We start from the raw sequence: 223,334 nt of genomic DNA, 5'->3' as shown, positions 1-223,334 counted from the left end.
GCCGCGAACTCGACAGAGTGTTTGGCGAACTGCCGGAAAGGCCTGATCTCGTTCCCGTCGACAAGGCGACGCTCAAACTCGGCCAGGAGATCGACGTCACCTATGAGCTTCCGCAGACCAAGCTGCGACTTGCTTATCCCGGCATCGAACGCAAGGATCCGCAGTTCTTCGCTGCCTATCTGGTCAACCATATCCTCGGCGGCGGAACCTTCACCTCGCGGCTTTTCGAGGAGGTGCGGGAAAAGCGCGGGCTCGCCTACGACGTCGGATCGGCGCTGGTGAACAACGACTATTCGAACGGCCTTGCAATTTCGACCGCGACCCGTTCCGATCGCGCCGGCGAGACGCTCGACCTCATAAGGAAGGAAGTCCGGCGCATGGCGGAGGAGGGGCCGACGCAGGCCGAACTCGACGCCGCCAAGAAGTATGTCATCGGTGCCTATGCCATCAACAACCTGGACTCCTCGAGGGCCATCGCCGGCACGCTGGTGGAACTGCAACTCGACGATCTCGGCATCGACTACATCCAGCGCCGTGCCGGCCTTATCGATGCGGTGACGCTCGACGATGCCAAGGCTGCCGCCAGGCGCCTGCTTTCGGCCGACCCGGCGATCATGGTGGTTGGTCCGGCGCTCGAAAGGAAAGGCTGAGCCATATGCGCGCCGAGGGAGGAGGAACAGGCGGCGGCAAGGGCGATCCGAGCTTCGGCATCGCCTTCGGCGGAGGCGGCGCGCGCGGCCTTGCCCATATCCATGTGATCGAGGTGCTCGACGAAATGGGCATCAGGCCGGCGGTGATCGCCGGCTCGTCGATCGGCGCGATCATGGGCGCCGGCGTCGCGGCGGGCATGACCGGCAAGGAGATCCACGCCTATGCCCGGACAGTGCTCTCCAGCCGGTCGGAAGTGGCGAGCCGCATGTGGCGTGCGCTGCCCACCAGCGTCGGCGAGATGATGGCGGGCGGCCTCAATGTCGGCCAATTCAACATCGAACGCATCATCAAGGCCTTTCTCCCCGCGCCGATCCCGCACCGGTTCGAAAGGCTGAAGATTCCGCTCAAGGTCACCGCGACGGACTATTTCGGCCATGAACTCGCGGTGTTCGAGGAGGGCGACCTCATGTCGGCGCTGGCGGCTTCCGCCGCCATTCCCGCCGTCTTTCGGCCGGTTCGGCGGGAAGGAAGGCTGTTCATCGACGGCGGCATCTACAATCCCGTGCCCTTCGACCTGATCGATGGCGATGCCGACATCATCATCGCCATCGACGTGGTCGGCGCGCCCTCGGAGGTTTCGGGCAGGCGTCCTAGCTCGATCGAATTGCTGCTCGGGGCGAACCAACTCATGATGCAGTCGATCACCGCCATGAAGCTCAAGACCAGACATCCGCATGTGCTGCTGCGCCCGCCCGTTTCGCGCTTCCGCGCCCTCGACTTCCTGAAGGTCGACGCGGTACTCGCCGAGACCGTCGCCATCAAGGACGAGCTGAAGCGGGCGGTCGAGGCCGCGATCGAGGCCAGGCTGAGAGTCTAGCCCGGATATTTGACGGAACGGCCGTATCGGAGCGCTCGGGCTGCGAAGACGGCAGGCTCTGGATAGGCGGGAACAAGCCCGGCCTTGGCTGGGGCAGTCGAAATCCACCATGCCAAAGGTCGATAGGATCGACCGTTGGAGCGCGCGATTGCGTGGCCTGTCGGACCGCGGGGCGTCCACTTGGACGCGCAAGGACCCGGTCGTGCCGGCTTATTGATGACGGCCGATCATTCGGAGAGGCGCATGGGCGGGTAAATCGGCTGGTGACAGACGCGAACGCAATCGCCTTTGTCACGAACAACCCCTGTCTCGCATGCTACGATTCTCCTGGTGGGGGCATCCGCAGCGCCGCGGCGCAAAACCGAGGACCACTGGATGCCGATATTGAGCAATGGCAGCGAACTCACCGTGTGGGAGGAGCCCGATAACCCGAACCCGAGTCCCGACGCCATCCTTTTCACCATCACGGAAATGGATGGCGATGTCGTCGGCCCGGTCGGTGCGAAGCCCGATTTTCCCTTCGGTGGAATCGAACTGGCTTCCGTCGACGTCTTCGACGGCTTCTTCACCATCACCAGCTTCACGCATGAGGGCCGGACCGAGACCTGGACCGCCGTTGAGACGCAGGTCTTCGACAATGAAGGCAACCTGGTCCGCACGCTCTCCGACCGCGCCGCCTGGCTCTCGGCGCAAATCGTTTCGATCGACGCAGCCAGTCCTGACGACATCGCGGTAGCGTGGATCGGCGCCAACGAATATTTCGGCGGCGAGAACACCGGATATGGCGAGCATCGGATCATCGTCGCGGGAGGCGTCGCCCAGCCGGATACGTTCGTCAACCATGCCCCTGACGTCGCCAACCTCGACCTGACGCTTTCGCAAGGAGAGGTCTTGAACGACACGCCGTTCAAGGGGACGGACGTCGACTATGACATGCTGAGATTCGTCGTCGTGGACGGGCCGGACCATGGCGCGCTCGGACTGGAGACGCGCTACGACGGCAATTTCTACCCGTTTCCCCAGGGCGGCTATGGCGGAAGCCTGCACTATCATGCCGACTTCCTGGACGGGAACCTCTTCGACTACACGCCGGAACCGGGCTTCATCGGTACCGACAGCTTCACCGTCTATGCTACGGACGGGCAGGGCAACAGCGATGTCGCGACTGTTACCATCACGATCACCCCGCCGCCCCGCTCCGTCTCGCTGACGGACAACAGGAATGTCATCAGTTACGCCGGCCTCGACCGTGCGATTCTCGTCGCCGCGCTGGGCGGTGACGACCGCGTCGGCGGCACGCCCTTCAATGATACGCTCGACGGAGGTCCGGGCCATGACCAGTTGCTTGGCGGTGCCGGCGCCGACCATCTGATCGGCGGAGCGGGCACCGATTGGCTGAAGGGAGGGGCCGACAACGATGAGATCGATGGCGGCGCCGGAACCGACGGCATTCGTGGCGATGCGGGCGATGATCTCCTCAGTGGCGGCGCCGGCTCGGACGACCTGCGCGGCGGCGACGGTGACGACGTGATCGATGGCGGCACGGGCCGTGATTGGCTGGCGGGCGGCGCAGGCCGGGACAGCTTTGTGTTCGATGCCGCGCCCGGGCCTGCCAACGATGATCATATCGACGACTTCGAGGCGCTGGATGATGTCTTCAGGTTGGATGGTTCTGTGTTCACGGACCTGTCTTCCGGCCCGTTGTCGGCAGCCAACTTCGTTGTCGGCAAGCATGCCGTCGATGGCAACGACCTGATCGTTTACGACAAGACGACGGGCGATCTGTTCTACGATGCCGATGGAGCGGGAGGGGCGGCGGCGCTGAGATTTGCCTCCGTGCAAGCTGCCACCGCGATCACCGCGGATGACTTCGTCGTATTTTGAGAAGCTGCATGTGGCGGCCCGTGTTCGGCGGGACCGTCACAGCCAGTCTTCTCGGAAAGCTACCGGACCGGCATGGGCGCCGCGGGCGAGAAGGCCAGGGACAGCCACCGGTTCCAGCCGTCCGGTCGGTTGTCACTGGGACCTCGCAATAGTCTTTCAGGCTGACTTATCTCCCTGTCTTGTTGTCGACATCGAACTTGCTCGGGCCGGGTCCACGAAGAGAGGCTTGGCGCCGCACCTACTTCGGGCTGTCTTCCGGCATGATCGCAGTATCGACCTTCTGCCCGCTGTCCTTTCGCGCCTGCAGGCGCTTCGCATACATCGAATAGGCGACGTAATATTTGTAGATATTGCCGACATACTGCACGGTCTCCCGTCCTACGATCCGCGCGGCTCCATTCTCCACATTGCCGAACCAAATGTCGGGATTGAGCCCCATCTCCTTGGCCGTGCGACGGAATTTCGCAAGATTACCGGGACCGGCATTATAGGCAGCGAGCGTCAGCAGCATCCTGTTGAGCGGCGTCGGACCATCGTCCGTGATGTAGGTCTGCGTGAGGTGCCGCATATATTTCGAGCCGGCCTCGATGTTGCGCTCCGCGCTCTCGGCGATGCCTGTTATGCCGATTGCCTTGTCGGCGGCTGTCGAGGGCAGGAGTTGCATGATGCCGACGGCGCCAAGGGGACTGCGCTGGCTCTGGTCGAGCTGTGATTCCTGAAAGCCTTGGGCGGCGAGCATCAGCGGATCGAAATCGTACTCCTTGGCATAGGTCTGGAACACCAGCCAGAGAGCCTGGAACTTGGCGAGCTGGCTCGGCTCGTAGGCCGCGCGCACCATCTTGTCGCTCTGGTAGTAGCGCTTGCGCAATATGTTGCCGAAAGTCGTGCCGACCTTATGCTCCTTGATAAAGGGGGCAAGCGCAGCCTTCAGCTTGGGACTGTCCTTGCGGATCCCCCAGGCAAGATCGCCGCCCTTGGAGATCACGAGGTCGTCCCGGACCTTCACCTTGTCGAAAACCTGCGACCATATGAGGGCATTGAAACGGTCGACGACGCACCAGGGCAGAAGCCCGGCATTGACCATTTCCAGAAGGTCCTCATCCTCCAGGTTTTCGTCGGCGTCGCGGATGAGGATTTCGGGCTTGCCTGCTTTGCCGCGCTCGGCATTCAACGCATCGAGATGTTCGCGATAGCTGCTCGACTTGCGGACATAGACCTCTTTTCCGCCGAGATCGTCCAGTGACGAGAGGGGGTCCGCCGCCGGCCCGGTGACAACGACCTCCTGTACGCCGCTCGCGTAGGGATCGGCGAAGTCGATCAGCTCCTGGCGGGCCGGCGTAACGGTGAGATCCGCCGCGATGATGTCGCCTTGCCCGGCGAGGAGCGCGGGGATCAGCTGGGATCGCGCCATCGGCACATAGGCGACCTTGATCTTCTCGATCTCCTTCTTTTTCTTCTTGTTGATCCACGTCTCGAGCGCCTGGCCAAATTCCACCGCCGTGCCGAGTTGGCGGCCGCCGTCGATGAAATAGATCGTCTTGCTGTACGGCACGAGCATGCGGATGATACGACGCTTCTCCATGCCGTCGAAATCGCCGGTCCATTCGCGGATGCCGGGTAGCGATGTGATGGGCGATTCCTCGGCCGATGCGGCCTGCGGTGCCGCGAGCGCCAGTAACCCAGCCAGGAATATCGCAAGCGAGCGTACCAAAGCGCCCAGCCGCCGCCGTTGTGTCATCTATTAACCCCGCCTCGCATCGGGCCGCCGCCGGCCATCGTGTCATAACTTCCGACAAGGTGAAGGGCGCGTCAAGCAGATGGCAATACTTGCATGGCGATTGCCATGTCTGGAAAATGCTGCTTTTGCAAGTTCTTGCAAGAAAGATGGGCGGTTGGCTCTCGAAGAGATTCTGCTGCATAGCGCAGCGGCTCAACTCCTGCGTCGACCCTCGAACAGGTCGCGCTCGCGGGCGAGGCCTTCGCCGACGACGTCGAAAAAGGCACGCACACGGGCGGTTCCCTTGAGATCGGAATGCGTGACGATCCACAGCTCGCCCGGGAGGTCCGGCAGCGGCTCGGCAAGCGCGCGAACGAGGCCGGGCTCGCCATCGCCGAGGTAACAAGGAAGCAGCGCCATGCCGATGCCAGAGCGTGCGGCCACGGCCTGGTTGACCAGGCTGTTCGTGCGGTAGACGAAGGCCTCGGCGGGTGCGGCGCGGTTGAGCCAGTCCGCCGCCATCATGGCGGCCGCCGTTTCCTCCCAGCCGATGAGGGCATGACCGTCGAGCCCTTCGGGGTCGTGGATCGGCCCGCCTGATGCGTCGAGATAGGCGGCGGAAGCAAAGAGGGTCCAGGCCACGGCTGCAAGCTTGCGGCCCCAGAGATCGCCTTCCTTCGGCCGCATTGGGCGCAGCGCGATGTCGGCTTCGCGGCGCGAGAGGCTGAGCACGCGGTTCTCGATCGCGAGTTCGACCACGATGCCGGGATGTGCCTTCCGGAACGCCGCGAGGTGCCCGGTGAGCCTGCTGTAGGCCAGTGTCTCCGACGAGGTCACGCGCAGCCGGCCCGAGAGCCGCCGGTCGCTGCCGGCGATGTCGCGCGCCACGGCGACCGCCTCATCCTCCATGCGTTCGGCCGCCGCTGCCATGCGCTCGCCCGCGGTCGTCGTTGGGTAGATCCCTCCCGGCAGGCGCTCGAACAGGCGCACGCCGAGCCGCGCCTCCAAGGCGTTCAGCCGGCGAAACACCGTCGAGTGATCGATGCCGAGGGCTCCGGCCGCCGCCGTCAGGCTGCCGGCTCTGGCCACGGCAAGCACCAGCCGCAAATCGTTCCAGTCGTCCATGTCAGATTTCTAGCACGCCGCAGTCTTGCAGTCATGCAAGTGAGGCTGGCGAAACTCCAACGAGCATTGCGGCATCGCAATCAATAGCTTGTCTCCCGAAGGCGGGTTCACGCCGTCGCATGTCGCGCGGCGCCCGTCCGGAAGAAAGGACAGATCATGAAGCTCTATTACGCCACCGGAACCTGCTCGCTGTCGCCGCATATCGTTGCGTCGGAGGCGGGCATTCCGCTCGAACTGGAGCGGGTCGACATCATGAAATCGCCGCACGTCACCGACGCCGGTGCCGACTTCACCACGGTCAACCCGAATGGTTATGTGCCGGCGCTGCGCCTCGACGACGGCTCCTTGCTCACCGAGGGAACGGCCATCGTGCAGTACCTCGCCGACCTCAAGCCCGAGGCGGACCTCGCCCCGCCGGCCGGCACGCCGGAGCGTTATCGCCTCCAGTCCTGGCTGAACTTCGTGGCGACCGAACTGCACAAGATGTACAGCCCCTGGCTCTTCCATCCGGAATACGGCGCCCAGGCGCAGGACGTCGCGCGAGGCATCATCGGTCGCCGGCTGGCCTTCGTCGATGACCATCTGGCAAGTTCGGGTCGGTTCCTGGCCGGAGACCGGTTCAGCGCCGCCGACGCCTATCTCTTCACCATCGTCGGCTGGTCCGCCTTCGCCAAGGTCGATCTTTCCGGCTTTCCTCATTTGCGCGCCTTCATGGAGCGTGTCGGCGCGCGGCCGCGCGTGCGCGAGGCGATGCAGTCCGAAGGCATGAAGGTTGCCGCCTGAGATGAGCCACACCGTCGCCTGGATCCTGCTTTTGGTGGCGGGCCTGCTCGACGTCGCCTGGGCGATCTCCATGAAATATGCCGAGGGTTACACGAGGCCGGGGTGGAGCATCGTCTCCATCCTGCTTCTTGCCGCCTTCGTCTATCTGCTCGGCCGCGTGCTGGAGGCATTGCCGGTGGGAACCGCCTATGCGGTGTGGACGGGCATCGGGGCCGCCGGCACCGTGATCGCCGGCGTGATCCTGTTCGCCGAGCCGCTCGGCCTGCTGCGGCTCGGCGGCGTGGTTGTGGTGCTGGTCGGCATCGCGATGCTCAAGCTGGCGCCCGCCTGAGGGTCGACTTCATCGGCTGCCCATGGGCCGGCCCTTCCACAGGGACGGCCCATCGCGTAAGGGCCGGGCCAAAATCCGGGAGCCCGCGCAGGCATGATTCGTCTCGAAAACATCGGCAAGCAGAACGGCAGGCAGATCGTCTTCATCGAGGCCTCCGCCGCGCTCCAGAAAGGCGAGAAGGTCGGCCTCGTCGGCCCCAATGGGGCCGGCAAGACGACGCTGTTCCGGCTGATCACCGGGCAGGAACTGCCCGACGAGGGCCAGGTGTCCGTCGATCGCGGCGTGACCATCGGCTATTTCAGCCAGGACGTCGGCGACATTGAGGGCCGCAGCGTCGTCACCGAAGTCATGGAGGGCGTCGGTCCCGTCAGCGCGCTGGCAGCCGAGATGCGGGACTTGGAGGCCGCCATGGGCGACCCCGCGCGCGCCGACGAGATGGACGACATCGTCACGCGTTACGGCGAGGCGCAGGCGCGCTTCGAAGAGCTCGACGGTTATGCCCTGGACGGCCGGGCCCGCGAGGTGCTCGACGGCCTCGGCTTCAGCCAGGAGATGATGGACGGCGACGTCGGCGCGCTGTCGGGCGGCTGGAAGATGCGCGTGGCGCTGGGCCGGATCCTGCTGATGCGCCCCGATGTCATGCTGCTCGACGAACCGAGCAACCACCTCGACCTGGAGAGCCTGATCTGGCTCGAGGAGTTCCTGAAGGCCTATGACGGCGCGCTTCTGATGACCTCGCACGACCGCGAGTTCATGAACCGCATCGTCGGCAAGATCGTCGAGATCGACGGCGGCGCGCTGACGGCCTATTCCGGCGATTACGAATTCTACCAGCAGCAGCGTGCGGTCGCCGACAGGCAGCAGCAGGCCCAGTTCGAGCGCCAGCAGGCGATGCTCGCCAAGGAGATCGGCTTCATCGAACGCTTCAAGGCACGCGCCTCGCATGCCGCACAGGTGCAGAGCCGCGTCAAGAAGCTGGAGAAGATCGACAGGGTGGAGCCGCCGAAACGCCGCCAGACCGTGCAGTTCGAATTCCAGCCGGCGCCGCGCTCGGGCGAGGACGTCGCGATCCTCAGGAACGTGCGGAAGCGCTATGGCAGCCGCACCATCTATGAGGGGCTGGATTTCCACGTCCGACGCCGGGAGCGCTGGTGCGTGCTCGGGGTCAACGGCGCGGGCAAGTCGACGCTGCTGAAGCTGGCGGCCGGCGCGGCCGAGCCGGACGAGGGCAACGTGTCGCGCGGTCCCAGCGTGAAGATGGGCTATTTCGCCCAGCACGCCATGGAACTGCTGGACGGCGACCGCACCGTCTTCCAGTTTCTCGAAGATGCCTTCCCCCAGGCGGGCCAGGCGCCGCTGCGCGCGCTCGCCGGCTGCTTCGGTTTCTCGGGCGACGATATCGAGAAGAAATGCCGGGTGCTTTCGGGCGGCGAGAAGGCACGCCTGGTGATGGCGCGGATGCTGTTCGATCCGCCGAATTTCCTGGTGCTGGACGAGCCCACCAACCATCTCGACATGGCCACCAAGGAGATGCTGATCGGTGCGCTGTCGCAGTTCGAGGGCACGATGCTGTTCGTCTCGCACGATCGCCACTTCCTCGCCGCGCTCTCCAACCGGGTGCTGGAACTTACGCCCGACGGCGTCCACACCTATGGCGGAGGCTATACGGAATATGTCGCGCGCACCGGCCAGGAGGCGCCTGGCCTGCGGAGCTGACGGCGCCGCCTTGTCGCGTCGGAAGCGTGGCGTTCTACCGCGTGTCGCCTGAAAAAGGATTCACGCGACACGCGGTAGAAGCTTGATTTTGCGCATGTCTTTATCCCGAAACCGCGGCACACTTTCGGGAGACATGCTTCAAGGCAGCGTCGCCGCCTTGCCGGCGGAGAAGGGTGATTGCGCCGAAGGCGGCGGGGGCGGCAGCGTGTCGTCCGTCTGGGGCTGGCTGCGGGCGATCTTGCGCATCACCCGGAAGCAGACCAGCACGGAGACCACGCCGAACACGACGGCTCCCAGCGCCCAGCCGGCGATCACGCCAGTCGCGCCCCAGAGCTGCGCGCCCATCCAGACGAACGGGATTGTGCCGAGCGTCGAACGTCCCCAGTTGAAGAGTGTCGAATAGGTCGGGAAGCCGAGATTGTTGAAGGCCGCGCTCGACACGAAGATCGCGCCGTTGAACAGGAAGCTTCCCGCGGCGAAATGGCAGAAGAAGATGACGAGGTCGCGCGCCTCGGCGCCGGCGCCGAACAAGGCGGCGACCGGTCCGGCGAAGATGGCGAGCAGGGCCCAGACGGCCAGAACATAGGCGATGGTGACCCCGAGGCTGTCGCGCATGACGGCCGTGAGCCGGTCGAACCTGCCGGCCCCGTAATTCTGGCCGAGGATCGGTCCGACGGCTCCCGAAAGCGCGAAGATCACGCCGAAGGCGACAGGGGTCAGGCGCCCGATGATGGCCCATCCCGCCACCGCGTCGACGCCGAAGGCAGAGATCTCGGCGGTCACATAGGCGTTGCCCACCGGCGTCGCGATCTGGGTGAGCACCGACGGCAGGGCGATCGCGAAGAATGGGCGGAACGCCGCGGCGAGACGCTCCCGGTCGGGAAGGCGGATAAGCCGGTGCACGGCATGGGCGCCGTGAATGCCGATCGCCAGCATGACGATGCGCGACAACACCGTTGAAACCGCGGCGCCGTCGAGCCCCATGTCGAAGCCGAAGATCAGGATCGGGTCGAAGACCGCGGCGGCAAGTCCACTGCCGAGCGTCACATACATTGCGCGCTTGGCATCGCCGACGCCGCGCAGGATGCCTGTCGTGCACATGCCAAGCGCCACGATCGGCGTCGACGGGATGACGATCTGCAGGAAACGGAGCGACAGTTCGAGCGTCTCGCCCTCGGCGCCGAGAAGGGCGAGGAGGTCCCCGAGGAACGGCCAGGCGGCAAGCGTGATGGTGCCGGTCGATACACCCATAAACACCATCGAGGCGCCGCCCATCGCTGCGGCCTCTTCTCGGCTGCCGCGGCCAAGGCAGCGCGATACCAGCGCGCCGCAGGCGATGGTGAGCCCGATGGCGATCGACACGGTGAAGAACAGCAGCGTCGCCGAGAAACCGATCGCCGCGGCGAGCTCCTGAACGCCGAGAAGCGATATGTAGAAGAGATTGAGCGCGTCGACGACGAAGATGGCGATCAGCCCGATCGAGCCCGTCGCCGTCATCACGACGACATGGCGCAGCGTCGAGCCGGTCGTGAATTTGGCCGGACGGCCCGCTGCCGCTTGCTGTCGGCCGGAAGCCGGCTCCTCGCTCACAATGATCCTCCCCTCGGACCGGTGCGCGGCCTTCCCCGGATGGAGGGATCCGCTGCCGTCGATCACGGCCTCCGCAGGAGCCGGACGGACGTCTCACATGCTCGCCGGGGCGGAATCCCCAACCGAGCCCTCAGCGGTTTTGGCCTCCTCCGCCGCCTTGTCAAGGCGCTTGGCCTCGCGCGCCGGCTTGACCAGTGGCTCAGGCGTCACCGGTTTCGTATGCCAGCGGTTGAGGCTGCCTTCCCAATCACCGAGTGCCTGCAACTCGAGCCGCTCCTCGTCGCGGCGGCGCACATCCTCGAGGATCGCCTGTGCGGTCTCCTCGTCCGTGCCGAGCGCCTCGAGCGTCTCGCGGCCGAACACAAGCCCGGATTCGAGCGTCTCGCGGATTTCGTACTCGACTCCCTTGGCCCTGAGCTCGAGTGTGTGGATGCGGTCGTAGGAGCGGACGAAGAGCCTCACCTCGGGAAATTCGCTCTGGATCAGATCGACGATTCTGTCGGTGGTCTCGCGCCGGTTCGTGCAGACCGCCACCAGCCTTGCCTTGCGGATGCCTGCCGCCTCGAGCACGTCCTTGCGGGTACCGTCACCGAAATAGATGCGGAAGCCGAATTTCGACGCGCTGCGGACCCGTTCCGCGGAATTCTCGATGACGGTCACTTCCGAGCCGCCGGTCAGAAGGATCTGCGACGCGATCTGGCCGAAACGCGAGAACCCGATCATCAGCACGCCGGCGCCGGCTCCGTCGAAATCCTCTTCCATCTTGTCCTCCGGCTCCGGTGAGGTCAGGAAGGTGGATAGCGGCGTCACCAGCGGCATCAGCGCCATGGAACAGGTGACGATGGCGATGAGCAGCGGTGCCGTCTCGCCGGAAAAGATCGATGCGGCCGCAGCCGTGGTGAACAGCACAAAGGCGAACTCGCCGCCCTGCGGCAGCAGGAAGGCGGTAAGCACCGCATCGTTGCGAGCTGCGCCGAACAGCCGGCAGCCCAGATAGGTGGTCGCCACCTTCACCGCCATCAGCACCGGCACGGCGAGGAGAATGGTCAGCCAGTTCTTCAGCACCACCGACAGGTCGAGCGACAGGCCGACGGCCATGAAGAACAGGCCGAGCAACACGCCGCGGAACGGCTCGATATCGGCCTCCAACTCGTGGCGGTAGGACGATTCGGCCAGCATCACGCCGGCGATGAAGGCGCCCATCGCCATGGAGAGCCCGGCGAACTGCATCAATGTGGCCGCTCCCAGCACGACGAGCAGGGCGGCCGCGATCATCGCTTCCTTGGCGCCGGTGTTGGCGATGATGCGGAACAGCGGATTGAGGAGATAGCGTCCGGCGAAAAGCAGCGCCGCCACCGCGGTGACGGCGATGCCGAACTGCATGGGTCCCGAAAAACGCTCCGTTTCGGCGTCGGGCGCCAGGAGCGGGATCAGCGCCAGGAGCGGCACGATCGCCAGATCCTGGAACAGCAGTATCGCGAACGTCCGCTGCCCGTGCAGCGTGTTGGTGGCGCCCTGCTGCTCCAGCGTCTGCATGGCGAAGGCGGTCGAGGAGAGCGCCAGGCCTGAGCCGGCGACGATCGCCGCAGGCCAGGACAGGCCGGCCAGCATGTGGCCGAGCACGGCGAGCGCCAGCCCGCTCGCCAGCACCTGGGTCAGGCCCAGGCCGAAGATCTGGTGCCGCAGGGCCCATAGCCGTGAAGGCTTGAGCTCGAGTCCGATGATGAAAAGAAGGAAGACGATGCCGAGCTCCGAGACATGCAGGAACTCGTCGCCGCCCGTCACCAGCCGGGCGACCGGCCCGATGACGATGCCGGCGGCCAGATAGCCCAGAATGGTGCCGAGCCCGAGGCGCTTGAAGAGCGGAGCGGCGAATACCGCTCCGGCGAGCAGCAGCAGCACTTCTGAATAGATCGTCGCCTCTTCCACCGCCGGTATCCCTCGAAACGTGACGGAAGGCGGCGCGACAGCGCGTCACCTCCCCATTGCGCAAGCATGGTCGGAACAATAGATGGGTGTCTTGAGGCGAGGCGCAAATCGCCCCGCCAAAAGATCGAGAGCAAGATGACCGATATCGTCGATACTGCCAAGCTCGCCGACCGCGTGTCGGCCCTCGTCGAGGCCGCCCGCAAGGCCGGTGCCGACGCCGCCGATGCCGTCGCCATGCTTGGCCGCTCCACCAGTGTCTCCGTCCGTCTCGGCAAGGTCGAGGGCACCGAAGCCTCCGAAAGCGAGGACGTTGCCCTGCGGGTCTTCGTCGGCCGGAGGGTGGCCAGCGTCTCGGCGACGGCCTCCGCCGACCCGGCCGCGCTGGCGGAGCGGGCCGTGGCGATGGCCAGGGTTTCGCCGGAGGATCCTTTCCAGGGGCTCGCCGATCCGTCGCGCCTGGCGAGGTCCATCCGCGATCTCGACCTGTTCGACGGCACCGCGGTCCCGGCCGAGACCTTGAAGGAAACCGCGCTCGCGGCGGAGGCCGCGGCGCTCGCCGTCGGCGGCGTCACCAATTCTGGCGGCAGTGGCGCGAGCGCCGGCCTGGGCGGTCTGGTGCTCGCCACCTCGCACGGTTTCGTCGGCCGCTACGTGGCGACCCGCTTCTCGCGTTCGGTGAGCGCCATCGCGGGCGAGGGCACGGGCATGGAGCGCGACTACGACTTTTCCTCGCGCCTCTATTATTCCGATCTCGATTCGCCCGAGACGATCGGACGCAACGCCGGCGAACGCGCCGTCAAGCGGCTCAACGCGCGCAAGGCCGCGACCGGCCCGGTCAGCGTGATCTTCGATCCCAGGGTCGCGCGCGGCATTGCCGGCCATCTCGCGGGTGCGATCAACGGCGCGTCAGTGGCGCGCAAGACAAGTTTCCTGCGCGACATGATGGGCAAGCCGGTCGCCGCGAAAGGGGTGACCGTCACGGATGACCCGCTGAAGCCGCGCGGGCAGTCGTCGCGTCCCTTCGATGGCGAGGGCGTCGAAGGCATGGCGCTGTCGATGGTCGAGGACGGCGTCCTGAAGCACTGGTTCCTGTCGACCTCGGCCGCCCGCGAACTCGGCCTGGAGACCAATGGGCGGGGCGTGCGCGCTTCCTCCTCGGTTTCGCCCTCGTCGACCAACCTCGCCATCGAACCGGGCGAGAAGTCGCCGGAGGAACTGATTGCGTCGCTGAAGTCCGGCTTCTATGTGACGGAGGTCTTCGGCCAGGGCGTCAACATGGTGACGGGCGAATACAGCCGCGGTGCCTCCGGCTTCTGGATCGAGAATGGCGAACTGGCCTATCCGGTATCGGAGGTCACGATTGCGTCAAATCTCAAGGACATGTTCCTCAACATGATTCCCGCCAGTGACCTCGACCGTAATTTCGGTACCGCCGCCCCGACGCTGCTCATCGAAGGTATGACCCTTGCTGGCAGCTGAGCCGATTCGTTCGACCGCAGACAGCGACCTGCCGCTCATCCGCGAGGCTGCCCGGGCCGCAGGCGAGATCGCATTGCGCTACTTCAAGCGCAATCCGCAGACCTGGCTGAAAGGCGGCCATTCGCCGGTGAGCGAGGCCGATTACGCCGTCGACCGCTATCTGCGCGAGACGCTCACCGCTGCCCGCCCGGACTATGGCTGGCTTTCGGAGGAGACGGCCGATTCGCCCGCCCGGCTTGAGGCGCGGCGCACTTTCGTCGTCGATCCGATCGACGGCACCCGCGCCTTCCTCGACGGGATGCCGACCTGGTGCGTGAGCATCGCAGTGGTGGAAGACGGCGAGCCGTTGGCGGGCATTCTCGATTGCGCCGCGCGCGGCGAAGTCTTCGAAGCCACAGCCGGGCGCGGCGCCTTCAGGAACGGCAGCCCCTTGCAAGTCGGCCCGCAAAGCGCCAGCCCGCTGGTGGCGGGCCCGAAATCGCTGTTCGACGAGGGCGCCATCGCCTGGCCGGCGCATTTCCGGCGCGGTCCTTATTATCCGTCGCTTGCCTATCGCCTTGCCATGGTGGCGAGCGGCGACCTTGACGCGACCTTTGTCAAGCCGAACGCGCGGGACTGGGATATCGCGGCGGCGGACCTCATCTTGCGTGAGGCCGGCGGCCGTCTTGTGGACATCCAGGGCAACAGCCTGCGCTACGGCGAAGCGGACCCAAGCCACGGCGCGCTGGCGGCCGGCAGCGGCGTGCTCCTCACCGAACTGACGGCGATGATGGCTGCCGTTGCAGGCTTACGTTAGGTAGCGGTTTCAAATTCCGCCGTTTTGATCTAATCATCTGCATCTTTTCTGAAATACGGATCCGATACGCATGGCTGGGCAAGAAGCCAAGAAACAATTGCTGCACCTGGTTTTCGGAGGGGAGCTGAAGAAGCTCGGCGCGGTGGAGTTCCGCGATCTCGACCAGCTCGACATCGTCGGCATCTTCCCGGACTACCAGTCCGCCGAGACCGCCTGGCGGGCCAAGGCGCAGGCGACGGTCGACAACGCTCATATGCGCTACTTCATCGTGCATCTTCACCGCCTCCTCGATCCTGAGAACAAGGCGACCGGCTGAGGCGATGGAGAATGTGGATGCAGCGGCGCCGATCCAGGCGTCAGGCCAAGGCCGCAGGCCCACGGCCATGAAGACATTCTGGCGGAAAATCCGCAAGCCGCTGGCGCAGTCGCGCTTGGTGAAGAATGTTCTGGCCACGCTGGTCTCCGGCGGCCTGAGGCTTATCCGCTGGACAAATCCGTTGGCGCCTGATGCTTCCGACATGGCGGTTGCGGCGGTCGAATATAATCCGGCGATCTTCGCGCTCTGGCACGGCCAGCACCTTTCCGCGCCCGGCTTCTATCCGCGCCGCGGCGTCGCCCCGCTGGTGGCCATGGTCTCGCGCAGCGCGGATGCCGAGATCAACGCGCTTGTGGTCGAGAAGTTCGGCATCGAGGCGGTGCGCGGTTCAGGTGGCCGCGAGCAGGCCAACCATCTCGAAAAGGGTGGCGCCCGCGCCCTGATCGGCCTGAAGAAGGCGCTGAGCGCGGGCAAGAACGTCATCATGATCGCCGACATTCCCAACGGCACGCCGCGTGAGGCGGGTCTCGGCGTCGTCACGCTGGCGCGGCTCTCCGGCCGCCCGATCGTACCCGTGGCCATCGCCACCAGCCGGCGCAAGGTCATCGAGAAAAGCTGGGACAAGACCACCATCAACCTGCCTTTCGGCCGCAGCGCGCTCATCGTCGGCACGCCGGTCGAGGTGGCAGCCGATGCCGACCCCGCCGAGATGGAGCGCAAGCGCCGGGAGGTCACGGAAAGTCTCAACCGGGCGACCGAAAGGGCCTATGGCCTGGTCGACGGTGCCCGATGAGCGAACGCTGGGCGCGCGCAATCCTGACCACCTATCGCTGGACGGGCGCGGCCGCCTATCCGCTCATCGGCGGTTATGTCGCCTGGCGGGCGAGCAAAGGCAAGGAGGACCGCGCCCGCCGCCGCGAGCGCTACGGCATCACCCGCATGTCCCGGCCCGAAGGGCCAGTCGTGTGGGTGCATGCGGCGAGCGTCGGCGAGACGAATGCGGTCGCGCCGCTCATCGAGCGCATTCTCGGCTTCGGCATCCATGTCGTGCTGACGACAGGCACGGTGACCTCGGCACAGGTCGTCGACAGGCGCTTCGGCAACCGCCTCATTCACCAATATGTGCCGCTCGATCTCAAACCGGCGGTGAGCAATTTCCTCGACCACTGGCAGCCGGACCTTGCCATCATCGCCGAATCCGAGCTGTGGCCGATGACGATCCTCGAACTCGGCGCGCGGCGCGTGCCGCAGGTGCTGGTCAACGGGCGTCTCTCGGATCGGTCGTTCAGGTCGTGGAAGAAACGCGCCTTTCTCGCCGAGGCGCTGTTCGAGAACCTTGCCCATGTCATCGCCCAGTCGGATCTCGACGGCGAGCGCTTCAGCGTGCTCGGCGCCCGGCCGGTGACGGTGTCGGGCAACCTCAAGGTCGATACCGATCCGCCGCGCGCCGATGAGAAGGCGCTCGCCCAGTTGAAGTCGCAGATCGGCGCGCGCAAGACCTGGGCCGCCGCATCGACCCATGACGGCGAGGAGAAGCTGGCCGCCGAGATCCATGCCATGCTGAAGCCGCGCCATCCCGGGCTTCTCACCATCATCGTGCCACGTCATCCCGAACGTGCGGAAGCTCTCGCCCAGGAGTTCGCCGCCATGGGCCTCAATGTGGTGCGCCGCAGCCTCGGCGATCCGATCCGGCCCGAGACCGACATCCTGCTCGGCGACACGATCGGCGAGATGGGCCTCTATCTGAGGCTGACCGAGATTGCCTTTGTCGGGCGCTCGCTCACCTCGGAAGGGGGGCAGAATCCCCTGGAACCGGCCATGCTGAACACGGCGGTGCTGGCCGGGCGCAACGTCCAGAATTTCCGTGAGGCCTATCAGCGGCTGATCGATGCCGGCGGAGCCAAGCTGGTGCGCGACCGCGACATGCTCGCAGGCGCCGTCAATTTCCTGCTGAAGAATCCGGAAGCCCGCCAGAAGATGATGGATGCCGGAGCAGCGACAGTCGAGGAAATGCGCGGCGCGCTGGCCAAGACGCTGAAGGTTCTGGAGCCCTTCCTGCAGCCGCTCAGCGTGCAGTCGCGGCTCAAGCAAAGCAACGGAAACGGCCGCTAGGGAAATGGCGAGCGAGGCCCCTCCATTCTGGTGGGAGCGTCCCGACTGGCGCGCTTTTGCTCTCTATCCGCTTTCGGCCGTCTATGGGGCCGTTGCGCGCCGCCGCATGACGACGGCGCGGCGCGAGCCTGTCGACCTCCCCGTGCTCTGCGTCGGCAACTTCACGGTCGGCGGCACCGGCAAGACGCCGGTGGCGATCGCGCTTGCCCGGCAGGCCGCGCAGATGGGGCTGAAGCCTGGCTTCCTGTCGCGGGGTCATGGCGGCTCCTTCTCGCAGCCCCATGTCGTCGATCCCGGTCACGACGGCGCGAGGCATGTCGGCGACGAGCCGCTGCTTCTGGCCGAGCATGGCCCGGTGGCGGTGACGCCAAACCGCGCCGCCGGCGCCCGGCTGCTCATGGCAAGGAGCTGCGATTTCCTCATCATGGACGACGGCTTCCAGAGCGCACGCATCCATATCGACTATGCCCTGCTGGTCGTCGACAGCCGCCGCGGTCTCGGCAACGGCCATGTCATTCCGGGCGGGCCGATGCGGGCGCCGCTGCTCGATCAGCTTCGCCTGGCCGACGCGCTGCTGAAAATGGGCGAGGGGGCTGCCGCCGACATTGTGGTGCGCATGGCCTCGCGCGCCAACAAGCCGGTATTCGAGGCCTCGACCCGGCCGCGCGATCCGGTGAGGCTCGCCGGCCGTCGGTTCCTCGCCTTCGCCGGCATCGGCCATCCGGAAAAATTCTTCGACACGGTAAGAGGCTCCGGCGGCGAGGTGGTCATCTCCAGGCCTCTGCCGGATCACCACCTGTTCACATCGGACGATGTCGAGGACCTGACGAGCCTTGCCGCCGCGAACGGGCTGGAACTGATCACGACCGCCAAGGACGCCGTGCGGCTTCGGAACGGGACGACCGCCGAGCAGGCCTTCCTGAGGCGCCTGACGGTCCTGGAGATCGATGCCGTGTTCGAGCTTCCGCACGCGCCTGAGCGCATCGTCGAGGATACGCTCGCGGCCTGGCGCAAACGTACGCGAAGATAGGATTGCATTGGCGGGTCACCAACTACGACCGTCGCGCCGCCCTTGCTGCGGCGAGAATTTCTGAGAGCAGTGCCCGTCAGCCGCGCCGGCTTCGCAGATCAGGGTTGGTCTCGAGCTCGCGCTTCAGCGAGACGGCGGCGCTCACATAGGCTTCCTGCCGCGCCACGCTCCAATATTTGAGCTCGTCGAGAGGGATCGATTCCCCCGTCACAGCGCAACGCACAAAGGCGCCGGGGCTCGTGACCTGGAAGTCGCCATCGAGATAGCGGATACGCGCCTCGCGGGCGCCCGGACCTTCAAAGCGGTTCATCATCATGGCCTTTCAATACGTCTCTTCGGCCACAAATCCCGGGCAAGGTCAAGGCGGGCAAGGGTGGTAGGGAAGGGATGATTGCAACGTGCTGCCCGCCCTGCTCCTGATGACACCGAACGGTTCGAGGACGAAGCGTGGAAGCGGGAGACGACGATCTCACGACCTTCGAAGCGGATGGCGCCGCGCCCGTCCGGCAGCAGACGATGAAGGCCATGTCGAACACGGTGGCGCCTTGATCGCAATGTCGGTCGTCACGTCGCCGGCGTTCCTCGATACGACGCTCGTTGCCTCGTTGACTCCCGAAGAATGCGTATACAGTATAACAATTGGCGCAAGGCGTATTTCTCGCCAACCGCGCAATCGGGAGGACTGGCATGAACAGAATCATTCGCGCGGCGGCTGCCGCCACCTTCTTGCTTCCAATTCTGGCCGGTACGGCCAGCGCCGACGTCACGATCGGCGTCACCGTTTCGTCGACGGGGAGCGGGGCGGCTCTCGGCATTCCGCTGAAGAACTCCGTGGAGTTGTGGCCCGACGAGGTCGACGGGGAGAAGCTCAACGTGATCGTACTGGACGACGCCGGCGATCCGTCGGTCTCGACCACGAATGCGAGACGCTTCGCCAACGACGACAAGGTCGATGTCATCATCGGCTCGGCCCTGACCCCGGCCTCGATCGCCGTCTCCAGCGTGGCGGCTGAGACCGAGACGCCGCATCTCGCCTGCTCGCCGCTGCCGCCCAATGTCGCCGGCGGAAAATGGACCTTCGTTCTGCCGCAGGCCGCCGGTCTCATCGCCCGCACGCTCTTTGCCAGGATGCAGGCGGACGGGGTGAAGAACGTCGGCTATATCGGCTTCTCCGATTCCTACGGCGATCTCTGGGTCAACCAGTTCAAGGCGATCGGCAAGGATTACGGGCTGAACCTCATTGCAGACGAACGCTATGCCCGGCCCGACACGTCGGTCTCCGGGCAGGTGCTGAAGCTCGTCGCGGCGCAGCCGGACGCCGTCTTCGTCGGCGCCTCCGGCACCGGCGCTGCGCTGCCGCAGCTTGCGTTGCGCGAGCGTGGCTTCCAGGGCCCGATCTATCAGACGCATGGCGCCGTGACCTTCGACTTCCTGCGCATTGCCGGCGCTTCCGTCGACAACACCGTCTTCGCCTCGGGGCCTGTCATGGTGGCCGAACTGCAGCCGGATTCCTCCGAGACGAAGAAGGAGGGGCTGGACTATGTGACCGCCTACGAGGCGAAGTTCGGCCCCGGCACGCGCACCCAGTTCGGAGCCCACATCCACGATGCCATGGCGATCCTGAAGAAGGCGATCCCCGAGGCCAAGAAGAAGGCCAAGCCCGGCACGCCGGAATTCAAGGCAGCGCTTCGCGACGCCATCGAAAGTGGCGGACCCTTCCCGGCGAGCCAGGGCGTCTTCGAATACAAGGCCGACGATCACTACGGCCTCGACGAACGCGCGGTCGTGCTGCTGACGGCCAAGGACGGAAAGTTCGAACTGGTGAAGTGAGCCGGCTGTGGAGGGCCCTGGGCTCTGCACTGCAGGGCCCTCCGCAGGAGCGGAATGCAATGGGTTCTCGGCCGCCGTTGGCTTCGACTTGCGCGCGCGGACCCGAGGCGCCATCAAACTCCCCGTCGCAGCCGGTCGCCCGGCGGCGACGAAGCCGGCTCCCTTAAGCGGCGAGACGCGTCCAGACCCTCATTCGCCCCCGAGATAGCTCCCCATGAGCGCGGGGTCGACGGCAAGTTCGGCCGCAGGTCCGGATCGCTTTATCTCGCCGAGTTCGACGAGATGGCCCTCGTCGGCGATCTCCAATGCGGCCCGCGCGTTCTGCTCGACCAGCAGGATCGACACGCCGGAGGAACGCAGCTCCGACACGATCGCGAGAATCTCCGCGACGATCTTCGGCGCAAGTCCGAGGCTGGGTTCGTCGAGCAGCAGGAGACGCGGCCTGCTCATGAGGGCGCGCCCCAGCGCCAGCATCTGACGCTCGCCCCCGGAAAGCGTTCCGGCGAGCTGCCGGCGGCGCTCCGCCAGGCGCGGAAAACGCTTGTAGACGTCGCCGAGCATGTCTCCCCGTTCCGCGGCTGTCCGCAGGAAGCCGCCGAGCTCGAGATTGTCTTCGACCGTCATGGTCGAGAAGAGCTCACGCCGTTCAGGAACAAGGCACATGCCGGCGGAAACCCTGGCCTCGACGGAGCGGGGTGCCGGGCGGCCGTCGTAAAGCACTGTCCCGGAGCAGGGGACCACGCCCATCACGGCATTGAGCAACGTCGTCTTGCCGGCGCCGTTTGCCCCGATCACCGTGACGATGCTGCCCGCATCCATCCCGAGCGAAATGCCGTGCAGGATCTCCGCGTGGCCGTAAGAGACGCGAATGTCCTTGACCTCGAGCAGCCGACCGCTCACGCGACGCCTCCCAGATAGGCAGCGATCACGGCTGGGTGCCTGCGCACTTCCGCAGGCGTGCCTTCGGCGATCAGCGTACCGAAATCCATCACCACGACACGGTTCACCAGCCCCATGACGAAGCTCATGTCGTGCTCCACGAGAAGCACGGCCATGCCTTCGCTGCGCAATCTGGACAGAAGCGCCGAAAGCGCCTGCTTTTCCCCGTGGCGCAGCCCGGCAGCGGGCTCGTCGAGCAGCAGCACGGTGGGATCGAGCGCCAGCGCGCGGGCGATCTCGAGTATGCGGATCTGTCCGAGCGCGAGGTCGCCGGCCGGGCGGTTCCTGTGCTCGGCCAGCCCGACACGCTCGAGCTGGCGCTCCGCTTCGGCGAGCAGCAGCGTTTCCTCCTTCCGGTCGAGGCGCAGCAGGCTGCGCACCACCCCCGCCGAGCCGCGCAGATTCGCGCCGAGCGCGACATTCTCCAGCACGGTCATGTCAGGCAGGATCTTGGCGTGTTGGAATGTGCGCGCGACCCCCAGGCGAGCGATCGCGCCCGGACTGCGCCGTCCTTCCTTCCGGCCACCGAAGGCGACCCTGCCGCCGGTGAGGGCGAGCATTCCGGTGATCAGGTCGAAGGTGGTACTCTTGCCCGCACCGTTCGGGCCGATCAGGCCGACAATCTCGCCGGCCTTCACGTCAAAGCTCAGATCGTTGACTGCGACAAGGCCGCCGAAGGCCTTGCGCACTTTCTCGACCCGAATGAGAGGGCCTTGCGCCGGCACCGCATCGCGCCGGCCGGGAAGCGCTCCTTGCGATGCGGCAACCTGCACGCGGCTGCGCGTCGGTGCCAGCCGCAGCAGGAGGGGCCAAAGCCCTTCGCGCGCGAATTGCAGCATCGCCACCAGCAGCATGCCGAACAGGATCATCTCGAAATTGCCCGTGGCTCCGAGAAGCCCGGGCAGGATCCGCTGCAGGATCTCCTTGAGGATCAGCACGATGGCTGCGCCGAAAACGGCGCCCCAGACATGGCCGGCGCCGCCGATGACGGCCATGAGCAGATATTCGATGCCCATGTTGAGCCCAAAGGGTGTTGGATTGACCGTCCGCTGCATATGCGCATAGAGCCAGCCTGACAGCGCCGCCACCACCGCCGCGAAGATGAAGACGGTGAGCTTGGCCCGCACGATATCCACACCGAAGGCTTCGGCCGCCCGGCGGCCGCCGCGCAACGCCCTTATGCCGCGTCCGACCCGGGAATCCAGGAGGTTGCGGGCGCCGAGCGCCGTGGCGATGACGAAGGCCCAGATCAGATAGAAGATCGACTGGCCGCTGATGAAGCGATGGCCGGCGAGCTCGATCGGGGGAATGCCGGAGATGCCGTCGAAGCGGCCGAGCATCTCGATCTGGCCGAACAGGTAGTAGAGCGCGATGCCCCAGGCGATGGTTCCCAGCGGCAGATAATGGCCGGAAAGGCGCACGGTGATCAGCCCGAGCGGCAGGGCCGCCGCCGCGCCCACGAGCAGGGAGAACGGCAGGGTCGCCCAGGGGGAGAAGCCGTAGGCGGTGGTCAGCACCGCGGTCGTGTAGGCGCCGAAGCCGCAGAAAGCGGCCTGGCCGAAGGAGGTCAGTCCTCCGACGCCGGTCAGAAGGACGAGCCCGATCGCCACCAGCGACGCCAGTCCGATATTGTTGATCAGCGTGATCCAGAAGGGGGGCACGGGCAGGAGTGGGATCGCCGCAAGGACGGCGATCGCGAGAAGTCCCGGAATCCGGCGCATCCTATTCCTCCTCATGCTCGCCGGCCGCAATGGAGCGCCACAGCAGGAAGGGAATGATCAGGGCGAAGACGATGATCTCCTTGTAGCTGCTGGCGAAGAAGGAGGCAAAAGCCTCGACCAGCCCGACGCCGAGGGCTGCGAGCGCGGTGACCGGGAAACTCGCCAGTCCGCCGAGGATGGCTCCCACGAACCCCTTGAGCCCCATCAGGAAGCCCGTGTCGTAATAGATCGTCGTGACCGGCGAGATGAGCACGCCGGAAACGGCGCCGATGATCGCGGCGAGGACGAAGGCCGTGCCGCCGGTCAACTGGGTAGGGATGCCGACGAGGCGCGCGCCCAGCCGGTTGGCGGCCGTCGCCCTCAGTGCCTTGCCGAGGATGGTCTTCTCGAAGAACACATAGAGTCCGACCATGACCGCGATCGTGGTGCCGTAGATCCACAGGCTCTGCGCCGAGACGGGGAGAAAGCCGAGAGCGTAGCTGCCCGCCGCGAGCGGCCGGCCGCGCAGTCCTTCCGCGCCGAAAAAGAAGAGGCCGAGCCCCATCATGGCCAGATGTACGCCGACCGAGGTGATCAGCAGTACCAGCACCGAGGCATCGGCGAGTGGACGATAGGCGATGCGATAGAGGTATGCGCCCATCGGGGCGATCAGCAGTATCGTCAGCAACGCCTTGCCGACTGGCGCGAGTCCGACCGGAGCGAGCAGAATGAGGACGCAGTAGATCGCCGCGGGAAGCGCGAGGTTCAAGAGCACGCTTCGTAGCAGTGCCCGGATCTGCAGTTCGCCTCGTGCATCCCACAGATCGAGCAGCAAGGCGGCGACGCCGAAGCAAAGCAGCAGCGTGGCCGTTCCGGGCAAGCGGCCCGCATCAAGGCTGGCAAGGGTGAGAGCGCCATAAGTGACGAATTCGCCCTGCGGAATGAAGATGACGCGCGTTACCGAAAAGACGAGGACGAGGGCCAGGCCGAGCAGCGCATAGATGGCGCCGTTGGTCACACCGTCCTGGACCAGGAACGCAAGAACGACTGGGTCCACGCTCTTTCTCCTCCCGAGGTCGTGGCCGGAGGGGTTGAAGTTCTACCCCTTGGATTGTAATATCGTATAACTATCTTGCGGGCAAAGCCAAGAGGCTGCTTGAACGAAAAATGGAGGAACGTTCTTGTCGGACCACGGTACAATCGAGCAGAGACCGACAAGCCGCGACTCCTCTGCGCCGCGTCTCGATCCCCTGCCGTCCTTCGTCGGCTATATGCTGCGCCGCGCCCAGCTGATGGTCTTCGAGGATTTTATCGGCACTATGGCGGCGGTCGGCCTGAGGCCCGCTTCCTTCAGCGTGCTTTGCGTTGTCAACGCCAATCCGGGCTTGACCCAGACCGCGGTGAGCGAAGCTCTTGGACTTCAGCGCACCAATCTCGTGCCGATCATCGACACCTTGGAGAAACGCGGTCTTGCCCGCCGCGAGCCCGCGCTGAACGATCGCCGCTCCCACGCCTTGTTCCTCACCGACGCCGGTGAAAGGTTGCTCGCCGAGGCCATGGGTCTGCAGGCCGAACATGAGAGCCGCGTGCTCGCCCGGCTCCAGCCGAAAGAGCGCGACCAACTCCTCCACCTGCTCCATAGCATGCTGGGCGATGGCGGAGCGTGAGGGGTTGCGAGATTTGCAGTTTAGTTATAACACATAACAATAATGGCTGATCGAGCGAACACAGTGAAGATACCGGACGAACGACCCGTCACCGTCGAGATCGTGGACGCGATCGCGGTCGTGCGCCTGACGCGACCGCGCAAGCGCAATGCGCTGAACGAAGCCTCCATGCTTGCTCTGGAAGATGCCTTCGCGTCCTTCCCGAGCGCGGTGAAGGTGGCCGTGCTGCTCGGCGAGGGCGAGCATTTCTGCGCCGGCCTCGACCTCTCGGACCTGGTCGAAACCGAGATTCCACAAGCCATCCAGCATTCGCGCATGTGGCACCGCGTCACCGAGGCGATCGAGTTCGGCCCCGTGCCGGTGGTGTCGGTGCTGCATGGGGCCGTCATCGGCGGCGGCATGGAACTCGCCAGCGCCACCCATGTGCGCGTCGCCGACCGCACGGCCTATTACGCGCTGCCCGAGGGTCAGCGTGGCATCTATGTGGGCGGCGGCGGTTCCGTCAGGCTGCCGCGGCTCATCGGCACCTCGCGCATGATGGAGATGATGCTGACCGGCCGCACGCTTTCGGCGGAGGAGGGCGAGCGGCTCGGCCTGTCGCACTATCTGGTCGAGCCCGGCAAGGCGGAAGCCAAGGCATTCGAACTCGCCGCGGCGGTCGCGCGCAATGCGACGATGACCAATTTCGCCCTGATACATGGGCTGCCGCGCATCGCGGATGCCGACCGCTCGACAGGTTATCTGGTGGAGGCGCTGCTTTCTTCCATCGCCCAGGACGACCGGGAGGCCAAGCAGCGATTGCAGGAATTTCTCGCCAAAAGAGCGCCGAAGATTTCCCATAGGGGTTAGGCCAAAGCAGATTCCGGAAAAGTGTCCCACGGTTTTCCGACAAGAATCTGCGACAGAACAAAGGCCTGAGCAGACCATTCGTTGGCTTGCCAAGGAATGTCCGCTTGGGACGGCAGGGAGGGCCGGACATGCTGGACAAGAGAACGCAAGGTGGAGATCCCGGCTGGCTGCCGGTGTCGCTCGGCAGGAACAGCGTCGACTTCACATATGGGCCGGACGGCGTCGTCCATGTCAGGCCGACGAAGCCGTTGCCGGCCTATCCCGACAGGCTGACCGATCGACTGCTTCATTGGGCGGAGGTTGCGCCCGACCGCGTTTACATGGCCGAACGCGAGCCCGCCGGCGGCTGGCGCGAGATCACCTACGGTCAGGCATTGGTTCATGCGCGGGCCGTCGCGTCAGCTCTCGTGGCGCGCGGGCTTTCGGCGGAGCGGCCGGTGGCGATCCTGTCGGGCAATGACCTCGACCACGCAATGCTGGTGTTGGGCTGCCTTTATGCCGGCATTCCCTTCGCCGCCATCTCGCCTGCCTATTCGACGGTCTCGACCGACTTTGACAAGCTTCGCTACATCATGGGCAAGCTGACGCCGGGTCTCGTCTTCGCGGCAAATGCGGAGGCCTATGGTCTTGCGCTCGAGGCGGTGGTTCCCGCCGATGCCGAGGTGGTGCTGAGCAAGCCTGAGTGGCATCGGGCGGCGACGCCCTTTTCCGATCTCCTGGCGACGCAAGCCGGCGACGCTGCGGAGACCGCACACCGGATGGTGGGGCCCGATACGATTGCCAAGTTCCTCTATACTTCAGGTTCGACAGGCAATCCGAAGGGCGTCGTCACGACGCAGCGCATGCTCTGCTCCAACCAAGTGATGCTGCGCGAGACCCTCGCCTTCGTGAAGGACGAGCCGCCGGTGCTGATCGACTGGCTGCCCTGGAACCACGTCTTCGGCGGCAGCCATAATTGCGGGCTGGTGCTCTACAATGGCGGTTCGCTCTACATCGACGGCGGCAAGCCGACGCCGGCCGGCATTCCGGAAACGTTGCGCAATCTGCGCGAGATCGCGCCCACCATCTATTTCAATGTGCCGAAAGGGTTCGAGGAACTCGTTCCGCGCCTCGAGGCGGACGACACCCTTCGCGAGCAGTTCTTCTCGCGGCTCAAGATGCTGTTCTTCGCCGGCGCCGGCATTTCCCCCGTGGTCTGGAAGGCCATGGAGGATCTTGCCGTGCAGACCATCGGCCGCCGGATTCCGATCCTGACGGGGCTCGGCGCCACCGAGACCGCGCCCTTCGCCATGGTCTGCGACCTCGAACACGCCGGCGCGGCGCGTGTCGGTCTTCCCGTTCCCGGTGTCGAGCTGAAGCTGGTGCCCGTCAACGGCAAGATGGAGGCGCGGGTGAGGGCGCCGAGCGTCACGCCGGGCTATTGGCGCGAGCCGGAGCTGTCTTCGGCTGCCTTCGACGGCGAAGGCTACTATCGTCTCGGCGATGCGCTGCGGTTGGCCGACGAGGCCGATCCCGCCAAGGGTTATGTCTTCGACGGGCGCATCAATGAGGATTTCAAGCTCTCCTCCGGTACGTGGGTGAGCGTCGGCCCGCTGCGCGCCGATCTCGTTTCCCGTTTCGCGCCGTTTGCCCGCGACGTGATCGTCGCCGGCTTGAACCGGGACGACATCACCCTCCTGATCTTTCCCGATTTCCAGGCGCTGGCGCCCGTCGCGCCAGGCCTTTCCGGCGAAGCGCTGCTTGCCGATCAGAGGGTTCGTGCGGTTTTCCGGGAAAAGCTCGCCGCTGCGGCGAAGGCCGCGACGGGCTCGTCCAATCGTGCCGCCCGCGCGCTGCTTCTTGCCGCGCCGCCCGACATCGACCGCGGCGAGCTCACCGACAAGGGCACGATCAGCCAGATGGCCGTGCTCGCCAACCGGTGCGATCTTGTCGAGGAACTCTACTCAAAGCCCTATTCGCCGCGCGTCATGGTCGCCTGAGTTCACGAGGAGAGACCGATGATCAATCCCGACGACGTCATCGCCATAGATATCCACACCCATGCCGAGGAGCCCTGCGGAACGCATCCCGACGACGGCTACGACGATTTCCAGGCGGCGATGGCGAAATATTTCAAGTCACCGCACGCCCATCCGCCGACGGTTCCGGAGACGGCCGCCTACTATCGCGAGCGCAACATCGCCTGCGTGATCTTTCCCGTCGATGCGGAGCGGGAGACCGGCTTCCGCCGCTACAAGAACGAGGAGATGGCCGAACTCGCCGCCGAAAACAGCGACGTGCTCATTCCCTTCGCCTCGATCGATCCGGCCAAGGGCAGGCTCGGCGCCCGCGAGGCAAGGCGCCTGGTCGAGAGCTTCGGCATTCGCGGCTTCAAGTTCCACCCTTCCATGCAGGGATTCTACCCCAACGACCGCTCGGCCTATGTGCTCTACGAGGCGATCGCCGAGGCCGGCGTGCCCGCGCTTTTCCATACCGGCCAGACCGGGGTGGGGGCCGGCATGCCGGGCGGCAACGGCATCCGCCTGAAATACTCCAATCCGATGTATCTCGACGACGTGGCGACGGATTTCCCCGATATGCCCATCATCCTCGCCCATCCCTCCTTCCCCTGGCAGGAGGAGGCGCTGGCCGTCGCCACGCACAAGCCCAACGTCTATATCGACCTGTCCGGCTGGTCGCCGAAATATTTCCCCGAAATCCTCGTGCGCTATTGCAACACGCTTCTCCGGCACAAGGTGCTGTTCGGGTCCGACTGGCCGGTGATCACGCCCGATCGCTGGCTCGCCGACTTCGAGAGGATCGACATCAAGCCCGAGGTGCGTCCTCTTATCCTCAAACAGAACGCGATGAAGCTGCTTGGGTTGGGAGCGGCCAAACAAGGGTGATGTCCATTCCTGGGGTTTCGGCGACCCCACCCGCAATTCGGCAGCACGGCGTGGATTGCATTCTACGAGGGCAACCTCACCAAGGGGCCGGATCATTAGGATCGATTGCGCGAGATATCTCGCGCAGGGCATCCCTGGGGCGGAACTGCTGATCCTGCCTGACGTCAGTCACTCTGCGCCGCTGAAGAGGCCGGCTCAATTCAATGCCGAGTTGCTCGCTTTCCTCGACCGCATCTTCCTCCGGGAGGAATGATGGTGCCTTCCCCGGCGATGGAATCCCGCCGTCGGGGAGCGCCCGCTGAAGCGGCCGCGCCGAAGCACCAGAAAGGAAGGCCGGGAGATTATTCGTCTATCTGGCGGGAACTCAACGCCTGAAGGTCCTCGGCCAAGCGCACCGGCACGTCCATTCGGTCGTGCAGGAGGCTCAGCACACCGATCCGGTCGCCCGAGAGCTTGCGGAAGAACACATAGTGACGTTCGTAATGGCCGAAATAGGCATCTAGCTTGAGGTCGGCCGGAACCGCGAGATTGCCGGGCAATTTCCGCCAGAGGGCGGGCGTTTCCGAGAGGGTTTGCAGGTGCACGTGCAGGCCCCGGATGTAACGGGTGGCCTGCGCTTCGCCCCATTTCGCGACGGTTTCCTGCCAGATGCGATCCTGCGCGGCATCCGCCGGCGGGTAAAACAGAAATCCCGCCATGCCTATCGGGTTCGGTTTTGGTTACGTCGTATGACATCCTCGGCCGACACGGCCTTGAATTCGCTCTCGTCGGCCCTCATGCCTGGCTCGATCTGCTTCCTGAGCCAGTCCCAAGCTTCGTTACGGGTCTGCAAGTCACGTCGAATCAGCGCGCGAATGTACTCGCTCGCATTCTCATAGAGGCCGTTCTCGCCGATTTGCTGCTGGAGATGCACCCGCAGCTGTCCGCCAACCCGGACATGAATGCTACTGTCTGCGGTCATGGCCCAGCCCTTTCACTCTGTGGGGGACAATGAGCGTCGTCGCATATATTGTCAATATTTGCGACGATCCGAAGCGGCGTTGGAACCGGCAGCAGGGCCTTTGCCTCACCACCGGATCGGCTTGTTCAGGCAGTTGACGAAATGCAGTCCGCCCGAACCCTCGCGCTGTGCGATCGTGTCGGCGATGCCGCGCACGCTGGTCGCAACGTCGAGCGGCGCGTCGCCGCCGCCCATGTCGGTCCGCACCCAGCCAGGCGACATCAGGAGATAGGTCCTGCCGTCTGCCGCGTGGCGGGTGGTGAAGCTCCTCATGAGCTGGTTGAGCGCCGCCTTGCTGGCGCGATAGACCTCCCAGCCGCCGCCATGGTTGCCGCTGATGCTGGCCATGTCTGACGACATGACCGCGATCGTGCCCTTGTCCTTCACCAGCGTCCAGAAAGAGGCCACCAGACGGAGCGGGGCGAGGGCGTTGGTGGTCATGACCCGCTGGAACTCGTCCGTGGCCACCGCCTCGACCGGCTCGTCGGGATCTCCGGCAATGCCGGCATTGACGAAGAGCACGTCGAGACGGCCGTCCGCCAGCCTTGCATGCAGCGCTGCCACCTGGTCGGGACGCGAGATGTCCAGCCGCTCGACCGACAGTGTTCCCGAAGTCTCGCCCGCGAGGACCGCGAGGGCGGCCTCTCCGGTCTCGTTGCGCGCGGTCGCGACGACGTCCCAGCCGCGCGCGAGATATTCCTTGGCAAGGCCGAGCCCGAGGCCGCGCGACGCCCCGACGATCAGGATGCGCCTTCGGTTCGCCATGGCGCGGCCGCTCCTTCGATCTACTTGGCCGGCACGGTCCGGCTCGCCCGGACCTCCACCGCAGCACGATCCATCGCTTCCGTCAGGCGATCGACGACCAGATCGACCTCACGCTCGGTGATGATGAGCGGCGGCGAGAAGGCGATCGCATCGCCCATATTGCGCGAGATCACGCCAAGATCCTGCAGATAACGGTTGACCAGCGATCCGAGCGCTCCCGTCGCCCCCCAGGGCTGCCGGCTTTCCTTGTCGCCGACGAGTTCGATCGCCGCGATCAGGCCCACGCCGCGCACCTCGCCGGTAAGCTCATGGCCGGAAAGATCACGCAGCCGCTTCTGCAGATGCGCGCCGACCACGCGCGCATTGCCGACAAGGTCGCGCTCCTCGATGATCTTCAGGTTCTCCAGCGACACCGCCGCCGCGACCGGATGGCCGCTGGCGGTGAACCCATGGCCGAGCACGCCGATGCGGCTCGATTCGTCCGCGATCGGCTCGAACACGCGATCGTTGATCAGCAGCGCCGATATCGGCATGTAGGACGAGGAGATCTGCTTCGAGAAGACCATGATGTCGGGCTTGATCGCGAAGGTCTGGCTGCCGAACATGTTGCCGGTCCGCCCGAAGCCGCAGATCACCTCGTCGGCGACCAGCAGGATGTCGTATTTGGCGAGCACCGCCTGGATCTTCTCCCAATAGCCTTCGGGCGGCACGACCACGCCGCCGGCGCCCATGACCGGCTCGCCGATGAAGGCGGCGATCGTCTCGGGCCCTTCCGCGAGGATGGTCTCTTCCAGCTCGGCCGCGAGCCGCGACGAGAAATCCTGCTCGGTCTCACCCGGCTTGGCCTCGCGCCAGAAATGCGGGCAGCCGACATGGATGATGTTGGCGAGCGGCAGGTCGAACGAGCGATGGTTGTTGGGCAGGCCGGTCAGGCTTGCCGAAGCGATCGTCACGCCGTGATAGGCGCGCTGGCGGCTGATCACCTTCTTGCGCTGCGGCTGGCCCATCGCATTCGCGCGATACCAGATGAGCTTCAGCGCCGTGTCGTTGGCTTCCGAGCCGGAATTCGTGAAATAGGCCTTGGACATCGGCACCGGCGCCATCGACACCAGCTTCTCCGCGAGGTCGATGACCGGTCCATGCGACTTGCTGGTGAAGGTGTGGTAGAAGGGCAGCCGCTCCATCTGCTTCGCCGCCGCGGCGGCCAGCCGCGGCTCGGAGAAGCCGACCGCGACGCTCCACAGCCCCGCCATGGCCTCGATATAGCGCTTGCCCTGCAGGTCCTCGACATAGACGCCGTCGCCCTTCTGGATGACGAGCGGGCCCTGCTCCTGGTGCAGCCGGGCATTGGTGTAGCTGTGCAGTTGATAGGCGATGTCACGGGCCTCTGCCGAATTCGGGCTGGCGGTCATCCTGTTGTCCTCATGCTGTTCGAGTGCTGGCCGGTTTGGACCACGTGCGGCTCCCCGTCTCAACCCGGCTTCTGGTCGCAGATCGCCGCGACCTTGGGACGGCCGTTGGTCGATCCCTAGCCGACCGGCCGCCCCATGGCGAGGTTCAGGCCCGGCCTTCCAGTTCGGCCAGATCGATATCCGGCCCATCTTTCCGGCGGCGGCCCGCGCCCATGCTCCGACGAACAGATGGGGCGGGAGCCGATTCCATTTGTGGCTGCGCCGCTCTAAGGTCCCGATCGGCCGCGATAGGCGCGGCGCTATTACGACATCAGGTGAATGGTCGGATGAAACGGCCGGGCGACACGGAAGGGATCCATGCTCTACGATTATTGCGTGATCGGCGGCGGCATTGTCGGGCTGTCGACCGCGATGCGGCTACTGGAGCGCCGCCCCGGTTCGAGCCTGCTCCTCGTCGAGAAGGAGAACGGGCTGGGCGAGCACCAGACCGGCCACAACAGCGGCGTCATCCATGCAGGCATCTATTATCCGCCCGGCAGCCTGAAGGCCGAGCTGTGCCGCAGGGGCGCCGAGGCCACCAAGGAATTCTGTGCCGCCAACGACATTCCCTTCGAGGTCTGCGGCAAGCTGCTCGTCGCCACCAATCCGCTGGAGGTTCAGCGGATGAATGCGCTTTATGAGCGCTCCACGGCCAATGAGATCGAGGTGGTCCCGGTGAGCGCCGGCGAACTCGCCGAGCGCGAGCCGAACATTGCCGGCCTCGGCGCCCTGTTCGTGCCGTCCACCGGCATAGTCGACTACGGCAAGGTGTGCCGGGCGATGGGCAAGACCATCGAGCGCCTCGGCGGCGAGATCCTGCTCGGCACGAAGGTGACCGGCATCCGCGAGGAGGGCGACGCCGTGGCCATGTCTTCGCCGGGCAGGAACTGGCGGGCGCGGAAGCTCGTCGTCTGCGGCGGCCTCCAGTCGGATCGGCTCGCGGTCATGGCCGGTCTTTCCATCAGCCACCGGATCGTGCCCTTCCGCGGCGAATATTTCCGCCTGCCTCCCGAGAAGAACGAGGTCGTGCGCCACCTCATTTACCCGATCCCGGATCCCGATCTGCCCTTCCTCGGTATCCACCTGACGCGGATGATCGACGGCAGCGTGACCGTCGGGCCGAATGCCGTCATCGGCTTCGGGCGGGAAACCTATGCGAAGCTGGGTGTCAACCTCGCCGACCTATTCGAGTATCTCAGCTATCCCGGTTTCTGGAAAACGGTGCTGAACAACAGGAAGTCTGCAGTGACCGAGCTGCGCAACTCGTTATGGAGGCCGGGTTATCTCGCCGAGTGCCGCAAATATTGCCCGAGCCTCGAGCTCTCCGATCTCCTGCCGCACAAAGCCGGCATCCGCGCCCAGGCCGTCGCCCGCGACGGCACGCTGGTCCACGACTTCCTGTTCCTGGAAACCGGGCGCATGCTCCATGTCTGCAACGCGCCATCGCCGGCGGCGACGTCGGCCATCCCCATCGCCGACCGCATCCTCGATCGGCTGGGCGTTGAGACCGCCAAGGTGGCCTGATCAGAAAATCGGACCGAAAGTGAAAGCCGGTTTGGGGAAGATCGGATGCTCGAATAAGGAGATAGAATGACAGCTTTGATGCCGTCGGAGCGTCTGGAGCGGACTGGCACAGCAAGGCCGCCCGCGCACGGGTAGAGGAAGCAGCAGGAGATACCCCGTACTGGCATCTGGCAAGGCGAGTGTGATCTCCCTTGAGGGTGGCGGAAGACCGTGGGCGGCCGATAGGATGCTCACCTTTCCTGGTGCGCTGCCTCCTTTGGCTCGTCGGCAGCCAGATGGTAGGGCTGAATGAGAATCTCGGCCGGGATACGCCATTCACGGTTCAGCCGGTAAATCATCTCCGTTGTGAGAGCCCGCCTGCGGTTCAGGATTTCGGAGGCGCGAGGGCGTGAGCCAAGAAGGTCCGCGAGGGTCGCCTGGGTCAATTCGTGCGCTTCCATATGCGCCTTTATGGCCGAAACCGGGTCAGGCGCTTCGATCGGGTAGCGTTCGTTCTCGTACGCTTCGATGAGGGTAGCGAGAACATCAAAGCGGTCACCATCGGGAGTGCCGACTTCGGGCTGGTTCTCGAAATAGCGGGTGATTTCGGCCAGCGCCCAATTGTAATCGTCCTCGTTCCTGATGGGGCGGATGTTTTCCATCATACTGTCTCAGCGTCTATCTTGTCGTACTCGGCATGGGTTCCAACAAACTTGATCAGCACGCGGTTGAAACGATAGGCGGCATGAGCGACGAGACGGTACTTGTTGCCGGCGATGTCGAAGACAATCCTGTTGTCGGCTACGAAATCCACCTTGGTCCCGAACTCGCTCTTGACGTCCGCCGGACCTGCCCATTTTGCTTTGCTCACCTGCCCGAACCATGCCTTCAGCGGCGCTTCCGCTTGCGGATGTCTCGTCCAGAATTCCACAAGGGCGCGCCGCGCTATGATCTGCATGCCCACATGTAACTCATTCCCAATTCGGGAACAAGAACAATTCCCAGTATGGGAACAAAGTATCGTCGCCTGTTTATAGTCCCACGACCGCCGCCCAGCAGGAAGAAAACGGAAATGCTTCGCGATCGGGGTTGATCCGCTGAAAACCGCGCCTATCGGTCCTGTGCAGCGCCAGGCGTTCCTGGTTCCTCGCGCCTTTCGCCATGTGCCGGCAAGATATACGCAGGCCCGACCCGGTGGCCGATTACTTCAGCGGGAAACCTGCCATGCTGGCGGATGCGTTTCTGCAGGCGCGGCATTTGACCGCAAAGTCGGTAATGTATTGTTTGGGGCAAACCGGCGAGGGAGCAACAGGCCAATGCTGACGCTTCGGCAGATCGAGGTTATTCGGGCGATCATGGTGACGGGGAGCATCGCGGGTGCTGCCCGGTTGCTCAATGTCGCCGCGCCCGGCATCAGCCGCCTGATGAAATATTCCGAGGATTCCCTGGGCGTTCGCCTGTTCGATCGTCGCGCCGGACGCTACGTGCCGACGCCCCAGGCGCGCAACATCTTCGATCTTCTGGACACCGTCCACCGCAAGATCGACGACCTGCAATCGGCCGTGGCCGATCTCGGCCGGGGCAAGAGCCAGGAATTGTGCGTCGCCTCCGTGCCGAGCATCGCCAACGTCATGGTGCCGCGCGCGATCGCAGGATTGCGACGCCGCTACCCGGAACTCGGGCTCGACGTCAACATCCTCAAGATCGAGGAAGCCATCGACTATCTGCTGCTTGGGCGCGGCGAGGTCGTCGCCATCTCGTCGCGCTTCGACCATCCCCTGATCGAGTTCGAGCCGCTCGCAAACGGGCGGCTGCTGTGCATCGTGCCGCAGACCAGTCCGCTCGCCGCGCGAACGAAGATCACCCCGGCGGAAATGTCGGACTATCCGCTGATCGGCATCAACCCGAAGGACCCCTATGGCGCCATCATGGCGGCCATGCTCACCGATGCGGGCAAGGAATACCGGATGAACGTCAAGGCCCGCTTCGGCACAACTGTCTGCAGCCTGGTCGCAGCGGGGCTGGGCATAGCCATCATCGACGAGTTCACCGTCGCGCACGGCACCGTGCCTGGCCTGAAAAGCATCGAGATCGATGCCGACAGCAACTTCCGCACCTATGTCGCTTACCGGAACGACCTGCCGCTTTCCGTCTATGCCGAACAGTTCATCGAGCTCCTGAGGGCCGAAATGGTGAGCGTCAGTTCGATCGCGGCGAAGCAGCAGCCGCCGCGGCGACGATCCCGCAGGGCTTAACATCATGTTACGGAAGTCGCAGAAGTTGGTACGCGATATGAATGCCGCTCTTCGTTAGTATTTCGTTGGAACTCGGAATGCAGCGGAGGAGAACGTGCAGGCATTGCGACCGGAACGTCGCGACGGCATCGCCTTTGGCGACATGGTTGCCCGTGCGACCGCGCGTGAGCGGCAACCGCATCGCGGCCTGCCGGCTCTTTCGCTCGGCAGGGGGCCCCGATGACCGGTTTCTCCCCATCCGGCAGCACCCGGCTCTTCCCCGTCGTCGGCGATCCCGTGGCGCAGGTGAGGTCGCCCGACGCGATCACGCGGATCATCGTCGATCGCGGTTTGGACGCCGTCGTCGTGCCGCTTCACGTTTCGATCGGCGACATCGCTGAACTTCTTGGCGCTTTGTGGAAGGTGCGCAATGTGGGTGGCGTGCTGGTGACCGTGCCGCACAAGCGCGCGACCCTGTCGCTCTGCACGACAACGACGCAGCGGGCCACGTTCGTGGAAGCCGTCAACGTGCTGCGCAGGACGGAATCGGGCTGGCACGGCGACAATACCGACGGGCTCGGCTATGTGAGCGGCATCGAGCAGGAGGGCTTCACGGTCGCCGGCAAGCGGGCCCTGCTTGTCGGCTGTGGCGGCGCGGGCTCGGCGATCGCGTTGGAACTCTTGGAGCGCGGCGCAGCACTTCTTGCCATACATGACGTCGAGGTTTCGCGGCGCGACGACATCCTCGCCAGGCTCGGGGTTCGGTTCCCGGGCAGGGTTGTCGCCGGCAGCTCGGATCCGTCGGGTTTCGATCTTGTCGCCAATGCGACGCCGATGGGAATGTCGTCGGGCGATCCCTCGCCGGTCGATCTGGACAGGCTGCAGCCATGGCAGTTCGTGGCCTGCGTCGTGACCAAGCCGGAGGTTCCGCTGCTGATCCTCGCCGCGCGGCGGCTCGGCTGCCGCACGATGACGGGTACCGGAATGTTCGATGCGCAGGCTGAGACGCTCGCGGATTTTCTTCTCGGGGAAGGTTCCGGGCGTGCGTTTTTCGCAGGGGAGGATATGAGTTTTGTCTCCTGAACATCTGGTTGGGTGGCGCTTGATGGAGACGGCGTCGCAAGGCCCAATTGCTTCTATGGGAGGACTTTGATGTACCGCAGATCCATACTCGCACTCTCGACCGCACTGGCCATGCTTGGTGCGGCCCAGGCTCAGGAGACGGTCAAGGTCGGCATGGTCGCCGAGCTTTCCGGCGCCGGCGCTCCGTCGGGCACCAACTGGCGCGACGGCATCAAGATTGCCGTCGAGGAGATCAACGCTGAGGGCGGCATCCTCGGCAAGCAGGTCGAGGTCACGGAATACGACACCCAGACCGACCCGCAAGTGTCGCGCGCGCTCGTCCAGAAGGCCATCGACGAAGGTGCCTACGCGATATGGGGCACGATCTATTCGGGCTCGACCATGGTCAACATGCTGGTTGCCCAGCAGAACGGCACGCCGCAATTCGTCGGCTCGGAGGCGCCCGGCGTCGTGGAGAAGGGCAATCCCTTTATTTTCCGCACCTCATCGGGCGCCCAGAAAGGCCTTCCCGCCCTGACGCCCTATTTCACCGACGCGCTGAAGGCCAAGAAGGTCGGCGTCGCCTGGGTCAACAACGAGTTCGGCAAGGGCGGACACGACGTGTTCCTGGCCGAGATGCAGAAGGCAGGCATCGAGGTCGTCGCCGACGTGCCGTCCGAGCAGGCCCAGACAGACTATGCGGCAGACGTCTCGAAACTCAAGGAGGCGAATCCCGACGCCGTGTTCGTCTATATGAACCAGGAGGAGTCGGCCCGGTTCCTGATCGAGGCGAAGAAGCAGGGGCTCGCCATGCCGCTCGTCGGCGAAGTGACCCTCACGGAAGCCAAGGTCATCGAGCTCGCCGGGGGTGCCGCCGAAGGCGCGATCGCCCATGTCGGCGTCACCGCGACGGCGACGGACGTGCCCGGCATCGGCGCCTTCGCCAAGAAATTCGAGGAGGCCTTCAAGCGCAAGCCCACCCATGACGCGATCAAGGGCTATGTCGGCGCCTGGACGACGAAATATGTCACCGACATGGTCGGCGAGTTGGACGGCGAGAAATTCTCCGAAAAGATGCACGGCCTTTGCCTGAAGGTCGCGGACCACCCGAAGATCCTGCTCGACACCTGCTGGGACGAGCGTGGCGAGATGTCCCGCCCGAGCTTCATGGTGCAGGTGAAGGACGGCGCGCCGATCGTGATCGGCACGGTTCCCGCCAACTGATCACGGTCAACCGATCGCCGCGGCGGCCTTGATCGCCGCGGCTATTCGCCGAAGGACGCTCAATGTCACAGTTCCTGCAGGTCTTGCTGTCCGGTCTGGCGACCGGCTCCATCTACGCGCTGGTTGCGATCGGCTTCACCCTTGTCTGGCAGGCTGCCCAGACGGTGAATTTCGCCCAGGGCGAGTTCGTCATGCTTCCCGCCTTCTTCGTGCTGATCGGCGTGGGTTACTTCGGCATGCCCTTGTGGATCGCCTTGCTCTTCGGCCTCGCACTGTCGATGCTGGTGCTCGGCGTGCTCTTCAAGAAGCTGATCGTGGAGCCGATCCTCCCGCATGGCGGCATCACGCTGATCATCGCGACGATGGCGCTCGGCATCCTGCTCCGCGAAAGCGTCAAGGAATTCTACGCGGCCGAGGCGCAGCCCTTTCCTGCCATGTTCCCGAGCGACCCGATCGGCGTTTTCGGCGCCGTGGTCTCCTTGCAGGATCTTCTCAATCTCGCGATTTCGCTCTGCATCGTCGTAGGGCTGACGCTGTTCCTCAACCGCTCCCGGACGGGGCGCTGCATGCAGGCGACGGCGCAGAACCCGGCGGTGGCCGAGATCCTGGGCGTCAACGTCAAGCGCATGGTGCTCTACACCTTCATCATCAATGCCGCACTCGCCGCACTCGCCTCCTTCCTGATCACACCGGTCTATCTCGCGAAATTCTCCAATGGCGAGACGCTCGGCCTGATCGCCTTCATCGCGGCCATCGTGGGCGGCTTCAACCAGATTCGCGGCGCGCTGGTCGGAGGGCTGCTGATCGGTGTGCTCGACAACCTGACCGCGACATATGTCACCGCGCAGTATCGCGCCGCGCTGCCGCTGGTCCTGCTCATCGTCATCATACTGGTGCGCCCGCAGGGCATCATGGGCACGTCCGAGGGGAGGGCTGTCTGATGCGCGGCCACTGGCGGACGCTTGCCATTGTCGTCCTGATCGCGCTCGCGGTTCTCGCGCCGCTCGGTCAGGGCAACTACATCATCTATGTGCTCACCTCGTGGCTGGTCTTCTCGATCGCCGCCATGGGGCTGAACCTGACCCTCGGCTATGCCGGCCAGATCTCGCTCGCCCAGGCGTCCTTCATGGCGATCGGCGCCTATGTGACGGCATTGCTGACGCTTGCCGGATGGCATTGGATCCTCGCCATGCCGCTCGGCCTGATCGCCTGCTTCGTCGTCGGCCTGCTCTTGGGTTATCCCGCGCTGCGCGTGAAGGGGCACTTCCTTGCTTTCGTCACGCTGGCCTTCAACACTCTCGTTTTCCTGGTCATGCGCAACGAGGACTGGCTGACCGGAGGAACCTACGGGCTTGTCGGCATGCCACGGCCGGACTTCGGACTGTTCTCGACGATGAAGCAACTGCACTTCTACTATTTCACCCTCGCCGTCACCATCCTCGCGGCACTTGCCATGTGGGGCATCGTGCGTTCCCCGTGGGGCCGCGCCTTCAAGGCGCTGCGCGAGAATCCGATCCGTGCCGAAAGCCTCGGCGTCGACACCCGGCGCATAACGCTTCTGGCCTTCGCCATCGGTTCGACCTATGGAGGCCTCGCCGGTTCGCTCGTCACTCCGCTCGTCCAGTTCATCGAGCCGGGCTCGTTCGGATTGGCGCATTCGCTGCGCATCCTGCTCATGGTCGTGGTGGGCGGTGCCGGCTATTTCTTCGGACCGTTCCTCGGGGCCGGCGTGGTGATCCTGCTGCCGGAAGTGTTGCGCTTCACCGAAGGCTACTACCTCATCATCTATTCGGCCCTCGTCATCGTGATGCTCGTCTTCGTCCCGTCGGGTCTGATCGGCGTGTGGGGACGCGTCCGCGAGAAGCTCTGGCCCGGGCGCCAGATGCGGGCCGACATGAGCGAAGGAGCGCGTCTGAAATGAGCGGCCCCATCCTTTCCGTCCGCGGCATCGAGAGGAGTTTCGGCGGCATCCGCGCCGTTCGAGGCGTCTCCTTCGACGTGCAAAAGGGCGAGATCCTCGGTCTGATCGGCCCCAACGGCTCCGGCAAGTCGACGCTGTTCAACTGCATCCTCGGCCAGCTTTCGCCGGACGCGGGCGACGTGTCGATCAATGGCCGCAAGGTCTCGCGGATGCGGGCCTCGGACCTCAACAAGCTCGGCGTCGGCCGCACCTTCCAGCAACTGTCCGTGTTCCCGAAAATGTCCGTGATCGACAATGTCATCCTCGCCGGACAGGAACACCACGGCACAATGCTGTCGCGCCTGTTCGGCCCTTCGGATGCGGGCCTGGCCGAAGACGCCGACAGGATGATCTCGTTCTTCCGCCTCACCCATCTGCGCGATCAACTTGCGGGCTCCCTGTCCTACGGCCAGCAGAAGCTCGTCGACGCGGCGATGGCCTTCATGGCCGGGCCAAGTCTCGTGCTGCTCGACGAGCCCGCGGGCGGCGTCAACCTGACCATGCTCGCGAGCCTGAAGGAACGCCTGGTGGCCTACAATGCCGAGCACGGGACGACCTTCGTGGTGATCGAGCACAACATGGAATTCGTGATGAGCCTGTGCACGCGCGTGATCGTCCTGGCGGAAGGTGCGATCATCGCCGAAGGCACACCCGACGAGATCAGGTCGAACCAGACCGTGATCGATGCGTATCTCGGAGGCTGACCATGCTTGAATTGAAGAACGTCTATGGCGGCTACGGCAAGATCACCATCCTGAACGGGGTCTCGTTCACGATCCCGAAAGCTTCGATCACCACGGTGATCGGCCCGAACGGCGCCGGCAAGTCCACGGTCTTCAAGGCGATTTTCGGGCTGCTCGACATTCAGTCGGGTCAGATACTGCTCGATGGCAAGGAGGTCACCCGGCAGACTCCGCGCCAGATGATCGGCCATGGGGTAACCTACGTGCCGCAGGGACGCAACGTCGTGCCGCAGTTGTCGGTCTACCACAATCTCGAACTCGGCGGCATCACCGCGGCCGATCAGGCGAGGGTACGCCAGCGTGTCGAAGCGGTGATGGACCAGTTCCCCATGCTGCGGGAGTTCCGCAATCGCAAGGCGATCGAACTTTCCGGAGGCCAGCAGAAACAGCTCGAAGTAGCGCGCGCATTGCTGCTCGACCCGAAGCTGATCCTGATCGACGAGCCGTCGATCGGCTTGTCGCCCAACCTCGTCCAGGAGGTGTTCCGCACCCTGATCAGGCTTCGCGACGAGGGCGTGACGATCCTCATGGTCGAGCAGAACGCGAAGGCAGCCCTTGCCATGTCGGATTACGGGCTCGTTCTCGAGCTTGGCCAGACACGCATGCACGATGCCGCGTCGAAGCTGCTTGCCGATCCGCGCGTGGGACAGCTTTTCCTCGGCGGCCATGTCGAGAACGCGCCGGCGCATGGAGCCTGAGGCTCTCGACGCCGACCGCAACAGGCTCGGCGAGTGCCCGGTGTGGTGCGATCGTACGCAACGCCTGTGGTGGGTCGATGTGCTCGAACCGGCGCTCTGGAGCCACGATCCGCAAGAGCGTCAGTGCACCCGCCATCCGGTGGTGGCGCGGCGCATCGGTTCACTGGCTCTGCGGGAGCGGGGAGGACTTGTGCTCGCCTGCGACAATGGCCTGTTCGCCTATGACCCGGACACCGCCGGCCAAGCGTTCCTCCTGGACCCGGAGCCGGGAAAGCGCCAGCATCGAAAGAACGATGGTCGCGTCGATTCCGCCGGAAATTTCTGGGTCGGCACCTTGCGGGAAAGCGACTATGCGCCGGTCGGCGCCATCTACCGCGTGACGCCGGAGCTTCGTGTCACCATGGAAGAGCAAGATCTGGCGATTCCCAATTCGCTCGCCTTCGATCCCGAACGAGGACGGATCTTCTACGCCGACACGAGAGCCTATACGATCTGGGTTCGTGACTACGATCCGGTCACCGGCCGCGCCGGACGGAAGCGGGTCTTTGCAACCACGCAGGCTCCGGCGCGACCCGACGGGAGTTGCGTCGACGCCGAGGGCCATCTTTGGAACGCCGAATACGCCGGCGGTCGGTTGGTGCGATATGCCCCTTCGGGAACGGTCTCGCGGGTGGTCGATCTGCCGGTCAGCCACCCGACTTGCTGCTGCTTCGGCGGAAATCACCTGGACCGGCTTTATGTGACCTCGGCCAGCGAGCCACTCTCCGCCGAGCAGCAACTGTCGGAGCCGCTTGCCGGTCGCGTGCTCGTTCTCGACGCAGGCGTTCGCGGCAGGCCGGAGTTCCGCACGGGCCTGTAGCGTTGCGTGGGTTGCTAACAGACGTTCGAGGCGAATGAGATCACCTGCGCCCGAACAGCCTCTCTATATCGGCGAGCTTCAGTTCGATATAGGTCGGCCGGCCATGGTTGCAGGTGCCTGAGCCGGGGGTCGCCTCCATCTGGCGAAGCAGCGCGTTCATCTCTTCGGCCTTCAATTGGCGGCCCGAGCGCACCGAACCGTGGCAGGCCATGGTCGCCGCGATCGCGTCGAGCCGCTCCTTCAGCGTATCGGTGGTGTCGTGCTCGGCGATCTCGTCGGCGAGGTCGCGCACCAGCGCCTGCACGTCGGTCTCGCCCAGCATCGAAGGCGTCTCGCGCACCGCGACCGCGCCCGGCCCGAAACGCTCGACCCCGAGGCCGAAGCGTTTCAGCGTCTCGGAATGCATGGCGAGGCGCTCGGCATCATCCTCGGGCAGGTCGACGATCTCTGGAAGAAGCAGCATCTGCGACGGCACCGGGCGCGAGGCGAGCGCCTGCTTCAGCGCCTCGTAGACCAGGCGTTCATGCGCGGCGTGCTGGTCGACGATGACGAGCGAATCCTCGGTCTGCGCCACGATATAGTTCTGGTGGACCTGTGCCCGGGCGGCACCAAGCGGCGTGGACAGGAGTTCGGGCGCGACCGCGGCGGTGCCGGCGCGTGTGTCGGCGCTGGCGAGCGGACCGGTGTCGAAGGCGGCCTGCGCCGCTTCGCCGAACGCACGCTCTGCCGAGACCGGCTCGAGCGGGCGGCTGGGCGAGCGTGACAGGTCGTAACCGGACGGAGCGGCAGCCCTGAACCCGGCATGGAAGCTGCGATGATCATTGGCCGGCCCCGCATGGCCGTAGCTCGTCGGTCCCGGCCGGAAGGCGCTCATCATCGCGGCCGCACCCGTCGTAGCCGGACGGATGCCGGAAGCGGCCAGCACCTCGCGGATCGAGCCGATGATCAACCCGCGTATCAGGCCCGGATCGCGGAAGCGCACATCGGCCTTGGCGGGATGGACATTGACGTCGACGGTGGCGGGATCGAGCGTCAGGAAAAGTGCGGTCACCGCATGGCGGTCGCGCGGCAGCACGTCGGCGAAGGCGCCCCGGATGGCGCCGGCGATCAGCTTGTCGCGCACCGGCCTGCCGTTGACATAGGCATATTGCTGCAGCGCATTGGCGCGTGTGTAGGACGGGATCGAGACCTGGCCCGTGAGCGACACGCCCTCGCGCATCGCCTCGATCGACAGCGCGTTTTCGGGAAAGTCGACGCCGAGCACCTGCGCGATGCGCGCCTTCTGCCCGTTGGCGCCGTCTCCGGTCGCGGGCAGGTCGAGCGTCGTGCGGTCTGGCCCCGAGAGCGTGAAGCGCACCGCAGGGAAGGCGATGGCGATGCGCTTGACGATATCCGATATGGCGGAGGCCTCCGCGCGCTCGCCCTTCATGAATTTGAGCCGGGCAGGGGTGGCGAAGAACAGGTCGCGCACCTCGACCAGCGTGCCGCGGTTGGCCGCCGCCGGCCGTGGGCCCGAAATCCTGCCGCCGTCGACACGGATCTCCGCACCCTCGGAAGCGCCTGGCGGACGTGAGCGCAAGGTCAGGCGGCCGACCGAGCCGATCGAGGGCAGGGCCTCGCCGCGGAAGCCGAGCGAGCGGATGTCGTGGATGTCGTCCGAAAGCTTCGAAGTGCAATGCCGGCCGATCGCCAGCGGCAGCTCGTTCTCGGGAATGCCGGAGCCGTCGTCGGTGACGCGGACGAGCGTGAGCCCGCCGCCTGACGTCGCGATCTCGATATGGCTCGCACCGGCATCGAGCGCATTCTCGACCAGTTCCTTGACCACGCTCGCCGGGCGTTCGATCACCTCGCCGGCGGCGATCTGGTTGATGACCGTTTCGGAAAGCTGGCGAATGGGCATGGCCGGATTATAGGCGGATTCGTGACGGTCCGGAAAGCCGGGGATATCAGCGCCGGCCGCCGCGACCGGATCGTCGCCTTTGCCCTATGTCCTGCGCGGCATCTCGACCTACGCCATATTGTCCGAAGAGAATCGTGTTCGTATCGGGGAGACGGCCGACCATATCCTCCGAGATCGCATCGAGCTCCGTGACGATCCGGTTGCGTTGGATCACTGAAGGGGGCAGGGGCGGCCGTTGATGGTCAGCGTGTGACGTTCGAGCCCGGCATGCTGCGCGAGATCCTGAAGAGCGCGCCGGCTGATGGGCGGCGTATATGTCTCGGTTTGTGATTGTGCTACGGAAGGTCCATGACAAAGCTTCTTGAAAAGGCCGTCGAAGCAGCCCGCCGGTTGCCCCAGGACCAGCAGGATGAGATAGCCGGCGCAATCCTGCAGCTACTGGGCGGCGACGGCGGGCCAGAAGTCAGTCTGACCGCACAGGAGCGCGAGGCCATCGCACGCTCCAGAGAGGCTGCCGCACGGGGAGAGTTCGCTTCAGAGGAAGATGTTCGGTCCGTCTGGGCCAGGCATATTCCATGAAGCTGCGCTACACATTCCCAGCGCTTGCGGACCTTCGGATGTTCTCGACTACATAGAGGCCCAGTCTCCTTCGGCCTCTCGCAAAGTTGCTGCCAGATTGAAGGCCGTGACCGAACTGGCGCGCCATCAGCCGGAGATCGGTCGTCAAACCGATGAGCCCGGCATAAGGCGGATCGTCGCGCGTCCCTATCCCTACCTGATCTTCTATGAGGCGACGGAACACGAAATCGTCATTCACGCAATCCGGCATGGAGCGCAGGACCCCGAGAGCTTGCGCGTTCATCCCTCGGCCCACCAGTGAGAGACCGCGTAGGCCCTTCATCGGCTGATAGCGGGGATTCTGGGTTTGTCGCACACGGGAAAGCGGCGCCAAGTCGTCATCCTCGGGCCCGAGCCGAGCGTAGCGAGGGCGAGGCGACCCGAGGATCCGTGCCGTGACGGCGACGCAGCGCGCCAGCTGCCCGGAAACAGCGATCCGCGCCTTGGCGCGTCGGCGCCATGACGGAGAGGCAGCGCACAGCACGCCCAAGCCGGCGGAAGCAGCGCCTTCGCGTTGGCGCCCTCACCGAACCACGTCGCACGCAGCGAAGCAAAGCCGGCCGAAGGGTGATAATGAACCCTCCTGCAACCGCCTCACTCCGGTGCCTCCATGAGACTTCCAGTCCTCATCGCCGTCGCCTTGCTTCTCCCCCTTCCGGCGCTCGCCGGTCCGGCGTCCGACGCCGTGCGGTTCTTCTATTCCCCGCCGGTCTTCGAAGGCGACCCGGAACTGCGCGGTCGTTTCGTCGACCCTGCGCGCAGGATCTTCGAGGCCAATGACAAGACGCCCGAGGGCAAGATCAGCTGCATCGATTTCGGCGTCGCCGTCGACGCACAGGATTATGACGAGGCCGAGATCGCCCGCACCCTGGAACTGTCGGAGAAAGTCTCCGGCGACACGGCCGAGGTGACCGCGACCTTCCGTCTGTTCCCCAACGAGGACGAGTCGCGTCGCGAGATGTTGTGGTCCATGGCCAAGGTCGGCGGTGACTGGAAAGTCTCCGACGTCGCATCGCTCACCAATGGCTGGCGGCTGGGGACCTTCGACTGCGACGGGTAGTACCAGCGATCATCGCCCATCTCCGTCGGCCGCCGGCGAGCGCCTGAGCGGTGGTTGGCCGGGCCACGTTCCCCCGGGCATGCTCCTAACAAAAGGACGGCGAGGGAGACTGACCCGCGGTAGCGTTGGATGTCTTGCGCATGCCGCCGGTTCTCGACACGCTCACCGTTCCGGCAGGGCAAGAACGTCACGGTGAAGGAGCGGCGCGTCCTTCATCCAGATCCTTGCGGCCTGCGTGCCGACCCTTGCTTCGAGTCTTGTCCCCGCGGGAACGCGCCCCCAGCTTTGCGCTTCCAGTCGCTGTTCGCCGACCAGAAGTTCCCCGGCCAGGACGAGGAACTCCAGTCCTCGGCTGTTCTCCACCGTGATATGCTCGCCCGCCTTCCAGTCCTCGACACGGACCTCCTCGTGGCCGTCGTCGAAGAGGACGGTCGCGGTGCTGGCACCGGCGCGCGGCTCTGCCTGCTCGCCCGCACCCGGCTTGCGGACGAGCTGTTCCCGGTCGCCGTCGCGGTGCTGCCAGAGGCGCACGAAGATGGTGCAGCCATCCCTCGCGGCGGGGACATGCGAGGTGCCGGGCGGGTTGCGGAAATAGCTGCCTGCCGGATAGTCGCCGTGCTCGTCCTGGAACCTGCCGTCGAGAACGAAGATTTCCTCGCCGCCGGTGTGGGTATGGCGGGGAAAGGCGCTGCCGGCAGTATAGCGCACGATCGAGGTGGCGCGGGCGACCTCGCCGCCGATACGGAACAGCATGCGCCGGCTCACGCCCGCCGCCGGGCTGGGCACCCAGTCGAGCCTGGCGGCGTGGACGATGACGGGCTTGGACAGATCGTCGTTAATGCGCATGGGTCGGCCCCTTCATGGTCAACACCATCCGGAACCTGACGTCGCCGGATTTCATCTTCCGGTAGGCTTCGAATGCCTTCTCCAACGGCATGGTCTCGATCTGCGGACGCACGCCGGCAAGCACGCTGAAGTCGAGCGTCCTCTCATTGTCGTAGGGCGTGCCCGTGATCGATCCGAGTACGCTGCGCTCGCCGACGACGAGATGACCGGCGGACACGGGCAGGGGATCCTTGCCAGCGCCGAGCAGTACGAGGCGGCCGCGGGGCGCGAGGCCGGGCATGAGCGGGGAAACTGCTTCCGCGTTGCGAACGGTAGCGACGATCGCTTTCGCCCCGCCCATGGACTTGAGCTTGGCAGCGGCATCCTCCGCTTCCGCGTCGATATAAAGGTGGGCGCCGAGCTTCAGAGCGTCCTCGGCTATGTCCTGGCCACGCCCCACGGCGGCGACCTTGAAGCCCTTCTTGCGGGCATATTGCAGAGCCATGTGCCCGAGGCCGCCGATCCCCAGGATCGCTACCAGATCGCCGGCCTGCGCGCCGGATTTCCTGAGCGCGTTGAAAGTGGCGATCCCGGCGCAGAGGATGGGTGCCGCCTCCTCGGAAGCGAGCTCGTCGGGGATCGATACCAGGCCCGTGCCACGCGCCAGCATCATTTCGGCATAGCCGCCGTCGCACGAGGCGCCGACGAAGGACTGGTTCTCGCAAAGCTGGAACTGGCCCTGGCGGCACTGGACGCATTCGTTGCAGTGGCCGCCGAGCCGCCCGATACCGACACGCTGTCCGAGCTTCCAGAGCGAAGGAACGTTTTCGCCGAGGGCGACGATGCGACCAACGACCTCATGGCCTGGCACGCGCGGCGGCTGCAGTGACGGATCGGCCCCCTCGATGTCGGAGACGTCCGCGCCGCAGATGCCGCAGGCTTCGACTTCGATCAGCACTTCGCCGGCACCGGGCCTCGGCGTCTTGCGTTCCACCAGGTCCAGTGTGCCCGGCGTCGTGATCTGCATGGCGCGATAGGTGTTCTTCATGGTTCGGTTTCCTGTCTTCAGGCGGCCCCGGGACGGACCGGCGGATCTGGTCAGTCCGCTCACGATGGCTGCCACGGCATGTTCGGCTGCCTCGAGCGCGCCGGCGAGATAGCCGGGCTCGGTGCGGCTGGTTTCGCTCCCGGCCATCGAGATGCGATCTCGCCACACGCCCTCGACCCATGGCTGGTCGGTTGGAACCGGATGGCCGCCTGTGCGGCGGTCCTCCGCAGTCGCGGTCAGCGGATCGGCAGCCCAGTCCTTGAACAGCGTCGCGCGCGGAGTTCCGGCCTGAGGCCCGAACAATCCTGCAAGTTGCCGGACAGCGCCCGCGACGATCGCATCGCGACCTGCCGCCTCGCGCTCATCGGCGGACAAGCCGACGAAGCCGAAAAGTGCGGCCTTGCCGGAAGCGGTCGTCGCATCGTGGATTTCCACGAGAGGACCGACCATGCTCTGGGCCGTGCCGGAGAGGCCCGCGTCGCGCCAGAACGGACGGTCGTAGAGGGCGAAGACCTTTGCGTGCGGCGCCATCCAGGTCGGCGTGCCACGCCAGCGCCCGGCCGTTGCCGTATCGAGCGCCGGCGTGAACGAGACCGTCGCTTCGAGGAGCCGCGGCGGCAGCGCGAAGAGGACGTGGGCCGCCCTCACGCTTTGCCCGACACCGGTCGCATCGACAAATCCGACCTCGACCGCAGCGCCGTCGAGCGCGACGCGCGCCACCCGCGTGCCGAGCCGGATGCACTCGCCTGGAAGGGCTGCGGCAAGGGCGGAGACGATGGCGCCGGTGCCTCCGGCGAGCCGCATCGACTGCGGTTCCTGTCGAACGCCGCGATAACGCTGCGGCGCTTCCCGCGACATCCGCTGGAAGATAACGTCGCCGTCGCTGTTCTGCGGAAAGCAGGGAAGTCCGAGAGCGTCGACGATGTTGCCCATCGCCGGTTGCATGCCGGGCCAGAACCATGAAGGTCCGAGATCGAAACCGTCATCCGACATCTGGCCGCTGGCGTCGGCCGAGAGGATTCGGCCGCCCAGCCGGTCGCGCGCTTCCAGGAGGAGAAAGCCGATCCCGGCCTTGTGGAGGAGGCGGGCAGCAAGCAGTCCGGCTAGGCCGCCTCCGACGATGAGGACAGGGTGGTTCAAGCTTGTGACTTTCGAAGGCAGGGTTGAGCGTCGGCGCACCAGTCTCCGGCCCCTCGCCGGTTACTGTCGTCCGGCAGTGACGCCGCTTTCGGCTTGTCGACGTCGCGGCCATTGATGGCCACATATGCACCTTCCGCGATGAAGCGGGCGGCGGTCTCCTTGCCGATCCCGGAACCGCCGCCGGTGATCACAACAACTTTTCCTTCAGAACGCACGTCTCGTCTCCTGGCCTGGATGGTTCAGGCGTGGACGCGGATCTCCGGATCGGCCGTGAGCAGCGGCTTTGATCCGGTCACCACGTCATCGGTGAACAGCTTGCTCGCGAGGTAGCGCCTGGCGTTCTCGACAGTATCGAAGCCATGCAGGACCTGCACGTCCTCGTCGCGCGCGAGCAGTTCCTTGGATTTGGCGTCCGCAATCGTCTCGAGGAACAATGCCTTGTATTTCTGATAGACGGCCGCCGCGGCGCCGCGGTTCTCGTTGGGGATCTGGAGAGTGACCTGCAGATAGGCCATGGCCGGTCCTTCCGTATGTTCCGCCGGAGCAGTTATCGGCCGGAAGATGCCGCCGCCCGGGCCTCTCCGCAAACGGGAAGATATTGACGGCCGGCCAAGAAAAACTTTAGCGGCGGGGTTGCTCCCGCTGGGCCCGAGGTGGCATCATGGTGTTTTACGAAAAGCAAGAGCAGCCGTGCGGTCTCCCGTCCATCTCAACGCCCTTCGCGCCTTTGAAGCCGCAGCCCGCCATGGCAGCTTTGCCGGCGCCGCCGAAGAACTGAACGTTACGCCCGCGGCAGTCGGACAACTGGTGCGCAGTCTCGAGGACTGGCTGGGGACCCGGCTCTTCCGCCGCAGCCAATCGGGCAAGGTGCGGCTGACGATGACCGAAGCGGCAGAGGCCGCCCTTGCCGATATCCGGACAGGCCTCGACAGGCTCGGCACGGGGCTTGAGCGCATGAAGGAGGCAGCCTCCGGTGGTGTTCTGACGGTAACCGTCAGTCCGGCCTTCGCCGCGAAGTGGCTGATGCCCCGGATCGACGGGTTCCAGACGAGATGCCCCGACACTGATGTCCGGCTCGATACAAGCCTCAAGCTTGTCGACTATGTCGCCCAGGGCATCGACATCGGCGTGCGCTATGGGACTGGTCACTGGCCGGGCCTGACTGCCGAAAAGCTTATGGACGAAGAAGTCTACCCGGTCGTTTCTCCGGCTCTCCTCACGCGCGCGCGCATCCAGAGGCTGGACGATCTCGCCACCCAGACACTGATTCACGACCTCTCGGTCGATTCGAACTCTGGCTTTACGTCCTGGGAGACGTGGCTGCAGGCTGCCGGAATGGTCGATGGGGTGAAGCAGCGCGGCCTCAGGGTCAACAACTCGGCCGCTGTTCTGCAGGCGGCGATAGACGGTCACGGCGTGGCCCTCGCACGCAGCATTCTGGCCCATGACGATCTCGCCGCCGGGCGGCTGGTTCGCCTCTTCCCGGAAATCAGCGTCGCAGCGGCGCTGGCCTATTTCGTCGTTTACCGGCCCGAACGTGCCTCGCTGCCCCGGCTCGTGGCATTCAGGGACTGGCTTTTCGAAGAAGCCGCGCAGCCTCGTCGGTGAGAGCCGGCGACCTCGGCGCGCCCTTCTGGGCGGCGTTACTGCAACCACCCATACGGCTTTGGTGCCGAGCGTCGGAAATCACCAGGTCAGCCGCGTCCGCGATAGGGCGGAACACCCGTGTCGGGCAGCCATGCGCCCTCGGGCGGCGCGCCCGTCTGCCAGAATACGTCGATCGGAATGCCGCCGCGGGGATACCAGTAGCCGGCGATCCGCAGCCAGAGCGGTCTGGTCGCTTCCACCACCCGCCGGCCGATCATCACCGTGCAGTCCTCATGGAAGGCGCCATGATTGCGGAAAGAGGTAAGGAAAAGCTTGAGCGACTTCGATTCCACCAGCAGCCCGTCGGGCGCATAGTCGATGACGATATGGGCGAAATCCGGCTGGCCGGTGACCGGGCAGAGCGAGGTGAACTCCGGACAGGTGAAGCGCACGATCGCCGGCACGCCGTCGCCGCGCGTGAAGGGCACGGTCTCCAGCTTGGCGGCTTCGGGCGACGCCGGTGTTTCCACCCTGGCGCCGAGCTGTGTAAGGTTTTCGGTCGAGGTCATGGGAATGCTCCTTTTCAGGGCTCCATAATAATCCTTCACCGGGACGACAACAGGCGATGACCAGCAACGATCCGCTCCTCCAGCCCTGCCGCCTGAATCATCTCGCTCTGCGATGTCTGGGCCGAGAAGGACGACGTGCTGGCGCTCTCGCCTGATGTCGTCGTGATCGCCACCGGCGGCCTGCCGCAGAACCCGCCGCTTGACGCGGGCGCGGAGTTGGTGACGTCGAGCTGGGACATCGTCGCCGGCGCGATGAAGCCGGCCGAGACCGTGCTGCTCTACGACCACAATGGCGGGCACCAGGGGATGACGGCCGCCGAGATCGCCTCCGATGCCGGGGCAGGGGTCGAGCTCGTCTCGCCGGAAGGTTTTTTCGCGCCCGAGGTGGGCGGCATGAACCACGTGCCCTATATGCGCGCCTTCCACGAGAAGGGCGTCAGGATCACCATCAACGCGAGGCTCGTCGCCGTGCGTCGCGACGGCAACCAGCTTGTCGCCACACTGGGCTCGGATTTCGCCACGGGCTGGCGCGACGAACGGCGTGTCGGCCAGGTCGTGGTCGAGCGCTGCCGCTCGACGATTCATATTTGACGCTGAAGCCGCTGTCGCGAAACGGCGCCGCCGTCGACTATGAGCGTCTCGTCGAGGGCGGGCCGGTCCCGAGATCCGGACGGGCGGTTTCGTGCTGTTGCGCATCGGCGACGCGATCGCCTCGCGCAACATCCACGCCGCGATCTATGACGGGATCCGGCGCGCGATACGGATTTGAGGGGGACACCGGCCGGGAGCCGATGCGACGGAGCGACGACTTTCGCTCACAGGCGGAAATAGGCGGCAGCCTGGTTGCCTCGTCATGGAAGTTCGAATCCCGCGCGGTCCGCCATCCGCCGTCGATTACACGCCATGTACGATATTCCGCGAGGTAGCTACCCAACAGCCGCCGATCGCCGCATCGGCGACTATGGAGATCTGACATTGGCTGATGCGTCTTCGGTTTTGCGCTGGAGGTGCCCATTCGCACGCTGCATGTTCAGCGGATTCCAGATTGTGCAGCCGGTGCCTTGATGAAGTCGACAAACGCCCGTAGCGGGGTCGGAACCAGACGCCGTCCGGGATAGTAGAGGAACGGCCCAGAGAAGTGTTCCCACCAAGGTTCGAGGATGGGTTCGAGGGCGCCGCTTTCGAAATAGGGACGTAGCCAGTCCTCGAACAGCCCCACGATGCCGACGCCGGCGATCGCTGCATCAACGGCGAGATCGACTGCTCCGCCGATCCCTACGGTCAACGGACCCGTCGGATCGACCCGCACCACCTCGCCTTCGCGCTCGAACTCCCATGGCGTCATCATCGCACCACTCGGAAAGCGGCCGCGCAGGCAGGCATGGCCAAGCAGATCGCGAGGGTGTTCGGGCCGACCATGGCGATCAAGGTAAGCCGGAGAAGCCGCGGTGGCGAAGCGTTGGACACGAGGCCCGATCGGCACCGCGATCATGTCCTGCTCCAGCCGTTCCTCGTAGCGGATGCCCGCATCGCATCCGGCCGCCAACACGTCGACGAAGCTTTCCTCAGTGATCACCTCCAGCCGGATATCGGGATAGGCGGCGAGAAACGGCGGAATGATGCTGGGCAGCACCAGCCGCGCCGCGCTGACGGGCACGTTCAGACGCAACGAGCCCGCCGGCCGGTCGCGAAAGCCATTCACGACGTCGAGGGCCAACTCCACCTCGGTCAACGCCGGGCCGAGCCGCTCCAGCAGGCCATGGCCGGCTTCGGTCAAGACGACGCTGCGCGTCGTCCGGTTGAGCAGCCTGACACCGAGCTGCGCCTCAAGGCGGCGCACCGCCTCGCTCAATCCCGACGCACTGCCGCCGCTTGCGCGCGCCCCATCGCGAAAGCCCCTGGCGCGCGCCACCGCTACGAAAGCGTTCAGGTCACCCAGATCGATTTTCACTGTTCGCCAATCCGCACAGCCTGTCCGGATTGTACTCGGTTATCACCAGGATGGACACCGCCTATCTGTCGTCTTGTCAGACAAAGGAAAAGATCATGACCGGCATCGACAACCAGTCCGAAACCTTCGCCCTCGGCGACCGCGCTGTGAAGCGACTCGGCTACGGCGCCATGCAGCTCGCAGGGCCTGGTGTCTTCGGCCCGCCCAAGGACCATGATGCGGCATTGGCTGTGCTGCGTGAGGCCGTCGAGCGCGGGGTCAATCACATCGACACCAGCGACTTCTATGGCCCCCACATCACCAACCAACTGATCCGCGAAGCGCTCGCGCCTTATTCCGAGAATCTCGTCATCGTCACCAAGATCGGCGCACTGCGAGGCGCGGATGGATCATGGCTCCCGGCCTTTTCGCCCGAAGAATTGACCCGCGCCGTGCATGACAATTTGCGCAATCTCGGGCTTGACGCACTGGATGTGGTCAACCTTCGGATCATGTTCGACGTGCACGGCCCCGCCGAGGGGTCCATCGAGGCGCCGCTCACTGTCTTGGCCGAGCTTCAGCGGCAGGGCTTGGTGCGTCATATCGGGCTGAGCAATGTCACCCCCACGCAGATTGCCGAAGGACGCAGAATTGTCGAGATCGTCTGCGTGCAGAACCAGTACAATCTGGCGCATCGGGCTGATGATGCGCTGATCAATGATCTTGCCCGTGACGGCATCGCCTATGTGCCGTTCTTTCCGCTCGGTGGCTTCACTCCGCTGCAGTCGTCCGCCTTATCCGACGTCGCCCAGCATCTCGGTGCCACGCCCATGCAAGTCGCGCTTGCCTGGCTACTTCGCCGCGCGCCCAACATTCTCCTGATCCCAGGCACCTCGTCCGTTGCGCACCTGCGGGAGAATCTTGCCGCTGCCGAATTCGATCTGCCTGGCGATGCGCTCAGGGAGCTGGACGGCATTGCTAGGCGCACAGGTTCGATCACGTAATAGCAGCAGGCAAAATCCAGCGTGGGCGGAAACTGCCATGCATATTCGTCGCCTTCGAAGGTACATTTAGGAGGGATTTGGAGGGCTATGGCGTAGACGCAGTTCTCCGTTTCGTCGTTCTCGGCCCGCCAAACCCCGCCGATTGCCCTCGACAGCGCGATATTGCCGTCGATCACCGCACCCGCACCAAGCGGCGCCGAGAACCGCCGATTGTACGCTACAGCCCGATCTATCTTGAAGATCAGCGACGGCATTCCCGTCGTTGGGATTGGGCCGCAAAGTCCTGAAAGCGGTCGATCATGGCGCCATGGCAGCGACCGGAAACCTCCAGATGTGCTGCGTTCAGCCATCCAGCCAGGCGGCCAGACCATCAAGCGTTTGCAGGCCATACTCCACCGCGCCGAAACCGACGACCACCTGACGCCGTTCGCGGCTTGGGTGAAGCTGGCGCATGGTCAATACGGTCTTGCCGTCGGTCTGCTCATCGAAGGTAACCGTCATGTAGAAGCGCTCAGGGTCGTCGAGGTCCGGGGTGCCATAGTCCATCACGATCAGTTCGTTGGGCACGATCTTCAGGAAGCGCATGAGGTTGGGAAAACGCTGCTGTCGGCCATCGAACTCGCCCACCATGTCGAAGCGCCATTCCCCGCCCTCGCGGATATCGGCCTCGTGGTTCTCGATGCTGAGGCCAGCCGGGCCATACCATTGCGCCAGCGCTTCCGGGTCCATCCAAGCGGCGAAGACCTTATGGCGCGGGTGCTTCAACACCTTGACGAGCACGATCTCACGGTCGAGCGACCAGGTCTCAAACAGCTTTTCCATCGTCATTCTCTTCCGTCCTGTCCAAATAGGCTTCCAGCCGGTCGAGCCGCTCGGCCCAGCGTCGCCGCTCCGCCTCCATCCAGTTTGCCGCCTCCTCGAAGCGCGCCCGCTCCAGCCGGCACCAGCGGCTGCGCCCGCGTTTCTCGCTGGCGATCAATCCGCAATCCTCCAGCACTTTGAGATGCTGGGCAAAGGAGGGCAGCGCCATGTCGAAAGGCTCGGCCAGGACACTGACAGGCATCTCCCCTTCGGCAAGCCGCGACACCACGGCGCGGCGGGTCGGGTCGCTGAGAGCATGAAAGGCAAGGTCGAGTGGGGTCGAATGATAAGGCATGCGCCACGGTAAGGCGGATCGTCCACCTGCGTCAACAATAATAAGGCACTTGCCTTTGTATTCTGCCCACATTAATAAGGCATATACCTTACTATCAGGAGAGGCCAATGGCAGCACGTGTCGACCTTCTTATCTCGCTCGACGGTTTCGCAACGACGACGGACCAGACGCCCGATAACCCGTTCGGCTCCGATTGGTCGCGGCTGGTTGGAGCGTACGTCGCCACAAGGACGTTTCGGGAGCGCGTGCTCAAGGACACCAGCGGCAAAGGCACCACCGGTCTCGACGATGCGTATACGAAGGATTACTTCACCAACATTGGCGCCGAGATCATGGGGGCCGGCAAGTTCGGCCTGCACAACTTTCCCGATGATCCGAACTGGAAGGGCTGGTGGGGCGACGAGCCGCCATTTCACTGCCCGGTCTTCGTCCTGACGCACACGCCCCGGCCATCAATAGAGATGGCTGGCGGCACCACGTTCCACTTCCTCGCGGCCGACCCGGTCGATGCGCTGCAGCGGGCCGAAAAAGCCGCAAACGGCAAGGATGTTCGGATAAGTGGCGGACCAACCATGGTCCGCGACTATCTCAAGGCCGGACTTGTGGACCGCCTCCATGTCGCCATTGCTCCGATCCTGCTGGGGCGGGGCATACGCCTCTGGGACGGGTTGCGCGGATTGGAGGCCGGCTACACCACCAAGACCGAAACGGCCGAGAGCGGGACCGTCCACCTCACGTTCCAGCGCTAGCCATCGGCCAGCGGCTTACGGCGGTCATGGGCTATCCAGACTTGGCCCTTGGCTGCCTTCCGGGGCTTCGGAACGCTGCGTCTATGGAGCAGCCACTCAATTGTGCTCAAACGCTGCCGAAAATCACCAGTCGCCCCAACGAGCGGCCGTTCTCCAGGGGCAAGGCCTCTACCTCGAGCCGGAAATTCTTCTCTGCAGCTCGTCGAGGAGGAGGTACTCACCAGGCGTGAGCGCCGTCACTTCGTCAGGACGGGCGCGCAAGGCCGAGGCATTCCTGAAGCCCCTCCGTCGACGGGGTCCGATCGTTCATCGATGATCGCGGCAAAAGCGGCCTTGCGTGCCGCCTCCGACAGGCCAGCGCATTCATCCGGCGACTTCTCCAGCAACGCCAGCACGGTGCCAGTCCTCATCGCGTGGATGAGGTCGACCGCGCGGTTTCGACCGTCTCCGCCCTTCGCAGTCTACCGGGAAATGTCGTGAAAACGGTGGCAAGCGGGCTTCTCTCGCGCTTGGCCGTCACAGCCCCGTCATCTCACTGACGGACGGACTAGGACTGATTTGCAGTCGCCGGGAGCGCCTATGACCGAGTTGAAGAGAGCCCGATATGACAGCTCTATCTTGAGCTTTCAGCAGAAAAGAGGACAGGAATCTTCAGCCTTTTTCCTGCCTTTTCTTCAACCCGATATGCGCCTGCTCGATGTTGGTTGTGGGCCAGGAAATATTACAGCGACGATCGCGCCGCACGTTAGGTCGGCAGTCGGCATTGACATCCAGCCTCGATCGATCGCCGCGGCAAATCATCTTGTCGAGGAGACCGGCAACCTGTCGTTCGCTGTAGCTGACATGACGGCCCTGCCGTTCGCCGAGGGGGAGTTTGACGCCGTCTTCTTCCACGCCGTCCTCTATCATCAGGATGCACCGACGCTGACCAGAACGCTGGCAGAGGCGAGACGGGTGCTGCGGCCAGGAGGCTTGGTCGCCACGAGGGACGCTGATGCCGGGGGCAATATACTGCATCCGGATCTGGCAGGGCTCAGGACCTCGCTCGACCTTTGGCAGAGATGGTATGAACATGATGAGCCTGATGCTCTCCACTTTGGCCGGCGGCAAGGAGCAATCCTGCGGTCGCACGGTTTCGTGCCGCTCTGGACGGGAGCGAGTTACGTCAATCATAGCGCTGACGACCTGACCCGCAGAGAAGCGGTCAGGGATGCCAAGCAGAGCCTGAGTTCTCTCGGCCCGAAGCTGATCGGCAGGGGGCTCGCAACGGAAGCCGAGCTCGATGAGGCCCGATCATCTTGGGATGCCTGGGCAGGCGAACTCGACGCCGTCTATTTGCGATGCCGGTGCGAGTGCGTTGCCCGAAAGCCGAAATCTTGATGTCCGCGGCGGATCAGCCGGCGACCTTGGCTGGGTCCGGCGTGAAGGCCACGAAGGTCCGCGATGTGGAGATTCGATGCGTCACGTGTGGATGCCCGCTTTCCATGGCCGGGCAATCAGGCAGCAGGGCGCTTCGTCAGGGCCAGGCCGATGCCGAGCGCGATCATCGCGCCTCCCGACCCCTCCCGCAGGCGGCGGATCAGGCCGGGACGCACTCCGGCGCCTTCCCTGATACCGCTGGCAGCAAAAGCGACCACGATGTCGGCGAGGGTGTTGAGCATAACCGACACGAAGCCGAGCACCACGAACTGCAATGCGACGGGCCCCGTGGTCAGCTCCACGAACTGGGGAATGAAGGCGAGAAAGAAGGCGGCCGTCTTCGGGTTCAGCGCCTCGCTGACGCGCAGCCGCCCACTGCGGGCAACCCACCGCACCTTTCGCGCAGCACGCGCGGGAGAATTCGCCGCCACCGATCCGACGCTGGCGAATCTCATCGGGCGCGCGCCGGCTACACTGCGCGAGGTGCTCGCTCGTTAGCGACCTGCCCGGTGGCTTTGCCTCTTGCCAGGGCCCCGATTGGTGGGAGCCAGACGGCGGTTCTCAATATCGATCCTCGAGCCGTGTCACGTTCTAAAACCGGCGCCATCGGCTTGCGACGAGGACCGTTCGGCAATGCCTTCGACGACGATACGGATGACATGTCTGATCTCGTCGTCGCCAAATGACCCTCTCGAAAGGGCCGTGAGCATTGCCTGCCCATAGATCCCAAGCAGAACCAGCGACATGAAATTGGGGTCCTCATCTTTGCGGACGACGCCCTGCTGTTGGCCGAGCACCAGAAGGTCTCTGACGAGCCGCTGGAAGGACGGGCGATCGGATGGCGGTTCGAGCGACGGTCGTTCGGAGGGGGCGAGCGCCAGTCTCGCGATCGAAGGATTTGCAAGGCACCAGCGCGCGCTGTCGAGAAAGACGAGTTCGAGCAGAGCGAATACGTCTTCGTTTGCCTCCATGCGCGCGCGATAGATTGCATCGCCCGCTTCCGCGCGGGCGATGAGGCGCAGGGCGATTTCCTCTTTCGAGCTGAACAGATTGTAGACCGTCTTGCGGGTCAGCCCCGCGCGCGTCGCGATTTCCTCCACGGAGGTGTTGGCAAACCCCAACTCCCGAAACGCAGCGTCGGCAGCATCGAGGATGAGACTTTGAGACCGCTCCGTTCGCTTCGGGATTGCCATATTTTTACAATAGTGTAAATTTACACATGTGTAAACTGAGGCGGCCCATGGCCGATCTTTGGCGCCAATGGTCGCTGTTCTTAAGGAATTCGGTCCCGAGATATGGATCGCGGACGGTCCGGCCGTCACGGCGGCCGGCGGCTTTCACTATCCCACGCGCATGGCCGTCATCAGATTGTCCGGTGGCGGTCTGTTAATATGGTCGCCGACGCAGTTCTCGGATGATCTTCGCGCGGCGGTCGACGCGTTGGGCGAGGTGCGCTACCTGATCCCGCCCAATTCGCTTCACCACACGTTCCTCGGCGGTTGGCAGCACGCTTACCCCAATGCAGAGGTCTATGCGCCGCCGGGCCTGCGAGATAAGCGCATGGACATCAGGTTCGACGGCGACTTCGACGATGCTCCAATTGCGGATTGGGTGGATGACATCGATCTGGCCGTCATCCGGGGCAACCTTATCACGACCGAGATTGTCTTTTTCCATCGCAGAAGTGGAACGGTGCTTTTCACCGATCTCGTTCAGCATTTTCACCCCGGATGGTTCAGTGGCTGGCGAGCAATTGTGGCCCGGTTGGATCTGATGGTGGCTGCCGAACCATCGGTACCTCGAAAATTTCGCGTCGCCTTTATCGATCGTCGCGCCGCGCGTGCGTCCATCCAGCGTGTTCTGGCATGGCCCGCCGAGAAAGTGCTGATGGCCCACGGAGACCCGGTCGTCGAAGGTGGTCAGGACTTCATACGTCGCTCATTTCGCTGGTTGGCTGGCCCATGACTGCATTCCACCGTTGTGGATATGCTTGCCGCGTGCAACCGTGGAGCCGGCGCACCGATCGGCTGCAGGGCATGAAATGGCTCGGATCATCATACTGGGAAACACGGCGGGCGGAAAATCCACCCTTGGCCGGCAGCTCTCAAGGAAAAGAGGACTGCCGTATTTCGAGATAGACCGCCTTTACTGGCAATCCGATTGGTCGGTCGCGCCGAGGGATGTCTACGAGCAGCAGCACACGGACATAATCGAGCAGGATGCATGGATCGTCGACGGCGGCGGTGATCTCCCTTCCATCCACGCCCGTATCGAGCGCGCAACGGAAATCATTCTGATAGACATGCCGCTTTGGGTTCACTTTTGGCTTGCAGCGGAACGCCAGATGGCCTGGGCGAGCGGGACAATCGAGCATCCTCCAGCGGGCAACCGCGACATGCCGCCGACGGGCAAGCTTTTCGAGATAATCTGGACAGTCGACCGCGAATGGATGCCCCGCCTGAGAGCGCTGTGCGCCGAGCAGGAGGCCATGGGGAAAGTCGTCACTCGGTTGAAATCCATCGATGATCTCAACGCCTATACCCAATCCGGGTAGGGACTGATTCCCTGAAGGTTTTTCGATGCGGGCCGCAGCGAGATGTTTGCCGCTGGCGTTGGCGGCCCGCGTTGGAAAAGCTTCAGGACAGCGGACTGGCGGCTTCCAGTGTCGGCGAAACGAAGAGCGGATTTTCAAACCGCTTGGGCCGAGGTCTCGGATTGGGCTCAAAGGATACGTTGGGCCCCCGCAAATTCTTCAGCCTTCGGTCCTGGCAATATCCCGCTGGCCGGCAAAGCGGGCGACCTGCTCTCGGATGGCTATTTCTGTTGGCAGGCGTTCCATCGAACTGGCGCCATAGAAGCCGTGGCACATGGCCGTGCGGGCCAGCACATAGCTGGCATCTTCGGGCATGGCGATGGGGCCGCCATGGCACAGCACTATGATTTCGGGGTTGACGCTGCGGGCTGCCGCGGCCCAGGCATCTATGTCGGCGATGCATTGGTCGAGCGTCTTCGCGGTCTGCGCCCCGATGGCGCCGCCGGTGGTCAGGCCCAGATGGCAGACGACGATATCGGCGCCTGCCCTGGCCATCTTGGTGGCATCGTCGGTGCTGAAGACATAGGGCGTGGTCAGCATGCCCTTGGCCGCGGCACGTGCGATCAGCGCGACTTCAAGATCGTAGCTCATGCCGGTTTCTTCGAGATTTGCGCGGAATACCCCGTCGATCAGTCCGACCGTGGGAAAGTTCTGTACACCTGCAAAGCCGAGCGCGGTGAGTTTGTCGAGAAACTGGTCGGGCAGCATGAAGGGATCGGTGCCGTTGACGCCGGCCAGGACCGGGGTACTGCGGACCACGGGCAGCACTTCATGAGCCATTTCGACGACGATCTCATTGGCGTTGCCATAGGCCAGGAGCCCGGCCAGCGAACCGCGGCCGGCCATGCGGTAGCGGCCCGAATTGTAGATGACGATGAGGTCGATGCCGCCGGCCTCCTCGGCCATTGCGGAGAGGCCGGTGCCGGCGCCGCCGCCGACAATGGGTCGGCCGGCCGCGATCTTGGCGCGGAGGCGGGCGAGGATTTCGGTCTTGGTCGGGCGGGTCATGAGAGGCTTATCCATTGGCGATCTGGCGGAAATTGTCGGCAAGGGCCGCAGCGAACAGCGGATCGTTGATATGAAGGTCGAGTTCAACCAGCCGGCGGTTGGGGGCCTCGATCCAGCCCGTTCGGATGGCATCGAAGAGTGCCGCGTCGGCCTCGGGATCATGGAACGGCTGTCCCGGCGCGTCGATGGCCGACACACCCTTGAGAGGAATGAGGAAGCGGACCTGCCCCTCCATGCGGTTGAGGCGTGCCACGATGAAAGTGCCGATGGCCCGGTTTTCCTCGGCCGTGGTTCGCATCAGCGTAACCTGCGCATTGTGGACATGGAGCCGCCTCTTGGCAAACCGGGTCGGTACCGTATCGCGCGCGCCGAAATTGACCATGTCCACGGCGCCGACCGATCCGACATAGGGAAGACGGGTGCGGATGGCGGCGCCGAACCGGTCGTCGGTGGCTGGAAAGACGCCGCCGACCAAAAGGTCCGGCACCTCGGTCGTGGTGACATCGATGAGGCCGGCTACCAGGCCGCTGTCGGCAAGTTTTTCCATCGATTGGCCGCCCACGCCGGTGGCATGGAAGACATAGACGTCGTGGCTGGCCTCCATGATCCGGCGCACCGTGGTGACGCAGTCCGTGGTAACGCCGAACATGGTCATGCCAAGGCCGGGCTTGTCGCTCGCGGCGGCGGGCACCGGATGGAGGGCCATGCCCGCGGCGGCATGGGCGGCATTGCCGATCACCTTGCGCGAAATGGCGTTGAGACCGGCCACGTCGACCACCGAATACATCATGGCGAGATCATTGGGGCCGACATAGGGGGCGGTATTGCCGGAGGCGACGGTGGAGACCATCAACTTGGGCAGGCCGATGGGCAATGAGCGCATCGCCTCGGTGACGAGCGCGGTATTGCCGGTGCCGCCCAGGCCGAGCACGGCGCCGATATCGCTGCGGGTGGCGAGGTAGGCGGTGAGGGCACGGGCCATCGCGGAGACCGCCTGGCCGCGATCGGTCAATCCCAGCACCGCTTCGGCTCCCTGGGGATGATGCGCGGCAATCTCAAGCGCCGAAATGTCCGCACCTTCGCTCACGCCCCGCGTGCCCACATCGAGCAGGACCGCGCCGGCGCCTGCCTGGCGCACCGCCTCGACGGCAAAGCGTAACTCGGGACCCTTCGTGTCCATCGTTCCCACCACATAGACCTTCGCCATCTCATCCTCCCATCGGCACGGGGCCGGCTGCCTACCCTCGTAAAAGCATGCAAAACTCTTATCGTGCATTTTCCATCTTGTATACTTCTGAAAATATTGTATGCAATTAGGAACAGACAACGGAACCACCATGAACGCACCCCGCCACCTGACGCTGCGCGAACGCATCTACGAGGAAATCGTGCGGATGATCGTTTCGGGCGAACTGCCGAGCGGCGCGCCGCTCGACGAGAAGGCGCTGACCGAAAAGCTGCAGGTGAGCCGCACCCCGTTCCGGGAGGCATTGGGCACGCTTGCAAAGGAGGGGCTGATCGAGATCAGGCCCTATCGCGGCTTCTACGTGCGCAGTTTTTCGCGCAAGGAGGTCGAGGACCTCTATGAACTGCGCAAGACGCTTGAATGCTTCGCGGTCCGGCTCGCCGTGCCCAATATGAGCGACCGGCATATCCAGGCTTTCGAACGTATTCTCGACGAAGCGGTGGCTGCGCTCGAGGCCGGCGACTTGGCCGTCTATGGTGCGCGCGACAGGGTGTTCCACGAAACCATTGCCGAGCTTTCGGACAATGCGGCGCTGATCGAAACGCTCAACCGGCTGGCGCTCCAGATCCAGATCGGTCGCACCATTGCCAATGAAAGCCGCGATTTCGCCCAGCGTGCCGCGCGGGAACGCGACGAAATACTGGCAGCGTTCCGTGCCCGCGACATCGCTCGCGCAAGTGCCCTGATGGCGGCCCACATTGCCGACGTGCAACGTGCCGTTCTCGAACGCTTCCATAACGAAGAGGCGAAGTAAGCCCGGCCGCCGGACGGCCAGTTGTGAACTGCACCAAGACGCAGTGCCGGCAAACGGCACGCTCAACAGGAGGAAGAAAAATGCAGAGACGAACTTTGATGGCGTCTGCCCTTGCGGCACTCGCCGCCGCCGTCACGCTCGGAGCCGCCACCGCCGCCCGGGCGCAGACCCTGGTCATGTGGGGTCCCGAACAGATCACCGAGCCGCTGGTCGCCGAACTCTGGAATGGCATCAAGTCCGATTTCGAGGCGGCCAATCCGGGCGTTACGGTCGAGTTCATGCCGCCAACCGGCAACATCTCGAACGGCGCCGTACAGGCGGCGATCCAGTCCAATGCCGGCCCGGACGTGATGCTGACCAATTCGGGCATTGCGCGCGTCACCACGGTGGTCGACGCGGCCTTGGTGGCGCCATTGACTGCCGCCTACACCGAGCGCGGCTGGGACAAGCAGATATATCCCTGGCTTTATAAAGAGCTCAAGTCGCAGCGCGGCGGAGAAATCTATGAAGTGCCCGACGGGCTCGACGCCCTGGGCATCTGGTATCACAAGGACATGTTCGCCGAAAACGGGTGGGCCATTCCGGGCACCTATGCCGACTTCCTGACCCTGATGGGCGAGATCAAGGAAAAGGGCATCAACCCGATAGCCATCGGGCCGCGTACGGCCGGAAGCGCCGGGCATCTGTTCGGCAATGTACTGCAGGCGTCGAGCGGCTCGCCTGTCGTCGGCGAGGCCATTGCCGGCAAGCTGCCCTGGACCGATCCCTCCATAGCGCTGGGTGCGGTGCGGGTGCGCGAACTGGTCGACGCCGGTTTCATCGACAAAGACATGGCGGCACTCGATCTCGATGGCGCAGCTCGCCTTTGGTTCAACAAGCGTGCGGCCATGTTCGTGGCCGGCCCCTGGTTCACTGCCAATGCCCGCAATGCCGGCTATGACCTTGCCAATGCCGGCTTTGCCGCCATGCCCAGCGATATCGGGGTCGCCATGCCCACCGGAGGCGTCGGCTGGAGCTGGATGATCCCGGCCAATTCCAGGCAGCCGGAACTGGCCATGAAATGGATCGACTTCATCCTTTCCGAAGAGGTGATGAAGCGCCGCGCCGAAAATCCGGCCAGCACCATGCTCTATCCCCGCGCCATCAAGGGCTACAATCCGCCCACGCAGATCCTGGCCGAAATCTTCAGCGCGGCGGCCGGCGGCGTCGGCTACAATCCAAGCGTCTATCTGCCGGCGAGCGTGCTCGATACCTACTTCCAGGTCATCCAGGGGCTGATCAGTGCCCAGATCACCGGCGATGAGGGCATGGCCCAGATTCAAGCCAAGATGGCTGAGGCGCATTAGCGCCTCTTCACCAGACGCGCGAAACTGGCTGCCCTATGTCAATGACTTCCTTCCCAACCAGCGCCAAGGACACGGGCGGTCAGCCCGCCCGTGTCACCCGCCGCGGCAGGCCTGGCGGTGCCGCCGGGCAGGATGGCCTGCGCTCGGCCCTGCCGCTGATGCTTCCGGCATTGGCGATCTATGCGGTCTTCACGCTTGCTCCCATCGTCCTGACCCTGTGGCTGAGCTTCACCGACTCGCGCGGGCTCAACACCAGTGCAAACTTCGTCGGCCTCGACAACTACAGTCGCGCCGCCCTCGATCCCATCGTCTGGCAAAGCCTGAGGCACACCTTCCTCTGGCTGTTTTATCACCTCGTTCTGGCCGGCGGGATGGGGTTGGGGCTGGCGCTGGCCATCGGCCGGCTCAGGAAGACGCATGTCTTCTTTCGCACCGCCTTTTTCCTGCCCCATCTGGTTTCGCTGGCCGTGGTAGGGGTGATCTGGGCCAACATATACGATCCGTTCTTTGGCCTGTTGAATACCGGCCTCGACCAGCTAGGTCTGGGCGGCTGGACCCAGGGCTGGCTGTCGGACCCGGCGCTGGTGCTGTTCTCGGTCAATGTCGCCAGTTCGTGGCAGGGCTTCGGGCTCTATATGCTGCTCTTCATTGCGGGGCTGCAGAACATCGATCACTCGCTCTACGAGGCTGCCGATATCGACGGTGCCTCCGCCTTCCAGAAGCTCATCTACGTCACCCTGCCGGGGCTGAGCGAGGTCATGACCTTCGTGGTCTCGCTGGCGCTGATCAACGGCCTCAAGGGCTTCGCCACGGTCTTCGTGATGACCGATGGCGGGCCGTACTATCAGAGCGAACTGATCACCACCTATATCTACCGCCTCGCCTTCTCTGCGCAGGATCATGGCCTTGCCGCGGTGCTCTGCATCCTCCTGTCGGCGCTGGCCATCACCATCACCATTGTCTTCAACCGCTGGCGCGCGAGGCTTGCACGATGAGTGCCCGCAAAGGCGAATGGCCGGTAGTACTGGCTCTGCTGCCCGTCTTCATCATCATCCTTGGGCCGTTCGGGTGGCTCTTGGTGTCGAGCCTCAAGACCGAGGCCGAGATCGGCCAGGCCAATCCCTTCGCACTCCCGGCGCAGTTGATGTGGCGGAACTATGCCGATGCCTGGCAGATTGGCGGCTTCGGCGAGTTGATTGCCAACAGCCTCATGAATTTGGCGGGCGTGGTGATCCTGACGCTTATCACCTGTGCGCCTGCCGGCTATGCCTTGGCCAAGATCCGGTTTCCCGGGCGTGAGTGGATGTTCTACGCAATCATCTTCGGGCTCACCATTCCGATCCAGGCCATCGTCATTCCGCTCTATCAGGTGCTGTTCAACCTGGGTCTGGTCAATTCCCTGGCCGGCATCACCCTGGCGCAGGTCAGCAACGGCATTCCCTTCGGCATCTTCCTGATGCGCAGCTTCTTCATCGGCGTGCCCGATGAACTGGTCGAGGCCGCCAGGATGGATGGTGCCAGCCATTTCCAGATCCTGCTCCAGGTGATGCTGCCGCTCTCCACTCCGGCCCTGCAGGCGCTGGTGATCATCTCGGCGCTCTCGACCTGGAACGATTTCTTCCTGCCGCTGATCGTCCTTATCAGTCCTGAAGTGCAGACCCTGCCCTTGGGGCTGGTGCGCTTCGCCTCGACCTATGCCTCCCAGTTCCGGCTGGTCTTCTCGGGCACGGTAATCACCTTCCTGCCCATCATCCTGCTCTATCTCATCACCCAGAGGCGCTTCACCGAAGGCCTCACCCAAGGCGCATTGAAAGGCTGACCGATGCCGCACCACGTCCCGCGGGAGATACGCTACAATTTCGAGTACCAGCGGCGCCTCAAGGCCTGCTTCATCGGAGCAGGCGGCCATGCCTATCGCAACGTCTATCCCACCTTCCGCTATGCCCCGGTCGATCTGGCAGCGATCTGTGATCTCGATGCCGCGCGGGCCAAAGGCTTTGCGCGGGTCTTCGGCGGCGAGCGGACCTATACCGATCACCACCGGATGCTGGCGGACGAAAAGCCGGAGCTGGTCTTCATCGTCACCAACTATACCGAGGACGGCCATGTGCGAGCCACCGAACTGGCGCGCGACTGCGTGCTGGCCGGCGCCCATGTCTGGATGGAAAAGCCCACCGCGGCCAGCCGCGCGGAGGTCGAGGCGCTCCAGGCGCTGAGCGCGGAGACCGGCAGGAAGATCATGACCGGGCTCAAGAAGACCTTCTTCCCGGCGATCGAAAAGCTCAAGGACATCATCGAATCCTCCAGCTTCGGCCAGCTGTCGGCACTGACGGTGCGCTACCCGCAGAGCCTTCCCAAGCCGGGCGATCGCCGCGACCTCGTCGCCATGCAGAGTTTTCTCGACCACATCTACCACCCCGGTTCGATCATCCATTTCCTTGCCGGTCCGATCGAGCGGGCGACCTTCGAATGGGCCGCCAACACCGGCGGCACGGTGGCGGCTTTGCGCTTCAAGTCCGGCGCCATCGGCTCACTGCATTTCTCGGCGGCGCAGAGCTGGGCGGCTCCGTTCGAACGGGTCGAAGCGATCGGCGAATGGAGCCACGCCATCGTCGAAAACGGCGTCAAGCTCACCCATTATCGGCGGGCCGACCTTCCCACCTACGGACGCGCCTCGAGTTGGATCCAGCCCGAAGAAAGTGCTGCTCTGCTCTACGAGCCCGAATTCTCGCTGGGCCAGCTCTACAACAACAACATGTTCACGCTGGGTTATGTGCCCGAGGTGCTGCATTTCTGCGAAGCGGTGCTGGAGGATCGGCCCTTGGTCAAGGGCACGCTCGAGGACGCCCTCGAAATCATGAAGCTCTTCGATTTCTACAGCCTCACGCCCGAAGGCGTCACCGCAGCGATCTGAGCGCAAGGAGCATTTGAGACAATGAATGCGGATAGTTTCGTGTCCCGGTCCGATGACGGCGAGCGCGTGCCCACCAACTGGGGCGAGCTCAACTGGAAGATCACCGGCGACCGCATGCCTGGTGCCCGGATGACCTTCGGAACCTGCCTCATCCATCCCGGCCAGCGCAATCCACTCCATTCGCACCCGAATTGCGAGGAGTTTCTCTATGTCGTTTCGGGCACCTGCGAGCACCGGCTAGGTGAGGAGACGGTGATGCTGGGCGCGGGAGACATCATTCGCATTCCCCAGGACGTCCGCCATTGGGCCCGCGCGGTGGGTTCGGAGCCGGTTTTCGCGCTCATCCTGTTTTCCACCGGCCAGCGCCGCGCCGTGGATCATGAAGGCGGCGGCGTCGCCTGATACTTCTGGAGCTTGCTATGGCTGCGATCACGCTTGAAGGCGTTCACAAATCCTACGGCAACGTAAAGGTCATCCACGGCGTCGACATCGAGATCGCCGATGGCGAGTTCGTCGTGCTCGTCGGACCCTCGGGGTGCGGCAAGTCCACGCTGCTGCGCATGGTGGCCGGCCTCGAAACGATTACCGATGGCGCGCTCAGGATCGGCGGACGTGTGGTCAATGACCTGGCGCCCAAGGATCGCGATATCGCCATGGTGTTCCAGAGCTATGCGCTCTACCCGCACATGACCGTGGCCCAGAATATGGGCTTTTCGCTCAAGCTGCGCGGTGTGGCCAAGGCCGAGATCGACCGACAGGTGCAGCGGGCGGCCCATATCCTGGCGCTTGAACCCTATCTGGACCGACGTCCTCGCGAATTGTCGGGAGGACAGCGGCAGCGTGTCGCCATGGGACGCGCCATCGTGCGCGATCCGCACGTGTTCTTGTTCGATGAACCGCTTAGCAATCTCGATGCCAAGCTGCGCGTGCAGATGCGCGCCGAGATCAAGGCGCTGCACCAGCAGCTCAAGATCACCACGGTCTACGTCACGCACGACCAGACCGAGGCGATGACCATGGCCGACCGGATCGTGGTGATGCAGGGCGGGCATGTCGAGCAGTCCGGCGCGCCGCTCGATCTTTACGACCGCCCAGACAATGTCTTCGTCGCTGGCTTTCTCGGCTCGCCGGCCATGAACTTCATCCCCGGCGCCCTGATAGCCGGCGACCGGCCCGGGCTGCGCCTCGAAGATGGTTCGGCGCTCGAGGTGCGGTCATTTCCGGCCGATCTGGCCGGCAAGGACGTCCTCTTCGGTATTCGCCCGGAGGACATTCGGATTGTTGCCGACGATGGCATCGAGGCAACTGTCGGACTCGTCGAGCCAACGGGCGCCGAAACCCATGTGACGGCGCGGACCTGCGGACAGGACGTAACACTGATTCTCAAAGACCGCGCGGAAGTTGCGCCGGGACAGAAGATCCGGCTTTCCTTCATCTCCGCCCGCAGCCACTTCTTCGACGCCGGGAACGGACGCCGGTTGCCCCCTGAACTGGCTGTTTCGCGACAGAACGGGATGCGCAGCGAGGCGTTTCGCCATGTCGCCCATCGCCGAGCGTGATCTTACCGGCAATGGTGCGTGAGGTGATGTCCGATTCGCTTTCGAGGTTTTCGCTGGAGGGAAAGTCGCGCGCCGATGCAGTTGTCTGATAGACGTGCCGCTCAACGCCTATGCCCAATCCGGGCAATGACCGATTCCCCTTAGGCTCGGCTGCTTTCCGGAAGGCAACACCCCAACAGGGCACGACTGCCCAGCCCGCCCCGCCGATTGCCGCGCAATCAGGCAGCAGGCCGCTTCGCCAGAGCGAGGCCGATCCCGAGCGCGATCATCGCGCCTCCCGACCCCTCCCGCAGGCGGCGGATCAGGCCGGGACGCGCTCCCGCGCCTTCCCTGATGCCGCTGGCAGCAAAAGCGACCACGATGTCGGCGAGGGTGTTGAGCGTGACCGACACGAAGCCAAGCACCACGAACTGCAAAGCGATGGCCCCGGCGGTCGGCTCCAAGAATTGCGGGATGAAGGCGAGAAAGAAGGCGGCCGTCTTCGGGTTCAGCGCCTCGACTAGCACCCCTTCGCGAAACGCCCGGCGGGCCCCGACTGGAGGCGCCGCCGCGCCACCATCCAGAACGGTCGCTGCCTCGCGACGGGCAGACTGGAAGGTGCGAAGGCCGAGCCAGACGAGGTAGGCTGCCCCGACCAGCTTCAGCGCCGTGAACAGTTCCGCGCTCGCCAGCACGATGGCGGAAACACCCAGGCTTCCGGCCAGGACGTGAACCATGCCCCCAAGACCCGTGCCGAAGCTGGAGGCGATGCCTTCCGTACGTCCGCCGGCGAGCGTGCGCGCGGCGACATAGAATATGCCGGGACCGGGCGTGACGGCGAGCAGCAAGGCCGCGGCGAAGTACAGGGCGAATTGTGTCAAATCGGGCATGTGGGACCGGAAAGGTTATGATTGCTGAACAGGCGGGCGGGTCTTCACGAGGGGATGAGAGAGGCGACCTCGCGGTCGGATGCCCGCTCGCTCACCGCGAGGCCCGAGGCTACGCCGGCGCGGTCGGCAGCGTTCCGGTTCTGGCTCATCTTGCGCTTGCCCTCGAGCCGCGTGACCGGCATTCGCAGGCCGACGATTCCGCGCAGTTGCGCCTGAATGAAATCCGGCGGCGCGTCCGACACCGCCCAGGGCGAGGCGCGCCCGCCCTCGTGGAGATCGGTCAGGCGGGTCACGGCTTCCAGCAGCCTGCCGGCATCGTCGAAGAACTCGACCGGGCCGTAAGCGTGGACCGCGACGTAGTTCCAGGTCGGCACGACCTTCCCGGTTTCCCGCTTGGTCGCATACCACGCCGGCGTCACATAAGCTTCCGGCCCCGCGAAGATCGCCAGACCATCGCCCAGCGGCGGAAGATGAGCCTGGGGATTGGCCTTCGCGAGATGGCCATAGATCACGCCGTGCTCGCCCTCGCTCTCGTCGAGGTAAAGCGGCAGCGGTGTGGCCAACGGCCCGTCTTTCGTGGCGGTGACGAAGTTCGCCAGCCGGGCCGCGCGGATCGTTGCCCTGAGGCTCTCCTTGTCGTCGTCGCGGAAGGCCGGCGGCGTATACATCGCGAAACTCCTTGCGTTGCACGGGAAGATGCCGAAAATCTGGCTTGCTGAGAATATCCAGTTTTGAAGGTTGATTGTGGTCCAGTTGGAGAAGGATGGCGTCGCTCGCCGGATCATCGCAGCGATCAAGGAGCAGATACACAGCGGCGCCTTCCAAGCCGGCGACCGTCTGCCGTCGACACGGGCATTTGCAGCCGAATGGGGCGCATCCCGGACAACCGTGACGGCGGCTTACAGCCAGCTTGTTGCCGAAGGCTACCTGACCATCCGGCCCGGCGCGCGTGCGACCGTAGCCCCCGGGCTGGGAACTGTGACGGTGCCGATGCCCTGCAGAGGTGCTGCGCCCCGGCATCTCTCCGCATTCGCGCAACGCCTGCTTGCTTTGCCCTCGCCGGCGGAAGCGCCGGCGGCGCGCGTTGCAGATTTTCGCTATGGCGAGTTGTCCGGGGCGGACTTTCCGGTATTGGCCTGGCGGCGGGCACTGAACAAAGCGGTCCTCCGGCGCACTGCGCGGCTGCGCTACGGCGATCCTCAGGGAGTTGCCACCCTCCGTGCCGCGCTTCAGTCCTATCTCTGGCGAGCCCGGGGTATCGCTTGCACGGCGGACCAGATCGTGATCGTGAATGGCTCGCAGCAAGGGCTGGACCTCTGCGCGCGGCTGCTGCTCGACCCCGGCGATCCTTTTGTGATCGAAAACCCGGGCTACCACCTGGCTCGCCAGGCCTTCGCGGCGGTGGGAGGGCTTGCGGTGCCCGTTCCGGTCGACGCCGACGGCCTCAGGACGGACGCGCTGCCCCTGGCCCGTCTGGCCTATGTGACGCCCTCGCACCAGTTCCCGCTTGGCGGCGTGCTCTCGGCGAGGCGGCGGCGCGCTCTCCTCGCCTGGGCCGCACATACCGGTGCCTACATTATCGAGGACGACTATGATGGCGAATATCGTCACGACATCGCCCCCATACCGCCTCTGCAGACATTCGATCCGGAGGCGGTGATCTACGCCGGCACCGTGTCCAAGACACTCTCGCCGACGCTGCGGCTCGGCTATCTCGTTGTCCCCGCCAGGTTGAGTCCGGTATTCGCCGAGGCAAAACGGCTGACGGATCGGCACACCCCGTTGGCGGAACAGGACGCCCTTGCCGAACTGCTTGCGAGCGGCGCCTATGAGCGTCACGTCCGCAGCATCCGCAGAAAGAACGCCGAACGACGGGCGGTGCTGCTCCAGGCTCTGGCGGAAGATCTGGGCCCGGCGGTCACCATCGCGGGAGCCGGCACGGGACTGCATTTCGTGGCCTGGATCAACGGCGTCGCTGCCGAGCGCGAGCCTGCGGTCATCGAGGCGGCAAGGGCGGTCGGGGTCGGCCTCTATCCCGTCTCACCTCTCTATGACCCAACCGAGCCCAGGCCGGCAATGGCCGGATTCATCCTGGGTTACGCCGGGCTCGACGCGGACGCGCTGCGACGTGGCGTTGCGGCGCTGGCGTCCGTGCTGGCCGAGCACTCCTGATCGACGGCGCCCGGACGCTCACCTGCTTCGGGCTTCTGCTGGACGTTCCATCCCTGGCGTAGACACGGTTCTCATGGCTCGTTGGCGACCCGATGCGGACCGTCATGGAGGCATGCTCGCAGGCGTATCAGCGCTTGCGAACGAATTCCGTGCGCAAGACAAGGCCCTTGATCCCTTCGTGGCGACAGTCGATCTCCTGGTCATTATCCGTAAGGCGGATCGACTTGATGACCGTACCCTGCTTCAGGGTCTGGCTGGTCCCCTTCACCTTCAGATCCTTTATGAGCGTGACCGAATCGCCATCGGCGAGGATATTCCCGGCAGCATCGCGAACCACGGCCTGATCGGCATTGGCGGACGCGGCCATCTCGGCAGCCGGACGCCATTCACCGGTCGCTTCGTCGTAGACATATTCATCGTTGTCGTCAGCCACGCCTTGCCTCTGTCAAAAAGAAGGTCTTCACCAAGTAAGCCTCGCCCAGTGCGGGAACAGGCTTCAAGTTCGATCGGCATCGATAGTCCGGCGAACGTGGCCTATACGACCCCATCAGCCTGTGCAATATCCATGGCAAGGGGGCACCTGCAAGCTGGCCGCTGAGCGCCGGAAGGCGAAAGTCGCGATGGGCCCTCGAAACGTCGACCTGCTGCTCCCTCCCGGCAGCGCTGGAGAAATCCCACACGGGTTGGTGGGCTATGGCGCAGACGAAGTTCCCATCGCTATCCCGCACGGCCCGCCATCGCGGTTAAGCGGTTCCGACAAAGGACGTTGCCGACGGCGGGACTGCGGTTTCCTGTCGTATGTTTCGCTGACCGATACGAGCAACCGGCGCATTCCGGACGCGCAACGGCTCAAGTCTCACCATTGCCGACATTGCTGTCGCATGCACCTTGCGAGTCTCGCCGGCATACTCGTAGTTTGAAGTCGCGTGGGGATGTTCGTGACCGATATGGTGCCGTAGTACGAACGCTGCCTTTCACAATGACAAAGGATCCCATCATGTCGGAAGAGCTTAAGGAAGGTCTTGATCGCCGCGATTTCATGATCGCGTCTATTGCCACGGTCGGCGCGTCTGCTGTCCTTGCCGGCAACACTGGTTCCGCGATTGCCCAGGACACGGCGGCAGGTACAGCGGGGGGGACCGTCTATACAGGCGACGTGATCGACGGGAAGAAGGTCGTCAGAACGCTCGACGTCAACGACCTGGCGCCCGGACAGAAGCACCTTTTGTACTTTCAGGGCGTGCAGATGCCGACCGGACAGCATTGGCATGTGTCCGTGACGGTCGCCAGGGGGGCAAATCCGGGCAAGCGCGGCGTCCTGACCAGCGGTGTGCATGGCGACGAGATGAGCTCCATTCACACGGTCCAGACCGTGATGAACCAGCTCGATCCGGCACAGATGTCGGGCACGGTCATGGCGGTCACGGACGTAGCGCGCCCAGCCATCGAAAGCATGCAGCGCAGATGGCCCAATTTTGGTAGGGGCCCGGATCTGGTCGATACGAACCGGGTGTGGCCCGGCAACGAGAACGACATCACCGCCCCCAGCCGGCACGCCGGGCTGCTGTTCAACCGGCTGCTGCGGCCAAACGCCGACTTCGCGATCGACTTCCACACCGGAACAACCGGGTTCGAGGTCGCAGCATTCAATATTGCCGAGATGGACATACCTGAGATCAAGGCGATGGCGGAACTCTATCCCGTCGGCCAGATCTTCGACAACCCTACATATCCCAACGTCCTCCACAACGCGTTTGTCGCCGCGGGCATCCCGTCCTTTTGCCCGGAGATCGGGGCTGCCCGCCACCTGGACCTCGAGATGATCTCGCTCTTCGTGGAAGGCACGATGAACGTCCTCAAGCATCACGGCATCGTGGCCGGGCCGATGGGGCGTACCGGCAAGGACGTGAGCGTCTTTGTCGGCAATAGTGCGTTTCCCATCCTGGCCACCGCGGGTGGGCTCGTCGAGCATCTGGTCAAGCTCAACGACAAGGTCGAGGCCGGACAGAAGGTGGCCATCCAGCGCAACAGCTTCGGCGAAGTTGTTGCGGAGTATACAAGCGGCGTGGCCGGAGAGATAACGGGTCAGCGCAGCGATGCAATGTCCGAGCCTGGTAACCCCTTGGTATTCATTCTTTTCAACAAGGCGACGCAGGAAGGCGTTGAAACCTATCCCGAGTAGGTCATCTGCGCGAGCGACATTCACGCAACACCCTGTAGAGGGGCACCATAAGCCGCGCGACGGGGATCGCGGCTTTCTTGTGCCGGGGGGCGCCTGCTTGCACGGGGGCGCATATCGATCTCGCGTCTCTGCGCCTCTATCTGGACCTCCTGCCGGACGGCCGCGGTTCCGAGAACGTCCATCCAGCACTGAGGGAACGCGCCAGCACCGGTTCTGGCAGCGGAGATTTCAATCCGCTGCCAGAAGCATTTCAACCAGTGGTCTGCTTAATTTGCCGGAGATCTGTAGGAGGATGCGATTTTGTTCGCCTTCTCTTGGGCCGCTTTGAATTCCGCGCCCGTGTATGCTCGCACGGTCTTGACATTCGATACTGCCCCCGATGCGCCGACGACGAGTAGCGCGGGGATCAGATCGGCACCGTCGGCGAATTCAGCGACTACCATCCAGTCGGTTTCGCCGGTCGTGATGTAGAAAGAATGCTGTTTCCCGCCCGCTGCTTCCATGATTGCACGGGCCGCCTCTTCTCGGTCCGAGGGATTGTCAATCATCCCCTTTGCTGCCGTGGCTGAATAACACCCAGTGATTATGAACAGTGGCATGTTGCATTCTCCCACAATGCTGTGGGCAGGTCGGGTGATCTGCCGAACACACAATATCCTAAATTTCTGGCGGCAAGAATTTGTCTGTTGGGTCTACATCAAAGGTCGCAGCAAGCTCGCCGTGCGGCGACTGAGGCCGTTGCCCGGAAGTGTCGGCGAAATCGAGGTTGATGTCGCGGCGAGCGAGGCACGAGAGCGCGGGGGGAGGGAAGTTCCCGGCACAATATACGGGGCGCTAGGGGACCCGCGTCAACGCCTATCTTCAGAGTAATCCGATGGTGAATGAGCAGCACCGGTGCAACTTGGCGCAGGTGTCGACGCCAGGATCAAATCGCGGCGCGAGGAAGGCGGAAGCCTCGGGCGAGTTGTGCCAGGAGCGGGCATTCCGTGCAGGCGGCTGCTTTTGCTCATTGAGGAAGCCGCCGCCCGGCGCACTCTAGACTTAGACTAGCGCCAGTACCGCCGCCCCGACCAGCAGCGCGCCGTACGTTCCCAACATGCCGCTTGCCCGTATCGGCGTCACGCCAGTCAGCATGCCGGCAACGTGAAGCGCCCGGCCGAGAACCAGCAGGATGGCGATGGTGTATAGCCAGGCGGCGGGTACTCCTCGAAATTCGCACAGCGCGAGGACGATGAGCGCGAGTGGAACATATTCGATGAAGTTGCCCTGCGCCCGGATGCGGCGCAAGAGGGTCGGGTCGCTGCCCATGCCGATCCTGGTGTCGACCTTCATCCGCTGCAGGCTGACCGGGATGCTCAGTGCGACCAGCGCCACGCTGGCCAGTGCGGCGACGGTTCCCGTGATCGGCAACATGGACCCCTCCCTCCGTTCGGATGGAACAAAGCCATCCGATCCATTTTGAACTTGCAAATTGCAAGTTAGCCCTTTATCTTGCAAATTGCAAGTTCAAAGGAATGCCGTCATGACGTCCTATCGTTCAGGTTGCCCGATCGCATCGGCACTGGACCTTGTCGGGGATCGATGGTCGCTGGTGATACTGCGCTCCATGGTGATGGGCGCGACGAGCTATTCCGAACTGCTGTCTGAGCAGGAGCGGATTGCCACGAACATACTCGCCGGTCGTCTCCGGCAACTGGAACAGGCCGGTCTCATCGTGCGGACTCGTACGCGGCAGGGAACCGTCTCGGGAGCCTATGCCCTCACCGAAAAGGGCGCAGCGCTCATCCCCACGCTGCAGGCGCTCGCACGGTGGGGCGAGACCTATATCCCTGATCGCTGGACGCCGCCGGATCGGTTCTATGCCGCGCGACCGGAAGACTTTCGTTCGCCTGCACCGGCGCCTTGAGGACTGCCGGCCGACTTTCTTCGACCGGCGTCGCCACATCGCGCAATTGGTTCAGTCCCCCTGTCCGGAGACGATGAGGGCGCAGTCGGCCAGCCGATCGAGCTCGTTCAGTTCCGCGGCATGGTGCTGCCCCCATTCGCAGAGCGCGCGCAACACGGGCTCCAGGCTCAATCCAAGCTGCGTGGCCGAATAGTCCACGCGCGGCGGAACCTGACGGAACACCTCGCGATGAACAAGGCCATGTTCCTCCATCTCGCGAAGCTGCTGGACCAGCACCTTCTGGCTGATCTCGGGAATGGCGCGTCGCAATTCCGAGAGACGTTTCGGGCCATCGAACAGATGGTAGAGGACAATGGCTTTCCATCGGCCCGATATCACCCTGGGCGCGCGCTCGGCCGGACGCATCGGAAGCCTTTTGATCGGCTCGGTCATGGTTACCAACTGGTCACTATGGAACGAAAGAGTTCGTAGTCGGAATTTCGTCCATACGGCAAGATAGGTTCATCACCAAATCACGGATGGGTTTCTTTGCCATGAAGGCCATTTTGTTCAGCCGTTTCGACGGCCCCGACGCACTTGAAGTCGTCGACGTGCAAAAACCGCTTCCGGGCCGTGGCGAAGTGCTTGTCCGGGTCAGGGCTTCCGGCATCAACTTCTTCGAGACATTGATGCTGCGCAACCGCTATGCCGTGACCCCCGACCTGCCGATAATCCCGGGCGTCGAGATTGCGGGTGAGATCGAAGCCGTCGGCGACGATGTTCGAACTCCTGAAGTCGGCACGCGCGTCGCCGTCCCGATGTTCGCAGTTGGACGCGGGGCGGGAGGCTATGCCGAATATGTGGCGGTCGAAGCCTCGTCGGCCGTTCCTTTGCCAGATGGTCTCTCCTTCGAGGATGCCGTCGCCTTGTTGGTCCAGGGGCTGACCGCCCTCCATCTGATCCGCCGCAGCAACCCGACAGGCAAGACCGTCCTCGTCAATGCCGCGGCCGGCGGCGTCGGTTCCCTGGTCGTGCAACTCGCGGCCGGGGCGGGTGCGACGCGCGTGATTGCGGCTGCAAGCTCGGCCGAAAAGCTCGAACTGGCCCGTTCGCTCGGCGCGCATGTCGGGGTCGACTACACCCATCCCGACTGGGCCGACCAGGTCAGGGAGATCAACGGAGGCGGCGTGGATATCGTCTACGAGATGATCGGCGGCGCGCACACCAAGGCCAGCCTCGCCGCCTTGGCGCCTCGTGGCGAACTGGCGTTTGGGGCCTTGGGCAGGTTCGATCTTGCGCCGGCCGATCTGGAGGCGATGTTCTCCGCAAATCAGTCCATAAAAGGGTTCGCGCTCCTCCCATTGCTGGACGTGAACAATCTGAAGGCGGATCTCGCCGGCCTGTTCCGGAGGGCTGCGGATGGAACTTTGACGCAGCTGCCGGCAAGCCCCTTTCCGCTGGAGCGGGCGTCTGAGGCGCATCGCGCAATGGAGAGCCGTCGGAGCACCGGCAAGCTCGTGCTGATACCTTAGGCGGCTCCCGCTCCCTGGCCTGATCGGCCGCGCTTGCGGGGTGCGTTGAGTGCGATCGCGGCGCGGACGAGTGCCTTCAGCGCCTCTTCATCGATCGTCTCGCCCTCGCGGAAGTCGATGGCGCGTCTGACGTTGCCGTCAAGGCTCGAATTGAACAGGCCGGCAGGGTCGTCGAGCGACGCGCCCTTGGCGAAGGTCACCTTTACGACGTTCTTGTACGTCTCGCCGGTGCAGATCATGCCGTCGCGATACCACACGGGAACCCCGCGCCATTTCCACTCTTCGACCACGCCGGGGTCGGCCTGCCTGATCAGGGAGCGTATCCTGGAGAGCGTTTCGCCCCGCCAGTCGCCGAGCTCCTTGATCCTGTCGTCGATAAGCTGCGATGGAGATTTTTCCGCCTGAGCGCTGCTCTTCGCCATCTGTCGATCTTCCTGTTTGCCTGTTTCTGCGCGAGCATAACCCCGGGTCGCGGGGAGGCTCCCTCGATCAGGGAACCCAGCCGGGCAGTTCCGAAGCCTGCCTGACCCAGCTTGCGACGAGTTCCTCGTCAAGCGGCTCGCCCTCGTGGACATGGAAATAGCGTGTGTTCTTGTCCTTGGACTCGACGGGTGGGAGAGGATCCAGCGATGACCCGCTGAAGAACGTCACCTTGATGTATTTCGTGAAGCAGTGGAAGCTCAGGAACCAGCCCCGGCCCTCGATGCCGTAGAATGGCGAATTCCACTTGACCGCCTTGCGCACCTCGGGGACGGTGCGCGCGATCAGCTGGTCGAGATGTCGCCCGGCATCGCTTTTCCAGCCAGGCATGGCGTCGATATAGGCCTGCACGGGCGCGTCGCCGTCGGCCTTCGCGATCTGCGGGTTGCCGCCAGAAAGGAGCTTCGGCTTCGTTGCGGCAGGCTTGGCCCTTTTCCCGGCCTGTCCGGATTTGCCTGCCGTCGTGCCTTTCATCGCAGTCATTCCTGTACGGTGCCGTATCGTGCGCCGCGCCATTTGCCGGCGTAGGGCAGCACGAACATGTAGAGGCCCGTGAACAGCAACAGGAAAAGCGGCAACAGGGGCGAATAGACCACCCAGGCGGGCGGCTCTCCCAACCCCATCGCGACGAAGTTGGCGATTACGGTCGCCGTGAAGATGACAGACAGCCAGCGATGTAGCTGGCGAACCCACTTGCTCCAGTCCATGGAAGCTCTCCTGTGAATTGATCGCGTTCCGGCGCGGGTTGTCAGTCCAGCTGCGCCAACACCTCTTCCAGCTTGTCGAAGAGCTGCGGCCAGCCGGCCTTGGCGCCGCCGTAGTAGCGTGGCTGATCCTGCCGGAAGCCCGATTGCTCCATGCGCAGCCGTGTGCCCTTGTCCGTATCGGTGAGCGTCCAGGTGACCACACTTTTGAGATCGTGGTCGCCCCACGTGTAGGAGAGCGTCTTGTGCGGCTCTACTTCGAGCACCTCGCACTCGACCGAGCCCCACTCCGCGCGGAGACCGAACCGATGGCCGACGACCGGCTCGAAGTCGTTCTTCATGAGCCACTCGCCGATCAGGTGCGGCTGGGTGAGGGCGCGCCAGATCTTCTGAGGCGGAAACGCGATTTCCCGTTCGATGATGATCGAGCGCGTGTTCGATTGGTCGTTCATTGGTCCATCCTGTGCAGCAAATCTTCGAGGTCGTCGAACCGCTTCTCCCAGAAGCCGCTCATCTCGCTTGTCCAGTCGGCCAGCGGCGCGAGTGCGCCGGGCTGTGGCGAATAATGCGTCTGCCGGCCCTCGTGGCGATCGCGCACCAGACCGGCCAGCTTCAGCACGCCGAGATGCTTCGACACGGCCGGCTGCGAGACCCCGGCCCGGGCCGTCAGCGCCGCCACGGTCTGCTCCCCGTCGCGGCAGAGACGCTCGAAGATGGCGCGCCGCGTCGGATCGGCGAGTGTCTTGAAGAGCACGTCATGATTGCTCGGCATCGAAACGTATAACCCGTTGGCTATTGATTGGACCGATAACTGATGAGTTATGCGTTTGTCAACCGGGTCCGTCGCGGCGACCCGATGATAGGGATGGCGAGCCGGCCTGGAAGGGCGATGCCTGATCCGCGGGCTATTCAGAGGGCATTGGCAATGTCCCGCGGGAGGCGTCCCACCATTCCCTCATAGGCGGTGTTGGTGAGCAGCACGGCGACCCGTGCGCGCTGATGGTCGACGCACCACCAGTGCCCGTAGACGCCACCCCATGAAACGGTTCCCTGCGACAGGGTGGAAGCGGCCGCTTCCGGATCGATGAGCACCGCGCCCGTCCAGCAAAAGCCCCAGCCCGGTCCCTGCGTCATGGCCTCGCCGCCGACGCGGATCTGTCGGGCCGCCTCGCGGGAGACGGCCGAAAGGAAGGAGCCGCCGCGATAGGCTTCCAGAAGACTGAGCACGTCTTGCGCGGTGCCCGCCATGCCAGCTCCACCGGAAGGGAACGCGGCATGACGTCCGATGCGCCCGGGGTCGAAACGCACCGCCGAGCCGAGATAGGCCGGCAGCGGAACGTCGGTCACGCCTTCCATCCGCACGGGCGAGCCTTCTCCGTCGTGGTAGGGCGTCGCCAGCCCAGCCGGCGAAGCGTGGAAAGACGCGGTCAGGCCGAGCGGTCGGGTGACGAGATCGACAACGGCCTCCGCAAGGGGTTTGGCCGTTGCCGCTTCGACGACGGCGCCGAGTACGTCGGTCGCGACCGAATAACGCCACCCGCCTCCGGGAGCGCCACTCAGTGGGGCCGAGGCAATGCGGGCGAGGTTCTCGACAAGTGAAATATCGGCTTCGTCGAGCCCGTCCGATATGCCGGCTTTTGCATAGGCGCCGTCGGTCGCCTGCTGGAAGCGGTAGTCGAGCCCAGCCGTGTGGGACATCAATTGACCAACACTGATCTCTGCAGCCGAGCCGTCGGCGGTTCGGGGGGCGAAGCCCGGGAGCCACTTTCCGACCGGATCGTCCGCGCCGAGGAGCCCCGCCTCCACCAGCTTCAGCGCGGCCAGGGTCGTGAATGGTTTGGTTACGGAGGCGTAGCGGAAGGGCGTGTCGATGCGCATCGGGCGTCCGGCCTCGCGGTCGGCCAGTCCGGCTGCCCGTGCGAAGACGATACGGCCGTGTTCCGCGACGAGCAGCACGCATCCGACGATGCGTTGATCCGCGAGCGCGCTGTCGATGGCGTTGTCGAGCGCGTCGATCATGGCGCCGGCGGGCCGACCCTCCGGCTCGGTGCCACGCGAGATGGCCGGAGGAACTGTGGTGAGAGACATAGTTGGGATCTCCATTGGTGACGTCAGGAGAAATAGGCTCGACAACCATCCGGAAAAACGGGCAGATTCATGGAAGGATCGTGAAGGTATTCTTAATGATGGAATCCACTGTTCTGAGCGCTTTGCCCGTCTTCCGCGCCGTTGCGGAGGCCGGTGGATTTACTGCCGCGTCCGGCCGGCTCGGCATCTCCGTCTCGGCGGTTTCCCAGGCGATCCGGCAACTCGAGCTGCGGCTGGGCATACGCCTCTTCGATCGCACGAGCCGCAGCGTCCGTTTGACCGAGCGGGGCCGCGAACTGTTCGAGGCGATCGAGGGGCCGATCGGGCTTCTCTCGGGCGCCGTGGAGGCGGTGAAGGAGACCGATGGCGAGCCGTCCGGCCATCTCAGGATCACTCTGTCGCGACTGGCGGCGGAAATCTGCGTCCTGCCGACGCTGGCGGATTTCGTCACGCGCTATCCGGCGATCCGCCTGGAACTGTCGACGGATGACCGCCTGACCGACATCGTGAGCAAGGGATTCGATGCCGGCATCCGCTTCAGGGGCGCGTTGGCGTTGGACATGATCTCCGTTCCAATCGGTCCGCCCCTGCGTCGCTCGATGCTCGCCAGCCCGGACTATCTGGCGCGTGCCGGCACGCCGCGGACGCCGGAGGAATTGAGCCGTCACCGCGTAATCCGATACCGTTATCCGGGAAGCGGAAGACTGGAACCGCTCATCTTTCGCCGCGGCGAGGAGATCGTCCAGTTCGATCCGCCAGGAGTGCTCATCCTCGACGACAACGCGCATTTCTCGCTGGCCTCGCATGCGGGCCTTGGGCTGGCTCAGCGTTTTCGGGTTACCGAGGAAGATGCCCTCAGGACAGGAGAACTGGTGAGCATACTCGACGCCTATGAGCCGGAGCAGCAGCAACTCCACATCTACTTCCCGTCCCGCGACCTGCAGCCCGCGAAGCTGCGGGCATTCATCGATTGGTTCCGGGTCGGCGGGATCGGAGCAATTTCAGCAAGGACGCGCAGCGGCCTTGCGTCCGGAACTGTCTGAAGACGGCGACATCCATGTCGCCCATGAAGGGCTCGCCAGCGGACGCACACAGATGTGCTCCTGCGGCATCTTTACGGGTGATCTTGGCAAGGCTCTTGAGCGGCGCGACGAAGGCTATCAGCTCGTGGTGCTCGCCTCCGACGTCGACATCATGCGCGACGCCTTCACCGGGGCCACGCGGGCTTTCGCGCAAAGCTCCCGGTGACGGCCGTTCCGCCGGAGGCGCGGCTTGGACGGCACGAACGGCGAGCCGCGCGGGGAGGGCCGCCGCCGCACGCTGACGCAGGCATTGACCGGTATTTTCCGGCGCCTTGACCAGGAGACACGGGCAAGGGCGCTTGATGCGCTCGCCGCCGCAGTCGTCGAGACGGGCGGCGACCGTTCCGGAACCGGGAACGTCGCGCGGCATGAGTTCGGCTGGGCGGCTACAAAGCCCGATTCCGCTGCGATAGTCTCCTTGTCCGGGGCAGGGCGCGAGAGGGATGAAATGGCGCAGTCGGATACGCGAACCAGGATCATCGGCGCGGCAGAGCTTCTGTTCTACGAACACGGGCTGCGCAGCGTCGGCGTGGACGCCATTGCCGAGCGGGCCGGCGTCACCAAGCGCACGCTCTATTATCATTTCAGGAGCAAGGACGATCTGATCGCCGCTTATCTCGCGGCGCGGGATGCGCCGACGGTGGAGCGCTATCGCCGCTGGCTGGGCGACGGCGGCAGGCCGATGCCCGAGCGGATCATGGGCCTGTTCCATGCTCTCGCCGACTATGCCGAGAGGCCGAAATGGCGTGGCTGCGGGTTCACGCGCGCCGCGGTCGAGCTCGCCGATCAGCCCGGCCATCCGGCGGTGGCCATGGCCGCGGACCACAAGCGGCGCTTCGAAGCCTGGCTCGCCCACGAGCTGGACGGCGCCGGCGTCTCGGATGCGGTACCGCTTGCCCGGCAACTGATGATCCTGGTCGAGGGCGCGATCATGCATATGCTTATCCATCGCGATACCGCCTACGCGATCTCGGCAGGAGATGCCGCGGCGACGATCGTCGCGAGGGGCCTGGTCGCCCGGGTGGATCCCGGCCGGCCGGAAGGCGACGGGAACGGCCTGGCGGGCGCGGCGGCCATGTATACCGACTAGTGAGTTTCCTCTCTTGGGCTGATGCCTATGGTCCGGGGCGTTTGTCGTTCCCGGGAGGAAGCCCTTGTCGTCACGCGCCGCCGGATCCTGGTCTCCGGTCCTGATCGTCTCGCTCGTCGCGGCAGGGACCGTCCTGTCTCTCTCCATGGGGCTGAGGCAGAGTCTCGGCCTTTTCATGGACCCGATGGTGCGAGGCACGGGAATCTCCGTCGCCGCCTTTGGCCTTGCCATGGCGCTGCAGAACCTGGCCTGGGGCATCGGGCAGCCGTTCATGGGCGCGCTCTGCGACCGCTATGGCGGCCGGCTCGTCGTCATCGTGGCCTCCCTGCTGTTTTGTGCCGGTCTTTACCTGGTCGGCATCGGCAGTGCGCTCGGGCTCTATCTGGGCGGCGGCCTGATGATTGGCCTGGCTGTCGCCGGAACCTCGCACGGCGTTTTGGTGGGCATCGTCTCGCGGCTCGCCGCGCCTGCCGTCCGCGCCGCCGCCGTGTCGATCCTCGCCGCCGTCGGTTCGCTCGGCACCTTCGTGCTGGCGCCGACGGCACAAGCGATGATCGAGCTCTGGTCCTGGCAGGGAGCGCTCGGCGGGCTGGCGGCGCTCGCTTTGTGCATGGCAGCGGTCGCCTTCGCCTTCCGCGGCGGCGCGCCGGACGGCGGTGAAGGCGCGACCGGCGAGAAGCCCGACGCGCGCGGCGCCATAAGGGAGGCACTCGCCGACCAGGCTTTCGTCGTCACGACCGTTTCCTTCTTTGCCTGCGGTTTCCAGTTGATCTTCATCGCGACCCACCTGCCGAAATACATCAGCATCTGCGGCCTGCCGCCGTCGGTCAGCGCCCAGGCGATCGCGCTCATCGGCATCTGCAACGCGGTCGGAACGCTGGTTGCGGGCTACGTCTGCCAGCGCTGGGGCAACAAGAATGTGCTGGCGCTGATCTATCTGTTGAGGACGGCCTCCGTCGCCTTTTTCTTCGCCTTGCCGGTCAGCGCCGAAACAGCGCTCGTCTTCGCCGCGGCCATGGGGTTTCTCTGGCTGAGCGTCGTGCCTCCCGTCAGCGGCCTCATCAATTCGCGCTTCGGCGCGGCCAATTTCGGAACGTTGTTCGGCGTGATGTTTCTGACCCACCAACTCGGCGCCTTTCTCGGCGCGTGGCTCGGCGGTCTCACCTATCAATGGAGCGGCAGCTACTCGACGGCGTGGATTTCTCTGATCGTCGTCGGCGCGCTTGCCGCCATGCTGCAGTTCATGGCCGACGACGAAACGCCACGCCGGACGCAGGCGGCATGATGCCGCCGGTCGATGCGATCGACGGGCGACAGGCTTCGATCCGCACGCATATCACGGCCTGCACGCAGCCAGGGCGGCAAGATCGGCACTTCACTCCCGCAGTGCGAACACCGCGCAGGGCGCTGCGATGCCGCGCAGCCTGTGTTCGCCGAGCGGAACCAGCGGCTGCGTGGTTTCCGCCGCGATGGCACCCGAGAGAAGAACGGTTCGGCCGAGCGGTCGGCAGAGGCCCTCCAGCCGGCTGACGAGATTGACCGCGGGGCCTATCGCCGTGAAGTCCAGCCGGTCGGCGGTGCCGATATTGCCCCACAGCATCTCGCCGACATGCAGTGCCGTGCCGAACGGCAGGGGCGGCAGCCCTTGCTCGGCGCGGCTCTTGTCGAGATGGTTCATGCCGGCGCGCGCGGCGGCGACCGCGCGCAGCGCCGCGTCGCATGCCGCGCCGCTGCTGCGCTCTCCGATCGGGAAGATCGCAAGCACGCCGTCGCCGATGAATTTCAGCACCTCGCCACCGAAGGCGTGGACGGCGCCGCCGATGCGGTCGAACCAGGCGTCGAGCGCGGCGATCACCTCCTTTGGCTTCGCCGTTTCCGACAGGGCGGTGAAGCCCCGCAGGTCGGCGTAGAGCAGGGCCGCCCGGATGGTCTCGCCGGTCTCGCGCCGCAGCCGGCCGGCCAGCACCTGGGCTGCGCTGCGCCGGCCGAGATAGGTCTCGAGCAGCGCCGCCAGTGTCGCGCGCCCCGCGATTACGGCAAGCGGCGCGACGGCGAAGCGCGCCACCGCGCGCAGCAGCTCCAGCTCGGACGCGTCGAGCGGCCGGGTCGCCGCCCAGCGGATCGCTGCGCGATCATGCCCATGGCCGGCGGCATCTTCCTCCATGACGACCATGCCGAGGCCCGCCAGCCAGTCGCGATCGGCCTTGGCGTGCTCGGCACCGGTTGTCCCGGCTGTGCCGATGCCCAGCGCCTGGATCACTGTCCCTGCGTCGGCACGCCAGAGCCAGCTGCGCCGTGCGATGATCGGGTGTGGCGGTGCCTGGGTAAGGCTGCCGCCGGCGAGCGGCAGGCCGTCGGCGAGGAGCCGCGCGCCGAGCTCTGCGAGAAAAGAGTCGGCGCCTGGCATGTCGCTCGCCTCGTCGACGAGAAAGGAGAGGGCGCAGGGCAGTTGCATGACTGCGATCATGCAACGGCGTCGCGCGCCTGTCATGAGGCGGCAGCAGCTTTCTTGTCGTCGCCCGCATTCGGCCTACATTGCAGCAAGCATCGCATACCGACCATCCGGAGGAGCAGTCATGGCCGAGACGGTTCGCAGCGAGATCGAGATCGCCGCCCCGCAGGCGACGGTCTTCGCCTTCCTCACCGATCCCGACAAGATCATGCGCTGGCTCGCCAGCAAGGCGACCGTGGAGCCGCATCCCGGCGGCATCTATCTCGTCGATGTGGGCGGCAAAAGTCTCGCCCGCGGCGAGTTCACGGAAGTCATCCCCGTCCATCGCCTCGCCTACAGCTTCGGCTGGGAAGGACGCGAGAACGTGCCGCCCGGTTCGACGCTCATCGAGATCGACCTCGTCGAAAAGGAGGGCGGCGGCACCCTGTTGCGCCTGACCCACAGCGGCCTGCCCGACGAGGCCGAACGTGCCAGCCATGAGAAGGGCTGGAGCCACTATATGCGCAGGCTGGCGATCGCGGCGGCCGGTGGCGATCCGGGGCCGGACACGATGGCCTGAGGTTGCCCAGGGCGGATCTCGTCCGCGTGGAAGAATGCGACCACCGCCGTCAGACCATTGGCAGCCACCCATTCCGCAATTTTCGCACGTGCATGCCGCGATCATGACATCGGCCTGACGATGGGCGGCCCGAAGCGACGACTTGGCTGTGTCTGCAGCCAGAGCCGACGGACGAGCCGGTGCGATCGTTGAGATTTGCTCGCGAGCCGGAACCGTCCGGCCCATCCATGCATTCGATGATCGTGAACAAGCGAATTTTGAAAGCGGATCCGGAAGGCTGGACGATCGAGTTGGGCGATTCCCCGGTTGTGGGAACGGCGATTCATAGCGGCACCGACGTGAGCAGCACCTGTCGGTCCCTGATGTGCCTCGCCGAAGCCGACCGGCGACGCGAGGAGGATCCCTTTACGGAGCATCTTATCGCCGATTTCCCGTCCCGGATCGTCGTTCATCGATCGCGCTTCGAGGTCGATCTGAATCGCGCCCGCGAGCAGGCCGTCTATCTGTCGCCCGAGCAGTCCTGGGGCCTGGATGTCTGGAGAGAGCGACCGTCCGACGACGTGGTGAAGGCGTCGCTTTCCTTCCACGATGCCTATTACGGCGCGTTGAAGCGTGTTCTGGCCGGGATCGAAGGGCGCTACGGAGCGTTCGTGCTGGTCGATGTCCATAGTTACAACCACCGCCGCGATGGGCCGAAGGCCGACCCCGCGTCTCCGGACCTGGCGCCCGACATCAACATAGGCACCTTCTCCATGGATCGTAAGCGATGGGCGCCGGTCGTCGACCCTTTCATCGATGCGCTGGGCGGTCGCCATCTGGATGGCAGGAAACTCGATGTGCGCGAGAATGTCGCCTTTCAAGGCAGGGGCGAACAGACCCGTTTCGTCCATGCCGGGTTTCCCCGGACCGGCTGCGCGATTGCGGTGGAGTTCAAGAAGATATTCATGGACGAATGGAGCGGCGTACCCGACTGGCGAGCGATCGGAAAGTTGCGTGCCGCGCTGGCCTCCACGGTGCCGGTCCTTGAGCAGGCTCTGCGGGGCATGGCATGAGGCCGAAGCTCGTGGTACCCGGTGCTCCCCTGGCACCGATCGAATTGGACCTCGACGCGCTTCAGAAGGATGGCAGGCCGATCCGCAACGATTTCTGCGACGGCCACCGTCTGCACCTGGACCGGCCGCTGCCCTTTCTCTGCGTCCATCTGGGATCCCAGCAGAATGCCGCATACCACATCGCTTCAGCCAGCGCGTCCTATTTGATCGCGGCCGATATCGGCCTCGCCCGCGCGGTGGTGCGGCTGGTGGCGCAAAGGATGCGGGAGCGTTGCGGCGCATTTCTCGTGATCGATTTAGGCGAACTGGCCGAGGACCGGTTCCTGACGGAGGACGTGCCCTTCCTGAGGCCCTTCGAGATCGCATTGGGCAGCGGTGAAACCGCCCCGGAGAAGGCCGCACTCAAGTGTTTCGCGACCGCGGCGTCCGAGCGCGAGGTGAAGTACCGGACACCCCGCGTGTGCGAACTCGGCTCCGCTCCGTCGGGGGAGGCACAGCTTTGGGACGATCTCGGCAATGTCGCATGGCTCGCGGTTCGCTTCGCGCCGATCTACAAGGTGCCCGGTACCGAGCGCATCTACCCCGCACTGCACGATCGTGTCGTGGCCAACATGGTCGATACGGCGCTTCAGGCCGTCAGCGCCTTTCTGAAGGCATCGAAGCTCGAGCCCCCGGTAACCCATCGTTCCCTCGGGCGGCGTGCCTATGTCGACGCCGTGACACGCGCCGACCGGTCGATCGACGAGGTGGCGTCGGCCTTCGACTTCCTGCTTGCGGTCACGCCGATCAATGCCGAGCAAGCCTGGCTGGAATTCCAGGCAGGCGATTTCGAACGAGCGCCGAAGCTGTACTACCGGCCGCTCGAAGTCGAGATCGCCGCCGAGAAGCGCAAGCTCTATTCCATCTCGCTCGACCACCTTGAAGATCCGCTCCTGAGCGGGCTGCTTTCCGAAAAACAGCAGGAACTCGACCTTCAACTGTCGCTGCTCGCGACGCGAGAGACGCCCCGCTTCGTCGAGCTCGGACGCGCGCTCTATGGAAATGTCGAGCCGGCGCTGGCCACAAGGGCACGCGACATTCTCGGGAAAACGGCCGGCGCGGCATCGGCAGCGCCGCAAAAGGGTCTCGGCGCCGACGCAGTCGCGGCTGCAGCGCGGGACATGATTGCCGGGTACCGCGCAATCCACCCCGGTTTCGAAGCCTCGGTGGAAATTCGAGCCGACCTGCCGGCCGGTCTTCTCGTTTCTCGAAACCGGCTGTTCGTTTCGCGCGACACCAGCCTCGCTCCGGAGCGGCTGACGGCTCTTCTCAGCCACGAGATCGGAGTGCATCTGTTGACCTATTTCAACGGCGATATGCAGGGGCTCTCCATACTTCGCAGCGGCCTTGCCGGCTATGAAGGCATGCAGGAGGGGCTCGCCGTGCTGGCGGAATATCTGGTCGGTGGCATGACCGCCGCGCGGCTGAGGCTGCTTGCCGCCAGGGTCGTCGCATGCGAGGCGATGCTTGACGGCGCATCCTTCGATCAGGTCTTCCGGATTCTGCATGAAGATCATGGTTTCGGTGAGCATGTTGCCTTCAATGTCGTCTTGCGTATCTTCCGGGGCGGCGGTCTTGCAAAGGACGCGATCTATCTGCGCGGTGTGCTGGAGGTGCTGGATCATCTGAGGAACGGCGGCAGCCTCACGCCCTTCTGGATCGGCAAGATCTCCGCGGCACATTTCGGCGCGATCCAGGAACTCAGCGCACGCGGACTGTTGCGGCCGCCTCTGCTCGAACCGGCATTCCTCTCGTCGGAAGGGGCAAGGCCACGCCTCAAGAAAGCGATGGCGGGGATTGATCCGATCGACATGGTGGAAACCTGACCGGAGGTCCTCGATGCGCATTGCGTTCTTTGTCAATTCCGTGGAGAGCGAGACGTCAGGCTACACCACGACGACTCTGGCGCTGACCGCGGCCCAGCGCGGGCATTCGGTTGTCTATGTCGAGCCGGGCGACTTCATCTTGCGACCGGACGACAGCCTGGCGGTCAGCGTCGTGGTGCTGCCGAGCGCGTCCTACAAGACCCCGGAAAAACTGCACACCGCGCTGCAGGAGGCGGCGACGCAGAAGAAGACCTTCGCGATAAGCGATATCGACATCCTGTTCCTGCGCAACGATCCGTCGCTAGACGCAAGCGACCGGCCCTGGGCCGTGAATGCGGGCCTCACATTTGGGCGGCTTGCAGCCGAGCGCGGCGTGGTGGTGGTCAACGATCCCGATGGCCTGGCGCAGGCGCAGAGCAAGCTCTACCTCCAGGCTTTCCCCGAAGTGGTGAGGCCGGCGACGCTGATATCGCGCAGCGTTGCCGAGATACGCGCATTCATCGACAAGCAGCCAAGGGGCTGCATCGTCAAGCCCCTCCAGGGTTCGGGCGGCAAGAATGTCTTCAAAATCGCCAAACCTGACGATTCCAACCTCAACCAGATCTTCGAGGCGGCCAGCGGCGACGGCTATCTGGTCGCGCAGGCCTATATTCCGGAGGCGAAGTCCGGCGATGTGCGTCTGTTCCTGATGAATGGCCGGCCTCTGGAGCGCGACGGCAACTATGCTGCCTTTCGCCGCGTGCCCGCCAAGGGCGACCTTCGCTCCAACATCCACGCTGCCGGAACCGCGCGCAAGATCAAGGTGACGGACAAGATGCTCGCCATCGCCGAACTGGTGCGGCCGAAATTGGTGAGCGACGGCATGTTTCTTGTCGGGCTCGATCTCGTCGGCGACAAGCTGCTCGAGATCAATGTCTTCACGCCGGGCGGCCTGGCCCGAGCCAGCGCGATGTACAAGACGGATTTCGCCGCAGCGATCATCGCCGCGCTGGAAGAGAAGCTGACGCTGCGCCGGGCCTATGCGAACGCCGTGTCCAATTCCCGGCTGGCCACGCTTTGAGCGACGGCTGCTGGTACCGGAACGCCGGGCAGGGCACTGGACGGCGATGCTGCGCCGCAGGGCCGCTTGTGACTGGGACGTATCGTTATTGCATTCTCGCCGTCGCCGGCAGGATGCTAGGATCATACCGGACGAAGACAGATCCGACCGGCGGAATTCCATGCTGACGGCTCGCGAACCCGACAAAGAGACAACGAGGCTGATCGTGGACCGGCTCTGGTGCGTTTCGGACGCAACGGCGGATGGATACGAGACGGTCTTGCCCTCGGGGCGGGCCCAGATCATTTTCAGCCTTTCGGGAATCCCGCTCGGCGAAAATGATCCGCAGGACCCGAGTCTACGCCCGTTGCACGTGCTGCAAGGCCCTTCGACCTTGCCTCGCCGCATTTCGCGCAGACCCCAGATTTCCCTGTGCGGGGCGAGCTTCCAGCCCGGCGGAGCCGGTCCGCTCTTTGGACCGATCCATGACACCACCGACCAGGTGATCGACCTTGCGCGGTTCTGGGGCGGGGATGCCGCTCGGCTTACGGATCGTCTCCGAAACCTCGATACGCACCATGCCAGACTCGATCTGCTCGAAAGCGAAATCGAAAAGCGGGTTGTCGATGGTTCGGCAATGCCGGTGCTGAACCGGGGGATAGAGCGCCTCAGAGCGGGGGCGGCCATAAGGGACGTCTGCAAGGAGTTGGGGCTCTCGGCCCACGTCTTCAGAAGACTTTTCGTCATGAATGTCGGCCTCACGCCGAAGCGCTATCTCAGGATCGAGAGGTTTCGGATCGCGCTCGGCCGGCTGTCGCCGGCGGCCTCCTTGTCTGATGTGGCATATGAGGCGCGGTTCTCGGATCAGTCGCACATGACGCGCGAGGTCGAGCACTTTTCATCGATGACGCCTGGCCGCCTGCGTGCGAGCGTTTGGCCCTATGTCGGGCACGTATTGGATCGGGCCTCTTAGGTTTTTGTTCAAGACGCGCTCCGCCGCGGGCAGCTATGCCTGATCCTGTCTCCCGAAAGTGTTCGGCGGTTTCGGGGAAAGGACATTCGCCAAATCAGGAGCCTGCAGCTTGTCGTCCGAAACCTTTTCGACGCGACGGGCTGCAGTCATCCCATGCCGCGCCCAGGAGATCATGATGTCATCGCCCCCAGTTCCTACAGCCGTCTTTCCCGTCACTCCGATCAGGGACAGCGCAAACGCGAGGGTCGCATTCGTGACCCAGTTCGGACATCTTTGGATCCTGAGCCGGAGGCTTACGCAATGACCGTGCTGCGCATCATGCCGATCGTCGCAACTGATAGTGTCACAGAAGTCAGGAAGTTCTATTCCGACTTGTTCGAACTCGATGCCGTCATGGATCACGGCTGGCTCGTGACGCTGGCATCAGGCGAAGCAACCACCCCTCAGGTCAGCATCGCCAGCGAGGGCGGCTCAGGCACCCCTGTGCCGGATCTGTCGATCGAGGTCGACGATGTGGACGGGGTATATCGCCGCGCGAACGAGATCGCCGCCAGGGTGGTCTACGAATTGACGGACGAACCCTGGGGCGTCAGACGTTTCTTCGTTTCCGACCCGACCGGCAAGCTGCTCAACGTGCTTACGCATCTTCGATAGGTCGTCCGCCCCATCCGGAGCGCGCCTTCATCGACTGGCGTCATTGCGGTTGGCCGTCGATCTTGCCGTCGACGATGTGTATGCGGCGGTCCATGCGCCCGGCCATGTCGAGGTCGTGGGTCACTGCCACCACCGTCTTGCCGCGCTCGTGCACCAGATCAGCAAGGATCGCGAAGACCTGTTCGGAGCTCTTGGAGTCCAGGCTTCCCGTCGGCTCGTCGGCGAGGATGAGCGGCGGGTCGTTGGCCAGGGAGCGCGCCACCGCCACGCGCTGGCGCTGACCGCCCGAGAGCTGGTCGGGCCGCTTGTCGGCGTGGTCGGCGAGCCCCAGCGAAGCGAGCAGTTCGCCGGCCCGCTCCCGCATCTCGCCACGCTGCAGCCGGCCGAGCCTGCGCATCGGGATTTCGACATTTTCCCGGGCGGTGAACTCCGGCAGGAGGAAGTGGAACTGGAACACGAAGCCGAGCATCGAGAGCCGGGTCGCCGCGCGTTCCCGCTCGTTCATGGGGCCGGTGTCACGGCCTGCCAAATGGAGCTTTCCGCCGGTCGGCCGGTCGAGCAGGCCGAGCAGGTAGAGCAGCGACGACTTGCCCGAACCGGAGGGGCCGGTGACCGCCACGAACTCCTTCTCGCCGATCGACAGCGTGATGTCCTTCACCAGCGTCACCGGCACGGTTTCCGGCAGCACGCGCGTCAGTCCTTCGGTCTCCACCAACACGCTCATGTCGCGCCCCTGATGATATCGACCGGGTTCTGCCGCGCCGCGCGCCGCGCGGGCAGGTATCCCGCCACCGCGGCGGAGCCCAGCGCGAAGGACGAGGCGATGGCATAGTGAAGCATGCTCCAGGCGATCGGCAGGCGCGTCATTTCCTGGCCGGTCGCCGCGATCTCGAAGCGCACTTGCGACAGCGCGTAGGTCATCGAAAAGCCCAGCAGCCAGCCGAGCGCCGAGCCTGCCGCGCCGATCGCCATGCCCTCCAGCAGGAACAGCCGGCGCATGTCGCTCTCCGGGAAGCCGAGAGACTTCATGATGGCGATGTCGCGCGCCTTCTCATGGGTGATGGTGGAGATGATGTTGAAGATGCCGAAACCCGCGACCAGCATGATCGCGCCGACGACGGTGTACATGATGACGTTGCGCACGACGAGCGCCTCGAGGATGGATTCGTTCGCCTCCTGCCAGGCCACGGCCTTGTAGCCGAGCTCTGCTTCGGCCCGATGCGCCACCGTCGGGGCGAGGTTGGGGTCGTCGAGCTTGATGCGGATCTCGTTGATGGCATTCGGCCTGCCCGAGAGTATCTGGGCGTTCTTGAGCAGGATGTAGGCCTCGCCCTCGTCGCGCGCTGTGGTGCCGGTATGAAACAGGCCGGCGATCTTGAAGTTGCGCGTCAGCCCTTCGGAGGAGACCGCGCTGATCGTGTCGCCGAGTTCTGCGCCGAGCCGGACCGCCATGGTGTCGCCGACGAGCACATTGTTGCCGCCTGCGGTAAGCGCGGCAAAGCTGCCTTCCACGAAGTCCTCCACGATCGGCGACACTCCGGGCTCGCGCTCGGGGTCGACGCCGATGACCGCGGCGCCGACTTCGCGGCTGGAGTAACGGATCACGGCCTGGGTCCTGAGGCTCTCGGCGAACCGTCCCGGAAGCCAGCTCTCGAGCCAGGCGCTCGCGGCCGTGGGATTGATGATGCCGCGGCGGTCGTCGCGTGGCCTCAAGCCGGAGATGGCAACGGTCGCGAAGACATCCTCCGCCGGCTGGCGCCGGGCGGTGCGCTGTTCGTCGGTGATGTCGACATGGGGCATGGTGTCGACGAGTTGCCTGACGAAATCGTCCTGCCCGCCCTGCATCAGCGCCGCCATGGCGATGGAGAAACCGACGCCCACCGCGACCCCGAGCACGGCCACGACCGTCTGGCGGCCACGGCCGGCGATATGCGTGAAGGCGATATCGAGGATGAGCGGCATGTCTCACTCCTCCCGTGAGACAGATATGGCCACGCGGGCGCCGTTGTCGAGTTCGGCCGGATAGGGCGAGACGATGCGGGACGACTCGTCGACGCCGGACAGGACCTCGATGCCGCTGGTGCCGCGGATGCCGGCGCGGATTTCGCGCCGCGATGCCCTGTCCCCCTCGACCACGAAGACATGGTTTCCTTCGACGGCGACTGAGGGAACCAGCAGGGCGTTCTTCGCGACGCGGATGACGATATTCACATCCGTCGACATGCCGATCCGGAGCGGCGTGTCGTCGGGCAGGCGGAAGCGGACGCGATAGGTCTTGGTCACCGGATCGCCCATGGGCGTGATGCTGTCGACCTCGGCCTCCAGTATCCGGCCGGGGAAGGCATCGGCCTTGAGCAAAGCGCGCTGTCCGACCTTGACGCGCGGGATATCCTCCTCGTTGACTTCCGCGACCACGAGCAGCGGCTTCGGCTCGCCGACCCAGAACAGCCCGGTGCCGAGTTCGGCGACCTCGCCCACCTCGCCGTCCTGCCTCAGCACGATGCCTGAAAGCGGCGCGCGCAAGATGTAGGTTTCAAGCCGCGCCTCGCGGCCTGCCACCAGCGCTTCCGCCTGACCGAGTTCGCTTTGCGCCCGCTCGAGTGCCTGCAGGCTCGCCGCGTTCTTCTCCGCGAGCACCGACAGGCGCTCGAACTCCTTGCGCGCGAGAGCCTCCCGCGCTTTCAACTCGCCAAGCACGGCGCGGGCTTCGCTGTCGTCGAGACGGGCGAGCACATCGCCTTGCGCGACCCTCGAGCCTTCGCAATTGCATTGCTCGACGATCCTTTCGCGGACCACGGGGGTCACCTTGGCCCAGGTCTCCGGCTCGACCGACCCGCTTGCATAGACGATTTCCGCGGCGTCGCCCCTTGCCGGCGACACCACCGAGACCGTCGCCGGCCGCGAGACATACCAGGCGACGGATCCCGTCGCCGCCGCGACCAGGGCAATGCCGACAATCCAGCGTGTCAGACGCATGAAATGTTCCCGGAAAGGACGCATGGGCGCGGGAACCTATAGCACCAGACCGACCGTCGGTCTATAAAAGTTGCATAAATGAAATCTTCGTGCTCTCTGTATGGGAACCGCCCCGCCAGGAGGCCCGACCTTGCCACGCGTGAGAAAATCGCCCGAGACGCGCGCCGCCGAGCTGCTCGATTGCGCCCAGCGCCTCTTTTTCGAGCACGGCTACGAAAATACCACGGTCAACGACATCATCCGCGAGACCAGCCTGTCGAAGGGGGCGTTCTATCACTACTTCGCGTCGAAGGAGGCCCTGCTGGAGGCGCTTGCCGCGAGGCTGGCCCGCGACAGCCTGGCAGAGCTGCAGCCCATGCTCGATGACCCGTCGCTCGACGCCATCGGCAGGATCAATGCGCTCTTCTCAGGATCGCGGCGGCTGAACGTCGAGCTCGCTCCGCAGCTCAGGAAGACCTTCTCGGTCCTCTTCCGGCCGGAGAACATCGTGCTCTTCCATCGCATCGACCAGGCGGGCAGGGAACTCGCCAGGCCGATGCTCGCCGATCTCCTGAGGAAAGGCAGCGAGGAGGGGACCTTCGACGTGCCCGATCCGGAGGCCTTTGCGGAGATGCTCCTGCATCTGAGGCTGATCTTCCGGGATGTGATGTATCAGGCAATGCTCGAGGCCGAGCGGGGGAATGTCGACGCCGCGGTGGCGATGCTCGAGGAGCGGATGCGGCTTTACGGGATCGCTTTCGACCGGCTGCTCAGGCTGCCCGACGGCACGATCGAGGCGGCGCAGCCGGGTTTTGCCCGGGCGTTTCTCGCGTCGGATGGCTGATGCCAACGGTCGACGGGATCGACCGTTGGCCCGGATGTTTCGGCATCCAGGCCATTGATGTCTGGGCCGGCGGAAAGCCGCGCCGGGCTAGCGACATGGGGTGTTGCAGCTCCCCGGGTTTTCGTCACTCGGCCGCGATCTGCCGGCGGCCGGCATTGAGCGCCATCAGCCGGCGCGCCCTTTCGAGGCTTGCCGGCTGCTCGCTGCGGTAGCGAGGCCCGATCTCCATCATCAGCACCGTATCGGGCAGGAACTCCAGCTCGCTGAAGATACCGTCCCAGTCCATGTCGCCCCAACCGAGCGGCATATGCAGGTCGCCGACGCCCATGGCGGTCAGTTCCTGCGGGTGGAAGGGCTTGTAGAAGGCCTGCGGCCGGCCGAAGGAATCGTGCACGTGGAGGTGGCCCGCCACCGGCGCCATCGCGCGCAGCTCTTCGCGGAAGTCGAGCCCGCGATAGCTGGATTCGATATAGGCGTGGCTGAAGTCGATCAGCGCGACGAGGTTGGCATGACCGACCGCCTTGACCGTGGCCGCGACTTCTGCCGGCGTCTGGCGGTATTGTCCCGGCTCGGTGGTGAAGATGTTCTCCAGCGCGATCCGCACGCCGTAGCGCTGCGCAAACTCCGCAAGCTCGAAAAGCGCTTCGCGCTCGCGCCGGTCCGCGCCCGCGCGGTCGATGACCTGGTCCGCGCGCAGATGCCCGCCATGCTGCACGATGATGCGCGCATCGATCCGGTCGCAGACCTCGATGAGCGCCTTCGCGGCATCGAGCTGATAGCGCACCGTCGCGGGATCCATGAAATTCGAGGAGACGAGGCCATGCACGGTGTAGCGGAAGGGCATCTGGCGGGTGATCGCCTGCAGCCTTTGCGCCCTTTCCTCGACGACGCGCCCACCCGCGATGAGATCGACGCTGGTCAACCCGAGCTCGACCGTATCGACGCCAATGTCGGCGAGGCGGCGAAGGTCTGCCTCGAGGCTGAAGAGTTCGCCGTCGGTCGAACCCGAATTGAAGCCCGTGGCGATGATGTTGGACAGGGACAGTTTCCCTTTGATGTGTTCAGCGATGCGCGATTGCGGCCGCGCGCAGGGCGAGAGCGAGGTCGGGGCGATCCGTGGTCAGATGCCCGATGCCGCGCTCCAGCCAGTGCCCGATTGCCGCCTCGTCGTTGAGTGTCCAGACGCAGAGCCGCTCCAGCGGCAGCCTTGCCCGGATCGGTTCCCACTCCGCCTCCATCAGCTCGTGATGGACGGCGACGATCTCGGCGAGGGCATCGACGCGATCGAGGAATGCGGAAAGACCGCCCTGCCGTTCGGCCCAGGCCGCGTTGACCGAAACCAGCCGCGCGACGTTGGGCGCGTGGCGGCGGCAATCCTCAAGCACGGAGGTGTCGAAGGAGGTCAGGTGGCACCTGCCGGCCACGCCGAAGCGCTCGAGCTCCGCGGCCACCCGCGCCGCGATCCCCGGATAAGGGGTTCCCGTCTCGTCGATCTTGATTTCGACATGCAGCCGCGGCCCGTCCTTGCGCGCCAGCACGGCCAGCACGTCCGCCAATGTCGGCAGGGCTTCGTCGGTCTCCTTGAGCCTGGTGGCCGAGCGCGCCTCCGGTGTCAGGTCCCGCACGGGGCCTGAGCCTTCCGCTGTCCGGTCGAGCGTCGCATCGTGGATGACGACGAGCTCGCCGGCGCGCGTCAGGTGAACGTCGAACTCTATGGCGTCCACGCCGATGTCGAGCACGTTGCGGAATCCGGTGAGGGAATTTTCCGGCCACAGATTGCGGGCGCCGCGATGGCCTGTGATGAGGGTCATGGAAGGTCTCAGCGAATGGTGGGGTCGAGCCGGTCGCGGAGCCAGTCCCCGACAAGCGAGATGGAGAGCGTCGTCAGCATGATGACGGCGGCCGGGGCGAGCATGATCCAGGGCGCGCGTGTCAGATATTCGCGGCCGAAGCCCACCATGTTGCCCAGGCTCGTCTCCGGCGGCTGCACGCCGAGGCCGAGGAAGGAGAGGCCGCTTTCCATCAGGATGATCTCGGGAAAGGTCAGCGTCATCGAAACGATGAGGGTCGAGGCGACGTTGGGCAGGATGTGGCGGAAATAGACCCGCGCCGGCGTCGCCCCGAGCTGGACCACCGAAGCCGCGTAGCCCTGCGCGCCTGCCGAGATCGCCAGGCCGCGCGCGATGCGTGCATAGCGCTCCCAGCCGTAGAAGCCCATCAGGCAGACCAGCAGCACCATCGAGGAGCCGAAGAAGGCGAGCACGGCCAGCGACATGATGAGGAACGGCAGCGCCGCCTGGAAATCGGCGAGCACCAGGACCAGATGCTCGACGACGCCGCGGAACTGCGCCGCGGCGAAGCCCAGCGCCGTTCCGAACACGGCCGAGATGATGGTCGCGCCGAATGCGATCACGAGCGAAACGCGGATCGACTGGATGAGGCGGGAGAGCACGTCGCGGCCAAGCTCGTCGGTGCCGAGCCAGTGGGTCATCGAACCGGGCGGCGAAAGGCGGCTGCCGAGGTCCATGGCCGTGATGCCGTAGGGGCGCAGGACGTCGGCGAAGGCCGCGACCAGAACCATCAGTGCGAGCCATGCCAGACTGAGCCCGACCGAAACGGGGACCTGCCGGCGGATCCGCTTCAGAAGGGCGGAAGCCGGCCGAGGAGGCTGCGTGTCTGTGAGGTTTGCCGAGGACATTTTGGTCTTTCCGGCTTTCTAATGGTTGGCGCGCATGCGGAGGCGCGGATCGAGCCAGCCGTAGAGAAGATCAACGATCAGGTTGGAGACCACCATCGCGGCGGCGATGATGAGCAGGATGCACTGCACGACGGCGAGGTCGCGGTTGGTCACCGACACGACCAGCAACCGGCCGATGCCCGGCCAGGAGAAGATCGATTCCACCACGACGGCGCCGGCAATCAGCGATCCCACCATGAACCCGACGATCGTCACGATCGGAATGGCGGCGTTGGGCAGGGCATGCCCCCAGACGACATCGTGCCATTTGAGGCCCTTGGCGGAGGCGGTGCGGATGTAGTGCTGGCCCATGACCTCGATCATCGCGCTGCGCGAGAAGCGCGCGAGGATGCCGATGCCGCCGATGCTCATCGTGATCGTCGGCAGGAGGCCGTGCATCCATGTGTCCTGGCCGCCGGAGGGCAGCACGCCCAGCGTGACGGAGAAGATCAGCACGAGGATCAGGCCCATGACGAAGGAGGGGATCGTGAAGCCGACGATGGCGAGCAGGATCACGCCGCGGTCGGTGGCGCTCTGGCGATGGAGCGCCGCGTAGACGCCGGCGGGAATGCCGATCGCCAGCTTGAGGATGAGGGCCGGTATCGTCAGCTGCAGCGTGGCCGGCACGCGCGCCATCACCAGGTCGATGGCCGGCGCCTTGTCGCGCATCGACACCCCGAAATCGCCGGTGAAGATCGCCTTGAGATAGGCGAGATACTGGATCCACAGCGGTTGGTCGAGGCCCCAGGCGCGGCGGAAGGCGTCGACCGCTTCCTGCGGCACGTCGGGGCCGAGCATCACCTGGGCGGGGTCGCCCGACATGCGCAGCACGACGAAGGCGAAGGTCACCACGGCGGCGATCGTGATGGCCGCCCGAACGAGCCGTGCAAGCACGAATTGCAGCATCGCCGCCTCCTTCAGGCCGCCATCGCGGCGTCGGTGCCGGCGACGAGGTGGCAGGCCGCGGTCCGCTCCGCCCCGACCGGCCGGAGATGCGGGGTCTCGACGCGGCAGCGATCCACGGCCAGCGGACAACGGGGATGGAAGGCGCAGCCCGACGGGCGGGCCGCCGGATTGGGCGGCTCGCCCTGCAGGATGACGCGGCTCTGCAGCCGCCTGCCGGGCACGGGCACGCTCGACACCAGCGCCTGCGTATAGGGATGGCGCGGCGAGCGGAAGATCGTGTCGGACGATCCTTCCTCGACGATCTTGCCGAGATACATCACCGCCACCCGGTCGGCGATGTTGCGCACGACCTTGAGGTCGTGGCTGATGAAGACCATGGCGATGCCGTTCTGCTCCTGGAGGCCGCGCAGCATGTTGACCACCTGCGCCTGGATCGAGACGTCGAGCGCCGATACCGGTTCGTCGCAGACGATGAGCGAGGGGCGTGCCGCCAGCGCCCGCGCGATGACCGCGCGCTGCCGCTGGCCGCCGGAAAGCTCGTGCGGATAGCGCCCGGCCTGGTCGTCGCGCAGGCCGACCGCGTCCATCAGCTCGCGGACGCGTCCTTCGCGTTCCTCCCCCGATCCGATCCGGTGGATGTCGAGCGGTTCGCGGATCTGGACGCCGAGGGGGAGACGCCGGTCGAGCGCGGCGAGCGGATCCTGGTAGATGAGCTGCATCCTGGCGCGCAAAGCCCGCCATTGCGGGCTCCGCGGCGGCGGCATGGGGTTGCCTTCGAACAGCACCGCGCCGGCCTGGGCCGGGTCGATGCCGAGGAGCATGCGGCCCAGCGTCGACTTTCCCGATCCCGATTCGCCGACGATCCCGAGCGTCTCGCCGGGCATGAGCGCGAGCGAGATGTCGTCCACGGCGCGCACCGGTTGGGGACGGCTGAACGGTCCCTTCCGAACCTCGTAGGTGCGAACGAGATTTCTGGCCTCGATCAGTGGTGTCATTGCATCGTGTCTTCGAGAATTGCGGCCCTGGTCGAGCCCTTCTGCGCGGGCTCCACCGGATGCGCGCAGGCGAGGCTGCGGCCGTCGTCCTGCAGCAGCAGCCTGGGCATCCTGGACCGGCAGTAGCTGGTGGCGCGCGTGCAGCGCGGCGCAAAGGAGCAGCCTTGCAGCGGCTCCCTCGGGTCGGGCACGGTGCCGGGGATGGGGATCAGCCGCTCGCGCGGCCCGTCGAGGCGGGGAATGGCGTCGAAGAGCCCGCGCGTATAGGGGTGGCGCGGCGCGGAGAAAAGCTGCTCCACCGTGCCCTGCTCGACGATGCGGCCGGCATACATGACGCAAACGCGCTCGCACACCTGCGACACGGCGCCGAGATCGTGGCTGATGAACACCAGCCCCATGCCCGTCTCGTCCTTCAGCCGCGCGAGCAGGTCGAGGATCTGGGCCTGGATGGTCGCGTCGAGGGCCGTCGTCGGCTCGTCGGCGATCAACAGGTCGGGATCGCCCGCGAGCGCCATGGCGATCATCAGGCGCTGGCATTGGCCGCCGGAGAATTCATGCGCATATTGGTCGAAGCGTCGGCGGGGATCGGGGATCCCGACCATGTCCATCAGCCGAAGCGCTTCGGCTCTGGCGGCCGCGCCCGACAGTCCCCGATGGGCGCCGAGCGCCTCGGTGATCTGGCGGCCGATGCGAAGGACCGGATTGAGCGAGCTCGACGGGTCCTGGAAGATCATCGCGATCCGCTTGCCGCGCACCGTCTCCAGCGTCTGGCGCGGCGCGCCCGCAAGCTCCCGTCCTTCCAGCCGGACGGAACCGGTGACGCTGGCTTTCCCCGGCAGGAGGCCCAGCGCGGCAAGCCATGTTACCGACTTGCCGCAGCCGGATTCGCCCACCAGGCCCACGGACTCGCCGCGATCGACCTCGAGATCGATCCCGTGCAGCACCTCGACCCCGTCGAAGGCGACCCTCAGCGCGCGTAGTTCAACCAGGCTGGATGCCGTCATGGTCATGTCTCGTCCGCGACCGTCGCGGGTCGCCCCGGCTGCGCGCGGCCCGGTCGGCCGGCGGAATGGCAAAAAAGTCCCGGCGGCATATGCCGCCGGGGCGGTTTCAGGCCTGGCTCAGTTCGTCCAGTTGCCTTGGCGGAAGTCCATCGCGAAGGCCGGCGCCGCCTTCCAATTCAGCGACGACTTCATGCCGGTGAAGACCGCGTTCTGGTGCAGGACCTGATAGACCGGGTCCTCGCGCTCGCAGATCTCCAGCATGCGCGCGATCGCCTTCCTGCGAAGGGCGCGGTCGGTGCTGGTCTCCATGACGACGGAGAGTTCGTTGAGCTCGGCGTTGGTCCAGTCCTTCTTCTGCTGGACCTCACCATTGGGGCCAAACTGCACGACCATCGGCGTGATCGGATCGTTGATGGTGTTGGAGGCCGACCAGTCGCGCACGCCTTTCACGCCCTGCGGATCGTGGATCTGGCCCCAGTTCTCCTTCATCTCGATCTCGACATTGAGGCCGACCTGCCTCCACATCTCGACCATGATCTGCGCGTTGGCGGTCTGGTTGGTGTAGTAGTTGTTGAGCAGCCGGTAAGGGATCGGATCGCCCTTGTAATTGGCCTGCTTCAGCAGCTCGCGCGCCAGTTCGGGGTTGAATTCCGGCGCCGCCCAGCCGTCGACGAACATGCCGGACGATTTGAAGGAATCGAACTGCAGCCCGGCCGGGATGACGGTCTGGCCGGCCCACAGCGCATCGACGATCGCCTTGCGGTCGATCGAATGCGTCATCGCCCGGCGCACCAGCGGGTCGGCCAGGATCGGGTTCTGGGTGTTGAAGACCGAGACGCGATGGTTCCAGATGGTCGAGCTCTGCACCTCGAAGCCGGAGGTGTTCTGCACCGCCGCGATCTGGTCGGGCGGCAGGTCGCAGGCGAAGTCGTATTCGCCCGAGAGCAGCCCGTTGACGCGGGAAGCGACCTCGGGCACCTCGACGAAGCGGATCTGCTCGAGCGGCGGCCGGCCGCCCCAATAGTCGTCGAACGCGACCAGCGTCAGCGAGACGTCGGGCCTGAACTCGCCGACCATGTAAGGGCCGGTGGTGATCGGCTTGCGCGCCCAGTCGGCATAGCTCGCCGCCTCGTCCCAGGCGCGGCGGTTGGCGATCTGGCTGCCGCCGGAGTAGAGACGGCCCTCGAGGGTGACGTCCGGCGTGGCGTTGTGGAATCGCACCGTATATTTGTCCACCGCTTCGACGCCGGCGAGGCTGGGCCAGAGGCGGCGGCCGATGCCCGGCACCGAGGCCGGCAGTTCCTTCACCGTCGTCGGCTTGTGGTCGGCCTCGAAGATCGTCTTGCCGCCGGCCGGCTGGGTGTCGCCGAAGACCCGTTCGGCGGAGAAGCTGAACACCACGTCGTCGGAGGTGAGTTCGTCGCCGTTGTGGAATTTGACGCCCTGGCGCAGCTTGAGCTCGAGCGTCTTGTCGTCGAGCCGCTTCCACTCGGTGGCGAGGCCGGGAACCGGACCCTGGTTGCCCATCCAGTCGCGCAGGATCAGGCCTTCCCAGAAATTCGGGAAGAAGACGCGCTCGCCGACATTCGACTGCTCGTTCCAGATGTCGAGCGTGTTGTTGTTGGTGATCTTCTGGACGGCGATGGTGACGGACGGACGGGCCGCCTGTCCGATCGCGAAGCGCGGCAGCACGATGCTGCCGGCCGTTGCGCCCATGAGGCCGAGCGCGCGCCGCCGGTTGAGTGAAAACATGTCTGGCTCTCCTTCTGCCGATGTCCTGGGATTTGCGATCGCGGCATCTAAGTCACGGGGCGTGTCAGATTAGTAAAGTATTGGTGACACATTCATGACATGGATGTGTATATATCTCGAAATAAATTAACTAGATTCGAAAAACAAAAAATAACGGCACGGAAGCATTTCAAGCTTCTGCGACTTATATATTTCGTTCATGCGGCTTGGTTTGAGTCCGTATTCCGCAACCCTTTCCAAGCAACAGCTTCGATCAGATCTCCATACCGGCCGCCTGCGTCCTTCGTGTGCTTGCCGGCGACACGGCATCGATCGCGGCCGCCAGTTCCGCAGCCCCTTCGACGACGAGCGCCGCGCCCGCCTGCGCGAGGATGGCGTGGCGTCGTTCGCGCGGATCGGCCGGATCGACGAAACCGATGGCCCTCATGCCCGCCGCCACCGCGCCGGCGACGCCGTGGGTGCTGTCGTCGATGACGATGCATCGTTGCGGCGCGACGCCGAGTCTTTCGGCGCATAGCAGGAAGAGGTCGGGCGCCGGCTTGGGCTGCTCGACCATTTCGGCGCTGAAGACATGCGGGGCGAATTCGTGCCAGAGGTCGAAGAGCCCGAGGCTGCGGCGCAGCCGTTCGAGGCCGCTGTTCGACGCGACGCATCGGCGATGGTGCAGCGCCTTCACCAGCGCCTGCATCCCGGGCATGGGACGAAGGGAACGCGCGAATTCCGCATACAATTCCGCGTTGGCGTCGAGGAAGACGCGGTCGGCATCGGCCAATCCATATTCGTCGATCAGGATGCGCCTGCTTTCCTTTTCCGAGGCGCCGGTGAAGCGCATGTGCACTTCGGCCGCGCTGACGTCGAGCCCTGCGCGCTGCAGCGCCTTTGCGAACAGCCCGCTTGCCACCGGCTCGCTGTCGATCAATACACCGTCGCAGTCGAAAATCAGCAGGTCGGTCGTCATTGCCGTTATCGGAGGCCTCGCAAGCGGATCGTCCGGAGTGGATAGGTTACAAATGTTACGGTGATGTGACATCTGTAACAGGAGGAAAAAGAGGGAGGGAATCGCCGCATGGACCAGCAGCAGCTGATGGTGAAGGCCGCGTGGCTCTATCACGTGGAGGGTCTGACCCAGGCGGATATCGGCGAGCGCATGAACCTCACCCGCCGCCGGGTGAACGAGCTTCTCGCCGCGGCGACGAGGGAGGGCGTCGTGAGGATCGGCTTCACTTCTCCGCTTGCCGAGAATGTGGAGCTTGAAGCGCGGCTGTGCGAGCGCTTCGGCCTGGAGGAGGCCGTCATCGCGCCGACGCCGGGCGATCCGCGGCTGCTGCATGCGGTGCTGGGCCGCGCCGCCGCGGCCTATCTCGATCGGCTGATCCAGTACCGCAGGCCGGCCTCGATCGGCGTCGGCTGGGGCTCGACGCTGCGCGAGACGGTCCGGCGGATGACGCCGGCCAGCGAACCGGCGATCGACGTCTGCTCGATGATGGGCGGTCTCACCCGGGGATCCGAGATCAACACCTTCGAGATCGTGCGCGGTTTCGCTCAGGTGCTGCAGGCGCAGTGCAACTATTTCGCGGCGCCGATCTACGCCGAGAGTTCGCAATCGCGCGACGCCATCATCTCGCAATCGGTGTTCGAGAAGATCTTCCGCCGCATAGTGGGCGTCGACATCTCCTTCCTGAGCGTCGGCGATGTGTCGGACCAGTCGCTCCAGGTGCGCTACGGCCTGCCGCCGGGCACCTCGCCCGCCGATCTCCTTGCCGCCGGCGCCGTCGGCGACCTTCTGGGCCGATATCTCGACGCGGAGGGACGGCCGGTCGACCATCCCCTCAACAGCCAGGTGCTCTCACCCGAGCTCGACGACTACCGGAACATCGCCTGCCGCATCGTCGCCTCCGGCGGCCGCCACAAGCACGCCATTCTTCGTGCGACGGCCCGGGCCGGGCTGGCGACGGTCATCGTGACGGATGCCGACAGCGCGAAAGCCCTGCTGGATGGCTGAAATCCGGGTGAAGCCGGCCTGCAGGGCCTGGATGCACCAGCCGCCGCCGGCCGGGAAGGGCGGGCATCGACCGCTCTTCCACCAGGGCTGACGTCGGGCGCTTTGGTCGGCGAGGGTGTCGACGGTCCGCGGAGCTACAGGACCGGCAGGCCAAACTGCTTGCGCAGGCTCTTGTCGAACATTTCGGCGGGCACGAAGCGCCTCGCGAGACTGACCTGTTTCGCGGCCTTCCCGGCAGGATAACGGCGCTTCGGGCGCGCGACGGTCGCGGCCATAACCACGGTGTCGGCGACCACTTCCGGGGGATCGCCAGCGGTCATTGCCTGCTGAACAAGCTTGTCCACACCGGCCCTGGCCTCGTCATATTCTCTCAGCATGGCGTCCGGCTTGAGGGCAGCCTGATCGAAGGAACTCTTGGTGAACGCCGGTTCGATGAGCGTCACGCGGACGCCGAACGCGCGGGTCTCGTGGTCGAGCGATTCCGAATAGCCTTCGACCGCATGCTTGGTCGCGCCGTAATGGGCTGAATAAGGCGCGGGCAAGAAGCCGAGAACCGAGCTGATATTGACGATATGTCCCCCACCGTTCTTTCGCATCGACGGCAGGACGGCATTGGTCATGCGCACGAGGCCGAAGAAATTGACCTCGAACAGGGACTTTGCCTGCGCGACCGACGACTCCTCGGCTCCGCCGAAAAGGCCGATGCCGGCATTGTTCACCAGGAGATTGATTCGGCCGGTCCGCGACAGCACCTCGGAGACGAGCTCATTGACCGATGCCTCGTCAGTCACATCGCAGACCAGCATGGTGACCTGTTTCGGCCCGTTTCCAATTGTCCGGCGGCTTGTCCCGAATACCGTGAAGCCCGCCCGCGCGAGCGCCTCAGCGGTGGCTTTGCCGATGCCCGAGGAGGCTCCAGTCACGATTGCGACTTTTCCTGATTGCTTACTCATTGTTTCATCACCGGTTCTGGCCGTTCTTCGTGCCGTCAAGCGGCGGTTTGATAGCGCTCGGCCGGTTCGGTCTGCGCAAAATTGGGCAACATTGCCTGGCGAGCGGCGTCGAAAGCGCTCCACTGGGCAGCCTCGGGCAGCGGCGGAATGGTCACGGGCTCTCGGCGGTCGAAACCGACCAGCGCGGCATCGACCAGCTTGCCCACATCCATCACACCGTGAAGCGTATCGACGTCGACGCCTGCGTGTTCCCAGATCTCGGTGCGGGTTGCGGCAGGCAGCACCGCCTGGACGTAGACGCCTTTGGGTGCGAGTTCGACACCAAGTCCCTGAGAGAGGAACAGCACGAACGTCTTGGTCGCGCCGTACACGGTGGCGCCCATTTCCGGCGCGAGACCGACCACCGAGGCGAGATTGATGATTGCGCCGTCGCCGCTCTCGGCGAAGCGCGGAGCGGCCGCGTTGGCAAGCCTGGTGAGAGCCGTGACGTTGAGCGTGATCAGTTTCGATAAACTCTCGCCGTCTTGCTTCAGAAAGCCGCCGGGAATGGCTGTGCCGGCATTGTTGACCAGCACGCCAATGCGCGCATCCTCGCGCAGGCGCTGCTCGATGCGGGTGAGGTCTTGCGAGTCGGTCAGGTCAGCTTGCACCACATCCACACCGACACCGGTCTCACTCCGGAGGCGCTCGGCCAGCGCGCCCATGCGCGCCGAATTGCGCGCAACCAGCACGAGGTCATGGCCGCGGCGCGCAAAGCGATCCGCATAGACGGCTCCGATGCCTGAGGAGGAGCCGGTGACAAGGACGGCGGGCTTCATGCTCATGAGAATGCTCCTATGCCTTATTCATGATAACCATCATGTATTTTGATATATGATGACCATCATGTATATGTCAATCGGAATCCGAGGAGACGACGATGAGAGTGAGCCGGCAGCAGGTCCTGGAGAACAAGCGAACCATTCTGGAAGCCGCCGGTCGGCTGTTCCGTGAGCGTGGCTTTGACGCCGTCACCGTAACGGATGTCATGAAAGCGGCCGGGCTCACGCATGGCGGGTTCTACGGCTATTTCAAGAACAAGGATGATCTGATCGCCCGGACCTTGGCCGAGCTACAGGGGGAAACCGAGCCGCCATCCGTCGATCTGGCGACCCTTGCGGAGCAATATCTGTCACCCGAGCACCGAGACAATTTCGCTTGCGGCTGTCCGGTTGCTGCGCTCGCGTCGGAGACCATCCGCCAGCCCGGCGGAGCCCGCGCCGAGATGACAGCGGGGCTCAAGCGTCAGATCGAGCGCCTCAGTCAGGTCGCCCCTGGCTCGGGTCAGGCATATAGGCGCCGCGCCGCGATCGGCAGTTGGGCCGCCATGGTGGGCGCCCTCATTTTGGCGCGCATGAGCGACGATTCTGAGCTTTCCAACGAGGTCCTCACTGAGACGCGAGCCTGGCTCGACGCGCAGGATGAGAGAGAGCCAAAGCCCGACAATGGCGGCTCGTGAAGAGAATATCGGCTTTCGATCAATCGCCGTTTCGTTGCGCATGGCGGCCGTTCGTGCCGGCCGCGGCGGGCGGCCGTCTCCACCTGGAGCAGCCGTCCGCGTCGGGTACCAACGTCAGGCCTTCACCACTGGATAGCAGCCGTCGGCAGATGCGGCAGCAGCTTGTCCAGGGTGATCGGATATTCGCGCACGCGCACGCCGGTTGCGTTGTAGACGGCGTTGGCGACCGCCGCGCCGGCGCCGCAGACGCCGAGTTCGCCCAGACCCTTCGCTCCCAGCGGATTGGCCTTATCGTCATGCTCCTCCAGAAACACCACCTCCATGTCGGGCACGTCGCCGTTCACCGCGACGTGGTACTCCGCCAGATCGTGGTTGATGAAATGACCGTGATGCCGGTCGAGCACCGTATTCTCCATGAGCGCCGCGCCCAGACCCCAGGCCATGCCGCCGAGAATTTGCGAGCGGGCGGTCTTTGCGTTGAGGATTCGGCCCGCTCCGATCACGGCGAGCATGCGCCGCACACGGATTTCTCCCGTGTCGCAATCGACCGCGACCTCGGCGAAATGCGCGCCGTATGAATGCTGGGACCAGTCCTTGTAGAGATCGTTCTGCCTGAAGGGCTGAACCGCCCCTTCCGCCTCGATGCCGTCGGGAGCGACGCGGCGAAGGAGATCGGAAAGGCGCTCGGCCCGGCCGCCGATCCGGACCTCCCCTCCGGCGAAGCTCGCCTCCGTGCCGGCTGCGTCGTCACCCGGCAATGCCGCCTGGACGATCTTCTCTCTCAGTTTCGAGCAGGCGTCGTGGACGGCCGAACCGGAGCTTGCCGCACCCCACGAACCGCCCGAGCCCGCCGTGCGCGGGAAATCTGTGTCGCCAAGTTCGACCCTGACCGCCGGGAGGGGCACGCCCAGGGCGTCGGCCGCGATCTGGGTCAGGATCGTGTAGGTGCCGGTCCCGATATCGGTCATATCGAGGCGGACGGTCACATCGCCCGCCGCGTCGATGGCGACCCGGGCGGCGGCGCCGCCGATATAGTTCGGCCGGATGGCGGCGGCCATGCCCAGGCCGATGAGCTTTCGCCCTTCCTGGACACGCGCCGGCGTCGCGCCGCGCCGTTCCCAGCCGAAGCGGCGCGCACCTTCCTCCATGCAGGCGACGAGGTTGCGCGTCGCAAACGGGACGCCCCGTTCCGGGTCCTCGGCCGGTTCGTTGCGGCGGCGCAGTTCGATCGGGTCGAGGCCGAGACGGTCGGCGAGTTCGTCCATGGCGCATTCGAAGGCGAGCATGCCCGGCGCTTCGCCCGGCGAGCGCATCCATTCGCCGCGATTGAGGTCGACGGGGACCAGCCGGTGACGGGTCAGCCGGTTCGGCGCCGCGTAGAGCGAGCGGGCAAACACCGCTGTCTGCTCGCAGAACTCTTCGAAGCGGGAGGTCGCCGACCAGACATCGTAGCCCATCGCCGTCAGGCGGCCGTCGCCGTCCGAGCCGAGGCGGATCTGATGGATCATCTCCGCGCGGTGGCCGGCATTGGCGAACATCTGCTGCCGCGTCAGGGCGATCTTGACCGGGCGCTGCAATTCCCTCGCTGCCATCGCCGCGAGCACCGTATCGGGGTGGACGATCAGCTTGGCGCCGAAGCCGCCGCCGACGAACGGGCTGACGATGCGCACATTTTCCGCCGGAATGCCAAGCGTGTTTGCGAGCCCGGCCTGAAAATTGGCGAGCGTCTGCGCCCCCGTATGGATCGTCAATTGGTTGCCCGACCACACGGCCAGCGTCGCGTGGGGTTCCATCGGGTTGTGGTGCGCGTAGGGCGTTCGGTATGTCGTATCGACCGTGACGGCGGCGCTTGCGAACGCGCCCTCGAAATCGCCGATCGCGCTGTCGGTTTCGAAGCCCGCATTTGTGCGCCCCGGCGCATATGCTTCGCCGAGGCGTCCGGCCAGTTCGAAGGCGCCTTCATCCCTTTCGTAGCTGATCCTTATCAGTCCAGCGGCCGCCCGGGCCGCCTCGAAGGTCTCCGCCACCACGAGGGCCGCCGGTTCATCGTAGTACCGCACCCGGTCGGTCGAGAGCATGGGCCGGGCGCGGGTGAAGACCTCCGGCACGGTCGGCGTGACCGGCGGGCCGAACGCGGGCTGGAGCGGGGCATTCCTGAACGTCATCACCTTGATGACGCCGGGCGCCCGCTCCGCCTCGGTGGTGTCGATCCCGGCGATGCGGCCGACCGCGATCGCGGCCCCGAGAATATGGCCATAGGCAGGCCTGCCGCCGTGCTCATGCTCATAGGCATAGGTCGCGCGGCCTGTCACCTTGAGAGGTCCGTCCACGCGGGCGAGTGGCTGGCCGATGAAGCCGCGGGGCGGGTTCCCGCCCGTCTTCGCGGTGGTCTTCGCGCTGCTCTTGGTCATGGTCGCCTCACGCTTCTGCGGCGGTGGCCAGTGCATGCCGCACCGTGCGCTTCGCCAGGGGAATCTTGAAATCGTTGCCGCCGCGGCCGACAGCACCCTGGAGTGCTGCTTCCGCCGCCGCGACGAAAGTCCGGTCCGATAGCTCCTTGCCGACGAGCCAGCGCTCGGCTTCGTCGGCGCGCCACGGCTTCGCCGCAACGCCTCCCATGGCGATGCGGGCCCCTCGCACATGAGCACCGCCCACATCGACCACCACGGCAGCCGAAACGAGCGCGAAAGCATAGGAGGCGCGGTCACGCACCTTGCGATAGATCTGACGGCCGGGCGGCGGGGGCGGCACCGTCACGGCAGTGATCATTTCGCCATGCGCGAGCTCGGTTTCGATATGGGGCGTGCTGCCCGGCAGCTTGTGGAGGTCGCCTGCCGGGATCATGCGCGTTTCGCCCTCCGGCGATATCGTTTCGACGCGCGCGTCGAGCGCGGTCAGCGCCACGGCCATGTCGGAGGGGTGCACGGCGATGCAGGCCTCGCTGGCGCCCAGTATGGCGTTCATCCGGTTGAAGCCCTCGAGGGCGGCGCAGCCCGAGCCGGGGTCGCGCTTGTTGCACGGCATGCTGCGGTCGTAGAAGTACAGGCAGCGCGTCCGTTGCAGAAGATTGCCGCCGGTGGATGCCTTGTTTCGGATCTGCCCGGACGCCCCGGCAAGAAGCGCCTGGGACAGGACCGGGTAGCGTGCCCTGACCCGCGGATCGGCCGCAAGGTCGCTGTTGCGGACCTGCGCCCCGACGCGAAGTCCGCCGTCGGGCGTGTCCTCTATCCGGTCGAGCGGCAACCGGCTTATGTCGACCAGGTGCGCCGGCCGCTCGATCTCGAGCTTCATCAGGTCGAGCAGATTGGTTCCGCCGCTGATGAATTTCGACTCCGGCCGGGCCGCGACCGCGGACGCGGCTTCCCGTTCGTCGGTTGCGCGTTCATAGGTGAAGATCCTCATGGCTCACGCCCTCCCGACGACGTCGCGAATGGCGGCGACGATGTTGGGATAGGCGGCGCAGCGGCAGATATTGCCGCTCATCCGTTCGCGTATCTCCTCGTCCGTCAGTGCCGGCGTCCCGGCCGACACGTCGGCGGTGGCATGGCTTGGCCAGCCGGCCTCGGCCTCGCGCAGCATCGCCACCGCCGAGCAGATCTGCCCCGGCGTGCAGTAGCCGCACTGGAAGCCGTCGCGCTCGATGAAGGCTGCCTGCATCGGATGCAGGTCGTCGCCGTCGCCAAGCCCTTCGATCGTGGTGATTTCGTCGCCCTCATGCATCGCGGCCAGCGTCAGGCAGGCATTGATGCGGCGGCCGTTCACGAGCACCGTGCAGGCGCCGCACTGGCCGTGGTCGCAGCCCTTCTTCGATCCCGGAAGCGCAAGGTGGTTGCGCAGCGCGTCGAGCAGCGTCGTTCGGGGGTCGAGTTCCGCCGCGCGCTCCTCGGCATTGATCGTAAGCCGCAGCGCGATCTTCGGCAGCGGCGCCGGTGCCGGTGCCGGGGCGGTTGTTGCCGATGTCGGCGCCGCCGCCGCCGGCAGGCCGGCCGCCAGCAGCAGGCCGGTGGCCGCGCTCCCCTCCAGCAAGGTACGGCGGGTCAGTGCTGCGCAGTCGCTCGGATTTCTCATGGGCTGTCTCCGGTTTCATCGCGACGGGATCCGGTTCGCCCGCATTGGGCTGCCGCAAGCGCACCGGATCTGCCGTCCGGAGCTCGAAATGGTGACGTGACGCGCGGCTTTCTTTCGAAAAACCGGAGCGGTTGTCAGGATTCGGGAATAAAGTTCGTCCGATAGGCCTGCGGAGCGATCCCCCTCAGGCGCCGGAATGTCGAGGTGAAGTGGCTCTGGCTGGAGAAGCCCAGGCGAATGGCGACATTGCCGATCGCCTGGTCGGTTCCGCCCAGCAGGATCTCCGCCTGCCGGATGCGTTCCTCGAGCACGAAGGCATAGGGTGCCAGCCCGGTCGCCGCCTTGAACCGCCGGGCGAAGCTGTCGACCCGCATGCCGGCGACCTCGGCCAGTTCGCTCAGCGATATGTCGGAGCCGATATTGGCGTGGACATAGTCCCGCACGCGCGCCAAAGCGGGCCGCGACAGCGGTTCGCGGCGCGCCTTGCCCTTGCGCACATTGTTCAGCGCGCCCAGCCGAAGCATGATCAGCGCCGTCAAATGTTCGACATAGGCCGCCGACGGCTTGTGGCCGGGCGACGTCTCGGCGCACAGCGCGCGCAACAGCGACGCGATCACATCGTCGCGGCCGTTGACCAGCAGGCGCAGGTCGCCCGCGCATTCGCAGCCGGGCAGATCCAGGCCCGGATCGATCCACAGCGCCGAGTAGGATAGCTTCGTGTCGCGGTACACGCCCTCGCGCTCGACGCCGGCCGGAACGAAGGTGATGTCCCCCGACCGGTCGCGGCCGTCATAGACATCCTTCCCGTCGGACCTGACATAAGTCTGCGACGTGTGCCCCGCCTCGGTCAGCACGACCAGATGATGGGGAGCCGTCCAGCGCAGTTCGGCTTCCCTGCACTCCCAGCGCCGGTTGTCGAGGATTATCGACGAGTTGATCCACGAGGCACTGCGAAGCGGCGAGGCGGAATCTCCGCGGGCCTTTATGCTTCCCTCGCCGAACATTGGTTTGAAAGACATCGCCATCCCAAAAATTGGCTGGATTCCGGCAGCCGCCCGATGCCGGATTTTTTCGCCCAAGTGCATCTTAGATTTGAACCGGGCCGCCCGGGCAACCCCGCCCCGGACACACTGACGTGAATGGCCAGGCAGGCCGACGCATGCTACCTGACCACTGCGGCGGGTTCGAGATCAACGACATGGAACGTAGGCTTGCTGCCATTGTCGCCGGTGACATCGTCGGATACAGCCGCCTCATGGCCGAGGACGAGGCTGCAACCTATGCAGGTTTGCGCAGCGCCTTCGACGAGGTGATCCGGCCCGTCTTCGAGCGCCACAACGGCCGGATGTTCAAGAACACCGGCGACGGTTTCCTGGCGGCATTTCCCAGCGTCAATCAGGCGCTCGATTCCGCGGTCGAGATGCAGGAGGGCTTTGCCGACCTGCCCCTCAAGCTTCGCGTCGGGCTCAATCTGGGCGACGTCATCGAAGAGGAGGGGGATGTCTTCGGCGACGGCGTCAACGTCGCCGCAAGGCTCGAAGCCATGGCGGAGCCGGGCAGCATCTATGTCAGCGCCGCGGTCGTGCGCAGCGCCGACAGGAATCGCGACCAGTATTTCCAGCGCATAGGCCATCGCAAGGCGAAGAACCTTCCCGATGCGATCGACGTCTATGTGGTCAGGCCGAAGCAACGGCGCCTGGGTGCGACGGCGGGCTGGGTGCGGCGTATCGTGCCGCGCGGCCGCCGGGCGATGGTGGCCTGTGCCGGCGGTCTGGCTGCCCTTGCCGTGGTTGCGGCCGCGGCCTCCGGAAACCAGTGGCTGTCGGGCATGACAGCCCGCGTTGCGCCGTCCTGGGCCTGGATATCCGGCGCCGGGAACGCCGACGCGCGGCCTTCCGTCGCCGTGCTTCCCTTCGACAATATGAGCGGCGATCAGGGTCAGAACTATTTCGCCGACGGTCTCACGGAAGATATCACCACCGAGCTGGCGCGGAACGCCGACCTTCAGGTCATCGCCCGCAATTCGTCATTCGCCTTTCGCGGACAAGCCGTCGACATCCGCGAAATCGGTGCCCGGCTCGGCGCCGGATATGTCGTCGAAGGCAGCGCGCGCCGCGAAGGCGACCAGCTCCGCGTCGTCGCGCAGCTTATCGACACCCGAAGCGGAGCGCATCTGTGGTCGCGCAGCTACGATCGGCGGGTCGAGGATGTCTTTGCGGTCCAGACCGACCTGACCTCCGAAATCGTGGCGCACCTCGTTTCCTATGTCCGTGAGTCCGAGGCGGCCGAAGCTGCCGATCGGCCGACCGAAAGCCTGCAGGCCTACGACCTCGTCCTTCAGGCGCGCGACCGGTACAAGCACGGATCGTCCGACGAGACCTCGTTGCTGGCGGCACGCGCGCTCTATCAGCGGGCGCTCGAACTAGATCCGGCCTACGCCGCCGCCCGGGCCTATCTGGGAATGACCTACATCGTCGACTTCGTCCAGGGCGTCAGCGGCCGGGCAACCCAGGCCGACGTCGACATCGGGCTCAGCGAGGCGCGCCAGTCGATACGGCTCAGCCCCGACCTGCCGATCGGATATCAGGTGCTCAGCTTTGGTCTGGCCGCCAAGGGCGAGTATGAGGAAAGCATCAGGGCGGCCCGGCAATCGGTCGAACTCAACCCGAACGACCCGGACAGCCTCATGGCTTTGGCAAAGGCCCAGGTCCGGTTCGGCGACTATGACGATGCCGTCGCCAACGCCGAGCGTGCCCGGCGCCTGCATCCGATGGCGCCCGAATATTATGTCTATGTCCATGGGCAGGCGCTTTACGCGGCGGGTCGCGTGAGCGAGGCCGAAACGGTGCTTGCGGAATGCCTCCTGCGCGCGCCGGCCGAAGCAAGCTGCCTCTTGATCCTCGCCGCCGTCCAGGCCAACCAGGGAGAAATAGACGAGGCGCGGACGACGATGGCGCGATTGCTCGTGGCCGATCCGAAATTCTCGCTTGTGGCCGAACGGGATTACCGCAGGTTCGGCAATTCGCCGCTCATGGACCGCTTCCTTTCCGAACTGGCGAAAGCCGAAGCGCCGGAGACGGCACAGTCGCCGGACCGCGCGAGAGAACGGCCCGCCTGACCGGCAGGAGCAGGCGGAGCCGCGGGAAACCTCTTTCACGCAACCGTCGCCGGTCTCGGCGGTCGCCCTCAGGCCTTGGTCGCCTCCGCCCTAGCCTGAAGTTTGCGTCTTCGGTTTGAGCAGGATGACGAGAAGCAGGCCGGCGATGATGAGTGCGGCGCCTTCGAGGTGATAGGTCTGCAGCTTCTCGCCGAGGATCAGATAGGCGAGCACGGCGATGAAGATCGTCTGGACGTAGAGGAATACGCCCGCCCGGCTCGCGCCCAGGGCCTCGATGCTGCGATTGAAGAGATAATACATCAGCGCCCCGCCGGGGATCGCCACATAGGCGAGCGCGATGAGCCCGCTGGCGTTGAGCGTCGCGCGTTCGTCGGAGGCAAGCTCGTAGAGATAGAAGGGCAGCGACGTGAGCACCGCTGCGCCCAGAAGCAGCACCAGCAGCGGAAGGCGCTGCACCTCGAATTTCGCCCGGCGGAGCAGCACGGCATAGAGGCTGAAGAAGAACGCGCCGGCGACGATCCACAATTCGCCGGGATTGAGGTCGAGCCGCATCAGCGCGGCCGGGCTGCCCTTCACAAGGATGACCACGATCCCGAGAAAGGCAAGCACCGATCCGATCGCCTGCCAGGGTCCCATCGGCTCGGCCAGGATCAGGCGGGCGAGGATCATGGTGATGATCGGGATCAGCGCGATGATGATGCCGGCCGTGGTGGCATCGGCATGTTCGAGGCCGATGAAGATCATGCCCTGGCAGATCGCCAGCCCCATGCCGCCGACGGCAAGGAGTTCGAGCGGGCGCGCCCGCGCCAGCGCGGCCATGGCGCCGAAATGGCGATGCACGATCGGCAAGAGGATCGCGCAGGCGATCAGCACGCGCCAGAAGCAGAGCGCCCAGGGCGGCATCTCGGTCGAGACCCATTTCGCGGCGATATAGACGCCGGCCGACAACAGCCAGCACAGGACCGCCACGGAATAGGCGCCCGCAAGCGAATCGCCCGCCGCCTGTTCCGTCCCGACCGTGTCGCGATGAACCGCCAGGAAATGTATCGCCATGGCCCGGTTATGCCACAGCGCCCGCGCGCTGCACAGAAGAGAGCGCCCGCGCGCTGCACAGAAGAGAGCGCCCGTCGGGCGCCATAGTGGATGAAAGCGTGGATCTGATCGCGGCAAGCAGTTCGGCGCTTTATTGGCAGCAGGCCGGGGAACAAGCCGGGCCCGCCTGCTTCGACGGTCGCGAATCCGCCCCTCATCCGGCTGCCGCCACCTTCTCCCCGCATCGCGGGGAGAAGACCGCTGGCCGTGACGACGGCGCTCGATCTGCACCGCCGACGATTGGCGAAACCGGCGGCGACATCGGTCTTCTCCCCGCGATGCGGGGAGAAGGTGGCGGCAGCCGGATGAGGGGCAGTTCTCGGCCTCGCCGAAATCCCGTCCTACCTTCACCGCAGGCTCGTTTCGCCGCCTCGCCGAATCCCTTATCCGATCGCAGCAAAACGACTTTCAGCACTGACAAGGGCGCCGTTCACATCCCGACAACAGCCCTCCGCAACGCACGCGGAACGCCTGCCGCAAAAGCTTCACCCGCGCCGGGCCGCCGCGATCGCGGCGACGTCGATCTTCTTCATATCCATCATCGCGGCAAAGGCACGCTTGGCTTCATCTCCTCCGGCCGCCATCGCCTCGGTCAGCACGCGCGGCGTGATCTGCCAGGAGACGCCCCATTTGTCCTTGCACCAGCCGCAGGCGCTTTCCTGGCCGCCATTGCCGACGATGGCGTTCCAGTAGCGGTCGGTCTCTTCCTGGTCGTCGGTGGCGATCTGGAAGGAGAAGGCTTCGGTGTGCTTGAACATCGGCCCGCCATTGAGGCCGAGGCAGGGAATGCCGCAGACCGTGAAGTCGACCGTCAGCACGTCGCCCTCCTTGCCGGACGGGTAGTCGCCGGGAGCGCGGTGGACGGCCGTCACAAAGCTGTCGGGAAAAACCTCGGCATAGAAGCGCGCCGCCTCCTCGGCATCCCTGTCGTACCACACGCAGATCGTGTTCTTGGCGATAGTCATAACTTGTCCTCTCGCTTCTGAAATCCATTCCGGCACGGTTTCGCACCCGGGGCGGCACGCGGCCGGCCGGTGCACCTTACGCTTGGAATGCGTTCATGCCGTCGGATGTTCCGCCGGCAAGGCCCGAAAGGCGGTGTCGGAACTGCCACCTTCGAGGCAAGATACTGGCCCCACTCAATCAGCGCGATAGTCCCGAGGTCAAGTGCCCGCCATCGGGCCTATGGACCTGCCGACCGCCGCCGGGCGCAATCCGTTTCAATCGTGGCGACGGCAGCCACCATCGTAGCCGGCGCGATTTGATCCATCGCGCCGGTGGTTGCATGCCGACGGAGCGGGCCGTGCCATGCGATCGCGAGGCCCCGACGCACTCCGTCACGAGGTCGCCGATCCGCCGGCCGCGCCATGGCCGGTCCCTGCGTCAACGCCGCGCGACGAACCACACATTCATCGGGTCGTGCGGCAGGACGGTGCGCTCGACGCTGGAGAAGCCGGCGGCGGCGAGCATCGCCTCGGCCGTTTCCCAGCCCCACATCGTGCCGAGACCCGCGCCGCCCTGGCCGAGGGAGACCGGCATGCAGTGGATGCAGGAGATCGTGTAGAGGAGCGACGCCATCGGGAAATCGAGGTTGTTCTCGAGCTTCGCCGAGCCGCCGATATCCTGCATCAGGTAGATGCCGCCCGGCTTCAGCGCGCCGTGCAGCGAGCGGATCAGCGCCTGCGGGTCCTTCTGGTCATGCACGGCGTCGAAGGAACTGACCAGGTCGAAGCGCGCTTTCTCGTCATAGCCGGTGAGGTCGCGCGTCTCGAAGCGGATGTTGGCAAGGCCAGCCCTGCGCGCCGCCTCCGTCGCGAACGCGATCGCGTCGGCGCACAGGTCGTAGCCGGTGAAGCGGCTGTTGGGGAACCGCTCGGCCATGGCGAGAAGTGCCGCGCCGCGCGCGCAGCCGGCGTCCAGCACGTCGATACCGTCCTCGAGCCGTTCGACCAGCCCCTCGGCGAGGGGCAGGATGACGTCGAAGAGCTGCGCGGTCACGGTCTGTCCGCTGTCCTCGGCCATCACCTCGTGGAAATGCGGATATTCGCCGTATTTCATGCCTTCGCCGGTCTCGAAACATGCAAGCACGCGGTCATGCACGGCGCCCATGAGGGCGACGTTCTGGGCGTAGACGGCGAGGTTGCCGAGCGGCGCGCCGCGCGTCAGGCAGGCGGCGTGCTCGGCCGGCAGCTGATAGGTCCTGTTTTCCGGGTCGTAGGCGACGACGCGGCCGGTGACCATGACGGCCAGCCATTCGCGCACATAGCGCTCGGCAAGCCCGGCGCGCCCGGCGATTGCGCTGCTCGTCGCCGGCGGCAGTCCCGACATGACGTCGAACAGGCCGGTGCGGTGGCCGACCGACATCATCACGGCGACGGCGCCCGAATCGAGAATGCCGCCGACGCGTTCGGCGAATGTTTCGGCCCTGGCCTGGTCGAAGGCGCGGGCGACGGTTGCTGTTGCGGTCATGACAGCTCCTTTCGTGTTCGAAGGGGTGGCCTACGCTCGCCGCCATCGCGCCGCGAGTGCGGGATTGGACAAAAACGGGGCTTTTGTGCCAAGCTCGTTCGATGACGCCCACCAACAACCCGCCGGTGCGGGTCAGCCTGCTGGCGCTCGCCGAAAGCTCGCCCGCGGTACTCTACGGCCTGTTCGAGGTCTTCCAGGCGGTGGGCAGCATGTGGCGGGAACTCACCGGCGAGGACACAGGGTCGCGGCGGTGGGAGGCGCGTATTGTCGGGCGCGACGGCACACCCTTCGCCTCCGCCATCGGTCCGCCGATCACGCCGGACACGAGCCTCGTCGACAGTTCTTCCTGCGATATCGTCATCGTCACCGATCTGGCGCTGGCGGCGGACCTGGAGCCGGGCGACTGGGGCGCCGAAATCGCGTGGCTGCGCCGCCGGCACGAGGAGGGCGCGCTGCTGTGCTCGGTCTGCACGGGGTCGGTGCTGCTCGCCGAATCCGGCCTGCTCGACGGTCTCGAGGCGACGACGCATTGGAGCGCCACGGCGATGTTTCGCGAGCGCTATTCGTCGGTGCGCCTGCGCCCGGAACGCATCCTGTGTCCGGCCGGCGCGGGGCACAGCATCGTCACCAGCGGCGGCCCCGGCTCGTGGGAAGACCTCGCGCTCAGCCTGATCGCGCGCTTCAGCGGCCAGGCCGAGGCCGTGCGCATCGCCAAGATCTTCCTGCTCGGCGACCGCTCCGACGGGCAACTCGTCTTCTCGGCGATGGGCCGCCCGCGAAGCCACGGCGATGCCGTGATCGGCGACTGCCAGGCATGGCTGGCCGACAACTACGCGCGGCCGCATCCGGTCTCGCGCATGACGCAGCGCTCGGGCCTCGCCGAGCGGACCTTCAAGCGGCGCTTCAAGGCCGCGACCGGCTACGCGCCGGTGGATTACGTCCAGGCGCTCAGGATCGAGGAGGCGAAGCAGATCCTGGAGACCACGGGCGAGCCCACCGACGGCGTCGCCCATATGGTCGGCTACGACGACCCGGCTTTCTTCCGCCGGCTGTTCAAGCGCCGCACGGGCGTCACGCCGGCGCGCTACCGGCAGCGCTTCCGCATGGCGTTCTGACGCACCGCACGCCATCGCGGCGCGTCGCGGAGAGCGCATGGCCGGTCCCGCAACTCGAATATCAGGGAAAAGGAGGTATAAAAGCCGTCCCCGTCGCCTGCCCCCGGCGTCGGAACATTCGCGGATCGGAAGTCGAGGGCCGGCAAATGTTCCCATGCCCTTCCGCCCGGTACGCCGGAACGATCCCGCTGAAACCGAACCAGGAGGAAAGAACCATGCCCAGCACCATCCGTCTGCACCGCGTCATCGCCGCCAGGCCCGAGAAGCTCTATCGCGCCTTCCTCGAACCCGATGCGGTCGCGAGCTGGCTTCCGCCATTCGGCTTCACCTGCACCGTCCACGAGCTGGAGGCCAAGGTCGGCGGCAGTCACCGCATGTCGTTCCGCAACTTCACCACGGGCAAGAGCCACGCCTTCGGCGGTGCCTATCTCGAACTCGTTCCAAACCAGCGCCTCGTCTACACCGACAGCTTCGACGACCCGAACCTGCCCGGCGAGATGAAGGTCACGGTGGATCTGAAGGCCGTGTCGGTCGGCACCGAGGTGAACATCGAACAGCAGGGCGTGCCCGATCTCATCCCCGCCGAGGCCTGCTATCTCGGCTGGCAGGAATCCCTGCGCAAGCTCGCGAAGCTTGTGGAGCCGGAGATCAACGAGTAGGCGAGAGACACGCTTGCTCCATTGCGGCCGGTGACAGGGATGCTGGCCGCAATGGAGACGTTTCACGCGATACGCTGTAAACGCGCAACCGCCCGAGCGAGAACCGCCATGACGAGCACGCAAATTTCTGAGAGCGCCTGACATGGGCACGACTCCTCGCGCGAACACCACTGGCCTGCGGCAATTCCTCGATCTCGAACAGCAGCGCGATTGGATAGAAGGCAAGACCGACTTCCCGGACGCGGGCGACCGCTCCGAGTCCCTGGAACAGCGCTTCAAATATGCCGCGCGATTCGAGAAGCTGCTTCGTCGCCCGCAAGCAAAAGAAGTGCTGGAGATTCTCGGCCTATACGGACCAAACTGCATTCCGGACCCGCGCAGGACCGAGCGTTTTTACTGGTCGGTTTCCTGTCTGCCGTCGACCTCGGACAAGCCGCTGGTCCGCGTCAATGCGAGCTGGATGGAGCTTTTCACGCTCTATGCCCAGGGCGAGGATATCCGCGCCAGATTCATCGTGCATCTTTCCGATTTCACGACGGATCGTTCAGCCACGCCTGGCCGGGTGGACGAACCCTTTCTCGAGCAAAGCGTCGCGATGCCAGAGGACGTCAGTTATTTCTTCCCGCGTGGTGCGGACATTTTCGGCATCAATGTGCGCGGCTCGGTTTCGATCCGCAAATTCCTCGCGAGCCACCGCGTGTTGCGCGCTATCAGGACGTTCAACCTGACGCACATGAACCGGGGGCGGAACGCCTACCAGGCGAGCCATTGCTACAGCGTGGCGGATTACATGCAGGCAGATTGAGATGTTCCGGAACGCGCGCCATCTTGGCGAACTCGCCGGCGCCGTCGCAGCCGCATTTCGTACGCTCGGAAGAACAATGGAGGCACCTGCGCTGCCTATCTCGGCCCAACGAGGGCGCCGACCCGGCCGGTGTGCGCCGCATATCAGCCATTCAGCCCTCCTTTGCGACCGCAAAAGCTGACATGGGCCAAGCTAGCAACTCGGGAATTCACGGAACGGCGAAACTTTCGTTTCCTCGTGGCACAGAATTGCGGGCTTTAGACCACCAGCACCTTCGTCTTCGTTGAGACGATCAACGGCTGACTTACGATTCCTTCTCGGTCTGTTCGTTGCTTGATATGTGATCGACCCAAAACCCCATCTGTGCGAAGTAACTGATGCGCCGGTAGTTTGAAAACAGCAGACACAGTTATGGAACGCCGCCTCACCGCAATACTGGCCGCCGATGTTGTCGGTTATAGCCGACTCATGGGTCTTGACGAGTCAGGCACACTGTCGGCGCTGAAAGCGCATCGCAGCGAGGTGGCCGACCGCAAAATCGCCGAACACCAGGGTCGCATCGTCAAACTCACCGGTGACGGAATGCTCGCCGAGTTCCCTAGCGTTGTGAATGCGGTAACTTGTGCGGCCGAGATTCAGCGCCGAATGTGCGAACGTAATGTCGACACGCCAGAGGAGCGGCGCATCGAGTTCCGTATTGGTGTGCACCTAGGCGATGTCATTTTCGAAGACAACGACATATTTGGCGACGGGGTCAATGTAGCTGCACGCATTGAGAGTGTTGCGAAGCCGGGTGGCGTCGCCGTTTCCGGTGCGGTGCGGGACAGTGTGGCGAACCGGCTCGATCTCGCCTTCGAAGATACCGGCGAACAGATGCTGAAAAACATCGATCGGCCGGTTCGTATTTTCGATCTCATCCTCTTCGCTGACCCTTCTTCCCCCCGAACAGCGCAAGGTCGATCCTCGCCAAAAGCACTAGCCAATGAAGGCGCCTCGATCGCCGTCCTGCCATTTAACAACATGAGTGGTGATCCGGAGCAGGAGTATTTCTCCGATGGCATCACGGAAGACATCATCACCGACCTTTCCAGAATTGCCGGCCTGATGGTAGTGGCGCGAAACTCCAGCTTTGCCTACAAAAACAAAAGTCCCGACATCCGCGTCGTTGGGAGAGAACTCGGCGTGGCATCGGTGCTTGAAGGATCGGTTCGCCGAGCCGGAGACCGCATCCGTATCACTGCCCAGCTGATAGACACCGCTACTGGCGGCCATCGGTGGGCAGAGCGTTTCGATCGCGACCTGACCGATATTTTTGAGCTTCAGGATGAGGTTACCCGCCGAATTGTCGATGCCCTCAAGATCAAACTTCAGCCCGCCGAGGAGACGCATCGAAGCCGCGCTAGCAACATACAGGCGCACGACCTGTTCCTTCGCGGTCGAGAGTTGCTGCTCGGATCAAAAAAGGATCGCGAAGTCTTTGATCAAATCGTCGCGACCCTGAGGCGCGCAATCGAGCTCGATCCCGGTTTCGCGCAGCCTTATGCCGGATTAAGTATGGCTCACTGCCTCGATTTTCAGAACCATTGGACTGGTGCGCTGGATGCACTCGACGTGGCTTCGCACTTTGCCACAGAAGCGGTCGAAAAAGGCCCAAACGACCCTTATGCTCACTACACTATGGCAGTTGTCGAAACGTGGAAGCGAAACCTAGCCAGGGCAAAGGCCGAAACCGAAAAAGCGTTGGTCCTAAATCCGAACTATGCACTTGCCTACGGTACCCGCGGTCTCGTCGATGTTTATCTAGGTCAACCGATCGCGGGAGTTCCCTATATCGAGCGCGCCATTCGCCTGGACCCGATCTTCACGCAACAGTACACACATTTTCTTGGCTCGGCCTATCTGGTGGCCGAACAATATGAGGCTGCTGCGTCGGCGTTTCGCGAGCGAATACGCCTGGCACCGAAGACCGATCTATCACGCGCTTTTCTTGCCTCGTCACTTGGCCATCTTGGGAAGATCGACGAAGCGCGCGGCGTTTGGCATGAGCTAATGATGATAAACCCGCGATACTCCCTCGCAGATCACCTTGGCAGGCTGCCGTTTCAAAACCAAGCCGACCTCGATAGGATCAGCACGGGCCTCTTGTTAGCTGGGCTTCCGGACTGAAAATTCGAATTACGATGACACCCATTGGTCGGCCGCCTGTTAGGAGCACGAATCCTATTGGCAGCGCTGAGCGCCGTTGGCTTTCGTTGCGTTCCGTCTCGCTGCGTTGCTCGAACCGCGCCCGTTTCTTCAGATCGCGGCTGCGTTCCAGTGACGGATCACGCCAGTGTCCTGGCGGCGTGGCCGCCCCACAAGGCGGCCGGCACGTTTTCGCTCTCGATCACGTCGAGGATGATGGATGTGCCGGGCCGGGGCGGTCGTCGAAGGTGAGATAGACGATGCGCTCGGCCGCCGCAGCGGGGCCCGAGGCGCAGAGCGGAGCGAGGATCGCGAGTACTACCCTCATACCGTTGCCCCAGTCAGAACTTGGCCTGGATGAACTCGCCGGTCTTGGTGATCAGCTCGTCGACCATGTCGGTGCCCTGGAAGGCGTTGAACACATGGTCCATCGGGCGCACCCACAGTTCCTCCGGCCCCTCGTGATAGTCGAGCAGGATCTGGCCGGCGATCGGCTGCGGGAAGACGATGTCGTCCTTGGTGCCGACGGCCACCAGCAGCGGCTCGTCGAACTCCTCCATCTCGGCGACGGGGTCGATCGCATAGAGGCTTTCGAAGAACGCCGCCTTCAGCGAGATCTCCGCGCCCCAGGGCAGCTTGATCGGGATCGGCGTGTCGCCTGCCGCCAGCCCCTTCTTAACGGTGTCGGCGCCGAGCAGCAGGGCCATCGCCGCCGGCATGTTGGAGCCGGGCGCCCACAGCGCGACCGAGCGCAGGTCGTAATCCGTGCGGCCGGCGACGGCCGAGGCGACGGCGCCGCCCATGCTCCAGCCCACCACCGCCATGCGATCGTCGTCGACCTCGTCGCCATTGGCCAGGAAGTCGAGCGCGGCGAGCGCATCCTTCACCTGGCCGTCGAGCGTGGTGTCCTCGAACTTGCCCTCGCTCTCGCCGCTGCCGCGGAAATCGATGCGCAGGCTGGCAATGCCCTTGTCGGCCCACATCCGCGCCGCTCGCTGGAAGATGCCTTCCTTCACCGACGGGATTTCCAGCTCGTCGCGTTTGCCGGTGAAGCCGTGCAGCAGCAGGATGACAGGCGGGTTGGAGACGCCGTCGGGAAGCGCCAGCGTGCCGACCACCTTCTGGCCGTCGACCGGGAAGTCGATGGTCTTCTCCGCGGCCTGGCCGGATGATGCGCTCATGAAAAACGCCGCGGCTGCGGCGGCAACGAGGGACAGTCTGGTCTTCGGCATGCGGTTCTCCTCCAGTGACATGCTACCGCCCATTGAATGGGTAGCACAGCCTTGCCCGCAAGCAAGCCGGTCGGCGCCGAAGAGGGAGGTCGCCATGGTGGAACGGGCGGCGCGGCTGCACCCCCCTCTGTCCTGCCGGACATCTCCCCCTCAAGGGGGGAGATTCGCTAACCCGCACGGCGGCACCTGGTTCTGCGGCGTAGACGATTGGCGAAACCTAGGCGGCCAGCCGATCTCCCCCCTTGAGGGGGAGATGTCCGGCAGGACAGAGGGGGGTATCCCGCTTGGCCAGTCGTGTACTGTGAAGTCCTTCTTACGGGACATGCTGTAGTCTTGTGGAAACGAGCCCACTCGTCCCTGAAATACCGTGCGGCGCAAGAGCAAGCGGCACTTTCCGGCCCGAAGCGCGACACAACCGTTCGCCCGACTTCTCCACTTTTTCGCATGGCGTCATCGCAAAAGCGCTACACTCTTCCGCGCGGGATGCCCTAAAATGCCGCCTCCCTGGAAAGCATCGGATTTTGCAATGGACATCGACAGCAAGGCCGGCAAGGCCTCCTTCGTCTGGAACGACCCGTTCCTGCTGGACGACCAGTTGAGCGAGGACGAGCGGATGATCCGCGACGCGGCGGCGGCCTTCGCCGCCGACAAGCTCGCGCCGCGCGTCGAACAGGCCTATCTGGAGGAGAAGACCGATCCGGAAATCTTCCGCGAGATGGGCGCGGCCGGCCTGCTCGGCGTCACCATCCCCGAGGAATATGGCGGCGTCGGCGCCGGCTACGTCTCCTACGGGCTGGTCGCGCGGGAAGTCGAGCGTATCGACTCGGGCTACCGCTCGATGATGAGCGTGCAGTCCTCGCTGGTGATGTATCCGATCCACGCCTATGGCTCGGAGGAGCAGCGCAGGAAATACCTGCCGAAGCTGGCGAGCGGCGAATGGATCGGCTGCTTCGGCCTGACCGAGCCCGATGCCGGTTCCGATCCCGGCGGCATGAAGACGCGGGCTGAGAAGATTTCGGGCGGCTATCGGCTCTCCGGCTCCAAGATGTGGATCTCCAACGCGCCGATCGCCGACGTCTTCGTGGTGTGGGCGAAGTCGGCCGCGCATGGCGACCAGATCCGCGGTTTCGTGCTTGACAAGGGCATGAAGGGCCTGTCGGCGCCGAAGATCGGCGGCAAGCTGTCGCTGAGGGCCTCGATCACTGGCGAGGTGGTGATGGAGGGCGTCGAGGTGTCGGAGGATGCGCTGCTGCCCGATGTGTCGGGGCTGAAGGGCCCGTTCGGCTGCCTGAACCGGGCACGCTACGGCATCTCCTGGGGTGCGATGGGCGCGGCGGAGGACTGCTGGCACCGCGCCCGCCAATACGGCCTCGACCGCAAGCAGTTCGGCAGGCCGCTGGCGCAGACGCAGCTCTTCCAGAAGAAGCTGGCCGACATGCAGACCGAGATCGCGCTCGGGCTGCAGGGCTCGCTGCGGGTCGGCCGGCTGATGGACGAAGGCAAGATGGCGCCGGAGATGATCTCGATCGTCAAGCGCAACAATTGCGGCAAGGCGCTGGACATTGCGCGCCAGGCTCGTGACATGCATGGCGGCAACGGTATCCAGATCGGCTACCACGTGATGCGCCACGCGCAGAACCTGGAGACGGTCAACACCTACGAAGGCACCCACGACGTCCACGCCCTCATCCTCGGCCGCGCCCAGACAGGATTGCAGGCGTTCTTCTGAGGCTGCAGCCGGCTTTCGAAGGGCAGGGCGGAGCGCACGGGGATTACCCCTCATCCGACCTCGCCCTTGCGGGCGAGGCCACCTTCTCCCACAAGGGGAGAAGGCCGGAGCTTGGCTTAGCGGCCGTTGCAAATCGCCAGCGTTTGCGATTGGCGGAGACGTTGCTGCAGTGCGTTCCCTTCTCCCCTTGTGGGGTCCGAAGGACGGGTGGAGACCCGTGGCTCCACCCCGGGTGGTGGCCTCGCGAAGCGAGGTTGGATGAGGGGTCTGCAGCGCACCGCGCTCGCCGAAGCTTGCCAAATCTATCGCTGTCGCCACGCTTGGCCCCATTGACAATCCCCCGACAATCCCCGATTTATTGACCCGAAGTTTCACTTTCGGACAGTTGCGCCCGCCCGATCCCATCGCGGCGGTTTTTCTTTTTGAGCATGCGCTTCCGAAGGTACGCCCAAAACAGGCCCGGTCCTGTAAAAATCCAGTATTTTACAGGACCGCGCCGCCCGAGCTTCCTCGCCAACCCAACAGCGTGCGGTCGTATTTCCGATAGATTTTCGCGCCGCTTGGCGCGACAGTCCGATCCAGAGTCCCAGCCAGGCGGTCCGGTCCCATGAGCACAGCGTTCCTCTCCCATCTCGCGGCCGAGCTCGACGGCCTGAAATCGGCGGGCCTCTACAAGTCCGAGCGGGTGATCACTTCCACCCAGGCGGCGGAGATCGCCATTGCCGACGGCAGCAAGGTGCTGAATTTCTGCGCCAACAACTATCTCGGCCTCGCCGACAGCGAGGAACTGCGCGCCGCCGCCAAGGCCGCGCTCGACCGCTACGGCTACGGTATGGCCTCGGTGCGTTTCATCTGCGGCACCCAGGAGGAGCACAAGGAACTCGAGGCCGCGCTGTCGTCCTTCCTCGGCATGGAGGATACGATCCTCTATTCCTCCTGCTTCGACGCCAATGGCGGCCTGTTCGAGACGCTGCTCGGCGAGGAAGATGCCGTCATCTCCGATGCGCTCAACCACGCCTCCATCATCGACGGCGTGCGGCTCTCCAAGGCCCGGCGCTACCGCTACGCCAACAACGACATGGCCGATCTGGAGGCGCGCCTGAAGGAAGCGTCCGACGCCCGCTTCCGGCTCATCGCCACCGACGGCGTCTTCTCCATGGACGGCATCATCGCCAATCTGGAGGGCGTCTGCGACCTCGCCGAAAAATACGACGCCATGGTCATGGTCGACGACAGCCACGCCGTCGGTTTCGTCGGCAGGCATGGCCGCGGCTCGCCCGAGCATTGCGGCGTCGAGGGCCGTGTCGACATCCTCACCGGAACGCTCGGCAAGGCGCTGGGCGGTGCGTCCGGCGGCTACACCTCGGGCAAGCGCGAGGTGGTCAACTGGCTGCGCCAGCGCTCGCGTCCCTATCTCTTCTCCAACACGCTGGCGCCCGCCATCGCCGGGGCCTCGCTGAAGGTGCTCGACATGATCGGCAAGGGCGATGCCCTGCGCGAGAAGCTCTATGCCAACGCCGAGCGCTTCCGCGCCGGCATGTCGAGGCTCGGCTTCCGCCTGGCCGGCGCCGGCCACCCGATCATCCCGGTCATGCTGGGCGACGCGGCACTTGCGCAGGAGATGGCGCAGCGCCTGCTCGGCCACGGCATCTATGTCATCGGCTTCTCCTTCCCCGTCGTGCCGAAAGGCCAGGCGCGCATCAGGACCCAGATGTCCGCCGCCCATTCCCCGGCCGACATCGACCGCGCCGTCAGCGCCTTCGGCACCGTCGGCCGGGAACTGGGCGTGATCGGCTAGCAGCAACGGTTTTATGATCGCCTCGGTCGTCACCCCCCTCTGTCCTGCCGGACATCTCCCCCTCAAGGGGGGAGATTGGCAGCGGCGGCGTCGTGCACTCTCGGCGACGAAGGTTGGCGAAAGCCCGACTGCCAGCGAATCTCCCCCCTTGAGGGGGAGATGTCCGGCAGGACAGAGGGGGGTGACCCACGCCTCCGCTCCAACACCCGAACTTCGCCGGAGATTTCCATGTCCAACATGATGCGGGCCCTCGTGAAGGCAAAGGCCGAGCCGGGGATCTGGATGGAAGAGGTGCCGGTCCCCGAGATCGGCCCCAACGACGTGCTGATCAAGATCAGGAAGACTGCGATCTGCGGCACCGACGTCCATATCTACAACTGGGACCAGTGGGCGCAGAAGACGGTGCCCGTGCCGATGGTCACCGGCCATGAATTCGTCGGCACCGTCGCCGATTTCGGCGCGGCCGTCACCGAATACAGGGTCGGCCAGCGCGTTTCCGGCGAGGGGCACATCGTGTGCGGTCATTGCCGCAACTGCCGCGCCGGCCGCGGGCATCTGTGCCGCAACACGCTCGGCGTCGGCGTCAACCGCCCCGGCGCGTTCGGCGAATATCTCGCCATTCCCCAGCACAATGTCGTGCCGATCCCCGACGACGTGCCCGACGAGATCGCGGCGATCTTCGATCCGCTCGGCAATGCCGTGCACACCGCGCTTTCCTTCGATCTCGTGGGCGAGGACGTGCTGGTCACCGGCGCCGGGCCGATCGGCATCATGGGCGCGCTGGTGGCGCAATGCGTCGGCGCGCGCAAGGTGGTCATCACCGACATCAACCCGACAAGGCTGGCGCTGGCTAGGAAGCTCGGCGTGCACCATGTCGTCGACGCCTCGAAGGAGAAGCTCGCCGACGTGATGCGCGAGGAGGGCATGCGCGAGGGCTTCGATATCGGCCTCGAAATGTCGGGCTCGGCCGCCGCCTTCCGCGACATGATCGACACCATGAACAATGGCGGCAAGATCGCGATCCTCGGCATCGCGCCGACCGGCTTCGAGATCGACTGGAACAAGGTCATCTTCAAGATGCTGCATCTGAAAGGCATCTACGGGCGCGAGATGTTCGAGACCTGGTACAAGATGATCGCCCTGGTTCAGGGCCCGCTCGACGTGTCGGGCCTCATCACCCACCGCATCGCCGTCGACGACTACATCTCAGGCTTCGAAGCCATGAAGAGCGGCAATTCCGGCAAGGTGGTGATGGACTGGTAGGGCGGGGGTGGAACCGTCGGTCCCAGCCTTCGACCGTCGCGCTCACCCCTTGTATGAGGAAATCCTGCTATGGATGAGGAGTTGGCTCTGCAGGGGTGGCCACCCCTGCAGAGCCGGTCGATTGTCGGATCGGAAACCCCTGAGCCGTTGCTGGCTGAGGATGAGCGTGATCGCAGTCGACTTTCTTCATCGGACCCGGATGGTTGCTTGAACACCCTGGTTCGCATTAACGCAAGGTTGGGTCGACGAAGATGAACGATACTAGCATGAAATGCGCCGGTGTGGATGTCTCCAAGGCCAAGCTCGACGTTGCCGTTTTCGACGGGCAGCGTTTTGTGGAGACCAACGACGCCGCCGGCCACCGCCGGCTGGCGGCGCGGCTGACGGCGGCCGGGGTCGAACGGGTCGGCATGGAGGCGAGCGGCAACTACGAAGCCGCCGTCAGAGCGGCGCTCGAAGTGGTGGGCTTCGCGGTCAAGGTCTTCGATCCGCGTCAGGTCCACGGCTATCGCATCTTTCGCGGTCGCCGTGCCAAGAATGATGCGATCGATGCCCATCTGATCCTCGCCGCCACGGCGGCGCTGGGCAGCGGCGGCGCGGCGGCCGATCCGCGGCTGGCGGCCTTTCAGGAGCACATGACGCTGATCGACGCCCTCACCGACGACATTGCCCGGCACGAGACCCGGCGTGACCGCTTCAGCGATCCGGCGCATCGGCGCTACCTCGAGGCCGAGATCCGGCGGTTGAGCAAGCGCAAGTCCAAGGAGCTCGCCAAGCTCATTGCAAAGGTGAAGGCCCATGCCGATCTGGCCAAGCGGTTCGCCCTGCTGCTGAGCATCCCCGGCCTGGGCGAGATCACCGCCCTGGTCTTCGTCGTGCGCATGCCCGAACTCGGCCACTTGAGCCGAGCCGAGGCGGCGGCGCTCGTCGGCGTGGCTCCCTTCGACCACGACAGTGGAACCCATGCCGGACAGCGCCGCATCGCGGGTGGACGCCGGCGGCTGCGCAAGGCCGTCTACATGGCGGCCTTCTCGGCCGCCAACCACTGGAACCCGATCCTCGTGGCCTTCAGGAAACGCCTGGTCGACGCGGGCAAGACCTACAAACAGGCGATCGTCGCTTGCGCCAGAAAGTTGGTCCACATGGCCAACGCTGTCCTCGCCAGAGGAACGCCGTGGAACCCTCAAAATGCCAGCGCCTGAATCATGGTTGCTCATCCGACCTCGCCCTGGCGGGCGAGGCCACCTTCTCCCACAAGGGGAGAAGGCCGGAGCCTGGCATGGCCGCCTCTGCAAATCACCAACGTCGGCGACTAGCGGAAGCGTCGCCTCAGGCGCCTTCCCTTCTCCCCTTGTGGGAGAAGGTGGCCGCGCGAAGCGCGGTCGGATGAGGGGTAGCTTGGCACTACGTTCCGCATCCTGAGGCGCTCGCGAAGCGAGCCTCGAAGGATTTTTCTCCAACCGCCCCCAAATTCGAATTTTGATCGTTGCACAGTCCGTAGGCATGTTGCTAATTGCGCGGGCAATTTCGCCTGGGGCCGTTCATGCGCCGTCATATCCGCACTCTCGCCGCACGGCATGAAGCCGGCGGTCAGTTCCTCTCGCACATCAAATCCGGCTCCGGTGCCATGATCGGCATGTCGGCGGTGGGCGGGCTTTCGGCGCTGACGGAGCTGCCGCTGCTCATCGCGCCCTTCGGCGCGACGGCGGTGCTGCTGTTCGGCCAGCCGGCGAGCCCGCTGGCGCAGCCCGCCAATGTCTTCGGCGGCTATCTCATCGCCTCGGCGGTCGCGGCCGGTGCGGTCGTCGCCTTTCCCGGCATGTGGTGGGCGGCGGCGATTGCCGTCGGCGTCGCCATCGCGCTGATGCTCATGCTGCGCGTCACCCATCCGCCGGCGGGCGCGATCCCGCTGGTCGCTTCGGCCTCGCCGCTGCACGGCTCCATGCTGTTCACGGTCGTGCTCCTGGGCAGCGCCAGCCTGATCGCCCTGGCTCTGCTGCATCACCGGATCCCGCCGCGCCAGCAATATCCGCGCCGGATCGAATAGTACCGACCATCGAACTATCGATCGTCGGAGCGCGCGACTGCGCGGCGCACGCCCGTTGGCGCGAAAGCTACCGCATCGGCCCGAAAATCGTACTCGATTTTCGGAAAGCACGATGCGTAGATCCATAGTGTTAGAGCGTCCTTTGCGCGTCCCCCTGGACGCGCGGCGCTCTAACCGGCCCGGATGGGCCGCGCCGGCGATTGAGGCCCAAAGGAAAGCCTCTCATTTCCGCGCGAAGGCGCGCTCCAGCGCGGCGAGCCCGGTGACGACGGCGGCCTTCTCGGCTTCGTTCATCTTGTTGAAGACGGCCGCTTCGAACCCTTTGGCGACAGGCACGAGCTCGCGATAGACCTTGTCGCCTGCCCGGGTCAGAACGAGCCGCTCCACCCGCCGGTCGTTGGGATCGCTGGTTCGCTGCAGCCATTTGCGCCGCTCGAGCTCGGCGACGGCCCGCGACACCTTGGTCTTGTGCATCGAGGAATGCTCGCCGATCGCGGTTGCGGTCATCGTGCCGAACTGGCCGAGCGTGGCGAGCGTGCGCCATTCCGGCCGCGTCAGGCCGTGGCGCTGCTTGTAGATTTTCTGGAATTCCCGGCTGACTGCGTCGGCGAGGTGGTTCAGACGGTAGGGCAGGAAACCTTCGAGCGCGAGCGCTGTGGCGGTCTGCGCGGCAGCTGCCCTGGTCTCCTTGAGATCGTCCATTTTCGCCATCCGGATTGATCGTTCTGTCGCAGATGGTTACATCTGTAACAAATCGGCGGAAGCGTCAAACAGAAGGGCAGGCATATGACCGATCAGGGGAAGGGGCCGGCATCGTATCGCCCGGCGGCTGCGCCCGCTCATGGCTGACCGGCTGGTCCTGCTCGGCACCAAGGGCGGCCCGGCGCTGAGGCCGGGCGGACCTTGGCCGACCTCGTCGCTTCTCGAGATCGGGGGTCGCTCGATCGTCGTCGATTGCGGCCTGGGCGTGACGCGCGCGCTCACCGAAGCCGGCGTGGGTCTCAAGACGCTCGACCTCGTCTTCATCACCCACCTTCATTCCGACCATGTGCTGGAGCTCGGACCGCTGCTTCACACGGCCTGGACCGCCGGCCTCGCCAGAACGGTACGGGTGTACGGACCCGCCGGCACCGGCCACTATTGGCAGCGATTCTTGCAGTCGATGGAGTTCGACATCGAGATCCGCATCGGCGACGAGGGCAGGCCGGACCTGCGCGATCTCGTCGTCGTGGAGGAATTCACCGAAGGCCCCGTGATGGAGGCCGGCGGCCTCGCCGTCAGTGCGCTGCGCGTCGATCACCCGCCCGTGACGGAGTGTTTCGCCCTGCGTTTCGAGAGCGGCGGCAAGAGCGTCGTCTTCTCGGCCGACACCACTTTGTTCCCACCGCTCGCCGGTTTCGCCCGAGGCGCATCCATCCTCGTTCATGAGGCGATGCTGGAGGAGGGGATCGACCGGCTCGTGGCGCGAACCGGCAACGGTGCGCGGCTGAAGGAACATCTGCTGGCGAGCCACACTTTGGCCGCCGATGCCGGGCGCATCGCCGCAGACGCCGGCGTCGGCCATCTCGTGCTCCATCATCTGATCCCCGCCGACGATCCCGGAATAGGCGAAAGCGACTGGATCGACGCCGTCAGGACGAGCTGGAACGGTCCCCTGACCATCGGCCGCGACGGGCTTGCACTCGACCTGCCGGCGAAAGGGGCGGGCGGCTGAGCGGGATGGACCCACGCGCGATCGACCCAAGCAGGCGAGGGGATACCGGCTTCCGACCGTTCAGGCTACCGGCACCTCATAGGCCGAGAAGTGTGAATCCACGGTCATGACCGTCAGGCCCTCCAGCCTCGCCTGTGCAACAAGAAGCCGATCGAACGGATCGCCATGGTGCAAGGGCAGGGAGGCAACCGCCTCGGCATGCTCGGCCGTGATCGGCATGATCTCGGCATCGAGTTTTCGAATGACGGAAAGAAGGTCCGATGGCGCGGCGAGCTTTCCCAGCGTCCGCTTGATCGCGATCTCCCAGATGGACACAGCGCTGACGACCTGCGCGGGCCGCTGCTCCAATATGTCCCGAAGACGTGCCGGCAACCTGTCGTCGCCGTTGAGGATCCAAAGCAGAATATGGGTGTCGAGCAGATACCGGCTGTTATTCACGGCATGTACTCATGGAACTCCTCGAGCGGCTCGTCGAAGTCGTCGGAAATCCAGATCTGGCCCTTCAACGCCCCGAGCAGCGGGGGTTTGCGCACCTCACCTTCCGGCGGCACCACGCGAGCGACGACCTTGCCATGGCGCGTGACGAGGATTTCCTCGCCGGCTTCGGCGCGTTTGATCAGCTCGGAGAATTTGGCTTTTGCCTCGGCTATCGAGATGTTCATGGCCAGGACCCTTATGACCAGAATTTAGGTCATAATTTTCGATTGTTCAACTGACGCTGCAAGGGCTTGTCCCGTGGCGTTGAGCTGTGCAATCTCATGCAAAAGACATGCGGCTGGGAAGGCAACCTCATGGAAACGACGCAACTCGATCCTTTCGACCGCAAGATCCTTGCGCTGCTCCAGGCGGATGCGCGGCTGACCAACAACGACCTCTCGGCCACGGTCAACCTGTCGCCCTCGCAATGCTCGCGGCGCCGCCAGCGGCTCGAGGAGGAGGGATACATCAAGGGCTATCGCGCGGTGCTCGACCGCGACCGGCTCGGTTTCTCGCTCACCAATATGGTGACGGTCACGCTCGCTACGCACAATCGCGACAACGCCCGGCGTTTCGCCGAACTGGTCGCCCGCCTGCCCGAGGTCCAGGAGGCGCACGCGCTCACCGGCGAGATGGACTACATCCTCAAGGTCGTGACCCCGAACCTGAAGGCCCTGTCCGAATTCGTCAACGGCGAGCTGTTGCCGCATGAAGCGGTCCAGCACGTGAAGACGGCCATCGTTCTGGAAACGCTCAAGGAAACCGGCTCGCTGCCGCTGTGAGCGGAGATCCGGGGGGAGGGCTGTTCAGCCCTTCGCCTGCTGCACGAGGCCGTAGAGATTGGTGCAGCGCGCCCCCGACCGGCAATAGGCGAAGACCGGGCCTTGCATCTCCTCGAGCGCGGCCGCCATGTCGGTGACGTTGTCGGCCGTGATCTGGCCGCTGATCACGGGGATATGGCGGAACTCAAGCCCGGCGGCCTCGGCCGCGGCGCGAACGCTCGCGGCGGAAGGCTGGCCGGGCTGCTCGTCGTCCGGACGGTTGCATATGACGCTCCGGAAGCCCGCGGCCTTCAGGGCCGCGACCTCGTCAGGGGTGATCTGGCCGGAAACGGAGTAGTCGTCGCTGATCTGGCGGTATTCCATCGTTCTGTCCTCAAAAGCCATCGGCAGGCATGTCGCTGTCTTGCCACCGACAGACGCCAACCGCAACTGCCTGGGCCGGAGCTAAGGAAACATCGGAAAATAACCCCTTCGCACTGCATCGCCCCTCACTGTCCTGCCGGACGACCGGCCGGGTCCCCGCTGCTGCGTAGCGTCCCGGCGTTCGCTGGCCTTTCATCGTGCCACTGGCACGATGAATTCGCTCCGCGAACCGGCTGCTCGCCCCCGCAAGCGGGTAGAGAGCCGATCGGATCTACTCATTGCCTATCGCAGGGTTTCCGACTGGCGAAATTCAAGCGGCAAGCCTCTCTCTCCCCGCGTGCGGGGAGAGATGTCCGGCAGGACAGTGAGGGGCAACCCGGTGGCGACAGCACGTCCTTCGCCAGATTTTCGGTCGAGGCGATTCGGTTGATTCGAGATCCCCTAGGCCACCGCCAGGCCCCCAAGCTCAGCCAGGGCGCGCAAATGATGGTCGCTGTCGCCGAAGGTGAGATCGATCATGGCGGCGCGCTTGAGATAGTGGCCGACCGCATATTCCATGGTCATGCCTACGCCGCCGTGAAGCTGCACCGCGTTCTCGCCGACCAGACGTCCGCCGCGGCCGATTTCGGTCTTGGCCGCATGCATGGCGCGCGCCCGCTCCTGCCGATCGTCGCTGTCGGCCATCATCGTGGCATAGAGCGTGATCGAGCGCGCCTGCTCCAGCGCCACATACATGTCGACCGCCTTGTGCTGCAGCACCTGGAACGCGCCGATCGGCACGCCGAACTGCTTGCGCACCTTGAGATAGTCGACGGTGAGCCCATGCATGGCCGACATCACACCGACCGCCTCGGCGCAGAGTGCGGCGATCGCCTGGTCGACGACCTTCTCCACCAGCGGCAGCCCTTTCTCGGGATCGCCCAGCACGGCTTCCGCCGGCACCTTCACCTTGTCGAAGGCGATTTCTGCACCGCGTTGCCCATCCTGCATGACGTAGCCGCGGCGCGACACGCCGGCCGCATTGGCGTCGACCACGAAGACGCCGATCCCGCCGGCATCGCGCGATGCTCCCGCCGTGCGGGCGGTGACGACGAGCGTGTCGGCGCTGTCGCCATGAAGCACCACGCCCTTGGCGCCCGACAGGACGAAGCCGCCGCCGTCCTTCCGCGCGGTCGTCTCGACATGGTTGAGATCGTAGCGCGAGCCGCGCTCGACCTGGGCGAAGGCGAGTTTTCGCGCGCCCTCGGCGATCTGCGGGATGATCTCGGCCCGCTGCGCATCGCTCCCGCCGAGACGCAGGAAAGCGCCGCCCAGCACCGTGGTGGTGAAATAGGGTTCGAGCGCCAGCACCTTGCCCAGCGCCTCCATGACGATCATCGTCTCGACCGGCCCGCCGCCGATGCCGCCGTCGTCCTCCGCAAAAGGCAGCGCCATCAGCCCCATCTCGGCATAGCGCCCCCACATCTCGGTGCTCCAGCCCTCCGGCGAAGCCATGAAACGCTTGCGCTCCTCGAAGCCGTAATTGTCGGCCAGGAGCCGGTCGAGCGAATCCTTGAGGATCGACTGTTCTTCAGTAAGGTCGAAGTCCATGGGTGGTTCCATTCTTGTTTGGATGGCCGAACGCTGTGCTGGACAATTTGATTGTTGCTCCGGGGTTACCCCTCATCCGACCTCGCCCTACGGGCGAGGCCACCTTCTCCCACAAGGGGAGAAGGGAACACCTGCAACAACGTCTCGGCCAATCTCCAGCGTCGGCGATTTGCAGAGTCGGCCAAACCAGGCTCCGGCCTTCTCCCCTTGTGGGAGAAGGTGGCCGCGCGCAGCGCGGTCGGATGAGGGGTACCCCAGGCACAACGGTCAAAGCCTTCGGCACCAGCATCAAATCACCATCAAAGCCCCAGCACCGCCTTGGCGATGATGTTCTTCTGGATTTCGTTCGAGCCGCCATAGATCGAGACCTTGCGCGCGTTGAAATAGGTCGGCGCGGCATGCGCCCCGTAGCCCGGCCCGATCGGTGGTTCGTTCCAGCCTTCCTCCGGCTCCGGCTGATAGGGCATGGCATAGGGTCCCATCACCTCCATGAGGAGATGCGTGGCGGCCTGCTGGATCTCCGAGCCCTTGATCTTCAGATAGGAGGAGGCGGGGTCGGGCTTGCCTGTGTTGCCGCGCTTGGCGTCGGCGGCAACGACGCGCAACTGGGTGAGTTCCAGCGCCTTCAGCTCGATCTCGACCGAGGCGAGCTTCTCGCGGAAGCGCTGGTCCTCGATCAGCGGCCGGCCGCCGGAAAGCTCCTTGGCGGCAAGCTCGCGGATGCGGGCGAGGCGCTGCTTCGACATGCCGATGCGCGCGATGTTGGTGCGCTCGTTGCCGAGCAGGAACTTGGCATAGTCCCAGCCCTTGTTCTCCTCGCCGACGAGGTTCTCCACCGGCACCCTGACATCGGTCAGGAACACCTCGTTGATCTCGCGTCCCCCGTCGATCGTCACGATCGGGCGCACCTCGATACCAGGGGTCTTCATGTCGATCAGCAGGAAGGAGATGCCCTCCTGCTTCTTGGCCTCCGGATCGGTGCGCACCAGGCAGAAGATCCAGTCGGCATATTGGGCGAGCGTCGTCCAGGTCTTCTGGCCATTGACGACATAGTGGTCGCCGTCGCGCACGGCGCGCGTCTTCAGCGAGGCAAGGTCCGACCCCGCTCCGGGTTCGGAAAAGCCCTGGCACCACCAATGATCGAGATTGCGGATCGCAGGCAGGAAGCGTTCCTTCTGCACGGCACTGCCGAAGGTGTAGATCACGGGCCCGACCATGTTGACGCCGAAGGCCAGCGGCTGCGGCGCCGGATATTTCTGCATCTCCTCCAGGAAGATGTATTGCCGCATCGGGTCCCAGCCGGTGCCACCATATTCGGCCGGCCAATGGGCCGCGGCCCAGCCCTTCTGGTCGAGCAGCCGCGACCAGGCGACCAGTTCGTCCCTGCTCACCATCTCGCCGTCGATCAGCTTCTGGCGGACGCTATCCGGCACATGTTCGCGGAAGAACTGGCGCACCTCCGCACGAAAGGCGTTTTCCTCGTCTGTGAAGCGCAGGTCCATGGTTGGCTCCCATTTTTTCCTCAGTCGCCGGCGCGGCCCGTCCGGGCCGGTTAGAGCGCCGCGCGTCCATTCGGACGCGCAAGGACGCTCTAAGACTTTACGTTGCCGCATCGTGCTTTCGAAAATCGAATACGATTTTCGGCCGATGCGGTGGCTTTCGCGCCAACGGGCGTGGGCCACGCGGTCGCGCTCTCCGACGGTCGATTTTGTCGACCGTCGGTATCAGTTGATCTCGAACAGACCGGCCGCGCCCATGCCGCCGCCGACGCACATGGTGACGACGGCATATTTGACGCCGCGCCGCTTGCCTTCGATCAGCGCATGGCCGGCAAGCCGTGCGCCGCTCATCCCATAGGGGTGACCGACCGCGATCGCGCCGCCATTGACGTTGAGCTTTTCCGGATCGATGCCCAGCCGGTCGCGGCAATAGAGCACCTGCACGGCGAAGGCCTCGTTCAGCTCCCACAGGCCGATGTCGTCGATCTTGAGGCCGTGGCGTTCGAGCAGGCGCGGCACCGCGAAGACCGGGCCGATACCCATCTCGTCGGGCTCGCAGCCGGCGACGTTGAAGCCGCGCAGCACGCCGAGTGGTGTCAGTCCGCGCCGTGCCGCCTCCTTGTCGCTCATCATCACACTGGCCGACGCGCCGTCGGACAGCTGGCTGGCGTTGCCGGCGGTGATGGTGAAACCCTCGCCGCGCACGGGCTTCAGGGCCGCCAGGCCTTCCGCCGTGGTGTCGGCGCGCGGCCCCTCGTCATGGGCGAGTTCGGTCTCCTTGTGGCTGATCTCCTTGGTCTCCTTGTCGACGACGGCCATGACCGTGCGGATCGGCGCGATCTCGGCGGAAAAACGTCCGGCCTCGCGCGCGGCGGCGACACGCCGCTGGCTTTCGAGCGAATAGGCGTCCTGGCGCTCGCGCGAAATGCCATAGCGCTTGGCCACGACCTCGGCCGTGTCGATCATCGGCATATAGACTTCGGGCTTGATCGCCATCAGTTTCTCGTCGATCAGCTTGAAGGTGTTCTGCTTGTCGTTCTGCACGAGGCTGATCGATTCCAGGCCGCCCGCGATGCCGGCCTTCACGCCGTCGTTGCGGATCGCATTGGCGAGCAGCGCCATGGCCTGCAGGCCCGACGCGCATTGCCGGTCGATCGTCGTGCCGGCGACGGTGACGGGAAGGCCGGCGGTCAGGAGGGCGCGGCGTGCCGCGTTCAGCCCCGTCGTGCCCTGCTGCATGGCGCAGCCCATGACCACGTCCTCGATCTCGGCGCCGTCGAGGCCGGAGCGGGCGAGCGCCTGGGCGATGGCGTGGCCGCCGAGCGTCGCCCCGCAGGTGTCGTTGAGCGCGCCGCGATAGGCCTTGCCGATCGGCGTGCGGGCGGTGGATACGATGACGGCGTCGACCATGGTCTTCTCCTAAGGGGTGTTCGAAGCGGCCGCGGCCCTCCGGGCTGCCTCTTCCTGTTTCAGTTCGAGTTTCGACAGCTTGCCCACCGCCGTGCGTGGCAGGGCGGGGCGGATCTCCAGCGCCTCCGGCATCTCGTGCCGTCCGAGCCGGCCCGCGAGGAAGGCGCGCAGTTGATCGAGGGTGAGTTGCGGCGCGCCGTCGCGCAGCTTGACGAAGGCTTGTGCGGCCTCGCCCCGATAGGGGTCGGCGACGCCGATGACGAGCACTTCCTCGATATCAGGATGCTCATAGATCGCCTGTTCGATCATCTGCGGATAGACGTTGTAGCCGCCCGAGATGATCATGTCCTTCTTGCGGTCGACGATGAAGAGGAAACCGTCCTCGTCCATGTAACCGATGTCGCCTGTCAGGAGCCCGCCGTCGGAGAAGGAGGCGCGGGTCTCCTCTTCCCGGTTCAGATAGCCGCGCGTGACATTGGGGCCGAAGACGCGGAGCTCGCCGGTTTCCCCAAGCTTCAGCACGCGTCGTGGATCGTCGAGCGCGACGATGTCCATATAGATGCCGGGCAGGGGCACGCCGACCGTGCCTGCCTTGTCTGGCCGGCCCTTGGGGATGTTGGCGCCGGCCGGCGAGGTTTCCGTCATGCCCCATCCGCCGAGCAGTTCGAGGCCTGTCATGGCGTTGAGCTTGCGCGCGACCTCGACGGGCAATGGCGCGCCGCCGGAGGCGCAGTAGCGCAGGCTGGAGAGATCGCGTTTCTCGAAGCCCGGCAGCGCGCAGAGCGCGATCCACATCGTGGGCACGCCGGCGAAGGATGTCGCGCCGTTCTCGATCTCGGCCAGGGCCGTCTGCGGGTCGAAACGCGTGTGCATGACCAGCGTCTGCCCGCTGGACAGGGCCCGCAGCATGACGGAGACCAAGGCATAGATATGGAAAAGGGGCAGGAAGAGCAGCACCCGTTCCTTGCCCGGCTGCGAAAGCTGCTCGGCGCGAGACCAGAGGTCGTAGGCGGAGACCGCGGCCGAAAGATTGGCGTGGCTGAGCATCGCGCCCTTGGGCAGGCCGGTCGTGCCGCCGGTATATTGCAGCAGCGCGAGATCATCGACATGGACGTCGGGGAAGCGTGATGCAGTCTCGACCGCCGTGAAGCCGGACCAGCGCTGGACCCCCGCGCCCGAAGCCATCGGGCCGGTGAGCGCCGAAGGGCCGAAGGCCTCGTCCTCGCCCACGATCAATGTGTCGACCAGGCCTTCGGCCAGCAGCGCTTCGGCCTTGACGGCAAGGTCGCCGATATTGGTCGTCACGATTGTGCGCGCGCCGCTGTCGGTGAGTTTGTGAGCGAGCACGCGGGGGCTGTCGAGGGGGCTCAGATGCACGATCGTCGCGCCGGCCTTGAGCGCGCCGAAGAAGGCGTAGGGATGGTAGAGCGTATTGGGCAGCAGAAGCGCGATGCGGGCGCCAGGGCCGAGGCCGGCCGCGAGGAAGGCGCTGGCCGCACGCTCGACCTTTGCCTTCAACTCGCGATAGGTGAGCGAAACGTCGCGGAAGACGAAGGCCGGCCTGTCGCCGAAATTCTCGGACGAGCGGTCGATCGCGGAAGCGACCGGCCACGTGTCGAGCCGGCTGTCGGGTCGGCAGCCGGCCGGATAGGACTTCGCCCAGGGCCACGGCCCCGGGAAGGTCCCGGCTTGCGTCATGCGGCAGCCTCACGCAGTTCGGCGAACGAGCCGCCCGACGCAGCCAGCCGGCGCAGCAGCGGCGCCGGTTCGAACACGGCCTTGCCGGTGCGGGTGTGCCAGTGATCGAGCCTTTCGACGATCTTCTTCAGACCGTGGGCTTCGGCCCAGAACATCGGGCCGCCCTTGCCGACCGGGAATCCGTAGCCATTGACCCAGACGATGTCGATGTCGGAGGCGCGTGCGGCGATACCTTCCTCGAGGATGCGCGCGCCCTCGTTGATCATCGGATAGAGCGAGCGCTCCGTGATCTCCTCGGCCGAAATCTCACGGCGCTCGATGCCGCGCTCGCGCGCCTTCTCCTCGATCAGCTTCTCGACCTCGGGGTCGTTCTTTGGCGTGCGGCCGTTCTCGTAGAGATAGTATCCACTGCCGGTCTTCTGGCCGAAGCGGCCTTGCTCGCACAGCGGGTCGGCGATCGCAGCCGTCTTGCCGAGCGACTTGCGGTTGCGCCAGCCGATGTCGAGGCCGGCGAGGTCGGCCATCTGGAACGGTCCCATCGGCCAGCCGAAATCGGTGAAGGACTTGTCGACTTCGGCCGGGCTCGCGCCTTCGAGCAGCAGATCCTCGCTGTCGGCGGAGCGTGCCGCCAGCATGCGGTTGCCGACGAAGCCGTGGCAGACGCCGACCACCACCGGAACCTTGGCGATGCGCTTGGCGACCGCGAGCGCGGTGGCGAGCACGTCGGGCGCGGTCTTCTTGCCGCGCACGATCTCCAGCAGCTTCATCACATTGGCCGGCGAGAAGAAATGCAGGCCGACCACGTCTTGCGGCCGCGCGGTGATCGCGGCGATCTGGTCGACGTCGAGATAGGAGGTGTTGGAGGCGAGGATGGCGCCGGCCTTGGCGATCTTGTCGAGCTTGCCGAACACGTCCTTCTTGACGTCCATATCCTCGAACACGGCTTCGATGATGATGTCGCAGTCGGCGAGATCGGCATAGTCGGTGGTGCCGGTGAACATCGCCATCCGCTTGGTCTTGGCGTCCTCGGCGAGCGAGCCCCGGGAGACCGAGATGGCGTAGTTCTTTTCGATCGTGGCGAGGCCGCGATCGAGCGCTTCCTTGCTCATCTCAAGAAGGGTCACCGGAATGCCGCCATTGACGAAGGACATGGCGATGCCTCCGCCCATGGTCCCGGCGCCGATGATGCCGGCCCTGCGGATCTCGCGCGGCTTCACGTCCTTGCCGACGCCGGCGACCTTGGCCGCCTCGCGCTCGGCGAAGAAGAGGTGGCGCTGCGCGCGCGACTGTTCGCCGGAGACCAGATGCACGAAGAAGTCGCGTTCCTTGGCAAGCGCCTCGTCGAAGGGAAGGGTGATCGCGTTGCGGACCGACTGGGCGCAGGCGACGGGCGCTTCGAGGCCGCGCGCTTTCTTGGCGAGCTCGGCTGCATCGGCGTCGAAGGCTGCGAGGTCGGCCTCTTCGATCCTCTCGCGGCGGTCGCGCACGGCCTTGAACGGCCCGCCCTCGGCGACTTTTGCACGGGCGAATGCCACGGCGTTGGCGACGAGTTCGCCGTCATGCACGGCATCCACGAGGCCGCCCTGCAGGGCTTCGCCAGCGCCGATCGGCGTGCCCGAAACGATTACCTTGAGCGCCTTGCGGGGGCCGAGGATATAGGGCAGCCGCACCGTGCCGCCGGCACCCGGCAGGAGGCCGAGCTTCACTTCCGGCAGGCCGAGCCTGGCCTCCTTGACCGCGACACGGAAGTGGCAGCCGAGCGCCAGTTCCAGGCCGCCGCCGAGCGCGGTGCCGTGGATCGCGGCAACGGTCGGCTTCTCAATCTTCTCCAGAGTCGCGATCAGGTCGCGCAGGTCGGGCCGCTGCATCGGTTTGCCGAATTCGGTGATGTCGGCGCCTGCGACGAAGGTGCGTCCCGCGCAGGTGAGCACCATCGCCTTGACGGTGTCGTCGTCGCGCAGCGTTTCGAGCGCCGTCATCAGCGGTGCGCGCAGATGGAAGCTCAGTGCGTTGACCGGTGGATTGTCGAGGGTGATGACGGCGACGTCGGCGTCGCGGCTGACCGTGACCGGCTGGTTCATTATGTTCTCCATGCGATGACCGCCCGGCCCGGGAACGGCCGGGGCGGCTTGTTCAAACGTATCTGACTGACTTCAGGAAATTGGCGATGAGGTCGGCGACCGCGGCCGGCTGCTCGATATTCGGCAGGTGGCCCGCCCCTTCGATGATCCTGAATTCGGAACCGCGAATGAGGGCCGCCGTCGAACGCACGAGGTCGGGAGGGGTCGAGCCGTCCTGGTCGCCGACGACAAGCAGGGTGGGCTGCTTGATCGCGCGCGTCGATTCCGTCAGGTCGGCGTCGCGCAGCGCCGCGCAGGTGCCGGCATAGCCGTCGATGTCGGTGCGCACCAGCATCGCCGTATAGCCGACGAAATCGGGGTTCTCGGGAGAACGGTAGGCGGGCGTGAACCATCGCTGCATGACGGCTTCGGCGATCGAGGCGATGCCTTTTTCGGTCACCGCCTTGATGCGGTCGTTCCACATGGCATCCGTGCCGATCTTGTGGGCCGTGTCGCAAAGCACCAGCGCCGCCACTTTTTCCGGATGGAGCGCCGTAAGGCCCTGCGCGATCAGCCCGCCGACCGAAAGCCCGACCACGGCAGCGCGGTCGATGCCGAGATGGTCGAGAAGCGCGGCGAGATCCTCGACATGGTCGGCCAGCTTGTAGGGGGCTGGCGTCGACTCGGACAGGCCGTGGCCGCGCTTGTCGTAAAGCACGATGCGGTAGTCTGCCTGAAGCCGCCCCGCGACCGCGTCCCAGATCCGGAAGTCCGTGCCGAGCGAATTCGAAAAGACGAGCGGCGGCTTGCCCTCGGCACCGCGAAGCTCATGATGCAGCACGACGCCGTTGAGGCGCGCGAAAGCCATGCCGTACCTCCCAATTCAGGACATACTACCGAGTATGTTGCAATTGGGAGGCCGGGTCAATCGGGTCGCGGCCGGTTTTCCGCCGCGGCAGCCGCGATCTTGCGGGCATGGCCGCGTTTTGCGGCACACAGGCTGATTGCGCGGTTTACGCTGTCGCTCTCTGCCAGGCCGGGAACGGATCGGGCATGTCCTTCCAGAGCTCGGGGCGGAAGCAAGGCGCATCATCGACGAGGCATTCGTCCAGTTCGGCGCGGATGCGGATCTCGTTCATCGGGTGACAGCCGATGAAGACGATCTCCTGGCGCCGGTCGCCCCAGACCGGGTCCAGGTAGGGCTCGATCGAAGCCAGCCAGTCCGGGTGGTCGGGCCAGCGGCTCCTAGGCACCGACGACCACCAGAGGCCGCGCCTTTCGACCCGCACCAAGGCGCCGGCCTGGCTCATTTCGCCGACATGGTGCGGTCGCGTCGCCAGCCAGAAGAAGCCCTTGGCACGCACCACGCCCGGCCAGGCGCGGTCGAGGAAGGCCTGGAACCGCTTGGGCACGAAAGGTCTTCGGGCGCGATAGACGAAGGAGCGGATGCCGTATTCCTCGGTTTCGGGAACATGATCGCGAAAGCCGTTCAACTCCTTGAACCATAAAGGGTGCTGTTCGGCCTTGGCGAAGTCGAACCGGCCGGTAGCGAGCACCTTGTCCAGCGGCACCTTGCCGAAATCGGCCTCGATCAGTTCCGCGTCCGGATTGAGGGCGCGGATGATCCGGCGTGCTGCGGCGAGGTCGGAAGCCTTGGCGCTGCCGACCTTGTTGAGCACGATGATGTCGGCGAATTCGATCTGGTCGACGATAAGGTCGACAAGGGTGCGCTCGTCGGCCGAGCCGAGCGATTCGCCGCGATCGCGCAGATAGTCGACCGACGAATAGTCGCGAAGGAGGTGCATGGCGTCGACCACCGTGACCATGGTGTCGAGCCGGGCGACATCGGAGAGGCTGTCGCCGTTCTCGTCGCGGAACTCGAAGGTCGAGGCGACGGGCAGCGGCTCGGAAATGCCCGTCGATTCGATCAGCAGATAGTCGAAGCGGCCCTGCTCGGCGAGCGCGCGCACCTCCTTCAGCAGATCGTCGCGCAGCGTGCAGCAGATGCAGCCGTTGGACATCTCGACCAGCTTCTCGTCGGTACGCGACAGATCGGTTCCGTCGCGTACCAGTTCGGCGTCGATATTGATCTCGCTCATGTCGTTGACGATGACCGCGACGCGCCGGCCTTCGCGATTGTTGAGGATATGGTTCAGCAAGGTGGTCTTGCCCGCGCCGAGGAAGCCCGAAAGCACGGTTACGGGAAGGCGTTTGTCTGATGTAGGCATAGCTGCTCCCAAGGGATGTTCCGTGAGGTGGTCGGTGTTAATGAGCTTCGCCGGAGCCGCCGACGGCAACGATGTTGAATGGCTTGCCCTCGACGGCGATCTCGGCCGCCTTGGCGAAGGTCGCGGCGTCGACCAGATGGAGCAGGCCCTTCAGCGGATCGGTCACCGCGATCCTGTCGCCGGCGACGGCGATGCAGGGCCGCGGATCGTTCCAGTGGCCGTCCATGCTGTAGGGTTCGGTGAGCGCGATCGACCCGTCGAGCGCGCCGGAGATGACGTCGATCCGGTGGAGCTTGCCGTCTTCGGTGAAGACATAGGCGAATTTCGACCTGATGGGATCGACCGCGAAATGCACCCGCCGTGTCGGCAGTTCGATCAGCCGGAAAGGCGTCGAACCTTCGGGGTCGACGAGCACCACGGCATCCGGCCCGTAATTGCCGAGGAAATATTGCAGGCCCTTGCCGCCGATGAGGGTGGTCGACTTGCCGGATGGCAAGCCGCGATAGGGCAGGTGCTTGATCTCGGGGCCGTCCTTGCCCGGCCTCACGATGAGCAGGCCCTCGGCGCAGGCGAGGGCGAGCAGGTTGCCTGACGTGGCTTCACCATGGAGATCGGGGCATTGATAGGTCTCGCCGGCCCGTGCATCCGTGGCATCAAGCACCTTTATGCCGATCGGCAGTTCGTCGGCCGGTTTTTCGGGATGAGGCTCGGTCACCAGCACATGATCGCCCAGCGCGGCGGCGACGCCATGGTGCGGCGATGATGTCGCGACCTCGCGGATGATTGGGTTTCCCTCCAGGGCGGTCTTCTCACTGAAAACGCGCGCCAAGCCTTCGTCGTCGAAGAAGAGGGCGATGTCGCCCTTGTGCTCGACGAAATGCACGGGCTTGCGGCCGTGGACTTCCGCATCGAGCAGCCGCGGCGGCTCGATGGTGATGTCTCCGTGGTCGCCATGGTCGCCGAACACGATGCCGCTCGCCATTGCCGACACGACGTCGTCGTCGCGCTGCACGGCGAAGATCATACGCGCGCTGCTGGTCGCATAAAGGCGCGCCGGGCCCTTGAGTTTGAAATTGTCGATCTCGTTCCCGGTCAAGGCGTCGATCGCGCGTACGACGGGGGCGGCGTGATCCGCCACGAAAAGCCGCCACGCGGTCTTTTCCTCGGCCGAGGCATGGTTGGCAGCCAGTATGAGGCTCAGCGCGACGGCGGCTTTGCGAATGTTGAACATGATGTCTCCGTTCTTAATGTAATAACATAACAAATGAGCGCAAAACGAACGCACGTCGGCTCGCGCCTTATGGCGAAAGCCTTTGCTCGTCCGCCAATGATGTGTTCGGAACTCGACGCCCTGCTAGCTGCCCAGGATCGCGCCTTTGATCACCGAAACATTGTGGCGCATCAGGTCGATATAGGTGGAGGCACCGCCATCCGGAGCGGACAGGGCGTCCGAATAGAGTGTTCCTCCGACCTTCAGACCTGTTTCGCTGGCGATCTGCTCGATCAGCCGCGGGTTGGTGACGTTTTCGACGAAGATCGCGGACGCCTTGTCTTCCTTTACCTGCCGGATCAGCTTCGCGACATCCGCAGCCGATGCTTCGGCTTCTGTCGATATGCCTTCGGGCGCCAGGAAGGTGAGGCCGTAGGCATGCTCGAAATAGCCGAAGGCATCGTGCGAGGTGATGATCACACGCTTGTCCTCGGGGATCGAGGTGATCGTCTGCCTGACCTCGGCCTCTGTCGCATCGAGCTTTTCGGTGTAGGCGGCGGCATTGGCCTTGTAGGCATCACATCCGGCGGCGTCGGCCGCGCAGAATGCATCGGCGATGTTCTTCACATAGATCCTGGCATTGGCGATCGACTGGAAGGCGTGGGGATCGACGTCGCCGTGATGATGCCCATCGTCTTCCGCCTCGTCGTGATGGCCGTCTTCCATCTTGCGCGGTTCGACGCCCTTGCTCAGTTCGACGACGGCGGCCTTGGTGCCGCTCGCCTCGACCAGCCGGGACAGGAAACCCTCGAAATTCAGTCCGTTGACCAACACGACCTGGGCATCGGACATGGAAGCGGCGTCGGCCGGCCTCGGCTCGTACACATGGGCGTCGCCATCGGGGCCGACGAGTGTGGTCAGTTCGATGCGGTCGCCGCCGACATTCCTGGCGAAGTCGGCGATGATGGAGAAGGTCGCCACGACCTTCAGTTCCGCTGCCGAAGCCGCTGAAAGCGCGACGGGGGTTAATGTTATAACACTCGCAAGAGCGGCAAGCCGGGTCGTCTTAAGCAGCATGGAAAGTTCTCCTTGGTCAGGCGGTTCGGTGACGATGGCGGGCCAGGCGGGTGTTGAGGATGCCGCGCACGCCGAAAATGATCGAGGCCAGATAGACCGCGCCGGCCGAAAGGATGATCGCGGGGCCGGAGGGCAGCGACGCATGGTAGGACAGAAGCAGCCCGGCCACGCACGCGGCGAAGCCGATGGCGATCGCCAGCCCGCACATCGGCCCGATCCGTGTCGTCCAGAAGCGCGCTGCTGCGGCCGGCAGCATCATCAGCCCAACCGAAAGCAGCGTGCCCAGGGCCTGGAAGCCGCCGACCAGATTGAGCACGACCAGACCGAGGAAGATGAAATGCACAGGTGTGCCCAGCCGGCTGACCGAGCGAAGGAACAGCGGATCGAGGCATTCGGCGACCAGAGCACGCCAGAACACGGCGAGCGTCAGCAGCGTCACCCCCGTGATCAGGGAAATCAGCGTCAGGGCGTCGTCGTTGAGGGCGAGCACCGTGCCGAAGAGGACGTGCATGAGGTCGACGCTGGAGCCGCGCAGCGAGACGATCAGCACGCCGAGCGCCAGGGAGATCAGATAGAAGGCGGCCATCGAGGCGTCTTCCTTCTGCACGGTGAAGCGCGAAACCGCGCCGGCGCCGAGCGCGACAACGACACCGGCAATGAGCCCGCCCACCGTCATCGGCACGATCTGGAGACCGTAGAGCAGATAGCCGGCAGCCGCGCCCGGCAGGATCGCATGCGCCATGGCGTCGCCCGTCAGGCTCATGCGGCGCAGCATCAGGAACACGCCGACCGGACAGGAACTCAGCGACAGCAGCAGCGAACCGGCCAGCGCGCGCTGCATGAAGCTGAACTCGACGAAGGGCGCGATCAGGAAGTCATACATGGTCAGGCCGCCGGTGCATGGCGGTGATGATGGTCGTCGCCGTCATGGGAATGATCGTGGTCCGGCCCACCGTGTTCGTCGTGATGATGGTGCTTGTCGTCGTCGACGTGGCACCAGGGAGCATCGTCGTGCCAGGCCTCGTCGAAGCGGCGGGCGCGCATCAGGTTCTCGGGATGGAGCGCCTCCTGCGTGGCGCCCCAGGCGATCGGCTGGCGCGCCAGGAGCAGCGTTTCCGGGAAATGCGACCGGACCAGTTCCAGGTCGTGGACGACCACCATCACGGTGCGCTTTTCCCCGTGCCAGCGCTTGATCAGCGCGACGAGGTCGCCGACCGTCTTGCTGTCGATCGCGTTGAACGGCTCGTCGAGCAGGATCAGTTCGGCATCCTGGACCAGAACGCGTGCGAACAAGGCGCGCTGCAACTGGCCGCCGGAAAGCGTGTCGACGGGGCGCTTCTCGAAACCTTCGAGCCCGACCGCCGTCAAGGCCTTCGCCACTGCCGCGCGGTCCTCCTTGGTGAACCGACCGAGCAGCCCGCGCTTCGGCCAGAGGCCGAGCGACACCAGGTCGACGACACGCGCGGGAAAGCTGCGGTCGAGTTCGGACTGTTGCGGCAGATAGGCGATACGCGTGTTACCGGCGAGGGTGCAATGTCCGGCCATCGGCTTCAGTACACCGACGATGCCCTTCATCAGGGTCGACTTGCCGGATCCGTTGGCGCCGACGACGGCCGTCAACGAGCCCGCGCGCACCGTGCCGTTGAGATGATGCACGGCCGGATGGCTGTTATAGCCAAGCGTCAGGTCGCGGAATGTCAGGCAGGCATTGCTCATAAGGATCCGGGCGGTTACGGATGTCGGCCCTTGGATATGTAATACCATTACATCTGTCAACCGGTCGGATGATGATCGCTGTGCGCGCGTCAGGCAAATGAAGCCGGAGGGGCGCTCTTCCTGTAAGTGAAAGGCACGCCCTGAGCTTGATCTGAACAAGAGATGAGCGCAGTTTGAGCGGAGTTGTCATCTGATAGTGGACTGTATCTGTGGAGAGGCCTGTCACGGCAATGCATTTCATGGAAGACGGATCGCCGTACCTGTCGGCAAGCCGCGTTTCGGAGTTCTTGGGCATTACGCGGTCCGAACTGGCCCAACTTGTGGGCGTGGCGCGCAATACCTTGGCGGCCAAGTCCGGCGCTCGGAAGGTCGACCAGGCCCTTAGTCCGGTCGTGCGCATCCTTGCCATGACGGCTGGGATGGCAGGCGGCGGCGACAGCGCGGCCGTGTGGTTCAAACATCAGCCGATCCCGGGCTGGGCCGGCAAGACAGCTTACGATCTCGTGGCGGAGGGCAAGGGAGACAAGGTGCTGGCCTATCTCGAGACGGTGCGCTCAGGCGTCTATTCCTGAAGCATGCGGGAACGATACACCGCGGGAATTCGCAACGCCGCGTCCTGGCTCTGACTGTGTGTGTCCCTGGCGGGTGGAAGCCGATTGCGAATCCGGGTTATGAGCGCGGAAAGCGGTACGGTTCCAAGGAGGACGAGAAGAGATGGCCGACGAAATCATCACCGATGTTGCGATCGTCGGCGCAGGCATGGCCGGCATCGGCTTGGCCGCCGATCTCGCTGGCGACTTCGACGTGGTCGTGCTGGAGCAGGAGAGCCGTCCAGCCTATCATTCGACCGGACGTTCGGCGGCGATATTCATCCAGAACTACGGCAATGCCGCCATCCGGGCGCTCAGCCGGGCCAGCGCGCCGCTTTTCCACGGTGCCGAGCCAAATATTTTCCCGACTCCGCTGCTTACCCAGCGCGGCATCCTCTATGTCGCAGACGAAGGCGGGCTCGATGCCCACGACAAGCTGATGGAGGAGGCCGAGGGCCTTGTCGAGCTGACTCCCGAGCAGGCGATCGCCATGGTGCCTCTGCTGCGGCCGGAATGGGTCAGGGCCGGCGCCTATGAGCAGGACGCCCAGGACATCGATGTTGATGCACTGCACCAGGGCTGGCTGCGCAAGGCGAGGGCGGGCGGCATGCGGCTGCTGACGGATGCGCCGCTCACGCGAGCCGAAATGCGGTCGGGTCAATGGATCATCGAAACGCCGAAGGCGACGATCCGGGCGAAAGTGCTGGTCAATGCCGCCGGCGCCTGGGCCGACATGGTCGCAGGACTGGCCGGGCTGCCGCCGATCGGCATCCAGCCGATGCGTCGCTCGATCGCGGTGCTCCCTGCGCCCGACGGATACGACATCAGGAGCTGGCCGCTGGTCGGCGATGCCGCCGAAAGCTGGTATGCCAAGCCTGATGCCGGACGCCTGTTCGTCTCGCCGGCGGAGGAAATACCGGTCGAGCCGCATGACGCCTTCGTCGATGACATGGTCCTGGCCGAAGGGCTCTACCGTTTCGAGCAGGCGATGGCCTATCCCGTGACCCGCGTCGAACGGAGTTGGGCCGGCTTGCGCAGCTTTGCGCCGGACCGCACACCGGTCGCCGGATTCGACCCCGCGGCCGAGGGTTTCTTCTGGCTGGCCGGGCAGGGCGGTTACGGGATTCAGACCTCGCCCGCCTTGTCACGCCTCGCCGGACAGTTGATAAGGCGGGCCTCCGGGGACCTGGAGTCGCTGGCCGAGGCGCTGGCGCCTGCCCGGTTCAGGCCCTGAGAGCGATATTCACGAAGCTGGCAAGCAGGAAGGAACACCCATGACCATTCGCCGTATCGAAGCCGGACCGCGCATGAGCCAGGCCGTCATCCACGGCAACACTGTCTATCTCGCCGGCCAGGTTGGCTCGCCCGGCAAGAGCGTCGCCGAGCAGACCAGGGATATCCTCGCCACCATCGAGAACCTGCTGAAGCAGGCTGGCTCCGAAAAGTCCAAGATCCTTCAGGCGACGATCTGGCTTGCCGACATGGCCGACTTCGCCGAGATGAATTCGGTCTGGGACAAGTGGGTCGACGGCCCCAACGCCCCGACCCGCGCCACCGGCGAAGCCAAGCTGGCAGCCCCGGAATACAAGGTCGAGATCATCGTCACCGCGGCGCTCTGAGCGCCGTATTTCGTTCCGGACCGCAAAGTGGCCGGATGATGTTCATCGAACACGGCGCGGCGTCGATCGACGCCGCGCCGAACCGGCGCGTCACCCTTCGGTCGGTGTGAAGCGGGCGACGAGCCGGTGGCTGTCGCCGGGGTAGATCAGTCTCACATGGGTGATGGGGCGTTCGGCATTCCAGGTCCGCCGCTCGATCACCAGACAGGCTGCGCCGGCTTCGAGATCGAGCGCTTCCGCAGTCGCTTCGTCGGCCTCGGTCGCACTGATCGCGTGCTCGGCGGTACTCCAGGGCACGCGGCCCGTCAGCCACGGGCCCGGCGCGATATCCAGGAATGTTTCGTCGGCGGCTTCGGGAACGGCGGCGAGATTGATCAGCCTTTCCTCGAAGCAGAATGGCCGGCCGCCGGCGAAGTGGCGACAGTCGAGCTGAAGCACCGGTCCGCCTGACGATGTGCCGAGCCGGTCGCGGTCGTCGCGCGCGGCCTTGCGTTGCTGGCGTGAGGCAAGCTCGTAGCGATAGGGCAGGCCGAGCGCCTCGACTTCCGTCCGGATGTCATGGATCTCCAGCACCGCTGCCTGCGAGCGCGGTCGGGTCACGAAACTGCCCGAACGGCGGCGACGTTCGATGAGCCCGGCCTTGGCGAGCTGCGACAGCGCCTTGTTCACCGTCATGCGCGAGCATCCATATTCGGCCGTCAGCTCGTGCTCGAAAGGGATGCGGAAACCCGGCGGCCATTCCCCGGAGAGGATGCGGTCGCGGATATCGTTCAGGATGCGCTGATGCAGCGACTGCGCGGGCGCTTCCATATCCATCGCTGTCGCTCCCCGCGCGCCGACCCTAGTGCCGCTCGGCCAAACCCTTCATCACCGAACGGTAGCGCCCGGCGATCGCGTCGCGCAAATGGTGACGGCCGCCTTCCACGAGTTTCTTGCCACGCACCCAGACGCAATCGACAGCAGCGCCGTTGGCGAAGATCCAGGCGTCGAGGATGGCGTCGCCGGCCTTGCCGGTGAGCGATGGATGGTCGGCGCCGAGCGATACCAGGTCGGCCGAGGCTCCGGCGGCGATCGTCGCCGGCCCCGCGCCGAGTGCGATCGCGCCGCCATCGAGGGCGTGGTCGAACAGCGCGCGGCCGTTCGACTGCCCCGGTTGGGCCAGAACGTTGCGGGCGCGATGAAGAAGACGCTGCGAATATTCGAGCTGGCGCAACTCGTCGCCGAGGCCGATCAGCACGTTGGAATCGGAGCCGATGCCGAAACGGCCGCCACGGGCCAAGAAGTCGGGCGCCGCAAAAGTGCCGTCGCCGAGATTGGCTTCCGTGACGGGGCAGAGGCCTGCGACCGCGCCCGATAGGGCCATGGAGGTCGTTTCGGCCGCCGTCATGTGGGTGGCGTGGATCAGGCACCAGCGGTCGTCGACCGCGGCGTTGCCGAGCAGCCATTCGACCGGCCGTGCGCCCGACCAGGCGACGCAATCCTCCACTTCGCGGGTCTGCTCGGCCACATGGATGTGGATCGGGCCGTTCGGCGCGAGCCGCAGGACGGCGCCGAGCTCGTCGGGGGTGACGGCACGCAGGCTATGCGGCGCCAGGCCCACGATCGCCCCTTCGAACTTGCCGGCCGCGGCGCGTGCGCCGTCGAGCAGCGTGCCGAAGCCGTCGATCGAATTGATGAAGCGGCGCTGACCCTCGTTCGGCATGGCACCGCCGAAACCGGAATGGGCATAGAAAACGGGCAGCAAGGTCAGTCCGATCCCGGTGGCGGAAGCGGCGGCCACGATGCGTTCGGCCATTTCGGCGACGGCGGCATAGGGCCGCCCATCCGTATCGTGATGCAGATAGTGGAACTCGCCGACGCGCGAGAAGCCGGCCTCCAGCATCTCCACATAGAGCTGCGCGGCGACCGCCTCGACTTCATCGGGGGTCATCGACAATGCAAACCGATACATGACCTCGCGCCAGCTCCAGAAACTGTCGGCGCCGGGGCCGCGCGTCTCGGCAAGGCCGGCCATGCCGCGCTGGAAGGCGTGGCTGTGAAGGTTCGGCATCCCGGGCAAGATGATGGCGTGGCGCTCGTCGCCGGCCTGCGGCGCAGTGTCGGCCTCGGTCGAGACGATGACGCCATTCTCGATGGCGATGCGCACGGCATTCCGCCAGCCGTCCGGCAGCAGGGCGTGCTCTGCGAAAACTCCCGGCATCGTCGCGCGTCTCCCTCAAATGCTCATCGAATATGTATATACATTATCGGCGAGCTTGCGAAGAGGGATGAAGCGTTGGGAGGCGTTTGGCTCATTTGCGCGAACGCAAAAGGGCGACGCTGACGGCGCCGCCCTCCTTCAAGGCTTTCGGAATGAAAGGCTACTCGGCAGCCTGCACTCTCAGCACGCCGCGGCGGATCTGGTCTTCCTCGATCGATTCGAACAGGGCCCGGAAATTGCCCTCGCCGAAACCTTCGTCGCCCTTCCTCTGGATGAATTCGAAGAAGATCGGGCCGATGACGGTCTTGGAGAAGATCTGCAGCAGGATCCTGGTCATGCCGCCGTTCACGACGCCTTCGCCGTCGATCAGTATGCCGTGTTTCTTCATGTGCTCGATCGGCTCGTCATGGCCGTTCACGCGCGCATGGGACATCTCGTAATAGGTTTCCGGCGGGCCAGGCATGAATTTCAGCCCGTTTTCGGCCAGCCTGTCGGTGGCGCCATAGATCTCGTCGGTGCCGACGGCGATGTGCTGGATGCCCTCGCCCTTGTATTTCCTGAGATATTCCTCGATCTGGCTGGTGTCGTCCTTGGATTCGTTCAGCGGAATACGGATCTTGCCGCAGGGCGACGTGATGGCGCGGCTGACGAGCCCGGTGATGCGGCCGTCTATGTCGAAATAGTGGATCTGCGTGAAGCCGAACAGGTCGCGGTAGAAGGCCCACCATTTGTCCATATTGCCGCGATAGACGTTGTGGGTGAGGTGGTCGAGATAATAGAATCCGACGCCTTCGGGCCTTGGGTCGCGCGCGCCCAGCCATTCGAATTCGGCGTCATAGGCCGAGCCTTTCTTTCCATATTTCTCGACGAAATAGAGCAGCGACCCGCCGATGCCGACGATAGCCGGCACGTCGAGCGACTTGTCGTCGCCTTCATAGGGCGTGGCGCCCTTGGACACGGCATGCTCGAAGGCGTGCCTGGCGTCGACCACGCGCCAGGCCATGGACGGCGCGCAGGGGCCATGCTTCTCGACGAACTTCATCGCGTGCGAGCCGGGCTCCGCATTCACGACATAGTTGATGTCGCCTTGCCGCCAGACCGTAATGTTCTTGGCGCGGTGCTTGGCTACCTGGATGTAGCCCATGCGGGTGAAGAGCTCGGACAGCTTCGAGGGATCTGTATGGGCGAATTCGACGAATTCAAACCCGTCGGTGCCGGCCGGGTTGGCTTCGCTGATCCTGGCGGGTGGCGCATCGTGCGGGAAGGGTCCCATCATATCCTCCTGTGGCAGCGGAGAAATTCCGTCGCAAAATCCTGAGATGGAGGTGATTGTAACGCACCTGCTTCGCAAGAAGTGTGCGAAGCGATCGGTAGTTCGGGCTTCCTATGCACGAAGCGTGCAGAAATGCGGCCATGAATGCACAGCGCTCAATTTCGGCGCCGGACCAGGGGCTCTCGGCAAGATCGAGCCGCAGGACGGCAAGATGTTATGATCCTCGGACGGTCGCGTTGATGGTTACATTTTCAATGGTTACGAATGCAACAAATCGGCCGCCCGACTCCAGGGCGGCATCAAGGGAGAAGCACCATGGCCTATTCCTACATGCCGGGGTTCGGCAATGACTTCGAGACGGAGAGCCTGCCCGGCGCGCTGCCTCAGGGCCGCAACTCGCCGCAGCGGCCGGCCTACGGCCTCTATGCCGAGCAGTTCTCGGGCTCACCTTTCACCGCGCCGCGCGGGACCAACGAACGCTCCTGGCTCTACCGCATCCGCCCGAGCGTCAAGCACACTGCGCGCTTCAAGACTACCGAACTGAAATATTGGAGGTCGGCGCCCAATATCGGCGACCACGAGCTGGCGCTGGGCCAGCTTCGCTGGAATCCCGTACCGATGCCCAATGTTGCGACCGATTTCATATCGGGCATCCGCACGATGACGACCGCGGGCGACGTCTTCACCCAGGCCGGCATGGCCGCTCACACCTATGTCGCCAACACCGACATGGTGGACGATCATTTCTTCAACGCCGATGGCGAACTCATGATCGTGCCGCAGGAGGGCGGCTTGCGGCTGCTCACCGAAATGGGCGCGATCGAGATCAGGCCGGGCGAGATCGCGGTACTGCCGCGCGGCCTGGTGTTCAAGGTCGAGCTTATGGACGGTCCGGCGCGCGGTTACGTCTGCGAGAACTACGGCGCCAAGTTCACGCTGCCCGATCGTGGGCCGATCGGCGCCAACTGCCTCGCCAATCCGCGCGATTTCAAGACACCTGTCGCCTGGTTCGAGGAGAAGGAGACGCAGTGCCGGCTGATCGTCAAATGGTGCGGCGCCTTCCATGTCACCGAGATCGGCCATTCGCCGCTCGACGTGGTCGCCTGGCACGGCAACTACGCGCCCTATAAATATGATTTGTCGACCTATTCCCCGGTGGGCGCGATCCTGTTCGACCATCCCGATCCGTCGATCTTCACCGTGCTGACCGCGCCGTCGGGCGAGGAGGGCACCGCCAATATCGATTTCGTCATCTTCCCGCCGCGCTGGATGGTGGCCGAGAACACGTTTCGTCCGCCCTGGTATCACCGCAACATCATGAGCGAGTTCATGGGGCTGATCCAGGGCAAGTACGACGCCAAGGAGGAGGGATTCGTTCCCGGCGGCATGAGCCTCCACAACATGATGCTGGCGCATGGGCCGGATGCCGACGGCTACGAGAAGGCGTCGACCGTCGAGCTGAAGCCGGTGAAGCTCGAAAACACAATGGCCTTCATGTTCGAGACGCGGTTTCCGCAGATGCTGACGCGCTTCGCCGCCGAGACCGATGTGCGCCAGGACAACTATATCGACTGCTGGGGCGGCCTGAAGAAGCGCTTCAACGGTACTGTCGAGGGCGATTGGAGTTGAGCGGTGCCCGGTCTAAGCTGTGCGTGACTTGCCGGCGAACCGGCAAGCACCAACGACAATATCGAGGGCTGGAAACCGCATGAAACTCGCCACTTTGAAGAACGGCACGCGTGACGGAAAACTGGTGGTCGTGTCGCGCGACCTGACACGCTTTGCCGACGCCTCGTTCCTGGTTCCCACCATGCAGGCCGCGCTCGACGACTGGCGGCGGATCTCCTCCCACCTGGCCGCGCTCTCGGAATCGCTGGAGCACGGTTCTGTGCCATCCGAGCGCTTCCATGAACATGACGCGCTGTCGCCGCTGCCGCGCGCCTACCAATGGGCCGACGGCTCGGCCTATGTGAACCATGTGGAACTGGTCCGTAAGGCGCGCAACGCCGAGATGCCGGAGAGCTTCTGGACCGACCCGTTGATGTATCAGGGCGGCAGCGATTCATTCCTCGCGCCGCGCGACCCGATCGTGATGGCGGACGAGGCCTATGGCATTGACATGGAGGGCGAGGTCGCCGTGGTTGTCGGCGACGTGACGATGGGCGCGAGCGTGGCGGAGGCGCGCGACGCCATACGGCTCGTCATGCTGGTCAACGACGTTTCGCTGCGCGGGCTCATCCCGGCCGAACTGGCCAAGGGTTTCGGCTTCTTCCAGTCGAAGCCTTCCTCCGCCTTTTCGCCCGTCGCCGTGACGCCGGACGAGTTGGGAGAGGCCTGGGACGGTGGCAGGGTGCATTTGCCGCTCTCCGTCGATCTCAACGGTAAGCCCTTCGGGCGGGCCGATGCGGGCATTGACATGACCTTCGATTTCCCGACGCTCGTCGCTCATGCCGCGAAGACGCGGCCGCTCTCGGCCGGCTCCATCATCGGTTCGGGCACCGTATCGAACAAGCTCGACGGCGGGCCCGGCAAGCCGGTTTCCGAAGGCGGGGCCGGCTACTCCTGCATTGCCGAGATCCGCATGATCGAGACGATCGCAACCGGCAAGCCGGCCACGCCCTTCATGCATTTCGGCGACACGGTGCGCATCGAGATGAAGGACAAGGCCGGCCATTCGATCTTCGGTGCGATCGAGCAGACGGTGACGAAATACGAAAAGGAAAAGTGACCCCAATGGCCCCATCCACCTCGCCAAAGTCTTTCGCCTCGCAGGGCGATCTTGCGGAGAAGAAGATCTCCTTCACAGAGGTCGGCCGCGACCTCTGGGCCTTCACGGCCGAGGGCGATCCCAATACGGGCGTGATCATCGGCGACGACAGCGTGATGATCGTCGATGCGCAGGCGACCCCCAGGCTCGCCGGCAAGGTGATCGAGCAGATCCGCAAGGTCACCGACAAGCCGATCAAATATGTCGTGCTGTCGCACTACCATGCGGTTCGTGTGCTCGGTGCCTCGGCCTATGGGGCTTCCGAGGTCATCATGTCGGAAAAGGCGCGCGCCATGGTGGTCGAGCGCGGGCAGGAGGATTGGGACTCCGAATTCGGACGTTTTCCGCGGCTGTTTCAGGGCCACGAATCCATCCCGGGCCTGACCTGGCCGACGCTCACCTTCAACGACCGCGCGAGCTTCTATCTCGGCAAGCGCCGCATCGACCTGCGTTTCCTCGGACGCGCCCACACGGCCGGCGACATCGTCGCCCATGTGCCCGACGAGAACGTCATGTTCACCGGCGACATCGTCGAATACCACTCGGCCTGCTATTGCGGCGACGCGCATTTCGCCGACTGGCCGGCGACGCTGGAGGCGATCCGCGGTTTCGATCTTTCGGCGATCGCGCCGGGCCGCGGCGATGCCCTGGTCGGCGCCAAGATGGTCAATGAGGCGCTCGACAATACCGCCGACTTCATCCGTTCGACCTACCGGCCGATCGCCCGCGTGGCACAGGGCGGCGGCTCGCTGAAGGAGGCCTGGGACGCCGCTCGCGCCGAATGCGATCCGAAATTCTCGTCCTATGCGATCTACGAGCACTGCCTGCCCTTCAACGTGGCCCGCGCCTATGACGAGGCTCTTGGTGTCGACACGCCGCGCATCTGGACCGCGGAGCGCGACCGGGAGATGTGGGAGCGACTGCAGGGGTGATGGAGCCCTAAGCAGGTTTCGGAAAAGTGTCCTACGGTTTTCCGGCAAAGACCTGCGGCAAGAGAGGCTAGGCAGGCGAAGCGTGGGCGAAGCCACGTAAGCCTGCTTAGGGCGGGCGTTCGGGAGGAGACATGGCGCGATATCAGTATCAGCATTTCGGCTACACGCCGTCGCCCGAAGTCTCGGGCAAGCCCGCACCGGGCCGCTACCCGGTTGTCATCGTCGGCGCCGGGCCGACGGGCCTGTCGATGGCGATCGACCTTGCCTTGCGCGGCGTCGCCTCGGTCGTGCTCGACGACAATGACGTCGTCTCGGTCGGCAGCCGCGCCATTTGCTGGGCCAAGCGCACGCTGGAGATCTTCGACCGTCTCGGCGTCGGCGAGCGCATGGTCGAGAAGGGGGTGACCTGGAAGATCGGCCGGCTCTATCACGGCGACCGCGAGGTCTACAGCTTCGACCTGCTGCCGGAGGACGGCCACAAGATGCCGGCCTTCATCAATCTCCAGCAATATTATGTCGAGCAATATCTGGTCGAGCGCGCGCGCGACTTTCCCGATCTGATCGACCTGCGCTTCAAGAACAAGGTGATCGGTGTCGAAAAGATCGCTGCTGGCGCAGTGGCCAGGATCGAGACGCCGGACGGGACCTATCGACTGGAGGCCGACTACCTGCTCGCCTGCGATGGCGCGAAATCGCTGGTGCGGTCCGAACTCGGCCTGGATTTCGCCGGCAAGCTGTTCGAGGAGCGCTTCCTTATTGCCGATATCGAGCTGAAGGCGGATTTTCCGTCCGAGCGCCGGTTCTGGTTCGAGCCGACCTTCCATGCCGGGCAGTCGGCGCTGCTGCACAAGCAGCCCGACGATATCTACCGCATCGACCTGCAACTTGGCTGGGACGCCGACCCCGAGGCCGAGAGGCGGCCGGAAAACGTCATCCCGCGCATCGAAAAGGTGATCGGCCGCAGCGATTTCGAGATCGACTGGGTGTCGGTCTACACCTTCCAGTGCCGCAGGCTCGAGCGCTTCGTCCATGACCGCGTGATCTTCGTCGGCGACAGCGCCCACATCGTTTCGCCCTTCGGCGCGCGTGGCGGCAATGGCGGCATCCAGGACGTCGACAATCTCGGCTGGAAGCTTGCGGCCGTGCTGAATGCGCAGGCGCCGGAAGCGCTGCTGGCGAGCTACGACGACGAACGTATCCATGGTGCGGACGAGAACATCGCCAACTCGTCGCGCGCCACCAACTTCATGACGCCTAAATCGGCGATGGAGAAGATGCTGCGCGACGAAGTGCTCGACCTTGCCGCCGACATGGTCTTCGCCAGGAAGCTGGTCAATTCCGGCCGCCTGTCCGTGCCTTGCTCGCTCGCCGGGCTGCCGCTGCAGACGCCGTCGGCCGAAGCCGTGCTCGAACCGGGCTCGGCCTGCCTGGATGCGCCGCTGAGGCACGGCGAAACGGATGTCTGGCTGCTCGGCCAACTGAACGGCGGCTTCACGCTGCTGTCCTTCGGCGACCGGCCCCGGATCGAGGTCAACGATATCAAGCACGTCCATGTCTCGCGGCCAGGCGGGGGAGAACTGCAGGATGTTTCGGGCCATGCCTTCCGGCGTTACGGGGAGGGGTTCACCTACCTGATCCGTCCCGACCAGCATGTCGCGGCGGCATTTCGGGCGCCAGACGCCGCGGCGATCGGCGCTGCGCATCGGCGCGCCTTGGGGAGGCCATGACCAATGATCGATCTCGGAAGCGACCGCCTCGGCCCGGCAGGCGATGTGTTTTATGCATCACTGCTCGAGGCTCATGAGGGCCTGTCAGCGGAGGAAAGCGCGCGGCTCAACGCAAGGCTGGTGCTGATCCTTGCCAATCTGGTCGGCGATATCGCCGTGCTTCAGGCAGCACTCGCCAAGGCAAGGGAGCGTTTCGCGAAATGACGACACCGGTCCTCTACGACTACTGGCGATCCTCGGCGAGCTACCGGGTCCGCATCGCTCTCAATCTGCTTGACATCGACTACGAGACAGTCCCCGTCAACCTGCTCGACCGGGAGCACAAGGCGCCGGAACATCTTGCCCGCAATCCGCAGGGCGCCGTGCCGGTGCTCGAGATCGACGGTTTGAGGCTCACCCAGTCGCTGGCCATCGTCGAATATCTCGAGGAGACACGACCGGGCTCCGGCCTCCTGCCGGGCCGGCCGGGCGGGCGGGCACGGGTGCGGGCGCTCTCCTACGCCATCGCCATGGACATACATCCCGTCTGCAACCTCGGTCCGGTCGCCCACGTCATGGAACTCACCAAGGGGGGAGATGCCGTGCGCTCCAAATGGATGAAGAAGTTCATCGGCGAGGGGCTGGCGGCGGTCGAGGAGCTGCTTGACCACTCCAGCACCGGACGCTTCTGTCATGGCGACAGACCGACCATGGCCGACCTCTGCCTGGTCCCGCAAGTCTACAACGCCAAGCGCTGGGACGCCGACATAAGCGGGCTCGAGCGCATCAACGCCATCGTCGCCGCATGCGCGAAGTTGCCGGCCTTCGAAGCGGCATATCCGCGTCAGCCGCAAACATAAGAAGAAACTGATATCGACCTCTCAGCGAAGCTTCATGTGCATGGACAATTGGGCAGAGGAGAGGCTGCGGCATGGCAACAGCAACATCCATCAAACTCGATGACGAGTTGAAAGGGCGGGTGAAACAGCTCACCGAGTCTCGCCGCCGTACCTCGCACTGGATCATGCGCGAAGCCATAGCGCAGTATGTCGAGCGGGAGGAAAAGCGCGAAGCATTGCGGCAGGACACGCTCAAAGCATGGGAAGAATTTCAGGCGACTGGCCTGCACGCCACGGCAGAGGAAGGCGACAAGTGGCTTGCGAGTTGGGGAACTGAAGGCGAACGTCCCGTGCCCATATGCCACAAGTGATATTTGCCCCGGCCGCGATCCGGGACATGCAGCGGCTGTGGGATTTTCTCCGACCCAAGAGCGCCGATGCTGTGAGAAGGGCGGGTGAGACGATCAGGCAAGGCGTGCGGGCATTGGGCACGCATCCGCGGATGGGTCGTCTTGTCGAAGGCCTGCCCGAACAATACCGGGAATGGCAAATCGACTTCGGGGATAGCGGCTATGTTGCCCGTGTCGATGATGATGCCGTAACGATCTTGGCTGTACGACATCAAAAGGAGGCGGGATTCCGATGACCGCGAAGTGTGGCCGCCCGCATGATGATCAAGCCCGTTGAGGGCATCGCAACAGTCACGCACGCCCATGCTCTCCCGCTGAGCGTCGCCGCTATTCTGCGGCGGCGACTTTAAGGCTCCTCCGTCGCGAAAACTGCCGGTCGGCGATGACGCCCACGAGGATCACCGATCCCATGACCGCGAAGTTGAGCGAACTCGGAATGCCCAACAGATTGACCAGGTTCTGCAGCACCTGAAGCAGGACAGTGCCGAGCACAACGCCGAGGACGGACCCTTCGCCGCCGCGCAGCGAGCAGCCGCCGAGCACGGCGGCCGCGATGGCGTAGAGTTCGTAGAAACTGCCGTGGGAGGACGGCGAGATCGAGCGCGTGTACATCGCGATGAAGATCGCGGCCACCGCAGTCAGGCCGCAGCAGATGACATAGGCTGTGACGATGACGCGCGACGTGTCGATGCCCGAATGGCGCGCTGCTTCCTCATTGTTGCCGACCGCGAAGAGATGGCGGCCGTAGACCGACCTGTGGAGAACCAACGCCATGACCACGGTCAAGACCACAAAGGCGATGAGGCTGTGCGGAACGCCATAGAAACGTCCGGCCACCAGCCATTCGAGCGTCGGGAAGCTGGCGCCGAATGGGAAACCCGCTGTTGCATCGTCGGTGTAGTAGCGGGCGACACCACGATAGATCAGCAGGCCGCAAAGCGTCACGACGAAGGGCTGCAGCCCGACGCGCGTGATCAGCAGGCCGTGGACCAGGCCGATCAGACAGCCGAGCAGCACGACGATCACGAATGCCGCGCCCGGCGGAACGGTTCCCCCCGCGACAAAGTCGACGAAAATGACCCCCAGCAGCGCGATGACCGAGCCGACGGAAAGCTCGATGCCGCCCGAGATGATGACGAAGGCCTGACCGAGCGCGAAGATGCCGAAGAGGCCGATCAGATTGGCCGTGTTGGACATGTTAACCGGGGACAGAAAACGTGGATTGATGATGGCGACGACGGTGCCGACGACCAGGATCAGGACGAGCAGGCCGAAATCCTTGCGGTTCATTCGGCTGCCTCCCGGCTCGGTGCGCGGCCGACGGCCAGCGACAGAATGTTCTCTTCCGTGAACCGGCTGCGGTCGAGGAAGCCGGCGATCGCGCCTTCATGCATGACCGCGATCCGATCGCTCACGCCGATCGCCTCTTCCATGTCGCTCGAGATCATCAATATGCCCACGCCCTGATCCGCGAGTTCGCGCATGAGACGGTAGATCTCGTTCTTCGCGCCGACATCGATGCCGCGAGTCGGCTCGTCGAAGATGATCAGCCTCGGTTGCATGGACAGCCACTTTGCGAGCACGACTTTCTGCTGGTTGCCGCCGGAAAGCGAACCGACCGGCGACGCGGTGCTCGGGCAGCGTATGTCGAGCCGTTTCTTCTGGACCTCGGCCTGGTCGCGTACTCTGGCGCGGTCGACAACGCCATGGCGTGCAAGAGAGCGAAGGCCGGCCAGGCTGATATTGTCGCGGATGCTGAAGGGCAGGATAAGTCCGGAGCGCTTCCTGTCTTCAGGCACGAGATAGATGCCGCGTTCGATCGCCGCCTTCGGAGAACCGAGCGTGGCCTTCTTGCCGTCGATCCTGATCTCGCCGGACAGCAGGGGATCCAGGCCGAAGATCGTTCGAGCCAGTTCCGTGCGTCCCGAGCCGACCAGGCCGGCGAGGCCGAGGATCTCGCCGCGGCGGACGGACAGGTCGACGGTAATGCCGGGTTTGTATGCCGTGCGTACGCCGACGATCTCGAGCACCGGCTCTCCGGCCGGTGCGGCGGGTGGGCGATAGAGCGTCTTGAGCTCGCGGCCGATCATCAGTCGGATCATCCGATCGGTCTCGATCTCTTGCCGAGGGATCTCGGCGACGCCCCTGCCGTCCCGGAGCACCACGACGCGGTCGGCGATGCGCTTCACCTCACCCAGCCGGTGCGAGATGAAGATGATGGCGACCTTGTCCGCCTTCAGCCTGCCGATCACCCGCAGCAGGCGTTCGGTTTCGGCAACCGTCAGGCTTGATGTCGGCTCGTCCATGATGACCAGCCGCGCGTTGAGGGACAGCGCCTTCGCGATCTCGACGAGCTGCTTCTGGGCAAGCGAGAGCGACGAGACCGGCGAGGAAGCCTTGAAGTCGGCGCCGAGTTGGGAGAGCAGCGGCTGCGCCGAGGCTTCGAGCGCTTTGTGGTCGATCAGCCTCAACGGTCCGCCCCGCAGCGGTTCTCGCCCAATCAGGATGTTCGCCGCGGCGGTGAGATTGTCGAACAGGTTGAGCTCCTGATGCACAAAGGCGATCCCCGCGGTGATGGCGGCCGAAACCGTCAGGGGGCCGACCTCCTTGCCGTCGATCGCGATGGTGCCCGCACTCGGCCCGGTGACGCCGCCCAGAACGTTCATCAAGGTCGATTTGCCGGCACCGTTCTCTCCGATCAGGCCGATGACTTCGCCCTCGGTCACGGAAAGGCTCACCTGCTCCAGAGCCCTCACGCCGGGATAGTGCTTTGAAATGCCTGTCAGCGTCAGAAACGGTTCGGCCATGCGAGGATTATGGTGGCGGCGAGGGTTGCCTTGCAAGGCGGCGATGCAGACCGGCAGGAGATACGTCTGCCGGTCGCTGCTTCGGCGGATCACGGACTCAATTGCCGATCCGCGCCTTGAGTTCGGTCTCGAACGCATCGACATTGGCCTTGTCGATGATCTTGGTGGGCACGATGATCAGCTCGTCGGCGGGCACGACCGATTTGTCGCCTTCGAGATATTTCGCCATCAGCTTCATGCCCTGATATCCCCACTCATAGGGCTGCTGGACGACGGTTGCAGCAACCGATCCCTCACGCACGCCGCCAAGCGTGATCGGATCCTCGTCGAAGGCGACGACGGTGATCGAGCCCAGCTTGCCCGCCTCCTTCAGCACTTCGTAGATGCGCGGCGTGTTGTAGGAGTAGAATCCGACCATGCAGTCGATGTCGGGATTGGCGGCCAGCGCGTCTTCCACGTTGCGCTTGGCGCGGGTCTGGTCGATGTCGTCGCCGCGAACGTCGACCAGTTCGACCTTCGATCCTTCGATCGCCGCCTTCATGCCTTCGATGCGCTCGCGCGCATTGTCGGCGCCGGGCAGTCCCACGAAGCCGATGCACTTGCCGCCGTCAGGCATTGCCTTCAGCGCGATCTCGCCCGCCTGCTTGCCCGCGTCGGTGTTTGACGAGCCGATATAGGCGATGCGGTTGGTATCGGGAGCGTCGCTGTCGGTGGTGAAGAGCGGCACCTGCCCGCCGACGCGGTTCAGTGCCTCGGTCGACGTCTTCGGGTCCACGGCGCTGACCATGATCGCCGAAACGCCCGCGGCCACGAGGTCATCCATCAGGCGTTGCTGCACGGCGGCGGCGGCCTGTTCGGGATATTTGAATTGCAGGTCGTAGTTCGGCAGTTCCTCCTGCGCCTTCTTGACGCCGGCCTCGGCGAGCTTCCAGAAGTCGGAGGCACCGTTGACGACAAAGGCGAGTGCTTTTTTGTCCTGCGCTTCGGCTGACGAAACCGCGAATGCAGCGGTCATCAGCAGGGCGCAACCAGTCAGCTTCAGTCTCATCTGGGTCTCCCTGGTTGATGATGTTTGTCTGCTCGTGCAATCGGTATGGCAGCGATAGGGCTCCCCCTTCCGCTCGTCATGCTGCTGGATCCGGCACCCCGGCGTTCTGAAATGCAGCCAGGGCGTTCCGGCGGTCTTGCCGCCGGAACGCCGGTCGTCAGCTTTACTTGGCGATGCAGGAGTCGACGGTCTCCTGCGTGCATTCGTCGAGGCCGGTATAGATCACCGGCTCGACGGTCTTGCCTTCAATAAGGTCGAGCATGACGGTCGGGGCGCGATAACCCATTTCGAACGGACGTTGCCCGACCTGGACATGGCTGCGGCCTGCCTTGAGGGCCTCCATCTGCGGCGGCAGGGTGTCGCCGGCCACGATAATCAGCTTCCCGGACGCCATCTTGTCCTTCACCTGGTCGGTGACCTGGGCATAGGCCTGCGGGGCGAACTGCGCCCAGCCGCCCTCCAGCACGAAGGCGTCCAGGTCCGGATTGGCGGTGAAGGTGTCGGCCATCTGCTGGTTGGCAAGGTCGGCCTGATCATTGGTGAACAGCGGACATCCGGCGATCTCGGTCCAGCCGTTCTGGCCGGTGAGCTTGTCGGTGCCCTTGGCTCCGGCCAGCGTGTCGCGTGTGCCCGCTGCGCGGGCATTGATGTTGTCGGCGGCGACATTGCCAAGCTGCAGGCAGATCGTGCCGCCGTCCGGCTTCAGCTTCTGCAGATGTTCGGCGAATTTCACGCCCATCAGATAGTTGTCCGTGCCGAGATAGGTCTTGCGCAGCGCGGCATCGTCCGCGCCGAGGTCGGCGTCGATCGTCATCACCGGGATCTTTGGCGCCCTCTCCTTGAGCAGCTTCGCCATCAGCGGCGCATTCGAGGGCGAGATTGCGATTGCCGCGACGTCCGGCCGCGTCAAGAGGTCGTCGACGATCTGTATTTCACCGGCCTCGTCGGCGCTGGAGGCCGGGCCGGTATAGAGGCATTTGTAACCCTTGCCGGCATTCTCGTTGTTCCACTTCTGGCAACCGAGATTGATCTGTTCGAAGAACGGATTGTCGAGGCCCTTCACGACGATCGCAAGGGCCTTGTCTTCGGCCGAAGCGCTTCCCGCAAGCAGGCCAAGGGCAGCCGATGCCAGAAATCCAACAAGCAATTTCCTCATGATTTCCTCCCTGTTGTCTGATTGGCGAAAGCATCCGGGCCGTGCTAGCCCCTGTCACCTCAAGACGACGTATCTCGAACGCGGTCCCCTCAGCCGCGCTCGGCCCGCTATCCAGCACCGTCCGCTTTCGAGGCCAGTATGCGCAAGCCGTGGTGCGAGTCAATATTTGTCCGACAAATCAGACTATAACACCTTATGCGTATATTGACGCTGTTCGCGTTTCCGGCGCTAATAGGCGGGTTGCTCACGGGAGGAGCCGCATGACCGTTCTTCGGCTGGAGGGTATCTCCAAGCATTTCGGCGCCATCCATGCGCTGGACGATGTTTCGCTCTCGCTCAAGGCCGGTGAGGTGGTGGGGCTGATGGGCGACAACGGCGCCGGCAAATCGACGCTTGTGAAGATCATCGCCGGGAACTACCGGCCGACCCACGGGCGCATCTTCGTCGATGGCAAGGAGACGATCTTTCACAGGCCTGTCGAGGCGCGGGAAAGCGGGATCGAAATCGTCTATCAGGATCTGGCGCTCTGCGACAATCTCACGGCGGCGGTGAACGTCTTCCTCGGTCGCGAGCTGACGCGCTGGCTTGGCCCGTTTCGCATCCTCGACTATTCGGCAATGAACCAGACGGCCGCCAGGCTTTTCAGGGAACTGAAGTCGGAAACGCGGCCGCGCTCTCACGTCAAGGAGATGTCGGGCGGCCAACGCCAGGCGGTGGCGATCGCGCGCACGCGCCTTTCATCGGCGAATATCGTGCTGATGGACGAACCGACGGCGGCGATCTCCGTCCGCCAGGTCGCCGAGGTGCTAAACCTCGTACGCGAGTTGAAGCGCCAGGGTGTGGCCGTCGTGCTCATCAGCCACCGCATGCCCGACGTCTTCGCGGTCGCCGACCGCATCGTTGTGCTCCGCCGCGGCACCAAGGTGGCAGACAGGGAGGCCAGCAAGTCGTCGCCGGAAGAGATCACCGGACTGATCACGGGAGCGATCGAAGCCCTATGAACAAGCCCTTCGGACAGACCGACGCCATGCTCGCAGGCACGGACGAGGCGATCGACAGGCAGACCCATACACTGGTCTCCTGGATCCTCGCCAGCCAGGCTTTCTGGGTCTTTCTTGCTGCGGTGGTCGCCTGCCTGTTTCTGAGCCTCGCAACCGACACCTTCGCCACGCCGCAGAACCTCTTCAACGTCACGCGTAACTTCGCTTTCGTGGCGATCGTTGCCCTCGGCATGACGGTGGTCATCATTTCCGGCGGCATAGACCTGTCGGTCGGTTCGACCCTGTGCCTCTCGGCGATGGTATTGGGAATAACCATGGAGGCCGGCCATCCCTTGTGGGCCGGCGTGGCTGCGGGTCTGGCAGTCTCACTGCTGATCGGTCTCATCAACGGCCTGTTGATCGCCTATATCCGCATTCCGCCCTTCGTCGTGACCCTCGGTATGCTGTCCGTCGCGCGAAGTGCCGCCATGATCCTCTCCAACAACAAGATGGTGTTCAGGTTCGGGCCCGACGAGCAGGATCTGTTCTGGTTGGGCGGAGGCTCGACGCTCGGCATCGCCAATCCGGTGATCGTGCTTGTTCTGCTGGCGGTGATAACCGGCCTTATCCTGAAATGGACCCGCTGGGGCTGCCACGTTTTTGCGATCGGCAGCAACGAGAAGGCCGCCGTGCTGACGGGTATCGCGGTGAGGCGCCTGAAGGTCAGCGTCTATATGTTCTCGGCCTTGTTCGCCGGCATTGCCGGCGTGCTGGAGGCCGGCTGGCTCGGCGGCGTCACCACCAATCTCGGCCAGTCGATGGAACTGAGCGTCATTGCGGCGGCTGTGATCGGCGGCGCCAATCTGATGGGCGGCGCCGGGACGGTCTTCGGGTCGGTGGTTGGAGCCGCACTCATCGAGATCGTACGCAACAGTCTGACGCTTCTCGGAATCAGTACGTTCTGGCAGGGTACGTTCGTGGGGAGTTTCATCGTGCTCGCCGTGGCCTTCGATCGCATCAGGGCCAACCGCGGATCGGACAGCTAGAGGCGGACATGGCAGTGGACGAGAGGCGGGGCAGGGCGGCTGCGGACGAACCCGAGCCACAGCCCCAGTCGTCCGGCGGCACGGGGCCGGCCCCGATACGCCGCGGCAAGGCCTCGCGACTTCCCGGCAGCAGCGTCCATGCCTCGATCGCCAACGAGATCGGGCTCAGGATCGTGCGTGGCGACTATCCGCCCGGCGCGATCCTGCCCAACGAGGCGAGATGGGCGAAGATGTTCGATGTCAGCCGGTCCGCCGTGCGCGAGGCGATCAAGATGCTGATGGCCAAAGGACTGCTCAACTCCCGCCCGAAGGTGGGCAGTTGGGTGGAACCGCGCGAGCGCTGGAACCTTCTCGATCGCGACGTACTCACCTGGTACGCCATGTCGCCCGACCGCGAGAAGTTCCTGAAGACGGTGCAGGAGTTCCGCTACCTGATCGAGCCGGAGGCCGCTGCCTTTGCCGCCCGGCGCCGCAGCGAAGAGCAGATGGCCGAGATCAGCGCCGCGTGTCGTGAAATGGGCGAAGCGCGCTCGCTGCCGGAACGCACCGAGGCCGACACCCGCTTTCACCTGGCGATCCTGCGTGCCTCCGGCAACGAATTGCTGGTGCCGCTCGGCGTGCTGATCGAGTCCGCCTTCGATCAGCTCTTCATCTTCGTCACGCGTGAGCAGAACGACTTGGCCCATGCCCAGACACTGCACGAGAATATCGAGAAATGCATCCGGCTGAAGCGGCCGGAAGCCGCGCGCGCAGCGGTACGCAAGCTTCTGGCCAATACCGACGACATCATCGCCGGCGTATCGGGGCGGCCACCTCGGCAGGCGGGGGTCGTCAAGCGGCCCTCGCCGGATCAGTCGTGATACGGCTCGACGAAATTGTGCCTGCCGATCATGAAGGCATCGGCGACATGGCGCAGCGGCGCGATGTCGACATCCGACACGCCCGCCCGCACGATCTCGGCGAAGCGGCGGTAGAGCATCGGATATTCGGCCTCGGCTTCCTCGTGGACGACGCGGCCGTCGATCGCGAGCCTGGCGCCGCCGCCCGATAGCAGCATCGATCCGGCATCCGTCTCGGCAAGGATGTCCCAGCTCTGCGGGCCGGTCTGGCGCCAGTCGAAATCGGCCGTCACCGGGATGCCGTCCGACGTCTTGAAGTCGATCCGCGCCGCGATCGGGGCATGGCGGCCTTCCGGGAAATCGAGCGTGGCCGATGTCGCGAACACCGCGGGAAGGATATGCGTGGCGATCGACAGCGCGTTGATGCCGGGATCGAGGACGCCGAATCCGCCCGGCTGCCAGATCCATTCCTGGTTGGGATGCCAGCGGCGGACATCTTCCTTCCAGTTGATTGCGGCCGACCTGATGCGGGTCGAAGCGAGGAACGTCCTGGCCGCTTCGACCGCGGGCGCGTAGCGCGAATGCCAGCTCGCGAAAAGCGACACGCCCCTGGAGGCCGCGAGGCGGCTCAGAAGCTCGACCTCGCTCACCGTTGCGCCCGGCGGCTTTTCGAGAAAGACGTGCTTGCCGGCTTGAAGCGCCTTGACCGCGGCCTCGAAGCGAAACTGCGGCGGCATGCAGAGCGAAACCGCATCGAGTTCCGGAACCGCATCGATCATGGCATCGATCGAGGGATAGTTCGGGATGTCCTCGACCTTGCCGTGACGGCTGGCTGCCGCAACCAGGCGATAGGCCGGATCTTTTGCCAGGGCAGGCAGGTGCTGGTCGCGGACGATCTTTCCCACGCCGACGATGCCGATCCTGATAGGTGTGTTCGATGCTGCCATGGCGTCCGCCTGCTTGCCGGGATGGCGTGTCATATCAGACGGCCATGCCAGGGCAAAATGGAGATTTGCCGGTGACAATGCTCGTTGTCGGAAGCTTCCGAAGATCGCCTGTAGCGCGGCATCATCGCATCGCGCGTGAGCGTGGCCAGTTCGCTATCTCCGGCATGGTCGGGAATGAGCCAGAGCATCTTCTCGATCTCGGCCATTGCCACCGGTTCGCCTGGCTGCGTCAATTCGAACAGTTCGCCTTCGACCATCGAGCCGGGCTCGTTCGCCACCGGCGCGGTGATGCGGCCGATGTGGGTCGGCGCGTCGCCGGCAATCACGACGCCCAACTCCTCGCGCAATTCCCGCACCATGGCATTGACGGGAAGCTCGCAGATCTCGATCTTTCCGCCAGGCTGCATGAAAGCGGATGCTCCGCGCTTGCGCACGAGCAGGAGGTTCCACTTCGCATCTCGGATGACGGCGGCCGCGATTTCTGATCGTCGGATCGGTCATAGCCTGGACGACTCGCAAAGTGGAGATCGACTTCATGTTCGCGCCAAGGTCCATCGCCAACCTCGCCAAGCCCGAATTCCATCGGGAACTCGCGGATCAACTGACGGGACTGCTGACAGGCGAGAGCGATCCGATCGCAAACGCGGCCAACACTTCCGCGCTGATCTTCGAAGCGATGCCTGACTTGAACTGGGCCGGGTTCTATTTTCTGCGTACGCCCGGAGAGCTGGTTCTCGGACCGTTCCAAGGCAAGCCGGCCTGCGTGCGCATCGCCGTCGGACGCGGCGTCTGCGGCGCGGCGGTCGAGCGCGGGGCCTCGGTGCTCGTCGAGGACGTGCACGACTTTCCCGGACACATTGCCTGCGATGCCGCTTCGCGATCGGAACTCGTGGTGCCGCTCATCCGCGACGGCAAGGTTTTCGGCGTTCTTGATCTGGATAGCCCTTCGCCGGGCCGGTTCGATGGCGACGATCAGGCCGGTGTCGAACGGCTTGCGGCGATCTATGTCGCCGCAAGTTCTCCGCTCGCGTAACCCTTCTTCGGCCCGGGTCGCGATACGTCGATCTGGCGGACGAATTCGCGTTCGGCTGCCGTGACATAATGCTCCTTGTGGCGCAGCAGGAAGAACCGGCGGCGCGGCACCGGATAGTCGATGGCCTGCAGCCGGCCGGCGAGGAGCGCGCTCACGGCAACCAGCTTCGAGATCACCGTAACGCCGGCGCCAGCCTCCACGGCCCCAAGGACGGATTCGTTGGTCGGCAGAACCACCGCGATCTCGATGTCGGACATGGGGATCGCCTGTTCCTTGAGCATGGCCGCCAATATGGAGCGGGTGCCGGAGCCGAACTCGCGCAGCACCCAGGGAGATGACCTCAGCGCGATCCGTTCGCTCCGCGCCGCCTTGCCCCAGTCATGGCCGATGGGGGCGATGAGCACCATCTCGTCCTCTGCGATCGCCCGCACCGACAGCGTCGGATCGTCGATCTCGCCCTCGACGAATCCGAGATTGGCGGTGCCGTCGCGCACCATGGCGGCCACGGTCTCGGTATTGCCCATGGTGAGTCCTATCGAGAGGCCGGGATAGGCCGAGCGGAACGCCTGGATATGTCTCGGCAGCCAGTAGTTCCCGACGGTCTGGCTGGCGGCGAGGTGGAGCGAGCCACGCTTCAGGCCGGCGAGATCGGCCAGCACCAACTCAGCTGCCGAAGCCCGCGCCAGCACGGCTTTGGCCTCGATGAGGAAGAGACGTCCGGCGTCCGTCAGGGCAATGCGTCGTCCGACCCTGTCGAAGAGTTTCGTCGCATAGCGTGCTTCCAGCGCGGCGACGGCGGCACTGGTCGCCGACTGCGTGAGGTTCAGGTCGCGGGCAGCCTGCGTCACGTGTTCGCGTTCGGCCACGGCCACGAAGATGCGCAACTGTTCCAGCGTCATGCTCTTCCTTTAAAGTACAAGCTTTACGAGCGACAGGGTGAAGCCGGCGATAAACAGAAACGCCGAAAGCGCAAGGATCAACGGGCGAAGGCCACGCGAGCGGATTTCGCCTATGTCGGCCTGAAGCCCGAGTGCGGCGAGCCCGATCGAAAGCAGCATCGTGGTGACGGTGGCCGCCGCTGCCTTCGCCTCGGCCGGAATTTCAACGACGCTGTTGAGGGTCGCCGTTCCGATGAAGGCGAACACGAACCAGGGCACCGGCGCCCGGGCGCCCGTGCCGCCGGCAACGCTCCGGCGTGCGCAAAAGCCGAGAGCGACAAGCATCGGCGCCAGCATCGCCACCCGCGCGAGCTTGGCGACAGTTCCGGTCTCACCGGCTGCCGCACCGTATTGGAAGCCGGCGCCGACGACCTGGGCGACCTCGTGGATGGCGGCGCCCGCCCACAGGCCAAAACGGTGCTGGTCGAGATCGAGCAGCGGCGCGAGCGCCGGCAGCAGGAACATGGCGATCGTGCCGAACAGGGTGATCGCCGCGACTGCATAGGCGACGTCCTCGTCGCGCCCGGCGACGACGGAATTCGCCGCCACGATTGCGGATGCCCCGCATATGGACGTGCCCGCCGCGATCAGGCTCGCCAGGCCGCGCTCGACGCCGATCAGCCTGCCGAGGAACACGGTGAACAGGAATGTCGCGACCAGGGTAAGCGCGACGACGCCGATGCCGGCCGCACCGATCGACGTCACCTGGCCGATCGTGAGCTGGAAGCCGAGGAGCACGATGGCCAGCCGCAGCAGGCTGCGCTGGCAAAAGGCGACGCCGGCCTTGGCCTGCGCGGGCATGCCGACCACGTTGGAGAACACCATGCCTGCGATGACTGCCAGGATCATCGGGCTGAAGACCGCAATGCCGGGAAGCTCGCGCAGGGAAAACGCGACGGCGGCAGCCATCGCGGAAAGAACGACCCCCGGCAGCAGAGCGAGCGGGTAGGATGCGGCCGGCGGCAGGGCCCGGGCCGGATTGCGCGAAGAGGAGCCCGCAAGCTCGGGCAGTGAGGAAATCGAAGACACGATGATGCTCCAGGAATGTCCGACTTGGAGTCGCATTCCAGGGGCTGCCTTTCCAACGCATTCTAGGCGTCAGAACATTCGCTTTTTCCGAACGATTGTACCGAGCCGACCAAATGGCGAGGAGCGACCTGACCGGACGGCCCCGCCGGGACGTCGGCGGGCGACAACGTTCCGGCGTCGGCGAAACCTCAGTTCGTGGCCTTGGCCTCCGACACCAGGACCGGATCGGCTCGGTAAAGGTCGGGGAAGATGCGTTTCAGATTCTCGATCTTCGGCAGGTCGTTATAGACGATGTAGGGATAGTCGGGATTGAGCGTCATGAAGTCCTGGTGATATGCCTCCGCGGGATAAAACGCCTTGCCGGGCTCGATGCTTGTGACGATGTCGGCGCGGAAGACCCCGGCCTTGTCGAGCTGGGCGATGTAGGCCTTGGCAACTTTGGCCTGCTCGCCATCCAGCGGGAAGATGGCGGAGCGGTATTGTGTGCCGCGGTCCGGCCCCTGGCGGTTGAGTGTGGTCGGGTCATGCGCGACCGAGAAGTAGATCTGCAGGATGCGGCCATAGCTGATCTTGCGGGGATCATAGGTGATCTGCACGGCTTCGGCATGTCCGGTCCTGCCTTTGGTGACCACGTCGTAGCGCGCCGTGTCTCGTCCGCCGCCGGCGTAGCCCGAGACCGCATTGCTGACGCCGGCCACATGCTGGAAGACGCCCTGCACGCCCCAGAAGCATCCGCCGGCCAGGACGGCGACCTCGGTGCCGCCACGGTCGGCCGCCTCGTCCAACCCGGGAGCAGGGATTGGAATGCCTTCCTGCGCCGGCGCCTCCAGGCTGATGAAGGCAGCGGCTCCCGCCAGCGGGAGCGCCAGAAGCAGAGCCGCCATGGCGCTTCGGGAAAAGGCCCGTTCCGTGGATGTCGCACGTGCACTGGTCATCGATCGCCTCCGCGTTCAGCCGGATGGGAGCGCCTTGAGCCCTCGGAACCGCCGTTCCATGGACGGTACTTCGTGCACGGATACGGTGCGGCAAGTCGATTTGTTACGATGCGGGCGAAGATCACGCCCATTTGAATGCACGTCTTCGTGGATCGGAAGGCTCGTTCGGCTCGTCGCCACAATCCGCGCGGCATTGCTTGCGCCCGCCGACCGGCATTTCCATCCGGGCCGGCGTGTGAGCATTTGTGCCGGCCGACGGCTGCATCTTGCCGATCACGCTTCCATTGTTATGTTCAAGCGGATATATCGATCGGGCGGATTTGGAGCGATGTCGTTCACGAGGGAGCATCGTCATGCCGGGTAGGCGAGGAACTGGATTTTGGCTGGCCGCTGCGATCGGCAGCGCCGTGATGCTGACGGCACCGGGCGCCATGGCGGCAGACAAGCTCACCGTCTTCGCCGCCGCCAGCCTCAAGAATGCGCTCGACGCGGTCAGCGCGGCGTGCGAGGCCGATGTCGGCGAGAAGGCGACCATTTCCTATGCGGCGAGCTCGGCACTTGCCAGGCAGATCGAGCAGGGGGCTCCGGCCGACGTCTTCATGTCGGCGGATCTCGACTGGATGAAGTATCTCTCCGAAAGGGGCCTGATCAGGAAGGACACGGAGACCCATTTGCTCGGCAACAGCATCGTGCTGATCGCGCCGGCCGATTCCACCGCCTCTGCGGAGATCGCGCCGAATTTCGACCTTGCCGGTCTCGTCGGCAACGGCCGGCTCGCCATGGCCAATGTCGATGCCGTGCCGGCCGGCAAATATGGCAAGGCCGCGCTGGAGAAGCTCGGCGTCTGGGGATCGGTCGAAGGCAAGGTAGCCCAGGCCGAGAATGTGCGGGCAGCGCTCGCGCTGGTCTCGACCGGCGAGGCGCCGCTCGGCATCGTCTACAAGACCGATGCCGCGGCGGACCCGAAGGTGAAGGTCGTCGGAACCTTCCCTGCCGGCTCCCATCCTGCGATCATCTATCCCGTGGCGCAGACCGCCGAATCGAGCGACGGCGACACGCCGGAATTCCTGAAATGCCTTGCCTCCGACAAGGCCAGGGAACTGTTCGAGAAGCACGGTTTCACTGTGCTGGTGGTGAATGGTGAATAGTAAAATGGTGAATGGTAAATCTGTCTCGCCGGATTTCGACGCTGCAGCCCTTTCCGTTCACCATTCACCATTCACCATTTCACCATTCACCAGGGGCACCGATCACCACCAGGCTGAAAGATGGCATGGCTGAACCTCACGCCCGACGAGTGGACCGCGGTCCGGCTGTCCATCAAGGTGGCGAGTTGGGCCATGGTGGCGAGTTTGCCGCCGGGGATTGTCATTGCGCATCTGCTCGCCCGCGGCAGGTTCTGGGGCAAGTCCGTGCTGAACGGCATCGTGCACCTGCCGTTGATCCTGCCGCCGGTGGTGACGGGCTATCTGCTGCTGCTGACCTTCGGACGACGGGGACCCATTGGCGCCTTTCTGGCCGACAATTTCGGCATCGTCTTCTCCTTTCGCTGGACCGGAGCCGCGCTTGCCTGCGGCGTAATGGGCTTTCCGCTGATGGTGCGCGCCATCCGCCTGTCGATCGAGGCGGTCGACCGCAAGCTCGAGGCGGCGGCCGGCACGCTGGGCGCCAACCCGCTCTGGGTCTTCGGCACGATCACCCTGCCGCTGATCCTGCCCGGCATCATCGCCGGCATGATCCTTTCCTTCGCCAAGGCGATGGGTGAGTTCGGCGCCACCATTACCTTCGTCTCCAACATTCCCGGCGAGACGCAGACCTTGCCCTCGGCGATCTACACCTTCACCCAGGTGCCCGGCGGCGATGCCGGTGCATTGCGGCTGACCCTGATCTCGATCGGCATCGCCATGATCGCGCTCGTCGTGTCCGAGCTGCTGGCCCGGCGTGTCGGCCGGCGGATGGATGTCGAATGACGCTCTGCGTGGACCTGCGTCATCGGCTCGGCGCCTTCGATCTCGACGTGGCCTTCGAGAGCAGCGGCCGGCTGACGGCTCTGTTTGGTCCCTCGGGCTCCGGCAAGACTTCGCTGGTGAACCTTATCGGCGGGCTGATGCGACCCGACAAGGGCAGGATCGTCGCGGACGGACGTGTGTTCGTCGATACGTCGGCCAGGAGCTTCCTGCCGAAACATCGCCGCCGCATCGGCTATGTGTTCCAGGATGCGCGGCTGTTCCCGCATATGTCCGTGAGCCAGAACCTGCGCTACGGACGATTTTTTACGCCGGCCGCCGAGCGTTATGCCGAGATGGACGCGATCGTCGAACTGCTCGGCATCGGCCATCTGCTGGATCGTCGCCCGGCCGCACTTTCGGGAGGCGAGAAGCAGCGGGTCGCCATCGGCCGGGCGCTGATCGCGAGCCCCAGGCTGATCCTGATGGACGAGCCGCTGGCTTCGCTCGACGAGGCTCGCAAGGCGGAGATCCTGCCCTATATCGAGCGGCTGCGCGACGAGGCCGGCGTGCCGATCGTCTATGTCAGCCATTCGGTGGCCGAGGTGGCGCGGCTGGCGACCGACATCGTCGTGCTCGCTTCGGGCAAGGTGACGGCTGCCGGGCCGACATCGGACATCGTGCAACGGCTCGATCTGCTCCCGGAGGAGGAGCGCAGGGAGGGTGGCGCTGTCCTGGACATGCAGGTGGTATCGCACGATGCAGCCTTCGGCATGACGCTGCTTGCTTCCGCGGCAGGCGAGATCCGCGTGCCCGCGCTTGCCGTGCCCGAGGGCCGCATGGTCAGGCTGCTTGTCCGCGCGCGCGACGTCATGATCGCAACGGAGAAGCCGCGCGGCTTCAGCGCCCTCAACATCCTTGCGGGCAACATCGTATCGGTCGAGCCGAGCAACGGAGTGCTGGCGGATGTGCGCATGGATTGCCACGGCCAGACGATCGTTGCGCGCATTACCCGGCAGTCGGTGCACGATCTCGGACTGGCTGCAGGCAAGCCGGTCTTCGCTGTCGTGAAGTCGGTGACCTTCGACCGGTCCGGCGTGGCGCCGCGACGGCTCCATTCGGAGAGATCCGTTATGTTATATTTGACATAACGACATCGTGAAGGCCAGTCTGGTAGAAATTTGGACCCAAGCAGGAATGGGTGGCTTCGCCCACGCTTCACCTGCCTGACCAATTCTCTTGCCGCAGGTTTTTTTCGGAAAACCGTGGGACACTTTTCCGAAACCTGCTTGAACGCCGGAGTGACATGATTTGCCTTCGCTCAGCCTGCGGATAAATCTCGATCCCGACGGCCGAATCGGCCCCGGCAAGATCGAGCTTCTGGAGCAGATCGCCGCTTTCGGCTCGATCTCGGCCGCGGCGCGGCGCATGAGCATGTCCTACAAGCACGCCTGGGACCTGGTCGAGGAGATGAACAAGCTCTTCGGCAAGCCGGTGGTCTCGGCGCAGACCGGCGGGAAGCGCGGCGGCGGCGCCCAGCTCACACCGGTCGGGCTCGCCGTGGTCGCCCGGTTTCGCGCCATAGAGCGCGCCGCAACCTCGGCGGCCGAGCCGCATATGATCGCACTGCAGGCAGAGATCGAGGCCGGCTGAACGGCCTGGCGGGCGCCGTCGGCATATCTGCATTCCAGGCAAAGAAAAAGCGCCGTCGGGGAGGAGGATCGACGGCGCTTCATCTAACGTGGCGATCTGGGAGGAGGAACGATCGCCAACACCAATCAGATAGTATTTGCCGCCTGATTCGACAATAGTCGCTCCCGCATTTTTCGAGCGCAAAGTTGTCGCAGGATTTGGATGACAGGCAGGGCATGCGACGTGAGATGCGGGCAAAGAAAAAGCGCCGTCGGGGAGGAGGATCGACGGCGCTTCATCTGGCGCGGTGATCTGGGAGGAGGAAGATCACCGACGACGCTGAGATAGGATGCAGCCTTCTTGGTTGCAACCCTTCCAGCATGCATGCCTGCATTGCAAAATTGTCGCATGTCCTTGTGCCCCTGCTGTGCCGGAGGCAGGTGCAAGGCTGGAGAGATCGCAATCCGCCCAACCAACCGACCACACGACAGGAGCAGGCAGGTGCCTGGACTTCGGCGAAGGCTGGCGATCGGCACCGATAGCACCTCGCGCCGGACAGGCCGCACCTTGTTGTCACCACAGGGATCGGCTAGCAAAACCCACGCATTACAGATTATTCCGGTATCTTTCTCGTCGAGCCGGCAGTCATGGCCTCCAACTCGATGATACGGGGCAACGCATGCAGCTTCGCCATCTCAGCACATTTGCAGCGGTTGCCGACACGCTCAACTTTACGCGCGCGGCTGAACGCGTCCATCTTTCCCAGTCAAGTGTCACTGAACAGATCCAGTCGCTGGAGGCCGAGCTTGGCGCGCGGCTCTTCGATCGTTCACGCAGGAGGCTTTCGCTCACTCCAGCGGGGCAGCGCCTGCAAGCCTTTGCAGCAGAATTGCTCAAACTGGCCGGGGAAGCACGCGCAGCCGTTGCCGAGGCTTCCGATACGGTTGCCGGGAGCCTCGTCATCGGCGGCCTTGAAACGCTTTGTGCGGTCCGGCTGCCGGAACTGATTGCGGAATTCCATCGCCGACACGCTGCGGTGGAACTGACCCTGAAGACCGCTGACAGCGGCAGCCTGCGCCGCGGGATAAGGAACGGCGACCTCGACGCAGGCTTCTTCTTCGGCGAGGCGCCGGAAGAGACGGATGTCCGGAGCGAAGCGCTGGCCGAGGAGCAACTGTTGATCATCCTGCCGCCGAACCATCGATTGGCTGGACGCACGGAAGTCGGGCCCGAGGATCTTGCCAACGACGCCTTCCTGGTAACCCAGCCCGGCTGTATCTATCGAAGGATGTTCGACGAGGCTTTTGCAATACTCCCGAAACGCCCGAAACCGATGGGAGAGTTCGCAAGCCTGGGTTTGATCCGGGGACTTGTCGAGGCGGGCCTCGGTTGCGCGCTGGTTCCCCGATCGGCCCTCGCCAAGCACCCTGGCCATGTTGTCGCAATTCCTTGGTCGGGCCGGCGCCGGACAGCGCCTGTCACCATGATGTGGCGGCATCGGCGCGTGTATGCTCCGGCGCTGGCGGCGTTCCTCGCCACGGCCAGGGAGTGCCTTTAACGATCAGACCAGACGTTGGCCGCCGTCGACATGGACCACCGTTCCGGAGATGAATCCGTTCCGGATGATCGACTCGATTGCGTGCGCGATGTCGTCCGCCTGGCCGATTCTTCCGACCGGCAGCCGCTTTGCCATGGCTTCCAAGGCCGCCTTCTTCCCTTCTCCGGCGACCGAATCCCAGATCGGCGTGTCCACCCATCCCGGTGAAACGGCATTCACGCGTACCGGCGCCAGTTCGATCGCGAGCGCGTAGACGAGCGATTCGATCGCTCCGTTGATCGCAGCCACGACTGATCCGTTCGGCGCCGGCCGATAGGCCGCGATGCCTGAGGTGAAGGTGATCGACCCACCGGGAGCCAGCCGGGGAGCGCCATGCTTGGCCAGCAGAAGCGGCGCAATCACTTTCGAGTCGACAACGCGACGCGCAATCGACAGGTCCATGTCGGGCAGCGGCACGTAGACCCCGCCCACGTCTGCGGCGGTCGAGACGATGTGATGCAGGTTGCCGACCGATCGAAACAGTTGCTCCACTTGATCTTCGCGCGTGGCGTCTGCCGTGGCCGTTTGAAGCGACGACACTTTGCCGAGCTTTTCCCGGGCCTGTGACAGCCGTTCGGAAGAACGGCCGACAATCGTGACCACAACTCCTGACGTGAGCAGTCTCCCGGCAAGAGCCAACCCCATGCCGGAACTGCCGCCGACGATAACGACGTGCTCGCGAGTTTCCGCCAAAACCAGTCTCCTTCAACCTGTTGCGGGCGCAGTAACCGCGCCGAATGACCGGAGATCTACCCGGCCGGGGGCGGCGAAAGGAAACGGGAACATACGATTGTGGCGATCGGAGAATCCGATGCCCGGCAAGCGCCGCATCAAGTGCGGCCAGCGTGCCGAGGGCTCCGTCGCGCCCGCGCCTTCCCGGAATGCCGGGATGCACATGACGGTTTGGCTGCGCTATAGCTGTTTGCCGAGCGACGGAGAAACGAGACCAGGGATGAAGGCACGTTCCGTCATGGGTGCCGGCCGCGCCGCGGAGTTCCGCCACGGCGCCTTCTGGGCGTTGTTCGCGGAACGGCATCCCGAGGAACGGGCACGCAGGGCGAAGTACGGCCCCTGGTTCTGGCAGCGCGGCGTTCCCGCCTTCGAGATGGTCATCACCATGTATGTCGCGCCGGGGCGGGATCTTGTCGGCGTGTTCTTCGGCCGCAACGAAAGGCTGGGTGCCATCCAGGTCGATCAGCGCATGAGCCGGCACCGCGATGCATTGGATGCCAGGCTGAAGCTGAGGCCGGAACAACGCTACGACGGGCCGGAATTCGGTACGATCTGGCGGGTCAACTGCTTCGCGGAGGATAATTGGCCGGCCATGTCCGACTGGATGGTCACCGAGGCGACCCGCGTCGAACGCGCGGTGGCCGAGGTTCTGGGCGCAGGGCACGCCCGCTGAGCGCCCTCTGCCGCCGCCGGTTCGATGAGGCGACAGGGCGGTCAAGCGGAGGCTGATTTCCCGCGCCGCATGAAGTCGACACGATCGCGATCAGATGCGCCTGGGCATCACGCACAGGCGGCCATGGTCTCGCGCGCGATGACGAGTTGCTGGATCTGGCTGGTGCCTTCGAAGATGCGGAACAGCCTGACGTCGCGATAGAAGCGCTCGACGGCATAGTCTGCCATGTAGCCGGCGCCGCCATGGATCTGGACCGCGCGGTCGGCGACACGCCCGACCATTTCGGATGCGAAGAGCTTCGCGCAGGCGGCCTCCAGCCTCACCTTCTCGCCCCGGTCGCGCTTGCGTGCGGCGTCGAGCACGAGGCTGCGTGCGGCGAGCGCTTCCGTCCTGCTGTCGGCGATCATGGCCTGGACGAGCTGGAAGTCGCCGATCGGCTTGCCGAACTGGCGCCGCTCGGCCGCGAAACGGCAGGCGTCGCGGATGAGGCGCTCGGCAATGCCCACGCAGAGCGCCGCGATATGGATCCTGCCCTTGTCGAGCACCTTCATCGCGGTGCGGAAGCCGTTGCCTTCGACGCCGCCGAGCAGCGCTGTCGCCGGTACGCGGCAATCCTCGAAGACGACATCGCAGGTGAGTGCGCCCGCCTGGCCCATCTTGCGGTCGGGCTTGCCGAGCTTCAGGCCCGGCGTGCCGGCTTCGACGAGGAAGCAGGAGATGGCGTCGGCCGAGCGGCCGTCGCCGGTGCGGGCCATGACCGAGAACAGGCCCGCCACGGGGGCATTGGTGATGTAGCGTTTCGTGCCGTTGAGCACATAGCTTCCGCCATCGCGGCGCGCCGTGGTGGTGATGGACATTGCGTCCGAGCCGGCGTCAGGCTCGGTGAGGGCGAAGGAGCCGATCATCTCGCCCGATGCGAGGCGGCCGAGATAGGCGTCGCGCTGCGCCGGCGAGCCGGCGATCACGATCGACTGCGAACCGATGCCGATATTGGTGCCGGCGATCGAGCGGAAAGCGGGCGATGTCTCGCCGAGCTCGAAGACGACTCGAACTTCTTCCTCCATGGAAAGACCGAGCCCGCCGAATTCCTCCGGGATCGAAAGGCCGAAGAGCCCGAGCTCGCGCATCTCCGCGACGATCTCGGCGGGGATCTCGTTCCTTTGCGCGACCTCTTCCTCCAGGGGGATCAGCCGCTCATGCACGAAACGGCGCACGGTCTCGATGAGCAGGCCGAATGTCTGGGAATCCGTGGGCATGGTGCTTCAGTCCGTCCTTCCGGTTCGTTCCAGGGCGAGAAGCTCGAAATAGTCGAGCGCGAATTGTTCCGCCGATTTGCCGCCGCCCGGCTTGAACCAGCGGGCCATCCAGTTGAGCAGCGACAGGATCGCGCGGCTGGCCGTCACCGGGTCGATGGTTCTGAAGGCGCCTGCTTCGACGCCATCCGCGAGGATGGCACGCAGAAGATGCTCATGCTCGTTGCGCAGCGCGAGGGCCTCTTTGCGGAATTCCATGCTGTCCATGCCGCCGAAGCCTATGAGCATGGCGACGAAGCCGTCATGATGGGCCTCGAAATAGCGGGCGTGACTCATCATGAAGCGCCGCAGCTTTGCCGAGGGCGAGCTTTCGCAGGCGACAGCCGCGGTGACCGTCTCGACCAGGCCGCTCAAGGTGACCAGGATGATGGCGTCATAAAGCTCCTGCTTCGACGCGAAGTAATTGTAGAGAGCCGGCTTGGTGAGCCCCAGCCGTTCGGCGAGTTCGGCCAGCGAACTGGTCTCATAACCTTTCTCGGCGAAAAGCCGGGCTGCGTGGTCGAGGATCCGCTGCCTGGCATTCTCGATCTTGGGCGGCCTTCCGATGCGGGTCGATTGGGGCATTCCCGGGATACCGTATGGGTCGACCAAAGTTTATTACCGAACGGTAGGAAAGTAAATAGACCAACGAAACGGAGGAAGCCGAATGGGTCTCTACGCCGTTTTGCCGAAATTACCGCGCGTGCCCGCAGTGGTATGAATCCCAAAGCGGCACACTCTTGAACACTCAATCGGCCCGTACCGGCAGGCCGACATGAACCTTGGGCACGGGATGGCCAAGGTCTGCTCGTCGCCATTGAAAACGGCCGCCCAACCGCTCGCCGGTCGGGCCTCCCGAAGAGGTTCCAGAACCTTTGGAGGGTGCATTGGTCGCAGAGATATCCGGTTTCGAGGAGAGAAATCATGCCCGATTGGCTGTCCCTCATCTTTCCGAGCAGCTTCATGTTCGGCACCAGGCACAATGATGTCCTCGCGGCGCGGGCGGAAGGCGACATCCTGTTCGGTCTGGACGGCAACGACAGGCTTAGCAGTGGGTTCAATCGCACGGCCCTGATCGGAGGCAGCGGCAATGACTCGCTGACCACCCGGTTCACACTGCCGTTGCCGGCGGGCGTGCCGGTTCATGCGCTGGCGGTGCAGTCGGGCGGCGACGGCGATGACACCCTTCGCGTCGCGGTCGGCCTGACAGGCGGGATCGGCGCCGGCGCTGTCGTCGGCAACACCATCGACATGCTTCTGAGCGGCGGAACGGGCAACGATACGATCGCGGCGAGGGCCTTCGTTGCCGAGCCGTCCACCATCAGTGTCACCTTCGCGATCGACATCCGGGGCGGGAGCGGCAACGATTCCATCAATGCCGTCGCAGACGCCACCGGCACGATCCGCGACAGTGTGACTAATGTCACCGTCGATGGCGGCTGGGGGAACGATCGCATCTTTGTGCGTGCCGATACCGAACGGAGCGGAATGGTCAGCATGATCGAAAACGTGCTTCTTGGCGGACAGGGCAACGATGTCCTGGATGCCGACGCACGAGGCCGTTCCAACGGCACGGAGCTTGTGTCCAATCGCCTCGACGGCGGCGTCGGCAACGACGTGCTGCGCGCCTTCAACCTGACGGACTCCAACACGAGCACGCCGATCGGGATCAACAGGCTTTCGGGCGGGGACGGAAATGACAGGCTGGTGGCGATCCACTCCACGGACGGCGAGAACGGGATTACCGACGTAACCAACATACTGGACGGCGGGTGGGGCAACGACAGCCTGTCGGCGACTTCCACGGCTCTCGGCTTGTCGGCCCGCGCATTGAACTCGCTTTCGGGCGGGGAGGGCAACGACAGGTTGACGGCACGCCTGGACGCGGTCGCCATCGCCAATTTCATCAATGTCTCGCTCGATGTCTCCAACGTGCTCAACGGCGGGAACGGCAACGACATCCTCGAAGCCTTCCTTTCGGCCAGGGCGGCGGTGCTGGAGGCGGATGACAGCGCGGAAAATATCCTGAACGGCGGCGCCGGCAACGACCGCTTGCTGGCGACCGTCGCGCCCGGCTCGGTCGGCGCAAGCCTGCTCGACGGCGGCGCAGGCGACGACCTGCTCGCTGTCGTCGGCGGAACCGGCAATGTTCTCAACGGCGGCACCGGTCGGGATCTCCTTGTCGGTGGCATCGGGAACGATCGCTTCGTCGGCGGGGACGATGTGGACACGTTCCGGATCAATGCCGCATCCGGCCAAGGCGAGGACACGATCGCCGATTTCGCGATCGCGAGCGACATCTTCCACTTCGTAGGCGTTACCGATCAGGGAGCGGCCGGTCTCGTCGATGATCTCGATGTCTTGTCGAGTTTCGACGACCTTGGAGCCGGCGGCAATGTCATCGTCACCTTCGACGCCGGAACCGAAATCGTCCTGGTGGGGCTCGGAACCGGCGCGGTCGATAGCTGGGCCGAACTCGTATCGGACCCGGCGCGCCAGCTCTTGCTTGCCTGAGGCGCCGGCTGCTGAAAGGGACCGATCGTCTGGGTGGGCGGTCCTGACCGATGAGACGAAGTCTTGGGGACATGCGGCTGCGTTTAGCGCCGGCATCACGCAGAACCGGATCAGTTCGCGAAGATCCCCGAATGGAGTGCGACCGCGCCTGCGGCGGCGATCAGCATGATGATCGCGATTGTCTTCCCGTAGCGCTCGAGGCGAGTCGGTCCTCGATCCCAGTTGTATGCCATCGGTGACGGCCCTCTCTGATCAACCGCACCGCCCGTGTGGCTTTATGCGCTCGAGGTGTTAACCGATCGTTGACCATGGCCTCCGGCGGCTTGTGCGCGAAGCTCCGAGCGGCCTGCATGGTTTTGAGCGTCAGGGTGTCCCTCAGGAAAGCTTGAACACCCAATAAACGGCGATGACGAGTTGGACGGCAAATGCCAGAAAACGCAACGTCGCGGCGGTCTCGCTGCCCGAGGCGAGATGGATGGATGACTGCGCTACCCTTGCCGCCAAGACCCAATATGCAAGGCCGTCGGTGACATCTGTTCTCATGGTCATGATCGCGACGGCCATGAGGCCCCCAAAGATCGGCAGGCCCTCGATGCAATTCATATGAGCGCGCGCCAGACGCTGCATGAACGGCGGCAGCCCGGAATTGTCGGGCTTGAAAGCGTTCGCAGCTACCTGTCTTATGGAAACGAAGTAGGCTCTGATCACTTCCATCAGGATGAGCAGGAACAACGCCCAGGCGATGAAACCGGTCAACGCGAATACCGTGTGCGATGCCATTGTTCCGCTTCCCCACGCTACGAAACGGATCAGAGGTAATCAAACGTTGCTCGTGGTTGCAAGAGGACAGGCGTCGGTCGCTGAAGAGCCTGGCGTGTCCCCAAATGAGCCGACGTCCGTCATGACTTCTTGAACGCAGCCGGTGGCTGCATGGAGGTCGGAAAGCCATAGGCTTCGCGAGTGGCTTGCGGGGCATGGCGGCTTGGACGGGCAGCAGACCTGTTGGCCGACCCGTCAGCCGCCAGCCCCATGACCGGGCAGGCGAACCTTTTGCCGCGTCGGCCGTTTCGAGGAAAGAACGAAGCCGTCGTTTCCGTGGGAGGAGTTCATGCGGGAGAAGGAGCGCATCCGCGCACGCGCCCATGCCATGTGGGAAAGGGAGGGGCGGCCTGAAGGCCGGGAGATGGACCATTGGCTCGAGGCCGAAGCGGAGCTGAAAGCAGCTGATCGGTGGGAGGAAGGCGAAGAAGCCGCTCCGGATGCCGAAGGCATGGCGAATATCGAGCAACTGGCGAAGGTCCCCCGCAAAAGACGGGGCCAGAGCCGCGGCAAGAACAGCTCTGGCGGATGAGGGTCGAGGAGGCGCCCCGGCGCCTTGTATCGGCAGGGGCGCTCCCAAGGGGGCGTCCGCGATAGTGCCAGGCCCACCGGCAGGCACCGAACCAACCCCGATGACAAGAGGAGAAAATCATGACCACACTTCGCAACCTGGCGGTGGCTGCCGGCCTTCTGACCTTCTCGGCAGCGCCTTCATTCGCTCAGGAGACCGCCCCTGCTCAGCCGCCGCAGCAACCGTCCGGAATGACGGAAGAGATGCGCGAGGAAATGCGCGGAATGATGCGCGACATGATGCAGGACATGATGCGTGGGGACCGTCCCGGCGGCGAACGTGACGCCGGGCGTCGCTTGGCTCGCCAGCAGGACGGGGATCGCATGGGCCGGCGCGGCATGCGGGAAGCCCGTCATTGGGGCCGCGGCCACGAAAGGCGGGGAGCGATGCATGCAGCCAGGATGAAGATCATGCTGGCGGTCGTGGATTCCGACGGCGACGGCGCGCTTTCCCTGGAAGAGATCAGGGATGTCCAGGAACGGGTCTTCGATGCGGTGGACGATGACGGCGACGGCCGTGTCACCATGGAGGAGATCCGGTTGTTCTTCCACCGAGACCGGGAAGACGCGGACAGATAGGCCGCGACACGGAGCATCGAGGCGGTCGCCGATTGGCGGAAGAGGGCATTCTCGCCGCTCGGATACTCGCTTGGGAGACGGGCGATCTGCCCACCCGGTAAATCTCCGATTGCCGACATCGCCGAGCGGGACCTGCGACGCGGCTTGAGGTTCTGCAGGGTTGCCGGCGGCGTATCCACGTTCGGACACAGCTGCCGACGCCGCTTGCGATGGACTGATGGGCGGCGGGCCCGGGCGGGGCCTGCGCTATTCACACGCGAAGAAAGTCGCGTAACCGCCAACGACGGAGATTCCGGCGTATCGGAGCCCTTGCCGAAGCAGGTTCCTGTTGTGACGTCGGGAACTCCGCCATCCGGAAAAAAGCTGCCGCGCATCTCGATAGCCGGCCCCGACATTTTCGACACATATTCCGCTTGTTCCAGCAGCTTTGGCTTTGGCCGATCTCTCACGATAGCCATCGTGCCCGATGTGGTGTCTGGCAGCCTGGTATTGGCTGTGCTGCCTCGCCAACGCCTTCAACGTGGGGTGAGAGGATAGAAGGGGAAGCCCGCGGTTCCCCCTGTAGGAATTGACGAGGCCCAGCGTCTCGGGCCCGAAATCGGCGGCTACAACCGGCTGTGCCGTGCCGACGCAGCTCGAGACCAGAACAGCCATGGCGATCGTTTTCGGGATTTTCATCTTCCCCATCTCCGGGAGTGACGGGATGCAGCCTGGGAGCGCCGGCATGCCGCGCGGAGGCGAGGGGTCATTCTTCAGCTGGGATCGTGGCCCTTCGGGATGCATCTGAGGACCAGGCAGAATGCGCTGTCATTGGTGGGCACCACCGTCGCCTTTGTGATCTCGGTGTTCTCACACCAGCCGGCATGCGTCACGAAACGGTCATAGAGCGGAAGATTGCGTTTCGATCTCCAATTCAGGATCGCCGCGCCTTCGTTGCGCAGTATCTCCTTGACGCGGCCGCACGCCATATCCTGCGGATTGTAACGAGAGATGGCCTGCGCATCGAGCGACAGAAGGGAGAGGGCGAGTGCCAGGGGAAAAGGCGACTTCATGATCGTTTCCGACGGGTTTACTGGGACGAAGGCCTGGCCTTCGCCATATGCGTGGCTGCCCGCTAGGAATTGGGTTGGTTCCGGCGAAGAATCTTGGACACGAGGAAAATCACGCCAAGCACTATGAGTGCTATCCCTCCTGCATAGTAGCCCGGCGCGGCGTATCTGTACCCTGCGGCCATAACGAGAAAGCCCAGAATAATTGCGGCCAAGCCGATGAGCTTGTTCATCGCGTCCTCCGGATAGGTGCCTTCCGCCGCGATCAGCGTATCAGGCACGGTTCGAATTCACAACGAATGCGGGAATGGAACCGACACGCAGTTGATGATCGACCACCGGCAGGCAATGTTGCGAGCGAAGCCGAAGAACGGCAAGGCCTCATGGCCTAGGGTACGTCGTCCTTTGCCGCCACCCCGCCTTCGTTCTCCAGATTTCCCAGCCGCTTCGTGACCGAGCGGCTGAACTTCAGCCTGACGCCGGCGCCTTGCGAGCCCTCTTCCGGAATGAAGGTGGCGCCGAATTCTTCAAGCGCCGACCGAAGAGCCGCAATCGTTTCGCTGTCGGGTACGTGAATGCCCCGCTCGAACATTTCTATGACTTCCTTGTCCACGTCCGAGTTTTCCGCAAGCCTGGTGCGGCTGACCTCGACGAGGGCGCGCGCTGCCCTGCAGATCGGTCCGGTGATCACGGCTGCCTCCATGGCTATCCTCCCGGCGCCGGGTGCAACACGAACATCCTTGCGCCGTTTGTGGCTCCAATCGGTTCGAAGCCGATGATCCGGAACCACCTCGAAACGTCGTCGCGTTCGGACCAACTGCGGTAATATACCGGCACATTGCCGCACAGAGCCTGGATTCGCCGGATATGGCGCCTGCAGAAGCGAACCGAGGATGCGGCGAAGAAGCTCTCGTCGGCGGCAAAAGAGGTGACGGCGGAGCCGCCCGATTCATGCCAGGCGATGATGGCGACGGGATCTCCGTTCCGTAGGATGGTGTGTGCACGGCCTTCACGGAGGTCCATGAGCAACGCATCTTTTGCGGATTGCTCGGATCCGCCGGCGGCCTTGTATTCCTCGGTCATGCGTTCGGCGATTTGGCCAAAGACCTTGGCGAGATCGCTCGGCGTGGCGGTCCGGTGCTCCATCCGACTGTCTCCGCTGCTGCTCGGGGCCGATGACCCGACTTCTAATAGGTAGCTAGCGTAGCGCCGACCGACAAGCGGCGCCGTCACCGGGAAGGCTCAGCAAGGGCAGAGCACCTGGGTCATGAACGCCAAGCGGGTGCTTCAGCGACAGCCCTGTCCAGGCGGCGAGAACTCTTCCCGCACCTCACCGCCGTGCGCGGCCGCAAACGAAAGTCGGCACCATCCTTACGCTCCTCATCGCAGACTCTCTCAGACAAGTCATGGCTCGCATCGCCTGGCCATTGTCGGCCGGCAATTCGCGTAGCTCCGTCTCAACCAGGGGCGGCAGAGTTTTCTTCCTTTGCATCCTGCCCGGCATGCCGCTAATTAGCAGTAGCGCCGCGGAGGGGAGACCGGCCGGACTGCCCACCTGGCGTGTGGTCCGACGATTCCGAGGCTGCCTGTGAACATTCGCGACGAAATTGCTGCTCAAATCGAGACAGGACTGGATCGCGGCCAGGTCGCGAAAGATCACCTCCGGGCCGAGATTGGCGACGTCGCCTTCGGCGATCTTGGCTTCGGCATATGCGATCCACTCCGCCTGCGCCTGAACAGTCGACGCCGACATAGCGATTGAATGCAGGCGCCATTTTCCGGGCGCCAGCCTGCGTGATACCAATAGCCATCTTGATGGCAGATTCCAGGAAGACTAAGTTTAGACCAATAAAGGAGCCCGGAAATGGCGGAACCTCAACTCTCCGTGCGCAGTGCCAAGGCACGCGATCTTGCCCATCGGCTCGCCCGCCGCGAAAACCGCTCGATTGCCGACATCGTCGAGCGCGCCCTCGAATCCTATGAAATTCGCGAGGCAGGCCGCGAACCCGCTGCGGCGTTCTATGCGCGTCTTTCGGTGCAAGTCGGCATCGACATCGACCTCGAAGGGATCGTCAGGGAAGGGCGGAAGCCGCACAAGGGCATCGATCTTTGATTTTCCTCGACACCAATGTCGTTTCCGAAACCCTGAGGAAGGCACCGGACGAGGCGGTCATCGCCTGGCTGGTTCGACACGATGCCGAACTCGCGCTTCCGACGGTCACGATCGCCGAGATTGCCTTCGGCATAGAGAAAATACGACCAGATCAGCGCGCAGAACGACTGGAACAGGGCCTGTCCGACTGGCGTCGCCGTTTCGCGGATCGCATCTTCGGGCTGACGGAAGAAGCCGCGCTCGCATACGGAGAAATCATGGGAACAGCCATGCGCCAGGGGCGCGCAATGTCGGCACCGGATGGGATGATTGCGGCGATTGCCCGCATAAACGGCCGCCGCTTGGCTACCCGCAACCTGACCGACTTCGAGACAACGGGCCTCGACCTTGTTTCGCCCTGGGCGTTCTGAAACTTCGGGCAATACCTTGTGGGAGGCGGCTTGGCGACGGGCCCTCCGTTCCGTCGGATGGTTTGGGCACGGCCTTGACGAAGCGCGGTCGCAAGCGAAAAGAAAATGCGCACTGTCACCGGATTGGGAGCGGCTCGGGCGGTGATCCGTTCATTGTCGCCGGCGGGATGGCAATATGCTGACTGGCAACGCCAACTTGCCAGCGCAGGGTTTTCCGCGTGGATATTGGCCAACAGTCGACTGTGATGGTCGGCCTCCAGCGGGGTCAAGCGAGATATTGAGGCCTGGTTTGGTTGATGGCCGGGGACGAGAGCCCGATCCTTGGGACATTGGAACTCCGGGATGGCAGCAGAGCCTCAATTCTCGACACGCAACGCCAAGGCGCGCGATCCTCGCTCACCGTCTCGCCGTCGCGAGAAACATTCGATCGCGGAGATATTCGAGCGCTCTCGCGGCGTACGCAATATACGAAACGGGCCGGGAGCCAGCTTCCGCATTCTACGAGCGTCTCAGGACGCTCAGTGTTGCCGACATAGGCCTGGAGGAGATCATCCGGGGCAACCGGTCCGAACGGCTCAGGAACTTGTTCGGCGGGCCCAATGCTCATAGGTCACTTGCCACGGGTCGCTCTCGGCAGATCTTTCCTCGCCGATCCAATGGAAGCTGTTGGCAGTGATCTCGGTGAAACGCCATCGGGTTTGCAGACCTCGGGAGTCATTGCCGATCTGGACAATGTCCTTACCCTCGGCCCGCCCGATCTGGCGCGAGTAATCCTGGTTGAGCGGGTCACTCCAGATGATGTGCCAGCCACCGATCCCAGGATCGAATATGCGCAAAGTCGTGCCATACATGGTGGATGGCGCGGGGCGCTTGGGCCTGATCCAGAGGTCCTGAATCGCACGGCCTTCGAGCACCCAGCCAAAATGGATTTCTCCAGTCGATTCCTGGGTTGTGCCGTCGTCGAGATGGCGGACCGTGTCCATCTCCCAGCTTCCAATCAGCCATCCATACAGGTCCATGTCTTTCGCCCGGTCGGCGGGGGGGCCTTCAGATACGAGAGCGGTGAGAAACGGGGAAATTGTGATCGTCATGATTTCCTCCAACTGATAAGCGTGCAGCGACACGGCGCTGGAACATGGCCGCCACGACTGTTGCAGCGTTGCGGGTCTTAGGTCTTGGGAAAAATTGCCATGATGCCGCTATGGATGGTGGCGAGGCCAGCCGGTGGAAGACCTCATCCTTCCGATCATGCTATCCGCTGAAGAAGCAAACGCCCGTTATCATCATGAAGAACAGGATGAAGTTTTCGTAAGCTACTAAATTTATTGAAGAAACAAGAGATGGCTGGGGAACCTGGATTCGAACCAGGACTAACGGAGTCAGAGTCCGCTGGTCTACCGTTAACCTATTCCCCAGCAAGCGGCTTTAGAGCCGCGAGCGGCAGCCATGTCGGCTATGCGGCCTGCGTATCGCGCAAGGCCTCAAAATAGTCAACCCCGCTTGCGCATTCAACCGTTGAAGAAAATGAAGGCGCCGCTGACGCAGGGCGAGGACGGTTCTACGCGTGCGTCGCTCCAGCGCGGCCCCTTTCTTCAAGCCTGTTCCGGCGCTTTCCCTGGTTCAGCAGAGGTCAGTAACGCCGGCTGCAAGCCGGCGGTTCTCGACCGTCGTGCTTGAGGCTGCGTCTATGCCGGGTTGGGCGGGCCGGCTTACCCCAACGGTCGCCGGCGCCTGGCGAGCTGGCTGCGTTCGAAGCCGATCACCACGACCAGCGCCAGGAGCAGCGGCACGATAAGGTAGAACAGCCGGAAGACCAGCAGGGCCGTGAGCACGGACACGGTGTCCATGTCGGTGAAGCCGGCCAGCGCCACGATCTCGAACACGCCGATGCCTCCGGGGGCATGGGTGGCCGAGGCCACGGAGAAGGCGATGATGAAGACGCCGAGCACGATGATGAAGCCGGGATTACCGGCCTCCGGCAGTGCGAAGTAGATGATCGAAGCGGCGCCGATGAGCTCGATCGGGCCGATGGTGAGCTGGCGCGCCACGTTCGGCAGGCTGGGATAGTCGAGCCGCACGCCGCCGATGCGCAGCGGGCGGAAGCCGATCCAGCTTCCCAGCACATAGAGCGCGACGAGCGCGAGGCAAAGATAGCCCGTGGTCGCCGAAAGCGTGATCGGCAAGGCCTCGATGTCGACGAACCGATCAGTGAGGCCGGGTTCCAGCACGAGCACGACACCCAGCAGGAACACCGTCGCCAGGATGAAGGTGAACCAGCAGAAGGCGACCAGGATGCCGACATCCTGCCCCGTCAGGCCCTTCGTGGCATAGGCCCGGTAGCGGATGACGGCACCCGAGGCGACCGAGCCGCCGATATTGTGGGAGAGTGCGTAGGTCGTGAAGGAACAGAGCGTCACGAACACCCAGGACACACGTTTTCCGAGATGGGTGAGCGCGATATGGTCGTAACCGGCCAGCGCCGCATAGGCCACGACCGCGCCGCCCGCGGCAAGCAGCCAGCGATGGAGCGGGATGGCCTGGAAGCCGGCGATGACGTCGCTCGCCGAAATACCGCGCAGTTCGCCATAGAGCAGCCACCCCGAAAACGCCACGGCAGCCAGCCCGATCGCGGGCCAGACATAGTCCTTCCACTTCATCCTGTGCGGTCGCCTCCCGTCCAGAGGCCTTCCGAGATGTCCGGCCCCGAGGACTTCAGCCGTGGCGTCGCGCGCTCGCAGTGCCGTGGCGTGCCCCAAAACGGGTCTGTTCTCAAACGGTCCTCATTCGTCGCCTAATGTTCGATAAAGCGAATATGCGCGCAAGGAAACCCGTTAGCGGTTGACGTTACGGTGAGAGGCCGGGCGCGGAATCCCACCAGGTGGAATCCCGCTGCAGCATTGCGCGTATCTTGCGGTGCGCCGCGTTGCGGAATTGCGCTCAACAATTCGACGCCGCGGCACTTGGTGATGAGCCGCGGCGCTGTTATCCTTGCCGCAACGGAGAAGATGACAGCGCGCGCAGCGTCCGTTTCGGTTCGCGCGGCGCATGAAGGAACGACGGTGAAAGACCTCGATGCCGGCAGTGAACCGCCGGGTGACGGGGCGTCGCGGGAGCTTTCGGCTGTAGATGCCGGAGGCTCGTCGGTCGGTCGGACTGTGGACCGGGCGGCGACATGGCCCGGCCCCGGCCGCGCCGACAGCGACGCCACGCACCAGAAATCCAGACCGAAGAAGCGCCGCAAACGCCGGCGCGGGCGAAAGGTTTTCGCCCGCGATGCGGGTCAGGTCGCTGCCGAGCCGCCGGTCGCGCCGAGACGTGCACCGGAGCCGCCGTCCCGACCGATACGGCTCGAGGCACCGCCGCCGGCCTTCAGGCCCGCCGTGCGGTCGCAGGAGGTGCCTGTCTTCGCCGCGCTCGATCTCGGCACCAACAATTGCCGCCTGCTGGTGGCGGTGCCCGGGCGGCCGGGGCAGTTCCGGGTGGTCGACGCCTTCTCCCGCATCGTGCGGCTTGGCGAAGGGCTTTCGGCGAACGGTCGGCTGGCCGACGCGGCGATGGACCGTGCGGTCGAGGCGCTCCGGGTCTGCGGCGACAAGCTGCGCAACCGGCCGATCCGACGAGCCCGGCTGATCGCCACCGAGGCCTGCCGCTCGGCCGAGAACGGCGCCTTGTTCATCGAGCGTGTCCGGGCCGAGACCGGTCTCGCGCTGGAGATCATCGACCGCCAGACCGAGGCGCGCCTGGCCGTCTCCGGCTGCGGCTCCCTCATCGAGGACGATACGCAAGGCGTGGTGCTGTTCGACATCGGCGGCGGCTCCTCCGAGATAGCGCTGATCGATGTTTCCGGCCGCCGCTCGGCGCGGCTCGCCAACCATATCGTCTCCTGGACTTCGCTGCCGGTCGGCGTCGTCTCGCTCGCCGAGCGCTTCGGCGGGCGCGACGTGAGCCGCGAGACGTTCCAGGCCATGATCGACGACGTCACCGGGCTGCTCCGGAATTTCGATGGCCGCGACCGGCTGAAACATGTGATGGCGGGCAGGAAGTTCCATCTGCTCGGAACGTCGGGAACGGTCACCACGCTGGCCGGCGTCCACCTTGGGCTCGAACGCTACGACCGGCGCCGTGTCGACGGGCTGTGGATGGACGGCGAGAGCGTCGACGCCATGATCGAGAGGCTGCTGTCCTGGGATTTCCGCCAGCGTATGGCCAATCCCTGCATCGGCGCCGATCGTGCCGACCTGGTGCTGGCGGGCTGCGCGATCCTCGAAGCCATCCGCGCGGTGTGGCCTTCGAACCGGCTGCGCGTCGCCGACCGGGGATTGCGCGAGGGCATATTGAGCGAGTTGATGGCCGAGGACGGGGTCTGGCGCCGCAACGGCAAGCATAGGCCGCGGCCATGACGAAAAAGCCGGTGAAGCCGGGCGCAGGCGCAAGCCGCGTGTTGAAGACCAAGATCAGGAAGAAGAGCGGCTTGAAGGAATCGTCGCGCCGCTGGCTGCAGCGCCATCTCAACGATCCCTATGTCCAGCGCTCCAGGAGCGAGGGCTATCGTTCGCGCGCGGCCTACAAGCTGATCGAGATCGATGACAAGCACAGACTGCTGAAACCGGGCATGCGCATCATCGACCTGGGCGCGGCACCCGGCGGCTGGTGTCAGGTCGCCGCGGCGCGCGTCAAATCCGACGAAGAGCGGCCAAGCGTGGTCGGCATCGACTATCTGGAGATGGATCCGGTTCCGGGTGCGGCCATCCTGCAGATGGATTTTCTCGACGACGAGGCGCCGGCGAGGCTTTCCGAGGCGTTGGGCGGCGAGCCCGACATCGTGCTCTCCGATATGGCCGCGCCGACGACCGGCCATCGCCGCACCGACCATCTGCGCACCATGCATCTGTGCGAGGTGGCGGCCGACTTCGCGGTCTCCGTGCTGAAGCCCGGCGGGCATTTCCTGGCCAAGACCTTCCAGGGCGGCACGGAAGGCGGGCTGCTCGACATGCTCAAGCGCAACTTCCGTTCCGTCCATCACGTCAAGCCGCCGGCTTCGCGGGATGAATCGGTCGAGTTGTACCTCTTGGCCAAGGACTTCAAGGGTAGGGAAAAGAGCGAATAGCGAGTAGCCAATAGCGAAGAGGGAAAAAGGGGTTGCCGCCGGACGCAGCCCGGTCAACTCTCTCGCTACTCGCTACTCGCTACTCGCTACTCGCTACTCGCTACTCGCTACTCGCTACTCGCTACTCGCTACTCGCTATTATTCCGCCGGCTTCTGCATGCCATGTCCCGAAACCGAACTGCCGGCGTCGCGCGCGAGGCCGAGGAAGGGCAGGACCGACAGGGCCGTCACCGCCGCGACGATGAGGAAAGCGGCGGAGAAGGAGGCGAGGCCGAGATGCCCGCCCGAGAAGTAGGTCGAAGCCTCCAATATGCCGCCGGCGACAGCCACGCCCAGCGCGACGCTGATCTGCTGCGAGACCGCCGAGATCGCCGTCGCCTGGCTGACGTCGTCGGCTTCGATGTCGGCAAAGACGAGCGCGTTGGCCGAGGTGAAGAACAGCGAGCGCAGGAAGCCGGCGCCGAGCAGCACCAGGATGATGACGCCAGGCGGGGTCTGTGGGGTGAAAAACGCGTTGGCGGCGATGAAGATGCCTCCGCAGACGGCCGCGAGCGTCAGCACGTTGCGGAAGCCCCCCGCCCGCAGCGTCACCGGCGCCAGGAACTTCATGGCGAGCGCGCCCACCGCCGAAGCGAAGGTCAGCATGCCCGACTGGAACGGCGTCAGGCCGAAGCCGAGCTGCAGCATCAGGGGAAGCAGGAACGGCACCGCGCCGCTGCCGATGCGAAACAGCGACCCGCCTGATATGGCTGCGCGGAACACCGGATTGGCGAAGAGCCTGAGGTTGAGCAGCGGGTTCGCCGCGCGCCTCGAGTGGCGCAGATAGACCAGGCCGGAGAGGGCGCCGATGGCGAGCGTCACGAGACCGATCCAGGGCGGCAAGGCCGGCAGGCTGACGACGGAAAGCCCGAAGACGATGCCGGAAGCGGCGATCGCCGAGAGGAGGAAGCCGGCCGTGTCGATGGGCGCGGCTCCCGTCGGCTCGATGTCGGGCAGCACGCGGCCGGCGAGAAGGATGCCGAGCAGCCCGATGGGCACATTGATGAGGAAGATCCAGTGCCAGGTGAAGAAGGTGGTGATGAAGCCGCCGACCGGCGGCCCTACCAGCGGCCCGACCAGCGCCGGGATCGTGAGCCAGGCCATGGCCGACACGAGCTCGCGCTTGGGCGTCGAGCGGACCAGCACGAGCCGGGCGACAGGCGTCATCATGGCGCCGCCCATGCCTTGCAGGAAGCGCGACAAGACGAAGGCGACGAGCGAGCCGGAAACCGCGCACAGCACCGAGCCGACGACGAAGACGGCGATCGCGGTGCGGAAGACGCGCTTCGCGCCGAATTTGTCGGCCATCCAGGAACTGATCGGGATGAAGATCGCCAGCGACACGAGATAGGCGGTCAGCGCCAGCTTCAGGGCGACCGGACTGGTGCCGATGTCGGCGGCGATCGCCGGCAGTGAGGTCGAGATGACGGTCGAATCCATCTGCTCCATGAAGAGCGCGACCGCGAGGATGAGCGGAAGTGTGCGATTCATGGGACGGCTTCGGCTTTCCTGCGCCGGGACGAGCCGGCTCTGGGCGATCGGCTAACATGAATAACAATTCATGTCCTGTGAAATTGCGGTAAGGTTGTGGTGCGGGTGCTGCCGTCCGCGCTGCCGGGTGCGATTGCTTGGTGCTGCGGGTGTGGCGGTTTTCAGCGCTGGCGGATTGCGCTTTTTCAGCGCTGTCGGATCGAGTGCCTTTCAGCGCTTGGGATTGGCGACGGCGTCCCACCCTTCGTCATCCTCGGGCCTGGAGGCGAGCGCAGCGAGCCGGAGGAGACCCGCGGATCCATGCCGTGAGATCGCGAGCGTCTGCTTCGGTACAGGATGGTTTACCCGGCCTTTGCGACGTGTGGGCAGAGGTGGCTCGTCCTGAGCCGCCGGCCGCCTGCATCGCCGTCACGGCATGGATCCACGGGTCAACTCGCACCTCGCTTCGCTCCGTGCTCGCGCCCGTGGATGACGAAGAAGGAGACGCCTCCACCCAACTGCGGCGGCGGTGATTGGATGACGAAGGAAGGGAGGTCGCCGCTATCGCCGTCGTTGATGTGAGGGCTCCTGCGCCGCCGGCGCTATGTCACACGGGCGGCTCTTCCACGGCCCAGGCGGGCTGTCCTATCCCCGAGGGTGACGATGGCCGGCCTCAGGGCTGCCGGGCCACTTCCTCGGCGTAGCGCTTCGTCTCCTCTATGCGCTCGGGCGTCGCGGGGTGAGTGGAGAAGAAGTCGCTGCCCTCCTTGTCGCCGAGCCTGTCGCGAAGGAGCTCGAAGAACCGGCTGATCGCCAAGGGATCGCGGCCTGCCTTGTGCATGAGCTCGACGCTGAAACGATCCGCCTCGCGTTCGGCGTCGCGCGAATAAGAGAGCGACAGCAGCGCCGAGCCCTGGACGAGGAGATCCTCGGTGCCGGAGCCGATGTCGCCGCCGATCAGCATGATGAGCGCGGTGACGCCCGCGGCGCGATAGAGCTGGCGCAGGCTGTGGGCATGGTCGACATGGCCGATCTCATGCGCGAGAACACCGAGCACCGCCTCGTCATCGTTGCCGGCGAGCTCGACGAGCTGGTCGGTGAGGATGATCGAACCGTCGGGGAGAGCAAACGCGTTCGGTCCGATCATGCCGCCGTCGCGGAAGTGGAGCGTGTAGGCGGCCGGCTTGTTCTCCGCGATCGCCGCCGTCCCGCGTCGCGCCGCGGCGGCGAGTTCGGCGAAACCGTCCGAGATCGCCTTGCGGCGGTCGGCCCCGATCGCCGACGGCTGCAACACCGTCTGGTCGAGCGAGGCGAGCACGCTGTGGCTCATGAGGGCCGGCACGACCGGCGGGGTGACGGCCACCGCGACCTCGACCAGCACCGGCACTGCATAGCGGTAGATGGCGAAGGCGAGACCGATGACGAGGGCGACGAGCACGAGAAGCCGCGGGTGGAAGCGCTCGAGCCGGTGGACGAAGCCGGACAAGCGGCCGGAGCGCGCGCTGATCAGCGCGTCGACGGCATCGTTGTCGCCGGTCTCGAAGACGCTTCCGTCGGGAAAGGTGAGCATGCGCGGGATCGAGCCGACACGATCGGAGATCTCGATCTTCCCGAGATGCGCTTGCGCCAGCGTGGTCTTGGCGGTCGGATCGATTGCCCTGGCGTTGCCCGCCATGTCGACCGACAGCACCGCGCTGGTCGCCCGCGCGGTGAAGGGAGGGCGCCACAGGCCGGAAAGCGCCCCGCCGCTCCGTCCGTCAGAAACCAAGGTCGAAGCCCTCTATGTCCATATATTCCGCGCCGACTGCGCTGCCCGATTGTTCGATCGAGCCGGCATAATCCTCCAGCGAGCCGGTCGCGTCGAGTGCGGTGACGAGGGACAGGTACCTGGCCATGCGGATCGCGGCCCAGGGCCTGGCGAGGCCGAGGCTGAAGACGGTGGCGAGCAGGTTGGTGACGGAGATCCAGGCGAAGCGGCGGCGACGGATCGACGAGTGCAGCATGTGCCTGCCGTCGATCACCGTTTCGTTGAAGGCGACGTTGCGGATGCCGGCCCGGTAGAACAGTCCGGCCATCGCAAAGAGCAGCAAAAGCCCGAAAAGGATGAGCGTCAGCCAGTTTGCGAGCAGAATGGCGGCCCATATCGGCACCTCGTCAAGCGCGATTCCAGACCGGACGTATGCCCAATAGGTCCCCACGATTGTTGTGGCGAGCACGACGAGACCGCCGCTGACCAAGCTAGCTGGCAGCCACCATCGGCCGTAGAGCCGGCCAAGCCTCGGCTCGCAGCGGACAGGCCGGCCGCCGTAGCGGACATTGCCCAGCGTGTAGTTCCACATCCACTGCGACGCCAAGGGGGCGAGGATGCCAAGCGATATGTACATCAGGAACCCGCCGACGATATAGGCGAGGAATGCGCCCCAGTAGCCGCCGACGAAATCGAAACGCACGTTGCGATAGCTTGTGACCCGCGCGTTGAAACGCAGCCCGCGCATGATGAACCAGGGGACCGCGAACAGGAAGACGACGCCGACCGCGAGGCTGGCCAGCGGCGCAACGGTCGTGAGGCCGTTGTAGACCAGGAAGAGGACCACGACCGCGATGCGGCCGACCAGGATCTGGCGCGGCCGGGCATGATAGTCGAAAGTCGCGCCGGCGAGGCTGGTGTTGCCGTAGAAGTAGCGCTGACGCCGGACTTTCGCCCAGGCGGAGTAGATGCCGAGGGTCACGATCGTCAGCAGCACGTTGACGATCCAGATACCGAAATATTCGCGGGTCGAGCCGCTGAAGACGAACGGCTCGCGCCTTACTCTCTGCTGCGCCGGCCGTGGGCGGGGATCGATGGTGACGTCGTTCATTGTTTTTCCGTTGACATGCCTTCCGCTGCAACCTTGCCGAGAATGTGACGTCGGGCAAGGAGGTCCGGCGTTCATCGACAGGAGCATAGTCTTTTCATCGACACTGAGACGTGTTACCAGCCGCTGCCAATCCTGAAAGGGAAGTTTTCGAGTCGGGGGCGGGCCGATGGCCACGCGCTCCTTAACGCAATTCAGGGATCGGCAATGGCAAAGATCATCGAAACCGCTACCGGCGCGCTGGCGCTCACCTTTGACGACGTGCTGCTGCAGCCCGGTCATTCCGAGGTCATGCCCGGCCAGACCGACATCCGCACGACGATCGCCGGCGACATCGAGCTCAACGTGCCGATCCTGTCGGCGGCCATGGATACGGTGACCGGGGCGCGGCTCGCCATCGCCATGGCCCAGGCCGGCGGCATCGGCGTGATCCACCGCAACTTCTCGCCGGCAGAGCAGGCCGAGCAGGTGCGACAGGTCAAGAAGTTCGAATCGGGCATGGTGGTCAATCCCGTGACCATCGGCCCGGACGCGACGCTGGCGGATGCGCTGGCGCTGATGCGCGGCCACGGCATCTCCGGCATTCCCGTCGTCGAGAATGGCGGCACTGGCGGCCAGCGGACCGGCCGGCTGGTCGGCATCCTCACCAATCGCGACGTGCGTTTCGCCTCGAACCCCGCCCAGAAGGTGGCCGAGCTGATGACCCGCGACAATCTGATCACCGTGAAGGAGACGGTCGACCAGGACGAGGCGAAGCGGCTGCTTCACAAGCACCGCATCGAGAAGCTTCTGGTGGTCGATGCCGGCGGCAACTGCGTCGGGCTGATCACGGTCAAGGATATCGAAAAGGCGCAGCTCAACCCGAATGCGGCCAAGGATTCCCAGGGACGGTTGCGCGTCGCTGCCGCGACCAGCGTCGGCGAGGACGGTTTCGAGCGCGCCGAGCGGCTGATCGAGGCAGGCGTCGACCTTCTTGTCATCGATACCGCTCACGGCCACTCGCAGCGTGTGCTCGACGCGGTGGCGCGCGCCAAGAAACTGTCGAACTCCGTGCGGATCATGGCCGGCAATGTGGCGACCGCGGAAGCGACGCAGGCGCTGATCGACGCGGGCGCCGATGCGGTGAAGGTCGGCATCGGTCCGGGCTCGATCTGCACCACCCGCATCGTGGCGGGCGTCGGCGTGCCGCAGCTTTCGGCCATCATGTCGGCGGTCGAGACGGCCGAGAAGGCTGGCGTCTCCGTCATCGCCGACGGCGGCATCAAATATTCGGGCGATCTCGCCAAAGCGCTGGCGGCCGGCGCGGGTGCTGCCATGATCGGCTCGCTGCTGGCCGGCACCGACGAGAGCCCGGGCGAGGTCTATCTGCACCAGGGCCGCTCCTTCAAGGCCTATCGCGGCATGGGATCGGTCGGTGCGATGGCCAGGGGCTCGGCCGACCGCTACTTCCAGGCCGAGGTGCGCGACACGCTGAAGCTGGTGCCGGAAGGCATCGAGGGCCAGGTGCCCTACAAGGGCCCGGTGGCCGGCGTGCTGCACCAGCTTGCCGGCGGATTGCGGGCGGCGATGGGCTATGTGGGTGCGCGCGACCTCCCCGACTTCCGCGCCAGGGCGACCTTCGTGCGCATCTCCAACGCCGGCCTGCGCGAGAGCCACACGCATGACGTGACGATCACGCGCGAGAGCCCCAACTATCCCGTGGCGTGAGCAGCCGGTTCGCGGAACGCGAATTCGTCGTGCCGGTGGCACGGCGAAAGGCCAGGCATCGGCCCGATAATCGGCATCGATTTTCGGAACGCGGAAGCGGCGCTACAGCACCAGGGAGAGGTGCTCTTCCCGGGCTTCCCGCTCGTCCTGCTCCTGCTCCAGGGTTTCTAGATAGGCCTTGACGAGGGTGGTGACGGCAGGGCGCTCGTCGCCTTGCGCCGGGTCGGGCCCTTCCGCTGCCAGTGCGGCGCCGAGAACGGCCGTAGCGGGCTCGCCGCCTTCCGCCCGTTCGGATCCGTCGGTCTCGCCGAAGCTGCCCAGGACCTGGAGCACTGCGGCGGCGATCCTGACATTGCCGCGCCCTTGCGGGCGATCCGTTGGGCTTTCCTCCTCGAGCGCTTCGGCGAGGTCGTGGGGAAGCCTGGCTGCCTGTTGCAGCTTCTGATGCGCCCGGGCATTGCCGATGGCTTCGAGGTCTTCGGCGACGGTTTCCCGGTCGACCTCGCCGATCGACGGCCGCAGGGCCGCGGCGACGGCCTGTTCCACCGATTGCGGGCCCGACGCCGCGCGTTCCATCCGCTGGCTCACCTTGCTGCCGGTTTGGCCCGCCAGGCCTTCGTTCAGCACGTCCTTGACTTTCTCCGCGGCCTCGCTGCCGGGATCGACCATGGCTTCCAGGAGATCTGCGACAGTCATGCCGTCGAGCCGGAAGCCGATCATATCCTCCAGAAGCTTTTTCAGTTCCCGGTCCTGGGAGAGGAAGTCGACATTGAAGGCCGACTGGATCATGCGGGAGACACGCTGGAAGGAGAAGCCGTTCTCTCCAGGCTTGGGCAGCGAGAAATCGTCCTTGCCGTTGATCTCGATATCGTCGCGCAGCGCCTTGTCGCGCCATGCGTCGCCGGCCGCGGCGTCCATGGCCGCGCCGTCGCGGCCAAGCGCCAGCTTGTCGTTGAGATAGCCGACGACATGCTCGAAGAGCTTCGTCATGGCCTCGGTCACGGTGAGATGACCACCGAAATAGTAATCGTTGACCGCCTTTATGTCCCTGGCCGGCGTTGCGGCCGGACCGGCCGCCGTGTTCGGCGCATCCTCGTGCAGGAGACGTGCCTGCAGCGACGTGACCGACTGCATGATGGCGAGCGCCGGCTGCAAGCGATCGACCGTGGCTGGAAGCATGGCAAAGTCCTTTCCCGTCGCCGAACAGCCGGCTTGTCGATCCGCCGGTGCGGCCACTCCGTGTCGTCTTGCGGGGAACCGTCGCGCCGACAGGCGGAGTTCCGGGGGCCCCCTTCGCGCACTATCCGGCAGGACGCCTTAACGGCGCGTTAAGCATGATCGCGGTGGATGTCTTGCAACGGCTTTGCAACGACACCGGAGGTTCGGCGTCGGGGGAGATGACCTGAACGCCGCCTCTTTGCAGGCTCCGGGGATCGTGCAACATTTCTGCTCGACCGTGCTTGTGCGCTCGCGGCTTCGCCGCTAGCTAGGCCCCATCTCGGGTATGCCGAAGACGGGGAAACCGGACATGCGACTTGGCGGAAGATTGGCTGCGGCCATCGAGGCTCTCGACGACATCGACCGGCGGCATCGGCCGGCGGCCGATGCGCTGAAGGACTGGGGCCTGTCGCACCGTTTCGCGGGTGCCGGCGATCGCGCCGCGATCGGCAACATCGTCTACGATGCGCTGCGCAGGAAGCGCTCCGCCGCCTGGCTGCTCGGCGCCGACACACCACGTGCCCTGGGCTTCGGTGCGCTGCTTCTCGAATGGCGGCAGACACCGCAATCGCTGAACCAGGCGCTCGAGGGCGACAGATTCGCGCCGCCGCCGCTCGACGCGGGTGAACTGGCTACGATCGGGGCGCAAGCCGAAGCCACGGCGCCCGACGCGGTGCGCGCCGATTGTCCGGACTGGTGCGTGCCGATGCTCGAGCAGAATTTCGGTGCCGACTGGGTCGCGGAAGGGGCCGCACTCGCCGGCCGGCCGCCGCTCGACCTGCGTGTCAACATGCTGAAGGCCGATCGGGCGAAGGTGCTGGCGGAACTGGAGGGAACCGGCGCCGCGGAGACGGCGCTCGCCCACAGCGGCATCCGCATCCCGCCGATCGACGTCGCCGGACGGCATCCCAACGTCCAGGCCGAGCCGGCCTTCCAGAAGGGCTGGTTCGAGGTGCAGGACGAGGGCTCGCAGGTCGTCGCCGAATTGACCGATGCCCAGGCCGGCATGCAGGTTCTCGATTACTGCGCCGGCGCCGGCGGGAAGACGCTTGCGCTCTCGGCCGCCATGCAGAATCGCGGCCAGATCTTCGCCCATGATTCCGAGAAGGCGCGGCTGGCGCCGATCTTCGACCGCATGCGGCGCTCGGAAAACCGCAACGTTCAGGTCGTCGCCAAGGCGTCGGAACTCGCCGATCTCACCGGCCGGATGGATATCGTGCTCGTCGATGCGCCCTGCACCGGTTCCGGCACCTGGCGACGCCGGCCCGATGCGAAATGGCGGCTCACCGAGCGCCAGTTGGAGGCGCGGATCGCCGAGCAGGCCGCTATCCTCGATGTGGCCTCGGCCTATGTGCGGCCGGGCGGGCGGCTCGTCTACGTCACCTGCTCCGTCTTCGCGGACGAGAACCATGCCCAGATCGGGGCTTTCCTCGCGCGCAACGGTGGTTTTGTGCCGGCTGATCACGATGCGCTCTGGCAACGCTGTTTCCCGGCGAGGGCCGACGCCGCGCGCATCGCGACGGGCACCGGCATAATGCTGAGCCCGGCCAGGAGCGGCACCGACGGCTTCTTCCTGGGTACGCTCCTGCGCAAGGAGTGACCCGAAGGCCGGCCGGTCCCGGGATATTGCGACGCAGCAATCGACGGTTGCCATGGCCTGCGGGCCTTGCGATAAGCGGGCCGAATACACCGAGGACGAGCTATGGCGGAGCAGACACCCGATCCCGATTTCGAAGAGCGCGTGCGGTCGAGCTTCGCGCGCCAGAAGGCGATGGAGACGATCGGCGCCGAACTGACCGTGGTGACCCCGGGTACGGTCGAGATCGAGATGCCCTATTCGGCAGCGCTCACCCAGCAGCACGGCTTCCTGCATGCCGGCGTGATCTCCACCGCGCTGGATTCGGCCTGCGGCTATGCCGCCTTTTCGATGATGCCGGCTAACGCCGCCGTGCTCACCATCGAGTTCAAGGTCAATCTTCTGGCGCCGGGCAGGGGCGAGCGCTTCCTGTTCCGCGGCTCCGTCACCAAGCCCGGCCGCACCATCATCGTGGCCGATGGCCAGGCCTATGCCTTCGCCGCAGACGGCGAGGCGAAACTGATCGCTACCATGACCGGCACGATGATGACGATCACCGGCCGCGACGGGCTGGCGGGTTAGGCCGTGGCGCAGGCAACGGACATAGCCGGCAGGAAGGTCCTGTTCGTGATGGCGGCGGACGCCGAATATGGTCCGCATCTGAAGCGCCGCTTCGCGCCCTATATGACGGGTGTCGGGCCCGTCGAGGCCGGGGTGGCGATGGGTTCGGAGCTTGCGCGGCTCGGGGCAGCGGGCACCCTGCCGGATCTCGTGGTGTCGCTGGGCTCGGCCGGCAGCCGCTCGCTCGAGCAGACGGGCATCTACCAGGCGGTCTCAGTCTCCTATCGCGACATCGATGCTTCCGCGCTTGGCTTCGAAAAGGGGGCGACGCCGTTTCTCGACCTGCCGGTGACCGTGCCCCTGCCGCTCCGCATCCCTGATATCGCCGAGGCGAGGCTCTCGACCGGCGGCATGGTCATATCGGGCGGCGCCTATGACTTGATCGATGCCGACATGGTCGACATGGAGACCTTCGCCGTGTTGCGCGCCTGCCAGCGCTTCGGCCTGCCGTTGATCGGCCTGCGCGGCATTTCCGATGGTGCGGCCGAGCTCAGCCATGTCGGAGACTGGACCGAATATCTGCATGTGATCGACGAGAAGCTGGCCGATGCGGTGGATCGGCTCGCGGCGGCGCTCGGCGACGGCGCGGTATCGATCTGAGGCTGGACGGACAGGGAAAGGGGCGCGCTTTCCGCAGGCCCCGTTTTCTCCGCCACACGCTTGTTTCATCTCGCTTCGCACTGCGTCGCGAGACCCATTGCGCGGAATCGCTTTCTTCTTTAAACGCCCGACATGAAGAACCATCCCGATACCGTCCTCATCATCGACTTCGGCAGCCAGGTCACCCAGCTGATCGCCAGGCGGGTGCGCGAAGCCGGCGTCTATTCCGAAATCGTTCCCTTCCAGTCTGCCGACGAAGCCTTCCGCCGCATCGCCCCCAAGGCGGTGATCCTTTCCGGCAGCCCGGCCTCGACCATCGATATCGGCAGTCCGCGGGCGCCCGACGCCATCTTCCAGGCTGGCGTTCCGGTGCTCGGCATCTGCTATGGCGAGCAGACCATGTGCGCCCAACTCGGCGGCAAGGTGGAAAGCGGGCATCACCGCGAATTCGGCCGCGCCTTCCTGGAGATCGAGGATGAATGCGCGCTGTTCGAGGGCGTCTGGGCCAAGGGCACGCGACACCAGGTCTGGATGAGCCATGGCGACCGCGTGACCGCGCTGCCGCCCGGCTTCCGCATTGTCGGGACCTCGGCCAATGCACCTTTCGCGGCGATCGCGGACGAGGGCCGCAAATTCTATGCGGTGCAGTTCCATCCCGAGGTGGTGCACACACCAGACGGCGCGAAGCTGCTCGCGAACTTCGTCCACCGCATCGCCGGCATCAAGGGCGACTGGTCGATGGCGGCCTATCGCGAGCAGGCGGTCGAGGCGATCCGCCGGCAGGTCGGCTCGGGCAAGGTCATCTGCGCGCTGTCGGGCGGCGTCGATTCCTCCGTGGCGGCCTTGCTCATCCACGAGGCGGTCGGCGACCAACTCACCTGCATCCTGGTCGATCACGGCCTGATGCGGAAGAACGAGGCGGCCGACGTGGTCGCGATGTTCCGCGAGCACTACAACCTCCCGCTGATCCTGGTCGATGCGTCTGACCGCTTCATTGGCGCGCTGGAGGGCGAGAGCGACCCGGAGAAGAAACGCAAGACCATCGGCCGGCTGTTCATCGAGGTGTTCGAGGAGGAGGCCGGGAAGCTCGGCGGCGCTGATTTCCTGGCGCAGGGCACGCTCTACCCCGATGTCATCGAGAGCGTCTCCTTCACCGGCGGCCCGTCGGTGACCATCAAGTCGCACCACAATGTCGGCGGCCTGCCCGAGCGCATGAACATGAAGCTCGTTGAGCCGCTGCGCGAGCTCTTCAAGGACGAGGTGCGCGTGCTCGGCCGCGAACTCGGCCTGCCCGGGCATTTCATCGGCCGCCACCCGTTCCCGGGACCCGGCCTCGCCATCCGCTGCCCGGGCGGCGTGACGCGCGAGAAGCTGGAAATCCTGCGCGAGGCCGATGCGATCTATCTCGACGAGATCCGCAAGGCGGGCCTCTACGATGCGATCTGGCAGGCCTTCGCCGTGCTCCTGCCGGTGCAGACGGTGGGCGTGATGGGCGACGGGCGCACCTATGAATTCGTCTGCGCGCTGCGCGCCGTGACCTCGGTCGACGGCATGACGGCCGATTTCTACCACTACGACATGAACTTCCTCGGCGCCGCCGCCACCCGCATCATCAACGAGGTGCGCGGCATCAACCGCGTCGTCTACGACGTGACCTCGAAGCCGCCCGGCACGATCGAGTGGGAGTAGGGGGCAAACGGCGGCAATAGCGTAGTTGCGGCGGCGATTTTCGCCGTCCCATAAATTGCTTTCGTGTCCATATCTGACTTCCGCTGAACTGGCGTTCTCCATCTCCGATCTGGCAAGCCCGATCTGTGCCCGCCTCCTTTATGAAGTGAAGTAAAGTCCCTTCCAAGGGGGGCGAGGGCTACGGCGTAGAACGGCGTGCACAAGGGCGGGTTTGCTTAGCGCCTCTATGCTGTCGTACAGATCAAGATAGCGGCCGCCTGAAAGCAGACATCGTGTGTGGCCATTCTGAGGCCGTCTGCGCGTTGCAGGTTGCCGCGTTCCAGGTCGCATTCCAGTTCTCCTGGAATGCGTAGCGCCATTGTCTTACTTACGCACGGCACGCGAGGCCCGCGCACCGGATGTCCTCTCCCGATGCAAAAGCTTGCGAAGCGTAGAGGGGTCGGAATACCCAACCTTTTCGGCGATTTCGCCGAGGCTGAACCGTGTGGTCTCCATAAGCTCCATCGCCTTGTCGACGCGCAGCTTCTGGACAAATCTCACCGGCGAAAGCCCGGTGGCGCGCTCGCATCGGCGCGCAAAGGTGCGCGCACCGAGTCCCGCGGCCTTTGCGAGCTCGGAGATTGAAAAGGTCCGATGCAGCCGCGCCCGTGCCCAGCGCTCCGCGCGAGAGACACGTTCGTCCGCGGCGGCAAGGAAGGATAGGGCCATATAGCGGGATTGCGATTGCCTCTGGTCCAGCAGGAGAAACCGGGCGCAGCTATCCGCGAGGTCAGGTCCGGCATGGCGGGCAATGATCGAAAGCATCATGTCGAGTTGCGCCATCGCTGCGCCGGCGGTGGTTACGCGCCCGTCGGTCAACACCATGGCATCGGTGTCGAGTATCACCTTCGGAAACAACTGCCGAAACAAGGGCGCGAGCCACCAGGTCGTGGTTGCGCAGCGGGCATCCAGCAGCCCGGCGCTCGCAACCAGAAAGACTGCCGAACAGGAGCTGGCGATTTCAGCTCCGGATTGAAAGGCCGCGCGTAGAGCTTTCCTGGCCATTTCGGCGTCGCGTCGTTGCAATCCATCGCGAACGAGTTGCTCATCCATCCAGGCCAGCCCGGGCACGATCACCAAGTCAGCAGGTTTGCTGGCGACCGAATTCGAGGACAGCCTTGCGAGCCTCGTTGCCCAGCTTGCCCCGGAGCCGGATATTTTGACGTCAAAGCAAGGCGGTCTTCCGGCCCTTGCACGAATGCCGTTGGCGGCACCGATCAAGTCGAAGGTGATGGCGACACTGGCCGCGGAGGCTCCTTCCAGGACAAGAACGTCAATGAGCGGCAAGGCAAAATAGACCCGATTAATGTCATTTTTGACACTTGCCGGAATAAATGCCCGGGAACTACCGTTTGTGCAAGCTTTTCCGGAGGACAACATGAGCGATGCGCTGCTGAAGCCTGACGATCTATCCGATTTCAACCGGCGAGACGTCTCGTTGGAGGAGGCGACAAAGCCGGTCTACGTTGCAGGCAAGGGTCCGGCCGTCATCGTGATGACCGAAATGCCGGGCATTAGCCCCCACGTCGCGCGTTTTGCTCGCTGGGTTCGCGATGCCGGCTTCCGGGTCTACATGCCTTCCCTCTTTGGCAGGGATGGCGATGTTCCCGATGCGGAGACTGCTGCCGGCGTCTTTCGGCGCGCGTGCGTCAGCGCTGAATTCCGCGCGCTTGGCGGCGGTTCATCGAGCCCCGTGTCCAACTGGTTGCGGGCGCTCGCCAGACTGGCCCATGGTGAGAGCGGCGGACGGGGGGTCGGCGCTATCGGCATGTGCTTTACCGGTAACTTCGCGCTGAACATGATGCTGGAGCCGGCACTGCTGGCTCCTGTCGTGTCTCAGCCTTCCCTGCCGTTGGACAATCCCGGCGGCATCGAGAGCTCCCCTGAGGAACTGGCGAAAGTGCGCGCAAGGCTGGAACGGGAAGATCTGACCGTCCTCGCCTACCGTTTTGCGGGTGATTCGTTCTGCCGCGCCGAACGGTTTGCCGCCTACCAGGCCGCGCTCGGCGATCGCTTCATTGGCCGCGTTTTGCCCGACACGGCCGCGAATACCGGACCCACGCCACCGTTCTTCGAGCAGTTCGTGAAGACGCCCCACAGCGTCGTCACGGTTCATCTTGTCGATGAGGCGGGACAGCCAACGCTCGCAGCCCGGGACGAGATTCTCGCATTCTTTCAGAAGCGCCTGAAACCGACATCGGGTTGAAGTCACGGAGAGGCGCGCTTCAAGCGCGCCATGTGCTGCTTCGTCATAACCCGGCAGGGAAGGGCCATTGATGGGCGCAATCGATGTGTGGGCACAGGTCATCACCGAGCGCATGGCCAGGAGACCATGGCTGGAGCGCCTGATGCGCTGGACGGGAAAGGCGCCCGGTCAGTTCTTCGAAACCAGCGCCGCGCCTACATTGGCGGCTATGGACGAGGCAGACATTGACATTGCGCTGCTCTCGGCGTCGCTCGATCCCCATGCGGATTTCATTTGTGAAGGTGGCAACGCGTCGGGCCACGGTGTTGTGCTCGCCGAGGCGCACGGTTCGTTCGCCAAAGATGCTAGCGCTGCCAAGATAGCGAATGCGGCGAAGAGAAAGTACGTTAAGCAGGTAAAGCCCTTCATCGCGAAGTCGTCGCCGTTTGGAGAGATCATCCACGGCTATTCAATTGCATTAGGGTCGAAGCCGACGGTAACCGGGAGCTTCCTAGCCGTATCGGAGACGCGGATCTCAAAGCCGCGAAAACGAACTCCGCTGCCAAGCGTCCCGCAGAGAGGCGCGATAGCAGAAGGCACGCCGGCGCCGATGGCTCTCGCGACCCATCGCTCGAACTTTCTCTTGATGGGCGCACCGGAGGTAACGAATTGGATCGACTGGATCCGCTTGCCAGACTCCCCAGCTCCCGAGCGACATGACTTTCCGTTTCTTCGATTTGGCTATGCCGGACGAACCTATTTGGCGGCGCCTCCACGGCTTTTGCGGCCAGGCGGCCCTCCGTGGTGGATCGAGGATTTCTTCGATCATCCAGAATGGTGGCGACTTGCTCGGCGCGCACGATTGTGGCCATCGCGTCACCCTGGTTCTGACTTCGGTTGGTTCGCGGTCGAGGAGAAGGCGGGAGCCGAATTCCTAAATGCACTAAGCCATGCCCGCGCGATGTGGTTATCTGGTCGCTAGATGGAGGGATGGCGCTCGGATGACGCAGTTACGGCGAGTCGCGTCGCGGAGCGCACTATGCTATGAGTTTGTGACGGTACTTTCTTGGTTCGCAGCGAGACCCATCCGCGTCGCCGAAAATGGATCCCGAGAGGCGATCGATCTCGATAGATACCGAAACCGCACAAAAAAATTCGTGCGATTTTCCCTTTAAAATCAACACCGTAAGATTTTGACGGCCCGAGGGGCGGCTTTCGGCGTCGAAGGCAAGAAAAAACCCCGCGAGATCAACGGCCTAGCTGGGTTTGGAACAATCGAGTGGGAGTGAGGGATACAAACGGTGGCAACAGCGCAGTTTCGGCGGCAATTCTTGCCGTCGCTCAATTGTCGCTTTGTCTGTATTTCACTCACGTCAAGAAACTCGCCTGATAGCTGGTCGCCATGAGCGACACGTGCGCCTCCAACGGCGGTCGCAGCTCGAACGCCCTTGGCTCCCGCGAGAAATTCCACAACCGTACCAGCCGCCAATCGCCGCGACGTTCCTCAGCAACGGCCAGTTCGTTGCGCGTGATGTGAAACGGCGTGCGCTCCCAGCCATTGGTCGTCTTCACCTCGATCAGCCGATCGCGACCGTCGGTGTCGAAGCTCAGGATATCGTAGCCAGCACCGTCACCATAGACATGCGACACCCAGCGGATGCGCTCGGCGAGATCGGTCCGGCCGGCGGCGAGCAGACTGGCACGCTCATGGGCGAGGACACGTTCCTCGCCCGCGCGGCCCAGTGTGCGATTGCGGGCGTCGCGCTCGGCCACATCGTACTTCCGGGCGATGGCGGTCATCTGCTCGAGTTCGTCGGGCGGCGGCGCATTGCTTTGCGTCGGTGGTGGGCCGATCCACAGCATCGCTTCTTCCTGGAGCGTGGATAGCGACGTACCGATTGCCATCCGCGCGGCCGGTGCAAGCCAATCCGGATGACGATCGAGCCAGCGTACCACCGCGTCGACGAGCGAGGCCTGGAAATTGAAGGCCGGCTTGTAGCCCTGGATCCAATCCTCACCGAGCCCCTTGAGCACGGCGCTGATGTTCTGATGCTTGTATTCGATCGAACCACGCGGTCGATCAATCACCGCCTGCAGGAGACGGTTGTGCTCGGCCTTGTTGTAGGGCCGCCCGGCGATGTCGTTCGCAAGCATCGCGAAATAATCCGCGACGATCGCGTCGTTCTGCTCGTCGGACCAATCACCGGCCATGGCGACTCCTAGGCGGGCCGGCCAAGCTGGAGAAGTCCTGGATCATGCCAGCAACTGCGCCGGCACGCCGAGTGCTGGCCCGGCGTCGGCCAGCCGCTGGTCAAGCGTGTGCAATGTTGCGCCATGCTCCGAAGCGATGGCAAGGTGCAACGCGTCCCCCGCACGAAGCCCAAGCGCATGCTGATCGGCGAACTTCGCCGCCGCCCGGAACTGGCTGCCCGTCACGCCGAGCACGGTGAAGCTCTCGGCGACCAGCTTGTTGAACATGGCGAGCGCCGCCGCGCGCTGCTCCAGGCTGATCTGTCCCGTTCGCAGCTTGATTGCCATCGCGGACGACATCTCGGTGACGGTCCAGTCGCTGATCAGAAGTTGCGCCGGGTCCTGCTCCGCCAGCCAGGCCTGAACGCGCGGCGTCATCGCTTCGTTGGAGAGCGCCGCGACGATCAGCGACGTGTCGATATAGAGCATCAGTAGCGGTCGCCATCCCGCATCGACCGCACGAGATCGGCGGCGCTCTGAGACTGGGGCGGCATCGCCGCCGTCAGCGATCGGAGCAGCGTGGCATCGATCGGCTTGCGCGGCCTGGCCACTGCGGTGAGTCGCGCGACCGGCTTGCCGCGGCGGGTGATGTCGATGGAATCACCCGCTTCGACCCGGTCGACCAACTCGCTCAGATGAGCCTTGGCATCCGCCAGATTGATCGCATCCATGTCACGCTCCTGACCATGTAGATGGTCATATAACGCATCAGGCTTAAGAATTCCAGCGTTCTGTCTGCGCTTTGCCTTGGCGGCCCCTCCTGGACCAGAGTCGACCACCAGCCATCCAGATTGCACGCACGGAATGCATGTTCTGATCACTCGCCAGCACGACGCCGAGGATTAGCGAGCTGTGGCGTAGAGCAGCGTGCGCATAGGTCGGTTTAGAACGACAGTTGGACCTTCATCGCGCGCGACCTGTCGCTGGCGCGAAGGAACGCGCTCTCCGCCTCCGTGAAAGGCAATGTGTCAGTGATCAGGGCGCCGACATCAAGCGCGCCGCTGCCCATCAGTTCGACTGCTTGCGCGAACTCCTCGTCGAAGCGGAACGAGCCGCGGAACTGCAGTTCCTTGGTCACGACCAGATTGAGGGGCAGTTGCATCTCGCCTCCGAGCCCGAGCTGAACCACCGTTCCGCCGGCCCGGACGGCCTCGATGGCCGATCGTAAGGCGAGCGCGTTGCCCGACGCCTCGAAGGCGACATCGAAATGGCCTTTCTCGGCTGCGTAACCCGACAGCGTATCCGCCTCCCGGCTGACATTTATGGTTCGGGTCGCGCCCAGCTTCCGGCTTGTCGCGAGCGGGAAATCGTCGACATCCGTCACCACGATCTCAGCCGCCCCCGCATGGCGCGCCACGGCGACGCACAGTGCCCCGATCGGCCCGCTGCCGGTAACGAGCACTGCCTTGCCGACCAGGTCGCCGGCCTGCCTGGCCGCGTGCAGGCAGACGGCGAGCGGCTCGGCGAGCGCTCCCTCGGCCAGCGACATGGACGGCGCCAACGGAACCGCCTGGCCGCCCTCCACGGTCACGCTCTGCCTGAAGCCGCCCTGCGCGTGCGGGAAGCGCATAGCGCTGCCCATGAAACGCATGTCCAGGCACTGGTTGCGCTGACCGGACCCGCAATAGCGGCAGCTTCCGCAGGCAAGGCTCGGATTGACGGCAACCTTGTCGCCGGGACGGACATGCATCACAGCACTGCCAGTCTCGACCACGGTCCCTGCAATCTCGTGACCCAGGGCCATCGGCTCGCGCAGCCTGACGGTGCCGAAACCGCCGTGATGGAAGTAGTGCAGGTCGGAACCGCAGATGCCGCCGGCTCCGATCTCGACACGAACCTGGCGATCTCCGGGCGGCACCACCGCTACCGGCTCGATCCTCAAGTCTCTCGGCGCATGCACGAAGACGCCTCGCATCCCATGATCTCCCTGAACCGCTACAGCACCGACAGCATTCCGCCGTCGACATAGATGATTTGGCCGTTGACATAGTCGGACGCGCGGGAAGCCAGGAACACGGCGGCACCGATCAACTCCTCCGGCTTGCCCCAGCGCCCGGCCGGCGTGCGGCCCTTGACCCAGGCATCGAATTTCGGATCGTTGACCAGCGCCTCGTTCATGTCGGTCAGCATGTAGCCTGGCCCGATGGCGTTGGCCTGGATGCCGGACTTTGCCCATTCGGCGGCCATGCCTCGGGTCAACATCTTGATGCCGCCCTTTGCCACGGTGTAGGGGATGACGGTCGCCCGGGCGAGCTCGCTGGTCAGCGAGCCGATGTTGATGATCTTGCCGCGACCGCGCGGGATCATCCGCAGCGCTGCTTCCCGGCCGACCAGAAAGGCGCTGGTGAGGTTGGTGTCGATGACCCTCTGCCAATCCGCAAGCGCCAGCTCCGCCATCGGCTGCCTATGCTGGATGCCCGCATTGTTCACCAGGATGTCGACCTCCAGCCCTTCCTCGTCGAAGCGCCGGAACGCCGCCTTCACGGCGGCCTCGTTCGTCACGTCGAAAGCGGCCTCGTGCACATCGTGGCCGGCCGCGCGCAACTCGCCGGCCGCGTTCGAGAGCCCGGAGCCTGCGCGACCGTTGATTATCAGGCGAGCGCCGGCCGCACCGAACCCTTCGGCGATAGCGCGGCCCAAGCCGCGGGAGGAGCCGGTGACGAGCGCGGTAGATCCGGAGAGATCGAACAGATTCGAAGCCATTGCCGTGACCTCACAATTCGGACTTGCGGTGGACCAGGTCGGGCCGCTCGAATACGGCAGGCAGCAGCTCGACGCCAAGTCCCGGCCCCTCCATCGGCAGCACATGGCCGTCCCTGATCGTCGGAACGGCCGTCACCAGCTCCTTGTACCAGCCGGTATAGAAGGCACGCACCGATTCCTGGATCAGCGTGTTCGGCTGGCTGAACGATGCGTGCACGGCCGCGGCAAATCCGACCGGGCCCGTGCAATCGTGCGGGGCGAAGGGGCGATGGTAGGTGTCGGCCAGCGCCGCGATCTTGCGGCCCTCGGTCAATCCGCCGGTCCAGCAAAGGTCGACCATGACGACGTGGGTTGCGTCGCGGTCGAGCATATCCTTGTAGGGGAAGCGCGTGCCAAGCGTTTCGCTGGCGCAGACCCAGACATCGGTCGCTGCGGCATACTCGGCCAGCGCCTGTGACGAGTTCATCCGGATCGGGTCCTCGTACCAGGTCGGCTCGTAGGGCTCCAGTGCGCGGGCGATCTTCATCGCCGTCGGCAGGTTCCACAGGGAATGGAACTCGACCATGATCTCCATCCTGTCGCCGACCCGCTTACGGATCTTCTCGAACGGCTCGATCGCCTTCCTCATCTGCTCGGCGCTGATGAAGAGCCCCCGATTCTCCTGAGCGGGCGGATCGAACGGCCAGATCTTCATCGCCGTTATGCCGCTTTCGAGCAGGCTTTCGGCGAGCGCGCCAGCGTCGGTCATGAAGGCGGCAAGATCCTCGTAGGGTCCTTCGTCGCTGCCGATATTCCAGGTGTCGACCGGCCGGATATTGTTGCTGCGCACGTAGCCATAGCCGGCGCAGGTATTGTAGACGCGCAACCGGTCAGTAGTCAGCCCGCCAAGCATCTGGTGCACCGGCTGTCCGCACACTTTTCCGAACAGGTCCCATAGCGCAATGTCGATCGCGGAGGCGGCTCGGTATTCCACGCCCGTCGAGGACTGCGCCATCGGCAGGTCGGTCATGACGCGGTTTAGCGCCTCGATACGCAGCGGGTCTTTGCCAAGCAGGCGGTGCGCGAGCGTGTCGTGGATATGCGCCTCCACCGCGCCTGCGCCATAGAAGGTCTCGCCGAGCCCGACCGTGCCTTCGTCCGTGTGCACCCGCACCCACAGCACGTTCGAGAATTCCTTCGTGCGCAAGGTTTCAAGCGCCGTAATCTTCACGACAACCTCCCTGAGGGCGAACGTTCCGTCCCGGTCCGCCGGTCGTCAACGAAATCGTCGACGAGCAATTGACATATCATGATATTCTGTGAAATATCACTGCAAAGCTTATCGCCGCGGAGGAGATTTTGCAAGCGGTCGCAAAGCGGAAACGCGTAAAGGACGAACGCCTTTCGCCCGCCGTGCCCGGCGCGTGGGCGCTCGACCGCGGCACGGACCTCACATCGACCGCCTACGAGCGCATCGAGGAGCTTTTCGTTTCCATGCGCATCGCGCCGGGTGCCGAACTGCGGACACAGGATCTGCAAGCGCTGGTCGGCATCGGCCGGACGCCGGTCCATCAGGCGGTGCGGCGGCTGGCCGCCGAGACGCTGATGGAAATACAGCCGCGGAACGGCTTGCGCGTGTCGCCGATCGACCTGTCGCGTGAGAAGCGGCTGGCCCTGCTTCGCCGCGACCTCGACCGCTTCGTCGCGGCTGCCGCGATCGGCAACATGACGTCCAACCAGCGCGCCGCGCTGCATCATCTCAAGCGCAGGCTCGAGACCGAGGGGGCGGCAATGGATGTCGACGCGTTCAATGTCGTGGACAAATACTTCGATAAACTCCTCATCCACGCTTCCGGCGAGCGCTTCCTGGAGCGCGTGCTGAGCCCGCTGCACGCCATCGCGCGGCGCATCGGTTACCTCAATCTGAAGCACATCACCGGCCGCGACGGACTCGATACGACCATAGAACGGCACCTGGCCATCATGGAGTGGGTGCTGCGCGGCAATGAGGAAAAGGCCTGCGCGGCGTCTGATGCCCTCATCGGCCTCAGCATCTCGATGCTTGATCAACTCGAGGAACAGATCGATCCTGCGCTCCTCGATGTCCGGTTCGCGACACACGGCGCGCCCGTTCAGCATTCGGCGGCCCGTCTGCCGGAACCCGTCACGCCCGCCGTTACGTCGGCGGGGTGAGGTCCAATCTCAGCCATCCAAAGGGAGGATAGTAATGAAACGCTACATCATGGGCATGGCTCTTGCGCTTGTCTCAACCGTGGCGATCGTGGCAGGTGCCACGGCGCAGGAATATTCGTTCCGCTTCCAGTCGTCGGACCCGGCCGGCAACCCGAACTTCGAGTACCAGAAAGGCTGGACCGACCTCGTGGCGGAGAAGTCGGGTGGCAAGGTCAAGATCGAGCTTCTGCCGGTCGGCTCGGTCGTTGAATACAACGAGACGCTGGACGCAGTGGCCGCCGGCATTCTCGATGGTCAGATCTGCGACTCGTCCTATTGGGCAGGCAAGGATCCGGCCTTTGGCCTGATCTCCAACCCGGTCGGCGCGTGGTCCGATCCCGCGCAGATGATCGACTTCGTCGAGAACGGCGGAGGCAAGGAGATCATGCAGGAACTGCTCGGCTCCTATGGGCTGCATTTCATCGGTGTATCGACGCCGGGCCTCGAGGCCTTCGTGTCGCGCGTCCCCCTCGACAAGGTCGACGACCTCAAGGGCGTAAAGGTCCGTTCGCCTGAAGGCCCGATCGCCAATGTCTTCGCCGCGGCCGGCGCTTCGCCCGTCAACCTTCCCGCATCCGAGGTCTTCACATCGCTCGACAAGGGCGTGGTCGATGCGGCTGACTATTCCGTGTTCTCGGTAAACCAGAAGCAGGGTCTCAACGGAATCGGCAAGCATCCGGTCTATCCGGGCTTCCATTCGCTGCCACTCGTCGAGGTATCGATGAACAAGGCGAAGTGGGACGCCCTGCCCGACGACGTCAAGGCAATGCTTGAACAGACGGTGAAGGAGTTCCAACAAACGCAGATCAACGGGCTGAAGGCCGCCGATCTGAAAGCCGTCGAGGAGGCCAAGCAGGACGAGTCGATCACCATTCACAACTGGTCGGCAGAAGAGCGGGCCAAGTTCCGCACGATCGCGACGGCGGAATGGGAACGGGTGGCCCAGGGCTCTCAAATGGCTCAGAAAGTGTACGACACGCTGACGGCGTATCTGAAGGGTAAGGGCCTGCTCTGAGGCCCGTCCCGAGGAGGCCGGGAGGTCGGCCTCCTCGTTTTGTTTGTGCAGCGACTGGACCGAGGATATCGGCAGGCCGGCGAATGGCCCCGGGGAGGACATATGACGCACGACACGCAGAGCACCGATCCAGTGGACGCCGCAATGGTGCTGGAGCCGGTCCACGGCCCGGCGCCCGAGGCCGGCGCGATGGGCCGGATCGTCGACCGGTTCGGCTACATATTCGCGGCGGGTATCGTCCTGGCGGCACTGATCCTGCTTGTCGAGGTTTTCCTGCGTTATGCAGTGAACCGGCCCACCATCTGGGCCCACGAGACGACTATCTTTCTCTGCGGCGCGGCCTTCGTCTTCGGCGGTCTCTACTGCACGGCGCGCAACTCCCACATCCGCGTCGTATTGATCTATGACCATCTGTCCGCGCGGCTTCGCCGGTTCGTGGACGTCGGCATCTCTCTCGTCTCGGCGCTGGCGAGCGGCTTCTTCGCCTACGCCGCCTGGCACATGGTCGAACGGGCGGTGTTCGCGCCGTCCGGCGAAGTCCGGCTCGAGACAACCGGCAGCGCCTGGTCGCCGCCCACGCCCGCGCTGATCAAGATCTTTGTCCTGGTCACGATGGTGCTGCTGGTCGTTCAGTTCCTCATCCTGGCGTTCAACTACGCCCGCCGCGCTGGGAAATGATCGCCATGGAGACATTCGATTTCGCGTTGAACCTGCAGGCCCTCGGCATCGGCGGGGGCACTCTGCTGATGTTCGTGATGATGGTTGTGCTGCTGCTGACCGGCATGCCGCTCGCTTTCGTGACGCTGCTCGTCGCGCTCATCTTCGCGCTCGGATGGTTCGGGCCGATGTCCATCCCGCTGATCACGAGCCGCGTCTATTCCTTCGTCATGAACTTCGTGTTCGTCTCGGTGCCGATGTTCGTCCTCATGGCGGCGATCCTCGACCGTTCGGGCATCGCCCGCGACCTGTTCGACGCCATGAAGCTGGTGGCGGGCCGCATCCGCGGCGGCGTCGCGGTCCAGACCGTCTTCGTCTCGGTCATCCTCGCCGCCATGAGCGGCATCATCGGCGGCGAGATCGTGCTGCTCGGCCTCATAGCGCTGCCCCAGATGCTGCGGCTCGGCTACAACCGCAATCTGGCGATCGGCGTCGTCTGCGCCGGCGGGTCGCTCGGCACGATGATCCCGCCGTCGATCGTGCTGATCGTTTACGGGCTAACGGCGAACGTCTCAATCGGAGAGCTGTTCACCGCTGCGTTCATGCCCGGCTTCATGCTCGCCATGTTCTACGTCGCCTACATTCTGGTCCGCGCCTATCTGACACCGGGCGTCGTGCCCGATGTCGATCCGGAGCCTATGCCTGCCGCCAAGAAATTGCGGCTTCTCAAGGGACTGGTGCTGCCGATTTTCGTCGTCTTTGTGGTACTGGGTTCGATTTATGGCGGCATCGCGTCGGTCACAGAGGCATCCGCCATCGGCGTCGGCGGGGTGGTCCTCTCCACCATCGTGCGCGGCGAGTTCTCCTTCGGCCTGTTGCGCGATGCGGCCATCCAGACCCTCTCCACCGTCGGCATGATTGTGTGGATCGGCATAGGCGCCACAGCCATCGTGGGCGTCTACAATCTGATGGGCGGCGTGAACTTCGTGTCGGGCCTGATGACCGGCATCTCCGACAATCCGACGGTCATCGTGATCGTCATGATGGGTATTCTGTTCATGCTCGGCGCGTTTCTCGACTGGGTCGGCATCGCCCTGCTGACCATGCCGATCTTTGTGCCGATCATCAAATCGCTCGGCCTCGACCCGGTCTGGTTCGGCGTGCTGTTCTGCATGAACATGCAGATGTCCTATCTTACGCCGCCCTTCGGCCCGGCAGCCTTCTACCTGAAGTCGGTCGCGCCTCCCGATATAACGCTCGGCATCATCTTCCGGGCGCTGCTCCCTTTCATCGCGCTGCAGGCGCTCGCGGTCGCGATCATGATCGTCTTCCCTGGAATTACGGGTCGATAGGCAACGAGCGAGCGCGATGTAGTCATACAGAGGCAACGACGGGTTCAACTTTCCAAAAAAGGCCCTGTCGAGAAAGCCGAGCGCGGCTGAGGTGTCGAAAGCTACCATCGTGTCCTATGGCTTCCATCCAAGAGAACACTGGAACGAAACCGGCCCGTTGAGTGGAATTTCAGGTCCCGATCTGCTGAGAACCTCGCGCACATGATCCCATGGTCCGATTGCACGTCCGACGCGCAGCGACTCGACATGCATACACCGACAGCAAGGCGAAGCTCTCGGCGACCAGCCTGTTGAACATGGCCAGGGCCGCGGCGCGTTGCTGCGGGAAGAGGTTTCCCATGCCCCACGCGCTCACCCGGCAGTAGCTTCATGACACCGGCAAAGGTTTAGCCGGCGGCGATGGTCGCTCCGCCGTTCGGCATCGGGCCCGGAAGATCAGCGCGCCACGGAGGGCGGGCTGGCGAGCGGATCATCGCTCGAGTGTCCGTCATGGAGATCGTCCAGCAACGAAGCGGCCAGGGCTTCCTCGGCGATGGCGATGCGGTGTTCGCCCATGGCGAGTGTCAGCGCCCCATCCCATGATGCTTCGACCGCCTTGCCCGCGAGTTGGTGAGTCAGGCTCGACCCGTCCCGCACGGCGGCAAGATAGTCGACGGCGCCAAAGCGCCATGGCTTTGCGCCATGTTCGCGCATGACGTGGTTGGCGATGCGCAATCCCGGCCAGTCGAAATCGCCGTGATAGCGAAGCCGCGCGCCCGCCTGCGAGAGCTGAGCGAGGAGGCATCGTTGCGCGGCCGCCGGCATGCCGTCGGTACAGACCAGCGGAGCGCAGGCAGCGCCCCATCGGTCGGCGGCGATGGCAAGCAGGTTGGGATTTTCGCACAGGTAGACGTTGCGGCCCGCTACATCCCATCGAGGCGGCAAGCGCAGCAGTAATCGCAGCGACGCATAGGCCGGTTCTCCCGCAGGCCAGCGACCGCTTTCGCTCGTCGGCAGGTTCAGGAACAGGGCAGGGCGCGCCAGCTCGTTGACCAGAACACCTGCCCTGGCCCAGGTATCGCGTGCCCGTTCCACGCTGCCGGCCGGCTCCGGAGCGATGCCCTCCGTTGACTGGCGCCCCGTGTCGCCATCCCCGACATGAACCGGCGCGGCGGCCTGGCGCCAGACGGCCAGCACGAGCGCCGCGGTCGCGCGGCCATTGTCGAGCGCGTGAGCATCGCCCAGCGCGTTCGCGGAAAGCTGCGAGCGCGTGATGCCTTTTGCCGGCAGATGTCGCAGCACCTCTTCGGCGCGTCGGCAAAGCTCCGCCGCAGCGATCGCATCTTGCCGTGCGAGCCGCCTGAGCAAGCCGATGCCTTCCGGTGTCAGCAGCAGGCGGGCCAGGCCGGGATGGCTGCAACCGTCGACGACGCCGGACCACAATGTCTGCGTCCGAAGACGCATCCCGGCGCGATGCGGGATGGGGCCGTCGAGCTTTTCCAGCGCGTCGCGCAGGGACGTGGCGATGCCGGAGCGCCGCAGGTCGGCATCGACGCGGCGGACGTCGATCTGCAGGGACTTCGAGCGGCGCTGCGGACGGCCGAGCAGCGAGGCCAGCGTCGCATGTTCCTCCGCGCTGAGCCCGGCCACGCGAATACGGTCGACGGCGCCGCCCAGCGGAGCGCGCTCGAAGCGCTGGCGCAGCCGTTTGCGCAGCGCGGCGAGATGCTCGCCGCCGAGCAGGCGTTCAAGGCGCGGGTCGACCTGACTGCTCATGCCGGCGCAAATCGACGATCGGGATCGGCCTCCAGCTTTCTCTCGCGTCCGTCCCAGGTCCATCGCGACACAAACACCGCGTCGATGCCTTCGCGCCGCTGCAACTGGCAGATGGCGACGCCGGGCAGTTCGGCATAGCAAGCCCACTCGCGCTCGCTGGTGATGACGAAGTCCAGATCGAACTCGCGGATGAGCCCCATGCAATGCGCACGCGCCGTGTCGTCGATGCCGGCAAAGGCTTCATCGAGCAGCATCAACCGCGGGGCCAGGGCGTGGCTGCCCTGGCTGTAGAAGCTGGCGATGGCGGCAAACAGCGGCACCGTCAAACCGAGCGCCCGCTCGCCGCTCGATGCGGGGCCGGAAAGCTTGCGCCAGTGTCCCTCCTGCCAGCGTTCGACACGAAAGCGGTGCCAATGGCGATAATCCAGGGCGCGGGCGAGCTGATCGAGCAAGGTGCCGCCGCTGTCTTTTCCGCCGCCTGAATCGGCACGCTCCCGCTCGGCGGAGATGCGCTGCTGCAGCATCGCACCGACGACGCTCCGGTCGTCGGCCGACCAAAGGTCCGCGCTTGTGTTGAGCAGGCGCTTGCGTGCCACATCGAGGCCCACAGGCGCGCCTTCCTCTTCGGACAGCGGCTGCCAGACGAGCCGATAGCGTACGCCGGTGGAGGTCGGGCGCTTGTGCAATTCGCCATTGATGGCGTCGACCTGGCGTTCGGCGGCTTGCAACAGGCGCTGGATTTCCGCCGCGATTTCGGCTTGCAGGTGGTTCTCCAGGACAGCCCGCTCGTTCGCGGTGAGCAGTTCGCCGCGCTGCGCGATCTCTTCGGCGAGGCGCGCGGCGAGGCGGTCCGGCCGCTCGCGCCGGTTCTGATAAACGATATCCACCCTGAGCCCCCAGTCGCTGGGGTCGGCCTGGGCCTGGTGGCCCAGCGCGCCGAGCGCGCGCTGCAGATCGGTCAGCTCTTCGGCTATCTGCCGCTGCACGCGGGCCCATGCCTCGTCGTCGTCCCTGAGGCCGGACAACTCCTGTTCCGCACGGCGGGCCAGCGTCAGCGCCGGATCGATCGTCCACTGAATAGCCATGTCCGGCAGTTCGACATGCGGCAGCGCAGCCGACAGGAGGCCGGTGCCCGCAAACTGCTGCAGTCTCGAGATCGCCTGCTGACGCGCCTCGCCGCGCTGCTGAAGGACGACATTCGCCGTCTCGGCCTGCTGGCCGGCGATCGCACGCGCTTCACCTGCCTTGCGCAAGTCTTCGCCGGCGACCTTCAGCGCAGTTTCGCCTTCTTCGACCGAACGGCGCGCATCCGTCAGCTGCCGCTGCAGTTCCTCGACCTTGGCACCGACCGTTTCCCGCAGCACGTCCAGGCGTGCAGAGGCTTCTTCCGCCTCGGCGCGGGCCGCAGCGCGTTCCTCTTCCCGCTGCCGCATGTCGCTGCGCGCCTCGCCCTCGCGGGCGAGTTGCCGTTGCCAATCGGGCAGCGCCAGACGGACCTCATGGGCCACCTGTTCGAGCCGGGCCTGCGTATCGCGATAATGATCCAGTGCCGTTTCGACGGCAGGCAGTGCTCCGGGCGCTTGGGGCAGTCGCAGGTCCATGGCGTCTGCCGCGAGTTGTTCGCGTACCGCCTTGAGCGCCTGTTCGGCCTCCCGGCATCGCGTATCCGCTTCGGCGAGCCTTCCGCTGGCGAGGCGCGCGGCCTGGGCGCAGGCAGCGGCGGCGATATGAGCGCTTCGCAACGCTTCGTCGGCAGGCGCCAGGCGCCACTCCCCGTCGGCCTGTTCGAGATCGAGAGCGAGTTGCTCTTCCTGGACCCGTACGGCCGTCAATTCGTCGGAGAGCTGCGTGAGGCGTTCGGCGATCTCGGCCAGCCGCCGCTTGCGCGCCGCGGCGCGGGCCGCGTGGCCGATGTAGATCGCTGCCGGCCGGCCCCAGGCGCCGGACAGCGCGCCGAGGCGAAAGCGGCCGTCGGGGGCGATCCAGGCCTCACCGTCGAGGGGATCGTCATGCCCGCAGGCAATTCCCCGCAAAATGCGCTCGACGACATCGGCCGGCACGGCGCAGTCGACCGGAACCGTTACTTCGAGCCAGTCGGCGAGCGACGGAGAACATTCCCGTCGTTGCAGAACCTGCGTATCGTAAGGCAGAACGCCGCCATCACCAGCCTGGAGGCTTCCGTCGGGCGAGATCCATGCGTCGAGCAGCCCGGCTGCTTCGAGCGCGGCCTCGATGCCGGCGCGCTGCGGAGCAGCAACCGCATCGCGAAAATCGGCCATCTGCCAGAGAGGTGCGCCACGGCGCGCCTCTCTGGCGTCGGCGGCACGGGTATAGGGCAGCGGCGGGGCCATGTCGTCGCCCGCTTCCAGACGTGCGCGTTCGTCCTCGAGCGATCGGCATTCCGTCTCGAGGGCCTGGCTTTGGCCGTCGAGCGCGACGCGACGCTGTGTCAGGACGAGTCCGGCCGCTTGATATGCCGACTGCAGGAGCCGGCGGGCAGGGTTGTCGCCTTGCAGCGTCGCCGTCCATTCCGCCACGGCCGTCAATGCCGCGGACTGGCTGTCGGGATCGACCTCCAATTGCTTCAGGGCGGCAAGATGGCGGCCCCAGCTCTCCACCAGCTCCCTGCCTTGCTGTTCGACCTCGGCGTCGGCGCGGGTCCGACCATCGGCGGCCTCTTCGGCCGCGATCCGTCGTTCGTCCAGGATTTCGCGGCGCCGCAGATGGACGGCCGCGGTCTGCGCGACTTCATCGTGGCGGCGGCGCAACAGAGCGATCTCCTCACGCCGGGCCGCGACGAGGCGGCGAAGCCCGGCGCCGGCCCCGTCGAAAGCGTGCTGGGTCAACTCCACGAGCGCCGAAGGCTCCGCCGCGGCAAGGTGATTTCCGGCATGCTGGCCGGCGATGCCTGCCGCATCGGCGTGGGTCAGGCTGTCGTGGCGCAACTCGGTCAATGCGCGTTCCGCCTGCTCCTTGCGCCGGGCGGCGCGTGCGGCTTCCTGGGTGCTGAGCCCGAGCCGTCGCCCCGCCTCCTCGACCGCCGCCACGGTTTTCTGCATCGCCTGCCGCCGTGCCGTCGTCTCCTTCTCGGCGTTTTCGAGCCGGTTGGCATCCTGCATCGCCGGATCGGAGCGCAAGGTATCGAGGCGCACGCGCGCGCGTGTCAGCGCGATTTCGGCATCGCCGTGGGTCGTCTGCGCGAGCGTTTCCCGTGCCTGGGCTTCGTCGAACCGGACCTGGGCTTCGCCTCTCGCCCGGCTGGCATTGTCGAAATCCGTCTGAGCCTGGCGCAAAAGGCGTGCCTGCCGGCGGGTCTGCGTGCCGGCATAGGCGCGATAGCGCTCCTCGAAGCGGCCGACCGCCTTGGCCAGCGCCTGATACTCGTCGAGCTGACGGCGGTCTTCCTCC

The 223,334-nt window shown here is 64.8% G+C and carries 224 protein-coding genes, 1 tRNA gene and 2 pseudogenes (2 of these 227 only partly in view); 112 read left to right on the top strand and 115 right to left on the bottom strand.

Features of this window, described 5'->3' with window-relative positions; translation table 11 throughout:
• From JN280_RS32390 to JN280_RS32380, 3 genes are all read left to right on the top strand, one after another.
• Positions 1-650, top strand: the 3' portion of a protein-coding gene (locus JN280_RS32390) for a M16 family metallopeptidase (RefSeq protein ID WP_244742396.1). It extends 688 nt beyond the left edge of the window; only the last 650 of its 1,338 coding nucleotides appear in the window; its start codon lies off the left edge, out of view; the stop codon is at positions 648-650.
• A gap of 5 nt (positions 651-655) precedes the next feature.
• Entirely contained in the window at positions 656-1,528 is an 873-nt protein-coding gene (locus JN280_RS32385; protein ID WP_202308302.1) for a patatin-like phospholipase family protein, read from the top strand.
• Between the two features lie 375 nt (positions 1,529-1,903).
• Complete coding sequence (locus tag JN280_RS32380; RefSeq protein ID WP_202308301.1) at positions 1,904-3,412, top strand: calcium-binding protein; 1,509 nt, start codon at positions 1,904-1,906, stop codon at positions 3,410-3,412.
• 238 nt (positions 3,413-3,650) lie between these two features.
• Here JN280_RS32380 and JN280_RS32375 read toward each other — a convergent pair whose 3' ends face one another.
• Positions 3,651-5,150: a transporter substrate-binding domain-containing protein gene (locus tag JN280_RS32375; RefSeq protein WP_202308300.1), complete on the bottom strand. Its 1,500-nt coding sequence runs from the start codon at positions 5,148-5,150 to the stop codon at positions 3,651-3,653.
• 192 nt (positions 5,151-5,342) lie between these two features.
• Positions 5,343-6,254: a LysR family transcriptional regulator gene (locus tag JN280_RS32370; protein ID WP_202308298.1), complete on the bottom strand. Its 912-nt coding sequence runs from the start codon at positions 6,252-6,254 to the stop codon at positions 5,343-5,345.
• Between the two features lie 156 nt (positions 6,255-6,410).
• Here JN280_RS32370 and gstA point away from each other — a divergent pair, with 156 nt between their 5' ends.
• From gstA to JN280_RS32355, 3 genes are all read left to right on the top strand, one after another.
• The gene (gene gstA / locus JN280_RS32365) at positions 6,411-7,037 is read left to right on the top strand and encodes a glutathione transferase GstA (protein ID WP_202308296.1); all 627 of its coding nucleotides are present in this window, start codon (positions 6,411-6,413) and stop codon (positions 7,035-7,037) included.
• 1 nt (position 7,038) lies between these two features.
• Complete coding sequence (locus JN280_RS32360; protein WP_202308294.1) at positions 7,039-7,368, top strand: DMT family transporter; 330 nt, start codon at positions 7,039-7,041, stop codon at positions 7,366-7,368.
• A gap of 93 nt (positions 7,369-7,461) precedes the next feature.
• A complete protein-coding gene (locus JN280_RS32355; protein ID WP_202308292.1) occupies positions 7,462-9,084 on the top strand; it encodes an ABC-F family ATP-binding cassette domain-containing protein in 1,623 nt (540 codons plus the stop codon).
• Between the two features lie 138 nt (positions 9,085-9,222).
• Here the strand turns inward: JN280_RS32355 and JN280_RS32350 are convergent, their stop codons facing one another.
• Complete coding sequence (locus JN280_RS32350) at positions 9,223-10,674, bottom strand: MATE family efflux transporter (protein WP_244742393.1); 1,452 nt, start codon at positions 10,672-10,674, stop codon at positions 9,223-9,225.
• Between the two features lie 93 nt (positions 10,675-10,767).
• Positions 10,768-12,603, bottom strand: a complete 1,836-nt coding sequence (locus JN280_RS32345; protein WP_244742390.1) for a monovalent cation:proton antiporter-2 (CPA2) family protein — start codon at positions 12,601-12,603, stop codon at positions 10,768-10,770.
• A gap of 135 nt (positions 12,604-12,738) precedes the next feature.
• Here JN280_RS32345 and JN280_RS32340 point away from each other — a divergent pair, with 135 nt between their 5' ends.
• From JN280_RS32340 to lpxK, 6 genes are all read left to right on the top strand, one after another.
• Positions 12,739-14,082: a TldD/PmbA family protein gene (locus JN280_RS32340; RefSeq protein WP_202308290.1), complete on the top strand. Its 1,344-nt coding sequence runs from the start codon at positions 12,739-12,741 to the stop codon at positions 14,080-14,082.
• Positions 14,069-14,878, top strand: a complete 810-nt coding sequence (locus JN280_RS32335; protein ID WP_202308288.1) for a 3'(2'),5'-bisphosphate nucleotidase CysQ — start codon at positions 14,069-14,071, stop codon at positions 14,876-14,878. The genes JN280_RS32340 and JN280_RS32335 overlap by 14 nt, the downstream gene beginning before the upstream one ends.
• Positions 14,879-14,948: 70 nt before the next feature.
• Positions 14,949-15,194, top strand: a complete 246-nt coding sequence (locus JN280_RS32330) for a DUF4170 domain-containing protein (RefSeq protein ID WP_202308286.1) — start codon at positions 14,949-14,951, stop codon at positions 15,192-15,194.
• 4 nt (positions 15,195-15,198) lie between these two features.
• The gene (locus tag JN280_RS32325) at positions 15,199-15,987 is read left to right on the top strand and encodes a lysophospholipid acyltransferase family protein (protein ID WP_446720689.1); all 789 of its coding nucleotides are present in this window, start codon (positions 15,199-15,201) and stop codon (positions 15,985-15,987) included.
• Positions 15,984-17,306 (top strand): lipid IV(A) 3-deoxy-D-manno-octulosonic acid transferase, encoded by a 1,323-nt coding sequence (gene waaA, locus JN280_RS32320; protein ID WP_202308283.1) that lies wholly within the window; start codon positions 15,984-15,986, stop codon positions 17,304-17,306. The genes JN280_RS32325 and waaA overlap by 4 nt, the downstream gene beginning before the upstream one ends.
• Before the next feature lie 4 nt (positions 17,307-17,310).
• The gene (gene lpxK / locus JN280_RS32315) at positions 17,311-18,336 is read left to right on the top strand and encodes a tetraacyldisaccharide 4'-kinase (protein ID WP_202308282.1); all 1,026 of its coding nucleotides are present in this window, start codon (positions 17,311-17,313) and stop codon (positions 18,334-18,336) included.
• A 76-nt stretch (positions 18,337-18,412) separates the two neighbouring features.
• On the opposite strand, the gene JN280_RS32310 is transcribed toward lpxK, so the two are convergent.
• Positions 18,413-18,649: a DUF2093 domain-containing protein gene (locus JN280_RS32310; protein ID WP_202308281.1), complete on the bottom strand. Its 237-nt coding sequence runs from the start codon at positions 18,647-18,649 to the stop codon at positions 18,413-18,415.
• Positions 18,650-19,023: 374 nt separating this feature from the next.
• Here JN280_RS32310 and JN280_RS32305 point away from each other — a divergent pair, with 374 nt between their 5' ends.
• A complete protein-coding gene (locus JN280_RS32305; protein WP_202308280.1) occupies positions 19,024-20,166 on the top strand; it encodes an ABC transporter substrate-binding protein in 1,143 nt (380 codons plus the stop codon).
• 189 nt (positions 20,167-20,355) lie between these two features.
• Here the strand turns inward: JN280_RS32305 and JN280_RS32300 are convergent, their stop codons facing one another.
• From JN280_RS32300 to JN280_RS32290, 3 genes are read right to left on the bottom strand one after another with little or no spacing between them, the layout of a single operon-like run.
• Positions 20,356-21,066, bottom strand: coding sequence for an ABC transporter ATP-binding protein (locus tag JN280_RS32300; RefSeq protein WP_202308279.1), 711 nt, complete (start codon positions 21,064-21,066; stop codon positions 20,356-20,358).
• Positions 21,063-22,826 (bottom strand): branched-chain amino acid ABC transporter ATP-binding protein/permease, encoded by a 1,764-nt coding sequence (locus JN280_RS32295; RefSeq protein WP_202308278.1) that lies wholly within the window; start codon positions 22,824-22,826, stop codon positions 21,063-21,065. Before JN280_RS32295 ends, JN280_RS32300 begins: the two co-directional genes overlap by 4 nt.
• A gap of 1 nt (position 22,827) precedes the next feature.
• On the bottom strand, positions 22,828-23,862 hold the full coding sequence (locus JN280_RS32290; protein WP_202308277.1) for a branched-chain amino acid ABC transporter permease: 1,035 nt from the start codon (positions 23,860-23,862) through the stop codon (positions 22,828-22,830).
• Positions 23,863-23,986: 124 nt separating this feature from the next.
• Between JN280_RS32290 and JN280_RS32285 the strand changes: the two genes are divergently transcribed.
• From JN280_RS32285 to JN280_RS32270, 4 genes are all read left to right on the top strand, one after another.
• Positions 23,987-24,472, top strand: a complete 486-nt coding sequence (locus JN280_RS32285) for a MarR family winged helix-turn-helix transcriptional regulator (protein WP_202308275.1) — start codon at positions 23,987-23,989, stop codon at positions 24,470-24,472.
• A gap of 42 nt (positions 24,473-24,514) precedes the next feature.
• Positions 24,515-25,321, top strand: coding sequence for a crotonase/enoyl-CoA hydratase family protein (locus tag JN280_RS32280; RefSeq protein WP_202308273.1), 807 nt, complete (start codon positions 24,515-24,517; stop codon positions 25,319-25,321).
• Positions 25,322-25,449: 128 nt separating this feature from the next.
• A complete protein-coding gene (locus JN280_RS32275; RefSeq protein WP_202308271.1) occupies positions 25,450-27,300 on the top strand; it encodes a feruloyl-CoA synthase in 1,851 nt (616 codons plus the stop codon).
• An 18-nt stretch (positions 27,301-27,318) separates the two neighbouring features.
• Positions 27,319-28,206 (top strand): amidohydrolase family protein, encoded by an 888-nt coding sequence (locus JN280_RS32270; protein WP_202308269.1) that lies wholly within the window; start codon positions 27,319-27,321, stop codon positions 28,204-28,206.
• 341 nt (positions 28,207-28,547) lie between these two features.
• Here JN280_RS32270 and JN280_RS32265 read toward each other — a convergent pair whose 3' ends face one another.
• The 4 genes from JN280_RS32265 to JN280_RS32250 all read right to left on the bottom strand — a co-directional run bounded on the left by JN280_RS32265 (position 28,548) and on the right by JN280_RS32250 (position 31,383).
• Complete coding sequence (locus JN280_RS32265; RefSeq protein ID WP_202308268.1) at positions 28,548-28,904, bottom strand: type II toxin-antitoxin system RelE/ParE family toxin; 357 nt, start codon at positions 28,902-28,904, stop codon at positions 28,548-28,550.
• A gap of 2 nt (positions 28,905-28,906) precedes the next feature.
• Positions 28,907-29,167 (bottom strand): ribbon-helix-helix domain-containing protein, encoded by a 261-nt coding sequence (locus JN280_RS32260; RefSeq protein WP_202308267.1) that lies wholly within the window; start codon positions 29,165-29,167, stop codon positions 28,907-28,909.
• 105 nt (positions 29,168-29,272) lie between these two features.
• Positions 29,273-29,971: an SDR family NAD(P)-dependent oxidoreductase gene (locus JN280_RS32255; RefSeq protein WP_202308266.1), complete on the bottom strand. Its 699-nt coding sequence runs from the start codon at positions 29,969-29,971 to the stop codon at positions 29,273-29,275.
• Positions 29,972-29,991: 20 nt separating this feature from the next.
• Positions 29,992-31,383, bottom strand: a complete 1,392-nt coding sequence (locus JN280_RS32250) for an aspartate aminotransferase family protein (RefSeq protein ID WP_202308265.1) — start codon at positions 31,381-31,383, stop codon at positions 29,992-29,994.
• A gap of 357 nt (positions 31,384-31,740) precedes the next feature.
• Between JN280_RS32250 and lhgO the strand changes: the two genes are divergently transcribed.
• Entirely contained in the window at positions 31,741-32,946 is a 1,206-nt protein-coding gene (gene lhgO / locus JN280_RS32245; protein ID WP_202308264.1) for an L-2-hydroxyglutarate oxidase, read from the top strand.
• A 230-nt stretch (positions 32,947-33,176) separates the two neighbouring features.
• Here lhgO and JN280_RS32240 read toward each other — a convergent pair whose 3' ends face one another.
• Together JN280_RS32240 and JN280_RS32235 are read right to left on the bottom strand one after the other, a co-directional pair.
• Positions 33,177-33,587, bottom strand: a complete 411-nt coding sequence (locus JN280_RS32240; protein WP_202315181.1) for a helix-turn-helix domain-containing protein — start codon at positions 33,585-33,587, stop codon at positions 33,177-33,179.
• Positions 33,587-33,883: a type II toxin-antitoxin system HigB family toxin gene (locus JN280_RS32235; protein WP_202315179.1), complete on the bottom strand. Its 297-nt coding sequence runs from the start codon at positions 33,881-33,883 to the stop codon at positions 33,587-33,589. The genes JN280_RS32240 and JN280_RS32235 overlap by 1 nt, the downstream gene beginning before the upstream one ends.
• A gap of 358 nt (positions 33,884-34,241) precedes the next feature.
• Between JN280_RS32235 and JN280_RS32230 the strand changes: the two genes are divergently transcribed.
• The 8 genes from JN280_RS32230 (at position 34,242) to JN280_RS32195 (ending at position 41,705) form a co-directional block, all read left to right on the top strand.
• Entirely contained in the window at positions 34,242-35,180 is a 939-nt protein-coding gene (locus JN280_RS32230; RefSeq protein ID WP_202308263.1) for a LysR family transcriptional regulator, read from the top strand.
• A 219-nt stretch (positions 35,181-35,399) separates the two neighbouring features.
• The gene (locus JN280_RS32225; RefSeq protein ID WP_202308262.1) at positions 35,400-36,242 is read left to right on the top strand and encodes a shikimate dehydrogenase family protein; all 843 of its coding nucleotides are present in this window, start codon (positions 35,400-35,402) and stop codon (positions 36,240-36,242) included.
• A gap of 69 nt (positions 36,243-36,311) precedes the next feature.
• Entirely contained in the window at positions 36,312-37,445 is a 1,134-nt protein-coding gene (locus tag JN280_RS32220) for an ABC transporter substrate-binding protein (RefSeq protein ID WP_202308261.1), read from the top strand.
• Positions 37,446-37,507: 62 nt separating this feature from the next.
• Complete coding sequence (locus JN280_RS32215) at positions 37,508-38,386, top strand: branched-chain amino acid ABC transporter permease (RefSeq protein ID WP_202308260.1); 879 nt, start codon at positions 37,508-37,510, stop codon at positions 38,384-38,386.
• Positions 38,386-39,366 (top strand): branched-chain amino acid ABC transporter permease, encoded by a 981-nt coding sequence (locus JN280_RS32210; RefSeq protein WP_202308259.1) that lies wholly within the window; start codon positions 38,386-38,388, stop codon positions 39,364-39,366. The genes JN280_RS32215 and JN280_RS32210 overlap by 1 nt, the downstream gene beginning before the upstream one ends.
• Positions 39,363-40,109: an ABC transporter ATP-binding protein gene (locus tag JN280_RS32205; protein WP_202308257.1), complete on the top strand. Its 747-nt coding sequence runs from the start codon at positions 39,363-39,365 to the stop codon at positions 40,107-40,109. Before JN280_RS32210 ends, JN280_RS32205 begins: the two co-directional genes overlap by 4 nt.
• A gap of 2 nt (positions 40,110-40,111) precedes the next feature.
• A complete protein-coding gene (locus JN280_RS32200; RefSeq protein WP_202308255.1) occupies positions 40,112-40,846 on the top strand; it encodes an ABC transporter ATP-binding protein in 735 nt (244 codons plus the stop codon).
• The gene (locus tag JN280_RS32195; RefSeq protein ID WP_202308253.1) at positions 40,836-41,705 is read left to right on the top strand and encodes an SMP-30/gluconolactonase/LRE family protein; all 870 of its coding nucleotides are present in this window, start codon (positions 40,836-40,838) and stop codon (positions 41,703-41,705) included. The genes JN280_RS32200 and JN280_RS32195 overlap by 11 nt, the downstream gene beginning before the upstream one ends.
• Before the next feature lie 40 nt (positions 41,706-41,745).
• On the opposite strand, the gene mutL is transcribed toward JN280_RS32195, so the two are convergent.
• Positions 41,746-43,605 carry a DNA mismatch repair endonuclease MutL gene (mutL, locus tag JN280_RS32190; RefSeq protein WP_202308251.1) on the bottom strand — a complete coding sequence of 620 codons (1,860 nt, stop codon included), beginning with the start codon at positions 43,603-43,605 and terminating at the stop codon, positions 41,746-41,748.
• 348 nt (positions 43,606-43,953) lie between these two features.
• On the opposite strand from mutL, the gene JN280_RS32185 reads away from it, so the two are divergent.
• The 3 genes from JN280_RS32185 to JN280_RS32175 all read left to right on the top strand — a co-directional run bounded on the left by JN280_RS32185 (position 43,954) and on the right by JN280_RS32175 (position 45,283).
• Entirely contained in the window at positions 43,954-44,184 is a 231-nt protein-coding gene (locus JN280_RS32185) for a hypothetical protein (protein WP_202308250.1), read from the top strand.
• Entirely contained in the window at positions 44,150-44,485 is a 336-nt protein-coding gene (locus JN280_RS32180) for a type II toxin-antitoxin system RelE/ParE family toxin (RefSeq protein ID WP_244742382.1), read from the top strand. The genes JN280_RS32185 and JN280_RS32180 overlap by 35 nt, the downstream gene beginning before the upstream one ends.
• Before the next feature lie 348 nt (positions 44,486-44,833).
• On the top strand, positions 44,834-45,283 hold the full coding sequence (locus tag JN280_RS32175) for a hypothetical protein (protein WP_202308249.1): 450 nt from the start codon (positions 44,834-44,836) through the stop codon (positions 45,281-45,283).
• 162 nt (positions 45,284-45,445) lie between these two features.
• Here JN280_RS32175 and JN280_RS32170 read toward each other — a convergent pair whose 3' ends face one another.
• The 5 genes and pseudogenes from JN280_RS32170 to JN280_RS32150 form a co-directional block, all read right to left on the bottom strand.
• Positions 45,446-46,129 (bottom strand): cupin domain-containing protein, encoded by a 684-nt coding sequence (locus JN280_RS32170; RefSeq protein WP_202308248.1) that lies wholly within the window; start codon positions 46,127-46,129, stop codon positions 45,446-45,448.
• Complete coding sequence (locus tag JN280_RS32165; RefSeq protein WP_202315177.1) at positions 46,119-47,156, bottom strand: alcohol dehydrogenase; 1,038 nt, start codon at positions 47,154-47,156, stop codon at positions 46,119-46,121. Before JN280_RS32165 ends, JN280_RS32170 begins: the two co-directional genes overlap by 11 nt.
• A 57-nt stretch (positions 47,157-47,213) precedes the next feature.
• Positions 47,214-48,296: pseudogene (locus JN280_RS32160) on the bottom strand (flavin monoamine oxidase family protein); the annotation flags it as partial.
• Entirely contained in the window at positions 48,293-48,511 is a 219-nt protein-coding gene (locus JN280_RS40385) for an SDR family NAD(P)-dependent oxidoreductase (protein ID WP_202308247.1), read from the bottom strand. The gene JN280_RS40385 and the pseudogene JN280_RS32160, both read right to left, overlap by 4 nt.
• A 24-nt stretch (positions 48,512-48,535) precedes the next feature.
• Positions 48,536-48,811, bottom strand: coding sequence for a hypothetical protein (locus JN280_RS32150; RefSeq protein WP_202308246.1), 276 nt, complete (start codon positions 48,809-48,811; stop codon positions 48,536-48,538).
• Between the two features lie 175 nt (positions 48,812-48,986).
• Between JN280_RS32150 and gcvA the strand changes: the two genes are divergently transcribed.
• The gene (gcvA, locus tag JN280_RS32145) at positions 48,987-49,904 is read left to right on the top strand and encodes a transcriptional regulator GcvA (RefSeq protein WP_202308245.1); all 918 of its coding nucleotides are present in this window, start codon (positions 48,987-48,989) and stop codon (positions 49,902-49,904) included.
• A gap of 86 nt (positions 49,905-49,990) precedes the next feature.
• On the opposite strand, the gene queF is transcribed toward gcvA, so the two are convergent.
• Complete coding sequence (gene queF, locus JN280_RS32140) at positions 49,991-50,452, bottom strand: preQ(1) synthase (protein ID WP_202308244.1); 462 nt, start codon at positions 50,450-50,452, stop codon at positions 49,991-49,993.
• Positions 50,453-50,563: 111 nt separating this feature from the next.
• Here queF and JN280_RS32135 point away from each other — a divergent pair.
• Positions 50,564-51,221, top strand: a pseudogene (locus tag JN280_RS32135) (N-methylproline demethylase); the annotation flags it as partial.
• 261 nt (positions 51,222-51,482) lie between these two features.
• Here JN280_RS32135 and JN280_RS32130 read toward each other — a convergent pair.
• A complete protein-coding gene (locus JN280_RS32130) occupies positions 51,483-52,403 on the bottom strand; it encodes a LysR family transcriptional regulator (RefSeq protein ID WP_202308242.1) in 921 nt (306 codons plus the stop codon).
• Between the two features lie 95 nt (positions 52,404-52,498).
• Between JN280_RS32130 and JN280_RS32125 the strand changes: the two genes are divergently transcribed.
• A complete protein-coding gene (locus tag JN280_RS32125; RefSeq protein ID WP_202308240.1) occupies positions 52,499-53,386 on the top strand; it encodes an aldo/keto reductase family oxidoreductase in 888 nt (295 codons plus the stop codon).
• Between the two features lie 342 nt (positions 53,387-53,728).
• Here JN280_RS32125 and JN280_RS32120 read toward each other — a convergent pair whose 3' ends face one another.
• A complete protein-coding gene (locus tag JN280_RS32120; protein WP_202315175.1) occupies positions 53,729-54,208 on the bottom strand; it encodes an SRPBCC family protein in 480 nt (159 codons plus the stop codon).
• Complete coding sequence (locus JN280_RS32115) at positions 54,192-54,542, bottom strand: ArsR/SmtB family transcription factor (protein WP_202315173.1); 351 nt, start codon at positions 54,540-54,542, stop codon at positions 54,192-54,194. Before JN280_RS32115 ends, JN280_RS32120 begins: the two co-directional genes overlap by 17 nt.
• Before the next feature lie 107 nt (positions 54,543-54,649).
• On the opposite strand from JN280_RS32115, the gene JN280_RS32110 reads away from it, so the two are divergent.
• Both JN280_RS32110 and JN280_RS32105 read left to right on the top strand, forming a co-directional pair.
• Positions 54,650-55,291, top strand: coding sequence for a dihydrofolate reductase family protein (locus JN280_RS32110; protein WP_202308239.1), 642 nt, complete (start codon positions 54,650-54,652; stop codon positions 55,289-55,291).
• Positions 55,292-55,870: 579 nt separating this feature from the next.
• Positions 55,871-56,671, top strand: coding sequence for a class I SAM-dependent methyltransferase (locus JN280_RS32105; protein ID WP_202308238.1), 801 nt, complete (start codon positions 55,871-55,873; stop codon positions 56,669-56,671).
• Between the two features lie 116 nt (positions 56,672-56,787).
• Here the strand turns inward: JN280_RS32105 and JN280_RS32100 are convergent, their stop codons facing one another.
• Positions 56,788-57,165, bottom strand: a complete 378-nt coding sequence (locus JN280_RS32100) for a LysE family translocator (protein WP_244742378.1) — start codon at positions 57,163-57,165, stop codon at positions 56,788-56,790.
• Between the two features lie 129 nt (positions 57,166-57,294).
• Positions 57,295-57,903, bottom strand: coding sequence for a TetR/AcrR family transcriptional regulator (locus JN280_RS32095; RefSeq protein ID WP_202308237.1), 609 nt, complete (start codon positions 57,901-57,903; stop codon positions 57,295-57,297).
• A 67-nt stretch (positions 57,904-57,970) separates the two neighbouring features.
• On the opposite strand from JN280_RS32095, the gene JN280_RS32090 reads away from it, so the two are divergent.
• Positions 57,971-58,675 (top strand): DUF4336 domain-containing protein, encoded by a 705-nt coding sequence (locus tag JN280_RS32090; protein ID WP_202308236.1) that lies wholly within the window; start codon positions 57,971-57,973, stop codon positions 58,673-58,675.
• A 76-nt stretch (positions 58,676-58,751) separates the two neighbouring features.
• Positions 58,752-59,264 (top strand): adenylate kinase, encoded by a 513-nt coding sequence (locus JN280_RS32085; protein WP_202308235.1) that lies wholly within the window; start codon positions 58,752-58,754, stop codon positions 59,262-59,264.
• Positions 59,265-59,462: 198 nt separating this feature from the next.
• On the opposite strand, the gene JN280_RS32080 is transcribed toward JN280_RS32085, so the two are convergent.
• Both JN280_RS32080 and JN280_RS32075 read right to left on the bottom strand, forming a co-directional pair.
• Positions 59,463-60,311, bottom strand: a complete 849-nt coding sequence (locus tag JN280_RS32080) for a phosphoenolpyruvate hydrolase family protein (RefSeq protein ID WP_202308234.1) — start codon at positions 60,309-60,311, stop codon at positions 59,463-59,465.
• A gap of 7 nt (positions 60,312-60,318) precedes the next feature.
• Positions 60,319-61,518, bottom strand: coding sequence for a Tm-1-like ATP-binding domain-containing protein (locus JN280_RS32075; RefSeq protein WP_202308233.1), 1,200 nt, complete (start codon positions 61,516-61,518; stop codon positions 60,319-60,321).
• Between the two features lie 130 nt (positions 61,519-61,648).
• On the opposite strand from JN280_RS32075, the gene JN280_RS32070 reads away from it, so the two are divergent.
• The 7 genes from JN280_RS32070 to JN280_RS32040 all read left to right on the top strand — a co-directional run bounded on the left by JN280_RS32070 (position 61,649) and on the right by JN280_RS32040 (position 68,130).
• On the top strand, positions 61,649-62,311 hold the full coding sequence (locus tag JN280_RS32070; protein ID WP_202308231.1) for a GntR family transcriptional regulator: 663 nt from the start codon (positions 61,649-61,651) through the stop codon (positions 62,309-62,311).
• Positions 62,312-62,391: 80 nt separating this feature from the next.
• A complete protein-coding gene (locus JN280_RS32065) occupies positions 62,392-63,657 on the top strand; it encodes an ABC transporter substrate-binding protein (RefSeq protein WP_244742373.1) in 1,266 nt (421 codons plus the stop codon).
• 41 nt (positions 63,658-63,698) lie between these two features.
• Entirely contained in the window at positions 63,699-64,652 is a 954-nt protein-coding gene (locus tag JN280_RS32060; protein ID WP_202308229.1) for a carbohydrate ABC transporter permease, read from the top strand.
• Complete coding sequence (locus tag JN280_RS32055; protein ID WP_202308227.1) at positions 64,649-65,476, top strand: carbohydrate ABC transporter permease; 828 nt, start codon at positions 64,649-64,651, stop codon at positions 65,474-65,476. The genes JN280_RS32060 and JN280_RS32055 overlap by 4 nt, the downstream gene beginning before the upstream one ends.
• A gap of 3 nt (positions 65,477-65,479) precedes the next feature.
• On the top strand, positions 65,480-66,571 hold the full coding sequence (locus tag JN280_RS32050) for a Gfo/Idh/MocA family protein (RefSeq protein WP_202308225.1): 1,092 nt from the start codon (positions 65,480-65,482) through the stop codon (positions 66,569-66,571).
• Positions 66,572-66,610: 39 nt separating this feature from the next.
• Entirely contained in the window at positions 66,611-66,973 is a 363-nt protein-coding gene (locus JN280_RS32045) for a cupin domain-containing protein (RefSeq protein ID WP_244742368.1), read from the top strand.
• A gap of 17 nt (positions 66,974-66,990) precedes the next feature.
• Positions 66,991-68,130, top strand: coding sequence for an ABC transporter ATP-binding protein (locus tag JN280_RS32040; RefSeq protein ID WP_202308223.1), 1,140 nt, complete (start codon positions 66,991-66,993; stop codon positions 68,128-68,130).
• A gap of 218 nt (positions 68,131-68,348) precedes the next feature.
• On the opposite strand, the gene JN280_RS32035 is transcribed toward JN280_RS32040, so the two are convergent.
• Both JN280_RS32035 and JN280_RS32030 read right to left on the bottom strand, forming a co-directional pair.
• The gene (locus JN280_RS32035; protein ID WP_202308222.1) at positions 68,349-68,999 is read right to left on the bottom strand and encodes a LysE family translocator; all 651 of its coding nucleotides are present in this window, start codon (positions 68,997-68,999) and stop codon (positions 68,349-68,351) included.
• 44 nt (positions 69,000-69,043) lie between these two features.
• A complete protein-coding gene (locus tag JN280_RS32030) occupies positions 69,044-69,667 on the bottom strand; it encodes an FMN-binding negative transcriptional regulator (RefSeq protein ID WP_202308221.1) in 624 nt (207 codons plus the stop codon).
• A gap of 85 nt (positions 69,668-69,752) precedes the next feature.
• Here JN280_RS32030 and pdxR point away from each other — a divergent pair, with 85 nt between their 5' ends.
• A complete protein-coding gene (gene pdxR, locus JN280_RS32025; protein WP_446720857.1) occupies positions 69,753-71,171 on the top strand; it encodes a MocR-like pyridoxine biosynthesis transcription factor PdxR in 1,419 nt (472 codons plus the stop codon).
• Positions 71,172-71,298: 127 nt separating this feature from the next.
• Here the strand turns inward: pdxR and JN280_RS32020 are convergent, their stop codons facing one another.
• A complete protein-coding gene (locus JN280_RS32020; RefSeq protein WP_202308219.1) occupies positions 71,299-71,604 on the bottom strand; it encodes a zinc ribbon domain-containing protein YjdM in 306 nt (101 codons plus the stop codon).
• 564 nt (positions 71,605-72,168) lie between these two features.
• On the opposite strand from JN280_RS32020, the gene JN280_RS32015 reads away from it, so the two are divergent.
• Positions 72,169-73,353 (top strand): M14 family metallopeptidase, encoded by a 1,185-nt coding sequence (locus JN280_RS32015; protein WP_202308218.1) that lies wholly within the window; start codon positions 72,169-72,171, stop codon positions 73,351-73,353.
• Between the two features lie 266 nt (positions 73,354-73,619).
• Here JN280_RS32015 and JN280_RS32010 read toward each other — a convergent pair whose 3' ends face one another.
• Complete coding sequence (locus JN280_RS32010) at positions 73,620-73,952, bottom strand: GYD domain-containing protein (RefSeq protein WP_202308217.1); 333 nt, start codon at positions 73,950-73,952, stop codon at positions 73,620-73,622.
• 442 nt (positions 73,953-74,394) lie between these two features.
• Positions 74,395-74,766, bottom strand: coding sequence for an MAPEG family protein (locus tag JN280_RS32005; RefSeq protein ID WP_202308215.1), 372 nt, complete (start codon positions 74,764-74,766; stop codon positions 74,395-74,397).
• Positions 74,767-74,875: 109 nt separating this feature from the next.
• On the opposite strand from JN280_RS32005, the gene JN280_RS32000 reads away from it, so the two are divergent.
• On the top strand, positions 74,876-75,259 hold the full coding sequence (locus JN280_RS32000; RefSeq protein ID WP_202308214.1) for a winged helix-turn-helix transcriptional regulator: 384 nt from the start codon (positions 74,876-74,878) through the stop codon (positions 75,257-75,259).
• Positions 75,260-75,310: 51 nt separating this feature from the next.
• Here JN280_RS32000 and JN280_RS31995 read toward each other — a convergent pair whose 3' ends face one another.
• A complete protein-coding gene (locus JN280_RS31995) occupies positions 75,311-75,691 on the bottom strand; it encodes a winged helix-turn-helix transcriptional regulator (protein ID WP_202308213.1) in 381 nt (126 codons plus the stop codon).
• 101 nt (positions 75,692-75,792) lie between these two features.
• Here JN280_RS31995 and JN280_RS31990 point away from each other — a divergent pair, with 101 nt between their 5' ends.
• Positions 75,793-76,770, top strand: coding sequence for a quinone oxidoreductase family protein (locus tag JN280_RS31990; RefSeq protein WP_202308212.1), 978 nt, complete (start codon positions 75,793-75,795; stop codon positions 76,768-76,770).
• On the opposite strand, the gene JN280_RS31985 is transcribed toward JN280_RS31990, so the two are convergent.
• The 6 genes from JN280_RS31985 to JN280_RS31960 form a co-directional block, all read right to left on the bottom strand.
• The gene (locus JN280_RS31985) at positions 76,767-77,192 is read right to left on the bottom strand and encodes a DUF1801 domain-containing protein (RefSeq protein ID WP_202308211.1); all 426 of its coding nucleotides are present in this window, start codon (positions 77,190-77,192) and stop codon (positions 76,767-76,769) included. The genes JN280_RS31990 and JN280_RS31985 overlap by 4 nt on opposite strands.
• Before the next feature lie 67 nt (positions 77,193-77,259).
• Complete coding sequence (locus tag JN280_RS31980; RefSeq protein ID WP_202308210.1) at positions 77,260-77,724, bottom strand: DUF1801 domain-containing protein; 465 nt, start codon at positions 77,722-77,724, stop codon at positions 77,260-77,262.
• 5 nt (positions 77,725-77,729) lie between these two features.
• Positions 77,730-77,957, bottom strand: coding sequence for a hypothetical protein (locus JN280_RS31975; RefSeq protein ID WP_202308209.1), 228 nt, complete (start codon positions 77,955-77,957; stop codon positions 77,730-77,732).
• 41 nt (positions 77,958-77,998) lie between these two features.
• Complete coding sequence (locus JN280_RS31970; protein ID WP_202308208.1) at positions 77,999-78,406, bottom strand: SRPBCC family protein; 408 nt, start codon at positions 78,404-78,406, stop codon at positions 77,999-78,001.
• A complete protein-coding gene (locus JN280_RS31965; RefSeq protein WP_202308207.1) occupies positions 78,403-78,726 on the bottom strand; it encodes an ArsR/SmtB family transcription factor in 324 nt (107 codons plus the stop codon). Before JN280_RS31965 ends, JN280_RS31970 begins: the two co-directional genes overlap by 4 nt.
• 137 nt (positions 78,727-78,863) lie before the next feature.
• On the bottom strand, positions 78,864-80,042 hold the full coding sequence (locus JN280_RS31960) for a serine hydrolase domain-containing protein (RefSeq protein ID WP_202308205.1): 1,179 nt from the start codon (positions 80,040-80,042) through the stop codon (positions 78,864-78,866).
• A gap of 95 nt (positions 80,043-80,137) precedes the next feature.
• On the opposite strand from JN280_RS31960, the gene JN280_RS31955 reads away from it, so the two are divergent.
• The 4 genes from JN280_RS31955 to JN280_RS31940 all read left to right on the top strand — a co-directional run bounded on the left by JN280_RS31955 (position 80,138) and on the right by JN280_RS31940 (position 83,499).
• Positions 80,138-81,085: a LysR family transcriptional regulator gene (locus JN280_RS31955; protein ID WP_202308203.1), complete on the top strand. Its 948-nt coding sequence runs from the start codon at positions 80,138-80,140 to the stop codon at positions 81,083-81,085.
• The gene (locus JN280_RS31950; RefSeq protein ID WP_202308201.1) at positions 81,066-81,290 is read left to right on the top strand and encodes a hypothetical protein; all 225 of its coding nucleotides are present in this window, start codon (positions 81,066-81,068) and stop codon (positions 81,288-81,290) included. Before JN280_RS31955 ends, JN280_RS31950 begins: the two co-directional genes overlap by 20 nt.
• Before the next feature lie 24 nt (positions 81,291-81,314).
• Positions 81,315-82,214, top strand: coding sequence for a TetR/AcrR family transcriptional regulator (locus JN280_RS31945; RefSeq protein WP_244742361.1), 900 nt, complete (start codon positions 81,315-81,317; stop codon positions 82,212-82,214).
• 64 nt (positions 82,215-82,278) lie between these two features.
• Positions 82,279-83,499: an MFS transporter gene (locus tag JN280_RS31940; RefSeq protein ID WP_202308199.1), complete on the top strand. Its 1,221-nt coding sequence runs from the start codon at positions 82,279-82,281 to the stop codon at positions 83,497-83,499.
• Positions 83,500-83,589: 90 nt separating this feature from the next.
• Here JN280_RS31940 and JN280_RS31935 read toward each other — a convergent pair whose 3' ends face one another.
• Positions 83,590-84,669 carry an adenylate/guanylate cyclase domain-containing protein gene (locus JN280_RS31935; protein ID WP_202315166.1) on the bottom strand — a complete coding sequence of 360 codons (1,080 nt, stop codon included), beginning with the start codon at positions 84,667-84,669 and terminating at the stop codon, positions 83,590-83,592.
• A 121-nt stretch (positions 84,670-84,790) separates the two neighbouring features.
• On the opposite strand from JN280_RS31935, the gene JN280_RS31930 reads away from it, so the two are divergent.
• From JN280_RS31930 to JN280_RS31905, 6 genes are all read left to right on the top strand, one after another.
• On the top strand, positions 84,791-85,225 hold the full coding sequence (locus JN280_RS31930; protein ID WP_202308198.1) for an SRPBCC family protein: 435 nt from the start codon (positions 84,791-84,793) through the stop codon (positions 85,223-85,225).
• A 236-nt stretch (positions 85,226-85,461) separates the two neighbouring features.
• On the top strand, positions 85,462-86,277 hold the full coding sequence (locus JN280_RS31925) for an N-formylglutamate amidohydrolase (protein WP_202315164.1): 816 nt from the start codon (positions 85,462-85,464) through the stop codon (positions 86,275-86,277).
• On the top strand, positions 86,274-88,142 hold the full coding sequence (locus JN280_RS31920; protein ID WP_202308196.1) for a flavohemoglobin expression-modulating QEGLA motif protein: 1,869 nt from the start codon (positions 86,274-86,276) through the stop codon (positions 88,140-88,142). Before JN280_RS31925 ends, JN280_RS31920 begins: the two co-directional genes overlap by 4 nt.
• 13 nt (positions 88,143-88,155) lie before the next feature.
• Positions 88,156-89,202, top strand: a complete 1,047-nt coding sequence (locus tag JN280_RS31915) for a glutathione synthetase (protein ID WP_202308194.1) — start codon at positions 88,156-88,158, stop codon at positions 89,200-89,202.
• A gap of 160 nt (positions 89,203-89,362) precedes the next feature.
• Positions 89,363-90,154: a helix-turn-helix domain-containing protein gene (locus JN280_RS31910; RefSeq protein ID WP_202308193.1), complete on the top strand. Its 792-nt coding sequence runs from the start codon at positions 89,363-89,365 to the stop codon at positions 90,152-90,154.
• Positions 90,155-90,454: 300 nt separating this feature from the next.
• Positions 90,455-90,808, top strand: coding sequence for a VOC family protein (locus JN280_RS31905; RefSeq protein ID WP_202308192.1), 354 nt, complete (start codon positions 90,455-90,457; stop codon positions 90,806-90,808).
• Positions 90,809-90,848: 40 nt separating this feature from the next.
• Here JN280_RS31905 and JN280_RS31900 read toward each other — a convergent pair whose 3' ends face one another.
• The 3 genes from JN280_RS31900 to JN280_RS31890 are packed head-to-tail and all read right to left on the bottom strand — an operon-like array spanning position 90,849 to position 93,784.
• Positions 90,849-91,532, bottom strand: a complete 684-nt coding sequence (locus tag JN280_RS31900; RefSeq protein ID WP_202308191.1) for an ABC transporter ATP-binding protein — start codon at positions 91,530-91,532, stop codon at positions 90,849-90,851.
• Positions 91,529-92,770, bottom strand: coding sequence for an ABC transporter permease (locus JN280_RS31895; protein WP_202308190.1), 1,242 nt, complete (start codon positions 92,768-92,770; stop codon positions 91,529-91,531). The genes JN280_RS31900 and JN280_RS31895 overlap by 4 nt, the downstream gene beginning before the upstream one ends.
• A 3-nt stretch (positions 92,771-92,773) precedes the next feature.
• Entirely contained in the window at positions 92,774-93,784 is a 1,011-nt protein-coding gene (locus JN280_RS31890) for an efflux RND transporter periplasmic adaptor subunit (RefSeq protein WP_202308189.1), read from the bottom strand.
• A gap of 139 nt (positions 93,785-93,923) precedes the next feature.
• Between JN280_RS31890 and JN280_RS31885 the strand changes: the two genes are divergently transcribed.
• Positions 93,924-94,607 carry a TetR/AcrR family transcriptional regulator gene (locus tag JN280_RS31885; protein ID WP_244743652.1) on the top strand — a complete coding sequence of 228 codons (684 nt, stop codon included), beginning with the start codon at positions 93,924-93,926 and terminating at the stop codon, positions 94,605-94,607.
• Between the two features lie 124 nt (positions 94,608-94,731).
• Here JN280_RS31885 and JN280_RS31880 read toward each other — a convergent pair whose 3' ends face one another.
• The 8 genes from JN280_RS31880 to JN280_RS31845 all read right to left on the bottom strand — a co-directional run bounded on the left by JN280_RS31880 (position 94,732) and on the right by JN280_RS31845 (position 102,959).
• Positions 94,732-95,646 (bottom strand): TIM barrel protein, encoded by a 915-nt coding sequence (locus JN280_RS31880; RefSeq protein ID WP_202315162.1) that lies wholly within the window; start codon positions 95,644-95,646, stop codon positions 94,732-94,734.
• Positions 95,647-95,668: 22 nt separating this feature from the next.
• Positions 95,669-96,418: a glycerophosphodiester phosphodiesterase family protein gene (locus JN280_RS31875; protein ID WP_202308187.1), complete on the bottom strand. Its 750-nt coding sequence runs from the start codon at positions 96,416-96,418 to the stop codon at positions 95,669-95,671.
• 8 nt (positions 96,419-96,426) lie between these two features.
• Entirely contained in the window at positions 96,427-97,305 is an 879-nt protein-coding gene (locus JN280_RS31870) for an ABC transporter permease (protein ID WP_202308186.1), read from the bottom strand.
• An 18-nt stretch (positions 97,306-97,323) separates the two neighbouring features.
• Positions 97,324-98,250, bottom strand: a complete 927-nt coding sequence (locus JN280_RS31865; protein ID WP_202308184.1) for an ABC transporter permease — start codon at positions 98,248-98,250, stop codon at positions 97,324-97,326.
• Positions 98,251-98,261: 11 nt separating this feature from the next.
• Complete coding sequence (locus JN280_RS31860; RefSeq protein WP_202308182.1) at positions 98,262-99,245, bottom strand: ABC transporter ATP-binding protein; 984 nt, start codon at positions 99,243-99,245, stop codon at positions 98,262-98,264.
• Positions 99,242-100,255: an ABC transporter ATP-binding protein gene (locus JN280_RS31855; RefSeq protein WP_202308180.1), complete on the bottom strand. Its 1,014-nt coding sequence runs from the start codon at positions 100,253-100,255 to the stop codon at positions 99,242-99,244. The genes JN280_RS31860 and JN280_RS31855 overlap by 4 nt, the downstream gene beginning before the upstream one ends.
• A gap of 111 nt (positions 100,256-100,366) precedes the next feature.
• Positions 100,367-102,001 (bottom strand): ABC transporter substrate-binding protein, encoded by a 1,635-nt coding sequence (locus JN280_RS31850; RefSeq protein ID WP_202308178.1) that lies wholly within the window; start codon positions 101,999-102,001, stop codon positions 100,367-100,369.
• A gap of 253 nt (positions 102,002-102,254) precedes the next feature.
• Positions 102,255-102,959: an HAD family hydrolase gene (locus JN280_RS31845; RefSeq protein WP_202308176.1), complete on the bottom strand. Its 705-nt coding sequence runs from the start codon at positions 102,957-102,959 to the stop codon at positions 102,255-102,257.
• Positions 102,960-103,067: 108 nt separating this feature from the next.
• On the opposite strand from JN280_RS31845, the gene JN280_RS31840 reads away from it, so the two are divergent.
• Complete coding sequence (locus JN280_RS31840) at positions 103,068-104,003, top strand: sugar-binding transcriptional regulator (RefSeq protein WP_202308174.1); 936 nt, start codon at positions 103,068-103,070, stop codon at positions 104,001-104,003.
• Between the two features lie 134 nt (positions 104,004-104,137).
• Here the strand turns inward: JN280_RS31840 and JN280_RS31835 are convergent, their stop codons facing one another.
• Together JN280_RS31835 and JN280_RS31830 are read right to left on the bottom strand one after the other, a co-directional pair.
• Complete coding sequence (locus JN280_RS31835) at positions 104,138-104,956, bottom strand: oxidoreductase (protein ID WP_202315160.1); 819 nt, start codon at positions 104,954-104,956, stop codon at positions 104,138-104,140.
• 35 nt (positions 104,957-104,991) lie between these two features.
• Positions 104,992-105,780, bottom strand: coding sequence for an SDR family NAD(P)-dependent oxidoreductase (locus JN280_RS31830; RefSeq protein ID WP_202308172.1), 789 nt, complete (start codon positions 105,778-105,780; stop codon positions 104,992-104,994).
• Positions 105,781-105,875: 95 nt separating this feature from the next.
• Here JN280_RS31830 and JN280_RS31825 point away from each other — a divergent pair, with 95 nt between their 5' ends.
• Positions 105,876-106,454, top strand: coding sequence for a TetR/AcrR family transcriptional regulator (locus JN280_RS31825; protein ID WP_202308170.1), 579 nt, complete (start codon positions 105,876-105,878; stop codon positions 106,452-106,454).
• Positions 106,455-106,576: 122 nt separating this feature from the next.
• Here JN280_RS31825 and JN280_RS31820 read toward each other — a convergent pair whose 3' ends face one another.
• The 4 genes from JN280_RS31820 to JN280_RS31805 all read right to left on the bottom strand — a co-directional run bounded on the left by JN280_RS31820 (position 106,577) and on the right by JN280_RS31805 (position 111,541).
• Positions 106,577-108,865, bottom strand: coding sequence for a xanthine dehydrogenase family protein molybdopterin-binding subunit (locus JN280_RS31820; RefSeq protein WP_202308169.1), 2,289 nt, complete (start codon positions 108,863-108,865; stop codon positions 106,577-106,579).
• 7 nt (positions 108,866-108,872) lie between these two features.
• The gene (locus tag JN280_RS31815) at positions 108,873-109,856 is read right to left on the bottom strand and encodes an FAD binding domain-containing protein (protein ID WP_202308168.1); all 984 of its coding nucleotides are present in this window, start codon (positions 109,854-109,856) and stop codon (positions 108,873-108,875) included.
• 3 nt (positions 109,857-109,859) lie between these two features.
• Complete coding sequence (locus JN280_RS31810) at positions 109,860-110,522, bottom strand: 2Fe-2S iron-sulfur cluster-binding protein (RefSeq protein WP_202308167.1); 663 nt, start codon at positions 110,520-110,522, stop codon at positions 109,860-109,862.
• Positions 110,523-110,656: 134 nt separating this feature from the next.
• Positions 110,657-111,541, bottom strand: coding sequence for a helix-turn-helix domain-containing protein (locus JN280_RS31805; RefSeq protein ID WP_202308166.1), 885 nt, complete (start codon positions 111,539-111,541; stop codon positions 110,657-110,659).
• Positions 111,542-111,720: 179 nt separating this feature from the next.
• Between JN280_RS31805 and JN280_RS31800 the strand changes: the two genes are divergently transcribed.
• Positions 111,721-113,640 carry an adenylate/guanylate cyclase domain-containing protein gene (locus JN280_RS31800; RefSeq protein ID WP_202308165.1) on the top strand — a complete coding sequence of 640 codons (1,920 nt, stop codon included), beginning with the start codon at positions 111,721-111,723 and terminating at the stop codon, positions 113,638-113,640.
• A 90-nt stretch (positions 113,641-113,730) separates the two neighbouring features.
• Here JN280_RS31800 and JN280_RS31795 read toward each other — a convergent pair whose 3' ends face one another.
• From JN280_RS31795 to JN280_RS31785, 3 genes are all read right to left on the bottom strand, one after another.
• On the bottom strand, positions 113,731-114,693 hold the full coding sequence (locus JN280_RS31795; protein WP_202308164.1) for a DMT family transporter: 963 nt from the start codon (positions 114,691-114,693) through the stop codon (positions 113,731-113,733).
• Between the two features lie 524 nt (positions 114,694-115,217).
• A complete protein-coding gene (locus JN280_RS31790; RefSeq protein WP_202308163.1) occupies positions 115,218-115,697 on the bottom strand; it encodes a VOC family protein in 480 nt (159 codons plus the stop codon).
• A 418-nt stretch (positions 115,698-116,115) separates the two neighbouring features.
• On the bottom strand, positions 116,116-117,201 hold the full coding sequence (locus JN280_RS31785) for a class I SAM-dependent methyltransferase (protein ID WP_202308162.1): 1,086 nt from the start codon (positions 117,199-117,201) through the stop codon (positions 116,116-116,118).
• 101 nt (positions 117,202-117,302) lie between these two features.
• Between JN280_RS31785 and JN280_RS31780 the strand changes: the two genes are divergently transcribed.
• The 4 genes from JN280_RS31780 to JN280_RS31765 all read left to right on the top strand — a co-directional run bounded on the left by JN280_RS31780 (position 117,303) and on the right by JN280_RS31765 (position 121,946).
• The gene (locus JN280_RS31780) at positions 117,303-118,316 is read left to right on the top strand and encodes a GlxA family transcriptional regulator (RefSeq protein WP_244742358.1); all 1,014 of its coding nucleotides are present in this window, start codon (positions 117,303-117,305) and stop codon (positions 118,314-118,316) included.
• Between the two features lie 215 nt (positions 118,317-118,531).
• Positions 118,532-118,975 carry an SRPBCC family protein gene (locus JN280_RS31775; protein WP_202308160.1) on the top strand — a complete coding sequence of 148 codons (444 nt, stop codon included), beginning with the start codon at positions 118,532-118,534 and terminating at the stop codon, positions 118,973-118,975.
• 142 nt (positions 118,976-119,117) lie between these two features.
• Positions 119,118-119,780: a hypothetical protein gene (locus JN280_RS31770; RefSeq protein WP_202308159.1), complete on the top strand. Its 663-nt coding sequence runs from the start codon at positions 119,118-119,120 to the stop codon at positions 119,778-119,780.
• 411 nt (positions 119,781-120,191) lie between these two features.
• Complete coding sequence (locus JN280_RS31765) at positions 120,192-121,946, top strand: adenylate/guanylate cyclase domain-containing protein (protein WP_202308158.1); 1,755 nt, start codon at positions 120,192-120,194, stop codon at positions 121,944-121,946.
• Positions 121,947-122,166: 220 nt separating this feature from the next.
• On the opposite strand, the gene JN280_RS40040 is transcribed toward JN280_RS31765, so the two are convergent.
• Together JN280_RS40040 and JN280_RS31760 are read right to left on the bottom strand one after the other, a co-directional pair.
• Complete coding sequence (locus tag JN280_RS40040) at positions 122,167-122,292, bottom strand: hypothetical protein (protein WP_274609044.1); 126 nt, start codon at positions 122,290-122,292, stop codon at positions 122,167-122,169.
• A 13-nt stretch (positions 122,293-122,305) separates the two neighbouring features.
• Positions 122,306-123,196 (bottom strand): alpha/beta hydrolase family protein, encoded by an 891-nt coding sequence (locus tag JN280_RS31760; protein WP_202308157.1) that lies wholly within the window; start codon positions 123,194-123,196, stop codon positions 122,306-122,308.
• 526 nt (positions 123,197-123,722) lie between these two features.
• On the opposite strand from JN280_RS31760, the gene JN280_RS31755 reads away from it, so the two are divergent.
• From JN280_RS31755 to JN280_RS31735, 5 genes are all read left to right on the top strand, one after another.
• Positions 123,723-124,925 carry an acyl-CoA dehydrogenase gene (locus JN280_RS31755; protein WP_202308156.1) on the top strand — a complete coding sequence of 401 codons (1,203 nt, stop codon included), beginning with the start codon at positions 123,723-123,725 and terminating at the stop codon, positions 124,923-124,925.
• A 607-nt stretch (positions 124,926-125,532) separates the two neighbouring features.
• A complete protein-coding gene (locus tag JN280_RS31750; protein ID WP_202308155.1) occupies positions 125,533-126,723 on the top strand; it encodes a glycine C-acetyltransferase in 1,191 nt (396 codons plus the stop codon).
• Positions 126,724-126,951: 228 nt separating this feature from the next.
• Complete coding sequence (gene tdh / locus JN280_RS31745; RefSeq protein ID WP_202308154.1) at positions 126,952-127,986, top strand: L-threonine 3-dehydrogenase; 1,035 nt, start codon at positions 126,952-126,954, stop codon at positions 127,984-127,986.
• A gap of 251 nt (positions 127,987-128,237) precedes the next feature.
• Positions 128,238-129,188: an IS110 family transposase gene (locus JN280_RS31740; RefSeq protein ID WP_202308153.1), complete on the top strand. Its 951-nt coding sequence runs from the start codon at positions 128,238-128,240 to the stop codon at positions 129,186-129,188.
• 341 nt (positions 129,189-129,529) lie between these two features.
• Positions 129,530-130,033, top strand: a complete 504-nt coding sequence (locus tag JN280_RS31735; protein WP_202308152.1) for an HPP family protein — start codon at positions 129,530-129,532, stop codon at positions 130,031-130,033.
• Between the two features lie 222 nt (positions 130,034-130,255).
• On the opposite strand, the gene JN280_RS31730 is transcribed toward JN280_RS31735, so the two are convergent.
• Entirely contained in the window at positions 130,256-130,735 is a 480-nt protein-coding gene (locus tag JN280_RS31730) for a MarR family winged helix-turn-helix transcriptional regulator (RefSeq protein ID WP_202308150.1), read from the bottom strand.
• Positions 130,736-130,874: 139 nt separating this feature from the next.
• Here JN280_RS31730 and JN280_RS31725 point away from each other — a divergent pair, with 139 nt between their 5' ends.
• Positions 130,875-131,747, top strand: coding sequence for an MBL fold metallo-hydrolase (locus JN280_RS31725; protein WP_202308148.1), 873 nt, complete (start codon positions 130,875-130,877; stop codon positions 131,745-131,747).
• Positions 131,748-131,807: 60 nt separating this feature from the next.
• Here JN280_RS31725 and JN280_RS31720 read toward each other — a convergent pair whose 3' ends face one another.
• The gene (locus JN280_RS31720; RefSeq protein WP_202308147.1) at positions 131,808-132,185 is read right to left on the bottom strand and encodes a type II toxin-antitoxin system VapC family toxin; all 378 of its coding nucleotides are present in this window, start codon (positions 132,183-132,185) and stop codon (positions 131,808-131,810) included.
• Positions 132,182-132,409, bottom strand: a complete 228-nt coding sequence (locus JN280_RS31715; RefSeq protein WP_202308146.1) for a type II toxin-antitoxin system Phd/YefM family antitoxin — start codon at positions 132,407-132,409, stop codon at positions 132,182-132,184. Before JN280_RS31715 ends, JN280_RS31720 begins: the two co-directional genes overlap by 4 nt.
• A gap of 129 nt (positions 132,410-132,538) precedes the next feature.
• Between JN280_RS31715 and JN280_RS31710 the strand changes: the two genes are divergently transcribed.
• The gene (locus tag JN280_RS31710) at positions 132,539-133,006 is read left to right on the top strand and encodes an Lrp/AsnC family transcriptional regulator (protein WP_202308145.1); all 468 of its coding nucleotides are present in this window, start codon (positions 132,539-132,541) and stop codon (positions 133,004-133,006) included.
• A gap of 24 nt (positions 133,007-133,030) precedes the next feature.
• Here JN280_RS31710 and JN280_RS31705 read toward each other — a convergent pair whose 3' ends face one another.
• From JN280_RS31705 to aztA, 12 genes are all read right to left on the bottom strand, one after another.
• Entirely contained in the window at positions 133,031-133,369 is a 339-nt protein-coding gene (locus JN280_RS31705; RefSeq protein WP_202308144.1) for a TIGR01244 family sulfur transferase, read from the bottom strand.
• Positions 133,370-133,810: 441 nt separating this feature from the next.
• Positions 133,811-134,959: an acyl-CoA dehydrogenase family protein gene (locus tag JN280_RS31700; RefSeq protein ID WP_202308143.1), complete on the bottom strand. Its 1,149-nt coding sequence runs from the start codon at positions 134,957-134,959 to the stop codon at positions 133,811-133,813.
• Positions 134,960-135,258: 299 nt separating this feature from the next.
• Positions 135,259-136,461 carry a pimeloyl-CoA dehydrogenase large subunit gene (pimC, locus tag JN280_RS31695; protein ID WP_202308142.1) on the bottom strand — a complete coding sequence of 401 codons (1,203 nt, stop codon included), beginning with the start codon at positions 136,459-136,461 and terminating at the stop codon, positions 135,259-135,261.
• A gap of 222 nt (positions 136,462-136,683) precedes the next feature.
• A complete protein-coding gene (locus tag JN280_RS31690; RefSeq protein WP_202308141.1) occupies positions 136,684-137,868 on the bottom strand; it encodes an acetyl-CoA C-acyltransferase in 1,185 nt (394 codons plus the stop codon).
• A gap of 9 nt (positions 137,869-137,877) precedes the next feature.
• Positions 137,878-139,566, bottom strand: coding sequence for an AMP-binding protein (locus tag JN280_RS31685; protein ID WP_202308139.1), 1,689 nt, complete (start codon positions 139,564-139,566; stop codon positions 137,878-137,880).
• Positions 139,563-141,647 (bottom strand): 3-hydroxyacyl-CoA dehydrogenase NAD-binding domain-containing protein, encoded by a 2,085-nt coding sequence (locus JN280_RS31680; protein WP_202308137.1) that lies wholly within the window; start codon positions 141,645-141,647, stop codon positions 139,563-139,565. The genes JN280_RS31685 and JN280_RS31680 overlap by 4 nt, the downstream gene beginning before the upstream one ends.
• Positions 141,648-141,699: 52 nt before the next feature.
• Positions 141,700-142,494, bottom strand: coding sequence for a 3-oxoadipate enol-lactonase (pcaD, locus tag JN280_RS31675; RefSeq protein ID WP_202308135.1), 795 nt, complete (start codon positions 142,492-142,494; stop codon positions 141,700-141,702).
• A 145-nt stretch (positions 142,495-142,639) separates the two neighbouring features.
• On the bottom strand, positions 142,640-143,854 hold the full coding sequence (gene zigA / locus JN280_RS31670) for a zinc metallochaperone GTPase ZigA (protein ID WP_202308133.1): 1,215 nt from the start codon (positions 143,852-143,854) through the stop codon (positions 142,640-142,642).
• Between the two features lie 37 nt (positions 143,855-143,891).
• Positions 143,892-145,085 (bottom strand): zinc metallochaperone AztD, encoded by a 1,194-nt coding sequence (aztD, locus tag JN280_RS31665; protein WP_202308132.1) that lies wholly within the window; start codon positions 145,083-145,085, stop codon positions 143,892-143,894.
• A gap of 123 nt (positions 145,086-145,208) precedes the next feature.
• Positions 145,209-146,138 (bottom strand): zinc ABC transporter substrate-binding protein AztC, encoded by a 930-nt coding sequence (gene aztC, locus JN280_RS31660; protein WP_202315157.1) that lies wholly within the window; start codon positions 146,136-146,138, stop codon positions 145,209-145,211.
• A 19-nt stretch (positions 146,139-146,157) separates the two neighbouring features.
• Complete coding sequence (aztB, locus tag JN280_RS31655) at positions 146,158-147,024, bottom strand: zinc ABC transporter permease AztB (protein WP_202308131.1); 867 nt, start codon at positions 147,022-147,024, stop codon at positions 146,158-146,160.
• 2 nt (positions 147,025-147,026) lie between these two features.
• The gene (gene aztA / locus JN280_RS31650) at positions 147,027-147,857 is read right to left on the bottom strand and encodes a zinc ABC transporter ATP-binding protein AztA (protein ID WP_202308130.1); all 831 of its coding nucleotides are present in this window, start codon (positions 147,855-147,857) and stop codon (positions 147,027-147,029) included.
• A gap of 230 nt (positions 147,858-148,087) precedes the next feature.
• On the opposite strand from aztA, the gene JN280_RS31645 reads away from it, so the two are divergent.
• From JN280_RS31645 to JN280_RS31635, 3 genes are all read left to right on the top strand, one after another.
• Positions 148,088-148,429: an antitoxin Xre-like helix-turn-helix domain-containing protein gene (locus JN280_RS31645; RefSeq protein ID WP_202308129.1), complete on the top strand. Its 342-nt coding sequence runs from the start codon at positions 148,088-148,090 to the stop codon at positions 148,427-148,429.
• Between the two features lie 142 nt (positions 148,430-148,571).
• The gene (locus tag JN280_RS31640; RefSeq protein WP_202308128.1) at positions 148,572-149,681 is read left to right on the top strand and encodes an NAD(P)/FAD-dependent oxidoreductase; all 1,110 of its coding nucleotides are present in this window, start codon (positions 148,572-148,574) and stop codon (positions 149,679-149,681) included.
• Between the two features lie 40 nt (positions 149,682-149,721).
• On the top strand, positions 149,722-150,066 hold the full coding sequence (locus tag JN280_RS31635; protein ID WP_202308127.1) for a RidA family protein: 345 nt from the start codon (positions 149,722-149,724) through the stop codon (positions 150,064-150,066).
• 90 nt (positions 150,067-150,156) lie between these two features.
• Here JN280_RS31635 and hutC read toward each other — a convergent pair whose 3' ends face one another.
• From hutC to hppD, 3 genes are all read right to left on the bottom strand, one after another.
• Positions 150,157-150,882, bottom strand: a complete 726-nt coding sequence (gene hutC, locus JN280_RS31630) for a histidine utilization repressor (protein WP_202308126.1) — start codon at positions 150,880-150,882, stop codon at positions 150,157-150,159.
• Positions 150,883-150,907: 25 nt separating this feature from the next.
• Positions 150,908-152,266 carry a formimidoylglutamate deiminase gene (locus JN280_RS31625; RefSeq protein WP_202308125.1) on the bottom strand — a complete coding sequence of 453 codons (1,359 nt, stop codon included), beginning with the start codon at positions 152,264-152,266 and terminating at the stop codon, positions 150,908-150,910.
• Positions 152,267-152,426: 160 nt separating this feature from the next.
• Positions 152,427-153,539 (bottom strand): 4-hydroxyphenylpyruvate dioxygenase, encoded by a 1,113-nt coding sequence (hppD, locus tag JN280_RS31620; protein WP_202308123.1) that lies wholly within the window; start codon positions 153,537-153,539, stop codon positions 152,427-152,429.
• 315 nt (positions 153,540-153,854) lie between these two features.
• Here hppD and hmgA point away from each other — a divergent pair, with 315 nt between their 5' ends.
• From hmgA to JN280_RS31580, 8 genes are all read left to right on the top strand, one after another.
• A complete protein-coding gene (gene hmgA, locus JN280_RS31615; RefSeq protein WP_202308121.1) occupies positions 153,855-155,168 on the top strand; it encodes a homogentisate 1,2-dioxygenase in 1,314 nt (437 codons plus the stop codon).
• Positions 155,169-155,247: 79 nt separating this feature from the next.
• Complete coding sequence (locus tag JN280_RS31610) at positions 155,248-156,267, top strand: fumarylacetoacetate hydrolase family protein (protein WP_202308119.1); 1,020 nt, start codon at positions 155,248-155,250, stop codon at positions 156,265-156,267.
• Positions 156,268-156,272: 5 nt separating this feature from the next.
• Entirely contained in the window at positions 156,273-157,238 is a 966-nt protein-coding gene (locus JN280_RS31605) for an MBL fold metallo-hydrolase (protein ID WP_202308118.1), read from the top strand.
• 131 nt (positions 157,239-157,369) lie between these two features.
• Positions 157,370-158,965, top strand: coding sequence for an FAD-dependent oxidoreductase (locus JN280_RS31600; RefSeq protein ID WP_202308116.1), 1,596 nt, complete (start codon positions 157,370-157,372; stop codon positions 158,963-158,965).
• 3 nt (positions 158,966-158,968) lie between these two features.
• Positions 158,969-159,169, top strand: coding sequence for a DUF2783 domain-containing protein (locus JN280_RS31595; RefSeq protein ID WP_202308115.1), 201 nt, complete (start codon positions 158,969-158,971; stop codon positions 159,167-159,169).
• Complete coding sequence (gene maiA / locus JN280_RS31590) at positions 159,166-159,804, top strand: maleylacetoacetate isomerase (protein WP_202308114.1); 639 nt, start codon at positions 159,166-159,168, stop codon at positions 159,802-159,804. The genes JN280_RS31595 and maiA overlap by 4 nt, the downstream gene beginning before the upstream one ends.
• A gap of 71 nt (positions 159,805-159,875) precedes the next feature.
• Complete coding sequence (locus tag JN280_RS31585) at positions 159,876-160,154, top strand: CopG family ribbon-helix-helix protein (RefSeq protein ID WP_202308113.1); 279 nt, start codon at positions 159,876-159,878, stop codon at positions 160,152-160,154.
• A gap of 26 nt (positions 160,155-160,180) precedes the next feature.
• Entirely contained in the window at positions 160,181-160,429 is a 249-nt protein-coding gene (locus tag JN280_RS31580) for a type II toxin-antitoxin system RelE/ParE family toxin (protein ID WP_446720688.1), read from the top strand.
• A gap of 91 nt (positions 160,430-160,520) precedes the next feature.
• Here the strand turns inward: JN280_RS31580 and JN280_RS31575 are convergent, their stop codons facing one another.
• The 4 genes from JN280_RS31575 to JN280_RS31560 all read right to left on the bottom strand — a co-directional run bounded on the left by JN280_RS31575 (position 160,521) and on the right by JN280_RS31560 (position 165,204).
• On the bottom strand, positions 160,521-161,483 hold the full coding sequence (locus tag JN280_RS31575; RefSeq protein ID WP_202308111.1) for an ABC transporter permease: 963 nt from the start codon (positions 161,481-161,483) through the stop codon (positions 160,521-160,523).
• Positions 161,480-163,000 carry a sugar ABC transporter ATP-binding protein gene (locus JN280_RS31570; RefSeq protein ID WP_202308110.1) on the bottom strand — a complete coding sequence of 507 codons (1,521 nt, stop codon included), beginning with the start codon at positions 162,998-163,000 and terminating at the stop codon, positions 161,480-161,482. The genes JN280_RS31575 and JN280_RS31570 overlap by 4 nt, the downstream gene beginning before the upstream one ends.
• Positions 163,001-163,097: 97 nt before the next feature.
• Positions 163,098-164,015 (bottom strand): sugar-binding protein, encoded by a 918-nt coding sequence (locus tag JN280_RS31565; protein ID WP_244743648.1) that lies wholly within the window; start codon positions 164,013-164,015, stop codon positions 163,098-163,100.
• A gap of 196 nt (positions 164,016-164,211) precedes the next feature.
• Positions 164,212-165,204: a substrate-binding domain-containing protein gene (locus tag JN280_RS31560; protein WP_202308107.1), complete on the bottom strand. Its 993-nt coding sequence runs from the start codon at positions 165,202-165,204 to the stop codon at positions 164,212-164,214.
• A 260-nt stretch (positions 165,205-165,464) separates the two neighbouring features.
• Here JN280_RS31560 and JN280_RS31555 point away from each other — a divergent pair, with 260 nt between their 5' ends.
• The 3 genes from JN280_RS31555 to JN280_RS31545 are packed head-to-tail and all read left to right on the top strand — an operon-like array spanning position 165,465 to position 168,090.
• Complete coding sequence (locus JN280_RS31555; protein ID WP_202308105.1) at positions 165,465-166,205, top strand: ATP-binding cassette domain-containing protein; 741 nt, start codon at positions 165,465-165,467, stop codon at positions 166,203-166,205.
• A gap of 26 nt (positions 166,206-166,231) precedes the next feature.
• A complete protein-coding gene (locus tag JN280_RS31550; protein WP_202315156.1) occupies positions 166,232-167,230 on the top strand; it encodes an ABC transporter permease in 999 nt (332 codons plus the stop codon).
• A gap of 8 nt (positions 167,231-167,238) precedes the next feature.
• On the top strand, positions 167,239-168,090 hold the full coding sequence (locus JN280_RS31545; RefSeq protein ID WP_202308103.1) for a FadR/GntR family transcriptional regulator: 852 nt from the start codon (positions 167,239-167,241) through the stop codon (positions 168,088-168,090).
• Here JN280_RS31545 and JN280_RS31540 read toward each other — a convergent pair.
• Both JN280_RS31540 and JN280_RS31535 read right to left on the bottom strand, forming a co-directional pair.
• Positions 168,081-169,016, bottom strand: coding sequence for a Gfo/Idh/MocA family protein (locus JN280_RS31540; RefSeq protein ID WP_202308101.1), 936 nt, complete (start codon positions 169,014-169,016; stop codon positions 168,081-168,083). The genes JN280_RS31545 and JN280_RS31540 overlap by 10 nt on opposite strands.
• A 29-nt stretch (positions 169,017-169,045) precedes the next feature.
• Positions 169,046-169,480 (bottom strand): NUDIX hydrolase, encoded by a 435-nt coding sequence (locus JN280_RS31535; RefSeq protein ID WP_274609107.1) that lies wholly within the window; start codon positions 169,478-169,480, stop codon positions 169,046-169,048.
• A gap of 71 nt (positions 169,481-169,551) precedes the next feature.
• Between JN280_RS31535 and JN280_RS31530 the strand changes: the two genes are divergently transcribed.
• Positions 169,552-170,049, top strand: a complete 498-nt coding sequence (locus JN280_RS31530) for a GAF domain-containing protein (protein WP_202308099.1) — start codon at positions 169,552-169,554, stop codon at positions 170,047-170,049.
• Here the strand turns inward: JN280_RS31530 and JN280_RS31525 are convergent.
• The 3 genes from JN280_RS31525 to msrA form a co-directional block, all read right to left on the bottom strand.
• Positions 170,019-170,948, bottom strand: a complete 930-nt coding sequence (locus tag JN280_RS31525) for a LysR family transcriptional regulator (RefSeq protein ID WP_202308097.1) — start codon at positions 170,946-170,948, stop codon at positions 170,019-170,021. The two genes, JN280_RS31530 and JN280_RS31525, sit on opposite strands and share 31 nt — an antisense overlap.
• A 9-nt stretch (positions 170,949-170,957) precedes the next feature.
• A complete protein-coding gene (locus tag JN280_RS31520) occupies positions 170,958-172,007 on the bottom strand; it encodes a YeiH family protein (protein ID WP_446720771.1) in 1,050 nt (349 codons plus the stop codon).
• Positions 172,008-172,204: 197 nt separating this feature from the next.
• On the bottom strand, positions 172,205-172,951 hold the full coding sequence (gene msrA / locus JN280_RS31515) for a peptide-methionine (S)-S-oxide reductase MsrA (protein ID WP_202308093.1): 747 nt from the start codon (positions 172,949-172,951) through the stop codon (positions 172,205-172,207).
• Positions 172,952-173,304: 353 nt separating this feature from the next.
• Between msrA and modA the strand changes: the two genes are divergently transcribed.
• The 5 genes from modA to JN280_RS31490 all read left to right on the top strand — a co-directional run bounded on the left by modA (position 173,305) and on the right by JN280_RS31490 (position 178,087).
• Entirely contained in the window at positions 173,305-174,099 is a 795-nt protein-coding gene (gene modA / locus JN280_RS31510) for a molybdate ABC transporter substrate-binding protein (RefSeq protein WP_202308091.1), read from the top strand.
• Between the two features lie 120 nt (positions 174,100-174,219).
• Positions 174,220-174,921: a molybdate ABC transporter permease subunit gene (gene modB / locus JN280_RS31505; RefSeq protein ID WP_202308089.1), complete on the top strand. Its 702-nt coding sequence runs from the start codon at positions 174,220-174,222 to the stop codon at positions 174,919-174,921.
• Entirely contained in the window at positions 174,918-176,048 is a 1,131-nt protein-coding gene (gene modC, locus JN280_RS31500; RefSeq protein ID WP_202308087.1) for a molybdenum ABC transporter ATP-binding protein, read from the top strand. Before modB ends, modC begins: the two co-directional genes overlap by 4 nt.
• Positions 176,049-176,208: 160 nt before the next feature.
• A complete protein-coding gene (locus JN280_RS31495) occupies positions 176,209-176,550 on the top strand; it encodes a winged helix-turn-helix domain-containing protein (protein ID WP_202308085.1) in 342 nt (113 codons plus the stop codon).
• 328 nt (positions 176,551-176,878) lie between these two features.
• Positions 176,879-178,087 carry a LysR family transcriptional regulator gene (locus JN280_RS31490; RefSeq protein WP_244742345.1) on the top strand — a complete coding sequence of 403 codons (1,209 nt, stop codon included), beginning with the start codon at positions 176,879-176,881 and terminating at the stop codon, positions 178,085-178,087.
• 3 nt (positions 178,088-178,090) lie between these two features.
• Here JN280_RS31490 and JN280_RS31485 read toward each other — a convergent pair whose 3' ends face one another.
• Positions 178,091-178,819, bottom strand: coding sequence for an SDR family oxidoreductase (locus tag JN280_RS31485; protein ID WP_446720794.1), 729 nt, complete (start codon positions 178,817-178,819; stop codon positions 178,091-178,093).
• Between the two features lie 259 nt (positions 178,820-179,078).
• Between JN280_RS31485 and JN280_RS31480 the strand changes: the two genes are divergently transcribed.
• Entirely contained in the window at positions 179,079-179,531 is a 453-nt protein-coding gene (locus tag JN280_RS31480; RefSeq protein WP_244742341.1) for a hypothetical protein, read from the top strand.
• 107 nt (positions 179,532-179,638) lie between these two features.
• Here the strand turns inward: JN280_RS31480 and JN280_RS31475 are convergent, their stop codons facing one another.
• Together JN280_RS31475 and JN280_RS31470 are read right to left on the bottom strand one after the other, a co-directional pair.
• A complete protein-coding gene (locus tag JN280_RS31475; RefSeq protein ID WP_202308083.1) occupies positions 179,639-180,787 on the bottom strand; it encodes an acyl-CoA dehydrogenase family protein in 1,149 nt (382 codons plus the stop codon).
• Positions 180,788-180,793: 6 nt separating this feature from the next.
• Complete coding sequence (locus JN280_RS31470) at positions 180,794-181,408, bottom strand: TetR/AcrR family transcriptional regulator (protein ID WP_202308082.1); 615 nt, start codon at positions 181,406-181,408, stop codon at positions 180,794-180,796.
• Positions 181,409-181,747: 339 nt separating this feature from the next.
• Between JN280_RS31470 and JN280_RS31465 the strand changes: the two genes are divergently transcribed.
• Positions 181,748-183,337, top strand: coding sequence for a calcium-binding protein (locus JN280_RS31465; protein WP_202308081.1), 1,590 nt, complete (start codon positions 181,748-181,750; stop codon positions 183,335-183,337).
• Between the two features lie 375 nt (positions 183,338-183,712).
• Here JN280_RS31465 and JN280_RS31460 read toward each other — a convergent pair whose 3' ends face one another.
• Positions 183,713-184,093: an MAPEG family protein gene (locus JN280_RS31460; protein WP_202308080.1), complete on the bottom strand. Its 381-nt coding sequence runs from the start codon at positions 184,091-184,093 to the stop codon at positions 183,713-183,715.
• 352 nt (positions 184,094-184,445) lie between these two features.
• Here JN280_RS31460 and JN280_RS31455 point away from each other — a divergent pair, with 352 nt between their 5' ends.
• Both JN280_RS31455 and JN280_RS31450 read left to right on the top strand, forming a co-directional pair.
• Positions 184,446-184,688 (top strand): DUF2934 domain-containing protein, encoded by a 243-nt coding sequence (locus JN280_RS31455; protein ID WP_202308079.1) that lies wholly within the window; start codon positions 184,446-184,448, stop codon positions 184,686-184,688.
• A gap of 119 nt (positions 184,689-184,807) precedes the next feature.
• Positions 184,808-185,305 (top strand): hypothetical protein, encoded by a 498-nt coding sequence (locus tag JN280_RS31450; RefSeq protein WP_202308078.1) that lies wholly within the window; start codon positions 184,808-184,810, stop codon positions 185,303-185,305.
• A 246-nt stretch (positions 185,306-185,551) separates the two neighbouring features.
• Here the strand turns inward: JN280_RS31450 and JN280_RS31445 are convergent, their stop codons facing one another.
• The 5 genes from JN280_RS31445 to JN280_RS31425 all read right to left on the bottom strand — a co-directional run bounded on the left by JN280_RS31445 (position 185,552) and on the right by JN280_RS31425 (position 187,587).
• The gene (locus tag JN280_RS31445; protein ID WP_244742338.1) at positions 185,552-185,959 is read right to left on the bottom strand and encodes a CAP domain-containing protein; all 408 of its coding nucleotides are present in this window, start codon (positions 185,957-185,959) and stop codon (positions 185,552-185,554) included.
• Positions 185,960-186,057: 98 nt separating this feature from the next.
• Complete coding sequence (locus tag JN280_RS31440; protein ID WP_202308076.1) at positions 186,058-186,357, bottom strand: hypothetical protein; 300 nt, start codon at positions 186,355-186,357, stop codon at positions 186,058-186,060.
• A gap of 62 nt (positions 186,358-186,419) precedes the next feature.
• A complete protein-coding gene (locus JN280_RS31435) occupies positions 186,420-186,587 on the bottom strand; it encodes a hypothetical protein (protein WP_202308075.1) in 168 nt (55 codons plus the stop codon).
• 155 nt (positions 186,588-186,742) lie between these two features.
• Positions 186,743-187,057 carry a helix-turn-helix transcriptional regulator gene (locus tag JN280_RS31430; RefSeq protein ID WP_202308073.1) on the bottom strand — a complete coding sequence of 105 codons (315 nt, stop codon included), beginning with the start codon at positions 187,055-187,057 and terminating at the stop codon, positions 186,743-186,745.
• 2 nt (positions 187,058-187,059) lie between these two features.
• On the bottom strand, positions 187,060-187,587 hold the full coding sequence (locus JN280_RS31425; protein ID WP_342215882.1) for a hypothetical protein: 528 nt from the start codon (positions 187,585-187,587) through the stop codon (positions 187,060-187,062).
• A 355-nt stretch (positions 187,588-187,942) separates the two neighbouring features.
• Between JN280_RS31425 and JN280_RS31420 the strand changes: the two genes are divergently transcribed.
• The 3 genes from JN280_RS31420 (at position 187,943) to JN280_RS31410 (ending at position 188,877) form a co-directional block, all read left to right on the top strand.
• Complete coding sequence (locus JN280_RS31420) at positions 187,943-188,116, top strand: hypothetical protein (protein WP_202308071.1); 174 nt, start codon at positions 187,943-187,945, stop codon at positions 188,114-188,116.
• Between the two features lie 102 nt (positions 188,117-188,218).
• On the top strand, positions 188,219-188,467 hold the full coding sequence (locus tag JN280_RS31415; RefSeq protein WP_202308069.1) for a type II toxin-antitoxin system VapB family antitoxin: 249 nt from the start codon (positions 188,219-188,221) through the stop codon (positions 188,465-188,467).
• A complete protein-coding gene (locus JN280_RS31410) occupies positions 188,464-188,877 on the top strand; it encodes a type II toxin-antitoxin system VapC family toxin (protein WP_202308067.1) in 414 nt (137 codons plus the stop codon). Before JN280_RS31415 ends, JN280_RS31410 begins: the two co-directional genes overlap by 4 nt.
• Positions 188,878-189,452: 575 nt before the next feature.
• On the opposite strand, the gene JN280_RS31405 is transcribed toward JN280_RS31410, so the two are convergent.
• The 3 genes from JN280_RS31405 to JN280_RS31395 all read right to left on the bottom strand — a co-directional run bounded on the left by JN280_RS31405 (position 189,453) and on the right by JN280_RS31395 (position 191,534).
• Positions 189,453-189,968 (bottom strand): hypothetical protein, encoded by a 516-nt coding sequence (locus JN280_RS31405; RefSeq protein WP_202308065.1) that lies wholly within the window; start codon positions 189,966-189,968, stop codon positions 189,453-189,455.
• A 250-nt stretch (positions 189,969-190,218) separates the two neighbouring features.
• A tRNA-Gln gene (locus JN280_RS31400) sits at positions 190,219-190,292 on the bottom strand.
• 294 nt (positions 190,293-190,586) lie between these two features.
• Positions 190,587-191,534, bottom strand: a complete 948-nt coding sequence (locus JN280_RS31395) for a lysylphosphatidylglycerol synthase domain-containing protein (RefSeq protein ID WP_202308063.1) — start codon at positions 191,532-191,534, stop codon at positions 190,587-190,589.
• 348 nt (positions 191,535-191,882) lie between these two features.
• On the opposite strand from JN280_RS31395, the gene JN280_RS31390 reads away from it, so the two are divergent.
• Together JN280_RS31390 and JN280_RS31385 are read left to right on the top strand one after the other, a co-directional pair.
• On the top strand, positions 191,883-193,277 hold the full coding sequence (locus JN280_RS31390) for a Ppx/GppA phosphatase family protein (RefSeq protein WP_202308062.1): 1,395 nt from the start codon (positions 191,883-191,885) through the stop codon (positions 193,275-193,277).
• Positions 193,274-193,984 carry an RlmE family RNA methyltransferase gene (locus tag JN280_RS31385; protein ID WP_202308061.1) on the top strand — a complete coding sequence of 237 codons (711 nt, stop codon included), beginning with the start codon at positions 193,274-193,276 and terminating at the stop codon, positions 193,982-193,984. The genes JN280_RS31390 and JN280_RS31385 overlap by 4 nt, the downstream gene beginning before the upstream one ends.
• A gap of 138 nt (positions 193,985-194,122) precedes the next feature.
• Here the strand turns inward: JN280_RS31385 and JN280_RS31380 are convergent, their stop codons facing one another.
• The 3 genes from JN280_RS31380 to JN280_RS31370 form a co-directional block, all read right to left on the bottom strand.
• A complete protein-coding gene (locus JN280_RS31380; protein ID WP_202308060.1) occupies positions 194,123-195,514 on the bottom strand; it encodes an MFS transporter in 1,392 nt (463 codons plus the stop codon).
• A 652-nt stretch (positions 195,515-196,166) separates the two neighbouring features.
• A complete protein-coding gene (locus JN280_RS31375; RefSeq protein ID WP_244742334.1) occupies positions 196,167-197,261 on the bottom strand; it encodes a M48 family metallopeptidase in 1,095 nt (364 codons plus the stop codon).
• Complete coding sequence (locus tag JN280_RS31370; protein ID WP_202308059.1) at positions 197,251-198,351, bottom strand: YjgN family protein; 1,101 nt, start codon at positions 198,349-198,351, stop codon at positions 197,251-197,253. The genes JN280_RS31375 and JN280_RS31370 overlap by 11 nt, the downstream gene beginning before the upstream one ends.
• A gap of 204 nt (positions 198,352-198,555) precedes the next feature.
• Here JN280_RS31370 and guaB point away from each other — a divergent pair, with 204 nt between their 5' ends.
• A complete protein-coding gene (guaB, locus tag JN280_RS31365; RefSeq protein ID WP_202308058.1) occupies positions 198,556-200,055 on the top strand; it encodes an IMP dehydrogenase in 1,500 nt (499 codons plus the stop codon).
• 102 nt (positions 200,056-200,157) lie between these two features.
• Here guaB and JN280_RS31360 read toward each other — a convergent pair whose 3' ends face one another.
• Entirely contained in the window at positions 200,158-201,234 is a 1,077-nt protein-coding gene (locus JN280_RS31360; protein WP_202308057.1) for a hypothetical protein, read from the bottom strand.
• A 349-nt stretch (positions 201,235-201,583) separates the two neighbouring features.
• Here JN280_RS31360 and JN280_RS31355 point away from each other — a divergent pair, with 349 nt between their 5' ends.
• From JN280_RS31355 to guaA, 4 genes are all read left to right on the top strand, one after another.
• Complete coding sequence (locus JN280_RS31355; RefSeq protein ID WP_202308056.1) at positions 201,584-202,873, top strand: RsmB/NOP family class I SAM-dependent RNA methyltransferase; 1,290 nt, start codon at positions 201,584-201,586, stop codon at positions 202,871-202,873.
• Positions 202,874-202,975: 102 nt separating this feature from the next.
• Positions 202,976-203,431, top strand: coding sequence for a PaaI family thioesterase (locus tag JN280_RS31350; RefSeq protein WP_202308055.1), 456 nt, complete (start codon positions 202,976-202,978; stop codon positions 203,429-203,431).
• A 3-nt stretch (positions 203,432-203,434) separates the two neighbouring features.
• On the top strand, positions 203,435-204,070 hold the full coding sequence (locus JN280_RS31345; protein ID WP_202308053.1) for a 5'-methylthioadenosine/S-adenosylhomocysteine nucleosidase: 636 nt from the start codon (positions 203,435-203,437) through the stop codon (positions 204,068-204,070).
• A gap of 132 nt (positions 204,071-204,202) precedes the next feature.
• Complete coding sequence (gene guaA, locus JN280_RS31340) at positions 204,203-205,759, top strand: glutamine-hydrolyzing GMP synthase (protein ID WP_202308052.1); 1,557 nt, start codon at positions 204,203-204,205, stop codon at positions 205,757-205,759.
• A 363-nt stretch (positions 205,760-206,122) separates the two neighbouring features.
• Here the strand turns inward: guaA and JN280_RS31335 are convergent, their stop codons facing one another.
• Positions 206,123-207,178, bottom strand: coding sequence for a GlxA family transcriptional regulator (locus tag JN280_RS31335; RefSeq protein ID WP_202308051.1), 1,056 nt, complete (start codon positions 207,176-207,178; stop codon positions 206,123-206,125).
• On the opposite strand from JN280_RS31335, the gene JN280_RS31330 reads away from it, so the two are divergent.
• The gene (locus JN280_RS31330) at positions 207,177-208,004 is read left to right on the top strand and encodes a dienelactone hydrolase family protein (RefSeq protein ID WP_202308050.1); all 828 of its coding nucleotides are present in this window, start codon (positions 207,177-207,179) and stop codon (positions 208,002-208,004) included. The two genes, JN280_RS31335 and JN280_RS31330, sit on opposite strands and share 2 nt — an antisense overlap.
• Positions 208,005-208,074: 70 nt before the next feature.
• Positions 208,075-208,965: a hypothetical protein gene (locus tag JN280_RS31325; RefSeq protein ID WP_202308049.1), complete on the top strand. Its 891-nt coding sequence runs from the start codon at positions 208,075-208,077 to the stop codon at positions 208,963-208,965.
• A gap of 386 nt (positions 208,966-209,351) precedes the next feature.
• On the opposite strand, the gene JN280_RS31320 is transcribed toward JN280_RS31325, so the two are convergent.
• The 6 genes from JN280_RS31320 to JN280_RS31295 form a co-directional block, all read right to left on the bottom strand.
• A complete protein-coding gene (locus JN280_RS31320) occupies positions 209,352-210,194 on the bottom strand; it encodes a DUF3883 domain-containing protein (RefSeq protein ID WP_202308048.1) in 843 nt (280 codons plus the stop codon).
• A gap of 42 nt (positions 210,195-210,236) precedes the next feature.
• Positions 210,237-210,662 carry a type II toxin-antitoxin system VapC family toxin gene (locus JN280_RS31315; RefSeq protein WP_202308047.1) on the bottom strand — a complete coding sequence of 142 codons (426 nt, stop codon included), beginning with the start codon at positions 210,660-210,662 and terminating at the stop codon, positions 210,237-210,239.
• Complete coding sequence (locus JN280_RS31310; RefSeq protein ID WP_202308046.1) at positions 210,662-210,904, bottom strand: type II toxin-antitoxin system Phd/YefM family antitoxin; 243 nt, start codon at positions 210,902-210,904, stop codon at positions 210,662-210,664. The genes JN280_RS31315 and JN280_RS31310 overlap by 1 nt, the downstream gene beginning before the upstream one ends.
• Before the next feature lie 212 nt (positions 210,905-211,116).
• Positions 211,117-212,148: an L-idonate 5-dehydrogenase gene (locus JN280_RS31305; RefSeq protein ID WP_202308044.1), complete on the bottom strand. Its 1,032-nt coding sequence runs from the start codon at positions 212,146-212,148 to the stop codon at positions 211,117-211,119.
• A 20-nt stretch (positions 212,149-212,168) separates the two neighbouring features.
• Complete coding sequence (locus JN280_RS31300) at positions 212,169-212,936, bottom strand: SDR family oxidoreductase (RefSeq protein ID WP_202308042.1); 768 nt, start codon at positions 212,934-212,936, stop codon at positions 212,169-212,171.
• A gap of 10 nt (positions 212,937-212,946) precedes the next feature.
• On the bottom strand, positions 212,947-214,146 hold the full coding sequence (locus tag JN280_RS31295) for a mandelate racemase/muconate lactonizing enzyme family protein (RefSeq protein ID WP_202308041.1): 1,200 nt from the start codon (positions 214,144-214,146) through the stop codon (positions 212,947-212,949).
• A gap of 182 nt (positions 214,147-214,328) precedes the next feature.
• Between JN280_RS31295 and JN280_RS31290 the strand changes: the two genes are divergently transcribed.
• The 4 genes from JN280_RS31290 to JN280_RS31275 all read left to right on the top strand — a co-directional run bounded on the left by JN280_RS31290 (position 214,329) and on the right by JN280_RS31275 (position 218,171).
• On the top strand, positions 214,329-215,108 hold the full coding sequence (locus JN280_RS31290; protein WP_274609105.1) for a GntR family transcriptional regulator: 780 nt from the start codon (positions 214,329-214,331) through the stop codon (positions 215,106-215,108).
• A 34-nt stretch (positions 215,109-215,142) separates the two neighbouring features.
• Complete coding sequence (locus JN280_RS31285) at positions 215,143-216,162, top strand: TRAP transporter substrate-binding protein (RefSeq protein WP_202308039.1); 1,020 nt, start codon at positions 215,143-215,145, stop codon at positions 216,160-216,162.
• A gap of 102 nt (positions 216,163-216,264) precedes the next feature.
• Positions 216,265-216,840, top strand: a complete 576-nt coding sequence (locus JN280_RS31280) for a TRAP transporter small permease subunit (protein ID WP_202308038.1) — start codon at positions 216,265-216,267, stop codon at positions 216,838-216,840.
• 5 nt (positions 216,841-216,845) lie between these two features.
• Positions 216,846-218,171 (top strand): TRAP transporter large permease, encoded by a 1,326-nt coding sequence (locus JN280_RS31275; protein ID WP_202308037.1) that lies wholly within the window; start codon positions 216,846-216,848, stop codon positions 218,169-218,171.
• Positions 218,172-218,606: 435 nt separating this feature from the next.
• On the opposite strand, the gene JN280_RS31270 is transcribed toward JN280_RS31275, so the two are convergent.
• Positions 218,607-219,926 carry a TIGR02679 family protein gene (locus JN280_RS31270; protein WP_202308036.1) on the bottom strand — a complete coding sequence of 440 codons (1,320 nt, stop codon included), beginning with the start codon at positions 219,924-219,926 and terminating at the stop codon, positions 218,607-218,609.
• Positions 219,923-223,334: the 3' portion of a TIGR02680 family protein gene (locus JN280_RS31265; RefSeq protein ID WP_244742330.1), read on the bottom strand. Its footprint extends 713 nt past the window's final position; only the last 3,412 of its 4,125 coding nucleotides appear in the window; its start codon lies off the right edge, out of view; the stop codon is at positions 219,923-219,925. The genes JN280_RS31270 and JN280_RS31265 overlap by 4 nt, the downstream gene beginning before the upstream one ends.

The organism is Mesorhizobium sp. L-8-10 (assembly GCF_016756635.1).
GTDB lineage: Bacteria > Pseudomonadota > Alphaproteobacteria > Rhizobiales > Rhizobiaceae.
The sequence above is the reverse complement of the archived record's forward strand: the minus strand, read 5'-3'. Positions and strand labels throughout refer to the sequence as shown.

Excerpts from the sequence above, each read along its gene's own strand:
- JN280_RS32385 (WP_202308302.1), top strand. The coding sequence starts at position 656 with ATGCGCGCCGAGGGAGGAGGAACAGGCGGCGGCAAGGGCGATCCGAGC.
- JN280_RS32380 (WP_202308301.1), top strand. The coding sequence starts at position 1,904 with ATGCCGATATTGAGCAATGGCAGCGAACTCACCGTGTGGGAGGAGCCC.
- JN280_RS32375 (WP_202308300.1), bottom strand. The coding sequence starts at position 5,150 with ATGACACAACGGCGGCGGCTGGGCGCTTTGGTACGCTCGCTTGCGATA.
- JN280_RS32370 (WP_202308298.1), bottom strand. The coding sequence starts at position 6,254 with ATGGACGACTGGAACGATTTGCGGCTGGTGCTTGCCGTGGCCAGAGCC.
- gstA (WP_202308296.1), top strand. The coding sequence starts at position 6,411 with ATGAAGCTCTATTACGCCACCGGAACCTGCTCGCTGTCGCCGCATATC.
- JN280_RS32360 (WP_202308294.1), top strand. The coding sequence starts at position 7,039 with ATGAGCCACACCGTCGCCTGGATCCTGCTTTTGGTGGCGGGCCTGCTC.
- JN280_RS32355 (WP_202308292.1), top strand. The coding sequence starts at position 7,462 with ATGATTCGTCTCGAAAACATCGGCAAGCAGAACGGCAGGCAGATCGTC.
- JN280_RS32340 (WP_202308290.1), top strand. The coding sequence starts at position 12,739 with ATGACCGATATCGTCGATACTGCCAAGCTCGCCGACCGCGTGTCGGCC.
- JN280_RS32330 (WP_202308286.1), top strand. The coding sequence starts at position 14,949 with ATGGCTGGGCAAGAAGCCAAGAAACAATTGCTGCACCTGGTTTTCGGA.
- JN280_RS32325 (WP_446720689.1), top strand. The coding sequence starts at position 15,199 with ATGGAGAATGTGGATGCAGCGGCGCCGATCCAGGCGTCAGGCCAAGGC.
- waaA (WP_202308283.1), top strand. The coding sequence starts at position 15,984 with ATGAGCGAACGCTGGGCGCGCGCAATCCTGACCACCTATCGCTGGACG.
- lpxK (WP_202308282.1), top strand. The coding sequence starts at position 17,311 with ATGGCGAGCGAGGCCCCTCCATTCTGGTGGGAGCGTCCCGACTGGCGC.
- JN280_RS32310 (WP_202308281.1), bottom strand. The coding sequence starts at position 18,649 with ATGATGAACCGCTTTGAAGGTCCGGGCGCCCGCGAGGCGCGTATCCGC.
- JN280_RS32305 (WP_202308280.1), top strand. The coding sequence starts at position 19,024 with ATGAACAGAATCATTCGCGCGGCGGCTGCCGCCACCTTCTTGCTTCCA.
- JN280_RS32295 (WP_202308278.1), bottom strand. The coding sequence starts at position 22,826 with ATGCGCCGGATTCCGGGACTTCTCGCGATCGCCGTCCTTGCGGCGATC.
- JN280_RS32280 (WP_202308273.1), top strand. The coding sequence starts at position 24,515 with ATGGCTGATCGAGCGAACACAGTGAAGATACCGGACGAACGACCCGTC.
- JN280_RS32275 (WP_202308271.1), top strand. The coding sequence starts at position 25,450 with ATGCTGGACAAGAGAACGCAAGGTGGAGATCCCGGCTGGCTGCCGGTG.
- JN280_RS32270 (WP_202308269.1), top strand. The coding sequence starts at position 27,319 with ATGATCAATCCCGACGACGTCATCGCCATAGATATCCACACCCATGCC.
- JN280_RS32265 (WP_202308268.1), bottom strand. The coding sequence starts at position 28,904 with ATGGCGGGATTTCTGTTTTACCCGCCGGCGGATGCCGCGCAGGATCGC.
- JN280_RS32260 (WP_202308267.1), bottom strand. The coding sequence starts at position 29,167 with ATGACCGCAGACAGTAGCATTCATGTCCGGGTTGGCGGACAGCTGCGG.
- JN280_RS32255 (WP_202308266.1), bottom strand. The coding sequence starts at position 29,971 with ATGGCGAACCGAAGGCGCATCCTGATCGTCGGGGCGTCGCGCGGCCTC.
- JN280_RS32250 (WP_202308265.1), bottom strand. The coding sequence starts at position 31,383 with ATGACCGCCAGCCCGAATTCGGCAGAGGCCCGTGACATCGCCTATCAA.
- lhgO (WP_202308264.1), top strand. The coding sequence starts at position 31,741 with ATGCTCTACGATTATTGCGTGATCGGCGGCGGCATTGTCGGGCTGTCG.
- JN280_RS32240 (WP_202315181.1), bottom strand. The coding sequence starts at position 33,587 with ATGGAAAACATCCGCCCCATCAGGAACGAGGACGATTACAATTGGGCG.
- JN280_RS32235 (WP_202315179.1), bottom strand. The coding sequence starts at position 33,883 with ATGCAGATCATAGCGCGGCGCGCCCTTGTGGAATTCTGGACGAGACAT.
- JN280_RS32230 (WP_202308263.1), top strand. The coding sequence starts at position 34,242 with ATGCTGACGCTTCGGCAGATCGAGGTTATTCGGGCGATCATGGTGACG.
- JN280_RS32225 (WP_202308262.1), top strand. The coding sequence starts at position 35,400 with ATGACCGGTTTCTCCCCATCCGGCAGCACCCGGCTCTTCCCCGTCGTC.
- JN280_RS32220 (WP_202308261.1), top strand. The coding sequence starts at position 36,312 with ATGTACCGCAGATCCATACTCGCACTCTCGACCGCACTGGCCATGCTT.
- JN280_RS32215 (WP_202308260.1), top strand. The coding sequence starts at position 37,508 with ATGTCACAGTTCCTGCAGGTCTTGCTGTCCGGTCTGGCGACCGGCTCC.
- JN280_RS32210 (WP_202308259.1), top strand. The coding sequence starts at position 38,386 with ATGCGCGGCCACTGGCGGACGCTTGCCATTGTCGTCCTGATCGCGCTC.
- JN280_RS32205 (WP_202308257.1), top strand. The coding sequence starts at position 39,363 with ATGAGCGGCCCCATCCTTTCCGTCCGCGGCATCGAGAGGAGTTTCGGC.
- JN280_RS32200 (WP_202308255.1), top strand. The coding sequence starts at position 40,112 with ATGCTTGAATTGAAGAACGTCTATGGCGGCTACGGCAAGATCACCATC.
- JN280_RS32195 (WP_202308253.1), top strand. The coding sequence starts at position 40,836 with ATGGAGCCTGAGGCTCTCGACGCCGACCGCAACAGGCTCGGCGAGTGC.
- mutL (WP_202308251.1), bottom strand. The coding sequence starts at position 43,605 with ATGCCCATTCGCCAGCTTTCCGAAACGGTCATCAACCAGATCGCCGCC.
- JN280_RS32185 (WP_202308250.1), top strand. The coding sequence starts at position 43,954 with ATGACAAAGCTTCTTGAAAAGGCCGTCGAAGCAGCCCGCCGGTTGCCC.
- JN280_RS32180 (WP_244742382.1), top strand. The coding sequence starts at position 44,150 with ATGTTCGGTCCGTCTGGGCCAGGCATATTCCATGAAGCTGCGCTACAC.
- JN280_RS32175 (WP_202308249.1), top strand. The coding sequence starts at position 44,834 with ATGAGACTTCCAGTCCTCATCGCCGTCGCCTTGCTTCTCCCCCTTCCG.
- JN280_RS32170 (WP_202308248.1), bottom strand. The coding sequence starts at position 46,129 with ATGCGCATTAACGACGATCTGTCCAAGCCCGTCATCGTCCACGCCGCC.
- JN280_RS32165 (WP_202315177.1), bottom strand. The coding sequence starts at position 47,156 with ATGAAGAACACCTATCGCGCCATGCAGATCACGACGCCGGGCACACTG.
- JN280_RS32150 (WP_202308246.1), bottom strand. The coding sequence starts at position 48,811 with ATGGCCTATCTGCAGGTCACTCTCCAGATCCCCAACGAGAACCGCGGC.
- queF (WP_202308244.1), bottom strand. The coding sequence starts at position 50,452 with ATGACCTCGACCGAAAACCTTACACAGCTCGGCGCCAGGGTGGAAACA.
- JN280_RS32125 (WP_202308240.1), top strand. The coding sequence starts at position 52,499 with ATGACCGGCATCGACAACCAGTCCGAAACCTTCGCCCTCGGCGACCGC.
- JN280_RS32120 (WP_202315175.1), bottom strand. The coding sequence starts at position 54,208 with ATGGAAAAGCTGTTTGAGACCTGGTCGCTCGACCGTGAGATCGTGCTC.
- JN280_RS32115 (WP_202315173.1), bottom strand. The coding sequence starts at position 54,542 with ATGCCTTATCATTCGACCCCACTCGACCTTGCCTTTCATGCTCTCAGC.
- JN280_RS32110 (WP_202308239.1), top strand. The coding sequence starts at position 54,650 with ATGGCAGCACGTGTCGACCTTCTTATCTCGCTCGACGGTTTCGCAACG.
- JN280_RS32105 (WP_202308238.1), top strand. The coding sequence starts at position 55,871 with ATGACCGAGTTGAAGAGAGCCCGATATGACAGCTCTATCTTGAGCTTT.
- JN280_RS32100 (WP_244742378.1), bottom strand. The coding sequence starts at position 57,165 with ATGAGATTCGCCAGCGTCGGATCGGTGGCGGCGAATTCTCCCGCGCGT.
- JN280_RS32095 (WP_202308237.1), bottom strand. The coding sequence starts at position 57,903 with ATGGCAATCCCGAAGCGAACGGAGCGGTCTCAAAGTCTCATCCTCGAT.
- JN280_RS32090 (WP_202308236.1), top strand. The coding sequence starts at position 57,971 with ATGGTCGCTGTTCTTAAGGAATTCGGTCCCGAGATATGGATCGCGGAC.
- JN280_RS32085 (WP_202308235.1), top strand. The coding sequence starts at position 58,752 with ATGGCTCGGATCATCATACTGGGAAACACGGCGGGCGGAAAATCCACC.
- JN280_RS32080 (WP_202308234.1), bottom strand. The coding sequence starts at position 60,311 with ATGACCCGCCCGACCAAGACCGAAATCCTCGCCCGCCTCCGCGCCAAG.
- JN280_RS32075 (WP_202308233.1), bottom strand. The coding sequence starts at position 61,518 with ATGGCGAAGGTCTATGTGGTGGGAACGATGGACACGAAGGGTCCCGAG.
- JN280_RS32070 (WP_202308231.1), top strand. The coding sequence starts at position 61,649 with ATGAACGCACCCCGCCACCTGACGCTGCGCGAACGCATCTACGAGGAA.
- JN280_RS32065 (WP_244742373.1), top strand. The coding sequence starts at position 62,392 with ATGCAGAGACGAACTTTGATGGCGTCTGCCCTTGCGGCACTCGCCGCC.
- JN280_RS32060 (WP_202308229.1), top strand. The coding sequence starts at position 63,699 with ATGACTTCCTTCCCAACCAGCGCCAAGGACACGGGCGGTCAGCCCGCC.
- JN280_RS32055 (WP_202308227.1), top strand. The coding sequence starts at position 64,649 with ATGAGTGCCCGCAAAGGCGAATGGCCGGTAGTACTGGCTCTGCTGCCC.
- JN280_RS32050 (WP_202308225.1), top strand. The coding sequence starts at position 65,480 with ATGCCGCACCACGTCCCGCGGGAGATACGCTACAATTTCGAGTACCAG.
- JN280_RS32040 (WP_202308223.1), top strand. The coding sequence starts at position 66,991 with ATGGCTGCGATCACGCTTGAAGGCGTTCACAAATCCTACGGCAACGTA.
- JN280_RS32035 (WP_202308222.1), bottom strand. The coding sequence starts at position 68,999 with ATGCCCGATTTGACACAATTCGCCCTGTACTTCGCCGCGGCCTTGCTG.
- JN280_RS32030 (WP_202308221.1), bottom strand. The coding sequence starts at position 69,667 with ATGTATACGCCGCCGGCCTTCCGCGACGACGACAAGGAGAGCCTCAGG.
- JN280_RS32015 (WP_202308218.1), top strand. The coding sequence starts at position 72,169 with ATGTCGGAAGAGCTTAAGGAAGGTCTTGATCGCCGCGATTTCATGATC.
- JN280_RS32010 (WP_202308217.1), bottom strand. The coding sequence starts at position 73,952 with ATGCCACTGTTCATAATCACTGGGTGTTATTCAGCCACGGCAGCAAAG.
- JN280_RS32005 (WP_202308215.1), bottom strand. The coding sequence starts at position 74,766 with ATGTTGCCGATCACGGGAACCGTCGCCGCACTGGCCAGCGTGGCGCTG.
- JN280_RS32000 (WP_202308214.1), top strand. The coding sequence starts at position 74,876 with ATGACGTCCTATCGTTCAGGTTGCCCGATCGCATCGGCACTGGACCTT.
- JN280_RS31995 (WP_202308213.1), bottom strand. The coding sequence starts at position 75,691 with ATGACCGAGCCGATCAAAAGGCTTCCGATGCGTCCGGCCGAGCGCGCG.
- JN280_RS31990 (WP_202308212.1), top strand. The coding sequence starts at position 75,793 with ATGAAGGCCATTTTGTTCAGCCGTTTCGACGGCCCCGACGCACTTGAA.
- JN280_RS31985 (WP_202308211.1), bottom strand. The coding sequence starts at position 77,192 with ATGGCGAAGAGCAGCGCTCAGGCGGAAAAATCTCCATCGCAGCTTATC.
- JN280_RS31980 (WP_202308210.1), bottom strand. The coding sequence starts at position 77,724 with ATGAAAGGCACGACGGCAGGCAAATCCGGACAGGCCGGGAAAAGGGCC.
- JN280_RS31975 (WP_202308209.1), bottom strand. The coding sequence starts at position 77,957 with ATGGACTGGAGCAAGTGGGTTCGCCAGCTACATCGCTGGCTGTCTGTC.
- JN280_RS31970 (WP_202308208.1), bottom strand. The coding sequence starts at position 78,406 with ATGAACGACCAATCGAACACGCGCTCGATCATCATCGAACGGGAAATC.
- JN280_RS31965 (WP_202308207.1), bottom strand. The coding sequence starts at position 78,726 with ATGCCGAGCAATCATGACGTGCTCTTCAAGACACTCGCCGATCCGACG.
- JN280_RS31960 (WP_202308205.1), bottom strand. The coding sequence starts at position 80,042 with ATGTCTCTCACCACAGTTCCTCCGGCCATCTCGCGTGGCACCGAGCCG.
- JN280_RS31955 (WP_202308203.1), top strand. The coding sequence starts at position 80,138 with ATGATGGAATCCACTGTTCTGAGCGCTTTGCCCGTCTTCCGCGCCGTT.
- JN280_RS31935 (WP_202315166.1), bottom strand. The coding sequence starts at position 84,669 with ATGCAACTGCCCTGCGCCCTCTCCTTTCTCGTCGACGAGGCGAGCGAC.
- JN280_RS31930 (WP_202308198.1), top strand. The coding sequence starts at position 84,791 with ATGGCCGAGACGGTTCGCAGCGAGATCGAGATCGCCGCCCCGCAGGCG.
- JN280_RS31925 (WP_202315164.1), top strand. The coding sequence starts at position 85,462 with ATGATCGTGAACAAGCGAATTTTGAAAGCGGATCCGGAAGGCTGGACG.
- JN280_RS31920 (WP_202308196.1), top strand. The coding sequence starts at position 86,274 with ATGAGGCCGAAGCTCGTGGTACCCGGTGCTCCCCTGGCACCGATCGAA.
- JN280_RS31915 (WP_202308194.1), top strand. The coding sequence starts at position 88,156 with ATGCGCATTGCGTTCTTTGTCAATTCCGTGGAGAGCGAGACGTCAGGC.
- JN280_RS31910 (WP_202308193.1), top strand. The coding sequence starts at position 89,363 with ATGCTGACGGCTCGCGAACCCGACAAAGAGACAACGAGGCTGATCGTG.
- JN280_RS31905 (WP_202308192.1), top strand. The coding sequence starts at position 90,455 with ATGACCGTGCTGCGCATCATGCCGATCGTCGCAACTGATAGTGTCACA.
- JN280_RS31900 (WP_202308191.1), bottom strand. The coding sequence starts at position 91,532 with ATGAGCGTGTTGGTGGAGACCGAAGGACTGACGCGCGTGCTGCCGGAA.
- JN280_RS31895 (WP_202308190.1), bottom strand. The coding sequence starts at position 92,770 with ATGCCGCTCATCCTCGATATCGCCTTCACGCATATCGCCGGCCGTGGC.
- JN280_RS31890 (WP_202308189.1), bottom strand. The coding sequence starts at position 93,784 with ATGCGTCTGACACGCTGGATTGTCGGCATTGCCCTGGTCGCGGCGGCG.
- JN280_RS31875 (WP_202308187.1), bottom strand. The coding sequence starts at position 96,418 with ATGACCCTCATCACAGGCCATCGCGGCGCCCGCAATCTGTGGCCGGAA.
- JN280_RS31870 (WP_202308186.1), bottom strand. The coding sequence starts at position 97,305 with ATGTCCTCGGCAAACCTCACAGACACGCAGCCTCCTCGGCCGGCTTCC.
- JN280_RS31865 (WP_202308184.1), bottom strand. The coding sequence starts at position 98,250 with ATGCTGCAATTCGTGCTTGCACGGCTCGTTCGGGCGGCCATCACGATC.
- JN280_RS31860 (WP_202308182.1), bottom strand. The coding sequence starts at position 99,245 with ATGACACCACTGATCGAGGCCAGAAATCTCGTTCGCACCTACGAGGTT.
- JN280_RS31855 (WP_202308180.1), bottom strand. The coding sequence starts at position 100,255 with ATGACCATGACGGCATCCAGCCTGGTTGAACTACGCGCGCTGAGGGTC.
- JN280_RS31850 (WP_202308178.1), bottom strand. The coding sequence starts at position 102,001 with ATGTTTTCACTCAACCGGCGGCGCGCGCTCGGCCTCATGGGCGCAACG.
- JN280_RS31845 (WP_202308176.1), bottom strand. The coding sequence starts at position 102,959 with ATGACGACCGACCTGCTGATTTTCGACTGCGACGGTGTATTGATCGAC.
- JN280_RS31840 (WP_202308174.1), top strand. The coding sequence starts at position 103,068 with ATGGACCAGCAGCAGCTGATGGTGAAGGCCGCGTGGCTCTATCACGTG.
- JN280_RS31835 (WP_202315160.1), bottom strand. The coding sequence starts at position 104,956 with ATGAGTAAGCAATCAGGAAAAGTCGCAATCGTGACTGGAGCCTCCTCG.
- JN280_RS31830 (WP_202308172.1), bottom strand. The coding sequence starts at position 105,780 with ATGAGCATGAAGCCCGCCGTCCTTGTCACCGGCTCCTCCTCAGGCATC.
- JN280_RS31825 (WP_202308170.1), top strand. The coding sequence starts at position 105,876 with ATGAGAGTGAGCCGGCAGCAGGTCCTGGAGAACAAGCGAACCATTCTG.
- JN280_RS31820 (WP_202308169.1), bottom strand. The coding sequence starts at position 108,865 with ATGACCAAGAGCAGCGCGAAGACCACCGCGAAGACGGGCGGGAACCCG.
- JN280_RS31815 (WP_202308168.1), bottom strand. The coding sequence starts at position 109,856 with ATGAGGATCTTCACCTATGAACGCGCAACCGACGAACGGGAAGCCGCG.
- JN280_RS31810 (WP_202308167.1), bottom strand. The coding sequence starts at position 110,522 with ATGAGAAATCCGAGCGACTGCGCAGCACTGACCCGCCGTACCTTGCTG.
- JN280_RS31805 (WP_202308166.1), bottom strand. The coding sequence starts at position 111,541 with ATGTCTTTCAAACCAATGTTCGGCGAGGGAAGCATAAAGGCCCGCGGA.
- JN280_RS31800 (WP_202308165.1), top strand. The coding sequence starts at position 111,721 with ATGGAACGTAGGCTTGCTGCCATTGTCGCCGGTGACATCGTCGGATAC.
- JN280_RS31795 (WP_202308164.1), bottom strand. The coding sequence starts at position 114,693 with ATGGCGATACATTTCCTGGCGGTTCATCGCGACACGGTCGGGACGGAA.
- JN280_RS31790 (WP_202308163.1), bottom strand. The coding sequence starts at position 115,697 with ATGACTATCGCCAAGAACACGATCTGCGTGTGGTACGACAGGGATGCC.
- JN280_RS31785 (WP_202308162.1), bottom strand. The coding sequence starts at position 117,201 with ATGACCGCAACAGCAACCGTCGCCCGCGCCTTCGACCAGGCCAGGGCC.
- JN280_RS31780 (WP_244742358.1), top strand. The coding sequence starts at position 117,303 with ATGACGCCCACCAACAACCCGCCGGTGCGGGTCAGCCTGCTGGCGCTC.
- JN280_RS31775 (WP_202308160.1), top strand. The coding sequence starts at position 118,532 with ATGCCCAGCACCATCCGTCTGCACCGCGTCATCGCCGCCAGGCCCGAG.
- JN280_RS31770 (WP_202308159.1), top strand. The coding sequence starts at position 119,118 with ATGGGCACGACTCCTCGCGCGAACACCACTGGCCTGCGGCAATTCCTC.
- JN280_RS31765 (WP_202308158.1), top strand. The coding sequence starts at position 120,192 with ATGGAACGCCGCCTCACCGCAATACTGGCCGCCGATGTTGTCGGTTAT.
- JN280_RS40040 (WP_274609044.1), bottom strand. The coding sequence starts at position 122,292 with ATGAGGGTAGTACTCGCGATCCTCGCTCCGCTCTGCGCCTCGGGCCCC.
- JN280_RS31760 (WP_202308157.1), bottom strand. The coding sequence starts at position 123,196 with ATGCCGAAGACCAGACTGTCCCTCGTTGCCGCCGCAGCCGCGGCGTTT.
- JN280_RS31755 (WP_202308156.1), top strand. The coding sequence starts at position 123,723 with ATGGACATCGACAGCAAGGCCGGCAAGGCCTCCTTCGTCTGGAACGAC.
- JN280_RS31750 (WP_202308155.1), top strand. The coding sequence starts at position 125,533 with ATGAGCACAGCGTTCCTCTCCCATCTCGCGGCCGAGCTCGACGGCCTG.
- tdh (WP_202308154.1), top strand. The coding sequence starts at position 126,952 with ATGTCCAACATGATGCGGGCCCTCGTGAAGGCAAAGGCCGAGCCGGGG.
- JN280_RS31740 (WP_202308153.1), top strand. The coding sequence starts at position 128,238 with ATGAACGATACTAGCATGAAATGCGCCGGTGTGGATGTCTCCAAGGCC.
- JN280_RS31735 (WP_202308152.1), top strand. The coding sequence starts at position 129,530 with ATGCGCCGTCATATCCGCACTCTCGCCGCACGGCATGAAGCCGGCGGT.
- JN280_RS31730 (WP_202308150.1), bottom strand. The coding sequence starts at position 130,735 with ATGGACGATCTCAAGGAGACCAGGGCAGCTGCCGCGCAGACCGCCACA.
- JN280_RS31725 (WP_202308148.1), top strand. The coding sequence starts at position 130,875 with ATGGCTGACCGGCTGGTCCTGCTCGGCACCAAGGGCGGCCCGGCGCTG.
- JN280_RS31715 (WP_202308146.1), bottom strand. The coding sequence starts at position 132,409 with ATGAACATCTCGATAGCCGAGGCAAAAGCCAAATTCTCCGAGCTGATC.
- JN280_RS31710 (WP_202308145.1), top strand. The coding sequence starts at position 132,539 with ATGGAAACGACGCAACTCGATCCTTTCGACCGCAAGATCCTTGCGCTG.
- JN280_RS31705 (WP_202308144.1), bottom strand. The coding sequence starts at position 133,369 with ATGGAATACCGCCAGATCAGCGACGACTACTCCGTTTCCGGCCAGATC.
- JN280_RS31700 (WP_202308143.1), bottom strand. The coding sequence starts at position 134,959 with ATGGACTTCGACCTTACTGAAGAACAGTCGATCCTCAAGGATTCGCTC.
- pimC (WP_202308142.1), bottom strand. The coding sequence starts at position 136,461 with ATGGACCTGCGCTTCACAGACGAGGAAAACGCCTTTCGTGCGGAGGTG.
- JN280_RS31690 (WP_202308141.1), bottom strand. The coding sequence starts at position 137,868 with ATGGTCGACGCCGTCATCGTATCCACCGCCCGCACGCCGATCGGCAAG.
- JN280_RS31685 (WP_202308139.1), bottom strand. The coding sequence starts at position 139,566 with ATGACGCAAGCCGGGACCTTCCCGGGGCCGTGGCCCTGGGCGAAGTCC.
- JN280_RS31680 (WP_202308137.1), bottom strand. The coding sequence starts at position 141,647 with ATGAACCAGCCGGTCACGGTCAGCCGCGACGCCGACGTCGCCGTCATC.
- pcaD (WP_202308135.1), bottom strand. The coding sequence starts at position 142,494 with ATGGCTTTCGCGCGCCTCAACGGCGTCGTGCTGCATCATGAGCTTCGC.
- zigA (WP_202308133.1), bottom strand. The coding sequence starts at position 143,854 with ATGCCTACATCAGACAAACGCCTTCCCGTAACCGTGCTTTCGGGCTTC.
- aztD (WP_202308132.1), bottom strand. The coding sequence starts at position 145,085 with ATGTTCAACATTCGCAAAGCCGCCGTCGCGCTGAGCCTCATACTGGCT.
- aztB (WP_202308131.1), bottom strand. The coding sequence starts at position 147,024 with ATGTATGACTTCCTGATCGCGCCCTTCGTCGAGTTCAGCTTCATGCAG.
- aztA (WP_202308130.1), bottom strand. The coding sequence starts at position 147,857 with ATGAGCAATGCCTGCCTGACATTCCGCGACCTGACGCTTGGCTATAAC.
- JN280_RS31645 (WP_202308129.1), top strand. The coding sequence starts at position 148,088 with ATGCATTTCATGGAAGACGGATCGCCGTACCTGTCGGCAAGCCGCGTT.
- JN280_RS31640 (WP_202308128.1), top strand. The coding sequence starts at position 148,572 with ATGGCCGACGAAATCATCACCGATGTTGCGATCGTCGGCGCAGGCATG.
- JN280_RS31635 (WP_202308127.1), top strand. The coding sequence starts at position 149,722 with ATGACCATTCGCCGTATCGAAGCCGGACCGCGCATGAGCCAGGCCGTC.
- hutC (WP_202308126.1), bottom strand. The coding sequence starts at position 150,882 with ATGGATATGGAAGCGCCCGCGCAGTCGCTGCATCAGCGCATCCTGAAC.
- JN280_RS31625 (WP_202308125.1), bottom strand. The coding sequence starts at position 152,266 with ATGCCGGGAGTTTTCGCAGAGCACGCCCTGCTGCCGGACGGCTGGCGG.
- hppD (WP_202308123.1), bottom strand. The coding sequence starts at position 153,539 with ATGGGACCCTTCCCGCACGATGCGCCACCCGCCAGGATCAGCGAAGCC.
- hmgA (WP_202308121.1), top strand. The coding sequence starts at position 153,855 with ATGGCCTATTCCTACATGCCGGGGTTCGGCAATGACTTCGAGACGGAG.
- JN280_RS31610 (WP_202308119.1), top strand. The coding sequence starts at position 155,248 with ATGAAACTCGCCACTTTGAAGAACGGCACGCGTGACGGAAAACTGGTG.
- JN280_RS31605 (WP_202308118.1), top strand. The coding sequence starts at position 156,273 with ATGGCCCCATCCACCTCGCCAAAGTCTTTCGCCTCGCAGGGCGATCTT.
- JN280_RS31600 (WP_202308116.1), top strand. The coding sequence starts at position 157,370 with ATGGCGCGATATCAGTATCAGCATTTCGGCTACACGCCGTCGCCCGAA.
- JN280_RS31595 (WP_202308115.1), top strand. The coding sequence starts at position 158,969 with ATGATCGATCTCGGAAGCGACCGCCTCGGCCCGGCAGGCGATGTGTTT.
- maiA (WP_202308114.1), top strand. The coding sequence starts at position 159,166 with ATGACGACACCGGTCCTCTACGACTACTGGCGATCCTCGGCGAGCTAC.
- JN280_RS31585 (WP_202308113.1), top strand. The coding sequence starts at position 159,876 with ATGGCAACAGCAACATCCATCAAACTCGATGACGAGTTGAAAGGGCGG.
- JN280_RS31580 (WP_446720688.1), top strand. The coding sequence starts at position 160,181 with ATGCAGCGGCTGTGGGATTTTCTCCGACCCAAGAGCGCCGATGCTGTG.
- JN280_RS31575 (WP_202308111.1), bottom strand. The coding sequence starts at position 161,483 with ATGAACCGCAAGGATTTCGGCCTGCTCGTCCTGATCCTGGTCGTCGGC.
- JN280_RS31570 (WP_202308110.1), bottom strand. The coding sequence starts at position 163,000 with ATGGCCGAACCGTTTCTGACGCTGACAGGCATTTCAAAGCACTATCCC.
- JN280_RS31565 (WP_244743648.1), bottom strand. The coding sequence starts at position 164,015 with ATGACCGCTGCATTCGCGGTTTCGTCAGCCGAAGCGCAGGACAAAAAA.
- JN280_RS31560 (WP_202308107.1), bottom strand. The coding sequence starts at position 165,204 with ATGAGGAAATTGCTTGTTGGATTTCTGGCATCGGCTGCCCTTGGCCTG.
- JN280_RS31555 (WP_202308105.1), top strand. The coding sequence starts at position 165,465 with ATGACCGTTCTTCGGCTGGAGGGTATCTCCAAGCATTTCGGCGCCATC.
- JN280_RS31550 (WP_202315156.1), top strand. The coding sequence starts at position 166,232 with ATGCTCGCAGGCACGGACGAGGCGATCGACAGGCAGACCCATACACTG.
- JN280_RS31545 (WP_202308103.1), top strand. The coding sequence starts at position 167,239 with ATGGCAGTGGACGAGAGGCGGGGCAGGGCGGCTGCGGACGAACCCGAG.
- JN280_RS31540 (WP_202308101.1), bottom strand. The coding sequence starts at position 169,016 with ATGGCAGCATCGAACACACCTATCAGGATCGGCATCGTCGGCGTGGGA.
- JN280_RS31530 (WP_202308099.1), top strand. The coding sequence starts at position 169,552 with ATGTTCGCGCCAAGGTCCATCGCCAACCTCGCCAAGCCCGAATTCCAT.
- JN280_RS31525 (WP_202308097.1), bottom strand. The coding sequence starts at position 170,948 with ATGACGCTGGAACAGTTGCGCATCTTCGTGGCCGTGGCCGAACGCGAA.
- msrA (WP_202308093.1), bottom strand. The coding sequence starts at position 172,951 with ATGACCAGTGCACGTGCGACATCCACGGAACGGGCCTTTTCCCGAAGC.
- modA (WP_202308091.1), top strand. The coding sequence starts at position 173,305 with ATGCCGGGTAGGCGAGGAACTGGATTTTGGCTGGCCGCTGCGATCGGC.
- modB (WP_202308089.1), top strand. The coding sequence starts at position 174,220 with ATGGCATGGCTGAACCTCACGCCCGACGAGTGGACCGCGGTCCGGCTG.
- modC (WP_202308087.1), top strand. The coding sequence starts at position 174,918 with ATGACGCTCTGCGTGGACCTGCGTCATCGGCTCGGCGCCTTCGATCTC.
- JN280_RS31490 (WP_244742345.1), top strand. The coding sequence starts at position 176,879 with ATGCAGCCTTCTTGGTTGCAACCCTTCCAGCATGCATGCCTGCATTGC.
- JN280_RS31480 (WP_244742341.1), top strand. The coding sequence starts at position 179,079 with ATGAAGGCACGTTCCGTCATGGGTGCCGGCCGCGCCGCGGAGTTCCGC.
- JN280_RS31475 (WP_202308083.1), bottom strand. The coding sequence starts at position 180,787 with ATGCCCACGGATTCCCAGACATTCGGCCTGCTCATCGAGACCGTGCGC.
- JN280_RS31470 (WP_202308082.1), bottom strand. The coding sequence starts at position 181,408 with ATGCCCCAATCGACCCGCATCGGAAGGCCGCCCAAGATCGAGAATGCC.
- JN280_RS31465 (WP_202308081.1), top strand. The coding sequence starts at position 181,748 with ATGCCCGATTGGCTGTCCCTCATCTTTCCGAGCAGCTTCATGTTCGGC.
- JN280_RS31455 (WP_202308079.1), top strand. The coding sequence starts at position 184,446 with ATGCGGGAGAAGGAGCGCATCCGCGCACGCGCCCATGCCATGTGGGAA.
- JN280_RS31450 (WP_202308078.1), top strand. The coding sequence starts at position 184,808 with ATGACCACACTTCGCAACCTGGCGGTGGCTGCCGGCCTTCTGACCTTC.
- JN280_RS31445 (WP_244742338.1), bottom strand. The coding sequence starts at position 185,959 with ATGGCTGTTCTGGTCTCGAGCTGCGTCGGCACGGCACAGCCGGTTGTA.
- JN280_RS31440 (WP_202308076.1), bottom strand. The coding sequence starts at position 186,357 with ATGAAGTCGCCTTTTCCCCTGGCACTCGCCCTCTCCCTTCTGTCGCTC.
- JN280_RS31435 (WP_202308075.1), bottom strand. The coding sequence starts at position 186,587 with ATGAACAAGCTCATCGGCTTGGCCGCAATTATTCTGGGCTTTCTCGTT.
- JN280_RS31430 (WP_202308073.1), bottom strand. The coding sequence starts at position 187,057 with ATGGAGGCAGCCGTGATCACCGGACCGATCTGCAGGGCAGCGCGCGCC.
- JN280_RS31415 (WP_202308069.1), top strand. The coding sequence starts at position 188,219 with ATGGCGGAACCTCAACTCTCCGTGCGCAGTGCCAAGGCACGCGATCTT.
- JN280_RS31405 (WP_202308065.1), bottom strand. The coding sequence starts at position 189,968 with ATGACGATCACAATTTCCCCGTTTCTCACCGCTCTCGTATCTGAAGGC.
- JN280_RS31395 (WP_202308063.1), bottom strand. The coding sequence starts at position 191,534 with ATGAAGTGGAAGGACTATGTCTGGCCCGCGATCGGGCTGGCTGCCGTG.
- JN280_RS31390 (WP_202308062.1), top strand. The coding sequence starts at position 191,883 with ATGACAGCGCGCGCAGCGTCCGTTTCGGTTCGCGCGGCGCATGAAGGA.
- JN280_RS31385 (WP_202308061.1), top strand. The coding sequence starts at position 193,274 with ATGACGAAAAAGCCGGTGAAGCCGGGCGCAGGCGCAAGCCGCGTGTTG.
- JN280_RS31380 (WP_202308060.1), bottom strand. The coding sequence starts at position 195,514 with ATGAATCGCACACTTCCGCTCATCCTCGCGGTCGCGCTCTTCATGGAG.
- JN280_RS31370 (WP_202308059.1), bottom strand. The coding sequence starts at position 198,351 with ATGAACGACGTCACCATCGATCCCCGCCCACGGCCGGCGCAGCAGAGA.
- guaB (WP_202308058.1), top strand. The coding sequence starts at position 198,556 with ATGGCAAAGATCATCGAAACCGCTACCGGCGCGCTGGCGCTCACCTTT.
- JN280_RS31360 (WP_202308057.1), bottom strand. The coding sequence starts at position 201,234 with ATGCTTCCAGCCACGGTCGATCGCTTGCAGCCGGCGCTCGCCATCATG.
- JN280_RS31355 (WP_202308056.1), top strand. The coding sequence starts at position 201,584 with ATGCGACTTGGCGGAAGATTGGCTGCGGCCATCGAGGCTCTCGACGAC.
- JN280_RS31350 (WP_202308055.1), top strand. The coding sequence starts at position 202,976 with ATGGCGGAGCAGACACCCGATCCCGATTTCGAAGAGCGCGTGCGGTCG.
- guaA (WP_202308052.1), top strand. The coding sequence starts at position 204,203 with ATGAAGAACCATCCCGATACCGTCCTCATCATCGACTTCGGCAGCCAG.
- JN280_RS31330 (WP_202308050.1), top strand. The coding sequence starts at position 207,177 with ATGAGCGATGCGCTGCTGAAGCCTGACGATCTATCCGATTTCAACCGG.
- JN280_RS31335 (WP_202308051.1), bottom strand. The coding sequence starts at position 207,178 with ATGTTGTCCTCCGGAAAAGCTTGCACAAACGGTAGTTCCCGGGCATTT.
- JN280_RS31325 (WP_202308049.1), top strand. The coding sequence starts at position 208,075 with ATGGGCGCAATCGATGTGTGGGCACAGGTCATCACCGAGCGCATGGCC.
- JN280_RS31320 (WP_202308048.1), bottom strand. The coding sequence starts at position 210,194 with ATGGCCGGTGATTGGTCCGACGAGCAGAACGACGCGATCGTCGCGGAT.
- JN280_RS31315 (WP_202308047.1), bottom strand. The coding sequence starts at position 210,662 with ATGCTCTATATCGACACGTCGCTGATCGTCGCGGCGCTCTCCAACGAA.
- JN280_RS31310 (WP_202308046.1), bottom strand. The coding sequence starts at position 210,904 with ATGGATGCGATCAATCTGGCGGATGCCAAGGCTCATCTGAGCGAGTTG.
- JN280_RS31305 (WP_202308044.1), bottom strand. The coding sequence starts at position 212,148 with ATGCGAGGCGTCTTCGTGCATGCGCCGAGAGACTTGAGGATCGAGCCG.
- JN280_RS31300 (WP_202308042.1), bottom strand. The coding sequence starts at position 212,936 with ATGGCTTCGAATCTGTTCGATCTCTCCGGATCTACCGCGCTCGTCACC.
- JN280_RS31285 (WP_202308039.1), top strand. The coding sequence starts at position 215,143 with ATGAAACGCTACATCATGGGCATGGCTCTTGCGCTTGTCTCAACCGTG.
- JN280_RS31280 (WP_202308038.1), top strand. The coding sequence starts at position 216,265 with ATGACGCACGACACGCAGAGCACCGATCCAGTGGACGCCGCAATGGTG.
- JN280_RS31275 (WP_202308037.1), top strand. The coding sequence starts at position 216,846 with ATGGAGACATTCGATTTCGCGTTGAACCTGCAGGCCCTCGGCATCGGC.
- JN280_RS31270 (WP_202308036.1), bottom strand. The coding sequence starts at position 219,926 with ATGAGCAGTCAGGTCGACCCGCGCCTTGAACGCCTGCTCGGCGGCGAG.